General features: G+C 66.1%; 203 protein-coding genes, 2 tRNA genes and 1 pseudogene (2 of these 206 only partly in view). 104 read left to right on the top strand and 102 right to left on the bottom strand.

The window, feature by feature from the left end; all coding sequences use genetic code 11:
• Positions 1-37 carry the 3' end of an NAD-glutamate dehydrogenase gene (locus BUB09_RS01525; RefSeq protein WP_084083070.1) on the top strand. It extends 4,886 nt beyond the left edge of the window, so the window shows 37 of its 4,923 coding nt (coding positions 4,887-4,923); its start codon lies beyond the left edge, outside the window; it ends in the stop codon at positions 35-37.
• Positions 38-227: 190 nt separating this feature from the next.
• Positions 228-1,781, top strand: a complete 1,554-nt coding sequence (locus BUB09_RS01520) for a sulfatase family protein (protein WP_139250058.1) — start codon at positions 228-230, stop codon at positions 1,779-1,781.
• A 41-nt stretch (positions 1,782-1,822) separates the two neighbouring features.
• Here the strand turns inward: BUB09_RS01520 and BUB09_RS01515 are convergent, their stop codons facing one another.
• Positions 1,823-3,322: an FAD-dependent oxidoreductase gene (locus tag BUB09_RS01515; RefSeq protein ID WP_072893133.1), complete on the bottom strand. Its 1,500-nt coding sequence runs from the start codon at positions 3,320-3,322 to the stop codon at positions 1,823-1,825.
• A gap of 153 nt (positions 3,323-3,475) precedes the next feature.
• On the bottom strand, positions 3,476-5,749 hold the full coding sequence (locus BUB09_RS01510) for an acyl-CoA dehydrogenase (RefSeq protein ID WP_072893131.1): 2,274 nt from the start codon (positions 5,747-5,749) through the stop codon (positions 3,476-3,478).
• A gap of 217 nt (positions 5,750-5,966) precedes the next feature.
• Here BUB09_RS01510 and BUB09_RS01505 point away from each other — a divergent pair, with 217 nt between their 5' ends.
• Complete coding sequence (locus tag BUB09_RS01505; RefSeq protein ID WP_072893129.1) at positions 5,967-6,590, top strand: TetR/AcrR family transcriptional regulator; 624 nt, start codon at positions 5,967-5,969, stop codon at positions 6,588-6,590.
• Between the two features lie 20 nt (positions 6,591-6,610).
• On the opposite strand, the gene BUB09_RS01500 is transcribed toward BUB09_RS01505, so the two are convergent.
• Genes BUB09_RS01500 through BUB09_RS01485 form a run of 4 tightly spaced genes read right to left on the bottom strand, consistent with a single transcriptional unit; the run spans position 6,611 to position 10,824 of the window.
• Complete coding sequence (locus tag BUB09_RS01500; RefSeq protein WP_072893126.1) at positions 6,611-7,768, bottom strand: response regulator; 1,158 nt, start codon at positions 7,766-7,768, stop codon at positions 6,611-6,613.
• A 1-nt stretch (position 7,769) separates the two neighbouring features.
• On the bottom strand, positions 7,770-8,951 hold the full coding sequence (locus BUB09_RS01495; RefSeq protein ID WP_072893123.1) for a response regulator: 1,182 nt from the start codon (positions 8,949-8,951) through the stop codon (positions 7,770-7,772).
• Positions 8,948-10,273 carry a sensor histidine kinase gene (locus tag BUB09_RS01490; RefSeq protein WP_139250057.1) on the bottom strand — a complete coding sequence of 442 codons (1,326 nt, stop codon included), beginning with the start codon at positions 10,271-10,273 and terminating at the stop codon, positions 8,948-8,950. The genes BUB09_RS01495 and BUB09_RS01490 overlap by 4 nt, the downstream gene beginning before the upstream one ends.
• On the bottom strand, positions 10,270-10,824 hold the full coding sequence (locus BUB09_RS01485) for a heme NO-binding domain-containing protein (RefSeq protein WP_072893117.1): 555 nt from the start codon (positions 10,822-10,824) through the stop codon (positions 10,270-10,272). The genes BUB09_RS01490 and BUB09_RS01485 overlap by 4 nt, the downstream gene beginning before the upstream one ends.
• A 173-nt stretch (positions 10,825-10,997) precedes the next feature.
• On the opposite strand from BUB09_RS01485, the gene BUB09_RS01480 reads away from it, so the two are divergent.
• Positions 10,998-12,923, top strand: coding sequence for a DEAD/DEAH box helicase (locus BUB09_RS01480; protein ID WP_072893114.1), 1,926 nt, complete (start codon positions 10,998-11,000; stop codon positions 12,921-12,923).
• Positions 12,924-12,962: 39 nt separating this feature from the next.
• Here the strand turns inward: BUB09_RS01480 and BUB09_RS01475 are convergent, their stop codons facing one another.
• From BUB09_RS01475 to BUB09_RS01435, 9 genes are all read right to left on the bottom strand, one after another.
• Positions 12,963-13,364, bottom strand: a complete 402-nt coding sequence (locus BUB09_RS01475; protein WP_072893111.1) for a YchJ family protein — start codon at positions 13,362-13,364, stop codon at positions 12,963-12,965.
• On the bottom strand, positions 13,361-14,443 hold the full coding sequence (locus BUB09_RS01470; RefSeq protein WP_072893108.1) for a mechanosensitive ion channel family protein: 1,083 nt from the start codon (positions 14,441-14,443) through the stop codon (positions 13,361-13,363). The genes BUB09_RS01475 and BUB09_RS01470 overlap by 4 nt, the downstream gene beginning before the upstream one ends.
• A 79-nt stretch (positions 14,444-14,522) precedes the next feature.
• Positions 14,523-15,131, bottom strand: a complete 609-nt coding sequence (locus tag BUB09_RS01465; protein WP_072893105.1) for a DUF938 domain-containing protein — start codon at positions 15,129-15,131, stop codon at positions 14,523-14,525.
• Positions 15,132-15,166: 35 nt separating this feature from the next.
• Entirely contained in the window at positions 15,167-15,574 is a 408-nt protein-coding gene (locus BUB09_RS01460) for an MAPEG family protein (RefSeq protein ID WP_175550078.1), read from the bottom strand.
• Between the two features lie 56 nt (positions 15,575-15,630).
• Positions 15,631-16,533 (bottom strand): pirin family protein, encoded by a 903-nt coding sequence (locus BUB09_RS01455; RefSeq protein WP_072893102.1) that lies wholly within the window; start codon positions 16,531-16,533, stop codon positions 15,631-15,633.
• Positions 16,530-16,937: an OsmC family protein gene (locus tag BUB09_RS01450; RefSeq protein ID WP_072893099.1), complete on the bottom strand. Its 408-nt coding sequence runs from the start codon at positions 16,935-16,937 to the stop codon at positions 16,530-16,532. The genes BUB09_RS01455 and BUB09_RS01450 overlap by 4 nt, the downstream gene beginning before the upstream one ends.
• Before the next feature lie 41 nt (positions 16,938-16,978).
• On the bottom strand, positions 16,979-17,692 hold the full coding sequence (rluF, locus tag BUB09_RS01445; protein WP_072893096.1) for a 23S rRNA pseudouridine(2604) synthase RluF: 714 nt from the start codon (positions 17,690-17,692) through the stop codon (positions 16,979-16,981).
• Positions 17,693-17,758: 66 nt separating this feature from the next.
• Positions 17,759-18,508 (bottom strand): alpha/beta fold hydrolase, encoded by a 750-nt coding sequence (locus BUB09_RS01440; RefSeq protein WP_072893093.1) that lies wholly within the window; start codon positions 18,506-18,508, stop codon positions 17,759-17,761.
• Positions 18,505-19,542 carry a M14 family zinc carboxypeptidase gene (locus BUB09_RS01435; RefSeq protein WP_072893091.1) on the bottom strand — a complete coding sequence of 346 codons (1,038 nt, stop codon included), beginning with the start codon at positions 19,540-19,542 and terminating at the stop codon, positions 18,505-18,507. The genes BUB09_RS01440 and BUB09_RS01435 overlap by 4 nt, the downstream gene beginning before the upstream one ends.
• Positions 19,543-19,679: 137 nt before the next feature.
• Between BUB09_RS01435 and BUB09_RS17535 the strand changes: the two genes are divergently transcribed.
• The gene (locus BUB09_RS17535) at positions 19,680-19,808 is read left to right on the top strand and encodes a hypothetical protein (protein WP_281249892.1); all 129 of its coding nucleotides are present in this window, start codon (positions 19,680-19,682) and stop codon (positions 19,806-19,808) included.
• 69 nt (positions 19,809-19,877) lie between these two features.
• A pseudogene (gene rlmC, locus BUB09_RS17385) lies at positions 19,878-21,009 on the top strand (23S rRNA (uracil(747)-C(5))-methyltransferase RlmC).
• On the opposite strand, the gene BUB09_RS01425 reads toward rlmC, so the two are convergent.
• Together BUB09_RS01425 and BUB09_RS01420 are read right to left on the bottom strand one after the other, a co-directional pair.
• Positions 21,006-21,665: a glutathione S-transferase family protein gene (locus tag BUB09_RS01425; protein ID WP_072893088.1), complete on the bottom strand. Its 660-nt coding sequence runs from the start codon at positions 21,663-21,665 to the stop codon at positions 21,006-21,008. The pseudogene rlmC and the gene BUB09_RS01425 sit on opposite strands and share 4 nt — an antisense overlap.
• Before the next feature lie 89 nt (positions 21,666-21,754).
• Positions 21,755-23,041: a TIGR03862 family flavoprotein gene (locus tag BUB09_RS01420; RefSeq protein WP_072893086.1), complete on the bottom strand. Its 1,287-nt coding sequence runs from the start codon at positions 23,039-23,041 to the stop codon at positions 21,755-21,757.
• Between the two features lie 99 nt (positions 23,042-23,140).
• On the opposite strand from BUB09_RS01420, the gene BUB09_RS01415 reads away from it, so the two are divergent.
• Entirely contained in the window at positions 23,141-23,623 is a 483-nt protein-coding gene (locus tag BUB09_RS01415) for a YajQ family cyclic di-GMP-binding protein (RefSeq protein ID WP_072893083.1), read from the top strand.
• A 45-nt stretch (positions 23,624-23,668) separates the two neighbouring features.
• Here BUB09_RS01415 and BUB09_RS01410 read toward each other — a convergent pair whose 3' ends face one another.
• The 12 genes from BUB09_RS01410 to BUB09_RS01355 all read right to left on the bottom strand — a co-directional run bounded on the left by BUB09_RS01410 (position 23,669) and on the right by BUB09_RS01355 (position 39,114).
• Positions 23,669-24,268, bottom strand: coding sequence for a hypothetical protein (locus BUB09_RS01410; RefSeq protein WP_072893080.1), 600 nt, complete (start codon positions 24,266-24,268; stop codon positions 23,669-23,671).
• A 190-nt stretch (positions 24,269-24,458) separates the two neighbouring features.
• Complete coding sequence (locus tag BUB09_RS01405; protein ID WP_072893079.1) at positions 24,459-25,595, bottom strand: glycerophosphodiester phosphodiesterase; 1,137 nt, start codon at positions 25,593-25,595, stop codon at positions 24,459-24,461.
• 31 nt (positions 25,596-25,626) lie between these two features.
• Positions 25,627-27,117, bottom strand: a complete 1,491-nt coding sequence (locus tag BUB09_RS01400) for a UdgX family uracil-DNA binding protein (protein WP_072893076.1) — start codon at positions 27,115-27,117, stop codon at positions 25,627-25,629.
• Positions 27,117-28,334, bottom strand: a complete 1,218-nt coding sequence (locus BUB09_RS01395; protein ID WP_072893074.1) for a putative DNA modification/repair radical SAM protein — start codon at positions 28,332-28,334, stop codon at positions 27,117-27,119. Before BUB09_RS01395 ends, BUB09_RS01400 begins: the two co-directional genes overlap by 1 nt.
• Before the next feature lie 8 nt (positions 28,335-28,342).
• Positions 28,343-30,754 carry a reprolysin-like metallopeptidase gene (locus BUB09_RS01390; protein ID WP_139250054.1) on the bottom strand — a complete coding sequence of 804 codons (2,412 nt, stop codon included), beginning with the start codon at positions 30,752-30,754 and terminating at the stop codon, positions 28,343-28,345.
• 85 nt (positions 30,755-30,839) lie between these two features.
• The gene (locus BUB09_RS01385) at positions 30,840-32,015 is read right to left on the bottom strand and encodes a hypothetical protein (protein ID WP_072893068.1); all 1,176 of its coding nucleotides are present in this window, start codon (positions 32,013-32,015) and stop codon (positions 30,840-30,842) included.
• 42 nt (positions 32,016-32,057) lie between these two features.
• Positions 32,058-33,227: an FAD-binding domain-containing protein gene (locus BUB09_RS01380; RefSeq protein ID WP_072893065.1), complete on the bottom strand. Its 1,170-nt coding sequence runs from the start codon at positions 33,225-33,227 to the stop codon at positions 32,058-32,060.
• Positions 33,224-34,177, bottom strand: a complete 954-nt coding sequence (locus tag BUB09_RS01375; protein ID WP_072893062.1) for an NAD(P)/FAD-dependent oxidoreductase — start codon at positions 34,175-34,177, stop codon at positions 33,224-33,226. The genes BUB09_RS01380 and BUB09_RS01375 overlap by 4 nt, the downstream gene beginning before the upstream one ends.
• A gap of 101 nt (positions 34,178-34,278) precedes the next feature.
• Positions 34,279-36,147: a phosphomethylpyrimidine synthase ThiC gene (gene thiC, locus BUB09_RS01370; protein ID WP_084083124.1), complete on the bottom strand. Its 1,869-nt coding sequence runs from the start codon at positions 36,145-36,147 to the stop codon at positions 34,279-34,281.
• Between the two features lie 243 nt (positions 36,148-36,390).
• On the bottom strand, positions 36,391-36,957 hold the full coding sequence (locus BUB09_RS01365) for an NUDIX hydrolase (protein ID WP_072893987.1): 567 nt from the start codon (positions 36,955-36,957) through the stop codon (positions 36,391-36,393).
• Positions 36,939-37,793 (bottom strand): 23S rRNA (adenine(2030)-N(6))-methyltransferase RlmJ, encoded by an 855-nt coding sequence (locus BUB09_RS01360; RefSeq protein WP_072893058.1) that lies wholly within the window; start codon positions 37,791-37,793, stop codon positions 36,939-36,941. The genes BUB09_RS01365 and BUB09_RS01360 overlap by 19 nt, the downstream gene beginning before the upstream one ends.
• Before the next feature lie 118 nt (positions 37,794-37,911).
• A complete protein-coding gene (locus BUB09_RS01355) occupies positions 37,912-39,114 on the bottom strand; it encodes a DcaP family trimeric outer membrane transporter (protein ID WP_072893054.1) in 1,203 nt (400 codons plus the stop codon).
• Between the two features lie 172 nt (positions 39,115-39,286).
• On the opposite strand from BUB09_RS01355, the gene BUB09_RS01350 reads away from it, so the two are divergent.
• On the top strand, positions 39,287-39,976 hold the full coding sequence (locus BUB09_RS01350; protein WP_072893051.1) for a response regulator: 690 nt from the start codon (positions 39,287-39,289) through the stop codon (positions 39,974-39,976).
• 77 nt (positions 39,977-40,053) lie between these two features.
• Here the strand turns inward: BUB09_RS01350 and BUB09_RS01345 are convergent, their stop codons facing one another.
• The gene (locus tag BUB09_RS01345) at positions 40,054-43,548 is read right to left on the bottom strand and encodes a PAS domain-containing hybrid sensor histidine kinase/response regulator (protein ID WP_072893048.1); all 3,495 of its coding nucleotides are present in this window, start codon (positions 43,546-43,548) and stop codon (positions 40,054-40,056) included.
• A gap of 119 nt (positions 43,549-43,667) precedes the next feature.
• Here BUB09_RS01345 and BUB09_RS01340 point away from each other — a divergent pair, with 119 nt between their 5' ends.
• From BUB09_RS01340 to acs, 3 genes are all read left to right on the top strand, one after another.
• Complete coding sequence (locus BUB09_RS01340) at positions 43,668-44,027, top strand: DUF485 domain-containing protein (RefSeq protein ID WP_084083068.1); 360 nt, start codon at positions 43,668-43,670, stop codon at positions 44,025-44,027.
• Entirely contained in the window at positions 44,024-45,700 is a 1,677-nt protein-coding gene (locus tag BUB09_RS01335; protein WP_084083067.1) for a cation acetate symporter, read from the top strand. The genes BUB09_RS01340 and BUB09_RS01335 overlap by 4 nt, the downstream gene beginning before the upstream one ends.
• A 91-nt stretch (positions 45,701-45,791) precedes the next feature.
• Positions 45,792-47,768, top strand: coding sequence for an acetate--CoA ligase (gene acs / locus BUB09_RS01330; RefSeq protein ID WP_072893045.1), 1,977 nt, complete (start codon positions 45,792-45,794; stop codon positions 47,766-47,768).
• A gap of 43 nt (positions 47,769-47,811) precedes the next feature.
• Here the strand turns inward: acs and BUB09_RS01325 are convergent, their stop codons facing one another.
• Positions 47,812-48,429 (bottom strand): LysE family translocator, encoded by a 618-nt coding sequence (locus tag BUB09_RS01325; protein ID WP_072893042.1) that lies wholly within the window; start codon positions 48,427-48,429, stop codon positions 47,812-47,814.
• Positions 48,426-48,977 (bottom strand): GNAT family N-acetyltransferase, encoded by a 552-nt coding sequence (locus BUB09_RS01320; protein WP_072893040.1) that lies wholly within the window; start codon positions 48,975-48,977, stop codon positions 48,426-48,428. Before BUB09_RS01320 ends, BUB09_RS01325 begins: the two co-directional genes overlap by 4 nt.
• Positions 48,978-49,068: 91 nt before the next feature.
• On the opposite strand from BUB09_RS01320, the gene BUB09_RS01315 reads away from it, so the two are divergent.
• The 6 genes from BUB09_RS01315 (at position 49,069) to BUB09_RS01290 (ending at position 55,131) form a co-directional block, all read left to right on the top strand.
• Complete coding sequence (locus tag BUB09_RS01315) at positions 49,069-49,701, top strand: RNA polymerase sigma factor (RefSeq protein WP_072893038.1); 633 nt, start codon at positions 49,069-49,071, stop codon at positions 49,699-49,701.
• Between the two features lie 65 nt (positions 49,702-49,766).
• Positions 49,767-50,276: a hypothetical protein gene (locus BUB09_RS01310; RefSeq protein ID WP_139250053.1), complete on the top strand. Its 510-nt coding sequence runs from the start codon at positions 49,767-49,769 to the stop codon at positions 50,274-50,276.
• Positions 50,277-50,304: 28 nt separating this feature from the next.
• The gene (locus BUB09_RS01305; protein WP_084083066.1) at positions 50,305-51,300 is read left to right on the top strand and encodes a DUF4097 family beta strand repeat-containing protein; all 996 of its coding nucleotides are present in this window, start codon (positions 50,305-50,307) and stop codon (positions 51,298-51,300) included.
• 121 nt (positions 51,301-51,421) lie between these two features.
• The gene (locus tag BUB09_RS01300; protein WP_072893029.1) at positions 51,422-52,771 is read left to right on the top strand and encodes a hemolysin family protein; all 1,350 of its coding nucleotides are present in this window, start codon (positions 51,422-51,424) and stop codon (positions 52,769-52,771) included.
• A gap of 82 nt (positions 52,772-52,853) precedes the next feature.
• Positions 52,854-54,554, top strand: a complete 1,701-nt coding sequence (locus tag BUB09_RS01295; protein WP_072893027.1) for a proline--tRNA ligase — start codon at positions 52,854-52,856, stop codon at positions 54,552-54,554.
• A 1-nt stretch (position 54,555) separates the two neighbouring features.
• Positions 54,556-55,131 (top strand): lytic transglycosylase domain-containing protein, encoded by a 576-nt coding sequence (locus BUB09_RS01290; protein ID WP_072893024.1) that lies wholly within the window; start codon positions 54,556-54,558, stop codon positions 55,129-55,131.
• A 22-nt stretch (positions 55,132-55,153) separates the two neighbouring features.
• Here BUB09_RS01290 and BUB09_RS16705 read toward each other — a convergent pair whose 3' ends face one another.
• Complete coding sequence (locus tag BUB09_RS16705) at positions 55,154-55,861, bottom strand: LysM peptidoglycan-binding domain-containing protein (protein WP_084083065.1); 708 nt, start codon at positions 55,859-55,861, stop codon at positions 55,154-55,156.
• A gap of 90 nt (positions 55,862-55,951) precedes the next feature.
• On the opposite strand from BUB09_RS16705, the gene wrbA reads away from it, so the two are divergent.
• Positions 55,952-56,545: an NAD(P)H:quinone oxidoreductase gene (gene wrbA, locus BUB09_RS01280; RefSeq protein WP_072893976.1), complete on the top strand. Its 594-nt coding sequence runs from the start codon at positions 55,952-55,954 to the stop codon at positions 56,543-56,545.
• Positions 56,542-56,895 (top strand): DUF2069 domain-containing protein, encoded by a 354-nt coding sequence (locus BUB09_RS01275; protein ID WP_072893022.1) that lies wholly within the window; start codon positions 56,542-56,544, stop codon positions 56,893-56,895. The genes wrbA and BUB09_RS01275 overlap by 4 nt, the downstream gene beginning before the upstream one ends.
• Before the next feature lie 9 nt (positions 56,896-56,904).
• On the opposite strand, the gene hda is transcribed toward BUB09_RS01275, so the two are convergent.
• Entirely contained in the window at positions 56,905-57,594 is a 690-nt protein-coding gene (gene hda, locus BUB09_RS01270; RefSeq protein ID WP_072893019.1) for a DnaA regulatory inactivator Hda, read from the bottom strand.
• A 1-nt stretch (position 57,595) separates the two neighbouring features.
• A complete protein-coding gene (locus tag BUB09_RS01265) occupies positions 57,596-58,732 on the bottom strand; it encodes an AI-2E family transporter (RefSeq protein ID WP_139250052.1) in 1,137 nt (378 codons plus the stop codon).
• Between the two features lie 133 nt (positions 58,733-58,865).
• Here BUB09_RS01265 and purM point away from each other — a divergent pair, with 133 nt between their 5' ends.
• Complete coding sequence (gene purM / locus BUB09_RS01260) at positions 58,866-59,897, top strand: phosphoribosylformylglycinamidine cyclo-ligase (protein WP_072893014.1); 1,032 nt, start codon at positions 58,866-58,868, stop codon at positions 59,895-59,897.
• Positions 59,894-60,484 (top strand): phosphoribosylglycinamide formyltransferase, encoded by a 591-nt coding sequence (gene purN / locus BUB09_RS01255; RefSeq protein ID WP_072893011.1) that lies wholly within the window; start codon positions 59,894-59,896, stop codon positions 60,482-60,484. Before purM ends, purN begins: the two co-directional genes overlap by 4 nt.
• 108 nt (positions 60,485-60,592) lie before the next feature.
• Here purN and BUB09_RS01250 read toward each other — a convergent pair whose 3' ends face one another.
• Positions 60,593-62,122, bottom strand: coding sequence for an Ig-like domain-containing protein (locus tag BUB09_RS01250; protein WP_175550077.1), 1,530 nt, complete (start codon positions 62,120-62,122; stop codon positions 60,593-60,595).
• 234 nt (positions 62,123-62,356) lie between these two features.
• Between BUB09_RS01250 and BUB09_RS17530 the strand changes: the two genes are divergently transcribed.
• Complete coding sequence (locus tag BUB09_RS17530) at positions 62,357-63,952, top strand: OmpA family protein (protein ID WP_072893006.1); 1,596 nt, start codon at positions 62,357-62,359, stop codon at positions 63,950-63,952.
• Between the two features lie 101 nt (positions 63,953-64,053).
• Here BUB09_RS17530 and ku read toward each other — a convergent pair whose 3' ends face one another.
• The 4 genes from ku to BUB09_RS01225 form a co-directional block, all read right to left on the bottom strand.
• Positions 64,054-64,962 (bottom strand): non-homologous end joining protein Ku, encoded by a 909-nt coding sequence (gene ku, locus BUB09_RS01240; protein ID WP_072893003.1) that lies wholly within the window; start codon positions 64,960-64,962, stop codon positions 64,054-64,056.
• 71 nt (positions 64,963-65,033) lie between these two features.
• Positions 65,034-66,407, bottom strand: coding sequence for an MBL fold metallo-hydrolase (locus tag BUB09_RS01235; RefSeq protein WP_072893000.1), 1,374 nt, complete (start codon positions 66,405-66,407; stop codon positions 65,034-65,036).
• A 51-nt stretch (positions 66,408-66,458) separates the two neighbouring features.
• Positions 66,459-67,364, bottom strand: coding sequence for a recombination-associated protein RdgC (locus BUB09_RS01230; RefSeq protein WP_245793052.1), 906 nt, complete (start codon positions 67,362-67,364; stop codon positions 66,459-66,461).
• Positions 67,365-67,404: 40 nt separating this feature from the next.
• Positions 67,405-68,739, bottom strand: a complete 1,335-nt coding sequence (locus BUB09_RS01225; protein ID WP_072892998.1) for an MFS transporter — start codon at positions 68,737-68,739, stop codon at positions 67,405-67,407.
• Positions 68,740-68,816: 77 nt separating this feature from the next.
• Between BUB09_RS01225 and BUB09_RS01220 the strand changes: the two genes are divergently transcribed.
• On the top strand, positions 68,817-70,619 hold the full coding sequence (locus BUB09_RS01220; RefSeq protein WP_084083062.1) for an ABC transporter transmembrane domain-containing protein: 1,803 nt from the start codon (positions 68,817-68,819) through the stop codon (positions 70,617-70,619).
• Positions 70,620-70,683: 64 nt separating this feature from the next.
• On the opposite strand, the gene BUB09_RS01215 is transcribed toward BUB09_RS01220, so the two are convergent.
• The 4 genes from BUB09_RS01215 to BUB09_RS01195 form a co-directional block, all read right to left on the bottom strand.
• The gene (locus tag BUB09_RS01215; protein ID WP_084083061.1) at positions 70,684-73,044 is read right to left on the bottom strand and encodes a DUF7948 domain-containing protein; all 2,361 of its coding nucleotides are present in this window, start codon (positions 73,042-73,044) and stop codon (positions 70,684-70,686) included.
• A gap of 129 nt (positions 73,045-73,173) precedes the next feature.
• Positions 73,174-73,887 carry a phosphoadenylyl-sulfate reductase gene (locus BUB09_RS01210; protein WP_072892994.1) on the bottom strand — a complete coding sequence of 238 codons (714 nt, stop codon included), beginning with the start codon at positions 73,885-73,887 and terminating at the stop codon, positions 73,174-73,176.
• Between the two features lie 300 nt (positions 73,888-74,187).
• A complete protein-coding gene (locus BUB09_RS01200; protein ID WP_072892990.1) occupies positions 74,188-74,589 on the bottom strand; it encodes an RNA-binding S4 domain-containing protein in 402 nt (133 codons plus the stop codon).
• Positions 74,586-75,851 carry a TCR/Tet family MFS transporter gene (locus BUB09_RS01195; RefSeq protein ID WP_072892988.1) on the bottom strand — a complete coding sequence of 422 codons (1,266 nt, stop codon included), beginning with the start codon at positions 75,849-75,851 and terminating at the stop codon, positions 74,586-74,588. The genes BUB09_RS01200 and BUB09_RS01195 overlap by 4 nt, the downstream gene beginning before the upstream one ends.
• Before the next feature lie 28 nt (positions 75,852-75,879).
• On the opposite strand from BUB09_RS01195, the gene BUB09_RS01190 reads away from it, so the two are divergent.
• Complete coding sequence (locus BUB09_RS01190; protein ID WP_072892986.1) at positions 75,880-76,293, top strand: group II truncated hemoglobin; 414 nt, start codon at positions 75,880-75,882, stop codon at positions 76,291-76,293.
• 27 nt (positions 76,294-76,320) lie between these two features.
• On the opposite strand, the gene dacB is transcribed toward BUB09_RS01190, so the two are convergent.
• Positions 76,321-77,838, bottom strand: a complete 1,518-nt coding sequence (gene dacB / locus BUB09_RS01185) for a D-alanyl-D-alanine carboxypeptidase/D-alanyl-D-alanine endopeptidase (protein WP_175550076.1) — start codon at positions 77,836-77,838, stop codon at positions 76,321-76,323.
• Positions 77,839-77,863: 25 nt separating this feature from the next.
• On the opposite strand from dacB, the gene BUB09_RS01180 reads away from it, so the two are divergent.
• The 6 genes from BUB09_RS01180 (at position 77,864) to BUB09_RS01155 (ending at position 84,450) form a co-directional block, all read left to right on the top strand.
• Positions 77,864-78,559, top strand: coding sequence for a phosphoglycolate phosphatase (locus tag BUB09_RS01180; RefSeq protein ID WP_072892981.1), 696 nt, complete (start codon positions 77,864-77,866; stop codon positions 78,557-78,559).
• 4 nt (positions 78,560-78,563) lie between these two features.
• On the top strand, positions 78,564-79,175 hold the full coding sequence (locus BUB09_RS01175; RefSeq protein ID WP_072892980.1) for a paraquat-inducible protein A: 612 nt from the start codon (positions 78,564-78,566) through the stop codon (positions 79,173-79,175).
• A complete protein-coding gene (locus BUB09_RS01170) occupies positions 79,168-79,875 on the top strand; it encodes a paraquat-inducible protein A (RefSeq protein WP_072892977.1) in 708 nt (235 codons plus the stop codon). The genes BUB09_RS01175 and BUB09_RS01170 overlap by 8 nt, the downstream gene beginning before the upstream one ends.
• 1 nt (position 79,876) lies before the next feature.
• Positions 79,877-81,568 (top strand): PqiB family protein, encoded by a 1,692-nt coding sequence (locus BUB09_RS01165; RefSeq protein WP_072892974.1) that lies wholly within the window; start codon positions 79,877-79,879, stop codon positions 81,566-81,568.
• Positions 81,568-82,134, top strand: a complete 567-nt coding sequence (locus BUB09_RS01160) for a PqiC family protein (protein WP_072892970.1) — start codon at positions 81,568-81,570, stop codon at positions 82,132-82,134. The genes BUB09_RS01165 and BUB09_RS01160 overlap by 1 nt, the downstream gene beginning before the upstream one ends.
• A 129-nt stretch (positions 82,135-82,263) precedes the next feature.
• Positions 82,264-84,450, top strand: a complete 2,187-nt coding sequence (locus BUB09_RS01155; RefSeq protein WP_084083058.1) for a M3 family metallopeptidase — start codon at positions 82,264-82,266, stop codon at positions 84,448-84,450.
• 14 nt (positions 84,451-84,464) lie between these two features.
• Here the strand turns inward: BUB09_RS01155 and BUB09_RS01150 are convergent, their stop codons facing one another.
• Positions 84,465-85,400, bottom strand: coding sequence for a peptidylprolyl isomerase (locus BUB09_RS01150; protein WP_072892968.1), 936 nt, complete (start codon positions 85,398-85,400; stop codon positions 84,465-84,467).
• 78 nt (positions 85,401-85,478) lie between these two features.
• Between BUB09_RS01150 and BUB09_RS01145 the strand changes: the two genes are divergently transcribed.
• The gene (locus tag BUB09_RS01145; RefSeq protein WP_072892965.1) at positions 85,479-86,513 is read left to right on the top strand and encodes an isocitrate/isopropylmalate dehydrogenase family protein; all 1,035 of its coding nucleotides are present in this window, start codon (positions 85,479-85,481) and stop codon (positions 86,511-86,513) included.
• Between the two features lie 21 nt (positions 86,514-86,534).
• Here the strand turns inward: BUB09_RS01145 and BUB09_RS01140 are convergent, their stop codons facing one another.
• Entirely contained in the window at positions 86,535-87,341 is an 807-nt protein-coding gene (locus BUB09_RS01140) for a transglutaminase-like domain-containing protein (RefSeq protein ID WP_072892963.1), read from the bottom strand.
• A 112-nt stretch (positions 87,342-87,453) separates the two neighbouring features.
• Positions 87,454-88,260, bottom strand: coding sequence for an N-formylglutamate amidohydrolase (locus BUB09_RS01135; RefSeq protein WP_072892960.1), 807 nt, complete (start codon positions 88,258-88,260; stop codon positions 87,454-87,456).
• Positions 88,261-88,331: 71 nt separating this feature from the next.
• On the opposite strand from BUB09_RS01135, the gene BUB09_RS01130 reads away from it, so the two are divergent.
• The 4 genes from BUB09_RS01130 (at position 88,332) to dinB (ending at position 92,582) form a co-directional block, all read left to right on the top strand.
• The gene (locus BUB09_RS01130; protein ID WP_072892957.1) at positions 88,332-89,447 is read left to right on the top strand and encodes a zinc-binding metallopeptidase family protein; all 1,116 of its coding nucleotides are present in this window, start codon (positions 88,332-88,334) and stop codon (positions 89,445-89,447) included.
• A gap of 66 nt (positions 89,448-89,513) precedes the next feature.
• A complete protein-coding gene (serA, locus tag BUB09_RS01125) occupies positions 89,514-90,749 on the top strand; it encodes a phosphoglycerate dehydrogenase (protein ID WP_072892954.1) in 1,236 nt (411 codons plus the stop codon).
• Between the two features lie 78 nt (positions 90,750-90,827).
• Positions 90,828-91,493 (top strand): 2-hydroxychromene-2-carboxylate isomerase, encoded by a 666-nt coding sequence (locus tag BUB09_RS01120; protein ID WP_072892951.1) that lies wholly within the window; start codon positions 90,828-90,830, stop codon positions 91,491-91,493.
• Positions 91,494-91,508: 15 nt separating this feature from the next.
• Positions 91,509-92,582, top strand: coding sequence for a DNA polymerase IV (gene dinB, locus BUB09_RS01115; protein ID WP_072892949.1), 1,074 nt, complete (start codon positions 91,509-91,511; stop codon positions 92,580-92,582).
• 51 nt (positions 92,583-92,633) lie between these two features.
• On the opposite strand, the gene BUB09_RS17365 is transcribed toward dinB, so the two are convergent.
• Entirely contained in the window at positions 92,634-93,734 is a 1,101-nt protein-coding gene (locus BUB09_RS17365; RefSeq protein WP_072892946.1) for a Fic family protein, read from the bottom strand.
• Positions 93,735-93,903: 169 nt separating this feature from the next.
• Complete coding sequence (locus BUB09_RS01105; protein WP_175550075.1) at positions 93,904-94,800, bottom strand: acyl-CoA thioesterase; 897 nt, start codon at positions 94,798-94,800, stop codon at positions 93,904-93,906.
• 160 nt (positions 94,801-94,960) lie between these two features.
• Here BUB09_RS01105 and BUB09_RS01100 point away from each other — a divergent pair, with 160 nt between their 5' ends.
• Positions 94,961-96,235 (top strand): NAD(P)/FAD-dependent oxidoreductase, encoded by a 1,275-nt coding sequence (locus BUB09_RS01100; RefSeq protein ID WP_072892943.1) that lies wholly within the window; start codon positions 94,961-94,963, stop codon positions 96,233-96,235.
• 97 nt (positions 96,236-96,332) lie between these two features.
• Here the strand turns inward: BUB09_RS01100 and BUB09_RS01095 are convergent, their stop codons facing one another.
• Positions 96,333-98,507, bottom strand: coding sequence for a malate synthase G (locus BUB09_RS01095; protein ID WP_072892941.1), 2,175 nt, complete (start codon positions 98,505-98,507; stop codon positions 96,333-96,335).
• Between the two features lie 221 nt (positions 98,508-98,728).
• Here BUB09_RS01095 and BUB09_RS01090 point away from each other — a divergent pair, with 221 nt between their 5' ends.
• Genes BUB09_RS01090 through BUB09_RS01075 form a run of 4 tightly spaced genes read left to right on the top strand, consistent with a single transcriptional unit; the run spans position 98,729 to position 101,832 of the window.
• Positions 98,729-99,484, top strand: a complete 756-nt coding sequence (locus BUB09_RS01090; RefSeq protein ID WP_072893965.1) for an SDR family oxidoreductase — start codon at positions 98,729-98,731, stop codon at positions 99,482-99,484.
• Entirely contained in the window at positions 99,484-100,179 is a 696-nt protein-coding gene (locus tag BUB09_RS01085) for a histidine phosphatase family protein (protein ID WP_072892939.1), read from the top strand. The genes BUB09_RS01090 and BUB09_RS01085 overlap by 1 nt, the downstream gene beginning before the upstream one ends.
• A gap of 25 nt (positions 100,180-100,204) precedes the next feature.
• Positions 100,205-100,687 (top strand): acyl-CoA thioesterase, encoded by a 483-nt coding sequence (locus tag BUB09_RS01080; RefSeq protein ID WP_245793051.1) that lies wholly within the window; start codon positions 100,205-100,207, stop codon positions 100,685-100,687.
• 5 nt (positions 100,688-100,692) lie between these two features.
• Positions 100,693-101,832, top strand: coding sequence for a zinc-dependent alcohol dehydrogenase family protein (locus BUB09_RS01075; RefSeq protein WP_139250089.1), 1,140 nt, complete (start codon positions 100,693-100,695; stop codon positions 101,830-101,832).
• On the opposite strand, the gene BUB09_RS16700 is transcribed toward BUB09_RS01075, so the two are convergent.
• Together BUB09_RS16700 and BUB09_RS01055 are read right to left on the bottom strand one after the other, a co-directional pair.
• Positions 101,768-102,898: an NAD(P)-dependent alcohol dehydrogenase gene (locus tag BUB09_RS16700; protein ID WP_084083057.1), complete on the bottom strand. Its 1,131-nt coding sequence runs from the start codon at positions 102,896-102,898 to the stop codon at positions 101,768-101,770. The genes BUB09_RS01075 and BUB09_RS16700 overlap by 65 nt on opposite strands.
• Positions 102,899-102,965: 67 nt before the next feature.
• Positions 102,966-103,898, bottom strand: coding sequence for a hypothetical protein (locus BUB09_RS01055; RefSeq protein ID WP_072892936.1), 933 nt, complete (start codon positions 103,896-103,898; stop codon positions 102,966-102,968).
• Positions 103,899-104,042: 144 nt separating this feature from the next.
• Here BUB09_RS01055 and BUB09_RS01050 point away from each other — a divergent pair, with 144 nt between their 5' ends.
• The 4 genes from BUB09_RS01050 to BUB09_RS01035 all read left to right on the top strand — a co-directional run bounded on the left by BUB09_RS01050 (position 104,043) and on the right by BUB09_RS01035 (position 108,259).
• Positions 104,043-105,530 carry an NAD-dependent succinate-semialdehyde dehydrogenase gene (locus BUB09_RS01050; protein WP_139250051.1) on the top strand — a complete coding sequence of 496 codons (1,488 nt, stop codon included), beginning with the start codon at positions 104,043-104,045 and terminating at the stop codon, positions 105,528-105,530.
• A 64-nt stretch (positions 105,531-105,594) separates the two neighbouring features.
• A complete protein-coding gene (locus BUB09_RS01045) occupies positions 105,595-105,915 on the top strand; it encodes a 2Fe-2S iron-sulfur cluster-binding family protein (RefSeq protein WP_072892934.1) in 321 nt (106 codons plus the stop codon).
• A gap of 57 nt (positions 105,916-105,972) precedes the next feature.
• On the top strand, positions 105,973-107,001 hold the full coding sequence (locus tag BUB09_RS01040; RefSeq protein WP_072892933.1) for a phosphotransferase family protein: 1,029 nt from the start codon (positions 105,973-105,975) through the stop codon (positions 106,999-107,001).
• Positions 107,002-107,068: 67 nt separating this feature from the next.
• Positions 107,069-108,259 (top strand): acetyl-CoA C-acyltransferase, encoded by a 1,191-nt coding sequence (locus BUB09_RS01035; protein WP_072892931.1) that lies wholly within the window; start codon positions 107,069-107,071, stop codon positions 108,257-108,259.
• 18 nt (positions 108,260-108,277) lie between these two features.
• On the opposite strand, the gene BUB09_RS01030 is transcribed toward BUB09_RS01035, so the two are convergent.
• Positions 108,278-108,763 carry an SET domain-containing protein gene (locus tag BUB09_RS01030; protein ID WP_072892930.1) on the bottom strand — a complete coding sequence of 162 codons (486 nt, stop codon included), beginning with the start codon at positions 108,761-108,763 and terminating at the stop codon, positions 108,278-108,280.
• Positions 108,764-108,882: 119 nt separating this feature from the next.
• Here BUB09_RS01030 and BUB09_RS01025 point away from each other — a divergent pair, with 119 nt between their 5' ends.
• On the top strand, positions 108,883-109,773 hold the full coding sequence (locus tag BUB09_RS01025) for a LysR family transcriptional regulator (RefSeq protein WP_072892929.1): 891 nt from the start codon (positions 108,883-108,885) through the stop codon (positions 109,771-109,773).
• 3 nt (positions 109,774-109,776) lie between these two features.
• On the opposite strand, the gene BUB09_RS01020 is transcribed toward BUB09_RS01025, so the two are convergent.
• Entirely contained in the window at positions 109,777-110,235 is a 459-nt protein-coding gene (locus BUB09_RS01020) for a flavodoxin family protein (RefSeq protein WP_072892928.1), read from the bottom strand.
• Positions 110,232-111,047, bottom strand: coding sequence for a D-hexose-6-phosphate mutarotase (locus BUB09_RS01015; RefSeq protein WP_072892927.1), 816 nt, complete (start codon positions 111,045-111,047; stop codon positions 110,232-110,234). The genes BUB09_RS01020 and BUB09_RS01015 overlap by 4 nt, the downstream gene beginning before the upstream one ends.
• 134 nt (positions 111,048-111,181) lie before the next feature.
• Between BUB09_RS01015 and BUB09_RS01010 the strand changes: the two genes are divergently transcribed.
• The 5 genes from BUB09_RS01010 (at position 111,182) to purL (ending at position 119,324) form a co-directional block, all read left to right on the top strand.
• A complete protein-coding gene (locus tag BUB09_RS01010) occupies positions 111,182-112,126 on the top strand; it encodes an outer membrane beta-barrel protein (RefSeq protein WP_072892925.1) in 945 nt (314 codons plus the stop codon).
• A 113-nt stretch (positions 112,127-112,239) separates the two neighbouring features.
• Positions 112,240-114,192, top strand: a complete 1,953-nt coding sequence (locus BUB09_RS01005) for a pilus assembly protein TadG-related protein (RefSeq protein WP_072892923.1) — start codon at positions 112,240-112,242, stop codon at positions 114,190-114,192.
• A gap of 84 nt (positions 114,193-114,276) precedes the next feature.
• Positions 114,277-114,627 carry a DUF1820 family protein gene (locus tag BUB09_RS01000; RefSeq protein ID WP_072892922.1) on the top strand — a complete coding sequence of 117 codons (351 nt, stop codon included), beginning with the start codon at positions 114,277-114,279 and terminating at the stop codon, positions 114,625-114,627.
• The gene (locus tag BUB09_RS00995) at positions 114,624-115,394 is read left to right on the top strand and encodes an MBL fold metallo-hydrolase (protein ID WP_245793050.1); all 771 of its coding nucleotides are present in this window, start codon (positions 114,624-114,626) and stop codon (positions 115,392-115,394) included. The genes BUB09_RS01000 and BUB09_RS00995 overlap by 4 nt, the downstream gene beginning before the upstream one ends.
• Positions 115,395-115,481: 87 nt before the next feature.
• Positions 115,482-119,324, top strand: coding sequence for a phosphoribosylformylglycinamidine synthase (gene purL / locus BUB09_RS00990; protein WP_072892920.1), 3,843 nt, complete (start codon positions 115,482-115,484; stop codon positions 119,322-119,324).
• Positions 119,325-119,393: 69 nt separating this feature from the next.
• Here the strand turns inward: purL and BUB09_RS00985 are convergent, their stop codons facing one another.
• Genes BUB09_RS00985 through BUB09_RS00960 form a run of 6 tightly spaced genes read right to left on the bottom strand, consistent with a single transcriptional unit; the run spans position 119,394 to position 123,281 of the window.
• On the bottom strand, positions 119,394-120,143 hold the full coding sequence (locus tag BUB09_RS00985) for an MlaA family lipoprotein (RefSeq protein WP_245793048.1): 750 nt from the start codon (positions 120,141-120,143) through the stop codon (positions 119,394-119,396).
• 37 nt (positions 120,144-120,180) lie between these two features.
• Positions 120,181-120,447, bottom strand: coding sequence for an STAS domain-containing protein (locus tag BUB09_RS17100; protein WP_072892917.1), 267 nt, complete (start codon positions 120,445-120,447; stop codon positions 120,181-120,183).
• 5 nt (positions 120,448-120,452) lie between these two features.
• On the bottom strand, positions 120,453-121,106 hold the full coding sequence (locus BUB09_RS00975) for an MlaC/ttg2D family ABC transporter substrate-binding protein (RefSeq protein ID WP_175550074.1): 654 nt from the start codon (positions 121,104-121,106) through the stop codon (positions 120,453-120,455).
• A complete protein-coding gene (gene mlaD / locus BUB09_RS00970; protein ID WP_072892913.1) occupies positions 121,106-121,645 on the bottom strand; it encodes an outer membrane lipid asymmetry maintenance protein MlaD in 540 nt (179 codons plus the stop codon). The genes BUB09_RS00975 and mlaD overlap by 1 nt, the downstream gene beginning before the upstream one ends.
• A 38-nt stretch (positions 121,646-121,683) precedes the next feature.
• Positions 121,684-122,451 carry a lipid asymmetry maintenance ABC transporter permease subunit MlaE gene (mlaE, locus tag BUB09_RS00965; RefSeq protein WP_072892911.1) on the bottom strand — a complete coding sequence of 256 codons (768 nt, stop codon included), beginning with the start codon at positions 122,449-122,451 and terminating at the stop codon, positions 121,684-121,686.
• On the bottom strand, positions 122,448-123,281 hold the full coding sequence (locus BUB09_RS00960) for an ABC transporter ATP-binding protein (RefSeq protein WP_072892909.1): 834 nt from the start codon (positions 123,279-123,281) through the stop codon (positions 122,448-122,450). The genes mlaE and BUB09_RS00960 overlap by 4 nt, the downstream gene beginning before the upstream one ends.
• Positions 123,282-123,389: 108 nt before the next feature.
• On the opposite strand from BUB09_RS00960, the gene BUB09_RS00955 reads away from it, so the two are divergent.
• Positions 123,390-123,650, top strand: a complete 261-nt coding sequence (locus tag BUB09_RS00955) for a hypothetical protein (RefSeq protein WP_072892907.1) — start codon at positions 123,390-123,392, stop codon at positions 123,648-123,650.
• Positions 123,651-123,669: 19 nt separating this feature from the next.
• Here BUB09_RS00955 and lipB read toward each other — a convergent pair whose 3' ends face one another.
• From lipB to BUB09_RS00910, 9 genes are all read right to left on the bottom strand, one after another.
• Positions 123,670-124,332: a lipoyl(octanoyl) transferase LipB gene (gene lipB / locus BUB09_RS00950; RefSeq protein ID WP_084083055.1), complete on the bottom strand. Its 663-nt coding sequence runs from the start codon at positions 124,330-124,332 to the stop codon at positions 123,670-123,672.
• The gene (locus BUB09_RS00945; protein ID WP_072892905.1) at positions 124,322-125,488 is read right to left on the bottom strand and encodes a D-alanyl-D-alanine carboxypeptidase family protein; all 1,167 of its coding nucleotides are present in this window, start codon (positions 125,486-125,488) and stop codon (positions 124,322-124,324) included. The genes lipB and BUB09_RS00945 overlap by 11 nt, the downstream gene beginning before the upstream one ends.
• 69 nt (positions 125,489-125,557) lie before the next feature.
• Complete coding sequence (locus tag BUB09_RS17095; protein WP_072892904.1) at positions 125,558-126,406, bottom strand: septal ring lytic transglycosylase RlpA family protein; 849 nt, start codon at positions 126,404-126,406, stop codon at positions 125,558-125,560.
• Positions 126,403-127,437, bottom strand: a complete 1,035-nt coding sequence (locus BUB09_RS00935; RefSeq protein WP_072892902.1) for a lytic murein transglycosylase — start codon at positions 127,435-127,437, stop codon at positions 126,403-126,405. The genes BUB09_RS17095 and BUB09_RS00935 overlap by 4 nt, the downstream gene beginning before the upstream one ends.
• On the bottom strand, positions 127,437-128,573 hold the full coding sequence (gene rodA / locus BUB09_RS00930) for a rod shape-determining protein RodA (RefSeq protein WP_084083054.1): 1,137 nt from the start codon (positions 128,571-128,573) through the stop codon (positions 127,437-127,439). The genes BUB09_RS00935 and rodA overlap by 1 nt, the downstream gene beginning before the upstream one ends.
• On the bottom strand, positions 128,570-130,558 hold the full coding sequence (gene mrdA, locus BUB09_RS00925; RefSeq protein WP_072892900.1) for a penicillin-binding protein 2: 1,989 nt from the start codon (positions 130,556-130,558) through the stop codon (positions 128,570-128,572). The genes rodA and mrdA overlap by 4 nt, the downstream gene beginning before the upstream one ends.
• Positions 130,559-130,567: 9 nt before the next feature.
• The gene (mreD, locus tag BUB09_RS00920) at positions 130,568-131,053 is read right to left on the bottom strand and encodes a rod shape-determining protein MreD (RefSeq protein ID WP_072892899.1); all 486 of its coding nucleotides are present in this window, start codon (positions 131,051-131,053) and stop codon (positions 130,568-130,570) included.
• A 2-nt stretch (positions 131,054-131,055) separates the two neighbouring features.
• The gene (gene mreC, locus BUB09_RS00915) at positions 131,056-132,039 is read right to left on the bottom strand and encodes a rod shape-determining protein MreC (protein WP_072892897.1); all 984 of its coding nucleotides are present in this window, start codon (positions 132,037-132,039) and stop codon (positions 131,056-131,058) included.
• Positions 132,040-132,168: 129 nt separating this feature from the next.
• A complete protein-coding gene (locus tag BUB09_RS00910) occupies positions 132,169-133,206 on the bottom strand; it encodes a rod shape-determining protein (RefSeq protein WP_072892895.1) in 1,038 nt (345 codons plus the stop codon).
• 179 nt (positions 133,207-133,385) lie between these two features.
• On the opposite strand from BUB09_RS00910, the gene gatC reads away from it, so the two are divergent.
• From gatC to gatB, 3 genes are all read left to right on the top strand, one after another.
• On the top strand, positions 133,386-133,673 hold the full coding sequence (gene gatC, locus BUB09_RS00905; protein WP_072892894.1) for an Asp-tRNA(Asn)/Glu-tRNA(Gln) amidotransferase subunit GatC: 288 nt from the start codon (positions 133,386-133,388) through the stop codon (positions 133,671-133,673).
• Between the two features lie 96 nt (positions 133,674-133,769).
• Positions 133,770-135,224: an Asp-tRNA(Asn)/Glu-tRNA(Gln) amidotransferase subunit GatA gene (gene gatA, locus BUB09_RS00900; RefSeq protein ID WP_072892892.1), complete on the top strand. Its 1,455-nt coding sequence runs from the start codon at positions 133,770-133,772 to the stop codon at positions 135,222-135,224.
• Positions 135,224-136,672: an Asp-tRNA(Asn)/Glu-tRNA(Gln) amidotransferase subunit GatB gene (gene gatB / locus BUB09_RS00895; protein WP_072892890.1), complete on the top strand. Its 1,449-nt coding sequence runs from the start codon at positions 135,224-135,226 to the stop codon at positions 136,670-136,672. Before gatA ends, gatB begins: the two co-directional genes overlap by 1 nt.
• A gap of 67 nt (positions 136,673-136,739) precedes the next feature.
• On the opposite strand, the gene BUB09_RS00890 is transcribed toward gatB, so the two are convergent.
• A complete protein-coding gene (locus tag BUB09_RS00890; RefSeq protein WP_072892889.1) occupies positions 136,740-137,774 on the bottom strand; it encodes a methyltransferase in 1,035 nt (344 codons plus the stop codon).
• A gap of 73 nt (positions 137,775-137,847) precedes the next feature.
• Entirely contained in the window at positions 137,848-138,750 is a 903-nt protein-coding gene (locus BUB09_RS00885) for a metal-dependent hydrolase (RefSeq protein ID WP_072892887.1), read from the bottom strand.
• Between the two features lie 355 nt (positions 138,751-139,105).
• On the opposite strand from BUB09_RS00885, the gene BUB09_RS00880 reads away from it, so the two are divergent.
• The 4 genes from BUB09_RS00880 (at position 139,106) to BUB09_RS00865 (ending at position 142,953) form a co-directional block, all read left to right on the top strand.
• Positions 139,106-140,194 (top strand): sulfotransferase family protein, encoded by a 1,089-nt coding sequence (locus tag BUB09_RS00880; RefSeq protein ID WP_072892885.1) that lies wholly within the window; start codon positions 139,106-139,108, stop codon positions 140,192-140,194.
• 47 nt (positions 140,195-140,241) lie between these two features.
• On the top strand, positions 140,242-140,499 hold the full coding sequence (locus BUB09_RS00875; RefSeq protein WP_072892884.1) for an acyl carrier protein: 258 nt from the start codon (positions 140,242-140,244) through the stop codon (positions 140,497-140,499).
• Positions 140,486-141,727, top strand: coding sequence for a beta-ketoacyl-ACP synthase II (gene fabF / locus BUB09_RS00870; protein WP_072892882.1), 1,242 nt, complete (start codon positions 140,486-140,488; stop codon positions 141,725-141,727). The genes BUB09_RS00875 and fabF overlap by 14 nt, the downstream gene beginning before the upstream one ends.
• Before the next feature lie 80 nt (positions 141,728-141,807).
• A complete protein-coding gene (locus tag BUB09_RS00865; RefSeq protein WP_072892880.1) occupies positions 141,808-142,953 on the top strand; it encodes a beta-ketoacyl-ACP synthase III in 1,146 nt (381 codons plus the stop codon).
• Between the two features lie 43 nt (positions 142,954-142,996).
• On the opposite strand, the gene BUB09_RS00860 is transcribed toward BUB09_RS00865, so the two are convergent.
• Entirely contained in the window at positions 142,997-144,127 is a 1,131-nt protein-coding gene (locus tag BUB09_RS00860) for a sulfotransferase family protein (protein ID WP_175550073.1), read from the bottom strand.
• Between the two features lie 114 nt (positions 144,128-144,241).
• On the opposite strand from BUB09_RS00860, the gene hslO reads away from it, so the two are divergent.
• Positions 144,242-145,138, top strand: coding sequence for an Hsp33 family molecular chaperone HslO (gene hslO / locus BUB09_RS00855; protein WP_072892877.1), 897 nt, complete (start codon positions 144,242-144,244; stop codon positions 145,136-145,138).
• Between the two features lie 19 nt (positions 145,139-145,157).
• Here the strand turns inward: hslO and BUB09_RS00850 are convergent, their stop codons facing one another.
• The gene (locus tag BUB09_RS00850; RefSeq protein WP_072892875.1) at positions 145,158-145,550 is read right to left on the bottom strand and encodes an SET domain-containing protein-lysine N-methyltransferase; all 393 of its coding nucleotides are present in this window, start codon (positions 145,548-145,550) and stop codon (positions 145,158-145,160) included.
• A 10-nt stretch (positions 145,551-145,560) separates the two neighbouring features.
• A complete protein-coding gene (locus BUB09_RS00845) occupies positions 145,561-146,025 on the bottom strand; it encodes an SET domain-containing protein (RefSeq protein ID WP_072892874.1) in 465 nt (154 codons plus the stop codon).
• Positions 146,026-146,065: 40 nt separating this feature from the next.
• Here BUB09_RS00845 and BUB09_RS00840 point away from each other — a divergent pair, with 40 nt between their 5' ends.
• The 6 genes from BUB09_RS00840 (at position 146,066) to BUB09_RS00815 (ending at position 151,476) form a co-directional block, all read left to right on the top strand.
• Positions 146,066-146,848, top strand: a complete 783-nt coding sequence (locus tag BUB09_RS00840; protein WP_072893946.1) for a DUF1295 domain-containing protein — start codon at positions 146,066-146,068, stop codon at positions 146,846-146,848.
• A gap of 35 nt (positions 146,849-146,883) precedes the next feature.
• Complete coding sequence (locus tag BUB09_RS00835) at positions 146,884-147,936, top strand: SAM-dependent methyltransferase (RefSeq protein ID WP_072892872.1); 1,053 nt, start codon at positions 146,884-146,886, stop codon at positions 147,934-147,936.
• Complete coding sequence (locus tag BUB09_RS00830; RefSeq protein ID WP_072892871.1) at positions 147,933-148,700, top strand: hypothetical protein; 768 nt, start codon at positions 147,933-147,935, stop codon at positions 148,698-148,700. The genes BUB09_RS00835 and BUB09_RS00830 overlap by 4 nt, the downstream gene beginning before the upstream one ends.
• Before the next feature lie 14 nt (positions 148,701-148,714).
• Complete coding sequence (locus BUB09_RS00825; RefSeq protein WP_072892869.1) at positions 148,715-150,034, top strand: thioredoxin family protein; 1,320 nt, start codon at positions 148,715-148,717, stop codon at positions 150,032-150,034.
• Between the two features lie 90 nt (positions 150,035-150,124).
• Positions 150,125-150,994: a formyltetrahydrofolate deformylase gene (gene purU / locus BUB09_RS00820; protein WP_072892867.1), complete on the top strand. Its 870-nt coding sequence runs from the start codon at positions 150,125-150,127 to the stop codon at positions 150,992-150,994.
• On the top strand, positions 150,991-151,476 hold the full coding sequence (locus tag BUB09_RS00815) for a DUF4442 domain-containing protein (RefSeq protein ID WP_072892865.1): 486 nt from the start codon (positions 150,991-150,993) through the stop codon (positions 151,474-151,476). Before purU ends, BUB09_RS00815 begins: the two co-directional genes overlap by 4 nt.
• 41 nt (positions 151,477-151,517) lie before the next feature.
• Here BUB09_RS00815 and BUB09_RS00810 read toward each other — a convergent pair whose 3' ends face one another.
• The gene (locus BUB09_RS00810; RefSeq protein ID WP_072892863.1) at positions 151,518-153,185 is read right to left on the bottom strand and encodes an AMP-binding protein; all 1,668 of its coding nucleotides are present in this window, start codon (positions 153,183-153,185) and stop codon (positions 151,518-151,520) included.
• Positions 153,186-153,360: 175 nt separating this feature from the next.
• On the opposite strand from BUB09_RS00810, the gene BUB09_RS00805 reads away from it, so the two are divergent.
• From BUB09_RS00805 to BUB09_RS17525, 3 genes are all read left to right on the top strand, one after another.
• A complete protein-coding gene (locus BUB09_RS00805; RefSeq protein WP_175550072.1) occupies positions 153,361-154,482 on the top strand; it encodes an SMP-30/gluconolactonase/LRE family protein in 1,122 nt (373 codons plus the stop codon).
• Between the two features lie 62 nt (positions 154,483-154,544).
• Positions 154,545-156,038 (top strand): amidase, encoded by a 1,494-nt coding sequence (locus BUB09_RS00800; protein WP_072892859.1) that lies wholly within the window; start codon positions 154,545-154,547, stop codon positions 156,036-156,038.
• Between the two features lie 513 nt (positions 156,039-156,551).
• Positions 156,552-159,752, top strand: coding sequence for a methyl-accepting chemotaxis protein (locus BUB09_RS17525; protein WP_281249889.1), 3,201 nt, complete (start codon positions 156,552-156,554; stop codon positions 159,750-159,752).
• A gap of 208 nt (positions 159,753-159,960) precedes the next feature.
• On the opposite strand, the gene BUB09_RS00790 is transcribed toward BUB09_RS17525, so the two are convergent.
• The gene (locus BUB09_RS00790) at positions 159,961-160,872 is read right to left on the bottom strand and encodes a DnaJ C-terminal domain-containing protein (RefSeq protein WP_072892856.1); all 912 of its coding nucleotides are present in this window, start codon (positions 160,870-160,872) and stop codon (positions 159,961-159,963) included.
• Between the two features lie 130 nt (positions 160,873-161,002).
• On the opposite strand from BUB09_RS00790, the gene BUB09_RS00785 reads away from it, so the two are divergent.
• The 4 genes from BUB09_RS00785 to BUB09_RS00770 all read left to right on the top strand — a co-directional run bounded on the left by BUB09_RS00785 (position 161,003) and on the right by BUB09_RS00770 (position 164,166).
• Positions 161,003-162,361 carry a class II 3-deoxy-7-phosphoheptulonate synthase gene (locus BUB09_RS00785; protein ID WP_072892854.1) on the top strand — a complete coding sequence of 453 codons (1,359 nt, stop codon included), beginning with the start codon at positions 161,003-161,005 and terminating at the stop codon, positions 162,359-162,361.
• Positions 162,358-162,717 (top strand): TfoX/Sxy family protein, encoded by a 360-nt coding sequence (locus BUB09_RS00780; RefSeq protein WP_217650199.1) that lies wholly within the window; start codon positions 162,358-162,360, stop codon positions 162,715-162,717. Before BUB09_RS00785 ends, BUB09_RS00780 begins: the two co-directional genes overlap by 4 nt.
• A 121-nt stretch (positions 162,718-162,838) precedes the next feature.
• Positions 162,839-163,654: a hypothetical protein gene (locus BUB09_RS00775; protein WP_072892853.1), complete on the top strand. Its 816-nt coding sequence runs from the start codon at positions 162,839-162,841 to the stop codon at positions 163,652-163,654.
• Positions 163,655-163,725: 71 nt separating this feature from the next.
• Positions 163,726-164,166 carry a hypothetical protein gene (locus BUB09_RS00770; protein WP_072892851.1) on the top strand — a complete coding sequence of 147 codons (441 nt, stop codon included), beginning with the start codon at positions 163,726-163,728 and terminating at the stop codon, positions 164,164-164,166.
• An 18-nt stretch (positions 164,167-164,184) separates the two neighbouring features.
• Here BUB09_RS00770 and BUB09_RS00765 read toward each other — a convergent pair whose 3' ends face one another.
• From BUB09_RS00765 to BUB09_RS00755, 3 genes are read right to left on the bottom strand one after another with little or no spacing between them, the layout of a single operon-like run.
• On the bottom strand, positions 164,185-164,787 hold the full coding sequence (locus BUB09_RS00765; RefSeq protein WP_072892849.1) for a pyridoxamine 5'-phosphate oxidase family protein: 603 nt from the start codon (positions 164,785-164,787) through the stop codon (positions 164,185-164,187).
• Positions 164,788-164,827: 40 nt separating this feature from the next.
• The gene (locus tag BUB09_RS00760) at positions 164,828-165,844 is read right to left on the bottom strand and encodes an AI-2E family transporter (RefSeq protein WP_072892847.1); all 1,017 of its coding nucleotides are present in this window, start codon (positions 165,842-165,844) and stop codon (positions 164,828-164,830) included.
• A 48-nt stretch (positions 165,845-165,892) separates the two neighbouring features.
• The gene (locus BUB09_RS00755) at positions 165,893-167,662 is read right to left on the bottom strand and encodes a permease (protein WP_072892845.1); all 1,770 of its coding nucleotides are present in this window, start codon (positions 167,660-167,662) and stop codon (positions 165,893-165,895) included.
• A gap of 112 nt (positions 167,663-167,774) precedes the next feature.
• Between BUB09_RS00755 and BUB09_RS00750 the strand changes: the two genes are divergently transcribed.
• Positions 167,775-168,782, top strand: a complete 1,008-nt coding sequence (locus tag BUB09_RS00750) for an NAD-dependent epimerase (protein ID WP_072893941.1) — start codon at positions 167,775-167,777, stop codon at positions 168,780-168,782.
• A 6-nt stretch (positions 168,783-168,788) separates the two neighbouring features.
• Positions 168,789-169,286, top strand: a complete 498-nt coding sequence (locus tag BUB09_RS00745) for a hypothetical protein (RefSeq protein WP_072892844.1) — start codon at positions 168,789-168,791, stop codon at positions 169,284-169,286.
• A gap of 29 nt (positions 169,287-169,315) precedes the next feature.
• On the opposite strand, the gene BUB09_RS00740 is transcribed toward BUB09_RS00745, so the two are convergent.
• The gene (locus BUB09_RS00740) at positions 169,316-170,470 is read right to left on the bottom strand and encodes an acyl-CoA dehydrogenase family protein (protein ID WP_072892842.1); all 1,155 of its coding nucleotides are present in this window, start codon (positions 170,468-170,470) and stop codon (positions 169,316-169,318) included.
• A gap of 150 nt (positions 170,471-170,620) precedes the next feature.
• Here BUB09_RS00740 and BUB09_RS17090 point away from each other — a divergent pair, with 150 nt between their 5' ends.
• Positions 170,621-170,782, top strand: coding sequence for a hypothetical protein (locus tag BUB09_RS17090; protein ID WP_175550071.1), 162 nt, complete (start codon positions 170,621-170,623; stop codon positions 170,780-170,782).
• A gap of 78 nt (positions 170,783-170,860) precedes the next feature.
• Here the strand turns inward: BUB09_RS17090 and BUB09_RS00735 are convergent, their stop codons facing one another.
• Genes BUB09_RS00735 through metG form a run of 4 tightly spaced genes read right to left on the bottom strand, consistent with a single transcriptional unit; the run spans position 170,861 to position 175,493 of the window.
• The gene (locus tag BUB09_RS00735; protein WP_072892840.1) at positions 170,861-172,003 is read right to left on the bottom strand and encodes an acyl-CoA dehydrogenase family protein; all 1,143 of its coding nucleotides are present in this window, start codon (positions 172,001-172,003) and stop codon (positions 170,861-170,863) included.
• 60 nt (positions 172,004-172,063) lie between these two features.
• Complete coding sequence (nth, locus tag BUB09_RS00730; protein WP_072892839.1) at positions 172,064-172,714, bottom strand: endonuclease III; 651 nt, start codon at positions 172,712-172,714, stop codon at positions 172,064-172,066.
• 36 nt (positions 172,715-172,750) lie between these two features.
• Entirely contained in the window at positions 172,751-173,383 is a 633-nt protein-coding gene (locus BUB09_RS00725) for an RnfABCDGE type electron transport complex subunit B (RefSeq protein ID WP_072892837.1), read from the bottom strand.
• 13 nt (positions 173,384-173,396) lie between these two features.
• On the bottom strand, positions 173,397-175,493 hold the full coding sequence (gene metG, locus BUB09_RS00720; RefSeq protein WP_072892835.1) for a methionine--tRNA ligase: 2,097 nt from the start codon (positions 175,491-175,493) through the stop codon (positions 173,397-173,399).
• A gap of 128 nt (positions 175,494-175,621) precedes the next feature.
• Here metG and BUB09_RS00715 point away from each other — a divergent pair, with 128 nt between their 5' ends.
• From BUB09_RS00715 to BUB09_RS00685, 7 genes are all read left to right on the top strand, one after another.
• Positions 175,622-176,008: a hypothetical protein gene (locus BUB09_RS00715; protein ID WP_072892833.1), complete on the top strand. Its 387-nt coding sequence runs from the start codon at positions 175,622-175,624 to the stop codon at positions 176,006-176,008.
• A gap of 75 nt (positions 176,009-176,083) precedes the next feature.
• The gene (locus tag BUB09_RS00710; protein ID WP_072892831.1) at positions 176,084-176,560 is read left to right on the top strand and encodes a MarR family winged helix-turn-helix transcriptional regulator; all 477 of its coding nucleotides are present in this window, start codon (positions 176,084-176,086) and stop codon (positions 176,558-176,560) included.
• Entirely contained in the window at positions 176,557-177,942 is a 1,386-nt protein-coding gene (locus BUB09_RS00705; protein WP_072892829.1) for a TolC family protein, read from the top strand. Before BUB09_RS00710 ends, BUB09_RS00705 begins: the two co-directional genes overlap by 4 nt.
• 65 nt (positions 177,943-178,007) lie before the next feature.
• Positions 178,008-179,120 carry an HlyD family secretion protein gene (locus BUB09_RS00700; RefSeq protein WP_084083048.1) on the top strand — a complete coding sequence of 371 codons (1,113 nt, stop codon included), beginning with the start codon at positions 178,008-178,010 and terminating at the stop codon, positions 179,118-179,120.
• 1 nt (position 179,121) lies between these two features.
• Entirely contained in the window at positions 179,122-180,687 is a 1,566-nt protein-coding gene (locus BUB09_RS00695; RefSeq protein WP_072893935.1) for a DHA2 family efflux MFS transporter permease subunit, read from the top strand.
• Positions 180,688-180,751: 64 nt separating this feature from the next.
• Positions 180,752-181,831 carry an iron-sulfur cluster carrier protein ApbC gene (gene apbC, locus BUB09_RS00690; protein ID WP_072892827.1) on the top strand — a complete coding sequence of 360 codons (1,080 nt, stop codon included), beginning with the start codon at positions 180,752-180,754 and terminating at the stop codon, positions 181,829-181,831.
• A gap of 159 nt (positions 181,832-181,990) precedes the next feature.
• On the top strand, positions 181,991-184,960 hold the full coding sequence (locus tag BUB09_RS00685) for a parallel beta-helix domain-containing protein (RefSeq protein ID WP_245793044.1): 2,970 nt from the start codon (positions 181,991-181,993) through the stop codon (positions 184,958-184,960).
• A 21-nt stretch (positions 184,961-184,981) separates the two neighbouring features.
• On the opposite strand, the gene BUB09_RS00680 is transcribed toward BUB09_RS00685, so the two are convergent.
• Positions 184,982-185,644, bottom strand: a complete 663-nt coding sequence (locus BUB09_RS00680; protein WP_072892823.1) for a LysE family translocator — start codon at positions 185,642-185,644, stop codon at positions 184,982-184,984.
• A 162-nt stretch (positions 185,645-185,806) separates the two neighbouring features.
• Here BUB09_RS00680 and BUB09_RS00675 point away from each other — a divergent pair, with 162 nt between their 5' ends.
• Both BUB09_RS00675 and dcd read left to right on the top strand, forming a co-directional pair.
• Positions 185,807-187,255 (top strand): aminotransferase-like domain-containing protein, encoded by a 1,449-nt coding sequence (locus BUB09_RS00675; RefSeq protein WP_072892822.1) that lies wholly within the window; start codon positions 185,807-185,809, stop codon positions 187,253-187,255.
• Between the two features lie 96 nt (positions 187,256-187,351).
• The gene (gene dcd / locus BUB09_RS00670) at positions 187,352-187,918 is read left to right on the top strand and encodes a dCTP deaminase (protein WP_072892820.1); all 567 of its coding nucleotides are present in this window, start codon (positions 187,352-187,354) and stop codon (positions 187,916-187,918) included.
• 30 nt (positions 187,919-187,948) lie between these two features.
• Here dcd and BUB09_RS00665 read toward each other — a convergent pair whose 3' ends face one another.
• From BUB09_RS00665 to BUB09_RS00650, 4 genes are read right to left on the bottom strand one after another with little or no spacing between them, the layout of a single operon-like run.
• Positions 187,949-188,755, bottom strand: a complete 807-nt coding sequence (locus tag BUB09_RS00665) for an ABC transporter permease (RefSeq protein WP_072892818.1) — start codon at positions 188,753-188,755, stop codon at positions 187,949-187,951.
• Positions 188,752-189,534 (bottom strand): ABC transporter ATP-binding protein, encoded by a 783-nt coding sequence (locus BUB09_RS00660; protein ID WP_072892816.1) that lies wholly within the window; start codon positions 189,532-189,534, stop codon positions 188,752-188,754. The genes BUB09_RS00665 and BUB09_RS00660 overlap by 4 nt, the downstream gene beginning before the upstream one ends.
• Positions 189,535-189,577: 43 nt before the next feature.
• The gene (locus BUB09_RS00655; protein ID WP_072892815.1) at positions 189,578-190,126 is read right to left on the bottom strand and encodes a GNAT family N-acetyltransferase; all 549 of its coding nucleotides are present in this window, start codon (positions 190,124-190,126) and stop codon (positions 189,578-189,580) included.
• Positions 190,127-190,171: 45 nt separating this feature from the next.
• Positions 190,172-190,540 carry a hypothetical protein gene (locus BUB09_RS00650; RefSeq protein ID WP_072892813.1) on the bottom strand — a complete coding sequence of 123 codons (369 nt, stop codon included), beginning with the start codon at positions 190,538-190,540 and terminating at the stop codon, positions 190,172-190,174.
• Positions 190,541-190,935: 395 nt separating this feature from the next.
• On the opposite strand from BUB09_RS00650, the gene tgt reads away from it, so the two are divergent.
• A complete protein-coding gene (gene tgt, locus BUB09_RS00645) occupies positions 190,936-192,090 on the top strand; it encodes a tRNA guanosine(34) transglycosylase Tgt (protein WP_072893932.1) in 1,155 nt (384 codons plus the stop codon).
• A gap of 188 nt (positions 192,091-192,278) precedes the next feature.
• On the opposite strand, the gene BUB09_RS00640 is transcribed toward tgt, so the two are convergent.
• From BUB09_RS00640 to BUB09_RS00625, 4 genes are all read right to left on the bottom strand, one after another.
• A tRNA-Asn gene (locus tag BUB09_RS00640) sits at positions 192,279-192,354 on the bottom strand.
• Positions 192,355-192,433: 79 nt separating this feature from the next.
• Positions 192,434-193,459 (bottom strand): zinc-binding alcohol dehydrogenase family protein, encoded by a 1,026-nt coding sequence (locus BUB09_RS00635; RefSeq protein WP_072892812.1) that lies wholly within the window; start codon positions 193,457-193,459, stop codon positions 192,434-192,436.
• A gap of 87 nt (positions 193,460-193,546) precedes the next feature.
• On the bottom strand, positions 193,547-194,323 hold the full coding sequence (locus tag BUB09_RS00630) for a ferredoxin--NADP reductase (protein WP_072892810.1): 777 nt from the start codon (positions 194,321-194,323) through the stop codon (positions 193,547-193,549).
• 133 nt (positions 194,324-194,456) lie between these two features.
• Entirely contained in the window at positions 194,457-195,641 is a 1,185-nt protein-coding gene (locus BUB09_RS00625) for a pyridoxal phosphate-dependent aminotransferase (RefSeq protein WP_072892808.1), read from the bottom strand.
• A gap of 222 nt (positions 195,642-195,863) precedes the next feature.
• Here BUB09_RS00625 and uvrB point away from each other — a divergent pair, with 222 nt between their 5' ends.
• On the top strand, positions 195,864-197,930 hold the full coding sequence (gene uvrB, locus BUB09_RS00620; protein WP_084083047.1) for an excinuclease ABC subunit UvrB: 2,067 nt from the start codon (positions 195,864-195,866) through the stop codon (positions 197,928-197,930).
• A gap of 90 nt (positions 197,931-198,020) precedes the next feature.
• Here the strand turns inward: uvrB and BUB09_RS00615 are convergent, their stop codons facing one another.
• The gene (locus BUB09_RS00615; protein ID WP_072892807.1) at positions 198,021-198,911 is read right to left on the bottom strand and encodes a dienelactone hydrolase family protein; all 891 of its coding nucleotides are present in this window, start codon (positions 198,909-198,911) and stop codon (positions 198,021-198,023) included.
• A gap of 114 nt (positions 198,912-199,025) precedes the next feature.
• On the bottom strand, positions 199,026-200,282 hold the full coding sequence (locus BUB09_RS00610) for a putative Na+/H+ antiporter (RefSeq protein WP_072892805.1): 1,257 nt from the start codon (positions 200,280-200,282) through the stop codon (positions 199,026-199,028).
• 94 nt (positions 200,283-200,376) lie between these two features.
• On the opposite strand from BUB09_RS00610, the gene BUB09_RS00605 reads away from it, so the two are divergent.
• The 3 genes from BUB09_RS00605 to BUB09_RS00595 all read left to right on the top strand — a co-directional run bounded on the left by BUB09_RS00605 (position 200,377) and on the right by BUB09_RS00595 (position 201,992).
• Positions 200,377-200,453, top strand: a tRNA-Val gene (locus BUB09_RS00605).
• Positions 200,454-200,865: 412 nt separating this feature from the next.
• Positions 200,866-201,441: a 3'-5' exonuclease family protein gene (locus tag BUB09_RS00600; protein WP_072892803.1), complete on the top strand. Its 576-nt coding sequence runs from the start codon at positions 200,866-200,868 to the stop codon at positions 201,439-201,441.
• 119 nt (positions 201,442-201,560) lie between these two features.
• A complete protein-coding gene (locus tag BUB09_RS00595; RefSeq protein WP_072892801.1) occupies positions 201,561-201,992 on the top strand; it encodes a hypothetical protein in 432 nt (143 codons plus the stop codon).
• 4 nt (positions 201,993-201,996) lie between these two features.
• Here the strand turns inward: BUB09_RS00595 and BUB09_RS00590 are convergent, their stop codons facing one another.
• Entirely contained in the window at positions 201,997-203,649 is a 1,653-nt protein-coding gene (locus BUB09_RS00590) for an alkaline phosphatase D family protein (RefSeq protein ID WP_072892800.1), read from the bottom strand.
• Positions 203,650-203,851: 202 nt separating this feature from the next.
• Between BUB09_RS00590 and BUB09_RS00585 the strand changes: the two genes are divergently transcribed.
• Positions 203,852-205,522: an alkaline phosphatase D family protein gene (locus tag BUB09_RS00585; RefSeq protein WP_072892799.1), complete on the top strand. Its 1,671-nt coding sequence runs from the start codon at positions 203,852-203,854 to the stop codon at positions 205,520-205,522.
• Positions 205,523-205,543: 21 nt separating this feature from the next.
• Here the strand turns inward: BUB09_RS00585 and BUB09_RS00580 are convergent, their stop codons facing one another.
• From BUB09_RS00580 to BUB09_RS00570, 3 genes are all read right to left on the bottom strand, one after another.
• Complete coding sequence (locus BUB09_RS00580) at positions 205,544-207,538, bottom strand: alkaline phosphatase D family protein (RefSeq protein WP_072892798.1); 1,995 nt, start codon at positions 207,536-207,538, stop codon at positions 205,544-205,546.
• Between the two features lie 21 nt (positions 207,539-207,559).
• A complete protein-coding gene (locus BUB09_RS00575; protein ID WP_072892797.1) occupies positions 207,560-208,894 on the bottom strand; it encodes an alkaline phosphatase PhoX in 1,335 nt (444 codons plus the stop codon).
• Between the two features lie 62 nt (positions 208,895-208,956).
• Positions 208,957-209,904 carry a cation diffusion facilitator family transporter gene (locus BUB09_RS00570; RefSeq protein WP_072893926.1) on the bottom strand — a complete coding sequence of 316 codons (948 nt, stop codon included), beginning with the start codon at positions 209,902-209,904 and terminating at the stop codon, positions 208,957-208,959.
• Between the two features lie 379 nt (positions 209,905-210,283).
• Here BUB09_RS00570 and ndhC point away from each other — a divergent pair, with 379 nt between their 5' ends.
• The 14 genes from ndhC to BUB09_RS00500 are packed head-to-tail and all read left to right on the top strand — an operon-like array spanning position 210,284 to position 226,025.
• Positions 210,284-210,712, top strand: a complete 429-nt coding sequence (gene ndhC / locus BUB09_RS00565; protein ID WP_072892795.1) for an NADH-quinone oxidoreductase subunit A — start codon at positions 210,284-210,286, stop codon at positions 210,710-210,712.
• A gap of 42 nt (positions 210,713-210,754) precedes the next feature.
• Positions 210,755-211,441: a NuoB/complex I 20 kDa subunit family protein gene (locus BUB09_RS00560; protein ID WP_072892794.1), complete on the top strand. Its 687-nt coding sequence runs from the start codon at positions 210,755-210,757 to the stop codon at positions 211,439-211,441.
• Entirely contained in the window at positions 211,441-213,204 is a 1,764-nt protein-coding gene (gene nuoC / locus BUB09_RS00555; protein WP_072892792.1) for an NADH-quinone oxidoreductase subunit C/D, read from the top strand. Before BUB09_RS00560 ends, nuoC begins: the two co-directional genes overlap by 1 nt.
• A gap of 1 nt (position 213,205) precedes the next feature.
• Complete coding sequence (gene nuoE / locus BUB09_RS00550) at positions 213,206-213,733, top strand: NADH-quinone oxidoreductase subunit NuoE (RefSeq protein ID WP_072892790.1); 528 nt, start codon at positions 213,206-213,208, stop codon at positions 213,731-213,733.
• Positions 213,730-215,034, top strand: a complete 1,305-nt coding sequence (nuoF, locus tag BUB09_RS00545) for an NADH-quinone oxidoreductase subunit NuoF (RefSeq protein ID WP_072892789.1) — start codon at positions 213,730-213,732, stop codon at positions 215,032-215,034. Before nuoE ends, nuoF begins: the two co-directional genes overlap by 4 nt.
• Positions 215,035-215,043: 9 nt before the next feature.
• A complete protein-coding gene (nuoG, locus tag BUB09_RS00540) occupies positions 215,044-217,743 on the top strand; it encodes an NADH-quinone oxidoreductase subunit NuoG (RefSeq protein WP_072892787.1) in 2,700 nt (899 codons plus the stop codon).
• On the top strand, positions 217,743-218,762 hold the full coding sequence (gene nuoH, locus BUB09_RS00535; RefSeq protein WP_072892784.1) for an NADH-quinone oxidoreductase subunit NuoH: 1,020 nt from the start codon (positions 217,743-217,745) through the stop codon (positions 218,760-218,762). Before nuoG ends, nuoH begins: the two co-directional genes overlap by 1 nt.
• A 4-nt stretch (positions 218,763-218,766) precedes the next feature.
• Positions 218,767-219,315, top strand: coding sequence for an NADH-quinone oxidoreductase subunit NuoI (gene nuoI / locus BUB09_RS00530; RefSeq protein ID WP_072892778.1), 549 nt, complete (start codon positions 218,767-218,769; stop codon positions 219,313-219,315).
• 16 nt (positions 219,316-219,331) lie between these two features.
• On the top strand, positions 219,332-219,829 hold the full coding sequence (nuoJ, locus tag BUB09_RS00525; protein WP_072892776.1) for an NADH-quinone oxidoreductase subunit J: 498 nt from the start codon (positions 219,332-219,334) through the stop codon (positions 219,827-219,829).
• 8 nt (positions 219,830-219,837) lie between these two features.
• Positions 219,838-220,146: an NADH-quinone oxidoreductase subunit NuoK gene (gene nuoK / locus BUB09_RS00520; protein WP_072892775.1), complete on the top strand. Its 309-nt coding sequence runs from the start codon at positions 219,838-219,840 to the stop codon at positions 220,144-220,146.
• Between the two features lie 10 nt (positions 220,147-220,156).
• Positions 220,157-222,058, top strand: a complete 1,902-nt coding sequence (gene nuoL, locus BUB09_RS00515) for an NADH-quinone oxidoreductase subunit L (protein WP_072893923.1) — start codon at positions 220,157-220,159, stop codon at positions 222,056-222,058.
• Positions 222,059-222,070: 12 nt separating this feature from the next.
• Positions 222,071-223,657 carry an NADH-quinone oxidoreductase subunit M gene (nuoM, locus tag BUB09_RS00510; protein ID WP_072892773.1) on the top strand — a complete coding sequence of 529 codons (1,587 nt, stop codon included), beginning with the start codon at positions 222,071-222,073 and terminating at the stop codon, positions 223,655-223,657.
• A complete protein-coding gene (nuoN, locus tag BUB09_RS00505) occupies positions 223,654-225,108 on the top strand; it encodes an NADH-quinone oxidoreductase subunit NuoN (protein WP_072892771.1) in 1,455 nt (484 codons plus the stop codon). Before nuoM ends, nuoN begins: the two co-directional genes overlap by 4 nt.
• Positions 225,108-226,025, top strand: a complete 918-nt coding sequence (locus BUB09_RS00500; RefSeq protein ID WP_072892770.1) for a mechanosensitive ion channel family protein — start codon at positions 225,108-225,110, stop codon at positions 226,023-226,025. Before nuoN ends, BUB09_RS00500 begins: the two co-directional genes overlap by 1 nt.
• Before the next feature lie 9 nt (positions 226,026-226,034).
• Here BUB09_RS00500 and otsA read toward each other — a convergent pair whose 3' ends face one another.
• On the bottom strand, positions 226,035-226,036 hold a 2-nt sliver of the coding sequence (gene otsA, locus BUB09_RS00495; protein ID WP_072892768.1) for an alpha,alpha-trehalose-phosphate synthase (UDP-forming). 1,360 nt of this gene lie beyond the right edge of the window; a 2-nt sliver of its 1,362-nt coding sequence is all that appears in the window; its start codon lies off the right edge, out of view; its stop codon straddles the right edge of the window (only 2 of its three bases are visible, at positions 226,035-226,036).

Below are 226,036 nucleotides of genomic sequence, written 5' to 3'. Positions count from 1 at the left end.
GGCCGTGCGCGAGGTGCGCAAGCTGCGCATGCTGTAGCGGTCGCTCTGCCGATTGCGGGCAGACGGATCGTCGGGGTCGCCCGTCGAGCCGTCTGGCCGCCATGGCTGCCGGGCCCGCGTGTCGCCCTGGTCCGACATTGGCCTGCAAGCTGCCTCGCTTATAGTCTTGCGCCAGCGCCGTCGATCGGACGGCGACCCTCAATTTGACTGCCGAATCGAGTGCTACCGTGACGTTGGATCGCCGGGACGTTTTGCTGGGAATGGCCGGCCTTGCCGGCTTGGCCGTCGCGGGTTGCGGCGGTGGAGGCGGCGGCGGTTCATCGCCCGACGAGACCGGCGGGGGCGGCGGTGGTGGGTCGGGCCCCGGACCGGCGCCGATCGACCTTTCGCCGCCGCCGCAGCCCAATGCCAACGGGCGCAATCTGCTGGTGATTCTGATGGACGACATGGGCCCGCATACCAGCGCCTATGGAACACCGGGTTTGAGCACGCCGAATATGGATGCGCTCGCCGCCGCCGGCGCTCGTTATCAGCACGCCTACATCACCATTTCGACTTGCTCGGCATCGCGTTCGGCGCTGTTCACCGGCTTGTACAACTTCACGACGGGCGCCACGTTCAACGTGCAGGAATACGTCGGCAGCGCCGAGTCACTGGCCGCCGAAGACCCCAGCTGGCTGCGCGATGCGAACTCGCAGTACAACCGGTTCAAGATCCGCACGCCCGAGCCGACGCTGATCGAACTACTGAAGAAGGCCGGTTACTTCACCGGGCTTCAGCACAAATTCCACCGCAGCCCGCATACCCGCTTTCCGTTCGACCGCTGGGATCCGGTCACGCCGGGCGTGAGCCGCTATAGCCAGGTGGTCGACTTTCTGAGCCAGGCCAAGGGGCAGGGGCAGCCCTGGTATCTGGAACACTGCATCAGCTTTCCGCACCGCCCGTGGCCTGACAGCAGCAAGCAGCCGAGCAGTATCGACCGCAGCGTCGTCCAGCCGCCGGGGCATCTGCCCGATACCGACGTCGTGCGGACCGACTGGTCTGAATATCTGGCGGCGGTCCGCAGTGCCGACGGCGCGGTCGGCCAGGTGATGCAGGCGCTCCAAGAGTCCGGCATGGCCGACAACACGCTGGTGGTGCTGATGGGCGACAACGGCGTCGAATACCACCGCGGCAAAGCCACCACCTATAACCTCGGGCTGCAGGTGCCGCTGCTGATCAAGGGCCCCGGCGTCGTACCCGGCGGCGTTCGCGCCGAGTTGTTTGCCGGTGTCGATTTGCTGCCGACCGTACTCGACGCGCTGGGTTTGGTGACCGTCGGTCGTCAGCATGGTGTCAGTCATTACCCGCTGCTCAGCGGTGCCGACACGGCCGCACCGAACAGCGTGCTGGTCGGGCTGGGTCTGGCACTCGACAGCCGCGCGGCCGACCGGTCGATTTTCGACGGCCGCTATCAGCTGTTGTACATGCCCGATCCGACGGCGACCTACGTCGTCGACGATCTGAAGCTGATCACGCCGTGGCGTAATCCGGTCTACTCGCACATCGTCGACAATCGCAGCGTCGACGGCTTTGCCGATGCGTATCGCCTGCTCGACCTGGCCGATCACGATCTGCGTGACTTCACCCGTCCCCGCTTCGAGCTGTACGACTTGCAGAGCGATCCCTGGGAAATCCGCGACCTCGCCGCCGACCCCGCTCATGCCGATACGCTGCAGCGGCTGCGGTCCCAGCTCGGTAGCTGGATGGCGCGCTACGACGACCCGGTCCCCAGGCCCTGACGCGAATCACCGGCCCTGGTTCCAGGGCCGGCGATGCCGGCCTAGCGGGCTGCGTTTGCCGCAGCGGCGGCACGCTTGCCGGCGCGGCGACCGAAGTAGGTGGCGTCGGCCAGCGACATGCCGGAGCTGTAGCCTTCGCCCCAGCGCGGCAATCCGCACGTGGTGCGGCCGGCGGCGTACAAGCCGGGAATCGTGCGGCGCGTGTCGTCGAACACTTCGCCGTCGATGGACGTGTCGAGCCCGCCCATCGTGAACGTCGTGTACAGCGCGTGATCGATCCGGCAGTCGAGCGCCACGAATGGCGGCGTCGCCAGCGGCTTGAGCCACTTGGCGCCCTTGCGGAACAGCGGGTCCTGGCCTTGTTCGGCGTAGCGGTTGTATAGCGCGACCGTCGACGTCAGCGAGCCGGCCGGCAGGTCGAGTTCGGCTTCGACTTCGTCCCAGGTGTCGCCGGTGGCGCCGATCGTGATCTTGAAATGCTGGCCGAAGTCCGGCTCGCCGAAGCTGTCGGCGTCGAGCAGGATGAAGATGCGGTTGCCGCCTTGCTGCAGCGCATGGTGCGACACGCGGCCGTGATAGCAGTCCTCGTTGATGAAGCGCTGACCGCGTTCGTTGATGAAGATGCCTCGGATCAGCCGCTCTGGCGGATACCAGGGCAGCGTGACGAAGCCTTCGCTCATGTTGATCGCGGCGCCGCCGACGCTCTGGCCCAGCTGCACGCCGCTGCCGTCGTCGACCGTGCCCAGCGGATACTGGGCACGCAGCAGCATCGGCGCGTGCTTCTTGACCATGTCGCGATTCATGATGAAGCCGCCGGCCGCCAGCACCACGCCGCCGCGCGCACGGGCATAGCGGTCGACGCCGTCGATCTTGACGACGACGCCGCGCACCGTGTTGTCGTCTTCGGCGATCAGCGCGATCACGCGCGCTTCGTACTGAACGCGCACGCCGGCTTTGTTGACCTGCTCGGCGAGCACATCCATCAGATACTTGCCACCGCCCATGCCCATCCACTGCGGCGTGTGGCCGCGCGGGCAGGGCTTGGCGTGCTCGCTGAACGGGTACGCCTCTTCGCTGCCGCTCCACAGCAGGCAGTCGTCGGTGACCGGTTCGACGATGCGCTCCTTGATGAAGCTGTTTTTGTAGCGCACGCCTTGCGCAACCAGCCACTGGTAGTGCTCGGCGCAGTCGTCGGCATAAGCACGGCACTTGGCCTCGTCGGCATTGGGCCCGCCGGCCATCACCAGATAGCGATAGAAATCTTCGGTGTCGTCGCTGAAGCCGGCGTGGCGCTGGATCGGCGTGCCGCCGTGGCCGCCCATGTAGATTTCGCCTCCGGACAGCGCCGACGTGCCACCCGACGCGGCCGTGACTTCGAACAGCAGCACGTCGGCACCGGCGCGGCGCGCTTCGAGCGCGGCCGATGCGCCGGCAGAACCGAATCCGACCACCAGCACGTCGGCCTCGAAGTCCCATTGCGGCACCTCGCTGACACGGCAAGGGCGGGATCGGCTGTAGGCAAGGCGGTCGGCGTGGCTCATGTCGGCGTCGCGTGGTCATCACCCGTCAGCGGGCTGCGACAGACTGCCGCGCCCAATGCGGCGCCGCTTACTCAGAACTGACGAGGACGCAGCGGACGATGGCGAACCCGCCGGACCGCGTCCGAGTCCGACTCGCGTCCCGGCGGGTGTCGATCAGGACAGGGTCGGCCGATCGTCCGGCTCGATGGCACCGTGATCGATGCCGCCGCCGTCGTTGATGCGGCCGAAGTACTGATCCGGGGTAAAGCTGTCGACTTCGATGGCATCGAGCCGCGCTCTCAGCGCCCGCCTCAGCAGATCGGCCTCGGCGGCGTCGATGATGCCCACCTTGACGGCGTCGTCGGCGATCTCGGCCGGTAGCGGGCCGCGCGGCAGTCGCCGCGCTTTTTGTGCCTGAATGATGCGCTGCGCTGCCGGCTGCGCAGCGCTGACGCAGGCAAAGGCATTCAGCAGCCGTCCGAGCGCTGGGTGGTCGTCCGCCGGCTGAAACACGGCGTAGGCGAGACGCTCGAATTGTGCGTTCGCGGTCTGCACGCAGAGCGCCGCTCGGCGGCTCTGCTCGTCGGTCGGCGCGGACCCGAGCGGATTGAGCCGGAGCCAGATGCCGCCGACCACACGCAGCAGGACGCCGACCGGCCCGCCGAAGTTTTGGTAGATGCCCTCATAGGCCTGTTGAACCTGATGCAACGCATGACTCAGCGCGTAATGCAGCAGCGGCGCGTCATCGGCGCGTCGACCCTCGGCCTCATAGCGGCGCAGCGCTGATACACCGAGCAGCATCCAGGCCAAGGCATCGCTATAGCGACCGGTGAGCTTGCCGCGCACCTTGAGCCGCCCGCCGATTGCGAACATCGCCAGGTCGGTCAGCAGCCCGAAGCGCGCGCCGGCCCAACCGATACGCCGGTAGTAGCCCTGCGTTGCAGCGTCGACGTCGGGCACCGATACCGTCAGGCCGCGCGTCACGCCGTGCAGTGCCGCGCGGCCGATGCCCGCGATGAAATGTGCGATCCAGCCCAGCAGTTGACGGCGGAAGGCCGGCACGTCGCTCTGCGCTACGGCGTCGACCACCGACATTGCATACGGATGGCAGCGGGTCGCGCCCTGGCCAAAGATCATCAGCGTACGCGTCAGGATGTTCGCGCCCTCGACCGTGATACCGACCGGCGCGCTCTTGTAGGCCGCGCCGAGAATATTGTTGGGTCCCTGCATCACGCCGGCACCGCTGAACACATCCATGCCGTCGACGATGATGTCCTGGCTGATCCGTGTGGTGTAAGCCTTGAGCACGCCGGACACCACCGGCGGATGCTGGCCGTTGTCGATCGCCGAACAAGCGTAGATGCGCGCGGCTTCGATCATGTAGGCCAACGCGGCCATGCGGCCGACGCGCTCCTCGACGCCCTCCATCCTGCCGATCGGGATGCCGAACTGCTGGCGCACCATCGAGTAGGCACCGGTGGCGATTGCGGCGGCTTTCGCGTTGCCGACCGCGCCGGCCGGCAGCGAGATCGCGCGGCCACCCGCCAGCTGCTGCATCAGCATCAGCCAGCCTTTGCCGGCGTAGTCGACGCCGCCGATGATCTGGTCCAGCGGCACGACGACGTCGGTACCGACCAGCGGACCGTTGTAGAACGGATCGCCGATCGGGTCGTGATGGTCGCCGCTGACGAAGCCCGGCGTGCCGCGATGAACCAGCACGCAGGTGATGCCGACGTTCACGCCCTTGCCGAGCAGATCGTCGGGGTCATTGAGCTTGCAGGCCAGCGTCGCGAGATTGGCGATCGGTGCCAGCGTGATGTAGCGCTTGCGAAAGTTCAGCTTGAGCTTGATCGCGCCGTCGTCGTCACGAAACACGCGGGCTTCGGCCTGGATGCTGGCCGCATCCGAGCCGGCCGTCGGCTCGGTCAAGCCGAAGCAGGGCAGGTAGTCGCCGCTGGCCAGCCGCGGCAGATAGTGATCCTTCTGCGCCTGTGTGCCGTAGTGGACGATCAACTCGCCGGCGCCCAGCGAGTTGGGGATCGTCACCAGCGTCGCGACCGCCGCATTCCAGGTATTGAGCTTGGCGAGAATCGTCGAGATGCCGAGTGCCGAGAACTGCTTGCCGCCGTACTGCCGCGGTATCAGCAGCCCCATAAAGCCTTCACGCTTGATGAAGTCGATCACCTCATCCGGAATGCGCTTGGTACGGCCGATCTGATACCGATCGACGCGGCGCAGCAACTGTTCGACCGGCCCGTCGAGAAACGCTTGTTCCTGATCGGACAGCGGCGAGTACGGCTCGCTCAAGATGCGCTCGAAGTCCGGCTTGCCGGCGAAGAAGTCGCCGTCGATCCACACCGTCCCCGCTTGCAGGGCCTGGCGCTCGGTGTCCGAGATCGACGGCAGCATGCGCCGCGCCTGCATCCAGCGCATCAACTGTCCGAACATGTCGTCGTCCCAATGGCGTAGACCATCAAGGTGAAAGGTTTTGGACGAACGAGACCTGAATGCGGGTGCAATGGTGCGTCGCATCATCGGTCGTCGAAGTGCGCGTCAGCCCCGGCCCCGGCAGACGCCATGCGCAGGGCTTGTCGTTTGCGCAGCCCCGTCTCATAGTGCGGGTAGGAGAGGTTGTTCTATATCAATCAATAAACATAAGGGTCCCATGCAAACGTCCACTGCACTACCCGACTTGAAGAAGCTCGACCCGGACACGAAGGCGCGCATCGAAGCCGCGGTTCTCGATATTTTTTCGACACGTGAGTTTCACCGCATCGGTCTGATCGAGATTGCGCGCGGCGCCAACGTCAGCCTGCAGACGATCTACAAGTACTACGGCAGCAAGGAAGCGCTGCTGTTCTCCGGCCTCGATTCGTGGCTCGGCCAGCTCGTCGGGCAGATGGGCCCGTATCTGCAGGCCAACGGTCTTGATCGCGCCGATCTGAAGCAGCGCCTGCGCAGCTTGTTCGACGTGGCGCTCGGCTTTTTCGAGCGCAATCCCAAGGTGATGCAGATCGTCATGAGCTCGGTGTACCTGAACACCTGGCGCCGCACGGCCGGTCATCAGAACCGCGACTTCTATGCGGCGATCACGCGGATGTTCGCGCAGGGTCAAGCGCAGGGTGTGCTCAACCGCCAGGTCAGCGAACAAGTGCTGCTCGATTACTGTATCGGCATCATCGTGCGACTGGTGCAGGGCTATATCTCGCGCGGCATGAACGAGCCGCTGACGCCTCAGGCCAACGAACTGTTCGAGATGCTGTGGCAGGCGATCGCGGCTCGACACTGACGCCGCTCTGAAGCGGCGGCTCAGTCGGCGTTGCGCGGTATCAAGACGCGGACCGGACTGCGCAGCGCATCCGGCCGCATATTGCGGATTCGCTCGACGAAGCTGGCATTGACTTCGAAGCCGCGCGGCACGAGCCGTTGACCGTTCTGCGTCAACAGGTCGTCGCACAGCCGCATACCGACGCCGAGCCGGTGTACCGGTAACGTCCGCACTTGCTGCTCGTGGGTCCGGCTGCCGGTGATCTGGCGGATCACATCGATCAGCACGTCCTGCGCACCATCGTTGCGAAGCTCGGCCAGCGCCAGTTCCGGCGTATCGCCATGGTCGGTTCGCTCGACGAAGCGAGTCGCAGCGCGCAGCACGCGCGACAGTGCCGCGACGGGCATCGTGTCGGCCGCAATGTCGGCGGCATCGTCGACCGCTGCCATGTGACGCTCGGCAGCCCTCAGGATGTCGCGAACCGGTTCCAGTCGCGGGATCGGCGCGAGCAGCCGGTGCGTGACCTCGGACACGCGCTGCAGGGCCTCGCGGTCCGATTGCCGTTGCAGCGGTGCACCGGAAGCCAAGCGCTGCAGCAGATCCGGTGGCAGGCTGATGCGCCCCAAGGGCGCCATCATCGCCGCCAGTTCCAGTGCCCAGGTCGGACTCAGCTGCAGGCGTGTGGCCATGTCCACGCACAGGGTCTTGACCTGCGCCGCACGCCCGTAGGCTTCCGGGTCGGTCAGCGACAGCACCTCGGTCAGCGCTTGCACCGCGCCGCGCAGCGTGCGTTCGAGCAGATTGCGCTCGACCGTTTGCAGTCGGTACTGCTCGGCGGCGTCGGCAAACGCGCGCTGCACCGTCGCCGGCGGACAGGGCTTGATCAGGAAGCGAAAAATCTGACCGTTGTTGATCGCCAACGCGGCCGTTTGGATATCGGCCTGGCCGGTCAGCAGCAGCCGCACGGTCTCGGGGTGACGTTGCCGCACGACGTTCAGCAACGTGGCGCCGTCGATGCCCGGCATCCGCATATCGGACATCAGCACGGCGTAGCGTTGCTGCGCGAGCATGCCCAGTGCTTCGGCGCCGCTGCGGGCGACGTCCAGCTGACAGTGGCGGTGCAGCGTCAGTTGCAAGCCGTCGAGCACGGCTGGCTCGTCGTCGACGCACAGCGCGCGGATTCGCATCTCGGCGGTCATGTCAGATGCGGCTGATCGGCTCGCCGGCGATCCATTGATTGACGATTGCCTCGCAGTTGATCCGCTGCAGGAACTCGACGTCGAGCTGTTGCGGAAGGCTCTGCGGGTCGCTCTTGTCGTAGCTGAGCACGCTGGCGACGTGAACCGCTGCGATCGCGCCGAAGCGCGTGGCGCCGGAGCGCAACGGATCGTTGTGATAGGCCACGGCTTCGACCAAGGGTACCGGCAAGCCCCACAGCGCGAGCATGCGCGCCCCGATCTCGGCATGGTCGCAGCCGAGCTCCTCGGTTTCGAGGCGATGCAGCGCTTCACCGGTGCTGCGCGCGCGGTTGCGGATGCGCGCCGAGGCCTCCGGCAGGCCTACCGCCAGCACCAGGTAGCCGACGTCATGCAGCACCGCGGCGGAGTAAGCGGTTTTGCGCTCCTCGGGGTCGGCCAGCATCTGGTTGGTCAGCCATGCGCAGTGCAAGGACCGCGTCTGCAGTTTCTCCAGCGAGAATCCGCGAGGCACCGCGATATCGCCCATCGCGCGGAACAAGTGCAGCTGCAGCACCGCCGCGCGGATCGCTTGCAGACCCAGCGAGGTGATGGCGTCGCGCACGCTGCGTACGCTGCGAGGTGAGGCGAAGAAGGCGGAGTTGGCCATCTGCAGCACGCGGGCCGTCATCGCCATGTCTTGTTCGATGATCTTGGATACCGACGCCGAACTCGCGGACGGGCGGTCGAGCTCGCGCACCAGGTCCCAGTACAAGCGCGGCAGCGACGGCAGGCTTTGAAGCAAGCCGAGCACCTGTGCGACTTCGGGCCGGGAACGCCGGCCCTGCAGTCCCGCCCCGCATTCGACGGCGCGCTCGAGCAGATCAAGGTCGCAGGGCTTGCTCAACAACTGGTGTGCGACCGGCATCAACTGGATTGCGCCATCGGTGCCGGTATGGCCGGACAACAGGATGCGTACCGTCTCCGGGTGGCGTTCGCGAACCCAGTCCAGCAGTTGGCCGCCGTCCATGCCGGGCATCCGCATGTCGGATACGACGACATCGGCCGGGTCCTGACGCAGCAGGCGGATCGCGGCGTCGCCGCTGCCGGCAAAGCGCATCTGCCAGCGGTCCTTGAGCTTGTGCAGCCGGTTCTCCAGCCCTTGCAGCAGCTCGGGTTCGTCGTCGACGAACAGCACCTTGATCATGTCGCGTCATCCTCTGGCTCGACCGGGCGGGTCATGCGGCGGCCGTGGATCGGCAGCCGAATCGTGAACGTGGTGCCGATGCCGGTCTGCGACCTGAAGTCCAGGCTGCCGCCATGCTGATCGACGACGACGCTGCGTGCGATCGCCAAGCCCTGGCCGGTGCCCTTGCCGATGGCCTTGGTCGTAAAGAACGGATCGAAGATCCGGTGTCGGATCGACTCCGGCACACCGCAGCCGTCGTCTTCAATCGCGATCAGCGCGTGATCGTTCGACAGCTGCGTGCTGACGCGGATATGGCCGCGCGTTGCGTTGCCGCGGGCCTGTCGCTCGGCGATGGCATGCGCCGCGTTGACGATCAGGTTCAGAAAGGCGTGATTCAAATCGCTGCTGCAGCAGACCACGTCCGGCAGGTCGCCGAAATCGCAGGCCAGATCGGCAACGTATCGATATTCGTTGTGTGCCACGGCCAGTGTGTCGCGCAGACATTGATTGATGTCGACGCTGGTGGGTTCGGAGCGCGGATGGCTGAACGCGCGCATTGCATCGACGATGCGGCGCACGCGCTGGACGCCGCCCAGTGCGCTGTCGATTGCGCGCGGCAGCCGGTCGCGGACGAAGTCCATGTCGACCGTCGTGCACAAGGCCTGACACTGCGCGGCAGCCTCCGGACTCATCTGCTGCTGCAGCGCCGGCAGCGCGTCCAGCAGCGGGCGCAGCTGCCGGATCGTGTCCTGGATGAAGCCGAGGTTGTCGCCGACGTATTGCATCGGCGTGTTGATTTCGTGGGCGACTCCGGCTGATAGCTGTCCCAGCGATTCCATCTTCTGCGCGTGGCGCAACTCGACTTCGAGCCGTCGTCGTTCCGACAGATCGAGCGCGATCAGCGCCAGCGATGCCGGGCGTTGCCGCGCGTCGCGTTGCACCAGCGCCGAGATCATCACCGGCACGACGCGGCCGTCGATCGCGATCCACTCGGCTTCGTCGCGCAGATCCTGGCCGGTGTCGGCGCGCAGGCATCGATCGATGAATGCGTCGGCATCGGGCCAGATCTGTCTCAGCCAGTGGCCCAACAGCGCGCCCGGCGGATAGCCGAGCAGGTCTTGAACGCCGGTATTGGTGCCGGTGATCAGGCCGTCGGCTCCGGTTTCGATCAGGGCGCCCGGTAGCGCGTGGTGCAGCCCGGCCAGGTGGCTGCGCACGCTATGGGTCTGCTCCATCGAGATGCCGAGGTCGAGATTGCGATCCTCGATCAGTCGCGTCATCAGTTCGACGCGGCGCTCGGCGCGCATCAGACGCAGGTGATGGGGGTCCGGGGCGCTCACGGACTCACCGGCGTGTAGAAGTCCAGATGAAAGCAGCAGCTGCCGTCGCCGTGGCGGCCGCAGCGGATCTCGCGCACCGACAGCGGCACGCCGAAGTGGTCGCCAAGTCCGAGCAGGGCCCCTTGGATCGTCTGGCACAGCTCGCCGCTGGGGCGATAGGTCAAATCCGCGCCGGTGTGGCCGCAGTCGAGCACGAAGTCCGCGGTACTGACGCCCAGCAGCGCGCGCCGCAGCTGCGGAAACACCACCGCCGACAAGTCGCCGATCAGGTCTTTTGGCGAGCGCGGCGTCGTCGGCAGCAAGGTGTAGCGGCGGATCAGCCTGGGCATTGCCCAGCGCCCGAGCCTCCGCAGGAACTCGTCGAGGTCGACGGCATCCTGCTCGGCGGCGGCCAACACCCAGCGGCGGAAGTCGGCGTCGGGATAGGCCAGGGAATCGAGCCAGGGGTCGGCGTCGGCAAAGCCGCCGGTGGCCAGCGCGGCTGCCAACGCCGCTTCGTCACGCTGGTCCAGCAGGTAGTGCTCTACTAAATTGAATGCTAGGCCGATCACGTGGTCTCCGTTGCGCAGCCGGCCCGATCGCCTCGTCGCCGCAGGCGGCGTATCGGCTTGGGGCCGTCAATCTTGACGCTCGGCAGCCGCCGCGCGCCGGTCCTCGCAGGGGGGGCGTCGGATCAGGGGGCGCGCCGGTGTACAATCGCCCGCCGCGTTCCATCAGGATTCCCATGGCTTCCGTGCCCAACGACGATGCCGCATCCGGCGCAGCGTCCGTGCGTTTCGCCGACTTGCGGTTGGCTGCACCGGTACTGGAGGCATTGATCCGGATCGGATACGAGTCGCCCAGCCCGATTCAGGCCCGCACGATCCCCCCGTTGCTCGAAGGTCGCGACGTGCTCGGCCAGGCGCAGACCGGCACCGGCAAGACCGCCGCATTCGCTCTGCCGATCTTGTCGATGATCGACACCTCGCGCAGCGTCACCCAGGCCTTGGTACTGGCCCCGACGCGCGAACTGGCGATCCAGGTCGCCGAGGCGCTGCAGAACTACGCATCGGCGATTCCCGGTTTCCACGTGCTGCCGATCTACGGCGGCCAGAGCTATGAGCCCCAGTTGCGCGGCCTCAAGCGGGGTGCCCACGTCGTCGTCGGCACGCCGGGTCGGGTCGTCGACCACATCAAGCGCGGCTCGCTCAAGCTCGACAACCTGCGTCAGTTGGTGCTCGACGAAGCCGATGAGATGCTGCGGATGGGCTTCATCGAAGACGTTGAGTGGGTGCTGCAGCAAGCACCGGTCGAGCGCCAGATCGCGCTGTTCTCGGCCACGATGCCGCCGGTGATTCGCCGCGTGGCGCAGACCTACCTGCGTGATCCGGTCGAGATCAGCATCAAGGCCAAGACCACGACCGCGACCAACATCCGCCAGCGTTACTGGCTGGTCAGCGGCATGAACAAGCTCGAAGCGCTGACCCGCTTCCTGGAAGCCGAAACCTTCGACGCGATGATCGTGTTCGCGCGCACCAAGGCGGCGACCACCGAACTCGCCGACAAGCTCGAAGCACGCGGCTTTGCCGCCAGCGCGCTCAACGGCGACATGCAGCAGAACGACCGCGAGCGCACGATCAGCAAGCTCAAGGACGGCCTGATCGACATCGTCGTCGCCACCGATGTCGCCGCGCGCGGCCTCGACGTCGAGCGCATCAGCCACGTCGTCAACTACGACATCCCGACCGACACCGAAAGCTACGTTCACCGGATCGGCCGTACCGGCCGCGCCGGCCGCAGCGGCGATGCGATCCTGTTCGTCTCGCCGCGCGAGCGCCATCTGCTCAAGGCGATCGAACGCGCCACGCGCCAGCCGATCGAAGCGATCGCGGCGCCGAGCAGCGAGGTGATCAACAAGCGCCGCGTGCAGCGCTTCAAGCAGACCGTGATCGAGGCAATGAACAAGGCGCATAGCGACCGCGTCGCCGCCAGCCAGTTCGACGCGTTCCGCAGCGTATTGGCCGAGATCGAGACCGAATCCGGCGCCGCGCTGGTCGATATCGCGGCCGCGTTGGCGTCGATGGCCCAGGGTGACCGTCCGTTGCTGATGGCCACCGATGAGCCGATCGTGGCCGAAGGGCCGCGCTCCGAAATCCGCGTCACGCCGAAGCGTCCGCCGGCCGAGCCACTGCCGGTGGCCACGCCGGTGCCGTCTTCGTTCCCGATGTCGCCCAAGCTGCGCGACCGTCCCGAGCGCGCCGAGCGCAGTGCGGCCAGCGAGATTCGTCCGGCGGCCAGCAGCGCGGCCAGGCCGGAGCGCAGCGAGCGCGCGCCGCTGCGATTGGAGCGCCCTGAGCGGCCCAAGCCCAAGAGCGACGACGAAACCGAGACTTACCGGATCGAAGTCGGCGCCCAGCACGGCGTCAAGCCGGCCAACATCGTCGGTGCGATCGCCAACGAAGCCGGGCTCGACAGCCAGTACATCGGCAAGATCGAGATCATGGACGACCACAGCTTCGTCGACCTGCCCACCGGCATGCCGCGCGGCGTCTACCGCGATCTGCAGAAAGCCTGGGTGCTCGGCCGCCAGTTGCGGATCAGCCGTGCCGGCGAAGCGATCCCGCCGCCGACGCCGGGCCCTGGCCCCAAGCGCAAGCCGCCGCGCGGCTGATCGCGTCGGCGCATCGCCGGCGCGGCCGCTGCGCGTGAATCAGTCGACGTCGCCGTCGACGTAGCGCCAGGCGCCGTCTTCCCGCTCGAAGCGACTGCGCTCGTGCATCCGCTGCGCGCTCGCGCCCCCGATCCGGTAGCGCGCGACGAACTCGACGGTCGCCGCCTGGCCGTCGGCCGCAGTGTCCGAGCCCAGCAACTTCAGGCCGAGCCAGTGGGGTTGCGGCGGGCTCAGATCGAGCGCTGACGGCCGCGTGCGGCTGTGCCAGGTTGCCAGCAGGTAATCGGCCAAGCCGAGCGCATAGGCCGAGTAGCGCGAGCGCATCAGCGCGTCCGCGCGTTCGGCGGGCACACGGCCTTGATGCAGCGGCTCACAGCAATCGGCGTAGCGACGCTGCTCGTCGCAAGGGCAGGGCGCTGGCGACGCCGGCCGACGCTTCATGCCGATGCCGGCGCGTCCGGCGCAATGCGCAGCGGTGTTTCGACTCGCAGCGTCCGCGTCGGATACGCAAAGCCGACGCCGAGTGCGGCCAGCTCGCGCATCAGGCCGAGGTTGATCCGCTGCTGGATGTCCATGTACACGTTGTACTCGCTGCTGAGCACGATGTAGACCACTTCAAAGTCCAGCGACGATTCGCCGAACTTGAAGAAATGCGCGCGATCGAAGCGCGCAGTCGTCTCGGCTGCGACCAACTCTCGGACGATCTCCGGTATCCGCTCCAGCTGCTCGGCGGTGGTGTCGTACAGCACGCCGAAACTGAATACGACACGGCGCTCCTGCATCTGCTTGTAGTTGCGCAGCCGCGACTTCAGCAGGTCGCTGTTGGAGAACACCAGCTGCTCGCCGCTGAGGCTACGCAGCCGCGTGGTTTTCAGGCCGACGTGCTGAACCGTGCCCATGTAGTCGTCAATGATCACGAAGTCGCCGATCACGAACGGTTTGTCGACGATGATCGACAGCGACGCAAACAGATCGCCGAGGATGTTCTGCACGGCCAGCGCCACCGCGATACCGCCGACACCCAGGCCGGCCACCGCCGCCGTGATGTTGACGCCCAGGTTGTCCAGCGCCACCAGCAGCACGACGGTCCACAGCACGGCCGTGCCGATGAAGCCGATCGCCGCCAGGCTGGTTGCCGCGCCGCTGTTGCTGGCCAGCGCCCGCTCGCGCGAACGGTCGAGCCAGAACTGGAACATCGCCGACAGCCAGAACCCGAGTTGCAGGAACATCGCCACCGCGGTGATCGAGCCGAGCAGCCGCTGATGGGCGTCGGGCAGCTCCAGATAGCGGCTGCCGAGCGATGCGGCGAAGACGACGATCAGCCAGACCCGCGTTGCGCGCAAGGCGCGCACGATGCCGTCGTCGATCTGCGTCGCCGTGCGCTCGGCGCGCGCCGACAAGCGACGAATCAGTAGCGGCTTGATCAAGTAGACGCCCAGCGCGATGGCAACCGACAAGCCCAGCGCGACGATCCAGTCGTAAACAGTGCCGCCGTACAGCGGCAGGATCAGCAAGTCCATGCAAAGCATCCCGATTAGCGAAACAGGCGAGTGCGACGCGCCGCGTTATAGGCGATCAAATATGGATCGCCGATGAATCTCAGCTGGCCGCTGCCACGCGCTGCCAGACCAGACCCCGGTTGTTGGCCGGCATCGCCCGGTCTTCGATCAGCCGCAGCCCCGACTGCTGCGCCAGGGCGTCGACCCACTCGATGTCGCGCAGACCGCTGAGCGGGTCGCGCGCCTTGAGCATCGCGTCGAATTCGCCGTTGCTCGGGCTGGTATATCGACCCTGCTCGTTGAATGGGCCATAGACGGCGAGCCTTGCGTCGTCGCTCATCACCGCCGGCAGCGCGGCAAACAGCGCTTCGACTTGCGCCGCGCTGATGATGTGCAGCGTGTTGCTGGTGAATATCGCGTCGTAGCGCGTCGTCGGCCAGCAGCCGGCGACGTCGAGTTCGATCGGTGGCAGCACGTTGGCCAAGCCGGACTCGTCGATCCAGGCCCGGATGCCGGCGTGACACGCGACGCGGTCCGAGGTTTGCCAGCGCAGATGGGGCATTGCCGCGGCGAAATAGACCGCGTGCTGACCGGTGCCGCTACCGATTTCCAGCACGTGGTGACGGTCGGCAAAGTGCGGACGCAGCAGTGTCAGGATCGGATCGCGGTTGCGCTCGCAGGACGGCGCGTCGGGTTTGATGGGGTTCATGGCGACACGATACCAAGCCGGCGTGCAGCGCGGCCTCAGACCAGCATCGCCGCCAGGCCTCGCCATGCGCACAGCAGCGCGGTGACCAGCAACACCAGGAACGTCAGCAGTGCGCCGCCAGCGCGGCCCAGCGGCCAGTTGTCGGTGAAGCTCAGCGCAATGCCATGACCGATACGACCGATCAGCAGCGCCGCGCCGAGTGTATGCAGCAGCCACGGCGCGCACGCACCACCGGCTTCGAGAAAGCCAAGCATCAGCAGAATCAGCGGTACATATTCGTTGAAGTTGGCGTGGCCGCGGATTGCGCGGAACATCGCCGGATCGTCGCCGTCACCGAGAGATGGCGCCCCCTTGCCGACGCGGCCGCGCACCACGCGCACCGTCAGTGCGAAGTACAGCAAGCCCAGCAGTCCGGCATACAGCGGCGTGATCGTCAGCAACATGAAGCGCTCCTCGATGGGTGTTGTCGTTGTTTGAATTCGTATCGCGTGTACGGCCGTCAGTCTTCGCTGCTGCGCGCATTCACGGTCGCCCATGGCGGCAGCGGAGCGGTCAGCGGCGCGCCGTCGTAGCCGCGCACGGTGCCGAAGCGCGCATCGCCAGCGTTCCATTGCACGCAGGCTTCGGTCAGCTCGTCGCGGCTGCGGCCGACGAAGTTCCACCACATCAGCACGTTTTCTTCAAACGGCTTGCCGCCGATCAGGATGATCTGGCAGTCGTCGTCGCAGCGCAGTTGCAGCGCGCTGCGACCGGCGCCCAGATACAGCATCACGTTCGGCAGCAGCGGCTCGCCGTCGATGTCGGCGGCGCCGCGTATCACCAGCAGCGCATGCTCGAAGCTGGGGTCCAGCGCCAGCGCGGTGTCGACGACGCCGGCGGTGATCTGCAAACCGACGATCGGCCAGAAGTGCCGTGCCGGGGAGCGCTCGCCGCCGTATTCGCCGGAGATCACAGTGATCTGTACACCGTCGCGGGCGATCGTCGGCAGCACTGGGTAATGGTCGAACATCGGCTCGATGAAGCGCGCCGACTGCGGCAGCACGGTCCAGAACTGCACGCCGTGAATCGTGCCGCTCGCCTGCGCCGGCGACTCTTCCGAATGGCTGATGCCGCGTCCGCTGGTCATCACGTTCAACTGACCGGGCTTGATCGGCTGCAGCGAACCCAGGCTGTCGCGATGCAGGATCTCGCCGGCGGTGAGCCAGGTGACGGTTTGCAGGCCGATGTGCGGATGCGGGCCGACGCGCAGCGCGCCGACCTCGGCAATGTCGGCCGGACCGATGTGATCAAGGAAACACCACGGCCCGACCAAACGCCGCAGCCGTGACGGCAGTACGCGGTTGATCGGCAGGCCTTCGCCGACGATTGCGGCGTGGCCCTCGATGCGCTCGACCGCGCTCACGCGGCCAACCCCGTGCTGATCTGGACCGGCGCGCTGAGAATCTTGTGAACCGGGCAGGCGTTGGCGATCTGCAGCAGACGCTCGCGCTGCTCGGCGTCGAGCGCGCCGCGCAGCGTCACCGTGCGCGTGATCGCCGTGCTGCCGTCGGCCGGCTTGCCGTCGGGATTCAGCGTCAGCTGCACGTCCACGCCGTCGAGCGGCCAGTTCTTGCGCTGCGCGTACATCCGCAGCGTGATCGCCGTGCAACTGCCCAGCGCCGACAGCAGCAGCTCAGTCGGCGCCGGCCCGGTATCGCCGCCGCCGGCCGCCACGGGCTCGTCGGCGGTCCAGTGAGAGCGGCCGTTGCTGTTGTCGGTGGCAAAGGCGGCAGTGCCGCTAACGACGTGGACCTGGGTCGGGCTCATGGACGAACACTCCTGTGATTCGTTGGGGATCAGGCTGCGGTCTACCAGAGCGTGCGTTCCGGCAGCAAGCCGCGTAGCTCGTCGGCGCTCAGGTCGCGCCAGCGTCCGACCTTGAGCCCGGCCAGTTGCACATTGATGATCCGCACGCGCTGCAGCCGGCGCACCTCGTAGCCGAACACGCTGCACATGCGCCGGATCTGGCGGTTCAAGCCCTGCGTCAGCACGATGCGAAACGTGCGGTCAGGCCGTGCCAGATCGCGTTTGACGCGGCAGCGCTTGGTGGTCACCTCCAGCTCCGGCAGCCGCACGCCGCGCGCCATGCCGTCGATGAACGCATCGGTGATCGGCTTGTCGACGGTGACCACGTATTCCTTCTCGTGGTTGTTTTCGCTGCGCAGGATTTCGTTGACGATGTCGCCGTTGCTGGTCAGCAGGATCAGCCCTTCGGATTCCTTGTCGAGCCGGCCGATCGGGAAGATCCGCTCCGGATGGCGGACGAAGTCGATGATGTTGCCGTCGATGTGGCGCTCGGTCGTGCACGTAATGCCGACCGGCTTGTTCAGTGCGATGTAGACATGCTGCTTGGCGCGCGCACCGATGCGCTTGCCGTCGACGCGAACGTCGTCGCCGTCGTTGACCTGGGTGCCGAGTTCGGCGCGCTGGCCGTTGACGGCGACCCGTCCGGCTTCGATCCAGCTGTCGGCCTGGCGGCGCGAGCAGATGCCGGTTTCGGAAATGAACTTGTTGAGCCGCATCGGTCTGCAATCCTGGGAGCGCCGCCCATTATGCGGGGCGCGGCGTGCCGAGGCCTTGGTCCGATGTCATCGCCGAGCGCTGAACTCCAGCGCCTGCTCGATGACCCAAGCCGGATCGTCCAGCGGCAGATCGTGGCCGGCACTCGGATGCACGCGCAGCTCGCAGCCCCAGGCCTGCGCCAACTGCTGCGAGCAGGCGGGGTCGACTAGGCGGTCACCCGCGCCGTTGAGCAAGCGAATCGGCACCGGCGGCGCTTGGCGCGGCGCCGCATAGCGCATTGCCGCGCCGAGTTGGCGCAGTGCATTGGCGGTCGACACGGGATGCGAATGGCGCCAGGCGATCCAGTCATCGACCAGCGTGGCGCTGGCCGTGCGATTGCTGGTCAGCTGCAGGATGGTCTGCTCGGCGCGCTGCGCATCGGCGGCGCCGATCAGCATGCGCAGCAGCAGCGGCCACGCCGCCGGCCGCAGCCGCTGATCCATGCGGCTGAACGGCCGCAGGCTGGTGTTGACCAGCAGTGCGCGCTCGATGTCCTGCGGATAGCGCTGCGCCCAGTCGGCGGTGACCATCGCGCCCATCGACATCGCCAGCACGCTGACCGGCTCCGACACGTGCAAGCGCGCCAGTTCGGCTCGGACGAAGTCAGTGGTCGCTGCGATCGTCGGCAAGCTGGCTTGACGATGCCGCTCGCCGTTGCCGGGAAAGTCGATCGCGATCACCGGCGTCGGTGCCACGCGCGCCGCAAATGCCGGCAGAAACGCGCCCCAGTGGCGGCGGTCGCGCGTCAGTCCGCGCAGCAGTACCCAGGTCGTCATCGACCGGCGTACCAGCGCTGCATCGCCTGCAGGCGATGCGCTTCGCGTGCGGCGCCCAATGGCAGCCAGCCTTCGTGGCCGGCGGCCGCGCGGGTAAAAAAGTCGAGCAGGGCGATATGACGGCGCATCACGCGGCGTTGTCGGTGGGCAATCTGAGGGTTGAAGATGCCATGGCGGGTGAACAGCTGGCGCGGGTTCTTCTTGATCCACAACCAGCTGCCCATTTCCAGCGTCATCGGCAGAAACAGGCCGCCGTCCTGGCGCTGGGTCTTTTGTCGATACAGGTGATCCCACAGATCGCCGTGGGTCAGATACGCGGCGCTCTGCGGTTCGAGCAGATACGGATGGTGCGAATGCGTGGCCTCGAAGATCGTGCTCAGCGCATGCATTTCCGCTAGGTGCGGGATCGGCTCGGCCGTGTGGGCGTACGGGAACCACAGCCGGTCCTGCACGCCGAAGCCGGAATGACAGTCGACGGCCAGACTGAAGCGCCGGCCCAGCATCTCGCGCTCGACCAGCTCGCATAGCGCGGCGCTCTCGACTTCCATCGGGGCGCCGGCCACGCCGCGATACCAGGGCAGGCCGGCGCTGATGCGCTGGCCGCCGAGCATGAACGGCACCGGCTGCGTTGCGTCGACCGGCGCATTGCGCATCAGGTCGACGCCACGTGGATTGGCGCGGGTGCCGCGCCACAGCCCGCCGGGATTGACCAGCGGCATGAACACCAGCCGCACTTGCTGCAGATGCTGGTGCAGCAGCCGGTCCCAGCGCAGCCGTGACACCAGATTGCGCACGTAGGCCATCACCACTTCGGCGCCGATCCGCTCTAGGCCATGGACGCCGCCGAAGAAGCCGACGGCCGGCACGTCCGGGTCAGGGTTGCCCATCAGCAGCGCGTGTAGCGGAAAGCGATGCGCGCCGCTGCGCACTTCGCCGAGCAAGCGTGCTTCGAGGTAGGGCTGGCCCTCATCGATCAGCCGTTGCAGTTCGGCCAGCGCGGGCAGGAAGGGCGGGGATTCGGGTGGCGGCAGCATCGTCGGGCCTGTGGGGCGAAGCGCAGCCTAGGCAGCCAATGTGTCAGTCGTGCGACGGCCGCTGTCATCGTCGTGCCATCGGGCTGTCATCGCCGGCGGTTAGCGTGGCGCGCTGGAATTGCAAACCGGGGAACGAAATGGACAAGTGGATGCGCAAGGTCGCGCTGTCGCGGCCGCTGATGGTCGGCAGTGCCGTGGTCTATGGCGTCATCGAATTCGTCGCGCTGCGCCGCTCCACCGTGCTCGCCCGCCAGACCACGGCCTGAGCGACACCTCGCCGGGGCAACCCGGCTTGCGAGTAACATGCTCGGCCGATCTTGACGCCGTGGCATGCGATGCAGTGTTCCCATTTTGACGCCGGCCGCTGCCGATCCTGTACGCAGCTGCCGCAGCCGTATCCGCAGCAGCTCGCAGCCAAGCAGCAGCGGGCGCGCGACGCACTCGCCTCATGGCCCGAACTCGACTGGCTGCCGGCGATCGACAGTGCTGAAAGCGGGTTTCGCAACAAAGCCAAGATGGTCGTCAGCGGCAGTTGGCGCCGCCCGGTGCTCGGCATCCTCGACGCCGATGGCAAGGGCGTCGACCTGAGCGACTGCGCGCTGTATTCGCCCGGCCTGCAAGCCAGCTTCGCCACGCTGGAATCGTTCATCGCACTGGCCGTGCTCAGCCCGTACAACGTCGCGCTGCGCCGTGGCGAACTCAAGTATCTGCTGCTGACCGAGTCCGACACCGGCGAGCTGATGCTGCGCTTCGTGCTGCGCTCCGACGAGGCGGTCGAGCGCATCCGGCTGCATCTGCCCACGCTGCAACAGGCCTTGCCGCAACTGCGCACGGTGTCGGTCAACCTGCAGCCCGAGCACAAGGCGATCCTCGAAGGCGAGCAGGAGATCCTGCTGACGCCGGAGACGCCGGAGCTGACGATCCAGGTCAACGATCTGCCGTTGCGACTGCGGCCGCAGAGCTTCTTCCAAACCAACACGCCGGTCGCGGGCGCGCTCTATGCCCAGGCGCGCGAGTGGGTCGAGCAGGCCGAACCGTCGCGTGTCTGGGACCTGTACTGCGGCGTCGGCGGCTTTGCGCTGCATGTGGCCAGCCGCTGGCGCGATGTGGTCGGCGTCGAAACCAGCCGCGACGCCGTGGCCAGCGCGCAGCGCACGGCCGACGCGCTGGGCTATACGCGGCTTGCGCTTCCACGCCGGCGACGCCACCGCATTTTCGCAGCAGGCCGATGCGGCGCCAGAGCTGGTCATCGTCAATCCGCCGCGGCGCGGCATCGGCGCCGAACTGAGCCGCTGGCTGGAATCGTCCGGCGTCGAGACGCTGATCTATTCCAGCTGCAACGTCGAATCACTGGCCCGCGACCTGGCGCTGATGCCGTCGCTGCAGCCGCGCCAGGCCCGCTTGCTCGACATGTTTCCGCATACGCCGCACTTTGAGCTGATCGTCCGACTGCAGCGCACGCGCTAGTCGCGGTCGGGCGCACCGAGCGGGAAATACGGCCGGAAGTAGCGCGCCTCGTCGACCGCGCGGGCGAATGAGGCCCGCGCCAGCAGCCGTGCACGGTAGGCGCGCAGAGTCGGGTAGCCGTCGCCGATGCGGTGAACCCAGTCGGCATAGAACAGCGAGGGCGCCGCGGCGCAGTCGGCCAGCGTGAATTCATTGCCGACGGCCCAGTTGTGCCCGGCCAGTTGCGGTTCCAGCCAGCCATAGACGCGTTCGAGTTTGTCGGCCGACCTCGCCAGACCCTCGGCGCGCTTGCGGTCGTCGCCGCTGAGCGCGCCGTCGACCGCGTGCTGCGCCGCGTCCATCACATGCAGGTCGAAGCAGCGGTCCATGAAGCGCACGTCGAGCGCGGCGCGCGGATCGTCCGGAATCAGCCGCTGCGGGCCGGCATGATGCAGTTGCAGGTACTCGATGATGATGCTGGTCTCGGCGACGCTGCGCGCGCCGTCGACCAGCACCGGGAATTTGCGCAGCGGCGCGTGCTGCCGCCATTGCTGGGTGTGCTCGGGCTGGTCGGGGCCGACGCAGCGGAAGTCGAACGGCAGCGCGTTTTCGTACAACGCGACCAGCACTTTCTGCGTGTAGGACGAAAAATGGTGTCCGTACAGGATCAACGACATGGCGACCTCCTTGTCTTTGTGGAGTCAGTTCACGTCGCATTGCAGCACGCCGCCGGCCATGCCGTCGCGCGCCGGGCCCTCAGCCTGCGCTAAGCGCTTACCGCTTGTAGCCGTTGCACCGCGGCGACGGCTGCGCGGTAGCCGCTGGCGAAGCAGGCCGTCAGCAAGTAGCCGCCGGTGGGGGCGTCCCAGTCGAGCATTTCGCCGGCGACATAGACGCCAGGCAGCGCGCTCAGCATCAGCGGCTCGTCGGCGCTCAGCGCGTCGAAGCGCACGCCGCCGGCGCTGCTGATCGCCTCGGCGATCGGGCGCGTCCGGCGCAGCGTCAGCGGCAGCGCCTTGATTGCATCGGCGACGCGCGCGGCATCGTGTCGCGCATCGCTGTCGAGCACCTCGTACAGCAGCCCGCAGCGCAATGCATCGAGCCCGGCGCTGCGCCGCCAGTGTTCGGTCAGGCTGCGCTTGCCGCGCGCTGCCGACAGCGCGCGCTGCAGCGACGCGTGGTCGCGCGACGGCGCCAGGTCCAGCGCGATCGGCGCCGCGCCGTCGCGATCGATCACGTCGCGCAGCGGCGCCGACATCGCGTAGATCAAGCCGCCTTCGAGGCCGTGCTGCGTGACCATCAGCTCGCCCTGCTGCGCCTGCAGCGTCTGGCCTTGCGCGCTGCGCAGTTGCAGCACCACCGGTTTCAGCGGCTGGCCGGCGAAGCGCTCGGCAAACACCGGGCTCCAGTCCAGCTCGAAGCCGCAGTTCGACGGCCGCAGCGGGCTGATCTCGACGCCGGCCCGCGGCAGCCAGCCGGTCCAGCGGCCATCGGAGCCCAGTTGCGGCCAGCTCGCGCCGCCGAGCGCCACGATCAGCGCATCCGTCTCGACCTCGATCACGCCGTGCTCGCGGTGCTGGAACCGCAGGCGATAGCGGGGCGCCGAGTGGTGATCAGCAGCGACCGCCTCCAGGCCAATGCAGTCGTGGTCGACATGAAAGCGCACGCCGCGAGCGCGCAGCTGCCGCACCCAGCCGCGCAGCAGCGGGGCTGCCTTCAGATCGGTCGGGAATACGCGGCCGCTGCTGCCGACGAAGGTGTCGACGCCCAAGCCGCGCGCCCACTGCCGCAGCGCATCGGGGCCGAAGTCGGCGAGCCAGCGCGCGATCTCGTCGGCGCGTTCGCGGTAGCGGCCGACGAACGCGGGCAGCGGCTCGCTATGGGTCAGGTTGAGGCCGCCCTTGCCGGCGATCAGCAGCTTGCGGCCGACCGAGCCCATGCGCTCGTACAGATCGACCTCGATGCCGGCCGCGCGCGCCACGTCGGCGGCCATCAGGCCGGCAGGACCGCCGCCGACGATGGTCAGCCGGCGTGATGGGGAGGAGTCGGGCATCGCCCATTATCGCTTGCGCCCGGCGGTGGCGCGGATTGGCAGACCGCCGCCGCATTTCCGATACTGGCGCCCCTCCGCGTTGATGAGCGTCACCGTCCCATGCCTTCATTCGATATCGTTTCCGAAGTCGACAAGCACGAGCTGACCAATGCCGTGGATCAAGCGCGGCGTGACATCGAGCATCGCTACGACCTGCGCGGCACCAATGCCTCGTTCGAGCTCGACGACATGGTCATCAAGTCGACCGCGCCGAGTGAATACCATCTGACCCAGTTGCTCGAAATGCTGCACAAGCGGCTGGCAGGGCGCGGTATCGACCTGCGCGCGGTAGAAGCCGACGACCCGGAATCGAATCTGTCGGGCTCGCGCCAAAAGATCACGATCAAGCAGGGTATCGAACAGGCCCAGGCCAAGAAGCTGATCGCCAAGATCAAGGAAGCCAAGCTCAAGGTCGATGCGTCGATCCACGGTGAAAAGCTGCGCGTGACCGGCAAGAAGCGCGACGATCTACAGACCGCGATCGCGCTGCTGCGCAAGACCGAAACCGAGATCCCGCTGCAGTTCGAAAACTTTCGCGACTAGACCGGCGGCGGTGACGTACCGCCGCCGATCCGTCGGTGCCGCGCATTAAGGCGCCGACACCGCGTTGGTCTGCGCGTGGCCGCCGCGCTGGGTTTCGAAGCGCGCCAGCATTTCCATCGCTTCGATGCTGACCACCTCGCGGGCATCGAGCCCGGTGTGCAGCACGTAGTCGACGCCGTCGTAGAACAGGAAGCTCGGCTTGCCGTTGGCGCTGACGAACACCGCGTCACGCGCGCTGGCGACGTAACCAAACTTCGGGATCAGCATCTTCGGCGACAGCAGCGCCACATGCTCCGAGGCGCCGCTGCGCGTGACCCGATCCGGCACCGGCATCGTGCTGACGTTCCAGGTGGCGCAGTAGGCGCGGTCGTGCGACCAGCGGCCGTCACCCTGATTCAGCGCGACGTACAGGCAGGTCTGTTCGCCGTCGGCACCGCGGGCGGCGGCCTCGCGGCGAATCTCGAAGTAATCGGTACGACCGTCACCATCGAAGTCGGGGCTGCCGGGGCTGATCGCCGCGGCCACCGGCTTTTCGTAGTCGATCACGGTCAGGCTGGCGGCTTGGGCGGAGCCTGACAGCAGCAGGAGCAGAGCGCTGGTGGCGGACATCAGGATCTTCAGCGCGTTGGCGGTATCGGAGTTCATCGGAGTCCTCGCGTTTTGGGGCGGAGCACGACGCGAATTGCGCGGGCTTGTCCGGCTAACGGCGGCAGCGAGGACCCGCTGAATATGCGATTGGCAAAAGGCTTACACCGCTCGCGCAGCTGATTTGACCGTTGATCCTGGATTTTCTGAGCAGCGCGACAGGTTGCGTCGCGCCGTCTGACCGCAAGGTCTAGCGCGGTGGCGCTGTGTCGACGGCTCGGCGCGCCGCGCCGGCATCGTCGCTGAACACGCCGTCGACGCCAGCCGCCAGAAAGCGCTGGATCTCGGCCACCGCATCGCCTCGCGCGGTCGCGTCGTCGGCGGGGGCGCTGCGAAAGTCGGCCGGCAAGAAGCGGTTCTCGGGGCGGAACGTATACGGGTGTACGCACAGGCCCGCCGCATGAGCGTCAGCGACCAGCGGCGTCGGTTGCGGCAGCAGACGTCCGTCGGCGTCGCGGGCGATCACCATGTTCTTGTCGGGGCCGATGCCGGTGGCATAGCGCGCCACCTCGACCAGGCCTTGCGGCGTGATCAGATCGGCATAGCCGCGCGCATCGCCGGATGCGATGAAATCCCAGGGTCGTTCCGGTGGTGCGGCCAGCAGCTGGATGATCGGCAGATCGGTCATCGCGCGGATCGCTTTCAGGTTGCCGACTTCGAACGACTGGATGAACACCGGGGCGGCGGCGCCGCGATAGCCGTTGGCGTGCAACTGCTCGACCAAGCGGGCTTCGAGCGGCAGGCCGATGCTCCGGAAATAGCTCGGGTGCTTGGTTTCCGGATACAGGCCGATCGTCCGCCCGGTATCGCGCGTCGCCCGCTGCGCAAGATCAATGATCTCCTGCAGCGTCGGGATCGGCTCTTGATCGTTGTACGACGTATTGCCGGGCCGGATCTGCGGAATGCGCTCGCGCGCACGCAGCGTGCGCAGCTCGGCCAGCGTGAAGTCTTCGGTGAACCAGCCGCTCAGCGTGACGCCATCGATCTGCCGCGTCGTGCGCCGCGCCGCGAACTCCGGATGGTCGGCGACGTCAGTGGTGCCGCTGATCTCGTTTTCGTGGCGCGCGACCAGCACGCCGTCGCGCGTGGACACCAGATCGGGCTCGATCACGTCGGCGCCCAGCTCGATCGCCAGTCGATAGGCGGCGAGTGTGTGCTCGGGGCGGTAGGCCGACGCGCCGCGATGCGCGATGACCAGTGTTGCGGGTAGGGGACGTGCAGCCATCGGGGTCGGCTCCTTGGGCGATATCGAGCAGGCGCTGAGCACCGCAACGGCGGCGATCGGGGCGGGGCATAGACAGCGCATCAGGCGAAGGTAGCGACGCATCTACGCAGCTTGCCAGCACAGCATGAACGCTTTACGGCAGCTGCGCAGCGGCCTCGGCCACCGCCTGCAAGTCGCTGACGAAGTCCTGATACGCCGCTGCGCGAGCGGCCTCGTCGGGCAGCCTCAGCAGATACGCCGGATGCACGGTGGCGATCGCCTGCACGCCGTTGCCGAGCGTGAACCAGCGTCCGCGCTGCTGCAGCAAGCGGAAGTCGGGCGCGATCAGTGCGCTGGCGGCCATGCTGCCGACGCAGACGATGATCCTGGGCTGTATTCGCGACAACTCCGCATCGAGCCAGGCGCGGCAGGCGCCTTGCTCGCGCGCGTCGGCGCGCTTGTGCAGCCGGTCCTTGCCGCGCGGCTCGAACTTGAAATGCTTGACCGTGTTGGTCAGGTACAGCTGCGAGCGCTCGAGCCCGGCGGCTCTCAGTGCCTCGTCGAGCAACTGCCCGGCCGGGCCGACGAAAGGCCGTCCGGCCAAGTCTTCGCGATCGCCGGGTTGCTCGCCGACCAGCATCACTTGCGCATCAGCCGGGCCGCTGCCGAACACGGTCTGCGTTGCCGGTTCCCACAGCGCGCAGCGCCGGCAGTGGCGCGCTTGTTCGCGCACTTCGTCCAGGCTGCCTTCGACGACTTCGACCAGCGTGCGCAGCGGCGCAGCGGCTTCGTGCATGCGCTTACGCGGCAGCGTCGGTGCGGCGGCGACCATCGCTTGCGCACGCGGATGCGCCTCGCGGATCAGCGTCGGTATCAGCCGGGCTTCGGGCAAATTCTTCCAGTACTTCACTGGCATTTCGCTGCGCATCGCGGTCACCTTGAGCCGCGCCGGGTTGAAGATGCTGGCGTAGTAGCTGCGCCATAGTTCTTCGAGCAGATCGTCGCTTGGCGCTTGGTCACGCGTCGCGCCGCGATCCAGCCGCAACGACTCGCCGTCCCAGTGCGCGCTGCGGTAGGGCGTCAGAATCGACCAGTGCATACCGGTGAAGCGGCGCACAAAGAACGGCGCGCAGCGCTCGACGATGTAGTGCTCCGGCTCAAACCAGGCGATATAGACCGGCGGCAGTCCGTCGCCGCGCGACAGCTCGCGAAAGCGCACGAACGCGGTCATCTTGTGCAGGTCGCGGCCGACGTTCTTCGCGTGCTGGCGGGCACGGGCGACATCGTCGTCGGTGATCAGTTTCAGCAGCTGCGGCTCGCCATGCGTCAGCCGCCACAGCAGCCGATACAGCAGCGCATGACGCTGTGGGTCGCGGTGCGCGATCACCTTGTCGGCCAGCGCAATGAACTCGCGCGGCACGGTCGCGGTGGCCGGCGTGCGCGGCGCTGCAGCGGTCGTCGCTGCCGACGATGGCAAGTCTTGCGAGGAATCGTCGGCGTCGTCATTGCCGAACAAGCTGCCGGTGCCGCTGCTGCGCGTGCTCCAGCTGACGTGCTCTGGCGCGACGCCGGCCACCAGCAAGGCGCGTGCGTGATCGCGCCACTGCGCGAGATCGACGCCGTCGGCCAGCTCGATATGGCGCATCAGCCGAACAGATCGGCCTGCTGCGGCGCGACCAGCTGGCGGCGCAGCTGCGTGCTCTCCGATTGCTCGCGCGGCCGGTGGTCGACGGTGACCACGAACGGCGCGACTTTGCGCGTCGGTACGCGCAGCTTGCTCAGGTCTTCAAAGCGCAGCCGCTTGTGCAAGCGCAGTTGCAACAACCGGTCGACCGTCTTGACGCCCAGCCCCGGCACGCGCAGCAGCGCTTCGCGGCTGGCGGTGTTGACGTCGACCGGGAAGAACTCGCGGTTGCGCAGCGCCCACGCGGTTTTTGGATCGACGTCGAGGTCGAGATTGGCATGCGCGTCGTCAGGCGGGGCGATGTCGTCGACGGTGAAGCCGTAGAAGCGCAGCAGCCAGTCGGCCTGGTACAGCCGATGCTCGCGCACCAGCGGCGGCGCAATCAGCGGCAGCGCCTTGGAGGCGTCGGGTATTGGGCTGAACGCGCTGTAGTAGACGCGGCGCATGCCGTAGTTGTTGTACAGATTGTGGCTGGTGCTCAGCACCGCGCGGTCGCTGGCATCGTCGGCGCCGACGATCATCTGCGTGCTCTGGCCGGCCGGCGCGAAGCGCGGTGCCTTGGGTTCGGCGCGGGCTTCGTCGATCGACAGCCGCAGGTTGCCCATCGCGGCACGGATGTCGCGCAGATTTTTTTCCGGCGCCAGCGCCTGCAGGCCACTTTCGGTCGGCATTTCGATGTTGATCGACAAGCGGTCGGCCCAGCGTCCGGCTTCGGTGATCAGCTCGGGCGAGGCGTCGGGGATCGTCTTCAAGTGGATGTAGCCGCGAAAGCGGTGATCCAGCCGCAGGCTTTTGGCCACGCGCACCAGTTGCTCCATCGTGTAGTCGGCGCTGCGGATGATGCCGGACGACAGGAACAAGCCTTCGATGTAATTGCGCTTGTAGAAGTTCAGCGTCAGATCGACGACTTCCTTTACCGAAAACCGCGCGCGCTCGACGTTGCTGCTGCGGCGGTTGATGCAGTACGCGCAGTCGTAGGTGCAGAAGTTGGTCAGCAGGATCTTCAGCAGCGATATGCAGCGGCCGTCGGGCGTGTACGCGTGGCAGATGCCCATGCCTTCGGTGCTGCCGATACCGCCGCTGTTCAGCGAATTGCGATTCTTGCCGCCTGACGACGAGCACGACGCGTCATACTTGGCCGCGTCGGCGAGAATCTTCAATTTGGCGCCGATTTCCATCGTCGAGCCTAGCCGCGCGCGCGCCGTCGTACCGCTGCGGCGCCCGCCAGCATCAGCAGCAGGCCGCCGCCGATCGCACCGCCGCCACCGCCACCGCCGCTGTTGGTGCTCGGCGTGGCGACCGTGACCGTGGCCGTTGCCGGCGTGCTGATGACGCCATTGCGGTCGGTGGCGACAACGCTGGCGGTGTACGTGCCCAGCGCCGTGTAGCGGTGGCTGATCCGCGGGCTGGCTTGTTCGACGGCAGCGCTGCCGTCGCCAAAGTCGAAGCGGTAGCGCGCGATGCCGTCGCCGAGATCGGGATCGCCCGAAGCGCTCGCGTCGAGCGTCACGTTCAGCTCTGGTGCACCGCTGGCCGGCGTGGCGCTCAGTGCGGCCAGCGGCGCGCGGTTTGGCGGCGCCACCAGCGTGAAATCCACCGGCGAGACGTTGAAGAACAGTCCGGTGCTGCAGCGCGCCAGCACGCGGCCCTGCGTGGTGGCCAGATTGGGCAGTTCAACGCTGTCGGCGCCGTCGTTCGGTGTCGCCGATCGCAGCACGCGGCTGAAGCGCGAACCGGCGCTGTCGACGCCGAGCAGCACCAGGTCGACGCTGGCGCAGGACACCGGCGTCGCGGTCGTGCCGGCCACGTCCCAGCTCACCGGCAGCGTTGCGCCCGCGTTGAAGCGGGCGCCGACCTCGGCCGGCGTCAGCACGCGGAAAGGCCCGGCCAGATCGGTCACCTTGACCACGCGATCGGCACTGCCGACGCCGCCGGCATCGGTGCCATCAGCGTTGGCCGCGCGACCATCGCGGACGACGAAGCGGAAGTTCAGGTCGCGGGCGACGTCGGGCAGGCTCTCGCCGAGCCGCGGCGTGCCGAGCAGCACGTCGGCCATCTGCGGAAACGTTCGTGTCGGCGACGTGCTCGGCGCGAACGAGCGGAACAGCGGCGCGGTGGCATCGGGCGCATTCGGCGCGCCGGCCGCGCCCAGGTCGAATTGCTCCCACTGATAGCGCAACACGTCGCCGTCGGCGTCCGTGCCGCTGCCGGTCAATTCAAACGGGGTCTGCTTCGGAATCGTCAGGCCGCTGGGGCCGGCATCGGCGACCGGTGCGCGGTTTCCGGTGGTCGTCAGTACACCGCAGCTGTTGCCGGTGTTGGTGCGCGTATACGCCACGATCTCGTCGAAGCTGGCGCTGTGGAAGAACGCGTCGCTCTGGTTGGCGATGTTGTCGACGCCGCAGATGCCGGCGTAGGCCATGATCGTCGAGCCGCTACCGGGTTCGTAGGCGGTGTCGGCGTTGCGATTGCCGCCGCCGCAAGCCCCGGCTTCGCTGTTGAACGTGTGGTTGGCGCCGAACTGATGGCCCATCTCGTGGGCGACGTAGTCGATGTAGAACGGGTCGCCGACCGGCGCGCTCAGGCCGGTGACGCCGGCACCTTTGTCGCTGCTGCAGACGACGCCCAAGCCGGCCACGCCACCGCCGCCGGTGCTGACGACGTGGCCGATGTCGTAGGCCGCCTCGCCGACGCGCATGTTCAGCGTCGCCGTATTGGTCGTCACCATCGACGTGCCGTCTTCGTTGACGTACGGGTCCAGCAGGGGATTGGTGAAGATCAGCTCGTCGTTGTTGTCGATCAGCTGCAGGCGGATGCCCAATTCGCGCTCGTAGACCCCGGTGACGCGGTTGACGACGTTGACCAGTTCGGCGAGCACGACGGCCTTGTCCGGCGTGGCGTTATTCGGGTCGTGGAACTGGGCGTACTCGCCGGTCGTGGCCAGCGCCAGCCGATAGGTGCGCAAGTCGCCGGAGATGCTGACGCCCTTGTTCGCGCTAGCCGCGGCCAGCGCGTCGCGACGGGCGATTGCCGACGGTGACAGCACCGTGTCGGCAACGCGCCGGCGCGCCGGCATGTCGCGGACAAAATAGCTCTGGTGACGTTCGACATCACCGCGCAGCAACGGGTCGATGTACACGCTGCCCTGCGGTGTCGACACCAGGCCGTGGAAGCCGCGCGGGCCGTAGTCGAAGCGCCCGCTGATCTGCGGATCGCCGACGGCCGTACCCCGCCAGGTGCGGATCTGCGGATAGCGCGCCGCCAGGCCTGGGCTCATCACGTCGCTGCGCTGCAGCTGGAACGTCAGCGTGCGGCCGTCCGGCATCGGCAGGCTGATCGTGTCGCGGCCCTGGTCGGCGGCCGCCAGCTGTGCTTGCAGCGCGTTGCTGTCGAAGCGGAACAGCCGCGCCCGCTCGGGCTGAATCGGCCGCGCTTGCAGCAGGCTGCTGCTGGTATCGCGCAAGCTCAGGTCGGTCCACGCCGGCGCCGAGGCCAGACCGGGGCCCGGCCAGCCAATGACGGCGAGCGGCGCCACCCGGATCAGCAAAGCGCCCAGGCGGCGGGCCATTGCGCAGTGCAGCGTCGAATTCGGCTTCACGAAGTCATCTCGTTAGAAAGTGACGGCAGCTTGCCATGGAGCGGGCGCCGTCCCGTATGGTCGTTTTGTCCTAGACATCGGGGGTTCAGGCCGCGATGACCGCAGCGGCAAGGTACAGCGTCAACAGCGCTGGCTGGCACTGCTGCAACGCGCGCCGCGCTTCGATCGCGCCACCGCTGCGGATCAGTGCGAGCAGCGCCTCGTAGGCCGTGGCGGCAGCCTCGTCCGATGTCATCGGCCGGGGCAGAAAGCCGACGTGACGACGATCGGCAATCAGCATCCAGGCGGGGAAATCGCGGGTCGCGAACGCCAGCTCGGCGGATTGAAAGTCGCGCCAATGCTGGTCCAGCGCGGCGTCGCCGCTGCCGTCGTCGAGCGCCGCTTCGGCTTGCGCTGGGTGCTGCCAGCACAGCTGCATCCAGGCCTGCCGTGACGGCCCGGTGCGACCGAGCCGGGCGGCGGCGCGGCCGTAGACGATCAGCAGTTGCGGATGCTGTGGCCACAACGGATCCCGTTCGATGCATTCGCAAGCGCGCGCTGGCTGGCCGGCGTGCAGCCACGCCAGGCTCGCGTGCGGCAGCGCGCGGGTCGCATCCAGCGGCAGCGTGTCGCTGATGGTCGCCAGCTCGGACCAGCGCTGCGCCAGATACGCCTCCGCCGCGGCGCCCAGCTGCTGGCGCGCGATCGTGGTGACTGTGGTCTGCAACTCGACGCAGCGTGCGCCGATGTCCGACGCAGGGCGCTCGATGGCGTCGATCAAACGCGTCAGCGCATCGGCGGAGCGCGCATCGCGGCAGCCGCGTAGCGCCGTTCGGGCTGCTTTGGCATCACCGGCCATCAGCGCGCGACGGGTGTCGGCTTCGGCCGCGACACCGGCGTTGTCGCCGAACAGATCGAACTGCGCGGCCACGGCCGGGCGTCGCATCGTCGTCCGACAACGCTCGGACAGCTCGCGCTCGGCCGGGCTCAGTGCCACCGGCCAGCCGGGCGGTCGCGGCGATGGCACGGTCGGCTGCAATCCCTGCTGGGCGGCGTAGTGCTGTGCGTGGCGCAGCGCGGTGAGCGCGGCTGCAACGTCGCGCGGCCAGCGCCGCAACGGCGGCACGCACTCGCTCCACCCGAGTCGGCACAGCAAGGCCAGCGCGTCGAGCTCGCCATGCTGTAGCCGCAGCGCATCGACCGCCTCGGCGATGCGATGAGGACTGACGACGTCGCCGTCGCCGGCATCGGCGAACAGGCCCTGTTGCGCCACGCCGGTCATGACGTCGGCCGGTTCACCAACAGCGGCGAGCGCATCATCGCGTCAGCGCCCGAGAATCTGCGGGATGCGCTCGCGCAGCTGGAAGAACCCGCGCATCGCATGCGGCCAGAACGCGGCGTCCCAATCGCGTCGCAGCGCGACCACCGGCAGCGGCAGCGTCGGCAAGGCGTCGGCACCCGGACCGACCGGCGCCTCCGCCATCCGGATCTGCTGGGCTCCGGTGTCGGCCAGCGCTTCGGGTTCGACGACCACGCTGTCAGGCCAGCGCTGGCGCAGCCGCGCCATCGCATCGTCGATCGCCGCATTTGCAAACGCGGAAGCGACGGCGCCCAATGGCTGCGGCGAGCGCGCGGCGATGCCGCCGCGAAACACCGCGATCGCCCGCGGTGGCGGCGCCGCTGCCGGCCACAGATCGCCGGCGCTGAGGTCGTCGTCGGTCAGCAGCAGCGCGCTCGGCGTGCCCGGGTCGTCGCTCGGCAACGTCGCCAACGGCTGTCGCGCGTAGGGCGGAGGCGCTGTCAGCGGCGCGGCTGATTCGTTCAACTGACCAACCGGGTTGAAGCGGCCGCGCGTGTAGCGCTCGATGTTCTCGGCGCGCGCCACGTAGTGCTTGCCGACCGTGTGCAAGCCGGCGACCCAGCGCCAGCTCAGCGTGTTGCTGGCGGCGTCGGCGTCGGCCAGGTGGCGCATGAACCAGTCCGCGCCGAGTTCCCATGGCAAGCGCAGCGTGAAGATCCAGATCGATGCGAACCACATGCGCGTGTGGTTATGCAGCGTGCCGGTCGCGACCAGCTCCTGTGCCCAGGCGTCGAAGCAGTCGATGCCGGTGCGCCCTTCGCAGGCTTGCGTGTAGCCGAGTCGCAAACCGCTGATCTGCTGCAGACGCAGCAAATGCGCGTCGCGCGCTGCCACGTAGTCGCGCCAAGCCTGCGGCCGCTGCTGCAGCCAGCCTTTCCAGTACGTGCGCCAGCAGACTTCCTGGACGAACTTTTCCGCCGCGGACAGCGTGTGCCGCTGCAGCACGGCGTCGACGATCTCGGCTTCGGTCAGCAGCCGGTGACGCACGTATGGCGAGAGGCCGGATACGGCGCGCGGCTGGTCGGGGCCGGCGTCGACGTTGCGGCCGTCGGCGTAAGCGCGGCCGGCTCGCGGAACGAATGCGGCCAGGCTTTGCAGGCCGGCCGCGCGGGTGGCGATCAACGGGGTGCTCATCGGCCGGCTCCTGCTTCGATCACGGCTTGTGCTGCCGCGCGGCCGCTGAGCAGCGCGGCTTCGACGCGCCCGCCGAGGCAGGCGTCGCTGGCGTAGTGCCAGCCGCGCGCCGCGTCGGACAGGCAGGCCTGGCCGATCGGCTGCGTTACCAGTGCGTAGCGCCAGCGGTGCGCCTGCGCGTACCGCGCGCCGTCGCCGATGCCGAGCAGGCGTGCGGCGCGGCGCTGCAGCTCGGCACCGGAGACCGCCGGCGCCTGCTCGATCTGTTGCTGGCTCCAGTCGGCATCCGCGTGCACCTGATAGCGCGGTACGCCGCCACGGCCCGGCTTCAGATCTTCGCGAGCGATGAAGCCGATGCCGCTGCCAGCAGGCGGGCTCAGTGTCGCCAGTGCCGGCAAGGTGGCGCTGTCGGGTACCCACATCAGTGCGATGCATGGCGCGTATTCGACGCGCTGCAACGCCGAGGCCATCGGTGTGTCGCCATACCAGGCCAGTGCTTGCGGCGCCGGTGCAGTGACGATCAGTGCGGTGTACGGGCCGCTGCTGACACCATCGGCAAACTGCAGCGTCCACCGGCCCGGGCTGCCGTCGATCCGCTGCAGTTCATGGCTGCAGTGCACGGCCAGGCCGCTGGCCCAGTGCTGGGCCAGCGCATTCATCGTCGGTGTGCCGATCAGCGCGGTGGGCTTTCCGGCTTCGCCGACCTCGGGCCAGATGCTCAGCGCGGCGGCTTGCTCCCACTGCCGCGCGTGTTCCAGCAGGCCGACGTCGCGCAGGCGCAGGAACTGCGCGCCGTGGTCGAAGTCGCCGTAGTCGCTGGTCCGCGATGCCAGCCGGCCACCCGCGCGGCGGCCTTTGTCGAACAGGCTGACGGCGATGCCGGCGTCACGCAGCGTGCGGGCCGCGCTCAGGCCGGCGGCGCCGGCCCCGATGATGGCGCAATGACTCATGTTGACCGTTGCTCAAGATGCGCTGCGACGGACTCCGCCGCCGCAGTCGCCATTCGATCGGCGCCGTGGTCCCTGACGGCGCGGTCGGACAGCGGACGCCGTTACAGCTTGTGGTAGACCTCGGCGCCGCGCTGTTTGAATTCTTCGCTCTTCTCGGCCATGCCGGCCTGCAGCGCTTGATCGGCCTCGCTGCCGATCTTGGCTGCGTAGTCGCGCACGTCCTGCGTGATCTTCATCGAGCAGAAGTGCGGGCCGCACATGCTGCAGAAGTGCGCCAGCTTCGCGCCTTCCTGCGGCAAGGTTTCATCGTGGAATTCCTGTGCTTTTTCCGGGTCCAGACCCAGGTTGAACTGATCCTGCCAGCGGAACTCGAAGCGCGCCTTGGACAGCGCGTTGTCGCGCACCTGCGCGCCAGGAAAGCCCTTGGCCAAGTCGGCGGCGTGCGCGGCGATCTTGTAGGTGATGATGCCTTCGCGCACGTCGTCCTTGTCGGGCAGGCCGAGGTGCTCCTTGGGCGTCACGTAGCACAGCATCGCGCAGCCGTACCAGCCGATGTTGGCGGCGCCGATGCCGCTGGTGATGTGGTCGTAGCCGGGCGCGATGTCGGTGGTCAACGGGCCGAGCGTGTAGAACGGCGCCTCGAAGCAATGCTGCAGCTGCTCCTCCATGTTTTCCTTGATCAGCTGCATCGGCACATGGCCGGGGCCTTCGATCATCGTCTGCACGTCGTGCTTCCAGGCGATCTGCGTCAGCTCGCCCAGCGTGTGCAGCTCGCCGAACTGCGCTTCGTCGTTGGCGTCGGCGATCGAGCCCGGACGCAGGCCGTCACCGAGGCTGAAGCTGACGTCGTAGGCCTTCATGATTTCGCAGATTTCCTCGAAGTGCGTATAGAGGAAGTTCTCCTTGTGATGCGCCAGGCACCACTTGGCCAGGATGCTGCCGCCACGCGACACGATGCCGGTCATCCGGTTGGCGGTCAGCGGGATGTAGCGCAGCAGCACGCCGGCGTGGATCGTGAAGTAGTCGACGCCTTGTTCGGCCTGTTCGATCAGCGTGTCGCGGTAGATCTCCCAGGTCAGCTCTTCGGCCTTGCCGTTGACCTTCTCCAGCGCCTGGTAGATCGGCACGGTGCCGATCGGCACTGGGCTGTTGCGCAGGATCCATTCACGGGTTTCGTGGATGTTCTTGCCGGTGGACAGGTCCATCACCGTGTCGCCGCCCCAGCGCGTGCTCCAGACCATCTTCTCGACTTCTTCGGCGATGCTGGACGTGACCGCCGAGTTGCCGATGTTGGCGTTGATCTTCACGCGGAAGTTGCGGCCGATGATCATCGGCTCCAGCTCCGGGTGGTTGATGTTGGCCGGAATGATCGCGCGCCCCCGCGCCACTTCGGAGCGCACGAACTCGGGCGTGATCTGCTTTTGCAGCAGGGCGCCGAAGCTGTTGCCGGCGTGCTGGCGACGCAGGTAGCCGGCGGCCTCGTAGGTGCTGCGCAGTTCGTCGAGCCGCGCATTCTCGCGGATCGCGATGTATTCCATCTCGGGCGTGATTTGCCCCAAGCGCGCGTAATGCATCTGGCTGACGTTGGCGCCGGCCTTGGCGCGGCGCGGCGCGCGGATGTGCTCGAAGCGCAGATCGCGGGTCTTGTCGTCGGCAGCGCGAATGCGGCCGAACAAGGAGCTCGGGCCACGCAGCTGCTCGGTATCGCCGCGCGCTTCGATCCAGCCGTCGCGGACCGCCGGCAAGCCCTTGCGCAAGTCGATCGCGACGCTCGGGTCGGTGTACGGGCCGGACGTGTCGTAGACGGTGACTGGCGGGTTGGGTTCGTCGCCGCTGGCGGTGTGCGTCGGCGTCAGGCTGATTTCGCGCATCGGCACGCGGATGCCGCCGGGTCCGTCGACGTGGATCTTGCGGCTGGCAGGAAAGGGCTTGCGCAAGTCGGCCGACAGCTCGTCGGCGCGGCGGAACATCTCGGGCAGCGGATTGATCGGCAGATTCATGGCGGCAGCATCCAGGTGTACGTCGTCGAAACGGGATGCGCTCGCGGGCGCAGCCAGGCTGCGCGTCGTGTCGAGCCATCCCTACGCCGGCAAGGCCGGCCAGGTTCCAAGGGTGTGATCTCAGCCCCGCGATCCGCTCGCGACGGGCACCCCCGGCTACCGGGCTACCTTAGGGGAGATCGCCGGGCGGGGCAAACCGGCAGCACGCGGTGTCTAGCGGCGTTCCCGGGCGATGAAGTGCAGCGCGGCATAGATGCGCGCATCGACCGCCAGACCCGCGCCGCGCTGGGCGTCGAGCCAGTCGTCGATGCCATCCAGCGCCACGCAATGCACGGTGATGTCCTCGCCGTCGACACCACCGCCGGCATGCACCCGGGTCAGGCCGCGCACGCGGACGAAGTAGCTGGTTTCGGCGGTCAGGCCGGCCGCGGTCGGCGCGGTGGTGATCAGTTGTGCTTCGGCGCCGCGAAAGCCGGTTTCTTCTTCCAGCTCGCGCAGCGCGCTGGTACAGGCGTCCTCGTCGGCAAAGGCCTCGCTGTCGCCGATGATGCCGGCCGGCAGCTCGATCGTGCGGCCGCGCACCGGCAGGCGGTACTGCTCGACCAGCACCAGCTCGTCGGCATCGGTCAGCGCGACGACAAAGCCGGCGCCGCTGCTGTGCGGGCGTACCACGTATTCCCAGTGCGCGCGGCGCAGCAGCCGCAGAAACTCGCCTTCGTGCAGCACGATCACGTCGGGGTCCACCGGCTTGCGCGGACGTTTCACTTGCTGCTCAGACATTCGGCCTCCGTCTTGATCCAGCGCATCTGGATCTGCGATTGCGGGCCCTGGGCCAACGCGCGGGCGACGGCGTCCAGCGCCGGTCGCAGCTGGTCGTCGAGCTTCCAGGGCGGGTTGAGTACGACCATGCCGCAGACGTGCATCTGGCCCTGCGCCGGAGCGCCGTTGTCGAATCGGATGTCGAGCACCGGCTTGGGCGAGGCCTTGGCGATGCGGCGTAGAAAGCGGTCGGTTTCAAAGCGCTTCTTGACCGGATACCAGACCAGGTACTGGCCCTGGACGAAGCGGCTCTGCGCGGTCTGCAGGAAGTCGCCGATCTGGTCGAATTCCGACAGCGACTCGAACGGCGGGTCGATCAGCACCAGCCCGCGTTTTTCCGGCGGCGGCAGCACGGCCGCAGCGGCCTGATAGCCGTCGCGCGGGTGCACGGTCCAGTTGATCTTGGGCGCCGCGTGGCGTAGCTGCGCATCGAGGCTGGCGGCGACGACGTCGACCTTTTCGTACGCGACCAGGCGATCACCGGGACGCGTCAGTGCGGCGGCCAACACCGGCGAGCCAGGATAGGCGGACGTATCGCCGGCCAGCGTCAGGTAGCGGCGCAACAGGTCCGGCGTGCCGGTCGGCGGCGGTATCGGCAGGCGGCCGATGCCCTGACGCCATTCGGCCGTGGTTTCGGCTGCGGCGTGGCGCAGGTCGTAGCGCCCGGCTCCCGCGTGGGTGTCCAGAAACAACCAAGGCTTGTCCTTGCCGTTGAGCGCATCGAGCGCGGCCAGCAGAACGAGATGCTTGAGCACGTCGGCGAAATTGCCGGCGTGATAGTGATGGCGGTAATGCATGAGGGCTTCGCAAGCGCGGCCGTGCAGCGGCACGCGGGGCGCCAGATTAGGCCATTGCGCGCGTCCACAATAGGCGGGCTGCTGCGCAAGCTCGCAGCGGCCCGCCCGGGCACTGCCTTTAGAACACGTACTTGGCCGAGAACTGCAGGCGCATCAGCTCGCCCTTGTTGTCGGCCACGGTGTTGCGCTCGCCGTAGCGCAGCTCGGTGCCGAAGGTCATCTTCGTGAACGGCGAGTACAGCAGGTTGACGAAGCCGCTGGTCACGTCCTGCGTGGCGTTGACGCCCAGCTCGGCAGCATCGGCGTTGCTGCTCAGATGTGACACGCCGATGCTGCTGCGCAGGTGATCGGTCCACGGATGACGCAGCGCCAAGTAGCCGTTGATGACGCGCAGCGTCTTGAGCCGGCCGTCGTCGTCGATCACCGCGTCGCCAACCGTGTTCAGTGCCAGGAAGCGGCCGATGCCGTCGCCACCGTTGAGCATGAAGCGCAGGTCGTTCTTGCTGTCGCCGAGCGGCACCTTGCCGGAGAAGCTCAGACCGTAGCCCACCGCTTTGTCGGTGACGTTGCCGACCTGGCCCTTGTCCACCAGTTGCCGGGCGACGCCGGCCAGCGCCAGGCTCGATGTGCCGAGCTTGAAGTTGTAGCGCGCCACCAGATCCGGCAGCAGGTTGTTGTCGTCGGTGTTGGCGTAGGTTGGACCGCCGCCGTTGGTGGCGATCGTCGTCTCGGGGTTTTCGAGCGACACGACCCAGTTGCCGCTGGTGTAGCGGATCATCGGTGCGCGCATGAACACGGTGCCGTCGGTCGGGAAGGCAACGAAGTCGAGCACGTCGGGAATCGCGCCCATGTTCTGGAACGTGCTCCAGTCTTGGCCGAGCAGGAACTGGTCGTAGGTGATGTAAGCGTTGCGCAGACCTGGGTTGTAGGCGTTGGTCACCGCTTCGGTGCCGACGCCCTGGGCGACGATGAAGTCCATCTCGACATAACCGCCGACCTTGTGGCCTTCGATGATCGACTCGCCGCGCAGAAACAGCCGCGTTTCCTTGGCGTGGAAGTCCAGATACGTATGGGCGTCGTCATCACCGGTGGCCGACACCGGGATCTGGTTCGGGATGTAGGTGTCGCGACCGATGCCTTGCGGCACCGGGCCGTCGCTGAAGTGGCTGTACATGATGTCCAGCTTCACGTAGCCGCCCCAGGTGAGCTTGGTATCGCTGACGTCGGCGGCGTGGCTGGCCGGAGCGGCGACCAGCGCCGACAGCGTGGCAGTGGCCAACAGCAAGGCGCCGGGGGCGCGTTGGCGCGTGATCAAATTCATCGGTGCTTCTCCTCGCACGGTGGGCGGCCTGTTTGGTTTGTGCTGCGTCGGCCGTTAGTGAGGCCAGCATGGTCAGCGCGCTGTGCGCCCGCCATTGGCCGAAAGTCGAACTGCGACTAAAGTCGAACGTGCTGGCAGGTGCCAGCGTTGCGGATCGGATCAGGCGCGGCGCATGAATGAACCCTTGGTATTGCTGGCCGACGATCACCCGCTGTTTCGTGCGGCGCTGCGCGAGACGCTGATGCGCGTGCTGCCCGGTGCGCGGGTCGTCGAGTCGTCCGGCGTGGCCGAACTGCAGGCGGCGGTGCAAGCCCATGCCGATGCCGACTTGCTGCTGCTCGACCTGCGGATGCCGGGCGCGCAGGGCTTTTCGACGCTGATCGAGCTGCGCGCGCAGCACCCGGCGCTGCCGATCGCGATCGTGTCGGCCGAAGAAGATCCCGGCGTGATCCGCCGTGCGCTCGACTTCGGCGCCAGCGCGTTCATTCCCAAGTCGTCGAGTACCGAGCAGATCGCCGAAGGCTTGCGCGCGGTGCTCGACGGCGATACCTGGGTGCCGCCGGAGCTGCTGCTGGGCAGCTCGGCCGCCGACGCCGACGCCGAGTTGGCCGCGCGCGTCGCCAGCCTGACACCGCAGCAATTCCGCGTGCTGACGCTGCTGGCCGACGGCCGCTTGAACAAGCAGATCGGCGGTGACCTTGATATCTCCGAAGCGACGATCAAGGCGCATGTGACGGCGATCCTGCGCAAGCTCGGCCTGTCGCGCCGCACGCAGGCGGCGGTGCTGGCGCAGCGCCTGCTCAGTGCCGACAGCGGTCGCCTGTCACCACCTGAGCCGGTCGACGAAGCCGACGCCGATTAGCGTGTCGGTGCCGGGTCACGGCGTAATCCAGCCCAAGATCGAGTCGGCGCCGGTGCGGACCGCAGCGCCGTCGACCTTCACGCGCCGGCTTCGCGGCGTGCGTGCTGGCTCAGCAGCCGCGTCATCAAGGCCCGCAATGCGGCCGGCTTGACCGGCTTGGGCAGCAGCGCCAGGCCCTGGGCTTGCGCGTCCTGACGCGCTTGCGGCGTGTGGTCGGCGGTCAGCACGATGCCGGGGATGTCGCGCTGGCAATGGCCCCGAATCTGCTCGGCGACCTGAACGCCGGTGCGTGCACCGTCGAGGTGATAGTCGACCAGCAGCAGATCCGGCGAGGGGCCGGCGAGGCCGAACAATGCAGCAGCCTCATCGGCCGCCGGGATCACCTCGCAGCCCCAGCTTTGCAGCAGCGCCTGCATCGACTGCAGCACGGCGGGTTCGTTGTCCAGGCACAGCACCCGGGCGCCGGCCAGTGATCCCGACGGGGCGGACGCGCGCTCGGCGTTGTGGCGCATGCGGCTGCGCTGGCCCAGCGGGACCGTCACCGTGAACACGCTGCCGTGACCGACGCGGCTGCGCAGCATCAGCGGGTGGCCCAGCATCCGCGTCACGCGCTCGACGATCGCCAAGCCCAGGCCCATGCCGCGTTCGCCGCGTGCATCTTGTGCGGCGAGCCGCCGGAACTCCTGAAAAATCTCCTGCTGCTGATGCTCGGGTATACCCGCGCCGGTATCCCAAACTTCGATTCTCAGCGCGTCGCGCTGGCGCCGGCAGCCGATCAGCACGCGGCCGCTGGCGGTGTAGCGCACCGCGTTCGACAGCAGGTTCTGCAGCACGCGACGCAGCAGCTGAGGGTCGCTGTCGACGACGGCCGAGCTGCGCACGCAGTCGAAGCGCAACCCGGCGCGCTGGGCCAGCGCGGCGGTTTCGGCAGACAGTGGGTCGAGCAGATCGGCGATCGCGAAGTGCTCGCGGCGGATCGCTTGCGCGCGGCCATCGAGGCGCGAGATGTCGAGCAGGCCGGACAGCAGCGATTCGGCGGCCGATAGCGAGCTTTCGGCTTGCGACAGCAGCGCGGCCGCTGACGGCGGCAGGCCGTCGCGCGGGATCGCGGCTGTGAACAGCCGCGCGGCGTTCAGCGGCTGCACCAGATCGTGCGATGCCGATGCCAGGAAGCGGCTCTTGGCCTGATCGGCCTGCTCGGCGGCGCGCGTCGCCGCGGCCAGCTCGCGCGTGCGCTCGGCGACGCGTGATTCGAGCAGTTCGTTGACCTCACGCAGCTGGTCGGCGCCGCGCTGGTAACCAGTGACGTCCGAGTAGCTGGTGACGAAGCCGCCGCCCGGCATCGGGTTGCCGCGAATCTCGATCGTGCTGCCATCCGGCAATGCCCGCTGATGCGTGTAGGCGTCGCCACGGCGCATGTGCTGCAGCCGCTTGACGACGGCGGCGTCGGCGCCTTCGGCTGCACCGAGCAAACCTTGTTCGGCGTTGTAGCGCATCAGCTGTTCGATCGGCCGGCCGACCGCAACCAAGCCCGGTGGGTAGCCGAAGATGTCGATGTAGCGCTGGTTCCAGGCCACCAGCTTCAGGTCCTTGTCGACCACCGACACGCCTTGCGACAGGTGCTCCAACGTCGCCAGCAGCAGTTCGCGGTTGAACTGGATCGCATGCGAGGTTTCGTCGAGCAGCCGCACGACATCTTCGACCTGCATGTCGCGGCCGCGCAGCGTCGTCGCCAGCAGCAGCCGCGCCGATGAACTGCCGACGGCTGACGCCAACAAATGCTCGACATAGCGGGCTTGGCCCGGCTCGGCGCGGTCACTGGCGCGCAGGCCCGCGCCACTGCGCGCACTGCCGTGCTCGGCCAACAGCGAGCGCGCCCGCTCAGTGCCGAAGAAGCGCTCCAGCAAGGTCTGCAGATCGCCGACCGTCGCCGTACTCGGCAGCAGCGCGGCGGTTGATGGTGCCGCTTCGTCATGGTCTTCGAGAAAGCGCGAAACCTGCAGGCGTTCGCGCAGCCCTGGCGTGCTGCTCAACGACACCAGCACATAGGTCAGCAGATGCAGCGCCAGACTGATCAGCGTGCCGTGCGTGATCGGATCGAGCCAGGCCAGGCCGAGCACGGCGCCGGGCCGCAACCAGCCGATATTCAGCGGGCCGTCCTGCACCAGATGTTCGCCGACGGCACTGCCGCCGAGCACGGTCGGCAGCAGCAGCACGTAGCACCAGCTGATGAAGCCGACCGCAAGGCCGGCAACGGCGCCGGTGTAGCGCGCGCGCCGCCAGTACAAGCCACCGATCAGGCCCGGCAGGAAGTGCAGCACGGCCGAAAACGACAGCAGGCCGATCGAGGCCAGCGTGCCCGGGCCGGTGAACAAGCGGAAGTACAGATAGGCCAGCATCACCAGCGCGACGATGCAGACGCGGCGGATCGTCTTGAGCAAGCTCGACAGGTCGCTGCGCTCGCTCAGCCCCAGGCGCGGCCAGCGCAGCAGTAGCGGCATCACGACTTCGTTGCAGATCATCGTCGACAGCGCGACGGTGGCGACGATCACCATGCTGGTTGCCGCCGAGAACCCACCCAGATAAGCCACCAGCGCCAGCCCGGTGTGGCCCTGCGCCAGCGGAATCGCCAGCACGAAACTGTCGGCCTGGGTGCCACCCGGCAACAGCAGCACGCCGGCGGCCATGATCGGCAGCACGAACACGCTGATCAGTGCCAAATAGCCGGGAAACAGCCAGCGCGCGGTTCGCAGATCGGCCGGCGCCGTGTTCTCGACGACGGTGACGTGGAACTGTCGCGGCAGACACAGCGCCGCTGCGGCGGCGAGCAGCGTCTGCGTGATGAAGCCCAACTGCCAGTCGGCACGCGACGGCGGCTCTGCCACCTGCGGCATCGCCAGCGCCTGCCGGTAGGCGTCACCGATGCCGTCGAACAGGCCGAAGCAAACGAACAGGCCAACGGCGACGAAGGCCAGCAGTTTGCAAACCGACTCGAATGCGATCGCCAGCATCATGCCGTGGTGGTTCTCGGTCGACACCACATGGCGCGTGCCAAACAGGATCGCGAACACCGCCAGCATCACCGAGATCACCAGCGCGTTGTCGTCCGCGCGCTGGCCGCGTGCCGGGCCGACCAGCACCTCGAAGCTGAAGGCGACGGCCTTGATCTGCAGTGCGATGTACGGCAGCACACCGAACACTGCGATCAGCGTGACCATCATCGCCAGCTTCTGGTGACGGCCGTAGCGCGCGCCGATGAAGTCGGCGATCGAGGTGATGTTGTGACGCTTGCTGATCCGGATCAGCCGCGCGATCAGCCCGTGGCCGAACACGAACACCAGCGCCGGCCCGAGGTAGATCGGCAGGAAGTCCCAGCCGCTGACGGCGGCACGACCGACCGCGCCGTAGAACGTCCACGACGTGCAGTAAACGGCCAGCGCGAGGCTGTAGGTCCAACGCTTGCGCACCGGGTTGCCGCGCTGGCGCGCACGGCGATCACCCCAGAACGCCACGCCGAACAACGTGACCACATAAGCGGCCGACAACAGGAACAGGAATCCGCTGGAGAGCACGCCGGGGCTCCGCTGGGTGTGGCGCGGAGCTTAGACCAACGTCGGATGGTCGTGCGCCGCCCCGGCTCCTATGCTGGCTTCACTGCGGTACATAACAAGTGCGATAGGAGAGAGAACCGATGAGTACCCTAGCCACGGCCTTGCCGGCCCAGCTGACCACGGAGGAGAACGCCGTGCTCGCGCCGGAGATCCGCCGCATCTATCACAGCGCGGCATTTGCACGGCTGCGGTCGCGGCGCGGCAGCCTGGCCTACCGGCTGGCGGCGCTGATGTGCGCGATCTACTACGGCTTCATTCTGGCCATCGCCTTTGCACCGCAATGGCTGGCGATCAAGCTCGACGGCGTGATCACGCTGGGCATCCCGCTGGGTCTGGGCGTGATCGCGTCGGCGATCATCCTGACCGGTATCTACGTCAGCCGCGCCAACCGCGAGTTCGACGCCCTGTCGGCCGAAGCGCTGCGGAGTGCGCGCTCATGATCGCCGCGCTCGCTCGTCGTTACGCCGGCCGCGCTGGACTGGGCATCGCCGGCCTGCTCGTCACATCCCCGTTGTTCGCCGCGGCACTTGAAGGCCAGGCGCAGAAGCAGCCGCTGAACGTCACGGCGATCGTGATGTTCTTCGCGTTCGTGACGATGACGCTCGGCATCACCTACTGGGCTGCCAAGCGCACCCGTTCGCGGTCCGATTTCTACACGGCCGGCGGCGGCATCACCGGCTTCCAGAACGGTTTGGCAATCGCCGGCGACTATATGTCGGCCGCCTCGTTCCTTGGCATTTCGGCGCTGGTGTTCGGCTCGGGCTTCGACGGCCTGATCTACTCGATCGGCTTTCTGGTCGGCTGGCCGGTGATCATGTTCCTGATCGCCGAGCGGCTGCGCAATCTGGGCAAGTTCACGTTTGCCGACGTCGCCAGCTATCGCTTGCAGCAGCGGCCGATCCGCGTACTGTCGGCCTCGGGCACGCTGGTGACGGTGGCGTTTTATCTGATCGCGCAGATGGTCGGCGCCGGGCAGTTGATCAAGCTGCTGTTCGGCTTGGACTACAACATCGCCGTGATCATCGTCGGCGTGTTGATGATCGTGTACGTGACCTTCGGCGGCATGCTGGCGACGACCTGGGTGCAGATTATCAAGGCCGTGCTGCTGCTCGGCGGCGCCAGTTTCATGGCGTTTATGGTGATGGCCAAGGTCGGCTTCTCGTTCGATTCGCTGTTCGAAAGCGCGGTGTCGGCGCACAAGGACGGCGAGGCGATCATGGCGCCCGGCAAGTTCGTCAAGGACCCGATCTCAGCCGTGTCGCTGGGCATTGCGCTGATGTTCGGCACCGCGGGCCTGCCGCACATCCTGATGCGCTTCTTCACGGTCAAGGACGCGGTCGAGGCCCGCAAGAGCGTGCTGTTCGCCACCGGCTTCATCGGCTACTTCTACATCCTGACCTTCATCATCGGCTTCGGCGCGATCGTGCTGGTGGGTACCAACGCGCTGTACCTGGACGGTGCCGGCCTGCGCGGCGGCAGCAACATGGCAGCCGTGCATCTGGCGCATGCGGTCGGCGGCGACATGTTCCTGGGCTTCATCTCGGCGGTTGCGTTCGCGACGATCCTGGCCGTCGTTGCGGGCCTGACGCTGTCCGGTGCCGCTGCGGTGTCGCACGACGTCTATTCCAACGTGATCAAGCGAGGCAAGGCCAAGGAAGCCGACGAGATCCGCGTGTCGAAGCTGGCGACCGTGGCGCTCGGCATCCTGGCGATCGGCCTGGGCATCGCGTTCGAAAAGCAGAACGTCGCCTTCATGGTCGGCCTGGCGTTTGCGATCGCCGCCAGCGCCAACTTCCCGATCATCCTGCTGTCGATGATGTGGAAGGGTCTGACCACGCGTGGCGCGGTGCTCGGTGGCGGCTTGGGCTTGGTGTCGGCGGTGACGCTGACCGTGCTCAGCCCGGCGGTCTGGGTCAAGGTGTTGGGCCATGCCGAAGCGATCTTCCCGTACGACGCACCGGCGCTGTTTTCGATGACGCTGGCCTTCATCGGCTGCTGGATCGGCTCGATTACCGACGGCAGCGAGTCGGCGCACAAGGAGTCGCTGTTGTTCACCGAGCAATTGGTACGCTCGGAAACCGGCTACGGTGCCAGCACCGCAGCGAGTCACTAAGCTGTTGCAACAGAGTGTCGGCAGCGGTGGCCATGATGGCCGTCGCTGACCGGCCCCATCGATATTCGCGAGACTGAGAGAGAGCCACAATATGAGTTCAGATCAACCGGCCGGTAACTTCCAATCGGTGCTCGACGAGCAGCGCGTGTTCGCACCGTCGCCGGCCTTCGTCGACAAGGCGCGAGTCAATGCCGATGCGCTGGCGGCGCTGCGTGCCGAAGCCGCTGCCGATTCGGTCGGCTTCTGGAGCCGTCTGGCGCGTGAGCACATCAGCTGGCAGACGCCGTTCACGGTCGGCCTCGATGACAGCGCAGCGCCGAACTATCGCTGGTTCACCGACGGCCGCACCAATGCCTCGGCCAACTGCCTGGACCGGCATTTGGGCGCGCTCGGCGACAAGCCGGCGATCCGCTTCGAAGGCGAGGCGGGCGATGTCCGCATCTGGACCTACCGGCAACTGCACGCCGAGGTCTGCAAGCTGGCCAATGGCCTGAAGTCGCTCGGCATCGGCAAGGGCGATCGCGTCGTGATCTACATGCCGCACACCGCCGAAGCCGTGATCGCGATGCAGGCCTGCGCGCGCATCGGCGCCGTGCATTCGGTGGTGTTCGGCGGCTTCTCGGCGTCGTCGCTGCGCGACCGCATCGAAGACGCGGGCGCTCGCTTGCTGATCACCGCTGACGGCGGCCGCCGCGGCGGCAACATCGTCGAGTTGAAGAAGGCCGCCGATGAGGCGCTCGACGGCGCCTGCAAGTCCATCGAGCACGTGATCGTATTCCAGCGCACCGGTCATCCCGTGCAGTGGAACGACAAGCTCGATCTGTGGTGGCACGACGTGCTGGCGACGCAGCCGGCGCAGTGCGATCCGGAATGGGTCGAAGCCGAGCATCCGCTGTTCCTGCTGTATACCTCGGGCTCCACGGGCAAGCCCAAGGGCATCCAGCATTCCACCGGCGGTTATCTGGTCAATGCGACGGTCAGCTGCCAGTGGGTGTTCGACCTGCAGGGCAGCGACGTGTTCTGGTGCACCGCCGACATCGGCTGGATCACCGGCCACAGCTACGTCACCTATGGTCCGCTGGCCAACGGCGCGACGATCCTGATCTACGAAGGCGCGCCGACAGTGCCCGATGCCGGCCGCTTCTGGAAGATCATCCAAGATCACAAGGTGACGATCTTCTACACCGCGCCGACCGCGATCCGCGCGCTGATGCGGCTCGGCGACGAGTGGCCCGCGCAATATGATTTGAGCTCGCTGCGGCTGCTTGGCAGCGTCGGCGAACCGATCAATCCCGAGGCGTGGATGTGGTACCACCGCGTCGTCGGCAAGGAGCGTTTGCCGATCGTCGACACCTGGTGGCAGACCGAAACCGGCGCGATCATGATGAGCCCGATCCCCGGCGCGACGCCGACCAAGCCCGGCTCGTGCACGCAGCCGCTGCCCGGCATCTTCGTCGAAGTCGTCGACGAAGCCGGCACGCCGATCCAGGGCAACAACGTTGGCGGCTACTTGGTCATCACCAAGCCCTGGCCGTCGATGCTGCGCACGATCTGGGGCGACAACGCGCGCTACATCAAGACGTATTGGGAGCAGTTCGGCAATCAGTACTACGTGGCCGGCGATTCGACGCATCGTGACGACGATGGCTACTACTGGATTCTCGGCCGCACCGACGACGTATTGAACGTGTCCGGCCACCGGCTCGGCACGATGGAAGTCGAGTCGGCGCTGGTCAGCCATCCGCGTGTCGCCGAAGCCGCTGTCGTCGGGCGTCCGCACGAGGTCAAGGGCGAGGCGGTGTTCGCGTTCGTCACCGTGCGTGGCAAGCGTCCCGAAGGCGACGAGGCGGTCGCGCTGGCCAAGGAGCTGCGCGACCACGTCGCCAAGCAGATCGGTGCGATCGCCAAGCCCGACGACATCCGCTTCGCCGACAATCTGCCCAAAACGCGCAGCGGCAAGATTATGCGGCGCCTGCTTCGCTCGATCGCCAAGGGCGAGGAGATTACGTCGGATACGTCGACGCTGGAGAACCCCGGCATCGTCGCGCAGCTGCAAGGCAAGGGCTAGGTCACGCGCTGCGGGCCTAGCCGCACGGCGTGCTGCCGTGTTGCTAGGCCAGCAGGCTCAGCAGCCCCAGCGCGATCAACAACAGGCCCATGCCGCGATCGATCCAATGCGCATGGCCGAGCAGGCGGCTGCGGATCGCCGGATGACCCAGCGACCACGCGGCCAAGCTGAACCACGCCGCCGTCGTCGCCAGAATCCACGCACCGAGCAGCAGCCGCTGCGACACCGGCGTCGCCGTCGTCACCAGCGCCGAACACAGCGCGACGAAGTACAGCATTGCTTTCGGATTGAGCAGATTGGTCGCCATGCCGATCAGGTAGCTGCGGCGCGCGGGTTGCGCCGGGATGTCGTCGGGCCGCGGCGTGCTGTCCGGCGGCGCCGCGCGCAAGGCGCTGACGCCCATGTACAGCAGAAAGGCGGCACCGCCGTAACGCAACAGATCCAGCAGCAGCGGCACGCGCTGCACAACCCAGCCCAAGCCGAACAGCGCCCAGCCGACGTGGAAGATCAGCCCGGTGGCAATGCCCATCGCGGTCCAGACACCGGCGCGGCGGCCGTAGGCCAGCGTCTGCCGCGTGACCATCGCGAAGTCAGGCCCCGGCGACATCACGGCCAGCAGGTGGGCACCGGCTGCCGTCAGCAGCAGTGTCGAGGCGTTCATCCGCGGTTGGCGCCGGGCCACGGGCCGTCGGGCTCACCGACGTCGTCGACGACGCGCGTTTCTTCGCGGTAGATGCGCATGCCGCGCGCTTGATAGTTGGGCAGTGCGGCCGGGCCGTCGAGCGTGCAGGTATGCACCCACACGCGGCGCGGTGCGTCCATTTGCCAGGCGCGGGCGATGCCTTCGCCGAGCAACCAGCCGCCGAGGCCTTGGCCGATGAACTCCGGTATCAAGCCGAAGTAGGCGATCTCGACGTCCTGCGCCTGGCGATCCAGCTCGATGTAGCCGGCCGGCGTGCCGCGCACGCTCAGCAGCCAGGTTTCGATACCCGGGCGTTCCAGGTATTCGCGCCACTGCGCGGCAGTCCAGCCGAGCCGATCGCGCCAGTACCAGTTGCCGCCGACGGCCGTGTACAGAAAACGGCTGAAGGCCGGGCAGGGGACTTCGGCGCGGCGCAGCAGCCGGTCGGCGATCGCCGGCTCGGGCGCGCGGCGCAGTTCGTCGGGTGAGCGCATCTGCAGGTAGGTGATCGTGACGGATGTCGGCATGGTCGGACGGCGGTGCAGGCGTCGGCGAAGGCGTTGCGCATTCTACGAGGGCTTAAACCAACGGGCCGCCTTGCGCATCTGAGGCACGATAATGTCCGCTATTGCCTATAACCGACTGGAGACCGCGCCCTTGGCGCCACAGCAGGATTCCGCGCCTGCGGCGGGCGCACGAGAGCCGATCGACGCCGAAGACCTGCGCTGGGTCCAAGCGGCGGCCGCCGGCGACCGCCGCGCGTTCGAGCAGTTGTACCGGCGCCACGTCGGCCGCATTCGCGGCCTGTGCTGGCGGCTGGTCAACGGCGACGACAAGCGTGCCGACCAAGCCACGCAGGATGCCTTCGTCCGCGCTTGGGAAAAGCTCGGCAGCTTTCGCGGCGACAGCCAGTTCTCGACCTGGATGCACCGGCTGACGGTGAATCTGGTGCTGGGTGAATACCGCTTGATGCGGCGGTGGGTCACGCTCGAGGACGTCACCGAAGAGGCCGGCGATGCCGATGGCGATGCGGTGGCGGTCGACGAGCACCCGCAGCAGCGTGTTGCCGACCGGATGGATCTCGAGCGAGCGCTGGCCCGCTTGCCTCCGGGTGCGCGCAGCGTGTTGTTGCTGCACGACGTCGAAGGCTACCAACACGAGGAAATTGCCGAGCTGACCGGTATTGCGGTCGGCACGTCCAAGGCGCAATTGCACCGCGCCCGCAAGCTGATGAGAGGATTCCTTCAATGAACGACCCGCTGCATAGGCTTCCGGCTGCGGATGGCTCCGCCTTGCCCGATCGTGATGACGCACCGATGGCCGCCCCCATCGCCGGGCTGGAGTCGCTGCGCACCGAGCACGAACCCACCCATGATTTGTGGCCGGCGATCGAAGCGCGTCTGGCCCGCGCGCCGGTCTCCCCCCCGGCGGCGATCCGGCCCCGACGGCGTCAGCGCTGGGTGCCGATGGCCGCTGCCGCGTCGGCGATGCTGGCACTGGCCGGCTTGATCGCCGCGCGGTATCTGGCGCCGGGCATGGACCCGTTCGCTCAAGCGACGCCGGTTGATATCGCGTTGCGCTCCGACGCGCAGGCCCGGCCCGAGCCGCTTGCGGTCGCAACGCTCGCCCGGCGCGCGCCGCTACCGCCGCCCAGCGCCAACCGAGCGTTGCTCAAGGCCAATCTCAAGATCGTCAAGAGCGCCGAAGATCAGTTGCGCCACGCGCTGGCGACCGACCCCAACGACCAATATCTGCAAAACCTTCTGGCCAGCACCCAGGACCAAAAAACCCATTTGCGCGATCTGCTCGACCGCAATCGCATTTGAGCCCTGACACCAGGGCAGGAGCTTGACGATGAACCTTCCAACTTCCGCTGCCAGACCGCGCCGTCGGCCGGCGACCGACGCGGCGGCCGGTTTGATGCTGGCGCTGGCAGCGACCAGCGCGTCCGCAGCGCCTCCGACGCAGCCGCCAGCCCCGCCGGTGCCGCCGCATCACCACGATCGTTACGCCGACGACGAGGATTCGATGGCGGGTCGTGCGATCGACGAACGCCGCTCGCTGAAAGCTGACGCCCGTGTCCGTGTTTCCAACGTCGCCGGCTCGATCGAGATCGTCAGCTGGGACAAGCCTGAGGCCTACATTTCCGGCGAGCTGGGTCGCGGTGCCGACAAGCTCGACATCACCGGCAGCGACGGCAACCTCGACATCGTCGTGCGCACGCCGAAGAACACGCGCAACGTCGAGGGCAGCGAGTTGCGGATCATGCTGCCGGTGGGCGTCGCGCTGAACGTCGAGGCGGTCAGCGCCGACGTGATCGTGCAGGGCATCAAGGGCAAGGTCGTCGCGGCGACCGTTTCCGGCGAAATGACGCTGAGCCTGGCCGCCGACGAGGTCGAAGCGCGCACGGTCAGCGGCGATGTCGTCGTCCGCGCGCCGATGCGCAACGGCTCGATCAACACCGTCAGCGGCGATGTCCGAGCCAGCGGCGGTGGGGGCCGGCTCAAGCTCGAAACCGTCAGCGGCGATGCCGAACTGGTCGGCGCCAGCGCCTACAGCGACCTGAGCCTCAAATCGATCTCCGGCGACTTCGATGTCGACGCGGCGCTGACCGGCGACGGCCGCTTCGTTGGCGAAACGCTATCCGGCGAAATGCGCGTGCGGATGCCGGCCGCGACCTCGGCGCAAGTGACGTTGCACACCTTCAGCGGCGACGTGCGCAGCGCGTTCGGCGGCGCCGTGCCATCCGGCGACGAGCGCCGCGAACGCCAAGAGTTCAAGATCGGCGACGGCCGCGCCCGTGTCGACCTGTCGAGCTTTTCGGGCGACATCGTGCTGGACAAGCGCTAGCGCGTTGTACCGCCCAGCGGTTGCTGCCCCCGGGCGTCATTGAGACCGGGGGCAGGGCTCGGTCCGGCGAAGGGCGGCAGCGGTATCGTAGACTGGCGGCCAGCCCTCCCTGTGGTGCCCGATGGTCCTGCTCCAAGACAGCTTGCTGCTGCTCGTCGCTTTTTTATTGGTGTTGTTGAACGGTTTCTTCGTCGCGGCCGAGTTTGCGATCGTCAAGCTGCGGCACAGCCGCGTCGAAGACCTCGCCGAGGGCCACGGCTGGCGCGGCGTGATGCTCGGACGCGTCCACAGCAAGCTCGACGCGTATCTGTCGGCTTGTCAGCTCGGCATCACATTGGCATCGCTGGGCTTGGGCTGGATCGGCGAGCCGGCGTTCGCCGGGCTGCTAGAAGCGCCGTTGCAGATGATGGGCATCGATCGGCCCGAGGTGATCCACAGCATCGCGTTTGTCGTCGCGTTTGCCGTGATCAGCTACCTGCACATCGTGCTCGGCGAACTGGCGCCCAAGTCGCTGGCGCTGCGTCGCCCCGAGACGCTGTCGCTGTGGACCGCCGGGCCGCTGTACGTGTTTTATTGGCTGATGTACCCGGCGATCTGGTTCCTGAACACCAGTTCCAATTCGCTGCTGCGCCGCTTGGGCTTGAGCGCCTCGGCCACCGGGCACCAGAGCGACGCCTACTACAGCCCCGAAGAGCTGCAGGCGATCCTGCATCACAGCCGCCGCGTCACCGAAGGCCCCGAGATCGAGATCAAGACGATCGTCGCGCACACGCTGGAACTGGCCGACCTGGAAGCGGGCGACCTGATGCGCCCGTTCCGCGAGCTGATCACGCTCAGCAGCGACGACAGCTACGCCGAAATCCGCCGCACGATCCAGAACCACCGCTTTAGCCGTTACGTGCTGCTGGAGCCGGAGAGCGAAACCGTGCTCGGCTTACTGCACGTCAAGGACATTCTGCTGGAGCCGGGTGGCGAAGACGTTCAGAGCCGCCTGCGCCGGCATATCCGCGAGGTGCTCGAAGTGCGCGAGAACGAGTCGGCGCTGGAGTTGATGCGCCGCTTCCGCAGCGGCGCGCCGCATCTGGCCTTGGTGCGGGACGACGACGAGCGTCTGGTCGGCTTCGTGACGATGGAAGACATCCTTGAAACGATCTTCGGTGAAATCACCGACGAACACGAAGTCGGCCGTCAGAAGAGCACCGACCGGCGCTTCGTCTGGCTGCCCGACGGCAGCTTTATCGTCCCCGGCGACACGCCGGTGTACCGGATCGAGCGCGAGCTGGGCCGCGACATCGAGGAAGCCGAGGAAGAAGACGTCAGCACCGTGGGCGGCTTGATCATGAGCAAGCTCGACCGCGTGCCGGTCGAGGGCGACCTGGCGCGCTTCGAAGAGTTTGCGGCCTTGGTGCGGCGCGTCCAGGGCAACCGCGTGCTGCTGGTCAAGATCACGCCGACGGTCAGCACCAAGTAGCACCCGCGGCGCCGGCATCGCCGGGGGCGCGCCGGCTTTCCGCTAGAATCGCGGCCTTTCCGCTGCCCGCCTGCGAACCGCCATGCGCCTGTCCCGCTTCCCGCTTGCCACGACCAAAGAAACCCCTGCCGACGCCGAGATCATCAGCCACCGGCTGATGCTGCGTGCCGGCCTGATCCGCAAGCTCGGCGCCGGCTTGTACACCTGGATGCCGCTGGGGCTACGCGTGCTGCGCAAGGTCGAGCAGATCGTCCGCGACGAGATGAACCGCGCCGGCGCGCTCGAACTGCTGATGCCGTCCGTTCAGCCGGCTGAGCTCTGGCAGGAATCGGGTCGCTGGGATGTGATGGGTGCCGAGATGCTGCGCATCAAGGACCGCCACAAGAACGACTTCTGCTACGGCCCGACGCACGAGGAGGTCATCACCCACCACGTGCGCCAGGACATCCGCAGCTACAAGCAATTGCCGATCAACTACTACCAGATCCAGACCAAGTTCCGCGACGAGCGCCGTCCGCGCTTCGGCGTGATGCGCGCGCGCGAGTTCCTGATGAAGGACGCCTACTCGTTCCACATGGACGCCGAAGGCCTGGCGGCCGAGTACCAGAACATGCGGGCGGCCTATACGCGGATCTTCTCGCGGATCGGTGCCGACTTCCGCGCGGTCAAGGCCGACAGCGGCAACATCGGCGGCGCGGCCAGCGAGGAGTTCCACATCCTGGCCGGCGCCGGTGAAGACCTGTTGGCCGTGTCCACCGAAGGTGATTACGCGGCCAACGTCGAAGCCGCCGAGACGCATCCTTCGGGTCGTCCGCTGCCGGCGCCGACCGCTGCGCTGGAGACCGTGTCGACGCCGGGCCAGAAGACCTGCGAGCAAGTGTCGCGCTTCCTCAACGTGCCGTTGACCGGCAAGGTCAAGCTGCTGGTGGTCAAGGCCGCCGACGGCGGCTTGATCGGCATCGCGCTGCGTGGTGATCACGAGCTCAACGAGATCAAGGCCGCCAAGCACCCGCGCATCGCCTCGCCGTTCGAGATGGCCAAGATCGAGGACGTGCAAGCGGCTTTCGGCTGCGAAGTCGGCTACCTGGGCCCGGTCAACTGCCCGATCCCGGTGATCGCCGATTTCGCGGCGGCCGAGATCGCCGACTTCGTTTGCGGCGCCAACCAGAACGATGCGCATCTGCGCGGCGCCAACTGGGGCCGCGACTGCGCGCTGCCAGAGACGGCCGACCTGCGCATGATCGTCGAGGGCGACCCGTCGCCCGACGGTCGCGGCACGATCAAGCTGCTGCGCGGCATCGAAGGCGGGCATATCTTCCAGCTCGGCCAGAAGTACACGCAGGCGATGGGCTTGAGCGTGCTCGACGAGAAGGGCGAAGCGATCACGCCGCAGATGGGTTGCTACGGCATCGGCGTGTCGCGGATGGCAGCCGCGGTGATCGAGCAGAGCCATGATGCCAACGGCATCATCTGGCCGGACGCGATTGCGCCGTTTCGCGTGATCGTCACGCCGATCGGCACCGACAAGTCGCCGGCCGCCAAGGAGGCCGCCGAGCAGCTGTACCAACAGCTGATCGACGCTGGCGTGGAAGCGCTGCTCGACGATCGCGGTCTGCGTCCGGGCCCGATGTTCGCCGACGCTGACCTGATCGGCATTCCGCACCGCATCGTGATCGGCGACAAGGGGCTGGCCAACCAGCAGTTCGAATACAAGCACCGCCGCGCGGACAAGGCCGAGATGATCCCGGCCACGCTCGACGCGGTGCTCGCCAAGCTCGCCTGACATGCGCGTTCGGCACCGCTTCGCGGCAGCACTGTTGTGCGCCTGCCTCGGTGGTGCCGCTCACGCCGGGCCGGTCGGCGAGCCCGAGCCCGAATTGCGCGAGCTGCTGCGCGCGGCCATCGACAACAGCAGCAGTTTTCAGGACCGCTTCGATGCCGAAGTCTGGTTGGTCGACATGTCGAGCCGGCTGCGGCGCAGCATCAAGGATGATCGCGAGCGGCTGGAGTTTCTGCGCGTATTGCACCAGGAAGCCAGCCGCGCGCGGATCACGCCGGAGCTGGCGCTGGCGGTGATCCAGGTCGAAAGCGGCTTCAACCGCTACGCGCTGTCGACGGCCGGCGCCCAGGGCTACATGCAGATCATGCCGTTCTGGCTGCGCGAGATCGCCGGGCCCGAGGAGAATCTGTTCCACACGCGGACCAATCTGCGGATGGGCTGCACGATCCTGCGGTTTTATCTCGACCGCGAGCGCGGCGATATCGTTAAAGCGCTGGCGCGCTACAACGGCAGCATCGGCAAGCCGCAGTATCCGGCGCTGGTGCTGGGCGCGCTGAACAAGCGCTGGTACCGCGGCTGACGCAAGCGCCGCGCTGCGCGCTTCAAGGCGCCGGCTGTTCGCGGACTTCGCCGATGCGCGTGTCGCTGCTCTTGATCTGTTCGCGGGCGTAGTTGACCGCGTTGACGACGTCCTGAATCGTCGGATTGGGCCGGATCTTCAGCGTCTGGCCCGGCGGTAGACGATTCGGGTCGGGGATCACCTGCAGATTGTTCTGCCAGATCAGCGGCCACAGCCACGGATTGCCGTACACCTCCGGCCGGCCGGAGATGATCCACAGATTGTCCCCACGCCGGACCGCATACGGCTTGGTGCCGTTCTTCAATTGCGCATTGAGCTGGACCAGCGCCGCATGCGCGCGCTGTCCGTAGCCGGCGACCAGCAGCGCTTCGGCATTCTTCTGCTGCGCGATCTGCACATCGCTCAAGCCGGTGTACTGATACGAGGCCTGCAGTTGCTGCTGGGCGCGCTCCAGGTATGCGGCATCCGCGGCGATCGGTGGCGGCAGTGCATCCAGCGGCACCGGGCCCTGCGTAAAGCTCATCAGCGGCCGGATCGGCGGCATCGTTGGCGCTGCGTCGGCCCCGGTGGATCCGTTGTCGGCACGCTCGCTGCGCCGTTCGGCGGCTGGCGGGGCGACCGCGTCGATGCGGCGCGGCGCAGCGCATGCAGCGCCAAGCGCGGCCATCAGCAGCAGAGCGTGAATGGCACAGGGTCTGATACGGCGGCGGTCGAAGCGTGGCTCGGACAAGACGGCATCCCGGCATGACGAAGGCTGCATGATCGCCCAAGCGGCTCGCGACCAGCCACTACAATGCAGCATCTCTTCAGGGCGCGACTCGTGAACGACATTCTGGTTCTGTATTACTCCCGCAATGGATCGGTCGCCGCGATGGCGCGCGAGATTTGCCGCGGCGTCGAAGCGGCAGGTGCGATCGCGCGCTTGCGCACGGTGCCGCCGGTATCGACGGTCACCGAAGCCACGCAAGCCGAGATTCCCGACGACGGGCCGATTTATGTCAGTCACGACGACTTGCGTGCCTGTTCGGGCCTGATCCTCGGCAGCCCGACGCGCTTCGGCAACATGGCCGCGCCGCTGAAGTACTTCCTCGATACAACCTCCGGGCCTTGGCTGGCCGGCGCGCTGGCGGGCAAGCCCGCAGCGGTGTTCACGTCGACCAGCACGCAGCATGGCGGGCAGGAGAGCACCTTGCTCGGCATGATGTTGCCGCTGCTGCACCATGGCATGGTGATCAGTGGCATCCCGTACAGCGAGCCGGCGCTGTCGTCCACGCAGTCCGGCGGTACCCCATATGGCGCCTCGCACGTGGCGGGCACCGGCACGTCGCCGGCGCCACTGACGCGCGACGAAGCGGCGCTGTGCCAGGCGCTGGGCCGGCGCGTCGCAACGCTGGCGCGGAAGCTGTCCGCATGATCACCCGTCCGTTGAGCGCCTATGCGCGCGCGGTGACCACGCTGGCGCATCTGGCGCTGATTGCGCTGATGCTGGTCGGATCGCGCGGCGGCAGCGGCGCGCTGCTGGTGCTGCCGCTGCTGTTGCCGGTGTCCGGCATTTTGCGCGGCCGCGCCTATACCTATTCCTGGGCCTGCATGCTGGTGGTGTTCTATGCCGCCGGCTATCTGGCGTCGGGCTATGCGATGCCCGCGCATCGCGGCTCGTCGTTCGGACTCGCCAGCGTCGCGGCGATCGATTTCGTCGCGATGGTGCTGTACGTGCGGCTGTTGGCGCGTGAAAAGCTGGCGGGTGTGGTCCCGGTCGGCTGATCGGCTGCGTTATTGCGGACGCAAGCCCAGCGTCCGCTGCACGAATGCCAGTGTCAGGCGGCGCTTGTCGCGCAGCGATGCGCGGTCCAGCTCTTCGATCGCCGCCAGCAAGTTGCCGGTGTCGCGCGGCAGATGGTTCAGCAGCCAGCGTGCGGCGTCGTCCGGCAACTCGAGGCCCCGCTGATGAGCGCTGCGCCGCAGCCATTGGTGACGATCGTCGTCGCCCAGCGCGCGCAGCGCGAACAACGGCAGTGCGCTGAGCCGAGTGCGTAGATCGGGCAGCAGGCCGCCGAGGCGCTCCGGTGCGGCCGCTGCCGACACGCACCACCGCGCACCTTCGGTGCGCAGCCGGTCCAGAAGTCGGATCAAGGTGTGGTTCCACTGCGTGTCGTCGGCGATGGCGTCGAGATCGTCGATGCACAGCATCGGGTAGCCGGCGTAGCCGTCCACCGCTTCGGCGCCGCGCTGAACCAGCTCGCGCAGTGGCAGATAGCCGGCGCGAACGCCCGGCGCTGCTTCTCGCACCGCAGCCTGCAGCAGATGGGTTTTGCCGCTGCCGGCGGCGCCGTATAGAAACAGCCCGCCGCGGCTGGATTCGCGCAACGCGTTGACCGCCGCCTGATTCGGACCGGCGTAATAGGTGTCGAAGCTGGCGCTGCTGCGCAGCTGCACCGACAGCGGAATCTGTTCGCCCTTCACGTCAGGGCAAAGGGCCGTCGCTGGGCATCTCGCCGGGGTTTTCGGCCTCTGCCGCCGCGGCGCCGCTGCGATACAGCTTGCTCTGCAACCAATGCTGCAGCGTGTGCCGCAGCATCACTGCGACAACCGCGGCCACCGGCAGCGCCAGCAGCACGCCGATGAAGCCGAACAGCTGGCCACCGGCCATCACCGCGAAAATCACCGCGACCGGGTGCAGGCCGATGCGATCGCCGATCAGCCAGGGGCTGAACACGTTCGATTCAAGAAACTGGCCGATCGCGAACACCAGGCCCAGCCACAGGAACGGTGCCAGCTCCTGCGTCTGCACGGCCATCGCGATCACGGCGGTGACGATGCCGATCACGGCGCCAAGGTAGGGAACGAAGCTGACGAGTCCGACGATCAGGCCGACGATCAAGGCCAGGTTGAGGCCGGCTAGCCACAGCGCGACCCAGTAGTAGACCGTCAGCGCCGCCATCACCGTCAGCTGGCCGCGGAAGAATGCGCTCAGCACCTCATCGGTTTCGCGGGCGAGCTGGTCGGTGGTCGGCCGGTAACGGGGTGGAATCGTGTTGCGCACCCAGGCCACCAGCAGGTCCCAGTCACGCAGCAAGTAAAACGCGACGATCGGGATCAGCAGCAGGTTGGCGACCGTGGTCATGATCGCGCCGGTCGACTGCGACGCGCGCGCCCACAGCGCCGGCAGGATGTCGCCGGCACTGGACCAGTGCTGGGCGATCAGCGTCTTGAGCCCGGCCGCGTCGAGCTGGACGCCGCGCGGCAGCTTGAGCCCAAGCTTGGGCAGCAGCACGTCCTGGACCCAGGTCAGCCAGTCGGGGATGTTGTGGATCAGCACGGTCAGCTGGCCTTGCAGCATCGGCACGATCAAGCCGATCGTCAGCAGCGCCGAGCCGAACAGCACCACGAAGACCAGGCTGACGCCCAAGGTGCGCGACAGACGCAGACGTTCGAGCCGATCGACCAAGGGATCGCCGATGTAGGCCAGACCGGCGCCGACGACGAACGGGGTCAGGATCGGCGCCAGTAGCCAAGTGAAAATCAGCAGCGTCAGGCCGATCAACAGCCACGGCCAGTTTTCCTTGAACGAGGAGGTCACGCTGTCTTCGACTGCGTTCATCGGCATGTACCAGCGGGCATCAGCGCATTATCCGGTGCACAAGGCTAAAATCACAGCCGACCGCAGAGCAGCAGCGCTGCGGCACCCCCTTGCAGGCGCCATCGCAGCGCCGCCTTCGCATAGCGATCTCTCCATGACCCAAGCAGCTGGCCTTTCCTACCGCGACGCTGGTGTCGATATCGACGCTGGCGACGAACTTGTCGACGACATCAAGAAGATCGTGCGCAGCACGCGCCGGCCCGAAGTGCTCGCCGGTGTCGGCGGCTTCGGCGCTCTGGTCGGCTTGCCGAAGAAGTACAAGCAGCCGGTGCTGGTGTCCGGCACCGACGGCGTCGGCACCAAGCTGCGCCTCGGCATCGATTCGGGCCGCGTCGAAGGCCTGGGTATCGATCTGGTCGGCATGTGCGTCAACGATGTGTTGGTGTCGGGCGCCGAGCCGTTGTTCTTCCTCGACTACTACGCCACCGGCAAGCTCGACCCGAAAGTGGCCGGGCAGGTGATCAAGGGCATCGCCCAGGGCTGCAAGCTGGCCGGCTGCGCGCTGGTCGGCGGCGAGACCGCCGAGATGCCGGGTATGTACCAGGCCGGCGACTTCGATCTGGCCGGCTTCTGCGTCGCCGTGGCCGAAAAGAAAAAGATCATCGACGGATCGAAGATCGAAGTCGGCGACGTGCTGGTCGGTCTGCCGTCCAGCGGGCCGCATTCCAATGGCTACTCGCTGATCCGCAAGATTCTCGAAGTCAGCGGCGCCAAGCTCGACGATGCCTTCGGCGACGCTACGCTCGGCGATGCACTGCTTGCGCCGACCACGATCTACGTCAAGCCGGTGCTCAAGCTGCTCGAAGCCAAGCTGCCGATTGTCGGCATGTCGCACATCACCGGCGGCGGCATCGTCGGCAACCTGGCGCGCTGCTTCCCCAAGGGCACGGCGGCCGTGGTCGATACCAGCAGCTGGACGCGGCCGGCGATCTTCGATTGGCTGCAGGACAAGGGCAACGTCGCGCAGGACGAGATGTGGCGTGTGTTCAACTGCGGCGTCGGCTTCGTGATGGTCGTGCCGCGCAAGAAGTTGCCCGAGACGCTCGCCGCGCTGAAGAAGGCGCGTCAGAAACCGTTCGTGATGGGCGAGATCGTCAAGGGCAAGCAGGACGTGCGCTTCGCGTGAGCGCATTGCCCCGGCTGGTCGTCCTGATCTCGGGGCGCGGCCGCAATCTGCAGGCGATCGTTGACGCCACGCGCAGCGGTCGATTGCGCGCCGAGGTCGCGTTGGTGCTCAGCAACCGCAGCGACGCCGCGGGCCTCGATTACGCCCGCGCCGCCGGTATTCCGACGCAGGTCATCCGGCATCAGGACCACGCGGATCGCGCCAGCTTCGATGCACAGATGCTGGCCGTGATCGAGCCTCTGCAGCCGGCACTGGTCGTGCTCGCGGGATTCATGCGAATTCTGACGCTGCCCTTCATTCGTGCCCTGCAAGGGCGCTTGGTGAACATCCACCCGTCACTGCTGCCGCTGTATCCCGGTCTCAACACCCATGCGCGCGCTCTGCAGGCCGGCGATGCCGAGCATGGCGCTAGCGTCCATTGGGTGACCGAAGAGCTCGATGGCGGCCCGGTCATCGCCCAAGGGCGCGTGCGGATCGAGCCGGGTGACACGCCCGAGACGCTGGGCCAGCGCGTGCTCGAGCAAGTCGAGGTGCGGCTCTACCCCGAGGTGCTGCAGCAATTGTTGACGGAGCCGGCTGCACGGTAATCCCGCGGTATTCCACTGATCGTCAGTGGGTCAACTCGCGCCTGCCACGAAAGTGAACGGGCAACAAAAAAGGCGCCGAGGCGCCTTTTTTGTTGAAGCGATGCGCCCTTAGTTGGCGCGCATCAGCGTCTGCGACCGCATCGCCGCCGGCTCTTCCTCGACGACCGCGCACGCGTTGAACACGTTGGTGCGGGTCAGCGCCGAAGCCAGGCCCGACGAGAACGACAGGCGCACCGCGTCGTAGGGCTGCGTCGTCGGGATCGACAGGATGGCGCCCTGCGTGCCGATGATGACCTGGCCGAGCAGCGTCAGGCGCAGCGGGATCAGCGCGGAGCTGGATTCGACGACCTGGCCGTCGAGCAGCGTGGTGACATCAAGCGCCGACAGCGCTTCCAGCGACAGCAGCTCGCTGCCCGGACGCCCAATGATGAAGCCAGCGCGCTTGCCCGGCTCGAAGGTGACCGAGTCGGCGGCGGTTGCCGTGACCGAGACGCCGGCACCGAGCAGGCCGACCGGAACCAGAACGCCGGCGAAGTTGGTGTCGTCGTTGTCGATGATGTTGACCTCATCGTCGACCAAGCAGCCGATGCAGAGGCCGCTGATGTCGGTACCGACCGTCGCACCCTGGCTGGCGCGCAGATTCTGCGTGCACAGCGTGCCGCTGACCGTGAGTTCCGCCGATGCAGAGCGGTTGGTGGTCGAGCTGGCGACGCTGTCCTTCAGCGTAGCGGTAACGGTCGCGACGCCGGCGACATTGCCGGTGGCGGTCACGCCCGGGGTCTCGTCGGCGCCGTTGGTCAGCGTGGCGACATCGCCCGTGTCCAGATCGTCGGTGACGGTCCAGTTGATCGAACTGTCGGGCAGCGTCGCGGTTGAACCGTCAGAGAAGGAGCCCACAGCAGTGAAAACGGTGCTCGCTCCTGCAACGACGGCCGCGGTCGGCGGTTCGACCGACAAGATGCCGGTCAGCGCCGCGTTGACGACCGTCACCGGCACGACTTCGGTCAGCGTCTGGCCGTTGGAGACCACCGTCGCCGTCACCGTCGTCGAGCCCTGCGCGATGGCGGTGGCCGACGTCGAAGTGCCCGTCGCCGGGGTCACGGTCACCACGCTGGTGTTGCCGCTGGTCCAGGTGGCGGGCACGTCGAGCGGCTGCGGCGACGAGGAGTTGGAATAGATGCCAAGCGCCGTGAACGTCTGCGAGCCACCCAGCGGGATGTTCGCCGAGCTGGGCTGAATCACGATGTCACGCAGCACCGGCGCGCCGATCGTGAACTCGGCCTGGGCCGTGGCGCCGGACACGGTCGCCGACACCAGCACGTTGCCCTGGGACAGGGTGCTGGCCAGACCGGTGCCGGTGATCGTCGCGCGCGTCGTCGGCGAGACGGACCATTCGGCATCAACCGGACGCTCTTCGGTGTCGTTGGTCGACGGGCTCGTGCCGGGAGGCAGCGAGAAAGTTCCCAGCGCGCGGAACTGGACCGAATCGCCCAGGGCCACGGTTGCTTGCGGCACAGAGGCCGGATCGATCTTCAGACCGACCAGCCCGGACGTGAAGTCTGGACTTTGCACGCTACCGTCGCCGCAACCTCCGAGCGACAGTGCCAGCAGGGCCAACACCAAACGCATCCCTTTCATCTCGACTCCCCCAAACCTCGTTAGGCAAATATTCCGGCTATCTAGCGAGCGCCAATGTTGTGAAAGGCGCCCACCCGTCATAATCTACAGATACCGAAGCGTCGTGAACAGCATCTATTCTTCTCCAATGGTGCGTAATTGGAGACAGACGGCTCTGACTGGGCTATCACTCATATGTCAGGTCGCGGCCATTGCGGTGCTATATCGGGTGATCGCCGTACAAGGGAGAAGGAAATGTTGAAGAAGTTTGGCGTGGCCGCCGTCGCGCTTTTGTGGGCGTGTGGGGCCGGCGCACAAGATGTGGCGACGGATGAAACCGATACTCGCTGGTACCTGTCGCCGTCGGTTGGGGCGGTTTTTGCCGACAATGACTTCGGCCCGGCGGCTTCCCTCACAGTTGGACGTTCCCTGTACGAATACTTGGGCTTCGAGTTCGAGGGCGCGTACAGCAAGCTTAACGTTGGCGACCTGCCGTCCGACCTCGACTACGAGCGTGCGACTTTCGGCTTCAACGTCCTCGGCTACCTGCTTCCGCAGGATTCTTCAGTGCGTCCGTACGGCATTGCCGGCGTCAACGTCCATTCGATCGACTTTTTGAACGAGTCCTTCGTCGGCGGCGGCATGAACTTCGGCGGCGGCTTCCTGTTCAATCTCGCGAATCACTGGGATCTGAAACTGCAGGCTCGCTACAACCTCGATTTCATCAACAACAAGGACAATGTCCCGGACGACACGTTCTACGTGTGGGATGTCGGCCTCGGCGTTCGCTACAAGTTCGGCGCCTTCCCGGCAGACGATGACGGCGACGGCGTGCCCAACGGCCAGGACAAGTGCCCGGATACCCCTCGCGGCGTGACCGTCTACAGCGACGGCTGCCCGGTCGATCTCGACGGCGACGGCGTGCCCGACTACCTCGACAAGTGCCCGAATACGCCCAAGGGAACGATCGTCGGTCCGAACGGCTGCCCGGCTGACAGCGATGGCGACGGCGTGCCGGACAACCTCGACAAGTGCCCGGGTACCCCCGCTGGCGCGATCGTCGATGCCAGTGGCTGCCCGGCCGACAGCGACGGCGACGGCGTGCCGGATTACCTCGACAAGTGCCCTGGCACCCCGGCCGGCGTGAAGGTCGACACCAGCGGCTGCCCGCTCGACAGCGATGGCGACGGCGTGCCGGACTACCTCGACCAGTGCCCCAAGTCGGCGCCTGGCCAGGCGGTCAACGCGGTGGGTTGCCCGATCGCCGACAGCGACGGCGACGGTATTCCGGACAATATCGACAAGTGCCCGAACACGCCGGTGGGCCAGAAGGTCGGTCCGGATGGCTGCCCGCTCGACAGCGATGGCGACGGCATCCCGGATGATCAGGACCAGTGCCCGAACACGCCCCCGGGTCTGAAGGTGCTGCCGGATGGCTGCGCGCCGTCGGGTGACTGCCGCCGTCCGCGGCCGGGTGAAGCGGTCGACGCTCGTGGTTGCGCACTGGATCGCCGCTTCGTGCTGCGCGGCGTCAAGTTCGAGTTCGACTCCGATCGCCTGCTGCCGGAATCCAAGGTGATCCTGAAGGAGGTCGCTGAGACGCTGTCGGCGTACCCGAACATCAAGGTCGACGTCGAAGGCCATACCGACAACATCGGCACCGACGCCTACAACCTGGGCCTGTCCGAGCGCCGCTCGATCACGGTGCAGAAGTTCCTTGAGAGCAACGGCGTTGTCGCCAAGCGTCTGCGTCCGGTCGGCTACGGCGAGTCGGTGCCGATCGACACCAACGACACCGAAGCGGGTCGCGAGAACAACCGCCGCGTCGAGTTCAAGGTGACGGAAGGCTGATCCGGCGATAGCCGATTCAACAAACCCGGCGGAGCGATCCGCCGGGTTTTTTTATGCCCTTCGTTTTTGCGCCCGATCGCGTTAGGGCGGAAGGATGCCGATCAGTGCGTGCGCTTGCCCGCCGTGGTCGGCGTCTTGGCGGGTGTCTTGTGCGTGCTGCGCCTGCGCGCTGGGATACGGGTGGCGCGCCCGGTCTTCTGGCGCTGGCCTTTGGCGGCGATGCTCTGCTTGAGTAGTGCCATGAAGTAGGGTTGGGTGACGTCGCTGTGGGTCTGTACCTCGGCATCGTCCTCGTACGGTGCGGGTTCGTTGCCGGCCTGTTGCTCGACGAGTTTCTCGACGATCGCGCGCAGCTTGTGGCGGAAGTCGTCTTTGTAATCGTCTGGATTCCAGTCGACCGACATCGAGGCGATCAGCTTGGCGGCCATGTCGATTTCGCGTGCGTTGATCCGGTACTCGCCGGCCTTGCCCGACGGCAGCGCGTACTCGGCGTGATCGACGATTTCCTGCGGGAAGTGCAGCAGGTTCAAGGTCAGTGCATCGCCGTCGGGTATCAGCATTGCCAGGTACTGGCGCGTGCGGATCACGACCTTGGCGATACCGACCTTGCCCGTCTTTTTCAGCGTCTCGCGCAGTAGCACGTACGGCTTTTCGGCCTTCTTCGGCGGGACGAGCACATAGGGCTTTTCATCGTAGGCCGGCGCGATCGCGTCGCGATCGACGAACGACTCGATGTCGATCGTCTGCGTGGCCTCGGGTGCCGCGCGGCACAGCTGCTTTTCGTCGATGACCGCATAGCTGCCCTTGCGATACTCGAAACCTCGGACGATGTTTTTCCAGCCAACTTCCTTGCCGGTTTCGGCGCTGACGCGCTCATAGCGGCTCGGACTTTGGTCGCGCGAATCGAGCAATCGGAAGTGCAGATCGACCGAGCGCTCGCCGGCGTGCAGTTGCACCGGCACGTTGAGCAAGCCGAATGAAATCGTGCCGGACCAGATCGGACTCGCCATCACCTATCTCCATCAGGATCGAGCGGCATCGCAGCATGGCCGGCCTGCACTGCCGATGAACTACGGACCGATCAGCCCTGCGGCAGTTCGCCGTCGGCGCGCAATTTGTCCAGATGGCTTTCGATGTTGCGTATCGCCAGCGGCGCCAGACGCGGGTCGAGTCCGGCGTAGATCGCGTCGAGCATCTGTTGCATCGAGCGACCCTCGCGCTGCAGTTGCAGCACTTGGGCTTCGCGCTGGCGGCGGTGCTTCAGCGTTTCTTCTAGCCTCAGCGTGGTGCCCATGCCGATGCCGTGGGACGGGAAGATGAAGCGCGGCGCCAGCTCAATGATCCGCTCCAGCGACTCGAAGTAGCGCCGCATGTCGCCTTCGGGCTTCGAGATCACCACGGTGCCGACGCCTTGGATCAGGTCGCCGACGATGCACCAGGAGCGGCCGTCGGGCATCAGTGCCACCTGACCATCGTCGTGGCCCGGTACCGATAAGGTCCGCACCGGCTGCTGCTGCCACTGCGTGACCACGCTGCCTTCGTCGATGGTGCGTAGATCGATGCCGTCGAAGAAGCGCGGCACGCGCTTGCCGATGCGCTCGGCCGTGCGCGCGCTCATCAGCACCGGCCAGCCGTGGCGGCGGGCCAGCTCGTCGGCGAACTGATTGTGGTCGTAGTGGTGATGCGTGATCAGCAGTTGATCAACGCCCAGCGACTGCAGCGTGGCGTCGAGCCGCTCGAGTTCGACGCGGTCGCGTGGCGACGGATCGATTGCGATTCGCGCGGCACCCTCGTCGCCGACGACGAAGCAGTTGGTGTGTTCGGCCGGCGGCAGCGTGTTGGAGCGAACGAAGATCTGCCGCAGCCCGAATACGCTCTGGATCGCGGTCATCGAGTCGTCGGTTTCGGCCATCGGGTCGGCCAGCGGCGACAGGCTGGCGATCTGAGGCTGGCTCAGGTCCTCCGCCAGGCCGATCAGGCAGGCCTGGGTCGGCGGCGCAATGATCAGTTCGCCGTGCCGCCATTGATCCAGCCACGCGGCGGCCGGCTGCCAGCCGTGGTCGATGGCCTCGCGCGTATCGACCTCGAACGGCGGCTTGCGGCGCACGCAGATCCGGTAAAACCAGGTGTCGAAACGGCGAGGGAAGGCGGTTGGCGTCAGCGCGCGCGCAATCCGCTCGACGCGGATGACCTCGCCGGCATCGATCGCCGCCGGCAGGTCATAGCCAAGCTCCTCGCGCAGTTCGCGCACCAGCGCGTGCATCTGGCGGGTGTCGAACGGCGCCAGCATCGGCTGCGCAAACGCGGCGCCCGCGGCATCTTCCGGGTCGATCTTGCCGCCGGGAAACGCGTGGTAGCCGGGGAAGGCCATCATGGCGGGGTGGCGGCGCGTCATGAAGACGGCGCCGTCGTGGACGAAGATCGCCGTAACGGCGTCGAGGATCGGCAGGCTCATGGTGCCCGCATTCTAACCAGCGGCGCCGCGCGTCCGGCGCCGCCGATCCGGTCAGGCCGCTGACGGCAAGCCGAACGAGGTCAGCAGTTCATCCAGCATCGGCCCGCACTGGCCGGCCATCAGCAGAAACTCGGCTTCGAATGCGCGTTCGGGGTCGACGCCGGCCGCACCTTCCTCGACTTCGTCCATTTCGAGGAACTTGACGCGCTTGATCTGCAGCTTGTCGCTGACGACCAAGCCCAGTCGACCGTTCCAGGTCAGCGCCAGACGGCTGGCCTTCAGGCCTTCGTCGAGGTGGCGTCGAATCTGCTCGGCGTCCAGCGAGTGGCGCAGGTAGCGCACGACCGACTTGGCCGCGTCGGTGCCGGTCAGCTCGCATTCCTCGCCGAGGTCGAAATGGCCGGGCGCCGCGCGCGCGGTCAGCCATTCGGTCAGACGCTGGCCGGGCGAAATCTCGGTCTGCGGCAGCGAGACCGACAGCTCGCCGAGCGTGTCGCGCAGGTGTTCGATCAGCTGCTCGGCGCGGGTCGGCGAGCTGCTGTCGACGACGATGCGCTGCGCGACTGGATCGATCCAGGCGCGGGTCGTGTTGCGGCGGCTGAACGCACGCGGCAGCAGCTCGGCCGAGACAATGTCCTTGAAATCGCGCAGCTGCTTGCGGCCGGGCTTGAAGCCTTTTTCCTTCTCGAACTCGGCGGCGCGCTGCTTGACCGCGTCATTGACCACGGACGACGGCAGCAGCTTCTGCTCGGTGCCCAGCGCCAGCATCAAGTGCTTTTCGACACCGTAGACCAGCTGTTCGTCACCGCGCGGCGACACCCAGCCGCGGCTTTCCAGGCTCATCGCGCTGCATGGCAACAGCGGGCGTGCGGCCAGCTTTTCCTCCAGCTCTCCCGCGGGCAGCGTCCATTCCTTGTCGAGCCGGTACAACTGAAGGTTCTTGAACCACACGGGCATGCCACTCCACAGCGCCAACAGCGGCCGCGCAGAATAGCGGCTACACCCGGCCGGTCAACCCGGCGGCTCGACCCGGGTCACCGGCCATCACATTGCGCGGCAATGTGATCGCGAGCAGGGCGCACATCAGGCATAGCGCGCCGACGTAATGGGCCGGTGCGTAGTGCGGGCTCAGCTTGAGCATCAGCGACACCATCAGCGGCGTCATGCCGCCAAACAGCGCATACGACAAGTTGTACGAGAACGACAGGCCGCTGAAGCGCACCGGCGCCGGGAACGAGCGCACGATCAGCGAGGGGATCACGCCGACGATGGCGACGCAGAAACCGGTCACCGCGTACAAGGCCAGTAGCGGCGGCGCCGCTTGGGCGCCACTGCGCAGCGTCAGACCGTGGTACAGCGCATAGGTGCTGGCCAGTAGCGCCAGGCAACCCAGCGCCAGCACACGCGCACCGCCGAACCGATCGGCGGCTAGGCCGTACAGCACGCAGCCCACCGTCAACGTCAGCGTGGCCACGCTGTTGGCCAGCAGCGCCTCGGCCGCCGGCACCGCGAACATCTTCTGGATCAGCGTTGGCGTCATCAGGATCACGACGACGATCGCCGCCGTCAGTGTCCAGGTCATCAGCATCGCACGGATCACGGCGGCACCGTGGTCGCGCAGCACCGCTTTGAGCGGCAGCTCGGCCGACAGCTGCTGGCGGGCGCGCATGGCTTCGAACACCGGCGTCTCGTGCAGCCAGCGGCGCAGCCACACAGCGAGCAGCCCGAACACGCCACCGAGCAGGAACGGCAGACGCCAGGCCAGATCGAGGATCTGTTGGGGGGTAAAGCTCAAATTGATCGCCGTGGCCACCAGCGAGCCAAGCAGGATGCCGGCGGTCAGCCCCGCGGTCAGCACGCTGCAAGCCAGACCGACGCGTCGCGCCGGCACGTGCTCGGACACGAATACCCAGGCGCCGGGAATCTCGCCGCCGATGGCGGCACCTTGCAGCAGGCGCATCACCAGCAGCATCAGCGGCGCCGCGTAGCCGGCCGTGGCGTAGGTCGGCAGCAGGCCCAGTGCCAGCGTTGGCAGTGACATCAGCAACACCGACAGCGTGAACATCTTCTTGCGACCGATGCGGTCGCCGAAGTGGGCCATCACGATGCCGCCGATCGGACGCGCCAGGTAGCCGGCGGCAAACAGGCCGTAGGTCTGCAGCTGGCGCAGCCATTCGGGCGTGTCGGGCGGAAAAAACAGCGTGCCGATCGTCACCGCAAAGAACACGAAGATGACGAAGTCGTAGAACTCCAGCGCGCCGCCGAGTGCGGCCAGGCCCAGCGTGCGCAAGTCGGCGCGGTCCAGGGGGCGATCGGCAGCGGCAGCGGTCATGTCGGGATCGAGAGCGGAGCCGGAGCCGGCGGAGAGGGGCGTATGCTAGCGGCTGATTCCGCCATCGTCTCAATTCCATGAGTGATTCTGTCGCCGCGCCCGCACCGGACGCGGATCGCCCTGCGCCCGCCGACGGCGCCGCCAAGCCCCGCCGTCTGAACGCCCTCAAAGGCTTGTTGCCATTCGTTCGCCCGTACCGTGGGCGGATCGCGTTGGCTTTCACGATGCTGATTCTCGGCTCGCTGACGATGTTGGCCGTGCCACTGGCGTTTCGCGACTTGATCGACCAGGGCTTCGTCGCCGGCGCCTCGGTGGACTGGCACTTCCTGGCGCTGTTCGGCATCGCGATGCTGTGGGGCGTGACGGTCGCGGCCCGCTATTACACGGTCAGCTGGATCGGCGAGCGCGTAACGGCCGATCTGCGCAGCGGCGTCTACCAGCGGATGCTGCTGCAGTCGCCCGAGTACTTCGAAACCACTCGTACCGGTGAAGTGCTGTCGCGGCTGACCGGTGATACGACGCTGGTCCAAACCGTCGTCGGCTCGTCGATCTCAATGGGCTTGCGCAGTTTCCTGCAGTTCATCGGCGGCTTGGTGATGCTGGCAGTCACCAGCTTCAAGCTGTTTGCGATCACCGTGGTGCTGCTGGTGGTCGTCGTGTTGCCGCTGGTCTGGGTCGGCCGGCGCGTGCGCAAGCTGTCGCGCGAATCGCAGGACCGGGTGGCCGATTCGTCGGCAATGGCCGGCGAGATTCTGAACGCGATTCCGACGGTTCAAGCCTTCACCCAAGAGCACGCGGAAACGCGTCGGTTCGACGCATCGGTCGAGAACAGCTTTGCGTCGGCGATCCGCCGCACGCGCTTGCGCGCGGGCATGACCGCCGGCGTCATCAGCGGCGTGTTTGGCGCGATCGTGTTCGTGCTGTGGCTGGGTGCCAAGTCGGTCAGTGCCGGCACGATGAGCGCGGGCGAGCTGGCATCGTTCATCTTGTACGCGGTGTTCGCTGCCGGCGGCGTCGGCGTGCTGGCCGAAGTGTGGGGCGACGTGATGCGCGCGGCTGGCGCCACCGAGCGCCTGATGGAGCTGTATGCCGCCGTGCCGGTGATCGCCGCCCCGGCGAATGCGCAGCGGCTGCCTGCCGTGCGTCAGGCTCGGCTGCAATTCGACGCGGTCGGCTTCCGTTATCCGTCGCGGCCCACACAGCTGGCGCTCGATGGCGTCAGCCTCGATGTCCGTGAAGGCGAGACGGTTGCGCTGGTCGGCCCCAGCGGCGCTGGCAAGACCACCTTGTTCCAACTGCTGCTGCGCTTCTATGACGTTGGCAGCGGCGTGATCCGCTTCGACGGCGTCGACATCCGCGATCTCGATCCGCGCGACTTACGGGCGCAGATCGGCCTGGTGTCGCAGGAACCGGTGATCTTCTCCGCCGATGCGATGGAAAACATCCGCTACGGACGCGCCGATGCGAGCGACGAGGAGGTGATCGAAGCCGCACGCGCTGCGCTGTGCGACGACTTCATCCGCCGCTTACCGGATGGATACCAGACCTTTCTCGGCGAACGCGGCGTGCGACTGTCGGGCGGTCAACGTCAGCGCATTGCGATCGCCCGGGCGATCCTGCGCAATCCGCCGCTGCTGCTGCTTGATGAGGCCACCAGCGCACTCGACGCCGAAAGCGAGATTCTGGTCGGACGTGGACTGGAAGCCGCGATGCGCGGCCGCACCACGCTGATCATTGCGCACCGCCTGTCGACCGTGCAGCGCGCCGATCGCATCGTGGTGCTCGAGCATGGCCGTATCGTCGAGATCGGCTCGCCTTCCGAGTTGCTCAAGAGCGGCGGGCTGTATGCGCGGCTGGCGAATCTGCAACTGGTCGCCTGACGGTCGATGCGACAAAAAAAGGCCCGCTTTCGCGGGCCTTTTTGTTGGAAGCCGGCGTGCCGAATTACGGCGGCGGCGTGCCGCTGCCGCAGGGAATGCGGTTTTTGTACAGCACCGAAAGGTCGCCGATGATGTCGGTCGGCAGCGCGCGCAAGGTACAGCCGATCAAGCCGCGAAACGGCACCGCGATGTTCAACGCCGGATCTTCCGGCGAGGTGCCGGTGTAGCCGGTCAGCGAATAGTTCAGATAGATGTTGGTCTCACCCATGTACGTGGAATACATCAGTGTCTGCGCATTGGAGCTGAGCTTGAACGCATACGCATCGCCGGCGCCGAAGCTGCCGCCCTGCACCGGGTTCTTCACCGGGAAATTGCGTGACGTGGTGTTGCCGGTTACATAAACGGCGCCGTCACTGCCCAGCGCCAAACGAACACCGGCCTCGTCACCGCCGGCGCCGACAAACGTCGAAAAAACCAGGCTCCGGCCGTTCGCCGCCAGCTTGGTGACGAAGATGTCCTCGCCGCCGCCATTGAACGGCTGCAGCGCTGACGCCACCGGAAAGTTTGACGAATAAGTAAAGCCCGTCAGGTAGGCCGCGTTGCCGGCGTCGAGCTTGATGTCGGTGATCAATTCCGAGCTCGAACCGCCGAGATGGGTCGAGTACACCAGCGTGTCGCCGGCCGGACTGAATTTGGTGACGAAGGCGTCCCGGAAACCGTTGCGCGTGGGGCGGAGCGCGTTGAAGACCGGAAAGTCACCCGATTCGGTCATGCCGACCACATAGGCACTGCCGGCGGCATCGACGGCGACAGCGGTTGCACCGTCGTTCACGTCTCCGCCGAGGAATGTCGAGTAGACCAGCGCCGAGCCATCGGCGTTGAGCTTGGTCAGGAACGCATCGGGGTAGTAATAGCTCTGGTTCTGCCAGTTCACGAACGGCTTGATCGCGGTCTGGAACGCGTTGAGTGTCGGATAATTCCGCGAGCTGGTGCTGCCGACGATGTAGGCATTGCCGGCGGCATCAACGGTAATCCCGGCCGCGTCGTCGGCGCTGCTGCCGCCGATGAAGCCCGAATATTGCAGGCTGCCATCAACGGCCGCGATCTTGGCGACGAATAGGTCTTGACCCCCCTTGAACACCGCGTCGGATGCGCCCGCCACCGGAAAGTTCTCGCTGGATGTGTTGCCGGCGACGACGATGTTGCCCTGTGTATCAAGGGTCAGCGCGGTGGCTGCGTCCTCCGAATTGCCGCCCAGATAGGTCGAATACAGCAGACGCTTGCCGTCGGCTGCAATCTTGGCGACGAATGCATCGCTGTAGCCGCCCTTGGTCGCCTGCACCGGATTCATCAACGGGAATTCGTTTGAGCGCGTATAGCCGGCGACGACCACGTTGCCGCTGCCGTCCAGTGCGATCGAGGTGACTTCGTCGTCCTGCGAGCCGCCGAGAAACGTCGTGAACAGCAGCGTATTGCCGGCCGGATTGAGCTTGGCGACAAAGGCTTCGTACTTGATCACCGACGCCGCGATGCCGCCGAGCAACGGCAGTTGGCTGACGTAGGGCAGTGCCGGTGCGTAGCCGCCGATATAGGCCGAACCGTCGGCGCCGACGGCGATGCTCGTCGCCTGCAGCACGTTGATGCCGGGCACGTAGAGCTTGTAGCCGAGCAGCGGATCGATCACCAGCTCACGGTCGCGGTCGTAGGTACCGACGCTGAATCCGACCTGCTCGCCTTGCACGCGATACGCGCCTTCGATGCTGCGGCGCTGACCGTCGATCAGCTGGTAAATCACCGGCTTGTGCTGGATCAGATCGCCGCCGGCTGTGGCGATGACCAGATTGCCGTCAGCATCGACGCGCGGTGCCGCGGCGCTGCCGTCGAAGCGCATCGCAATCGTCGACGGGTCGCGATGCGGTGCGACGACGAAGTCGTACTCCATCTGCTGCTGGTCGCCGTGATAGACCAGATCGATGCCTGGATACACCGCGCTGTAGCGCACGCGGCTGTAATGCGGAACGTCGGTGTGCCAGTTCGCCTTGCTGCTGCCGGTCAGGTAGTGGCTGGTGCTTGCGATCGGCGATTCACCGCTGATTTTCGCCTCGCGATTGCCGCCGACCAGCTGCGTGCGCAGGGTCGTCGTCTGGATCGGCGGCAGTTTGCCTGCAGCGAGCTTTTCGTCGCTGGCCTGCGTGTATTGCAGCTGCAGCTGCGGGCCATCGGCGGTCAGCAGCAGCGCATAGCCGGCTCCGCGCGCGGCGAAGGCCACCGACGGATCGAGCTGGCCGGTGTTGGCTTCGAAGTTCAGCGGTAGTTGCTTGAATTGTTGTAGCGGCGCGTTGCTGGCCGACGCGGAAAACGAAAGCGCAACGCCGGCCACAATCCACCCAACAGTCGCGCATGCGCGACTTAGATACTGGTCCATGTTCGATTCCTCCCTATACCCGATCAATCGTCGGGATTGGGAGTGATGCTAGGCCGCGCTAGACCGGTCGCACATTCAGATAACTGCGACAGCCGACCAACGGCAGGCCTTCTGCTTGCGCGCCGAACGCTACAAGTGCAGGCCGCACTCGGTCTTGGGCTTGCCGACCCAGCGGCCGCTGCGGCCGTCGCCCGGCACCGTGCAATGCAGGCAGCCGATCGATGAATAGCCCTTTGCGACCAGCGGGTGGAACGGCAGGTCGTGCTCGCGGATGTACTGGTCGCGCTCGGCCTGGGTCACGTCGATCATCGGATTGAACTTGATGATGCCGCGCCTGACTTCGAAGATGTCGAGGTCGGCGCGATGCTCGGTCTGCCAGCGCATCAGGCTCGACACCCAGACCTGATAGCGGGTCTTGACCTGCTCCAGCGGCTCGACCTTGTTGACCGAGCAGCAGAAATCGGGGTCCTTGTTCCAGGTCTGCTCTTCCCGCGTGAACTGATGCTGCCAGTCTTCGGCGCGGACATCGACCACGCTCAATCCGAAGCGCTCGATCAGGTACTGGCGGTATTCCAGTGTCTCGGCGAAGTGGTAGCCGGTATCGATGAAGTGCACGACCTGCTCGGGCCGGATCGTCGCGATGATGTGAAGAAAGTAGGCGGAGGTTGCGGCGAACGACGACGTCACCAACACCTTGTCGGGGGCAAAGTCGGTGTAGAGGCGACGAATCCGCGCCTCGAAATCCAGCGGTCGATACTGGTCGTTGAGCAACTGGATGCCCGCGGCATCGACGACGGCACGGCCCGCCGATGATGCGGGTGCGGCGGCTGTTGGGGCGGTCACAGGCGGCCTGCGAATGGCGAAAGAGGCGCGCATTCTAGGCTTCGGGTATTGCGCTCTCAATCAATCCGACGGAATTCAGCTGACGATAGAATTCCGAGTTATAAGCCGTTCACCGCCAATTCAGCGGTCCAGCGCGATGCTGGCGACGCGGTTTCAAGCCATGAGTAACTACGCAGGGATGCGTAGCGAGGAATCGGACGAGCAGGCAGGGAAGGCCCGGCTCTTCCACTTCCAGTACGGCAAGGAATAACCGCCTTCAAAGGCCGTCACTCACCAGTGACGGCCTTTGTCGTTGCAGCTTCAATCCTGTCCGGTGTCGATCAGCGTGCGCTTGAGCTTGTCGAGCAGCCGGCGCTGTTTCTTGTCGGGCCTGACCGAGTTGTAGGACGCGTTCTCGATGCGGCGCTGCTCGGCTGCACGCTCGCGCGCGACGCGGCTGGCTTCGGTTTCCTCGTACAGCTGTCGTGCGATCGTGGCCGACCCGCGCTTATCCGATAGGCCTTTGACGACCACTTCGAGTTCTTCATAGCCCTGGCGCAGCCGGATGTGCGCGTTCAGCGCCACGCTCTTGGCCGGCTTGGCGCGGTCGCCCTCGTAGCGGACCTTGCCGCCGTCGATTGCTTCCTGGGCCAGTGTGCGGGTCTTGTAGAAGCGCGCGGCCCACAGCCATTTGTCGAGCCGGACTGGCGTCAGCTCGCTCATGTCGCGGCCTGTGGTTGTTCGGCACGCAACGCGGTGCGAGTGATTTGCACCGCGATCAGCAGTCCGGCGCCGAGTAGCACGGCGGCCAGCCAGAACGGTGCGCCAGGAAACGGCGCGTGGAACGGCGAGGGCGCGATGAAGTGCGCGAAGCTGAGGTTGAACAAGCTCGGGCCGACGATGCCGGCCATGCCCATCAGGCTGGCATTGGCGCCTTGCAGTCGGCCCTGTTCGCTGGCGTCGACGTGGCGCGTCATCAAGCCCTGAGCCGCTGGACCGAACAAGCCCATCAGCGAGATCAGCGGCAGGCCGGCCCAGAATAACGTCGGTGTTGCTGCCGTGGCCCACAGCGTCAATCCGACGACGCCGCAGACCAGCCCGGCGAACAAGGTCGGGCGCTCGCCGAATCGCGCCACGCAGCGCCGTACCAGGCCCCCTTGCACGACGATGCCGCAGACGCCGACCGCGGTCAGCGCCCAACCGATGTGGTGGGTGTCCCAGCCGTACCGGTAACCGGTGTAGAGCACGAACGTGTTCGAAAACACTTGGTGCGCCAGGTGGAACAGGCCATAGACGCTGGCAAGGCCCAGCAATTCCGGGTGCGAGCGCAGCAGCTGCAGCGCGCCGACCGGGTTGGCGCGGCGCCACACCAGACGGGGGGTGCGCCGCTCGGGCGGCAGCGATTCGGGCAGCACCAACAAGCCGTAGCCGAAGTTGGCCAGCGCCAGCGCCGATGCGATCCAGAACGGCAGTCGCGGGTCGAGGCTGCCGAGCATGCCGCCGACCGCCGGGCCGACGACGAAACCCAGGCCGAAGCCGGCGCCGATCACGCCGTAGCCCGCGGCGCGCCGTGCCGGAGGCGTCACATCGGCGATGTAGGCGCCGGCGGTTGCGAAGTTGGCGGCGGTGATGCCGGATATCAGACGACCGATGAACAGCCAGGTCAGATCCGGCGCCAGTGCCATCAGCGCGTAATCCAGGCCCAGGCCCAGGCACGACAGCAGAATCACCGGGCGCCGGCCGTAGCGGTCGGACAGCATGCCCAGCAGGGGCGAGAACACGAACTGCATCAGCGCCCACGCCGTACCGAACAGGGCCATCACGCTGGCCGCGTGCGCGGTGTCGCCGCCGGAGAACGATTCGATCAGCTTCGGCAGCACCGGGATCACCAAGCCCAGGCCGAGCACGTCGAGTAGCACCGTGAAGAAGATGAACAGCAGGGCCCCGCGGCGCGGGCCGCCGGAGACGGAGGGGGCTTCAGACATCGATCGACCCGCTTAACATGGACGCATCATGCAAATCAGTTCCGACAGTAGTGACCCGATCCCAGCCTCGTTGTTCGACCGGCTGGGCGGGGAGGCCGGCATCCGGCGCTTGGTCGACGCATTTTATGACCGGATGGACCGCGACGCCGATTACCGAGGCATTCGCGACCTGCATCCGCCGACGCTGGAGGGCTCGCGCGACAAGTTTTTCTGGTTCCTGTGCGGCTGGTCCGGCGGCCCCGACCTGTTCGTACAGCGCTTTGGTCACCCGCGCCTTCGTGCCCGGCACATGCCGTATGCGATCGGCCTGTCCGAACGCGATCAATGGTTGCGCTGCATGTACGATGCCATCGTCGAGATCGATCTCGATCCCGACCTGGCGCAGGGCCTGATGCAGTCGTTTCTGCAGACCGCCGACTGGATGCGCAATCAGCCCGGCTAACGCCGCATCGCCACGCGCCGCAGCAGCTCAGTAGCGCGCCAACACGTCCTGGATATCGTGCCGCGCGGCGTCCATGGCCTGCTGCAGCGGAATCTGCAGCCGCGTCGGCCCGCCGTTGACGATGACCGCAAACGCCATCCAGCCGCCGTTCTTCTTGCGCAGATAGCCGGCGATGCCGCAGACCGACCGCGGCACGTTCATCGTCCCGGTCTTCAGCGTGACCCGGTCGAGCCAGTCGTCATTGCCTTGGCGAACGAAGTTGAACGGAGCTTGCCGCGGCACGACCAGCGCACCGTAAAACGCCGGGAAGTTGCGCGTGTCGCGGTACTGATGCGCGAGCAGGCCGATCAAGTCGTCGGCCGACAGCTCGTTCTCCGGCGTCAGCCCGCTGCCGCTGAATAGCGCCGGCGCGGTCGCCGGCGCCCCCTTGCTCGCCGGCTCGCGCGTGCTGGCGACGAACGCCGCCAGCGCCTTGGCGGCATCGCCGAGCTGCGTTGGCGGCTGCGGCAGCCGCGCGGCGCCGAGGTTCAGCGTCAGCAGGTCGGCGATGTAGTTGTTGGAGTAGCGCAGCATGCGGCCGAGCTGTTCGCGCAGTGCCAGTCCTTCGGTCTGGGCCAGGACCCGCGACGACGTCGGCAACGGGCCGTAGACGATCGATACCGTCTCGCCTATGCGGATGCCGGCTTCCACCAGCATTTGCCGCAGCGTCTCGCCGGTGCCCTGTGCCGGGCTCGACATCGCCCGGAACACGCGCTGTTCGGTGCCGGCCGGAATCGTGCCGCCGACCCGCAGCCGGTCACGGCCGTCGACGGTGACGCGCTCGACCCACACACGGTTCTTGCCGCTGGCGGCAACCGTGCGAATCGCCCCGTCGGCTGGCAGCGGCAGCCGCGACGTGCCGCAGCCTCGCAGTTGCGCCTCGCTGCCGACGACGCCCGCGATGATCTGCGTACACCAGGTGCCGTAGTCGATGCCGATGCCGGCCAGCGGTACGTTGTAGGCGGTGTCGCTGCGTTCCAGCGCCTGGCAGCGGTCAAGGTTGTCGCAGGCCAGCGGGCCATATGAGGGGTTGACCAGCAGCCGGCCACCGACGGCGTTGATGCCGGCGCCGCGCAGTTGCGCCACCAGGAGCCACAGCGACGGCTGGTCGAGCGTGGCGTCGCCATCGCTCTGCAGCACCAGATCGCCGGCGAGCGTGCCATCCTGGATCGCGCCGGCGCCGAGCAGCCGCGTCTGGAACGCCTTGTCGGCGGGCCAGGCATCGAGCGCCGCCGCGGCGAGCGCCAACTTGGTCACCGATGCCGGCGCCAGCCGCTGCGCGGGGTTCAGGGTCTGCACCAAACTGCGGTTGTCGAGGTCGTAGACGGACGCAGTGACCTGTGCGCCTTCAGCCTGCAGCCTCTTGAGCGCGGTAAAGTCCGCCTGCGCCGCCGGCGCCAGCAGCAGCGCCGTCAGCGCGACACCGCGCAGCGACCGAAACGAGCGATGACCAGGCAATGCAGTGCGCTCCGGTGAGCTGGGTGACGGCAGCAAACGGCGCCGCACCAAGACATCAGTAGAAAGGAATCCGATGCAGCTGATTATCTTCGATCTGGACGGCACGCTGGTCGACTCCCTGCCCGATCTGGTCAACGCCGTCAACGCGATGATGGCCGAGCATCAGCGTCCGCCGGTGGCGCGCGATGTCGTCGCGCCATGGATCGGGCGCGGCTCGCGCTGGCTGCTGCAGCAGGCTTTTGCGCACCACGGCATCGACAGCGGGGCGCCTGACTTCGACTTTGAAGCGGCGTTTGCGCGTTTCATGGTTCATTACGCGAATCATTTGATCGGCGAGACCGTGCTGTATCCCGGCGTGGCCGCTGCGCTGGCCGCACTGGCCTCACAAGGCACGCGGATGGCGGTCTGCACCAACAAGCCCGAGCGCTTCGTCGCGCCCCTGCTGCGCGCGATGGGCATCGAGCCGTACTTCGGCGCCGTACTCGGTGGAGACTCGCTGCCGCTGCGCAAACCCGACCCGGCGCCGCTGCTGCATCTGGCGCGGCACTTCGGCGTCAGCGTCGGCCAATGCCTGATGGTCGGCGACTCGCGCCACGACGTGGACGCGGCACGCGCCGCCGGCATGAGCGTGGTCGGCGTGCGTTACGGCTATGGTGGCGACGCCGACTTCGCGCAATCGCCTCCCGATGCGGTGTTCGACTCGCTGGAGCTGATCCCGCCCTGGCTTGCGCGTCAGGGCCTGCACCTGGCAACGGCGCGGCTGCACTGAGTCCATGGCGAACCACGCGATCGTGATCTGCGAGCACTGCGACGCGGTGTTCCAACGCCCGATGCTGGCGCCGGGTGTGCTGGCGCGCTGTACGCGCTGCGATGCGCCGCTGTACCGCAACCGCCCGCTCGACTTGGACGTGATGCTGGCGCTGGCACTGACCGCGTTGATCGTGCTGGTGCTGGCCAACGTATTCCCGATCGTCACCTTGCAAGTGTCCAACACCGAGCGCGAGGCCACGCTATGGGGCGCGATCCTGGCGACGTACGACACCGGCGTTGCCTTCGTCGCGCTGCTGGCCGCATTGACGGTGTTTTTCTTCCCGTTGCTGCAGATCCTGCTGTACCTGCATGTGCTGCTGCCGATGCGCTGGGGATTGCGGACGGCTGGATTCCGATACTCGATGCACGTGCTGCGCGCGATGCAGCCCTGGAGCATGGTCGAAGTGTTCGTGCTCGGCGTGCTGGTCGCCGTGGTCAAGCTGGCCGGAATGGCCGAGGTGACGCCGCAACTCGGCATGTGGGGCTTTGCGCTGCTGACCGTGCTGCTGACGCTGCTCAACAGCTTCGATCTGCACCAGTTATGGGATATCGCCCAGGAGCGCTGCGATGGCTGAATCCGGCCCCATCGTCACCGCCACCGAGCTCAACATCGTCGCCTGCAGTGCTTGCGGGCAGGTGGTCAAGCTCGGTGCGGAGCGCGAAGGTGCGCCGTGCCCACGCTGCGCTGCGCCGCTGCGCCACCGCAAGCGCAATGTCTACTCCCGCAGTTGGGCGCTGCTGATCAGCGCCAGCATTCTGTATGTTCCCGCTAACCTGCTGCCGATCATGCGCACCCGCACGATTGGCGGTGCACCGCGCGACGACACCATTCTCAGCGGCGTCGTCGAGTTGTGGACGGCCGGGTCGATCGACCTGGCGATCATCGTATTCGTCGCCAGCATCGTCGTGCCGCTGGTGAAGATCGCCACGCTTGCGATGCTGCTGATCACCGCGCAGCGTCGCTCATCGTGGGCGCGTCGCGGCCGGGCACGGATCTACCGCATCATCGAGTTCGTCGGCCACTGGTCGATGCTCGATATCTTCGTCGTTGCGCTGATGGCCGCTCTGGTGCGGTTTCAAACGCTGGCCGACATTACGCCGCGTCCCGGCGCCGTCGCGTTCGGTGCCGTCGTCGTGCTGACCATGCTGGCATCGCGCCGATTCGATCCGCGGCTGATCTGGGATGCGGCACCGGCGGCCGCGTCCGCCGCACCCATCGACGAGGTTCACGCTGTTGCTGCCGACGCTGCTCCGGCGTCTCCTGACCAGGCCTGACATGAGTCCACCCGATCCGAATCTGTTGAGCGATCTTCCCGAGCCCTCGCTGCGTCCGCCGCGTCGCTGGACGGTTTCGGTGATCTGGGTCGTGCCCTTGATCGCGGCGATTGCAGCCGGCGTGCTCGGCGTGCGCAGCTACCTGAGCTCGGGTCCGTCGATCGTGATCGACTTCAAGACGGCCGAAGGCATTGAGTCGGGCAAGACCGAGGTCCGGTACAAGGAAGTACCGATCGGCAAGGTGCGACGCACCGAGTTGACTGATGACGGCCAGGGTGTCCGCGTGCACGTCGATCTGATTCGCGACGCGCAGATCGCGGCGGTCGACGATTCGCGCTTCTGGGTGGTGCGGCCGCGCGTCGGCCTCGGCGGCGTTTCGGGCCTGGGCACGCTGATTTCGGGCGCTTATATCGGCGTCGACGTCGGCCATTCCAAGCAGGAACGCACCGAGTTTCGCGGCCTGGAAAAGCCGCCGGGCGTGACCAACGACCAGCAGGGCCGTCGTTTTGTGCTGACAACCAACGACCTGGGCTCGCTCGATGCTGGCTCGCCGGTCTACTACCGGCGCATCGCGGTCGGTCATATCGTCGACCGCGCACTCGACGCCGATGGCAAGCGCGTCACGCTGCAGATGTTCATCGACGCGCCTTACGACCGGTTCGTGACCACCAACGCCCGGTTCTGGAATGCCAGCGGCCTGGATGTCCAAGTCGATGCCAGCGGCTTCAGGCTGAACACGCAATCGCTGGCCACCGTCATTGCCGGCGGCATCGCGTTCCAGCCGTTTCCGGAAGACCAGCCGGGCGATCCGGCGCCGGAGAACACGCAGTTCACGCTGTTCGACGATCGCACCGCAGCGCAAGCGCCATCGGAAGCCGAGTCGGTGCGGTTGCGGCTGCGCTTTTACCAGAGCACACGGGGGCTCACGGTCGGGTCGCCGGTGGTGTTTCAAGGGATCGAGATCGGCCGCGTCAAGTCGCTCGAGCTGGACTTCGACCGTGAACGTCGCGACTTCTGGACCGACGTCGCCATCGACGTCTACCCGCGCAGCATGGGCCGTGCATTCGACAGTTGGCAGCGTCATTCCAAGCGCGAGCCCAAGACCGCCGATACCTTCTTCCGGATGCTGGTGGAGCGCAATCTGCGCGCACAGTTGCGCACGGCCAACCTGATCACCGGCCAGTTGTTCATCGCGCTCGACTTCGACCCGAAGAGCGCTCGCGTGGTGCCGCCGGCCGACCAGTCTCCGCTCGAAATCCCGACCTCTCGCGGCGAGTTCGATCAGATTCAAGAGCAGATCAGCAACATCGTCACCAAGCTCGATGCGATTCCGTTCGACCAGATCGGTAACAACCTCAACAGCACGCTGACCTCGGCCGACGCCTTGCTGAAGCGGCTCGACGGCCAGGTGTTGCCTGAGGTGCAGAAGGCCGTGCAGGACGCGCAGCGCACGCTCGGTGCCGCCAGTGACGCCTTGTCGGACGACAGCCGCCTGCAGAGCGATGTGCGCGACACGATGGACGAAGTCGGCCGCGCGGCGCGCTCGCTACGCACGCTGGCCGACTATCTGCAACGCCATCCCGAATCGCTGCTGCGCGGCCGCAAGGATGGCGATCCTGATCCGGCGCCGCCGGCCGGTGCCATCCCAGCGCTGCCCGCGACCAGCACCGTACCCGTCGTTCCGGAGTCCTGATGAACATCCGCCTGATTGCCGCTTCCTTGCTGCTCGTCATGCTGGCGGCTTGCGCATCGGCGCCGCCGATTCGCTACTACACGCTGCTGCGTCCGCTGGACGCGGGCGCGCTGCCGCAGCAGGCCTCGATGATTGACGTCGATGCGGTCAAGGTGCCGGCCGCTGCGGACTACCCGCAGCTGGTCGTGCGCCAAGGCGCCGAGCGCGTCGCCTTGGTCGAGGGTCAGCAGTGGATCGCCCCGCTGCCCGATGAGATCCGCAACGGCTTGACGGCGCGGCTGGCCGGCATCGCCGCCCCGGATGGCGTGCGACTGAGCGTCGCGATCACGCGGTTCGAATCGGTACTGGGTGGCTACGCGCTGGTCGAAGCCCAGTGGCAGTTGCGCGGCGCCACACGCGACGCGACGCTGCAGTGCGCGTTTCGCCGTGTCGAGCCGGTCGCCGACGGCTTTGATGCGCTGGTCGCCGGGCATCAGCGCGCACTCGACGCACTGGCCGATGCGGTCTCGCGCGCGGTACCGACGGTGGCGCCGGGCGCAGCGCCAGCGTGTCCGCCTGCGGTCTGAGTGGTGGATGACGCCGCGCTTGGGGGTTTTCCCGGCCGTGATCGCCGTGCGGTGTCGGCCTCCAACCGGCTAATGTCGCCCTCGGCTGCGGGCTAGCCCGTGTCCACCCAAAATCAAAACAAGGGACCCATGAAAAACCCGATGATGACGACGCTGCTGGCCGGCGGCCTTGTCGCTTGCGCCAGCCAGCCGACGCCCCCGACCGAGTCCGCCACGATGCCGTCCACGCGCGATGCGTCTTCTACCGTTGCCGTCGAGGCTGCTACGGCCAATCCCTTGCTGGGCCTGAGCACGCTGCCGTACCACTACCCGCCGTTCGACCGCTTCCGCAACGAACACTTCATGCCGGCCTTCGAGATCGGCATGGCCGAAGGGCGTGCCGAGATCGAGCGCATCGCGGCCAATCCAGCGGCGCCGACGTTCGACAACACGATCGTCGCGATGGAGCGCAGCGGTCAGACGCTGGGCCGCGTGTCGGCCGTGTTTTTCAATTTGACCAGCGCGCACACCAACGACGAGCTTGATCGCATCGACGCCGACGTATCGCCCAAGCTGTCGGCGTACAACGATGCGATCGTGCTCGACGCCCGGCTGTTTGGCCGCGTGCGTGCGCTGTACGAGCAGCGTGCCACGCTCGGCCTCGACGCTGAGAGCCAGCGCTTGCTGGAGCGTTACTACGTCAACTTCATCCGCGCCGGCGCGCAGTTGTCGGATGCCGACAAGGACAAGCTCAAGGCCTACAACGAGCAACTGGCCAAGCTGACCACGCAGTTCCAGCAGAACGTGCTCAAAGAAACCAACGACTCGGCCGTCGTCGTCGATACGCGCGCCGAACTCGACGGATTGGACGACAGCGCCATTGCCGCGGCGGCTGCCGCCGCCAAGGCCAAGGGGCTCGACGGCAAGTTCGTGCTCAAGTTGCAGAACACCAGCGGCCAACCGGCGCTGGCCGTGTTGAAGAACCGTGCGCTGCGCGAGCGGCTGTACAAGGCATCGATCGAACGCGGCAACCGTGGCAACGACGCCGACAACAAGGCGGTCGTCGCGGCGATCGTCCAAGTCCGCGCGGATCGCGCCCACTTGCTCGGCTACCCGAGCCACGCGGCGTATCAGCTGGAAGACACCACGGCCAAGACCACGGCCGCCGTCAACAAGCTGCTGGGGCAGCTGGCAGCGCCGGCGGTCGGCAATGCACGACGCGAAGCGGCCGACATGCAAAAGATCATTGACGCGCAGCGTGGCGGCTTCAAGCTGGCGGCCTGGGACTGGGCCTACTACGCCGAGGCGGTACGCAAGCAGCGCTACGATCTGGACGAGAGCGAGATCAAGCCGTACTTCGAGCTGCGCAGCGTGCTGGAGAACGGCGTGTTTTATGCCGCTCACGAGTTGTATGGCCTGAGCTTTTCGGAGCGTACCGATCTGCCCAAGTACCACCCGGACATCCGCACGTTCGAAGTTTTCCACGACGGCAAGGCGCTCGGCATCTTCATCTTCGATCCGTTCAAGCGTGACTCCAAGCGCGGCGGCGCCTGGATGAATTCCTACGTCGACCAGAGCGCGCTGTTCGGCTACAAGCCGGTGGTCGCCAACCACTTGAACATCACCAAGCCGGCCGACGGTCAGCCAGTGCTGCTGACGTCGGACGAAGTGCAGACCACGTTCCACGAGTTCGGCCATGCGCTGCACGGCTTGTTCTCAAACGTGCGCTACCCGCTGTTTTCCGGCACCAGCGTGCCGCGCGACTTTGTCGAGTACCCGTCGCAGGCCAACGAGATGTGGGCCACCTGGCCCAAGGTGCTGGCCAATTACGCCAAGCACTACCAGACCGGCGAGCCGATGCCGCTGGCACTGGTGGCCAAGATCCAGGCGGCCGAAAAGTTCAACCAGGGCTTTGCGACCACCGAGTATCTGTCCGCGTCATTGCTCGATCAGGTCTGGCACCAGCTGTCGCCGGAGCAAGCGCGCGTTTCCGACGTTGCCGCATTTGAACAGCGTGCCTTGGCCAATGCCGGCGTCGACTATGCACCGGTGCCGCCGCGCTATCGCACGACCTACTTCTCGCACACGTTCTCCGGTGGCTATTCGGCCGGCTACTACTCCTACATCTGGAGCGAGGTGCTGGTTGCCGATACCGACAACTGGTTCAAGGAGAACGGTGGCCTCAAGCGCGAGAACGGCGACTGGTATCGCGAGCGCTTGCTGTCGCGCGGCGGCAGCGTCGAGGCGATGCAGTTGTACCGCGACTTTCGCGGCCGCGATCCGATCATCGAGCCGCTGCTGGAGCGTCGCGGCCTGACGCCGGCCGCGAGTCGCTGACGGCCCTAACCGCGCTAACCGCGCGGTGTCTGGCGCACCGGCACGCCGACATTGCACAGGTCGACGTGACCGGTGGCTTCGATGAACCAGGGGTCACGTCGGTTGCGCCGGGTGTCGACGTAGGCTGCCCACAGCGGCGTATTGGTGCGCAGCACCTGCAACGCAGGGCGTTCGGACGTCGGCAGATCCGCTGCGGCGCGGATGCTCGCGATCGTCACGTACTGATCCGGCTTTTCGTAAAAGCCCAGCGGGCCGGTGCCACGCGGCAGCGCGGTCAGCTGATCCATGCCCTGCAGCACGCGTCCGGCCAGCGTGATGTTGCGGTCGAGGTGGCGCGGTGCGTGGCCGATCACCACGTACAGCTCCGGGCCGCCGCCGCTGTCGGCGCCCATGCCGCGACCAACGCCAAGCGCGCCGTAGCAATGGGCCAGCCAAGCTTGTCCCCGCGCCGGGTCGCGTGCGGCTGCAAATCCACCGCTGTGCCCGACTTGTGCGGCATACACATCGCCATCGGGCAGCGGTGTGAACTCGGCGAGCCCGGCGATCGGGCGACTGAATTCCCCTGGCAGCGTGCGCTGTGCAGCACCGACGCTACGCGGCTGCTGTTCGTTCGGATCGCCCCATTGCACGACGTAGTTGTCCTGCACGCGCAGGATCGCCAGGCCGTCGTAATAGCCGCTGCGCGCCAGCTGACGGATGTTGTCCGCATGCAGCGGGGCAAACTCCGGCGCCAGTTCCATCAGCACGCGGCCGCCTCCGGCCAGCGTCATCACCAGCAATTGCTCGGGCGGCACCTCGCGCCAGTCGGCCGCCGTGCTGGCGGCGAGCACCGCGCTGCTGCTGGCGGGCGGTTGTGGTGCGGCGCTGCCGGGCGCAAGCGCCGGGTGCGTCTGGCAGCCGATGATGGCGGCCGACAGCATCGCAATGCCTAGAAAATGGATGGCACGCATCGGAAAATCCCCTTCGATTACGGCGCGTTTCGGCGCTAGAGTGGCGAGCTTGTATACGACCTACGGACGGAAAACCCTATGACGAACACTCCCATTCGCGCCACTTTGATCCCCGGCGACGGTATCGGCCCGGAAATCATGGAAGCAACGCTCAAGGCGCTCGAAGCGCTGCAGGCGCCGTTCGAATGGGACGTCCAGACCGCTGGCCTGGCCGCCATGCAGACCACCGGCGATGCGCTGCCACCAGCGACGATGGAGTCGATCCGCAGCACCCGGCTGGCGCTGAAGGGTCCGCTGGAAACGCCATCCGGCGGTGGCTATCGCAGCAGCAACGTGCGCTTGCGCGAAGCGTTCAAGCTGTACGCCAACGTGCGTCCGACCAAAACGATCATCCCGGGCGGCCGCTACGAGAACGTGGATCTGATGGTGTTCCGCGAAAACGTCGAAGGCTTGTACATGGGCTACGAGCACTTCATTCCGATGGACGGTGATCCCGAGGCCGTCGCGATCGCCACCGGCGTCAATACCCGCCAGGGTTCGCGCCGACTGCTCGAGTACGCATTCGAAAACGCGATCGCGCTTGGCCGCAAGAAAGTCACCGTGGTGCACAAGGCCAACATCATGAAGGCGCTGACCGGCATCTTTCTCGATGAAGCGCGCAAGCTCTACAAGAGCAAGTATGAAGGCCGGATTCTGATGGACGAGGCGATCGTCGATGCCTGCACGATGAAGCTGGTGATCAATCCGTGGCAGTTCGACACGCTGGTCACGACCAATCTGTTCGGCGACATCATCTCCGACTTGTGCGCCGGCCTCGTCGGCGGCTTGGGCATGGCGCCGGGTGCCAACATTGGCGCTGATGCGGCGATCTTCGAAGCCGTGCACGGTTCGGCACCGGACATCGCCGGCAAGGGCATCGCCAACCCGATCGCGCTGATGCTCGGCGCGGCCATGATGCTCGACCACGTCAAGCTGCACGACAAGGCCACGCGCCTGCGGACCGCGATTGATCAGACCGTCAACCTCGACAAGGTGCGCACCGGCGATCTGGGCGGCAGCGCCAGCACGCGCGTGTTCACCGATGCGCTGGTCGCGCGGATCGCAGCGGCCTGATTTGGCGCCTGCAGGCCGATCTCAGCCGACTTCGTCGGTCCAGACCTTGAAGCGGAGCAGCGTGGTCGGGCCGTACGACGTCGAGATCGCCACGTCGGCGGCGTCGCGGCCGCGGGCGATCGGAATGCGGCCGATCCTGCGCGCTCCGTTTCTGGGGTCGAAGAAGTGCCAGGCGTCGCCGACATAGGCCTCCAGGCAACCGGCGAAATCCATCGGCGCATCGACTTTGGGTACGCCGATGTCACCTAGATAGGTCGTGCAGTAGCGCGCCGGTATGTTCAAGGCGCGCAGCATCGCGATCGCCAGATGCGCATAGTCGCGGCACACGCCGAGCTTTTCGTTGTAGGCCTCGAACGCGGTTTTCGTCGGTCGCGCATAGGCGTACCCAAAGCTCAGATGTTGGTGCACCCAATCGCACACGGCCTGCACGCGCCACCAGCCCGGTGATACCGAGCCGAACAACTGCCAGGCGACCGGCAGCAGCAGATCACTCTCGCAATAGCGGCTCGGCAGCAGGTAGACCAGCGTGTCGTTCGGCAACTCGTTGACCGGAACTTCGCGCGCACTAGGGTATTCGGGCTCCGGCAGGCCGCTGTCGATCACCACGGTGTCCGAACTGATCTGAAACGCCCCTTGAGGCGCGACCAGCCGCGTACAGAAGTTGCCGTACGCGTCGTGGTACTGCTCCAACGGAACGGCCGGCTGCGTCTGCAATCGATCGGGCTCCTGAAGGTCGCCGCTGCGGCAGGCATGCACGTTCAGGGTCAGGATCATCGGCGTCGGCTGCGGACAGTCGAACGCCATTTCAAAGCCCACACGGATCAGCATCTCGGGTATCCCTGCGCGCGGGGTGGCGCGATCTGTGAGCGGTGTAGCCCACGGCGGCTTGCCGTGAACTTAAAGCAGGCGCAGCGGCGCGGCCGTGTTGGCGCGATAACGCTCAGCGATCGGGTAGCGGACGCAACGTCAGATCGCGCAGAGCATCCGCAAGAAAGCGAGCCCATTGGTGTTGCTGCGCCGGCGTTGCGATCAGGTCCTGACGAATCTCCAACTCGACGTAGGGCAGGCCCAGCGCCTCACCATACCGATTCAGCGCAACGTCCGTGCCGTCTGCACCGGAATACGGCTCGTTATCGCCGATGCACAGCGCGTCGACGGGCGTCTGCGGTAGCGCCTGCAGACTCGCTTTGAGCGCCAGCGCGAGCCGCGCGTCACGGTGATACAGCAGCCCCAGATGCCAGGGTCGCCGCTGCGATTGCAGCAGCGGAGTGAAGCTGTGGAGCAGCAGCAGCCAACTGGGTTGGCCCCGATGCGCGCGCTGCGCCAAGGTCTGCTCGATGCACGCGTGATAGGGGTCGTAGATCGCGCGTCGGCGCGCGAGGCGCTGCGCGGCATCCAGGCCGACGTTGCCGGGAATGATGCTGCCGTCGCTGGATTCGACGATCGAGCCGTCGCTGGCCGGATCACGATTGCAGTCGATCACCAGACGCGAATAGCGCTGTGCGATGAACGTGGCGTCGAGCTGCGCCGCCAAGGCATCGCCCAAGCCTTGCACGCCGATGTCGCAGGCGATGTGGCGTTGCCAGTCAGCCTGCGGCAGTCCCAGATCGCCCAGCTGCGATGGCACGTGCAAGCCGGCGTGATCGCCGGTCAGCAGCCAGCGTGAGCGCGCGTGCTCGCCGGTCCGGTATGCCGGGGCGGGTTCGGCGGCACCGAGCAGGCCTGCGCTACCATCGTGATCGTTCATGTCCAGTCCAGTGGTCACGGTCAGGCTATGCGGCGCCGCCGCGTGCGATACGCGGCCCGACAAGGTAGTCCATGAAAGTCTTCCACTGCCAGCATTGCCAGAACACGGTCTTCTTCGAGAACGTGAACTGCACGCACTGCGGCCACGCGCTGGCGTTTCTGCCGGACACCTGCGAGATGGCAGCGCTGGAGCCCGAAGTCGACGATCGCTGGCGCTCACTGGCGCCGGCTTCCAAGGGCCGTCGTTACCGTCTCTGCGCCAACTACCCGCAGCATCAGGTGTGCAACTGGGCCGTGCCGGCCGACGATGAGCAGACGCTGTGTGTGTCGTGTCGTCTGACCCAAGTGCTGCCCAACTTGGAGTTGCCGGGCAAGCTCGAACAATGGGCGCGCCTCGAATCTGCCAAGCGGCGCTTGGTCTACAGCCTGATCGAACTGAAGCTGCCGTTGCAGAGTCGTCAACAGGACCCGGTGCGTGGCCTGGCATTCGAGTTTCTCAGCGACGAGTTGGTCGCCGATGCGCCGGTGCTGACCGGACACGACAACGGGCTGATCACGATCAACGCCGCCGAAGCCGATGATCTGGAACGCGAGAAGCGGCGGCTGGCGCTGCATGAGCCTTATCGCACGCTGCTGGGTCACTTCCGTCATGAAGTCGGCCATTACTACTGGGACCAGTTGATCAAGGACGATGCGGCGAAGCTCGACGCATTCCGCGCCCTGTTTGGTGACGAGCGCGACGATTACGCGGCGGCGCTGCAGCGCCATTACCAGGCGGGGCCCGCAGCCGACTGGCAGACGCGCTTCGTCAGCAGCTATGCCAGTTCGCATCCCTGGGAGGACTGGGCTGAAACCTGGGCGCATTACCTGCATATGATCGACTCGCTGGAAACGGCAGCGGCCTGCGGCTTGGCACTGCAACCGAAGCGCCGCGACGAGCCCAGGCTGCAACCGCCGCCGAACGTCGAGGCGTCGCGTACGCAGCCGTTCGACCAGATGATCGACAACTGGCTGTCGCTGACGTACGCGCTCAACAGCCTCAGCCGCAGCCTGGGCCAGCCCGACAGCTATCCGTTCATGCTGTCGCCGGCCAGTATCGACAAGCTGCGTTTCATCCACGACACGGTCAGCCGCCGCACTCCGCAGGCCGACGATGGCCTGCGCGCCGGTCCGGCAGTGGCGGCCTAACATGTTCACTGGCAGGCCCCTCTGGCATAGTGCGCGCCCCCAATTTTGGCTCCCGGGTGATGCATCGTGAAAAAGACCTCGTTTCCCAAGCAGGACATCAAGGTGCTGTTGCTCGAAGGCGTGGCACGCACGGCCGTGGAAACCTTCCGCGCGGCCGGCTACAGCAACATCGAGTTTCATGAAAAGTCGCTGCCCGAAGCCGAGTTGGCCGCTGCGGTCGCCACGGCGCACATCGTCGGCATCCGCTCGCGCAGCCAGCTGACGCCGGAAATCTTCCAGAACTCGCGGCGGTTGATGGCCGTTGGTGCGTTCTGCATCGGCACCAACCAGATCGCGCTCGACGCAGCGCAGGCGCGCGGCATTCCGGTGTTCAACGCGCCGTACTCGAACACGCGCAGCGTGGCCGAGCTGGTGATCGCCGAGGCGATCATGCTGATGCGCCGCATCCCCGAGAAGAGCGCCCAGTGTCATGTCGGCGGCTGGTCGAAGTCGGCCGTCGGCAGCTATGAAGTGCGCGGCAAGACGCTGGGCATCGTCGGCTATGGCCACATCGGCACGCAGGTCGGCGTGCTGGCCGAAAGCCTGGGCATGCGCGTGATCTTCTACGACATCGAAACGCAGCTGGCGCTGGGCAATGCCACGCCGGTGGCCTCGCTCGGTGAGCTGCTGGCGCGCAGCGACATCGTCACGCTGCACGTGCCCGAAACGCCGCAGACGCAGTGGATGATTGGCGCTGCCGAGTTTGCGGCGATGAAGCCGGGCGCGCTGTTCATCAATGCCGCGCGTGGCACTGTCGTTGTCATCGAAGCGCTGGCCGAGGCGATCCGCAGCGGCCAGATCGGTGGCGCTGCCGTCGACGTATTCCCGGTCGAGCCCAAGGGCAACAACGAGGCTTTCGTATCGCCGCTGCAGGGCTTGCCGAACGTGATCCTGACGCCGCACGTCGGCGGCAGCACGTTCGAAGCGCAGGAGAACATCGGCCTTGAAGTCGCGGCCAAGCTGATCCGCTACAGCGACAACGGCTCGACGCTGTCGGCCGTCAACTTCCCCGAAGTGTCGCTGCCCGAGCATCCGACCAGTCGCCGCTTGCTGCACATCCACCGCAACATGCCGGGCATGCTGATGCAGATCAACAATCTGTTCTCGGCCGAAGCGGTCAACATCGACGCGCAGTTCCTGCAGACCAGCGGCGAAGTCGGCTACGTGGTCATCGACGTGTCGGCCAACGAGGAGCAGGCCGAGACGCTGAAGGACAAGCTGGCAGCGATCCCCGGCACGCTGAAGACGCGACTGCTGTACTGAGTCGCCGGGCCGGCCGACGGATGTGTCGGCCGGCCGCAGCGGCGGCTATGCTCGCGGCTTTCCGATGGAGAGCGCGACATGCAAGCCGACTGGTTCTTTGATTTCGTCTCGCCGTTTTCCTACCTGCAATGGCCGCAGGTGCGTGCCTTGCACGAGAACGGCCGCGTCCAGATCACACCGCGCCCGTTCCTGTTCGGCGCGCTGCTCGATCACCTGGGCTCGATAGGCCCGGCTGAACTGCCGGCCAAGCGCCGCTTCACGTATCGGATGGCCTCATGGCAGGGCCAGCAGCTTGGGCGGCCGCTGCGCTTTCCGCCGACGCATCCGTTCAACCCGATGCCGGCGCTGCGGCTGTGCGTCGCGGCGGGCTCTGGCTTCGACACGATCGACGCGATCTTTGACTGGATCTGGCGCGACGGCCACGGCGCCGACACGGTCGATGCCTTGTTGCCGCTGGCCGAGCGGCTCGGTGTCCGTGACGCGGCCGCGGCGCTGGCCAGCGCCGAGGTCAAGCAGACGTTGCGCGATCACTACGACCGTGCGATCGCCGCCCAGGTGTTCGGTGTGCCGAGCCTGGTAGCCGGTGGTGAAGTGTTCTGGGGCAACGACGCGACGCCGCTGTTCCTGGCCTGGCTGGACAATCCGCAGCTGTTCGCCAGCCCCGAGATGCAGCGCATCGACGCGCTGCCGATCGGCATCCAGCGCGCTGCAATCGCCGCGCGCGCGGCGGCCAAGGCGCCGTAGCGACGCGGCATCGCCGTGCGCAAGATCATCCATGTCGACATGGATGCGTTCTACGCATCGGTGGAACAGCGCGACGACCCGCAGCTGCGCGGTCGGCCCGTGGTTGTTGCGTGGCGCGGTCAGCGATCGGTGGTCTGCGCGGCCTCCTATGAGGCGCGGCGCTACGGCATCCGCTCGGCGATGCCGGCCGTGCGCGCCGAGCGCCTATGCCCCGATGCGGTGTTCGTCGCGCCCGACTTCAACCGCTATCGTGCGGTATCACGCGCGGTGCGCGAGATCATGCTGCGGCATACCGACCTGGTCGAGCCCTTGTCGCTCGACGAGGCGTATCTGGACGTCACCGATAACAAGACCGGCCTGCCAACCGCGACCCGCGTCGCCAAGGCCATCCGCGAACAGATCCGCACCGAGCTGTCGCTGACCGCATCGGCGGGCGTCGCGCCGAACAAGTTCCTGGCCAAGATCGCGTCGGACTGGAACAAGCCCGACGGTCTGTTCGTGATCCGCCCCGAAGAGGTCGATGCATTCATGCCGACGCTGCCGGTGACGCGCTTGCCAGGTGTCGGCAAGGTCACCGGCGAGCGGCTGGCGGCGATCGGCGTCGCTACTTGTGGTGACCTGCAACGGGTGCCCTTGGCCGAGCTGGAGCAACGCTTCGGCCGTTACGGCGCGCGGCTGCACCAGCTGTCGCAGGGCATCGACCACAGCACGGTCAAGCCCGATCGGCCCACGCAGTCGGTGTCGGCCGAAGACACGTTTCGCGAGGACCTGCCGCTGTCGCAGCTGGCGCCGCATATCGAGGCGCTGGCCGACAAGGCATGGGCGGCATCCCGCAAGACCGCACGGATCGGTCGCACCGTTGTGCTCAAGCTCAAGACCGCCGACTTCCGGATTCTGACGCGCAGCCACACGCCACCGACGCCGCCCGACACACTGGCCGCGTTCCGCGATATCGCGCTGAACCTGCGTGAGCGCGTCGAGCTGGACCCCGAGACCCGCTATCGACTGGTTGGAGTCGGCCTCGGCAACTTCACCGATCCGGGCCACCCGGATGCCGTCGCCGAGCCGCAGAGCGAGCTACGGTTCTGAAGCGCGTGGCTCAGCTGTCGATGGGCTCGGCGTCGTTCCGGGTCGCGAGCGTCAGCGTTCGCCTGCCGGAGCGGCCTCGCCGGTCAGAATGCGGAACAGCGGATCGTTGATGTAGTAGTTGCTGCGCCCGATCTTGCGTTTGCGCAGGAAACCATCGGCCGCCAACAGATCCAGATAGCGCGTGGCCGTGATGCGGGACACCTTCAAGTCGCGCATCAGAAACTCGATTTTGGTGTACGGATGCGATAACAGGTTGTTGATCAGGTCTTGGCTGTAGAAGCGGTGCTGGCTGCGGATGCGGTGCTTGGTGTCCAGCAGCAGTGCCTTGATGGCCTGGATCGTCGTGATGCCCTGGGCAGCGGTGCTTTCGACGGCATCAAGCAAATACATCACCCAGGTTTCCCAGTCGCCGGTGTCACGCACGCTTTGCAGCAGACGGTAGTAGTCAGCCTTGGTTCCGACGATGGCGCGACTCAGATACAGCACGGGAATATCCAGCAGCCCCATCTTGACCAGATACAGCACATTAACGATGCGGCCGGTACGACCGTTGCCGTCATTGAACGGATGGATGCTCTCGAACTGATGGTGGATCAGCGCCATCTTCACTAGCGGGTCGGCTGCGTAGCGGCCGTCGTCGTTGATGAAGTGTTCGAGGTCGGACATCAGGCCCGGCAGCAGGTCCGGCGTCGGCGGGGTATAGATCACCCGACCGGTGCCTCGGTCCTTGAGCGTGGTGCCCGGCACCGTTCTGTAGCCGGGGCGGTTTCTCTCGAGCGCCGCCTGAATCTCCAGAATGTGATTGCCGGTCAGCAGGCCGGTTGCCGCCACCGATTGAAAGCCGACGCGCAGCGCGTGGCTGTAGAGCGCCACTTCCTTGGCGGCCGGGCTTGCGTTGACGGCATCGATGTCTGCCGCTTCGCGGAACAACTCATCGTGCGTGGTCACGATGTTTTCGATCTCGGAGCTGTCCTTGGCTTCCTGCAGGCTCAGCGTGCTGATCAACACACCCTGGTTCGGCATGGAGGCCGCCACGCCTTTGAACTCCGCCAGCCGCCGGTGAGCGGCGACCAGCTTTTTCAGAATGGCCGCACTTTCGAACCGCGCTGGGTCCAGGCTTTCCAACGGCGGTGGCGCGAATGAGAGTCTCATGGGGCGGGTTTCGCAGCCGGGCGGTTCAACATGTATAGATCATGGCTTATTTCTATGCATATTGGATGCCTCATGTATAGATCGTCGACCGTTTCGCGATCGATGCCAGCGCTGCGCTAGCGAACCATGCTCCCGTCGCAGAGCGAGCTACGGTTCTGAAGCGTGGGACTCAGCGTCGCTCGCCGAGCGTGCATTGCTGCGTGGCCGTGGCCACCAGGCGCCGCTGGCGGTCGTAGATCTGCACGACGGCAAAGCCGCGGCCGTGGCCGGTGGCCGGGCTCTGGCAGTCGAATAGCAGCCAATCGTCGTAGCGCAGGTTTTCGTGGAACCACAGGCCGTGGTTCAGGCTGGCGACGTAGAAGTCGCGCATGTCGACCATCGATGTGTACGGGCTGTAGCTGCAGTACGTGACCAGAAAGTCCGACAGATAGGCCAGCGCCGCATCGTGCAGTGCCGGCGCCTCGGGCAGGCCGTCGCGCAGCCTCAGCCAGAACCGCTGGCGCGCCGAAGCGTCGGCCTGGAATACGAAGCGCTCGGGGTCGACCGGGCGCATTTCGACGCAGTGCTTTTCGACCAGCGGCACCATCCGCAACTCGAATCCGTGTTGGCCGTCGCGGACCAAGTCGACCATGTCGCGCAGCTGCTCGGGGCCGGGCACGTCGTCCGGCCCGTCGGTGCGGCGGTGCTGCGGCGGGTCGCTGGGCACCTGAAACGACACTTGCGCGTCCAGCACCGCGTGCGCGGCTTGCGTGACGCGGACATGGCGCGACGAATAGCGGCCGCCGTCGAGCAGCCGTTGCACGTCGAACCGCAACGGTTGGTCGATCGCCGCGCCGCGCAAAAAGCAGGCTTGCAGCATGTGGGCGCGACGGCCTTCGGGCACGGTCTGGGCGGCGGCCAGCAGCGCCTGGCCGAGCAGCTGGCCGCCGTACAAGCGGCGGTTGAAGTTGTCGTCCGACGCCGTGCTGGCGTAGCGGTCGGGGCCGATGGTCACCAGCGGCAGCAGCGTTTCGAGCGCGCGACCGTCCCATAGTGAGGGCGTCGGGGCGGGGCAGGGGTCGCTCATCATCAGGCTCGTTGCATCGGGCAAACCGCGATTGTGGGTCTACGCCGGGGCCGCTTGCCAGCACCGTGGCGCCGGTATCGTCCTTTTGCGGGTTTGAGACGCGGGGTAACGAGCGCGTAATCTTGCGCTCCTTTCCCAACCCGCCGCGAGATTGCACGACATGACTGAACAGGCCAGCCCGGCTGCCTCCTCCGAATCGGTACTGATCGTCGGCGCCGGCCATGCGGCCGGTGAAATGGCCGTGGCGCTGCGCGTCAACCAGTACGTTGGCGACATCACGATCGCCGGCGACGAGCCGCATCTGCCGTATCAGCGTCCGCCGCTGTCCAAGGCCTTTCTCAGCGGCGAGATCAGCCATGAGCGCCTGCACGTCAAAGCGCCGGCAACCTACGACAACGCCAACATCCGCTGCCTGCCCAACACCCGCGTCACGGCGATCGACCGTGTCGCCAAGACCGTGACCACGGCCGATGGCCGCACGCTCGGCTACGGCAAGCTGGTGCTGGCCACCGGCGGCCGCCCGCGGCTGCTGACGCTGCCCGACGAGCGCATTCACCAAGCGCCGAACCTTCATTACCTGCGCACGATCGGCCATGTCGATGCGCTGCGCGAGCAGTTCGTCGCCGGCAACCGCCTGGTGATCATCGGCGGCGGCTACATCGGCCTGGAAGTCGCCGCCGTGGCGCGCAAGAAGGGCATCGACGTCACCGTGCTCGAAGCGATGCCGCGCGTGCTGCAGCGCGTGACGGCACCGGAGCTGTCGGAGTTCTACGCGCGCGTGCACACCGAGGCCGGTGTCAAGATTCTGGTCAACACCGCGCTGACCGGCTTCGAGTTCGACGCCGCCGGCAAGATCACGACGGTGCTGGCCGGTGACGGCCTGAAGATTCCGGCCGACGTGGTCATCGTCGGCATCGGCCTGATCCCGAACGTGGAGCTGGCCGAAGCGGCCGGGCTTGCGATTGACAACGGCATCGCCGTTGACGAATACGGCCGCACCTCGGACCCGGACATCCTCGCGATCGGTGATTGCAGCAGCCACCCGAGCGCCTATGCCGGCCGCCGCATCCGCCTCGAATCGGTGCCGAGTGCACTCGAGCAGGCGCGCAGCGCGGCGGCGCTGCTGGTCGGCCAGCTCAAGCCGTATAACGCGGTGCCGTGGTTCTGGTCCGACCAGTACGACTTGAAGCTGCAGATGGTGGGCTTGAACCAGGGCTATGACACCGTGGTGCTGCGTGGTTCGCCAGCCGCGCGCAACTTCCTGGCGCTGTACCTGAAGGACGGCGCGCTGCTGGCCGCGGATTCGGTCAGCCGTCCGCAGGAGTTCATGGTCGCCAAGAAGCTGGTCGGCGACCGCATCAAGGTCGACCCGGCCGTGCTGGCCGATGAAACCAAGCCGCTGAAGGACCTGCTGGCGACGGCGCCCGCCGCCTGATTCCAGGCCGGCTGCAAAAACAAAGGCCGCTGTCGCGGCCTTTGTTTTGTCCGGCGACTGCAGCAGCGCCGTTGGCGCCGCTGCAGGAACTCGCGGCTTACTGCAGGCCGTACTTGGCCTTGGCTTCCTGACGGCGCTGGTGCAGCAACGGCTCGGTATAGCCGTTGGGCTGCTCGCAACCCTTGAACACCAGGTCGCAGGCGGCCTGGAACGCCACGCCGTCAAAGCCCGGCGCCATCGGCTTGTAGCCCGGGTCGCCGGCGTTCTGCTGGTCGACGATCGCGGCCATCCGCTTCAGCGTCTCGGTCACCTGCTCGACGCTGGTCAGGCCATGACGCAGCCAGTTGGCGATGTGCTGGCTGGAGATGCGCAGCGTCGCGCGGTCTTCCATCAGGCCGACGTTGCTGATGTCCGGCACCTTGGAGCAGCCGACGCCCTGGTCGATCCAGCGCACGACGTAGCCGAGGATGCCCTGGGCGTTGTTGTCGAGTTCCTGCTGGATCTCTTCGGCACTGAGCTTCTGCGTGCCGAGCAGCGGGATCGTCAGGATCGCGTCGAGGCTGGCGCGGGCGCGCGTGGCGATCTCCTTCTGGCGCTCGAACACGTTGACCTGGTGGTAGTGCGTCGCGTGCAACGTGGCGGCCGTCGGCGACGGCGTCCACGCGGTGGTCGCGCCCGACTTCGGATGCGCGATCTTCTGTTCGAGCATGCCGGCCATCAGGTCTGGCATCGCCCACATGCCCTTGCCGATCTGCGCGCGGCCGGCCAGGCCGCAGGCCAGACCGATGTCGACGTTCCAGTCCTCATAGGCGGCGATCCACGGCTGCTGCTTCATCGCCGCCTTGCGCACCATCGGGCCGGCTTCCATCGACGTGTGCAGCTCGTCGCCGGTGCGGTCCAGGAAGCCGGTGTTGATGAACACGACGCGCTCGGCGGCGACCTTGATGCACGCCTTGAGGTTGACCGTGGTGCGACGCTCCTCGTCCATGATGCCGATCTTGATCGTGTTGCGCGGCAGGCGGACCAGGTCTTCGATCGCGGCGAACAAGTCGCAGGCGAACTGCACTTCTTCCGGCCCGTGCATCTTCGGCTTGACGATGTAGATGCTGCCGGTCTTGCTGTTGCGGTAGCGCGTGCGGCCGGCGACGTCGTGCGAGGAAATCAGCACGGTGACGATGCCGTCGAGGATGCCTTCCGGAATCTCATGGCCGTCGGCCAGGATCACGGCCGGGTTGGTCATCAGATGGCCGACGTTGCGGACGAACAGCAGGCTGCGGCCGGGCAGCGTCAGCGTGCCGCCGGCGGCGGCCGTGTACTGGCGGTCGGCGTTCAGCGCACGGGTGATCGTTTTGCCGCCCTTGTGCAGCACTTCAGCCAGGTCGCCCTGGATCAGGCCCAGCCAGTTGGAATACGCGACGACCTTGTCGACCGCATCGACGGCGGCCACCGAGTCTTCGCAGTCCTGGATCGTGGTGATCGCCGATTCCAGCAGCACGTCCTTGACGCCGGCCGGGTCGGTGGCACCGATCACATGGCGCGGGTCGATTTCGATCTCGACGTGCAGGCCATTGTTCTTCAGCAGCACGCCGGTGGGCTTGGCGGCATCGCCGCTGAAGCCGACGAACTGCGCCGGCGCCTTCAGGCCGGTCTTGGTGGCGCCGAGGCTGACGACCAGCTGGCCGCCTTCGACCGCGTACCCGGTGACGTCCTTATGGCTGCCGCTGGCCAGCGGCGCCGCCGTGTCCAGAAAGCGCTTGGCCCAGGCGATCACCTTGGCGCCGCGCACTTCGTTGTAGCCGGGGCCCTTGACCGCGCCGTCGGTTTCCGGGATCGCGTCAGTGCCGTACAACGCGTCATACAGCGAACCCCAGCGCGCGTTGGCGGCGTTGAGCGCGTAGCGCGCATTCATCACCGGCACGACCAGCTGCGGGCCACACTGCTCGGCGATTTCCGGGTCGACGTTGGCCGTGGTCACCTTGAAGTCGGCCGGCTCGGGCAGCAGGTAGCCGATCTCGCCGAGGAACTGCTTGTAGGCCGCTGCGTCGTGCTGGCCGCCCTGCTTGCGGTGCCAGGCATCGATCTGCGCCTGGATCGCGTCGCGCTTGGCGAGCAGTTCGCGGTTGCGCGGCGCGAAGGTGCTGGTGATCTGCTCGAAGCCGGCCCAGAACGCCGCCGGTTCGATGCCGGTGCCGGGCAAGATGCGCTGCTCGATGAGGTCGCTCAGAACGGTTGCGACTTGAAGGCCGCCTTTCTGGGTACGCGGGGTGGTCATGGAATCCTCATCTGGACTGAAAGTGGACGGTGCGAGACGCGCCAAGGCGCGGTCGAATCGGGGTGCGCAGCGCAGCGCGGCCCGACCAGGGCGGCGGCGTCAGCGGCGGGGCGCGAATTTTACATGGCGCGGCGGCTTGCGCGCGCGGCAAGCTGCGGGGCGTGTCGCATTGCGGCAAAAGGCATAACCTTGGCGCCCCCAAGCAGGCCGAGGCCGCCTCGATGTCGCGACGCAATATCCTGATCACCGGCGCCAGCTCCGGACTGGGCGAGGGCATGGCCCGCCTGTGGGCCGAGCAAGGCCGCAATCTGGCGTTGTGCGCACGACGCACCGACCGGTTGATCGCGCTGCGCGACGAGTTGCTGGCGCATTACCCGCACATCCACGTCAGCGTGCGCGCGCTCGACGTCAACGACCATGCGCAAGTGTTCGCGGTGTTCCGCGAGTTCCGCGAAGAGTTCGGCACGCTCGACCGCGTCGTCGTCAATGCCGGCATGGGCAAGGGGGCGTCGCTGGGCACTGGCCACTTCAATGCCAACCTGCAGACCGCCCAGACCAACTTCGTCGCTGCACTGGCCCAGGTCGAAGCGGCGATGGAGATCTTCCGCGACCAGGGGGCCGGCCATCTGGTGACGATCTCGTCGATGAGCGCGCTACGCGGCATGCCGCGCGCCATGACCACCTATGCGGCGACCAAGGCGGCGCTGGCCTCGCTGTCGGAAGGCTTGCGCGCCGATCTGCTGAAGAGTCGCAGCCCGATCAAGGTATCGACCGTGTATCCGGGCTACATCCGCAGCGAGATCAACGCCAAGGTCAAGAACACCCCGTTCATGGTCGACACCGTGACCGGCTGCCGCGCGTTGGTGCGCGCGATCGAGCGCGAGCCCGACGAGGCCTACGTGCCGGCTTGGCCGTGGACGCTGATGGGCTTTCTGATCAAGCGGCTGCCGCTGTCGGTGGTGTCGAGGATGGCCTGATGGGCGCGATCTATCTGGTGCGCCACGGCCAAGCCTCGTTCGGTGCAGCCGAATACGACGCGCTGTCCGCGCTCGGCGTGGAGCAGGCGACGCGCCTGGGTGCCGCACTCAAGCAGCGCGGCTTGCGCGTCGACCGCGTGATCAGCGGCCCGATGCGACGCCACCGCCAGACGGCCGAGGCCTGCCTGACCGCGATGGACCTGCCCGCGGTATGGGACGAGCAGCCGGGCTGGAAGGAATACGACCACGACGAGATGATCGCGCGCTTCGACCCGAGGCTCAGTGACCCGGCGACGCGGCTGGCGCACTTCGCGCACGAGCCCGATCCGCGCCGTGCGTTCCAGACGATGTTCGAACGCGCCACCGAACGCTGGATCGGCGGCGACCACGACGCCGACTACGCCGAAAGCTGGCCAGCGTTCAATGCCCGCGTCAGCACGGCGCTGCGCACGCTGGCCGCATCGATGGCGCCGTCGCAGAACGCGCTGGTGTTCACGTCCGGCGGGCCGGTGGCCGTGGTCACGGCCGACCTGCTGCGCGTGCCGCAGCGCGATGCCGCGCGCATCAACCGTATCGTCGCCAACGCCTCGCTGACCAAGGTGTTGTACAGCGAGCGCGGCTTGTATCTGTCGACGTTCAACGAGCACTCGTACTTCGAAGGCGAGCGCCACAAGCAGCTGATCACCTATCGCTGACGCGCCCTTGGCCGCCAGGAGTCCCGTGACCGATACCGCCACCTCGCCACCGCCGCCCGCATCGCTGCCGACGCGCCGCGAGCAGTACGCCTATTGCCAGCGAATCGGCACGCGCTGGAAGGACAACGACGTCTACGGCCACGTCAACAACATCGACTACTACAGCTTCTTCGATACGGTGATCAACACTTGGCTGATCCGCGAGGGCGGCCTGGATATTCACCACGGCGACACGATCGGCTTTTGCGCCGAATCGCATTGCCGCTACTTGAAGGCGCTGGCGTTTCCGGATGCGGTGGACGCAGCGCTGCGCGTGGCGCATCTGGGTCGCAGCAGCGTGCGCTACGAGATCGCGCTGTTCCGCGAAGGCGATGTCGAGCCGGCTGCCGAAGGCTGGTTCGTCCATGTGTTCGTCGACCGCGCGCAGCGCCGTCCCACTCCGTTGCCCGAGCCGATGCGGACGGCGCTCGGGCGCTTGCAGATGCCGCCCGCCAGGATTGCCCCATGACGTCGATCACCGTCACCGCCGCCGTGCTCAGCGACGTCGGCTTGCCAGCGCCGTATGCGCAGTCGCAGCCACTGCGCTTGCGGCAGCTGCAACTCGACGCACCGGGACGCGGCGAACTGCTGGTCAAAGTCGGCGCAGCCGGCTTGTGCCATTCCGACTTGTCGGTGATCGACGGCTCGCGTCCGCGGCCGCTGCCGATGGTGCTCGGGCATGAGGCAGCCGGCCGCGTCATCGCGATCGGGGCCGACGTCGACGGCTTCGCGGTCGGCGACCAAGTGGTGTTTTCGTTCGTGCCGACCTGCGGCCACTGCGCGCCTTGCGCCAGCGGCCGGCCGGCGCTGTGCGAGCCCGGTGCGGCGGCCAACACGGCCGGCAGCCTGCTCGGCGGCGAACGCCGTTGGCAGCTGACCGATGCGCCCGGCGCCGGCAGCCGACCCCATCACCACCTCGGCGTCAGCGCGTTTGCCGAGGCCACCGTGGTGTCGGCGCGCTCGGCCGTCAAAGTCGATGCCGATCTACCCGCCGAAATCGCCGCCTTGTTCGGCTGCGCGGTGATGACCGGCGTCGGCGCTGCGGTGAACACCGCGCGCGTGCAGCCCGGCGACAGCGTTGCCGTATTCGGCCTCGGCGGCGTGGGGCTGGCGGCGCTGCTCGGCGCCCGCGCGGCCGGCGCTTATCCGCTGATCGCGGTGGATGTGCTGCCGTCGAAGCTGGCGCTGGCGCGCGAACTGGGCGCAACGCATGTCGTCGCCGCCGGAGAAGACGCGGTGGCGCAGATCCGCGCGATCACCGCCGGCGGCGCGCAGACCACGATCGAGACCGTTGGCAGCGAAGTGGTGCTGGGCCAGGCTTATGCGGCGACGCGGCGCGGCGGCACCACGGTGACGGCCGGTCTGCCGCATCCGGGCCGGATGTTCTCCGTGCCGGCCGTCAGCCTGGTCGCCGAAGAACGCACCGTCAAAGGCTCCTACATGGGCTCGGCGGTGCCGAGCCGCGACATTCCGCGCTTTGTGGCGATGTACCGCGCCGGGCTGCTGCCGGTGGACCGGCTGCTGACGCACCGGCTCAGGCTCGACGAGATCAACGCCGGCTTCGACCGCCTGGCGCGCGGCGAGGCCGTGCGCCAGGTGGTGGTGTTCGACTGAGCCGGCGCCGGCCGGAGCAGGCCTTCAGCGTCGCCAGATCGATCACGAAGCGGTATTTGACGTCGGCCTTTTCGAGCCGCGCATAGGCCTCGTTGATCTGCTGGATCGGGATCAGCTCGATGTCCGACACGATGCCGTGCGCGGCGCAGAAGTCGAGCATTTCCTGGGTCTGCGCCAAGCCACCGATCAGCGAACCGGCCAGGCTCTTGCGGCCGAACACTAGATTGCCGGCGGCGATCGGCGTCGGCGTTTCGGGCAAGCCGACCAGGCACATCGTGCCGTCTCGCTTGAGCAGGCGCAGGTAGCCATTGATGTCGTGCGGCGCCGATACCGTGTCGAGAATGAAGTCGAAACGGTTGGCCTGTGCCTTCATCTGGTCGGCGTCGCGTGACAGCACCACGTGCGTCGCACCGAGGCGGATCGCGTCCTGTCGCTTGCTCTCCGACGTGCTGAACAGCGTGACTTCGGCGCCCATCGCGTGCGCGATCTTGACCGCCATGTGGCCCAGCCCGCCGAGCCCGACGACGCCGACGCGCTGGCCGGGGCCAACCTTCCAGTGCCGCAGCGGCGAGTACGTGGTGATGCCCGCGCACAGCAGCGGCGCGGTCGCGGCCAGGTCCATGCCGGCCGGGATCTTCAGCGCGAAGCGCTCGGCGACGACGTAGTTGGTCGAGTAGCCGCCGTAGGTCGGGATGCGGGTGCCGCGCTCGTAGCTGTTGTAGGTGCCGGTGGCGCCGCGCTCGCAGTACTGCTCTTCGTCGGCGTGGCAGGAGCCGCATTCGCGGCAGCTGTCGACCAGGCAGCCGATGCCGGCGTGGTCGCCGACCTTGAACTGGCTGACCGCGCTGCCGACCGACGTGACGCGGCCGATGATCTCGTGGCCCGGCACGATCGGGTAGCGACTGCCACCCCAGTCGTTGTTGACCGAATGCAGGTCGGAATGACACACGCCGCAGTACAGCGCCTCGATGACGACATCGTGCGCACCCGGATCGCGGCGCTCGAACTTGAACGGGGCCAAGGGGCCGCGGGCGGCGCTGGCGGCATAGCCGTGGGACGGAATCATGCAAGGCTCCAAGGGGATCGACGCGGCGATTCTGCCACGCGCAGCCCGGACGCCCGTTGAAGCGCGCTCAGCCGGCGCGCGGCAGGTCGTCGCCCTGCAGATAGCGGATTTGTTGATCCAGCCAGCGCTGATAGCGCGCCGAACGCTTGAACACCGCCAGTGCGACCAGCCCGAACGGCACGATCGTGACGATGCCGATACCCAGGCACAGGGCAAACAAGCCCAGCAGCGGTATGCGCTGCCAGCGGCCCGGCCCGCCGGCGAGGCGGACGATGCCGGCCCCGAGCCGAAAGCCGCGCCAGCCGATTTCCTCGGTCAGCACGTAATGCGGGTCGACCGGCGCGCTGTCGGCGCCGTCAAACACCGCCTGTCCGCGGTCGATGCGCCCGTCGTGCAAGCCATCGAGCAGTTGTCGGCCGAAGCGCGCCGAGTCGGCGATCGCCGCGTCGGACACGCCGGCCGGCGACAGCACGCCTTTCCAGGTTTCGCGGCGGCCGGTCAGCAGCCACACGGTCACCGTGATGAAGGTTTCGGCGCGCGTGCCCTGGTCTTCGCGGACGAAGATGCCCGCGAAGCGGCCGCCGGCCGCGTCGATCAGTTGGCGGACGGCCAACTGGCCGCGATACCACATGTTGCGGCAGCCGATCACGGTGACCACCGGCTTGTCGCGCAGCAGCGCCGCGTAGCGTGACTTGAGCAGGCCGGTCGCCGGCAGCGACGGCGACAGATACCAGGTCTGGTAGCCGAGCACGATCAGGTCGTAGTCGATGCTTTCGTCCAAGCCGGGCAGGTCGACGGCGGGCGGTACCAGCTGCACGCATTCCGGAAACTGGTCGAAGAACGTGACCACCGGCCACGGGAACGGATACACCCGCTCGGGCACGATCGGCTGAAAGTGCACGCGCACCCCGGCATCGCCTTCAAACGGCTGCATCAGCGAACGCAGCACGCGTTCGAGCTGACCGGTCTGCGAGTAATACAGCACCAGAACGTTCTTCATGGCTCGTTGTAGCGGTACCAATGACGCGGCGGGTGGCAGGCAGCGGCACGCGGCTGCTCTGGTGTTGAAAGCCGGATCGAACGTCCGGGACCGGTGCCGCTCTAAACTGGGGCATCCGGACCATTGATATGCAGGAGACACGCCATGGATGACCGTTCCCCGTTGCCGACCGCGATTGCTGACGGCCTGCAGCGGCCCGATCTGGTCCGCCGGCAGGCCTATGTCGCCGGCCGCTGGTGCGACGCCGATGCTGGCGAGACGATCCAGGTCACGGACCCGGCGACGGGAGAGGTGGTTGGCAGCGTACCGGCCTGTGGCGCTGCCGAGACCCGTCGGGCGATTGAGGCGGCCCAAGCGGCGCAGCTAGCCTGGGCAGCGCGCAGCGCCAAGGAGCGCGCGACCGTGCTCAGGCGCTGGTTTGAACTGATGCTGACCCACCAGGACGATCTGGCGCGGATCATGACGCGCGAGCAGGGCAAGCCGCTGGCCGAGAGCCGCGGCGAGATCGGCTACGCCGCGTCGTTCATCGAATGGTTCGGCGAGGAGGCCAAGCGCGCCTATGGCGATCTGATTCCCGGGCCGACCCGTGACCGGCGCATCAGCGTGCTCAAACAGCCGGTCGGTGTCTGCGCGGCGATCACGCCGTGGAACTTCCCGGCCGCGATGATTACGCGCAAGGTGGCACCGGCGCTGGCCGCTGGCTGCGCGATCGTCGTCAAACCGTCGGAGCTGACGCCGTTTTCGGCGCTGGCGATGGCCGTGCTGGCCGAGCAGGCCGGCGTGCCGCCCGGCCTGCTGGCCGTGGTCACCGGCCATGCGCGCCCGATCGGCGCCGAGCTGACCGGCAACCCGATCGTGCGCAAGCTGTCGTTTACCGGGTCGACGGCAGTGGGCAAGCAGCTGATGGCGGCCTGCGCCGGCACGGTCAAGCGGCTGTCGCTGGAACTGGGCGGCAACGCACCGTTCATCGTGTTCGACGATGCCGACCTCGACGCGGCCGTGGCCGGCGCCATGGCGTCGAAGTTCCGCAACGCCGGCCAGACCTGCGTTTGCGCTAACCGGATTCTGGTGCAGGCCGGCATCCACGATCGCTTCGTCGAAGCGCTGGCCGCAGCGGTCGGCGCGCTGAAGCTCGGCAACGGCCTGGATCCCGGCGTGCAGATCGGCCCGCTGATCGACGACCGTGCGCTGGACAAGGTGCGTGGGCATGTCGCCGATGCGCTGGCCAAGGGCGCGCGGCAGATCGTCGGCGGCGCGCCGCTGCCGCCGCGTGGCGCGTTCTTCGCGCCGACCGTGCTCGCCGGCATCGAGCCGGGCATGCGCGTGCTGCGCGAGGAAACCTTCGGGCCGGTGGCGCCGGTGACGCGCTTCGAAACCGAAGAACAAGCGGTGCAGATGGCCAACGACACCGAGTTCGGTCTGGCGGCGTATTTCTACAGTCGCGACATCGGCCGGATCACGCGCGTCACCGAGCGGCTCGAATACGGCATCGTCGGCGTCAACGAAGGCTTGATTTCGACCGAAGTCGCGCCGTTTGGCGGCATCAAGGAAAGCGGCTTCGGCTCCGAAGGTTCTCGTTATGGCTTGGACGAATACCTGAGTCGCAAGTACGTCTGCCTCGGCGGGCAGTGACGGGCGGGCGGCAGCCTTGGCCTACAATCTCCGGCCCTTCGTCATTCGCTAGCGCGCGTCCGCCATGCCCACGATCACTTTCGTCGACCCCGCCGGCCGCCGGCACATCGTCGAGGCGCCGGTCGGCAAGACGCTGATGCAAGTCGCGGTCGATCACTTGATGCCCGGCGTTGCCGGCGACTGCGGTGGCTGCTGCAGCTGCGCGACCTGCCACGCGTATGTGCCGTCGCCTTGGGCCGAGCAACTGGCGCCGCCTGAAGAAGACGAGGACATGATGCTCGAAGGCGTCATCGACCGGCGGCCGACCAGCCGGCTCAGCTGCCAGATCGCCATCGTCGATGCGCTCGACGGGCTGATCGTCGAGCTGCCGGCCGTGGCCGGCTAAAGCGGCGGCGCGCCGACTCAACTACAAGACCCATTAGAACGGCATCGAGGAGACACGATGAGCAGCAGCAAGCAGAGCGGTCCGGGTTTCGAGCCGGCGGCGCTCGAAGCGTTTCTGCACCAGAGCGTGCCGGGCCTGAGCGGGCCGATGCGCTTGCAGCGTATCGGCGGCGGCCAGTCCAACCCGACGTTCTTCGTCACGTTCGACAACCGCAAGCTGGTGCTGCGCAAGCAGCCGGGCCCCGACATCCTGCCCGGCGCGCATGCGGTGGACCGCGAGGCTCAAGTGATGCGGGCGCTGCGCGATACCGACGTGCCGGTGCCCGAAGTGCTGCTGTTCCATGCCGGCCGCGACATCGTCGGCACGCCGTTCTACTTGATGGAATGCCTCGAAGGCCGCGTGTTTGCCAGCTACGAGCTGCCGGGTGTGACGCCGGCCGAGCGGCGCGCGATGTATCGGTCGATGGCCGAGACGCTGGCCCGCGTGCACAACGTCGACGTGGACGCCGTGGGCCTCGCCGACTACGGCAAGCCGGGCAACTATTTCCAGCGGCAGATCGGCCGCTGGGGCAAGCAGTGGCAGCAGACCAAGGTGCGTGACAACGCGGCGCTGGAGCGGCTGCTGCAATGGCTGCCGGACAACATCCCCGACAGCGAGGCCAGCGGTATCGCCCACGGCGACTATCGCGCCGGCAACCTGATGTTCCATCCGACCGAGCCGCGCGTGATCGCAGTGCTCGACTGGGAGCTGTCGACGCTGGGACACCCGCTGGCGGACCTGGCTTACCACTGCGTGGCCTGGCACACCGCGCGCGAGGAGTACTACGGCTTGCGCGGACTCGATCTGGCTTCGGTCGGCATCCCGACCGAAGCCGAGCACATCGCCGACTACTACCGCGTATCGAAGCGGCAGGAGCCGATCCAGACCTTCCACTTCGTGTTTGCGCTGTTCCGGATCGCCGTGATCTTCGAAGGCATCGCCGCGCGCGCCAAGCAGGGCATCGCAGTGGCCGACAACGCCGAGCAGGTCGGCCGCCTCGGCGGCGTGTTCTCGCAACGCGCAGTCGAGTTGATCGACCGCCTTTAGTTTTGCATCCGACGCCGCGCGATCGGCTTGAATCGCGCGATCCGTATCCGACCCAGAGAGGCTGCAGATGTCATCCGCTATCGATCCCGTCGTCATCGTGTCCGCCGCCCGCACGCCGATGGGCGCGTTTCAGGGCGCATTCAAAGACGTATCGGCCACTGATCTGGGCGCCGTGGCGATCCGCGGCGCGCTGCGCCGTGCGGGCCTGGCGCCGGAGTCGGTCAGCGAGGTGCTGATGGGCTGCGTGCTGACCTCGGGCCTGGGCCAGGCACCGGCACGACAAGCCGCGCTGAAAGCCGGGCTGCCGAACGGCACGCCGTGCACCACGGTGGGCAAGGTCTGTGGGTCGGGCATGAAGGCGCTGATGCTTGGCGTTGACGCGATCGCCGCCGGCAGCGCCGAAATCGTCGTCGTCGGCGGCATGGAAAACATGAGCGCCGCGCCGTACTTGATGAGCAAGGGTCGCGGTGGCTACCGGATGGGCCACGCGCAGATCTACGACAGCATGATGCTCGACGGTCTGGAAGACGCGTACGAAGCCGGGCGCTCGATGGGCACCTTCGGCGAACTGTGTGCCGATCGTTACCAGTTCGGTCGCGACGCGCAGGACGCATTCGCCAGCGCTTCGGTGCAGCGCGCTCAGGCGGCAATACGTGACGGCGCTTTCGTCGACGAGATCGAGCCGGTCACGGTGCGTGACCGCAGCGGCGAAATCGTCGTCAGCGTTGACGAGGGTCCCGGCAAGATCAAGCTCGACAAGATTCCCGGCTTGAAGCCGGCGTTCAAGAAGGACGGCACGATCACCGCCGCGTCGAGCTCGTCGATCAATGACGGAGCGGCGGCACTGGTGCTGATGCGGCAGAGTCGAGCGGCGAGTCTGGGCATCAAGCCGCTGGCGCGCGTGCTCGGCCACTCAAGCCACGCGCAGGAGCCGGCATGGTTCACGACGGCGCCGGTGGGTGCGATGCAGAAACTGTTCGGCCGCATCGGCTGGCAGGCCGGCGACGTCGATCTGTATGAGATCAACGAGGCGTTCGCCGTGGTGCCGATGGCGGCGATGCACGAACTGGGCATTGCCCACGACAAGGTCAACGTGCACGGCGGCGCTTGCGCGCTCGGTCATCCGATCGGGGCCAGCGGTGCGCGCGTGATCGTGACCTTGTTGCATGCCTTGCGCCGTCACCGTTTGCAGCGCGGCGTGGCGACGCTGTGCATCGGCGGCGGTGAAGGCACCGCCGTGGCCGTCGAGATGCTGTGAGGCGCCGAAGCGCCGTCGTCAGTCTTTGACGGCGGCGCGACGCTTGGACTTGAGCATCGTGCCGGTGCACTTCGGGCTGCCGCAACGGCATTCCCAGATCTTCTTCAAGCGCGGCGTTTGCCGTACTTCCAGTGTGATGCCGTAGTCGTAGGTCAGTTCTTCGCCGCGCGCGATGTCACGCAGCGCTTCGATGACGACGCGGTCCTTCTTTTTGCGGCCCTTGTCATCTTCATACAGCACGGCCTGGCAGTTCGGGTCGCAGCTGTGATTGATCCAGCGCGCATCGGTGCCGCCGACATTGGCGTCGATGATGTAGCGATCGTTGAGCGTGAACAGGAACGTGTGGCCGGTTTCGCCGCCGTCACCATAGTGCTTGTCGGCGTAGGCATGCGTGATCAACCGGCCTTCGTACTGCACGACGTCGTCGCCGGCCTTGATCTTGCGCGCGGCGAACACGCCGGTGCCGTGGATGGGGGAACGGCGGGCGATGATCGTGCGGGTCATGGGCGTGGCAGTCGTATGAGCGGTCATTGTGCTTGACCGGCCGGCAGCGGGGAAGCCGCGGGCGCAGGCATAATGCTCGACATTGACCGCGTCACGCCTGCCGGCGATCCGAGACAGCCATGGAGTTGTACCAGCTCAGAAGCTTTGTTGCCGTCGCCGAAATGCGTCATCTGACGCGGGCGGCCGAAAAGCTGCACATCAGCCAGCCGGCGTTGTCGGCGCAGATTCGCGCACTGGAAGACACGTTCGCCACGCCACTGTTTGAGCGCACGCCGGCCGGCATGATGCTGACCGCGGCCGGCCGACGCCTGCTGCCGATGGCCGAAAAAGTGCTGTCGGCGGCGCAAGCAATGCGCAATGAGGCGCGCGCGATCAAGGGCGAGATCGGCGGCATCGTCCGCGTCGGTACCGTGTCCGATCCCGAGTTCATCCGCGTGGCGCCGTTCATGAGCGCCACGATGAGCCGCTATCCGCTGGTCGAAATCGAGTTTCATCACGTCGTGACCGGCGAGGCTTTCGAGATGATCCGCGACGGCGGCCTCGACGCCAGCTTCTACTACGGCGAGCTGTCGCACCCCGACGTGGTCTCGGTCGAACTGCGCGAAGTGGTGTTCCGCGTCGTCGTGCCCAGCGCCTGGAAAGATCGTCTGAAGACCAACAGCTTCGAAGAGATCGCCACGCAGCCTTGGGTGATTCCGCCGCCGATCAGCACGCATCACGATTTGATCGCCGGCTTGTTCAAGCAGCACGGCGTGCGCCCGTCGCGAATCGTCGAAGCCGACCATGAGGCCGTGATCAGTTCGCTGGCGATCGCGGGCCTGGGCATTGCGTTGATGCGCGAGGAAAAAGCGATGGAGCGCGCGCGCAGCGGCGAAGTCATGCTGTGGGGCGACGTGCGGCTGCGCACGCGCCTGCAGTTCATCCATGCCAAGGAACGCAGCGACGATCCGATTATCCGTTCGCTGGTCGGCGTGATCCGCGACGTCTGGGCGCCGGCGCCCGCGGCCTGATCGCTACAAAACGCCCAAGCTCAGGCCGGCAGCCAGCGTCTGCCCGATGACGACGGCGCGGCTGATCGCATCGGTTCCGGGGTCGCCGACGACGATCAACGGCTCGGCCGCTGCCTTCCAGCCGAATCCGGTTGCGATCCGTTCGATGCTGCGCACCGCGCCGCTGCCGTCATTGCCGGCGCTGACGATCACCGCATACGGCAGGCCCAGGCGCAGGCCTTCGCAGGGATAGTAGGTCCGGTCGAGAAAGTCTTTGATTGCACCGCTCATGTAGCCGAAGTTTTCGGGCGTGGCGATCAGCAGCCCGTCGCAGGCCATCAACTCATCGACGCCCGCATCCAAGCCATGCAGCAGATCGGTGCGGACGTCGTCCGCGCCTTCACGTGCACCGGCCATCGCCGCATCGACCAGCCGCCGCGTTCGACCGGTCTGAGAGGCATAGACCACCAACAGTCGTTTCATCCGCCGATGATCAGCGTCTGCGAACCCTGCCAGTGCGCACCCGGCGCCAGCGACACCGGTCGTCCGACGACAGCAGCTTCGACGCACAGCAGGTGCCGATCGCCATCCGGCTCCAGGTCTGCCAGAGCGGCGCCCTTGGCCGGGCCCGGATTCCAGACCACGGTGTCGCAGAACCCTTGTTGTTCGATACGCAGTGCGCCGCCGGGCTGGCTCAGCCGCAAGGCGGCCGGCGTGTCGAAGTAGATCCGGTCGACTTCGCCAACGATCGCCAGCGATTCGTCGGCATCCACGCGTTCGATCCCGCCGTGCGCCGAGTCGCGATAGCGATGCTGCTGCAAGCCGTGCAGGCGGGCAGCCCCGATATCGTCGACGCGCAGATACGTGTGCAGCGCGGCTGTGAAGCGCAGCGCTTGATCGCCGGGATTGTGGACCGACAGCGCGACGTCCAAGCGCTCGCCGCCGATGCGCAAGCGCAACTCGCACCAAAACGCATGAGGCCAGGCGGCGCGGGTCGCCGCGCTGTCGCGCAGTTGCCAGCAGGCGGCGCCCGGCTCGTTGTCCGGCTGCCGCTGCCAGACCGCGGTGCGCGCGAAGCCGTGCTTTGTCAGAGGACCTTCGGCCGCGAACTGCGGAAAGATCACCGGCACCCCGCCGCGGATTGCAGTACCGGCCGTGAACGCCGAGCGCTGGCTCAGGAACAGCGGCTCGGCGCCGCTGGCGCTACGCCAGCGGATCAGGTGTGCGCCCTGTGCGTAGATCTGTGCTTCGGCGCCATCGGCGGCCCGGATCGTGTCGGGAACTGGCAGGGTCATTCGGGGTGTCCGGAGCGGAGCCCGCGATGCTGGCGCATCGCCAGGCTCGGCTCAAGCGGTACGGACACTGCATGGCATACGCCCCAGGCCCGCATCGGACGCGGGCCTTATCGATGCCTAAAAGGATTCAAAGCATGAACGCGATCAACGGTGAATCACAGGGCGTGGCGCGGCATCGCGGCCGGTCGATCGGGCTGGCGGCGGTGCTCCTGCTGGCCGCCGTCGATGCCGACGCCGCGGGCGCGCTGTTCGGCCGTGCGCTGGCCGAGCAGCGCGGCCAGATCACGCCGCTGCCCTGGGGTGTCGGGCTGGTTTACATGGATGGACGTCAGGACCTGCAGCTCGACAACCTCAGCGTCCAGGCCAACGGCAACACGGCGGATGCGACCTCGCTGGTGCATTTGGGCGCCTCCGAACTGAAAAGCAGCACGCTGCTGCTGAAAGCCGATGTCTGGCTGCTGCCGGTGCTGAACCTGTTCGCGTTCGCGGGTCAGTCGAGCAACGATCTGACCGCGGATTTCCACGTGGAAGGTGATGAAGTGGCGGCCTATTACGGGTCGACGGCGTGCAGCGATCCGGCTTCGCCCGATCGCCCCGCATTCTGCGATCGTCGTTTCGACGGGCGCATCCAGCGGCAGTCTGATGCCACCAATTACGGTGGCGGCGCCTTGCTGGCCTATGCCGCCGGCCCCTGGTTTGCGACCTTGAGCTTGGTCTACCTCGACAGCCAGGCCCGCGATCAGGACACCGACGTGCAAGCCTTTACGGCGACACCCCGGCTCGGCTGGCGCTCGGCGCCGTCACCCAGCGGCCGACTGGCGCTGTATGCGGGCGCCAGCTTCGTCGACAGCCAGGTCGAATTGCGCAACCAGCAGCAGATCGACATCAATGCGCCGCGCGACAATGTGCCCGATCCGATCGTGCTGGATTATTCGGTGGCGCAGACCAACGAAGACGACTGGAGCTACCTGGCCGGCTTCAATTGGGACATCAGTACGCGCTGGACGCTGCAGGCGGAATATGCGGTCGGTGCCCGCGTCGGGCTGACCTCGTCGCTGGTCTGGCGGTTCGGCGATTGAGCCGGGTGCGGCTGTCGGCATAAAACCGACGCTCAACGGGCCAGCGCAATGTCGGTCCGGCTTCTGTAGCGTAATGCCCTTCAGGGCTAACGGGAGGTTTCATGCGCGGCAGGATGCAACAGCTATTGGGCCGACCCCGGCGCCAGGCCGGCGCCGTCGCGATCTGGGTGGGTGTCGCTCTGGTCGGCCTGTTGTCAGCCGCATTTCTTGCGATCGATACCGGTCGCCTGTATCACGCGCAGCGCGATCTGCAGCGCTTGGCGACGCTGGCTGCCGTGTCGGGCGCACAAGTCGCCAGTGGCTGCGCCGGCATCGGCGCCGACGGTTCGATCGCCACGCTGAGCAACGTCAGCGCCGCGATTCAGAGCATCCTCGTCGCCAACGGCGGGCAGCTGTCGATGCTGACCGGAATCAACGGGTTTCCGGCGGTCGAGCTGGGCAAAATGGTGCCCGACGATGGCGTGATGGTGTTTGAGCCGCTGCCGACCGATGACCCGGGTATCGGGGCCGTTCGCGTCAACCTGACCCGTCCGCAGCCGACGCCGTTCATCGGCTTTCTGACCGGCGGCGGCACCTTGCAGGCCTCGGCGACGGCCGAGCAGCCGCTGGTCGGCACGTTCTCGGTCGGCTCCACGCTGCTGGCGCTGAACACGCAGAACTCAGCCTTGCTCAACGGCGTGCTCGAGGGGTTGCTGTGTCCGAATCCCGGTTCGGCCGCTTGTGATGCGTCGATCAACATCAGTGCGCTGGGCTTTCAGGGCTTGGCCGGCGTCAAGGTGTCGCTGGGCGAGCTGGCCACCGCGGCCGGTGTCCAGTCCAAAGATCTGTCCGACGTACTCGACTTGAGCACGCAGACGCCGATCCTGTCCGATCTGCTCAATGGTTTGTCGGGTGCTCTGGGTGACCGCGTCAGCGGCTCGACTGCCAGGCTGCTGCAAGACCTCGGCGCCGCCGCCAGCGGCAATTCGAATCCCGTGCCGCTGGCGCCGTTGCTGGAAGGGGTGACGACGGTGGCCGGCGACGTGCCGTTCATTAACCTGCTCGACCTGATCGTCGCGCTGGGCGTGGCCGCCAATGCCAGCGAAGACGGCTCGGTCAAACCGATCCCGCTGCCGCTGTCCGTCAACGTGCCCAATGTGGTGTCGAGCAATGTGTTCCTCAGCATCGGCGCACCGGCCCGGTCCGCCAGCGGCCATGCCGGCGTTACCGCCACGACGGCCGAGGTCACGCTGATGACGCGCATGAGTCTCGACATCCTGCAGCCGCTGCAGCAGATCGCCAACCAACTGTTCGCGGCGCGGGTCCGGCTTGAGATGCAGCCGGTCAAGCTGGGCACCGATATTCAAATCCTGCCGTCGACGGTCCGGCTCGACCGTATGCAGTGCCCTGGCATCGGCAGTCCGTCGCCGGTGGCCGAACTCAGCGCCAGTACCGGCCTGGCTCGCGTTCGCCTCGGAACGTTCGCCGGCAATGCCAGTGCGGCGCCGCCGCTGCTGACCACGCCGTCGCCGCTGGCCTCGGTCAGTATCGACCTGCTCGGCGGCGTCGCGTCGGCCAAGGTGCAGTTCAATTTGGCCCGCGCGGTCGATTCCAGTGTCGGCAACGCCGGCTTCGTCGAGTTTCCCGAACCGGTCACCGAGTTCATCAAGGTCAGGAACAGCCCGGCGCTGTATCAAGCGCAAGGGACGACGCAGAGCCCGGTCAATGGCAATCCGCAGACGCTGGGCTCGCGCGATTTGTTGTCGAGTACGGTGGCGTCGCTGCTGGACACGGCAAGGATCACCGCCAGTGGTGATACCTGTCTGTCGCTCGGCAATGTCTGCGTGTTGCCGATCGCGGCGCTGCTCAATCCGCTCGCCAGTTCCTTGCTGACGATTTTGGAACCGGTGCTGGTGGGTGGCGGCGGGTTGATCGATGCGCTGGTCGATCCGCTGCTGCGCGCGCTCGGCGTCGAAGTTGGGCAGGCCACGATGCAGATGACCGCGATCGAAGTCGGGCCCTCGTTGAAGGTCCAGACCTGCATTCCAGGCGGTCCAGGCATCCGCGGTTGTCAGGTCCCCCCATAAGCGTGCGGCACGTCGGGCGCCGGTGCTTGTGAGCCCCGGAAGCGCGCCGGATAATCGCGGCGCACCCGTCTCCAACCCGGCTTCATGACCCATACGCGCCTCTATCGGATCAGCTTCCACAATCAGGGACAGGTCTACGAGGTGTACGCCCGGCAGGTCAGCCACGGCGGCATGCCCGGCTTTGTCGAAGTCGAAAAACTGGTGTTCGGCGAGCGCACGACCGTCGTCGTCGACCCAGGCGAAGAGCGGCTAAAGGCCGAATTCGACAATGTCGAGCGGTTCTACGTGCCGCTGCATGCGGTGATCCGCATCGACGAGGTCAACAAGCAGGGCACGGCCCGAATCGTCGCTGGCGGCGCGGCGGCCGGCGAGGGTAGCGGGTCGAAGGTGATGCCGTTCCCGATGATCCCCAACCCCGATCTGCCGCGCCGGTGATCCGCTTCGCGATGCTCGGCTCTGGCAGCCGGGGCAATGCCACGCTGATCGAAGCGGGCAACACGCGGGTGCTGATCGACTGCGGTTTCAATCTCGGCGTCACCGAAGCCCGGATGCAGAACCTCGGTATCGATCCTGCGTCGTTGGCGGCGATCCTGGTCACTCACGAGCATGGCGATCACCTTGGCGGCGTGGCGCGACTCGCCCGGCGCCACGGCATCGACGTCTGGATGACGGCGGGCACCTACAGCGCATGGGGCGACCGTCGCGTCGAGTCGGTGCATCAGTTCAGCCCGCATGCCGGCTGGCGTATCGGCGACCTCGATATTCAGCCGTATCCGGTGCCGCATGACGCGCGCGAGCCCTGTCAGTACGTGCTGGCGTTCGGCGGCCTGCGTGTCGGCATCCTGTCCGACGCGGGCGCGGTGACGCCGCACATGCAGCAGATGCTCAGTGGCTGCGACGCCTTGATGCTCGAATGCAACCACGACGCCGCGCTGCTGGACGCCGGACCGTACCCGTACAGCCTCAAGCAGCGCGTCGGCGGCGGATTCGGACACCTGAACAACGAGCAGTCGGCCGGGTTGTTGCGCGCTGTCGACTGCAGCCGGCTGCAGCATCTGGTGCTGACGCATTTGTCTGAAACCAACAACCGGCCCGACCTGGCGCTGGCTGCCGTCCATCACGCGATGGACTCCGACGCCAGCTGGATTGTCTGCGCTCATCAGGACGAAGGGCTGGCCTGGCGCGAGGTCGTTTCGGCCTGAGCGCGTCGTGCCCGAGCGGCGGTGGGCGGCGGCGGTATGAGACAATGGCGGTCTTCCCCGCAACGCCCCTGTGCACCAGGATCGTCGATGCCCTTGCTCGTATTGCCCGGCACCGCAAGTCTTTCTTCCTTTCGTCTGCAACGCCTGCTCGAGCCGCTACGCCCGCTCGCACCGGGTTTGGCCTCGCTCGAAGTCCTCGATTTCTATCTGGTCGATGCCAGTGACACCCCGGAGTCCGACCTGCGCCAGCTCGTGGGTCCAGGGCCGGCGAGTTTTCCGGCCGCGGCGCTGACCCGCTTCGTCGTCCCGCGCGTCGGCACCCTGTCCCCCTGGTCGTCCAAGGCCACCGACATTGCCCGGGTGTGCGGGTTGGATGGCCTACGGCGGATCGAACGCGGCCGCGCCTATCTGTTTCAGGGCATCGACGCGTTGCCGGATGCCGCCACCGCGTTGCTGCATGACCCGATGATGGAATCGGTGCTGACCGAGGCCGAGGCGCTGCAGCAGGTGTTCGCAACGCCGCCGCGCCGTCCGCTGCGGACCGTCGACGTACTTGGCCAGGGCGGGGCAGCGCTGACGGCTGCCAATCGCGACTGGGGGCTCGCGCTGAGCGAGCAGGAAATCGAATACCTGACCACGCACTTCCGCCAGGCTGGGAAGAACCCGACCGATGCCGAGCTGATGATGTTCGCCCAGGTCAACTCGGAGCACTGCCGGCACAAGATCTTCAACGCCGAGTTCACCGTCGACGGCGAGGTGCAGCCGCATTCGCTGTTCCAGATGATCAAGATGACCTACGCCGCCGCGCCGCAAGGCGTGCTGTCGGCGTATTCGGACAACAGCTCGGTGATCGAAGGACATGCGGCGATGCGCTTGTTCGCCGACGCCGACCATGTGTACCGCGGCCACGACGAGCCGGTACACATCTTGATGAAGGTGGAGACGCACAACCACCCGACCGGCATCTCGCCACATCCCGGCGCGGCCACCGGCGCCGGCGGCGAGATTCGCGACGAAGCGGCGACCGGCACCGGCTCGCGGCCCAAGGCGGGCCTGGCCGGCTTTAGCGTTGCCAACCTGCGTATCCCCGGCCATGAACAGCCCTGGGAGGCCGCGCTGTCGCGGCCGACGCGGATGGCCTCGGCGCTGCAGATCATGATCGACGCGCCGCTGGGCGCTGCGGCCTACAACAACGAGTTCGGTCGGCCCAATCTCAACGGCTACTTCCGCACGTTCGAAGCGATCACGCCGGACGGACGCAACCGCGGCTATCACAAGCCGATCATGATTGCCGGCGGCTACGGCAACATCCGCGCTGGCAACGTGCTGAAGAAGGAAGTCGTCGAAGGCGCGCCACTGGTTGTGCTCGGCGGCCCGGCGATGTTGATCGGCCTGGGCGGCGGCGCTGCCAGTTCGATGGCCACCGGCAGCAGCCACGAGGCGCTGGACTTTGCGTCCGTACAGCGCGCCAACCCCGAGCTGGAGCGCCGCTGCCAGGAAGTGATCGACGCCTGCTGGTCGCTCGGTGAAGGCAACCCGATCCTGTCGATTCACGACGTCGGCGCCGGCGGTATCTCGAACGCGCTGCCCGAACTGGTGCACGCCGATGATCGCGGCGGCCGTTTCCAGTTGCGCGATGTGTTGTGTGCCGACCCGTCGCTGTCGCCGATGGAAATCTGGTGCAACGAATCGCAGGAACGCTACGTGATCGCGCTCAAGCCTGACGGGCTGGCGATGCTGGACGCGGCCTGCAAGCGCGAACGCTGCCCGTACGCGGTCGTCGGTGTCGCGACGGCCGAGCGTCAGCTACGCGTCGACGACGCGCTCGGCGAGGCGCCGGCCGTCGACATGCCAATGCCGGTGCTGCTCGGTAAACCGCCGCGGATGCAGCGCAGCACACAGCGTCAGGCGCCGGTCACGCGGCCGTTCGATACGGCGGGGCTCGATTTTGCCGACGCCGCGCAGCGGCTGCTGCGTCTGCCGACGATCGCCTCCAAGAGCTTCCTGATCACGATCGGCGACCGCACCGTCGGCGGCCTGTCGGTGCGCGACCAGATGGTCGGCCCCTGGCAGGTGCCGGTCGCCAACTGCGCGGTCACGGCTACCGGCTTCGAGGCCGTGACCGGCGAAGCGATGGCAATGGGTGAGCGCCCGCAGCTGGCGCTGCTCGACGCCGCTGCGTCGGCGCGGATGGCGGTCGGCGAGGCGATCACCAACATCGCATCGGCCGCGATTGCGCGGATCGGCGATATCCGGCTGTCGGCCAATTGGATGGCGGCCTGCGGCCAACACGACGAGGATGCGCGGCTGTTCGATGCGGTCAAGGCGATCGGCGCCGAGCTCTGCCCGGCACTGGGCATCGCGATCCCGGTCGGCAAGGATTCGCTGTCGATGAAGTCGGTCTGGACCGACGATGCGGGCGCGCAGACGCAGACCGCGCCGGTGTCCGCGATCATTTCCGCGTTTGCGCCGGTGGCCGACGTGCGCCGCACGCTGACGCCGCAACTGCGCCGCGATGCCGGAACCGACACGCGGCTGCTGCTGATTGACCTCGGCAATGGCCGCAACCGTCTCGGTGGCTCGGCACTGGCCCAGGTTTACGGAGAACTCGGCGTCACGCCGCCCGATCTCGATCATCCCGAGCAGCTCAGCACCGTGTTCGCACTGCTGCAATGGCTCAACCAGAAAGGCCAGGTGCTGGCCTGCCACGACCGCAGTGACGGCGGCTTGTTCGTGACGCTGGCTGAAATGAGCTTTGCCGGCCATGTCGGCCTGCAGATCGAACTGCCGGCCGCTGCCGACGCCGCGGCCGCGCTGTTTAGCGAAGAACTCGGCCTGGTGCTGCAGGTGCGCAGCAGCGACGTCGCCGGCATCCTCGCCAAGACCACCGCTGCCGGCGTCACGGCCTGCGACATCGGCACGCTGTCGGACGATGATCGTCTGGTAATCCGCAGCGGTGGCCGCATCGTGCTCGATGTCGGCCGCGTCGAGTTGCAGCGCACCTGGTCGGAGACCAGCCACCAGATCGCGTCGCTGCGCGACAACCCCGACTGCGCGCGCGAGGCCTTCGAATCGTTGGCCGATCCAGCCGATCCTGGCTTGAGCGAGCACCTGAGCTTCAGCCTGGACGCTGCGCCAGCGATCGTCGGCGCAGCACGTCCGCGGGTTGCGATCCTGCGCGAGCAGGGCGTCAACGGCCATATCGAGATGGCCTACGCGTTCCAGGCCGCCGGCTTCGAAGCGGTCGACGTGCACATGTCCGATGTGCTCGAAGGGCGCGTCGCGCTGGCCGGTTTCAACGGCCTGGCCGCCTGCGGTGGGTTCTCGTACGGCGACGTGCTCGGCGCTGGCCAGGGCTGGGCAAAGACCATTCTGTTTTCAGCGCGTGGCCGTGAGCAGTTCGCCGGCTTTCTGGCGGACACGTCCAAGTTCGCGCTTGGCGTCTGCAACGGCTGCCAGATGTTTGCCGCGCTCAAGGACATCGTGCCCGGCGCATCGGCCTGGCCTGCGTTCCGGCGCAATCGCTCGGAGCAGTTCGAAGCCCGCTGGGGCATGGTCGAAGTGCTCGAAAGCCGCTCGGTGCTGTTTGCCGGCATGGCCGGCTCGCGGCTGCCGATCGCGATCGCCCATGGCGAGGGACGCGCCGAGTTCGATCGCGATACCGACTTGGCCGCGCTGCAGGCGGCGGGTCAGGTGGCGATGCGCTACATCGACAATCACGGCCGCGCGGCGACCACGTACCCGGCCAATCCGAACGGCTCGCCGGGCGGTCTGACCTCGGTTTGCAACGCCGATGGACGCATCACGATCCTGATGCCGCACGCCGAGCGCACGATCCATGGCGTGACCGGGTCGTACTGGCCGCAGGCCCATGGCGACAAGACGCCGTGGTTCCGCATGTTCCAGAACGCGCGGCGCTGGGTCGGTTAAGCGCAGTCCATAACGACGAATCCCCGCTGGCGCGGGGATTCGGGTCCTGGTGGGAGCAGTCGCGGCGCGCTAAGGCGATGGCGCGCTTGCGGCCGGCGCCGGCTCGCTGTCGTCCTCGTCGAAGCCCAGATCTTCTTCCGGCGGGTTGCCGTCGAATACCAGGTTGCGACGACGGTCCAGATAAGCGGTTCGAATGAAGACGTATTGATCGAGCTGATCGTTCAGCGCTCGGTCCGCCCCAAGCAGCCGCGACCGCGAGTCGACCAACTGCAGGCCGAGCAGAGCACCGCGCTCGCCCAGCGTGACCGAATCGGTGTACTGCAGAATCTCGGTCCAGTTGTCGCCGAAGCGGCCGACGAAGTCGCGGTTCGTGGTCGGCCCGAGCAGCGGCAGCATCAGATACCAGCCGGTGCCGACGCCCCAGTAACCGAACGTCTGGCCGAGGTCTTCGTTGTGCCGCGGAAAGCCCTGACCGGTGGCGACGTCAAGAACGCCGCCGAGTCCGATCGTCGTGTTCATCACGAAGCGCAGCGTGTCCTTGCCGCCCTGGACGAACTTGGCCTGCAGCACGTCGTTGACGATTGTCGTCGGATAAAACAGGTTGTCGAAGAAGTTGCTGACGCCGCGCCGTGCCAGCGACGGCACCACTTTGGCGTAACCGCTGGCGACCGGCCGCAACACGTATTGGTCGGCCTTCAGGTTGAACGCGAAGATCGGACGGTTGACCTTCTCCAGCGGGTCCTGAGGGTCGTAGCTGGGCGAGTGCGCGCACGCGCTCAAGCTCAGCAGCATCGCTGCAGCCCACGACAATCTGCCCATTGTCCCTCTCCCTATCGAAGCCGCCATTGTCGGCGGTCTAATGTGCGCCGGCGGTCGCCGTGACAACGTCGTCCAACTGAAAAAACCGCAGCAGGTTCAGCACCTGCGAATTGGCGTTGATGATGCGCAGCGTCAGACCACGAGCACGTGCACGACGCGTCCGCTCCAGCAGGTAGGCAGCGCCTGCGCTGTCGATGCGGCTGCAGCGCGCCAAGTCCAGTGTCTCGCCTGCGGCGCTGGGGAGGTCGCGCAGATACGGCCCCAGCGTCGAGAACGTCAGCGCGCCGTCGATTGCGGTGGCCACGTTGGCTAGCTCGCGCTGCCGCGAACCGGCGCGACGACCTGCTGACCGCTTTCGAGCTTGGTGATCACTTCGTCGATGCTGGTTGCCTTGACCTGAGCTGCCACCTGGCTGCGGAAGTTGGTCACCAGCGAGATATTTTCGACCTTGATGTCGTAGACCTTCCAGCTGTCATCCTTCAAGCGCATGTCGAACGCGACCGGAATCGGCGGCCCGTCCTTGCGCATCAGGCTGGAGTTGACCGTTGCCTTGGTCGCATCGCTGGCCATCTGCGCCGCTTTGACCTCGGCCTTGACGCTGTCGTGGTACTGCAGCAGCGCGTCGGCGTATGAGCGGATCAGCATGTTCTTGAATGCGATCTCGAAGCGCTTGCGCTGATCGGCAGTGGCCGTCTTCCAGTTCTGCGCCAAGATCAGCTGCGCGATGTAGGGGGTGTCGAAGTACTGCTGGATCCGCGTGTCCACCATTGAGTAGAACGCAGCCTTGTCCTTCTGATACTTCTCGACGTTCTGGCTGATGTCGGACTGCAGCTCGCTGGACGCTTTGCGAACCACTTCATCGGGCGGTGTGACGGCCAGTGCAGAGTTGGAAGCGACCAGCGTACCCAGCGCCATCAAGGCCGCGGCCAGCGTAGCCGCGCTGCGAGAAAGAAAGCGTTTCATCATTTGACTCCAGGTGCGGCGGGTTCGGCAGGTTTGATCGAATCCGCCAGTTTGCCGATGGCATCGGCCAATTTGTCGTCCTTGGGCCCGGCTTGACTGGCCAGGAACTGGCCGATCAAGTTTTCCAGCACCAGCGCGCTCTGCGTCAGCATGATCTTGCTGCCGTCCTTGAGCACGTCGTCCGAGCCGCCCGGTTCCACGCCGATGTACTGCTCGCCGAGCAGGCCGGCGGTCAGGATCTTGACGTTGGAATCCTCGGGAATCTTGTTGAACTGCTGCGACAGGTCGATGCTGACGTCGGCCTGAAAGCTTTCCTGATTGATCCTGATCTCGCGAACGCGGCCGATCTTGACGCCGGCCATCGTCACCGCAGCGCCGGGCTTGAGGCCGCCGATGTTGTCGAACGTGGCAACGACCCGGTAGACCGGGCCCTTGCCGACGTTGTCGATGCTGGCGGCGCGGAACGTCAGCACGAAGACGGCTGCCACGCCCAGGCAGACGAAGAAGCCCACCAGAATTTCCAGAGCACGAGATTGCATGATTTACCTGTCGCTAGCCCAACGATGGAGTCGGGCGATTAATTGAACATGAATGCCGTCAGCACGAAGTCCAGCGCCAGAATCGCCAGCGAGGACACCACCACCGTCGACGTCGTGGCGCGAGACACGCCCTCGGCGTTTGGCGCGGCCGTGTAGCCCTGGTAGACGGCGATCCAGCTGACGGCGAAGCCGAATACCAGCGACTTGATCAAGCTGTCGCGGATGTCGACGAACTCGACCGAGCCGCGGATCGCCGACCAGTAGCTGCCGGCGTCGACGCCGAGCAGTTCGACGCCGACCGCATGCCCGCCGGCAACCCCGATCGCCATCACGGCGAAGATCATCGACAGCAGCGGCATCGCGATCAGGCCGGCGATGAAACGCGGCGCGATCACGCGCTGGATCGGATCAACCGCCATCATCTCCATCGCCGACAACTGATCGGTGGCGCGCATCAACCCCAGTTCGGCCGCCAGCGACGAGCCAGCACGACCGGCGAACAGCAGCGCGGTGACCACCGGCCCCAGTTCGCGGATGATCACCAGGGCGACGAACACGCCGAGCGACTCCGAGGCGCCGAAGCGCACCAGCGTCCGGTAGCCCTGCAGCGCGAGCACCATGCCGATGAACACGCCGGAGATCACGATGATGATCATCGACAGCACGCCGAGCATGTACAGCTGTCGTGAGATCAGCCGGGGCTGCAGCAGCGCTGCCGGCGTCACGCGCAGAATCTGCAGCAGGAAAAACACCGACTGGCCGAGGCCCGACAGGAAGTTACCCAGCACTTGCAGCAGGCCGCTCATGAGCGAACTCCAAGCAGATCGTCCGCATACGGCGCTGCCTTGTAGTGGAACGCGATCGGCCCGTCGGGTTCGCCGTTGAGGAACTGGCGGACGAAGGCGGATTCGCTGTTGCGGATCTGGTCGGGCGTGCCTTCGCCCAGCACCTTGCCGCCGGAGATCACGTAGGCGTAGTCGGCGATCGACAGCACTTCTTTGATGTCGTGACTGACGACGACCGACGTCAAACCCAGTGATTCATTGAGCGTTCGGATCAGCTTGATCAAAACGGCCATGCTGATCGGGTCTTGACCGGTGAACGGCTCGTCGTACATGACCATGTCGGGATCGAGTGCGATGGCCCGTGCCAGGGCCACGCGCCGCGCCATGCCACCCGACAGTTCCTCCGGGTACAAGTCACGCGCACCGCGCAGACCGACGGCTTGCAGCTTCATCAGCACCAGATCGCGCACCATGCTCTCCGGCAGCTCAGCGTGCTCGCGAATCGGGTAGGCAACGTTCTCGAAGACGGTCAGGTCGGTCAGCAGCGCCCCGTTCTGGAACAGCATGCCCATGCGCTTGCGCAGGTCGTAGAGCGCTTTGCGGCCGGCCTTGTGAACATCGATGCCGTCGAAGACCACCGTGCCCGCGTTCGGCCGCCATTGGCCGCCGATCAGACGCAGCAGCGTCGTCTTGCCGGTGCCGGAAGGGCCGAGGATTGCCGTGACCTTGCCGCGACGGATGTCGACGTCAATGCCTTGGTAGATGGCGCGGTTGCCTTGCCGGAAGTGCAGGCCGCGGCAGCGCACGAGCACGTCCGAAGCGACATCCGTTGTCTCAGTGGTCGAGGTCATGGTCGGGCATTACGTCCGGAGTCGGTGAGCGGTTGCGCATGGAGCGGATCGGCCCGGTCCGTCGTATTGTAGGGAGATTCATATCGCACCGTCGGACCTCGATTTCTCATGCAAATTCCATCGACGCGCCAATTCGTTCTGTCCGCCGTGATGCCGGCCCTGTTGATGCTCGCTCTGGTCGGCTGTGCGTCGGCGCCGTCAGCGGCTCCGGCGCAGTCCGACGCGAGCGCGCCCAAGCGCTGCAAAACCACGCGCAATATGCAGTCTCCGGGCCCCCAGCCACCGAGCAATCCGCCACGCTGCGACACCAGCATTGATGCCGGCAAGCTGCCGGCCACCGTGCTGCCGCCGATCATCGTCGCGCACTGAGCGTCGACACCGTTGACGCTCAGGCAGGGGGCGCTGCCGGCATCCGCACCGCTCGCTGGAGGTGGCGCCCCAAATCCGCCTGAACCTGTGGCAGTGATGGACCGCCCAAGTCCCGGACCTGCGTCACGCGCAGACCTTGGTAACCGCAGGGGTTGATCCGTGTGAACGGTTCCAGATCCATGTCGGTGTTCAATGCCAAGCCGTGATAGCTGCACCCGCGGCTGACGCGCAGGCCCAGCGAGGCGATCTTGTGCCGGCGGCCGTCGATATCGACATAGACGCCGCGCGCATCCGGGTCCGAATAGGCACTGATGCCGTAGCCGGCCAGCGTCGTGATCAACGCGTCTTCGATCCGCGTCACCAGGCTGCGGATGCCATAGCCAGCGCGGTGCAGGTCGATCATCAAGTACGCGACGATCTGCCCGGGGCCGTGGTACGTCACTTGGCCGCCGCGATTGCTGCGCACCACGGGAATGTCGCCCGGCATCAGCAGATGCTCGTCGCGTCCGGCCTGGCCTTGAGTGAACACTGGCGGGTGCTGCAGCAGCCAGATTTCGTCTTCGGTGTCGGCGGTGCGGGTTTCGGTGAACCCGCGCATCTGCTCGGCACTCAGCGCATAGTCGGTCAGACCCGGCAGTTCCCGCAGCTGCGGGGCGCCACCGTCGCCAGCGTTATTCGCCACCCGCCCACCACAGGCGGACCGTGTCCACGGCCCGCGTGAACAAGCCGCCTTCCGGCACGGCCGTCAACGCGACCAGCGGTTCCTGGCGAATCAGCTTGCCGTCGAGGCTGATCGCGATCGTTCCCACCACCTGGCCCGGTTCGATCGGCGCGACCGCTTGGGTCGTCACGCGGGGCACCATCTGCACGCGGTCCTTCGCGCCGCGCGGCAGGCTCAGCGATACCGGCTGCAAGGTGCCGACCTGGACGCTGTCCTGTTCACCCTTGTAGGCCGGGATCGTCGCCACCGGCTTGCCGGGGCCCAGCAGCGGCACCATCTCGTAGAAGCGGAAGCCGTAGTTCAGCAGTTCGAGGCTGGCCTGCTCGCGGTAGGCCCAAGTCTTGGCGCCCATGACCGCCGAGATCAGACGGCGGCCGTTGCGCACCGACGACGACAGCAGGCAATAGCCGGCCGCATTGGTGTGGCCGGTCTTGATGCCGTCAACCGATGAATCCTTGACCAGCAGCCCGTTGCGGTTTTGCTGGGGGCGCGCGATTTTGTACTTGAACTCGCGCTCGGAGTAGATCTTGTAGTCCTCCGGAAAGTCGCGGATCAGCGCCCGGCCCAGCATCGCCAGATCGCGTGCCGTCGTGTAGTGGTCCGGGTCGGGCAGGCCGCTGGCATCGACGAAATGCGTGTTCTTCATGCCCAGCTTGGCGGCGTACTGGTTCATCAGTTCTGCAAACGCTGATTCGCTGCCGGCAATGTGTTCCGACAGCGCGATGCTGGCGTCATTGCCGGACGCGATGATGATGCCGCGCAGCAGATCGATGATCTTCACGCGGCTGCCGACGTCGAGAAACATCCGCGATTCGGATGAGTCGATGCCCTGCCTCCAGGCTTTTTCGCTGATCAGCGCTTCGTCGTCATAGTGCAGCCGTCCACGCTTGATTTCGTCGAAGGCGATGTATGTGGTCATCACCTTGGTGATGCTGGCCGGCTCAATGCGAGCATCCGGGTCTTTGCCGGCGAGCAGATCGCCGCTGGCGAAGTCGATCAGCGCGAACGACTTGGAATCGATCGACGGCGGTTCGGGAATCTTGTCGAGCTGGCCGTGCGCATGCAGCGAGTTCAGCAGCAGAGCGACAAATACGGTTCTTTTCAGGAGAGTCTTCATTGACGAGAAACGGTTCCGGTTGAAGCGCGATGACCGCCCGGCGAGCGGGCGGGCGCGCGGGAGTTTAGCTCAGCGGCCGACGGCTTCGGCTGCCAGGCCCGCGCCCAGCAAGCGATTGCGCACGTCAACCAATGCCGCGTTGTCGGCAAACGGACCCACCAGCACCCGATGGATCGGATCGCCGTTGAACGTGCCGGTACGAATTTCGATATTGGTGATGCCCAGCCGCGTGATTTCGCCTTTCAGCGATACCGCGTTGATCGGGTCGGAGTAGGCCGCCACCTGCAGATAGCCGGGCTGCGCGGGAGCCGGGCGTGGCAGTTCGAGCTTGCCCGGCGGCGGCAGTTCTTCACCGGGCGTCAGCGCCTCGATTTCGACCATGCCCGGATTACCCAGCATGCCGAGCTTGGCCGCCGCTGCGTAGGACAGATCGATGATCCGCGAGCTGTGAAACGGCCCACGATCATTGATACGCACGACGATGCTCTGGCCATTGCTCAGGTTGGTGACGCGCGCGAATGTCGGCAGCGGCAGCGTCTTGTGCGCCGCCGTCAACTTGAACATATCGAACGGTTCGCCGCTGGATGTCTTGCGCCCTTGAAACTTGCGGCCGTACCAAGAGGCCAGGCCGGTTTCGCGGAAGCCCCGGGCCGATTCCAGCGTCCGATAGGTCGAGCCGAGAGCGGTGTAACTGGGCGGATTGCCGTAGGGGCTCTTGGGTTCGGCGCGCGGCACTGGCTCCGGAATATCCATCAGGTTCGGCGGTATCTCCGAGGCTTTCGGCGGTCCGTCGGCGCCCGGTGTGACGACAACCCGAACCGGTGAGGAACCGCGCGGTGTCGCCTTGGGCGGCGGCCCGACGGTGCATGCAGCGAGTGTCAGCAGTAACAGGCTGATCCCTAGCCCGCGTGCGATCATGGAGGGTCTCCGCTAAGTCTCGCCGCTTCAGCCGACATCCCAGCGGCCAAACGGCTGACGGTCATCGCGTAATAAACGCGGGGGTTGTAGCTCATCACCGAATAGAAATTCGGCAGGCCGATCCAGTATTCCTTGTCGTCCGCGCCGCCGGGATCGAGCTGCAGTTCGATCAAGCCGACCATCATTTGCGGCGGGAGCCGAACCGCGGGCTCGACGCCCGCAGCGCGCAACTGCTCGACGGAATATTGAACGGCTTTGCCGTTGCGCTGCAGCGAGTCGGCCAGCGGCCGCAGCCGCCGCGCCGGTACGATCAGCGGTTCGCCTCGGTGCCAGCGGGTTTCGGGCTTGTAGGCGGTGAAGTAATGCGCGATCGAGCCGATCGCATCGGCCGCCGTCCACAGATCGCGCCGGCCGTCGCCGTCGAAGTCAACGGCCAGACGGCGATAGTTGCTCGGCATGAACTGGGCCCAGCCCATGGCCCCGGCGTAGGAACCTTTCAGCTCGGTGGGCGCCAGCCCGAATTCGCGGCAGAACACGAAGTACTGGGTCAGTTCGGCATAGAAAAACGGCGTCCGCGTCGGGTGATCGAAACCCTGAGTGGCCAGTGCGTCGAGCACGCGCGCGTTGCCGGTAAAGCGGCCGAAATTGGTTTCGAGGCCCAGCACGCCGGCGATCACCGATCCGGGCACGCCGTATTCCGCTTCCGCCCGGTCCAGCAGCCCCCGGTTGTCGACGATGAACTGGCCGCCGCGGCGGATGCGCAGTGCATCGACTCGCTTGGCCGAGTAGGTGGTCCAGGTTTCTGTGCGCTCCGGCGCTTTTTGTTCGGCTTCGATCAGGCTGGGTACGGTCTGGGCGCTGGCGAGCGCATCGCGCACCGTCTGCAGATCGTCCGGGCCGAAGCCGTACTGCTGCTTCAGCGTTGCCAGCAGTTCGCCGGCACGAGGATGGCCCGAATAATCGGCGATCGCCGTCCCTGCCGTCAGCAGCAGCACGGTTGCGAGCATCGCTTTGCTGACGATCAGGGGCATCAGCTCGCCAAGAGTTTTCGGTGGGTCTGAATCGACATCAGCATACCGAAGCCGGCCAGCAGGCTCACCATCGAGGTGCCGCCATAACTCACCAGCGGCAGCGGCACGCCAACGACGGGCATCAGTCCGATGACCATGCCCATGTTGATGAAGATGTAGATGAAAAACGTCATGCCCAGCGCGCCGGCCAGCAGTCGCTGGAACGTGTCTTGAGCGCGCACGGCGATGTACAGGCAGCGGCCGACGATCGCCAGATACAGGCCCAGCAGAAACAGCACGCCCATCAATCCGAGTTCTTCGGAATAGACGGCGAAGATGAAGTCCGTATGCGACTCGGGCAGGAAGTCGAGCTTGGCCTGGGTGCCGTTGAGCCAGCCCTTGCCGAACAGACCGCCGGAGCCGATCGCGATCTTGCTCTGGGTGATGTGGTAGCCGGTGCCGAGCGGATCGGTCTCGGGGTCGAGAAACGTCAGTACGCGCTGGCGTTGATAGTCATGCAGTCGCGTCCAGAGGATCGGTGCCGCAGCGGCCAGCGCGACCACCGCTCCCAGAATCCAGCGATATCCCAAGCCGCCGAAGTACAGCGCAAAGCCGCCGGCGGCAACGATCAGCAAGGCAGTGCCGAGATCGGGCTGCACGGCGATCAGCAGCGTCGGCGTGCCGATCAACGCCAGCGTGATCAGGATCGTCGATGGGCTCGGCGGCAGCGGACGGCCGTGCAGGAAGCTGGCCACGCACAGCGGCATCGCCAGCTTCATGAACTCCGACGGCTGGAAGCGGATCACGCCGAAATCCAGCCAGCGTTGCGCGCCCTTGGCGTGGTCCCCGAGTACCAGCACGGCCACCAGCAGCAACGTCGTGACGGCGTAGAGCCAGGGCGCCATCGCGCGGTACATCTCGGGCGTGGCTTGGGCGGCGACCGTCATCACGCCCAGTCCCAGCAGCAGGCGCTCAGCCTGGTTGATCACGGTGGCCATCGAGTGGCCCGACGCTGAATACAACACGACCAGACCAATCGCCCCCACGCCGGTCAGCAACAGCAGCAGCAGCAGGTCCAGATGCAGCCGGCCGAACCAGTCGGACAGGCCTTGCTGCGGCGGGCGTGATGAGGTCAGCGGCTGAAAGAGCGGGTTCAATGGGCCTCCGCATCGGGGACATCGGGCGCTTCCGGATCTTCCGGATCGACGGCCGGCGCTGCTTGCGGCGGCAGCGCCACAGCGGGCACCGGTGCCGCCGGTGCCGTCGCGGGCGTGCCCGGTTTGCGATAGCGAATCTCGCCAAGTAGGTACTGATCCATCATCTGTCGGGCGACCGGGGCGGCGACCGATGCGCCGTGGCCGCCGTGCTCGGCGATCAAGCCGATCGCGATCTGCGGATTGTCGGCCGGAGCGAAGGCGACGAACAGCGCATGGTCGCGCAAATGCAGTGGCAGTGATTCCTGCGACGGCGCCACCTTCTCGTCCTGCTTCAAGCCCGCGACCTGGGCCGAGCCGGTCTTGCCGGCGACGGTGTAGGGCGCGTCCTTGAACGTCGTGAACGCGGTGCCGCCCTGCAGTTGCGTGACGCGCTGCATCGCCTCGACCACGGTTTCCCAGTCGGCCTTGTGCTTGTTGAGGATCGGCGGCAACGGCTCCAGCGGCACGTCGGTGGTTTCCAGCGTCAGCGGGTCCTGCGTGGCTTTGACCAAGTGCGGCTTGAAGCCTTCGCCGCGCATCGCCATGCGCGCGGTGATCTGCGCCAGCTGCATCGGCGTGACCGACATCGTGCCCTGGCCGATGCCGACGTTGAGTGTTTCCCCCGGATACCAGCTTTCCTTGCGGACGCGGCGCTTCCATTCGCGTGATGGCAGCAGGCCGTTCTTTTCCAGCGGCAGATCGACTTCGGTCGAACGCCCCAGGCCGAACTGATCCAAGAAGGTGTAGATCCGGTCGATGCCCAGATTGATCGCGACGTTGTAGAAGTAGATGTCACAGCTGCGTGCGACCGCGTCGGCCATGTCCAGCGAGCCGTGGCCATGACGTTTCCAGCAGCGGTACTTGCGCGACGAGCCCGGCAGCGACATCTGGCCGCCGCAGAATTCGCGATGGTTGCCGTCGACGATGTCGTATTCGAGGCCGGCCAGTGCCATGAACGGCTTGATCGTCGAGCCGGGCGGGTAGGTGCCTTGCAGCGCCCGGTTGTACAGCGGCCGGTTCGGGTCTTCCAGCAAGGCCTTGTAAGTCTTGCTGTCGATCCCTTCGCCGAACAGATGCGGGTTGAATCCGGGCTTGGATACCAGCGCGATGATTTCGCCATTTTGCGGATTGATCGCGACGACCGACCCGTTGAAGTCGCCCAGTGCCTGCTCGGCGACCAACTGCACCTTGGCGTCGAGCGTCAGAATCAGATTGCGCCCGGCCTTGCCCTGCTGATAGTCCAGTTCGCGCAGCGGACGACCGTAGGCATTGGCCTCGATCACCTTGGCGCCGGGCTCACCGCGCAGCAGGTCCTCGTGCGACTTTTCGACGCCGACCTTGCCGATTTGCGACAGCCCGCGATACGCCGGCTCGGGCGCCTTGCGCAGCTCATCCTCGGTAATGCCACCGACATAGCCGATCACGTGCGCCGCGGTGTCGCCGAACGGATAGCTGCGGGTCAGGCCGGCCGTGACATCCACGCCATCGAAGTCGTAGCGGTTGATCTCGAATTTGGCGACTTCTTCGAGGCTCAGATTGGTGCGCAGCGGCACCGCCCGGTATCGCGGCGTCTTGCGGACGCGGTCTTTGAAGCGGGCAATGTCGATGTCGTCGAGCCGCACCAGCTTGGACAGGCGCTGCAAGGTGTCGTCGAGTTTTTTGACTTCCTCGGGGACGACTTCCAGCACGAAGGCTGGCGTGTTCTGGGCCATGACCGCGCCGTTGCGGTCGTAGATCAGGCCCCGCACCGGCGCCACGGCCGACAGACGCATGCGATTCTCGTCGGCGCGAGTGGCGTAGTAGGCCTGCTGGAGCACCTGCAGGTCGAACAGCCGGAAGCTCAGCAGAGCGGCCATCAGCAGCGCGGCGCAGGCCGCCACGATCGTGCGCGCCGCAAAGGTTTCCTTCTCGCGGTGCAGATCCTTGATCTTGTCGTGGCGACTCATGCGCCGGACTTATTCCTGACTGCGGTGACGGCGCCGCAGATGGCTCTCTAGGACCACATAGACCAGCGGCCAGAACATCGTCGTCGACGCCACCGGCACCCAGCGCAGCCACACATCGGCTTGGTGCTTGGCCACGCCGTCGATCCAGAACATCAGGAACGCGTAGATGACCCAAACGGGCAGCAACGCGACCGTCGACTGCCACAGCGGGAACAAGATGAACAGTCCGCGAAGCTTGATCACGATGTAGGTGCTCAGCACGCAGGCCAGCGCATGCTGCCCGAGCACCGAGTCGAACAACACGTCGAGCATGATGCCGAACAGGAATGACGCCAGCAGCACCGGCACGCGTGGCTCCTGCAAAGCCCAGAACGCGAGCACCAGCGGAATCCACAGCGGCCGCACGTTGGCGATGCTGTCGGGCAGCATCACCAACTGCAGGAACAGCGCGACGAACAAGCTGATCCAGAACGCCAGATGGGGCACGCGCCGCATCGTCAGGGCTTGCGCACGGGCGCCGTCGGCGCCGCGGACGCAGCGGGGTTGGCGTCCTTCGTAGGCACGACGGCCGGCGCCGGCACGGGGGCCGGAGCGGCGGTGGCGTCAGGCAGCGTTACCAGGCTTTCGTCGTCGTTGCTGTGGTCCTCGCTCCAGACCAGCAGCGCCTGCCGACCCTGATTGAGCTTGGCGGTCGGATAGGCCAGGGCCTCGGCAAAGTGTTCGCCGGGGTTGTGCTTTATCTCGTAGACCTGCGCGACCGGATACCCGGCTGGGAAGCGCCCTCCCAGCGCCGACGACACCAGCAGGTCGCCCTGACGGATATCGGCGTTGCCCGGCAGGAACGGCAGGCGCAAGGCTTGGCCGTCGCCGACGCCCAGCGCGATCGTTTGCAGGCCGGTGCGATTGATCTCGACCGGGATGCCGTGGTCGGGATCGGTGATCAGCAGCGCGACCGCCGTCGTCGGGTTGACCTGAACGATCTGGCCCATCACGCCGGTGGCGTCGAGCAGCGCCTGGCCGCGGTACACGCGATCGCGCGCGCCCTTGTTCAACGTGATTTGATGGCGATACGGGTCTTGGTTGGCGGCAATGATCTCGGCGATCAGCACGCTTTCATTCAGGTTCTTGGACGACGCCAGCAGTTCGCGGATGCGCCGGTTTTCGGCTTCCAGCGCTTCGAACTTCTGCAGCTTGGCCTCCAGCTGCAGTTGGCGGTCACGCAACTGATGGTTTTCTTCGGCGAGTTGGTCGCGGCTGGTCAGGTAGTCGCTGGCATCGCCGAACGCCTGGGGCAGTGCGGCAACCCAGAGCACCGGCGATAGCGCCCACGACAGAGTCTGACGAACGCCTTCCAGCTTGGGTGTACGAAAGTCGAAGTAAATCAGGGCGCCGCAGATCGCCAGCAATGCAACGGCGCGCAGTCCCAGACCGGGGCCGCGAGGGAATAGAGGGTCGCGATGGTCGACGCTCAAGGTGTTCACAGCTCGCGCCTTCCGAAACAATTTGCAAGGTTATATCACGGACGCTGCGGCGGGGGCAGCCTCCGTCCGACAGTAGAATCACATTAGGCCAGCAAGGCCTTGCCGGTCGTAATCGACCGGCCGTGACGCTCAGTCGAGGCTGTAGAAATCGCCCTGGCGATCCAGCATGTCCAGCACCATGCCGCCGCCTCGGGCAACACAGGTGAGCGGGTCGTCGGCGATGATCACCGGCAGACCGGTTTCTTCCGAGATCAGCTTGTCGAGGTCGCGCAGCAGCGCACCACCGCCGGTGAGCACGATGCCACGCTCGGCGACGTCGGAGCCGAGTTCCGGCGGGGTGCGTTCCAGCGCCTGCTTGACGGCCTTGACGATGCCCGCCAACGGTTCCTGAAGCGCGTCCAGAATTTCGTTGGAGTTCATCGTGAAGTTGCGCGGCACGCCGGCGGCCAGATGGCGCCCGACGACATCGATTTCGGTGACTTCGTGACCCGGGAACGCGGTGCCGATTTCCTGCTTAATGCGCTCGGCCGTGGCTTCGCCGATCAGCATGTTGTACTGGCGACGCACGTAGCTGACGATCGCTTCGTCGAACTTGTCGCCACCGATGCGGACCGACTCGGCGTAGACAATGCCGTTCAGCGAAATCACCGCGACTTCCGAGGTGCCGCCGCCGATGTCGACCACCATCGAGCCCTTGGCATCGCCGATCGGGATGCCGGCGCCGAGTGCTGCGGCGATTGGTTCTTCGATCACGTAGACCTTGCGCGCGCCGGCGTTTTCGACCGATTCGCGGATCGCGCGGCGTTCCACCTGGGTCGAGCCGTAGGGCACGCAGACGACGACCCGCGTCATCGGCCGCATCATCCGGCCCTTCTGCACCTTGCGGATGAAGTGCTGCAGCATCTTCTCGGTGACGGTGTAGTCAGCGATGACGCCGTCGCGCAGCGGACGGATCGTCGAGATGTTGGTCGGCGTGCGGCCGAGCATCTTCTTGGCGTCGATGCCGACCGCCTCGATCTTCTTGGCGCCGCGAGAATCCAAACGAATCGCGACGACCGAAGGTTCATTCAGGACGATCCCTTCGTCACGGACGTAGACCAGGGTGTTGGCAGTGCCAAGATCAATGGAAAGATCGTTGACGAACAGGCGGCGGACGGCGTCGAACATCGGCAGGAGTTGGCTGGCGGCGGCAGTGAAACGGGGATTTGATGGGCTCGGACCCGCAGCGAAGGAGGCCGAGGACGCAACGAATTGGGTGTCGGTTTCGATCGATCCAACAACGATCAAGTAAGATTGCGACGATCGCCACTATAAACGATTTCTACCCAGGACCAACCCTGTCGCCCATGAGCCTGACCGCCGACCAAATACGCCAAGTGGCCCACCTCGCACGGCTGGAACTCAAGCCCGAGATGACCGACGCCTACGCGCGCCAGCTTTCCAACATCATGGCAATGGTCGGCCAGTTGTCGAACGCCGACACCGCCAATGTCTCGCCGATGGCCCATCCGCTGGACATGCATCAGCGCTTGAGGCTCGACGCCGTGACGGCCCCCAATTTGCGCGAGGCGTTTCAGGCGATCGCGCCCGCGACCGAAAACGGCCTCTACCTGGTCCCCAAGGTGATCGAGTAGCCCTGGTCCGGTCGGTCAGCGCGTCTTCAAGGCCTGACCGTTGCGATCCGCTGCCGGCCTGGTGTCGGCGCTTTGCCCGTATTCATGAGTCTTCCCATGCACAAGCTGAGCATCAAACAGTTGTCCGAGGGGCTGCGCGCCAAGCAGTTCTCGTCGCGCGAGCTGACGCAGTTCTATTTAGAGCGCATCAGCCGTTACGAGCCCTCGCTGAACAGCCTGATCACCACCACGGCCGAGCGCGCCCTGGCTCAGGCCGATGCCGCCGACGCGGCGATTGCCGCTGGCAACGCCGGCCCGCTGACCGGTGTGCCGTTGATACAGAAGGATATTTTCTGCACGCGCGGGGTTCGCACCTCGTGCGCGTCGAAGATGCTCGACCGCTTCATTTCGCCCTATGACGCCACGATCGTCGAGAAACTCGACGCGGCCGGCATGCCGATGCTGGGCAAGGCCAACATGGACGAGTTCGCGATGGGCTCGTCCAACGAAACCAGCTGGTATGGCGCGGTCAAGAATCCTTGGGATCTTGAGCGGGTGCCGGGTGGGTCCTCGGGCGGCTCGGTCGCCGCGGTTGCTGCCGGTCTGGCGCCGGTGGCCACCGCCACCGACACCGGCGGCTCGATCCGTCAGCCCGCTGCGCTGACCAACCTGACCGGCATCAAGCCGACCTACGGCCGCGTGTCGCGCTACGGCATGATCGCGTTCGCGTCCAGCCTCGACCAGGCCGGCGTCGTCGCCCGCTCGGCCGAAGACGCAGCCGTGGTGCTGCAGGCAATGTCGGGCTTCGACCCGCGGGATTCGACCAGCGTCGACCGCCCGGTCGACGACTACGTCGCCGCGCTGGACCGACCGATCAAGGGGCTGCGCATCGGCTTGCCGAAGGAATACTTCGCCGACGGCCTGGCGCCGTCGTCGCGCCAGCGGATCGAGCAGGCGATCGAGGTATTCAAGACGCTCGGTGCCACGTTTACCGAAGTGTCGCTGCCGAACTCGCCGCTGTCGGTGCCGACCTACTACGTGGTGGCCCCGGCGGAGGCCAGCTCCAACCTGTCGCGCTTCGACGGCGTCCGTTACGGTCACCGCTCGGAGTCGGCGCGCACGCTCGAAGAAATCTACAAGCGCAGCCGCGGCGAAGGCTTCGGCGCCGAAGTGCAGCGCCGCATCATGATCGGCACCTACGTGCTCAGCCACGGCTACTACGACGCCTATTATCTGCAGGCGCAGAAGGTGCGGCGGCTGATCTTTGACGACTTCAAACGCGCCTTCGAATCCTGCGACTTGCTGCTGGGCCCGACCGCGACCGACGTGGCGTTCAAGCTCGGCACCAATGTCGATGATCCGGTGGCGATGTACTTGAACGACATCTACACGATCGCCGCGAATCTGGCCGGTATTCCGGCGATGTCGCTGTCCTGCGGCTTCGTCGATGGCTTGCCGGTCGGCATGCAGCTGATGGGCAACTTCTTCGATGAAGCGCGGATGCTCAACGCGGCGCACCAGTATCAGCAAGCCACCGACTTCCACCGCCAGCTGCCGAAGGGTTTTGAATAATGAGTACACACGGTGAATGGGAAGCCGTCATCGGTCTGGAAGTGCATTGCCAGCTGCTGACGAAATCGAAGATCTTTTCCGGCGCGGCGACCGCCTATGGCGCGGAGCCGAACACGCAGGCCGATGCGGTGACGCTTGGCTTTCCGGGTGTGCTGCCGGTGCTCAATGGCGATGCGCTGCGCATGGCGATCAAGTTCGGTCTGGCCATTGACGCCACGATCACACAGCGCAGCGTGTTCAACCGCAAGCACTACTTCTATCCGGACCTGCCCAAGGGCTATCAGATCACGCAGTACGAGCTGCCGATCGTCGCCGGCGGCAAGCTCGACATCGAGCTGCCGGACGGCAGCACCAAGACCATCGGCATCACCCGCGCGCACATGGAAGAAGACGCCGGCAAGTCGCTGCACGAGAACTTTGTCGGCGTTACCGGCATCGACCTCAATCGTGCCGGCACGCCGCTGATCGAAATCGTGTCCGAGCCCGAGATCCGCTCGGCCGCCGAAGCGGTGGCGTACCTGAAGAAGCTGCATCAGCTGGTCGTCTACCTCGGCGTCAGCGACGGCAACATGCAGGAAGGCTCGTTCCGCTGCGACGCCAACGTCTCGGTCCGGCGCCGCGGTACCGAGAAGTTCGGTACGCGCACCGAAACCAAGAACGTCAACTCGTTCCGCTACGTCGAAAAGGCGATCGAGTATGAAATCGAGCGCCAGATCGGCGTGATCGAAGCCGGCGGCGTGATCGTCCAGGAAACGCGGCTGTTCAATCCCGACACCGGCGAAACGCGCTCGATGCGTAGCAAGGAAAACGCGAACGACTACCGCTATTTTCCGGACCCGGACCTGCTGCCGGTGGTCGTCACCACCGACGACATCGAGAAGATCCGCGCGACGATGCCGGAGCTGCCGGAAGCCAAGCGCAACCGCTTCATGCAGCAGTACGGGCTGCCCAAGTACGACGCCAGCGTGCTGACGGCCGAAGCAGCGCTGGCCGACTACTACGAGACCGTGGTCAGCACCTCGGCCGGCGATCCCAAAATCTGCGCGAACTGGGTCATCGGTGACTTGCTCGGCTTGTTGAACAAGCAGAGCTTGGAGATCGGAGCGTCGCCGGTATCCGCGGCGGCGCTGGCGGGTCTGGTTGCACGGATCGCCGACAAGACCATCTCGGGCAAGATCGCCAAGGAAGTGTTCGAAGCGATGTTTGCCGGCGAGGGCAGTGCCGACGACATCATCAAGGCCAAGGGCTTGGTGCAGATCACCGACGAGTCGGCCATTGCGGCCGCGATCGACGAGATCATCGCCAAGAATCCGGGTCAGCTCGCCGAATACCGCGGCGGCAAGGACAAGCTGTTCGGCTTCTTCGTCGGCCAGGCGATGAAGGCCACGCAGGGTAAGGCCAATCCCGAGGCACTGAACCGCTTGCTGAAGGAAAAGCTCGCCGGCTGAGCCGAGCCCAACGCGTCGGTTAGACGGCGGCCCCGGCGCGATCCATTCGCGCCGGGGCCGCTTGGTTTCAGGCGTAGGCCTGGATCAACGAGGCCGGCGTGCGTAAGCCCAGCGGCTTGACGTCGACCCGCGCGAAGCCGGCCTCGGACAGCAACTGCCGCATCTGGGTGGCTTCGTACGATTTGCCGCCGACGTTGAAGAAATTCAGTGAGACGACGGCAAAAATCCGATCGCGTTGGCCGCTGATGCCGACGAATTGATCGACGCACAACAACGTGCCGCCCGGTTTCAGTGCAGCCTTGCAGCGTTGGAACAGACCCAGGTTCTGCGCGGGATCGAACAGATGGACCATATTGCTGAGCAAGATCACGTCCCAGCCGGTGCCGAGGTCGTCTTGCAGGCAGTTGCCGACGCGCAGTTCGAGACCGTCGGCGTTGCCTTCGCGGTCCATGATCTTCTGTGCGGTGGCAACAGGCCCGGCCAAGTCGAGCACGGTCGCCTTCAGCCCCGGGAACTTGCGCATGAACTGACGGCAGTACTCGCCATGTGCGCCGCCGATGTCCAGCATCCGCGTGGCACCGGCCGGTACATCCACGCGCTTGAGCAGGTCGGGGATGATCAGGCGCGCGGCTTCGCGCATGCCGTAGGTGTACGTGCCCTGCAGCGCGGCGGCCGCCGTCGGGTTCGCTACGTCGACCTGATGAAAGTCCATTTCAGGGCGGCCGGAGCGCAGGTTATCGCCGAGGCCTTCCAGGCGTTTGTAGGTGTACATCTGCAGGATCAGCATGTGGTGCAAGCTGTGCTTCGGGTCGAGGATCCAGTGCTTGACCCACCGGCCGTTGGTGTAGCGACCGTTTTTGACCTTCAGATAATTGATGCTGACCAGCGCTTTGAGCAGGATCTCCATGCCTTCTTCGGAGAACTCCAGCTTGCTCGCCAATTCGCTGGCGGTCAGCCCTTCAGGACCGTCGCCGATCGCATGGAACACACCGGCCCGATTGGCCTCCATCAAGGCTCGTGCCTTGACCACCTGCATCTGCCCGTCGAGCAGCGGTACTGGCACCAGATTGAGCTTTTTGAGTACCGCCAGAACAATTTCCATATAACCCCGGTAGGACTACGAACGATGGGCGAGGGCGCTTTCCGGTGCGCCCCAAAGGCCCGAGTGCCGCGGGTCAGGCTGCGGCTTTTTGCGTCGGCGCAGGGTAGGCCCCGGCCTGCTGTGATGCGGTGCGCAGGTCGGCATCGCGACGCACCGCTTCGAACGCGGCGGGCTGCGGTCCCTGCCAAGGATGAAAGCCTGGCTTGAAGTAGGCCATGTACGGTCGGAACATCTTCGAGAACAGGCCGGGCGACGTGAACAGAAACCGCGCCAGCCGGCCCCAGCCGCGCAAGTCGCCGAGGCCACCGTCGCGGTGCACCATCCGCACCAGATTGCGCAAGGCGTTGAGCCAGAAGCTCAAGCTGGTCAGGACCATCATCGTGCAGCGCAGTAGGTAACCGCTGACCGGGCCTTTGCGCATCGACATGAACACGTCGTAGGCCACGGCCTTGTGTTCGGTTTCTTCCAGCGCGTGCCAGCGCCACATCGCCGCCAGTTCGGCGTCGACGCCGTCGAGGATTTCCGGCGTGTCGAGGACCACGGCGGACATGATCGCCGTGAAGTGCTCGGCGGCGCAGGTCACGCTGAGTTGGAACAGCGGCGGCATCTTCATCCGCTTGATCTGGGCCTTGAGCTCTTGCTCCATCTTGTCGGCACCGTAGCCGGCGCGCTCCAGCGCGCCATTGAGGCCGCGGTGCGCGCGCCCGTGCATTGCTTCCTGGCCGATGAAGGCTTCGATGTCGGCCAGCAACGCCGGATCGGTGATCCGCTCACGGTAATGGCGCACGCTGTTGATGAAGAACTTCTCGCCTTCAGGAAAGCGCACCGACAGCGCATTGAAAAAGTGCGTCACGTGCAGCCCTGCCGGGTGCCAGGCGGCCGGATTGCAGTTGGCCACGTCGAACTGGACGTTGCGCATCGAAAAATCGAGCACCCGCGTGGACTCGGCCTGCTCGGTATTGGGGGGCAGCGACATGGCGATCTCCTGGTGGACGTAACCGACACTGACGCATTGCGCCAACGCTGCGCAATCAAGATTCGCGCCATCTGCGTGCCTTGGCTCACGGCCCGCCGCACCCGCCGACGCATCGGTATCGGCTAACGGTGCGTGCATGGCTCGGCATGGCAAAGCTATTGCTTATCGTCCCGGCATAACGACAGAACCAATTGCCGAATGGCGGCGTGTGCTGGGGTAAGCCACGTTATCAATTGAGGTTTTTGTCAGCGGTTGCGGTTCGAGTGCAGTGCGGACGGTGGTTGGAGCGTCATATCGGGGTGCTTCGGCGGGTCGGGCGAAGCGGCAGTATTTGGGCTAGGGAGGGCGGTAAACGATGGGCGCGGACGCGCAGTACGGCAATCTGGTCTCCAGGCTTTTGCTGGCTGACCAATGGGAAAACCAGCACGTCGTGACGTTGCCGGCGCCGCCGGCGCGCGTCGCGGTGATGAAGCTGCTGAGCCGGACGCTGCTGCGCTCCCGCATCGACGGTGTCGAGATCAAGGCGCCGATCTTCATCATCGGTACACCGCGCTGCGGCTCGACGATGCTGCAGGACTTGTTGTCGGCGCATCCGGCGATCGGCTACTTCACGCATGCAATGGGCTCATTCGTTGATCCCACGCTGTATCGGGCCGTGGACTGGATGAGTCGCCACAGTGGCCTCAGTGTGCGCGGCGAGCGCTACCTGAAGGACAGCGTTTTCGTCGATACGTATTCACCCTCCGAGGCCATGCGCTTCTGGTTGGAGCAGTTGCAACTCGATCCCTATGCGCTGACGTGGCCGCGGCGCCGTATCGCCGACTTTCAACCCGAACAGATCGACTCGATCCGCCGCACCATTCGCTACGTGCTCGCCTGCTTCAATGGCGGACGCGGCATGCGCTTCCTGAACAAGTCCCCTGCGCTGCTGACCGAAGTGCTGCTGCTGCAGGACATCTTCCCGGACGCGCGCTTCATTCATCTCGTACGAGATGGCCGCATGGTTGCCAACTCTTTGCTCAAGCTCAATCAGCGCCAGCGCGAGCAGGATCTCAAGGTCGATCATCCGCTGTTCCGCGCCAAGCCGTTCATTCCGTATCCGCGGGTTCCCGGCTTGGAGCAGGCGATCGCGCAATACGGTGTCGACGATCTGCGTGTGACGGCCACCGTCTGGGATTCGTCGGTCAAGCTGGTCGACGAGTTTCGCCCGCATCTGCCGCACTTCCATCAGCTGCGCTACGAGGACTTCGTTGCGGCACCACGCACCGAGCTTGCAGCACTGCTTGAGTTTTGCGGGCTCGACATGCCCGACGCGAGCCATCGAGTGTTCCACGACAAGCTCGGCCAAGTCGGCGTCGTGGCGCACCAGAATCAGTATTCCGGATTCGACGTGGTGGAGACGATCGCAGGGGGCAGCCTGCGGCGGTATGGCTACATCGACTAGCGAGACGGCATTGCCGTGCTCATTGCTGTATTCAATGGAGGGTGGACATGTTTGATGAGATCGAAGAGCAGTTGCGTCAGATCCTTTCTGACAATATGAAGATCGACAAGGCGCTCGTGCAGAAGGGCTCCAAGCTTGAAGATTGGGGCGGTGACTCGCTGCAGTTTCTGGAAACGGTGTTCGAAATCGAAACGCATTTCGGCATCTCATTCCCGGATATGCAAAACGAAAAGATCTCGGACTTCGACGGACTCGTGCGGATCGTCAAGAACGCCATCGAGGTGAGTCAAAATGGAACGGCGTAGGGTCGTCGTCACCGGCCTGGGCATTGTTTCGCCGCTCGGTGTCGGCAAGGCGAGCTTCTGGGACGGTGTCGTCAATGGCCGCTCGGGCGTCAGCGAGATCAACCTGTTCGACGCCTCGCCCTTCCGTACGCGGATCGGCGGCCAGTGCAAGACCTTCGATCCCACAACGCTGACCTATCCCGACGCCCTGCGACTCGATCGTGTCTGCCAGATGGCCTTGGCCGCATCGGCCGAAGCCGTGGCTGACAGCGGTATCGCCGATGCAGGCGAGTCCGATGAGGACATGACGGGCGTCATCATGGGCACTGGCATCGGCGGCATCACGACGATCGACCAGCAGCAGAAGTCGCTGCACACCAAGGGGCCGCGCTTCGTCAGCCCGCTGACGGTGCCGTTGTCGATGTTCAACGCGGCGGCCGGGCACATCTGCATCCAGCATCGGTTCCGGGGCCCGAGTTCGACGATCTCCACGGCCTGCTCGTCCGGATCCAATGCGATCGGCGAAGCGATGCGACTGATCCAGCACGGCTACGCGACGACGATGCTGGCAGGCGGCACGGAAGCCCCGTTGTCGTACGGTATCTTCAGCGGCTGGAATGCGCTACGCGTGATGTCGACCCGTAATGAGGCACCCGATACCGCAGTGCGCCCTTTTGCACGCGATCGCGACGGTTTGGTGCTCGCAGAAGGTGCAGCGGTCGTCGTGCTCGAAGAGTACGAGCACGCTCGCAAGCGCGGCGCGCAGATCTACTGCGAGTTGGTCGGCTATGGCTACAACAACGACGGTTTCCACTCGACTCGTCCGAGCGTGGACGGCCAAGCCAAGGCCATCAAGAAAGCCTTGACCGATGCCCGTCTGAACACCGATCAGATCGATTACATCAATGCGCACGGTACGGCGACCTCGGCCAACGATGCGACGGAAACGATGGCGGTCAAGCAGGTGATGGGCGATCTGGCCTATCAAGTGCCGATGAGCTCGATCAAGTCGATGCTGGGACATTCGATGGGCGCTTCGGGCGCGCTTGAATTCGTCGCCTCCTGCCTGTCGATCCGGGATCGTGTCGTGCCGCCGACGATCAACTATCACGACAAAGACCCGGCCTGCGACCTCGACTATGTGCCCAATGCGGCGCGCGATGCGCAGATCAACACCTTGCTGTCCAACACCTTTGGATTCGGTGGTTGCAATGCGATCTTGGCGCTGCGCTCGATGGAGCGTCATTGATCGGCGGCTAAGCGTCGTCTGTTGCCCCGACATCGTTTACTAACGGCGGCGCTTTGCGTCGCCGCAGGAGTGCTGTGTAGATGAAGACCGTATACATCACCGACGTCGGTAGCTTCATGCCCAACGCGCCGGTGACCAACGAACAGGTCGAAGCCGTGCTGGGCAAGATCGACAACCAGCCCAATCGGGTCAAGTTGTTCGTGTTGCAGAACAACGGCATCAAGCAGCGCTACTACGCGCTGAACCCGACCACGGGCGAACGTACGCATACCAATGCGCAGCTGACGGCCGAAGCGGTGCGTGATCTTTGTCAGCGCCTCGACATGCCGCTGACCGCGGTGCAAGGCTTGGCTTGCGGGTCGGCATCGCCGGACCAATTGCTGCCATCGCACTCGAACATGGTGGCGGGTGAGCTGGCGATGGCACCGGCCGAGATTCTGTCGACGGCCGGCGTCTGCGCTTCAGGCATGACGGCGCTCAAGTACGGCTGGATGGCGATGGCCTTGGGCCTGCGCGACAACTTCGTCGCCACCGGCTCGGAGCGCGCCTCTGCCTTCATGATGAAGCACGTGTTCACCGGCATGACCCAAGGTCTGCAGCCCGGGCAAGTCGCACCGATGGTCAGCTTCGAGAAGGAGTTCCTTCGCTGGATGCTCTCGGATGGCGCGGGTGCCGTGATGATGGAGGCGGCACCGCGGCCCGATCGCTTGAGCTTGCGGATCGATGCGCTGGACGTGATGTGCTGGTCGGGCGAAACGCCGACCTGCATGTACAACGGGCTCAACAAGAACAAGGACGGCAGCTGGTCTTATTGGACCGACGAGCCCGACATGTTCGACGTCGTTCGCAAGGGCTATCTGATGCTGCAGCAGGACGTGCGCGCGCTCGAAGCACATATGGTGCGCGTGGGCGTCGAAGGTCTGAAGATCGCGCGCGACAAGTTTGGTGTCGACTTCGATCAGATCGACTGGTTCCTGCCGCATTTGTCGTCGATGTACTTCAAGGGACGGCTCGACGAAGGCATGCGTGCTGCTGGCATCAACGTGCCCGACGAAAAGTGGTTCACCAATCTCAGCTACAAGGGCAATGTCGGTTCTGCCTCGATCTACATCATCCTCGAAGAGTTACTGCATTCCGGCAAGTTGAAGAAGGGCCAGAAGATCTTCTGTGCCGTGCCGGAGAGCGGGCGCTTCACGGTTGCCGGCATGGCCTTGACCGTCGTGTGAAGCCGCGACCGCCGTCGTGCTCCGCAGCGGGCACGGCGGCGGTTCAGATGTAGCCGTATTGATGCAAGCTGGCTGCAGCGATCGCCTCGACCTCGTCAAAGCCGCTGTAGTGGTTCACGTGCGACACGCTGCCGACCTGGCCCAGCCGCTCCTTCATCGCGGTGTTGTCAGCGCCGGCACGCGGCAGCTCGCAGAAATCGAGCAGTTCGTTGAGTTGCTGCTCGGGTGCTGCGCACAGGTCTTCGTAGCGGATCTCATGGAAGTGCCGTAGCTGTCCGCGGACCGAGCCGATGAACCGTACCGCCGAATCCCAGATATGCGCGGTCGTCCGCAGATCACGCGGGCCGTATTCCTTCATCCACGCCTCCAGGCCGGGAACGCGCGGATACGGCACGAAGTGATCGGTTTTAAACACCGGATGATCGACCGCGATGTCCTGCGCGACCTGCAGGTCGTAGAGCTTGATCAGCGAGTTGGCGACCATGCGGCCATCGCGTACCAAATGAATGAAGCGTGCGTCCGGGAAGATGTCCTGCAGCAGCAGCGGCTCCGTCAGCAGCGCCGGGCACTTGGTCAGGAAGCGGTCACGGCCCTGGTCGCGGAAGCAGTACAGCACGTGCCGAATCGTGTCCTGCACGAAGGCAATCTCGGCGGCGCTGAAGTCACTGGCGCGCCGCTGCGGCCAGGTCAGCGCATGCGGGTCGAGTTTGAGTGCGGTGCCCCAAAAGCGCATCGCTTCGGCCGGTGCGCCGCCGTTGACGATGATGCTGTCTTGTAGATAGCGCTCGCCTTTGACGTCGAGGCCGAGCGTGGTGCGCAGCTTGTGTGCGGCATAGAACAGCTCAGGATTCTGGACCAGGTCCATGCCGTAGTTGATGTAGCCGACACGGTCGTGGCGGCACAGCAGGTCCTGCAGCAGCGTCGAGCCGCAGCGCGGCGTCCCGAGGATGAAGATCGGCGCCTTGATCGGGGCCGATCGGTCGATCCGCGACGGCAGCAATGTTTTGCTGAGCCAGCGAGTGGTCGTGCTGATATGGCGAGGGGGGTCCATCGCGACGTTGTGCTGGCGTTCCCACATCCGCGACAGCATTAGCCGGGCGAGCCAGTTCGTGTACTGCGTGGCGATCGCGGGCCGGGCAGCGAGGCGTTGGCTGCTGCTGCTGGTTGCTGGCATGGTTTTCATATGGATTGCGGCTTGAGCTCGGGCGCGTGCCGCCGTTGCAGCAAGCTTGGGGCCAACCAGCCCCCGGATTCGGTCACCGCTTCGGCCGCTCGGTTAAAATCGGCCATGGACAATCCCAATTCGCTGCTCGCCTTTACGTTCGGCAACCACGTTGCGCATGGCGCCATCGTGCAGATTCGCGTCGGTGTTGCCGACTTTCTGGGTCACCGCAGCTACTCCGACGATCTCGGCCGGCTGCTGGGCGAGGCGATGGCCGCGATGCCGTTGCTGGCCACGCATCTGAACTTTGAGGGGCGGATCAACCTGCAATTCCAGGCCGACCCTGGAGTCCCCGACGCGATGACGCTGCTGGTGGCGCAGATCGACCATCACCTCAACGTGCGGGCGATGGCCAAGGCGCCGCGCGAGCTGGGCGGACGCTTCCGACAGATGCTGACCGGTGGCCTGCTGGCGCTGACGCTAGAGCCGAGTCACGAGGGCGTGCCCTCGAGCCAGGCCGTGGTGCCGATCCAGGGCGAGTCCTTGGGCGAAGCGCTGGAGGGTTACTTCGAGCAGTCCGAACAGCTGCCGACGCTGATCCGGCTGGCGGTTCGCGGTGATCACCTCGCCGGCTTCATGCTGCAGCGCCTGCCGCTGCAGAGTGCCAAGGGCACCCAGGCCGACTGGGAACACCTGCAGATCCTGGCGGCGACGCTGCAGCACGACGAACTGCTCGATACCGACCCGCACACGGTGCTGCGCCGCTTGTTCCACGAGGAGGAAGTGGTCACGTTTGCGCCTCGGCCGATCCAAGTCGCATGCCGTTGCAGTCGTGCCGGCATTTCGAGAATGCTGCTGTCACTCGGGCGCGAGGAAGTCGACAGCATTCTCGACGAGCAGGAGCGCGTGACGGTGACCTGCGAGTTCTGCGGCCGCGAGCACGTGTTCACGCCGCATGAGGCGCATGAGCTGTTTCGCGCCGCTGACGAGACCACTCCGGCCGACGACGATACCCGTCACTGAGCGCGGCCAGGCGGTCCGGCTATAGCGTGAACTCGCAGTCTTCGGGTTCGCAGAAGTCGCGGTAGTCGCAGGTCAGTTCGCTGCCGGCCGGCAAGTCGGTCGCTGCCACATAAACGCCATCGTCCTCGCGCCACAGCGTCGTCGGGCGATCGGCGTGATTCATGAAGCGTGCATCGTCGGCGCAGTAATACATCGCACCGCTGAGCCGCTGCGCGCCGCGGCCGCGATACGAGTAGCGCAGCACCGCCTCGCGCATCGGCTCGGGCAGCGAGCGGACCTCGTGGTCGGTCAACACAATGACAAAGCGCGGGTCATAGGCGTAGACCGGGTCGCCGGCCCGCAGTGCCGTGGCCGTGTACAAGCCCAAGCCTTCGATCGGGCTGCGATCGACGTAGTGTGCGACCAGAATCATCGGCTGGGGCTCACAGCGACAGCGCTTCGACGATGAATGGCATCACGCCGACCTGCTCCAGCAAGTGGCGCTGCGCGGCCGGGGGCAGCCGGTCGAAGTCCTCGACGCGACCGCGACAGTTGGCGGCTCTGCATCCACATTCCATCGACCACGAATGGTCTTCCAGCATCGTCGACGAGTAGTCGAAGCAGATTTCCTCGTCTGGGGCGATGTCACGAACCGCGACCAGTTGCAGGTCGGGCGTGATGCCGGCGTTCGGGTCGCAGCTATGGTTGCAGTAGACGAAGGGCTCGTCGACGACCATGTAGCGATCGAGCCCGACCTGGAGCGGGTAGCCGGGTCGATAGCCGATCCGGTCCAGCTCGGCGCCGCTGTGCACCGCACCGGTGATCGTCATGATGGCCTCGCCGCGGATGTAGGCGCGCTCGGCAAACACGCCGGTGCCGGCCAAGCCCGGTGCCACATACACTGCCATGCTGTTTCTCGAAAACTAGAGAGTAAACATGTTAATGGAATTGACGTTGCTTCAATCCGCCGGGATCGCGGTGCTGATCGTCATCGCCGCCAAGACTCTGGCCTGGCTGGTGCAGCTCAAGCTGCGCAATGCCGGCTTGGTTGACCCGATCTGGGCCTGGACGCTGGGCTTGCTGGCCGTGTTCTACGGCGTTTTCGGCGATGCGCCGCCGGCGCTGCGCCTGCTGCTGGCGTTGATGGGCGGTGTCTGGGGCTTGCGGCTCGGTACGCACCTGTTCATCCGCAACTGGAACAAGCCCGAAGACTGGCGCTATGCGCAGTTCCGCAGCGAGTGGGGCCCGCGGGCCGACTTCAATATGTTCTGGTTCTTCCAGTTCCAGAACATCTTCACGCTGCTGCTGTCGAGCTTTGCATTTCTGCCGGTCGCGTTTCGCGACGATGCGCCGCCACCGTGGGCGTGGGCATTGGCGCTGCTGATCTGGGTCGCATCGGTGGTCGGTGAAGGCTTGGCCGATACGCAGATGGAACGCTTCCGCGGCAACCCAGCCAATCGCGGCTTGGTCTGCAAGGACGGCCTGTGGCGCTACTCGCGTCACCCGAACTACTTCTTCGAAAGCCTGCACTGGGCCGCCTACGTACCACTTGCCATCGGCGCACCCTACGGTTGGGTCAGCTTGCTGGCACCCGTGGTGATGGCGGCGCTGCTGATGAAGCTGTCCGGCGTGCCGATGCTCGAAGCCGAGATGGTCAAGCGCAAGCCTGGCTACGCCGACTACATCCGCACCACCAGTGCCCTGATTCCCTGGCCGCCCAAACGCGGCTGATTGCCTCGCCACATGGCTGAACCAAAAGTAACCACATGAACGTAATCGAACTCTGCGAACGCGGCCTGATACCCGACACTCTGACGCGCTTCGGCATGCGCCAGCTGATGTCGGTCCGACTCAAGGAGGAGGCCGCCGGCGACGGCGAGGCGCGGTCGCAGCGCTTCAACGCCTTTCTGGACAACCTGCGTAGCAGCCCGATCGCGATCAACACCCAGGACGCCAACGTCCAGCACTACGAGGTGCCAGCCGAGTTCTTCCATCTGCACTTGGGGCCGCGTCTGAAGTACTCCTGTGCGCTGTACACGCGTGGCGACGAGACGCTGGCGCAGGCTGAAGAACAGATGTTCCAGCTGTATGCCGAGCGTGCCGGCTTGCGCGACGGCATGCGCATCATGGACCTCGGTTGCGGCTGGGGTTCGCTGTCGCTGTGGCTGGCCGAGCGTTATCCGAATTCGCAGATCGTCGGCTTGTCCAACAGCCACGGCCAGCGCCAGTTCATCGAGCAGCGGGCTCGCGAGCGCGGCTTCGGCAACCTTCGCATCCTGACCGGCAACATCGTCGAGTTTGACTTCGACGGCACCGATGTCGCCACCGGTTTCGATCGGGTGATGTCGATCGAGATGTTCGAGCACATGAAGAATTACGGCCTGTTGCTGGCCAAGATCTCGCGCTGGCTCAAGGACGACGGCAAGTTGTTCGTGCACATCTTCGTCCACAAGCTGCTGGCGTATCACTTCGAAGTGCAGGGGCCGAGCGACTGGATGACGCAGTACTTCTTCTCTGGCGGCACGATGCCCAGCGAAAACCTGCTGCTGAATTTCCAGGATCACCTGCGTGTCACGCGTCAGTGGTGGGTCAGCGGCACGCACTACGAAAAGACCTCGAACCACTGGCTGGCCGGTATGGACGCCAAGAAGGCTGAGATCCTCAAGGTGTTCGAACCGACCTACGGCAAGGACAGCGCGGTCTGGTTCCAGCGCTGGCGCATGTTCTACATGGCGGTGGCCGAGTTGTTTGGCTATGCCGGCGGCAACGAGTGGGGCGTTGCGCATTACCTGTTCGACAAACGTGGAGGCCACGGATGATTCGCTCGCTTGCATCACTGCTGCTGGTCCTGCTCGGCAGCGCACACAGTGCCCTTGCTGCCGAGCCTGCCGACGGCACGCGCCGCTTCTATGGTCACGCCTACGATCTGAAGACCAACCGTTATCTGTACACCGAGACTTATGAGCAGGTGTACAAAGGCGGGCAATGGGTCAGTGGCCGCATCCGCTTCTTTGCGCCCGACGGCAAGCCGATCGGTGACAAGACGCTGGATTTCTCGGCCAGCTTGTACATCCCGCGGTACCGGTTCGAGATCCCGGCCGAGCGCTATGTCGAATCGATCACCGGCGTTTCTGGCGACAAGGTCGAGTTGCTCAAGCAGGTCGAAGGAAAGACGCAAACCAAGACGGTCCCACGCGACGACACGACGGCGGGCGACAGTGGCTTTCATAGCTACTTGGTCGCACATTTCGACGAGCTTATGCGCGGCCAGACGTTGGCCTTCAACTTCATCGTGGCCGGCAATCTCGATCGCTACAAGTTCCGCGCGCGCCGCATTGAGGACGGCCAGTTCCAAGGCCGCACGGCGGTGCGCTTCCGTATCGAGCCGGATTCGCTGCTGCGTTACCTGGTGTCGCCGCTGGAGCTGATGTACGACGCCGAATCCAAGAAGCTGCTGGAATATCGAGGGATCTCGAACGTCCATGATCCGGCGACGGGCAAGGCCTACAATGCGCGCATCATCTACCCGGATCAGCCGCCGGCCGATGCGCCCAAGGTGCTGCCCCCGCTGCCGGCTGGCTAGAAAGGAACTCTGCGATGCGTCGACTGCTGCGTGGCTTGATGCTGCCGTTGTCCGGTTTGCTGCTGTCGGTGTCGGCCCAGGCCGCCGACAAGCCCGACACGCCGACACTCGACGCCGCGCTGAAGACCGCAGTCGAGCGCAAGGCGCCGGTGCTGATCGATTTCCAGGCGCCCTGGTGCTACAGCTGCTACTACATGGCGCGGCATGTACTGGTCGGCCCGAAGTGGCATGACATCGAGCAGCGCACGGTCGTCGTCGAACTCGACGCCGACAGCCCCGAAGGCGCGTATTGGAAAACGCTGTGGGGCGTCAAGGCGCTGCCGAGCTATGTGATCCTCAAGCCCGACGGCGCCGAGTTGGGCCGCATTCTGGCCGAGCAGCGTCCTGACGAGTTCTATGCGCAGGTCAACCAGATCCTGAAGCGCAGCACGACGCTGGACGATCTGAAGGCGGCCGCTGCCGGCAGCGGTGCGACGGCGCTCAAGGCCGTGCGCGAAGCGCTGGCGGTTTACCGGGCGCGCTACGACGACGGCGGATTGGCGTGGTACGCGACGCTGCCGACCGAGGCCCGCAAGCGTTACGACGCCGATCCGGCCGTCGCATTGCTGATTCAGCGACTCAAGCTGCTCAAGGCGTCTAAGGCGAACGATGTCGCGGCTTGCCAGAGCATCGCGCCCGTGGTGTTCGCCGGCGACCTGTCCTGCGAGCGACCTTACGAGATCGATCGCTGGGCCGTGTGCACCGACGGCTTGCCCGAGGATCAGCGTAAAGCGGTGTTTCAGTCGCAGGTCGCGCCGATGAAACAGCTGGCGGATCAGCGCGTATTCGGCAGCCGCAATGCGATCTGCGCCGATCAGCGCAGCGTGGTGCTGGCACTGGCCGACGTCTACGAAGGCACGGGCCAGTTCGCCGAGCGCGACGCCTTGCTGCGCAAGGCCGTGGCGCAGGTCGCCGCGCGCGCCGAGGGCAAGCTCGCTGACGACCGCAATGCCGCCGACAACTGGCGCGTGTTTCTGGAAGTGCTGAAGGACAATGCCGCGCTCGATGCGCTGTATCCGAAGCTGATTGCGGCTTATCCGGACGACTACGTGTACCCGTTCCGCTATGGCCGCAATCTGCTGGAGCGCGGCGATGCTGCGCGCGCGTTGCTCTATCTGGAGCAGGCCAGCGCCAAGGCCTACGGCCAAAACCGCCTCAAGGTCGCCGAGCAGCGCGTCAAGGCGCTCAAGCTGCTCAAGCGCGACGCCGACGCGCGCGTCGTGGTCGCCGAGGCACTGAAGGCCAACGGCCCCTGGTTTCCCGAGGACGCCGCGCGCTTGAAGGCCGCGCTGTAGCCATCCGGCGGGCAGGGCCGCCGCCGACGGCTTGCCTAAACCGGCCTCGGGCGGTCCAATACGCGCCCCTTGTGACCTCGATGATTCGTCGTGACCACCCAGCCTGAGACCACGGCGCGCCTGCTCGTCACCTGCCCGGACCGTCCGGGCATCGTGTCGGCGGTGACGACCTTCCTGTACCACCACGGCGTCAACATCACCGAGCTGGACCAGCACTCGTCTGACCCGAGTGGCGGCAAGTTCTTTCTGCGGCTCGAATTCCAGACGCCAAATCTCGACATCAGCCGCGAGGCGCTGCTGCGCGCATTCGGTGACGTCGTCGGACAGCGCTTCGACATGGACTGGCGGATCAACTTTGCCGCCGACAAGCCGCGCATGGCGATCCTGGTGTCGCGCCACGACCACGCGCTGCTCGAACTGCTGTGGCGCTATGCGCGCGGCGAGCTGCCGGTCGAGATTCCGCTGGTGGTGTCCAACCACCCCGATCTGCGGCAGGCGGTCGAGGGCTTTGGTGTGCCGTTCCAGCACATCGCGTTTTCAGCCGAGACCCAGCAGGCAGCCGAATCGGAGATGCTCGCGGCGCTCGACGGCAAGGCCGACTTCGTCGTGCTGGCGCGCTACATGCGCATCTTGTCCGGCGACTTCGTGCAGCACTACACCAGCCGCATCATCAATATCCATCACTCGTTCCTGCCGGCATTCCCCGGCGGCGATCCTTATCAGCAGGCCTACAAGCACGGCGTCAAGCTGATCGGCGCCACCGCGCACTACGTGACCGCCGAGCTCGACCAGGGCCCGATCATCGAGCAGGACACGGCTCGGGTATCACACCGTCATTCGATCGACGACCTCAAGCGGCTCGGCCGCGACATGGAGCGTCAGGTGCTGGCGCGTGCCGTGCGCTGGCACGTCGAAGACCGGATCATCGTCGACGGCAACAAGACGGTCGTGTTCTCGTGAGCCTGCGCGAGCAGATCTTCCGCAACGCGCGGCTGTTCAAGGTTGCGATGAGTTTGTACCCGCCGTATGTCGGTGCCGGCGTGCGGGTCACGCACGTCGCCGATGATTTCAGCGAAGTGCGCGTCGAGCTGCGCCGCAATCGGCTCAACGGCAACGCGTTCAACACGCACTTCGGCGGCAGCCTGTATTCGATGACCGACCCGTTCTACGCGCTGATGCTGGTCGCGCAGCTCGGTCGCGACTACGTGGTCTGGGACAAGGCTGCCAGCATCGACTTCGTGCGCCCTGGCGTCGGCACCGTGACCGCGACGTTCGCGTTGACGCCCGAGCAGGTCGCCGAGGTGCGCGCTGCGACCGCCGACGGCAGCAAGTTCGAGCCGGTGTATCCGGTCGAAATCCGCAACGCCGAAGGCAAGCTGGTGGCCCGCGTCAACAAGACGCTGTGGATCCGCCGGCGCGACGCGGAACGTAAGCGCCGTTGACGTTGGCGTCGATGCGCCCGTGCTGGGCGTCTCGACGACCGTCAGGCCTGCGGCGTCGACCCAACTTCCCAGCCGATCTTGCTGCGGTGGGCCGCTTCGCGTTGCAGCAGTTCGCGGTAGCGTGATTCCACCTCGCTGCGCTTGACCTTCATCGTCGGTGTCGTCATGCCGTTGTCGATGCCCCAGGTGTCGCGGACGATGACGATCTTGGCGATCTTCTCGTGCGGCTCTAGCGTGGCATTGACCGCGTCGAGGTCGGCCACCAGGGCGGATTCGACCTCGCTGCGCGGCAACTCGCGTCCACCGGCCGATAGCGTCGCCAGCATGATCGGCTGGTTCAACCCGTTGCCGACGAAGCACAGCTGGTCGAGCAGCGGATTGCGCGCCAGCGCGCTCTCGATCGGTGCCGGCGACACGTATTTGCCCTTGGCAGTCTTGAACAGGTCTTTGACTCGGCCGGTGATGTACAGATAACCGTCTTCGATCCGGCCTTTGTCGCCAGTGCGCAGGTGGCCATCGGACGTGAACGCTTCGTGCGTCTTCTCGGCGTCCTTGTAGTAGCCGGCCATCACGGCGTCGCTCTTGAACAGGATTTCACCGTCGGGCGAGATCTTCAGCCCGGCGCCGGGCATTTCGCGGCCGACGCTGCCGATACGATTGGCGCCCGGCAAGTTGCAGGTCGCGTAGATCGAGTTTTCAGTCATGCCGTAGCCCTGCAGGATGGTCACGCCGAGCCGCGCGAACCAGTGCGTCAGTGCGTCGGGCATCGGGGCGGCACCGACGATCACGTAGCGCGCTCGTGACAGCCCGAGTCCGTGCCGGATCTTGCGTTTGATCAGCGTCGACACCAGTGGAATGCGCAGCAGCCGGTCGAGCTTGGCTTGCGGCAGCTTCTTCAGGATCGCCGCCTGCATTCGCGTGTAGACCAGCGGCACGCCGCAGAAGCGCGTCGGCTGCACTTGCACGACCTGCTCGCCGAGCTTGTCGATGTTTTCGAGGAACCAGACTTCGGCGCCGAGCGACAGGCTGCTCAGCTCGACGGCGCCGCGCTCGAACATGTGCGCCAGCGGCAGATAGCAGAACAAGCGCTCGGTCCCGACCGGCGGCATCGCCTTGAGCCCGCCGGCGGTTGCGTACAGGCAGTTGCGCTGCGTGATCATCACGCCCTTGGGCTTGCCGGTGGTGCCCGAGGTGTAGACCAACGTGGCCAACTCGTCCGGCGCTGGCGGGCGATAGGCGGTGAAGGGCGGGTGCGCCGCGACCAGCGCATCCCAGTCCAACTCGCCACGTGGCGCTGTCGCGTAGGGAAAGCGGATCGTGCGTACGGCGGGCGGTATCGCGGCAACGAAGACCTCGGCATCGCTCATCGGGCCGAGAAACAGCACTTGCGACTCGCTGTGCTCCAGGATGTAGGTGACGTGATCGGCCTGTTGCTTGGGATACAAGCCGACGCTGACGTAGCCGGCCATCGCGATCGCAAGGTCCGCCATGAACCAGTGCGCCGTGTTGAGTCCGGAGATCGCGACGCGAGCACCGGATGCAAGGCCCATCGCGCGCAGCGCCGATGCCATCCGCTGCACTTGTGCATACGCCTGGGCCCAGGTGATCGGCTTGAACTGGCCATCATCGGGTTGGAACAGCCAGGGCGCATCGGGCTTGGTCTGCGCCCAGTGCGCCAGCATCTGGACCGGGTTGCGTTGCTCTTGCATGGTTCTCCTCCATGTGGCGTCGCGTGTCATACGGCCTCGACGGGCCTGATGCATCTTAGCGACAGTCGCTGCCGATTGGGGTCACACCTCGGGTGTGTGGACGCTATCGGCTTGGCCTCGCAGAATCAGCAGGCTGCACATGGCGGTACCGTGGTTCATTGCAGGAGGCAATCGCATGTCGATCTTCAAAGTCGCATTGGTGGTGCTGGTGTTGCTGCTCGGCTATCTGCTGCTGTTGCCGGTATCGATCGCGCCCGTCGCGTGGACGCCGACGCCGGTTGCAAGCCTGCCACCGCCGACATCGCTGCGCGCCATCCAGCGTATCGAACCGGTTTTGCCCGATTTCGTAGGGCCCGAAGGCATTGCCGCCGACACCGAGGGCCGCATCTATGCCGGGCTGGGCGATGGCCGGCTGCTGCGCCTGAGTGCCGACTTCGGCAGCTGCACGCTGCTCGACAACAGCGGCGGCCGGCCGCTGGGCCTGGCGGTGTCGTCCGATGGGGCCCTGTTGATCGCCGATGCGCGCAGCGGCTTGCTGTCGCTGGGTAGTGATGGCCAGTTGCGCACGCTCAGCGACCGGGCTGACGGCGTCGCGTACGGCTTCACCGACGACGTGACGGTCACTGCCGACGGCAGCATGGTGTATTTCACCGACGCCTCGGCCCGCTTCGGCTTCGGCCAGCACATGGAAGATCTGCTCGAACACGGCCGCACCGGACGGCTGCTGCGCTACGACGTAGCGACCAACAAAGCCGAGACGCTGATGCAGGATCGTGCCTTTGCCAATGGCGTCGCGCTCGGTCCGGACGAGGCCTATGTGGTGTTCGCCGAAACCTGGGAATACAAGCTGACGCGCTATTGGCTCAAGGGCGAGAAAGCCGGCCAGAGCGATACGCTGGTCGACGGCCTTCCGGGCTTTCCCGACAACCTCAGCTTCAATGGTCGCGACCGCTTCTGGGTGGCGATCTATTCGCCGCGCGACCCGATGCTGGATCGCCTGCTGCCGCATCCGGCGCTGCGCAAGATCGTCGCGCGTCTGCCCGAAGCGCTGCGACCCCGCCCGGCGCGCGTCGCACAGATTCTCGGTATCGATCTGGACGGTCGCATCGTCGCGAATCTGCGTTACGACGGTGACGACGCCTACGGTTACATCACCAGCGTCGAGGAGCAGGGCGACTACTTGGTCGTCGGCAGCCTCGACAACACGGCGCTGGGGCGGATCAAGCTGCAGGACGCGCTGTCGTCGGCCAACGCCACGCCGCCGCCGCCGCTGCGTCCCGCTTGCGATGCCGGCTGACACGATCCACGCTCGCTTCCAATCACGATCACGATAGGGCCGCTGACGCGGCCGGGTGCCTCATGAACCATGACGAATACGCCGCGCGCGATGCGCTCGGCCTGGCTGAGTGCGTGCGCAAAGGCGAGGTCACGCCGGCCGAATTGCTGGCCCTCGCGCAGGCACGCTGTGCGGCAGTCAATCCGCGCATCAACGCCGTCACGATCCCGATGCCCGAGCAGGCGCAAGCCCACTTGAAGGCCGGATTCGACGGGCCGTTTGCCGGCGTGCCGTTTCTGATCAAGGACATCGGCCAGGAGTATCAAGGCGTGGCGACGACGCTCGGGTCGCGGGCGATGCGCGGCCACGTCGCACACGAGCATGCGGAGGTGACGCGGCGCTTCATCGCGGCCGGCGTCAACATTTTCGGCAAGACCAGCACGCCGGAGCTGGCGCTCAAGGGCATTACGGAGCCGGAGCGGTTCGGACCCTGCCGCAATCCCTGGGACCTGTCACGAACGCCAGGCGGCTCGTCCGGTGGTGCGGCGGCTGCCGTCGCAGCCGGCATCGTGCCGATGGCCGGCGCCAGCGACGGTGGCGGTTCGATTCGCATACCGGCGGCCTGCTGTGGCCTGTTCGGGCTGCGTCCATCTCGCGGCCGCGTGCCGGCGGGACCGTCGCAGGGCGAGGTCTGGGAGGGCGCTTCCAGCGAACATGTGCTGACCCGCAGCGTGCGCGACAGCGCGGCCATGCTCGACGCGATCGCCGGCCCCGACGTCGGCGCGCCCTTCATCATCGCGCCGCCGGCCGAGCCGTATCGCGATGCGATGCAGCGCGACCCTGGTCGCCTGCGGATCGCCTACACGACGCGCTCGCCCATCGGCACGCCGGTCGATCCGCAATGCGTCGCTGCGGTCGAGGACGCTGCGCAGTTGTTGCGAGGCCTGGGACACGAGGTCGACGAAGCGCCGCCGCCAATCGACGGCATGCAGTTAGCGAAGTCGTATCTGCATCTCTACTTCGGCCAGACGGCCGCCAAAGTGCGTGCAGTCCGACAGCTCACCGGCGCATCCGGCGCCGAGTTTGAAGCCGAAACGCGCGTGCTTGCGCTGATCGGCGACAGCATCAGCGCAACCGACTACGTCAGCTGGCGCCTTCGCTGGAATGATTATGCGCGTGCGCTGGGCGCTCACCTGACGCGTTACGACCTGCTGATGACGCCCGTGTGGGCTTCGCTGCCGCTCAAGGTCGGCGCCGCGCAACTGCCGGCGTGGCAGCAGCAGGCGCTCAAGCCGCTGCTGGCACTGGGTAACCGGATCGGCACCGGGCACCTGCTGCGCGCCAGCGGCATCGTCGAGCAGTTGGCTATCGACAGCCTCCAGCATGTGCCATTCACGCAATTGTCGAACCTGACCGGTACCCCCTCGATGTCGGTGCCACTGCACTGGAGCCGCGAAGGCCTGCCGCTGGGCACGCACTTTATTGCCCCGTTCGGCCGCGAAGACCGGCTGCTGCAGTTGGCGGCGCAGCTAGAGCAGGTGCGTCCCTGGTTCGATCGGCGGGCGCCGCTGGTCTGATCGAGGCGGCGCGCATCTCGCGCCGTAGATGATTCCGACGCTGATCGCCCCAAGCGCCCTGCCGGCGAGGTGCTGATGTGGCGGGTGCCGACGAGGCCGTTGCTCGCGGGGCGTTGTGAATCGGGTTCGCCGCGAGAGGAACTGGCGACGACGGTCAGCCGATGAGCGGTTGCATCCGGCGCTACAGAAGCCGGGTGTACAGCCGTTAACACACGAGAGCACACCGCTTCGTGGTGGACGGACATGATTTCAAGGACCGATTTCTCGCTATGCATCGTCGTCCGCAACGGGACGACAGGCAACGGATTGCGCATGGCCCAGGCAGTGGCATTGAAACGGCAGCCCGGACTTCATTTTCAGCACCCCTCGCGGCGTCCCATCTAGATCGATGATCGTCCAGCGCCACCGGTTGCCGATTGGGTGCAATCGGTTGCGATCGACATCAATGCCTGATGGAACACGCTCTTCCGTCGTTGATCCTTTCCCCTGGAATCCGCCCGTGAGCTTGCCGCTATGACAACCGTACGTAATGTGTCCATCGTCCAAAAACTGGTGCTCGCATCGGTGTTGTTTTGCTTGATGACGCTGGCCCTGGGCGCTTATGCCCTCCATCGATCGGACGGTGCGCGCCGTCTTGCAATCGTCACCAGCGAGCAGGCTGTCGCGCGCACCCAGCACCTGATGGCGATGAAGTCGCCGCTGGCGGTCAGTGAGGTCGAAGAGCGTCGCCTGCGCCACGCAAGTGATGCGGCATCCCGTGTCGACCTCGTCAAATCACTCGATAGCGAGCGCGGCCGCTACCAGCTCGCCGCCGGCCGCTACGAGGAAGCGCTACGGGCTGTGCAAGGCCCGCTTTCGAATCGCGTTACCGGCTTGCAGCAAGTATCGGCGCGTTACGTCAGCGCCGTGGACGACCTGCAGGCCGCGTTATCGACGGCTGAACCGGCCCGGCTTCCGACGCTGCTCGACAACCTGGCGGCGGCGCGTGTTGCAGCGGATCGCGCCATCGACGACGTCATGACGGTCGAGACCTCTAATGGGGGTCTCGACGTGGGCGCCATCACGGCGTATCAGAACCAGTCCACGCTGCTGATGTTGAGTGCGTGCATCGCGATCAGCTTGGTCGCGCTGAAGCTGGCACTCGTGATGGGCCGCAGCCTCAAGGTGCCGCTGATGCGCGCCACGGCATTGGTCGAATCCATGGCAGCCGGGACGCTCGACCAGCCGATCACGGACCGCTGTGACGACGAGAACGGGGCCCTGTTCAAGGCTCTGGAAGTCGCTCGTCTCCAGTTGCGGCAGCGCGGCGATCAGCTTGCGAGCACCGCGGCGGATGCTGCACGCAAGCTGCAAGGACTCGATGCAGCGAGCAGCAGCATCATGATTGTCGATACCGACCGCTGCATCGTTCACGTCAACAAGGCGATGCAAGGCTTGCTGTCGGTCGCCGAGTCCGACATCAGGGCGCAGGCCAGCGATTTCAGTGCCAGCGCGGTGGTGGGCACGAGTATCGACGCGCTGAAAGGTCTGGAGCCGATTGCACGAAGCTTGATCGCAGCTCGACCGGTATCCCAGGTGCTGGACATCACGATCGGTACTCGCACGATGTCGTTGGTGGCCACGCCGATCAGCAGCACGGCCGACGCCAAGATGGGCTATGTGATCGAGTGGACCGACCGCACTGCTGCGCTCGCCGAGCAGGCGCGAGTGGCGGCCCTGTCGACGACGACGAGTCGCATCAAGCAAGGTCTCGATGTGGTCGAAACCAACGTCATGATCGCGGACGCCGACTTGACCGTCGTCTATATCAACGAGTCGATCAAGGCGATGCTGGCTGGCGCCGAGCGCGACATCCAGAAGGATGTGCCGGCATTCAATGCGGCCCAGGTCGTGGGTACCAGTATCGACCGCTTCCACAAGAACCCGTCGCGGCAGCGCGCAATGCTGTCGCAGCTGACGACGACGTTCAAAACACGCTTGGAACTCGGTGGTCGCAGCTTCTCGTTGATCGTCAATCCGATCACCGATTCCAGTGGTACGCGGCTTGGCTTCGTCGTGGAATGGCGCGATGTCACCGCGGAGTTGCTGCAGCGGCAGCACGATGCCGAGAATGCACGGCGGATCGAAGCGATCAGCAAAGCGCAGGCCGTGATCGAGTTTGGAATGGACGGCATCATCCAGGGCGCCAACGACAACTTCCTGAATGCCACCGGTTACACGCTGGCCGAGATCAAGGGCAATCACCACAGCATGTTCGTCGATCCCGTCTATCGGCAGTCTGACGAATACAAGAAGTTCTGGGAGAAGCTCGGTCGCGGAGAATACGAGGCCGCGCAGTATCGTCGTCTCGGCAAGAACGGGCGGGAGGTATGGCTGCAGGCTTCCTACAATCCGATCTTCGGCCCGGATGGCAAGCCGATCAAAGTCGTCAAGTACGCCAGTGACACCACCGAGCATGTGCTGGCCGCGCAGGCACTGCAGCAGGCGGTTGAGCACACCCAGCACGTCGTGGATGCCGCGCGTCAAGGCGACCTGGATGCCCGCATCCCGCTGGAAGGAAAGAGCGGCCCGGTACGCAATCTCTGCGAAGGCGTCAATCAGCTGGTCGAAAGCATGGGGGCGGTGATCAGCGAAGTCGGTCGCGTGTTCGGCGCATTGGCCGAAGGGGACCTTAATCAGACGATCGATGCCGACTACCAGGGCGCGTTCCAGAGAATCAAGGAGGACTGCAACCGCAGCGTCCAGCAGCTGGCGCAGAGCGTCCATCAGATCAAGACGGCGACCGGCACGATCAATTCGGCGTCGCGTGAAATCGCGGCCGGCAACAACGATCTTTCGGCTCGTACGGAACAGCAGGCGGCATCGCTGGAAGAGGCCGCATCGTCGATGGAGGAGCTGACGTCCACGGTCAAGCAGAACGCCGAGAACGCCAAGCAAGCCAATCAACTGGCGATCGGCGCCAGCGATATCGCATCGCGCGGTGGCGCAATGGTCGGGCGAGTCGTGACGACGATGGGCGCGATCAACGAGTCGTCCAAGAAGATCGTCGACATCATCAGCGTGATCGACGGCATCGCATTCCAGACCAATATCCTGGCGTTGAACGCGGCGGTGGAAGCGGCGCGCGCTGGCGAGCATGGTCGTGGCTTCGCGGTGGTGGCGTCCGAAGTGCGCAGCTTGGCGCAGCGCAGCGCCAGTGCCGCCAAGGAGATCAAGACCTTGATCGGCGACTCGGTCGAAAAAGTCGATAACGGTAGCAAGCTCGTCGAGCAGGCCGGCCGCACGATGGACGAGATCGTCACCAGCGTGAAGCGCGTGACCGACATCATGGCGGAGATTTCGGCCGCGTCCCAAGAGCAGAGCCAGGGCATCGAGCAGGTCAACCAGACCATCACGCAGATGGATGAAGTCACGCAGCAGAATGCGGCACTGGTCGAACAAGCCTCGGCTGCGGCGCGGTCGCTGGAACTGCAGGCGGATGGCTTGGCCAAAGCGGTCGGCCGATTCCGGCTCAGCGCCGATCCGTCAGACGCAGCACCGGTGATGGAAGTGGTTCGCCCGGTGGCGCCGGGCGCGACGCGGCGGCCGATATCCAAGGACATGGCCCGCAGCCGACCCTCGTCCAACCGTGCGGTGCCGATTCGCGCGCCCAAGCTGGTCGCTGCCGGCGGCAGCGGCGATGCGAAATCATCCGACCAGTGGACGGAGTTCTGACGCGTCGACGAGCGGCAGCACGATCGACCGGTTCGTCTCTCGTGATGCCCCGCTTGCTGAGGCACTGAAGTGAACAGCAACCGCTCGGACCCGGCAGGGCCGAGCGGTTTGTCGTTGCGTCAGTACCGGTACCGCATCGTTCAGAGCAGCGCCCGGGCTGATCCAGGCGCCCTGCGTTCCCAGATCAGACGGGCGATGCGAACGACGCTTAGCCGCGCGGCTTGAAGTCCTCGAAACGCCGCGCCATGTCGCGGTAGTAGGCCTTGTCGGCCTCGTTGTCAGCCGGCGGCACTTGCACCTGGATCGTCACGTATTCGTCGCCAGGCGTGGTGCCGGGCAAACCACGGCCTTTCAGGCGCAGCTTGCGGCCGCTGCTGGCGCCGGCCGGCAGCGCCAGCTCGACGGTGCCGCCGAGCGTCGGGATGCCGATCTTGCCGCCCAGCGCCGCCTCCCACGGACTGACGTTGACCGTCACGTTGATGTCGCGGCCATCGACCTTGAACGTCGGATGCGCAGCGAACTCGATTTCGAGCAGCAGGTCGCCGCCGCGCGCACCCTGCTCGGCGAGCCGTATCGTCTGGCCGGCGGTGATGCCTTTGGGAATCGTCACGTTCAACGAGCGGCCGGTGCCGAGCGTGACCTGACGCGTGGCGCCGTTGTAGCTATCTTCGAGACTGATCGCGAGCTTGGCGCGTTGCGGCTGGGCCGGCGCGCCGAGGTCATCGTCGTATCCGCCGCCGAAGCCGCCCATGCCGCCAGTGGCCGCATTGCCGAACAGCGACGAGAAGAAATCCGAAAAGCCCGCGCCGCCATCGGCGCCGGCACCGCCGGGACGCCGGCCGCGCGCGCCGCCGCGGAAGGCTTGATCCCAGCCCGGTGGCATGCCGCCACCGGCACCGGCCTTCCAGTTCGGGCCGAGCGTGTCATACGACTTGCGCTTCTGCGGGTCCGACAACACCTCGTTGGCTTCGTTGATCTGCTTGAAGCGCTCTTCGGCACCCTTGGACTTGTTGCGGTCCGGATGAAACTCCCGGGCCAGCTTCCGATAGGCCTTTTTGATCTCGTCGGCCGTAGCGGTGCGCGTCACGCCCAGCGTCTTGTAGTAGTCCACGTAGTCCATGCCGCGAATTATGGGTCAGTTGGTCTGCAAACGGTGGCCGTCGGCAAATGCCGGTTATCGCGGCAGAAAGGTAAGTGGTCGTTGCACGCTTTCAAGAGCCTGGCGACGGTGCCGTATACTCCGCGCCCTTATGACGCCCCCGACCTCGCAAGACTGGCATCCGTACAGCTGGCAGCAGCATCCAGCCGTGCAGCAGCCCACCTATCCCGACGCCACTCGCCTGGCCGATGCCTTGGAGCGGCTGTCGCACCTGCCGCCGCTGGTCACGTCCTGGGAAGTCGAGTCACTGCGCGCGCAGTTTGCGCAAGCCGAAGACGGCAAGCGCTTCGTGCTGCAAGGCGGCGACTGCGCCGAAAGCTTCGCCGACTGCCGCTCGGACATCATCGCCAATCGCTTGAAGGTGTTGTTGCAGATGTCGCTGGTGCTGGTCCATGGACTGCGCGGCCCGGTGACGCGCGTGGGTCGTTTTGCCGGCCAGTACGCCAAGCCGCGCTCGGCCGACAGCGAAACGCGCAACGGCCAGACCTTGCCGGCCTACCGTGGCGACATCGTCAATGCGCCCGATTTCACCGAAGCCGCTCGATTGCCGGACCCGGAGCGTCTGATCGAAGCGCACGCGCGCTCGGCGATGACGCTGAACTTCACGCGCGGCTTGATCGACGGCGGCTTCGCCGACCTGCATCACCCCGAATACTGGGATCTGGACTGGGTCGGCCATTCGTTGCTGGCGGCGGATTATCAGAAGCGCGTCGATGCGATCGGTGACTCGCTGCGCTTCATGGAGACGCTGGCTGGCAACGCGCTGCACGAGTTCAGCCGCGTCGACTTCTTCAGCAGCCACGAAGCGCTGTTGCTGGCCTACGAAGCGGCGCAGACACGCCAGGTGCCGCGCAAGAGCGGCTGGTACAACCTGTCGACGCATTTTCCGTGGATCGGCATGCGCACCGCGGCACTCGATGGCGCCCACGTCGAATACTGCCGCGGCATCCGCAATCCGGTCGGCGTCAAGATCGGCCCGAGCATCGACGTCGACTGGCTGCTCGGCTTGTGCCGTCGCCTGAATCCCGACAACGAACCGGGCAAGCTGGTGCTGATTCACCGGATGGGCGCCAGCAAGATCGCCGAGCATCTGCCGCGCCTGATCGACGCCGTGCAGCAGGGCGGTCACCGCGTGCTGTGGCTGTGCGACCCGATGCACGGCAACACGCAGAGCACGTCGACCGGCGTCAAGACGCGTCGTTTCGACGACATCCTGGCCGAAGTCCATCTGTCATTCGACCTGCATCGCGCGCAGGGCTCGCACCTGGGCGGCGTGCATCTGGAACTGACCGGCGAAGATGTGACCGAGTGCCTCGGCGGCGCTCGCGACCTGACCGAGACCGACTTGGCGCGCGCGTATCGCTCGCAAGTCGATCCGCGTCTGAACTATGAGCAAGCCCTGGAGTTGGCATTGGAAATCGTCTCGCGTCAGCGGCGCAGCGCGTCTTGAGCACGCCCGAATCCGGCGCCCTGGTTGCGCGCTTTCGTGAGCTGTTGGCCGCCGATCTGGGCCCGATCGATACCCGTCGCGCTTACGGCGCACATGGCCTGTATCGCGCCGGCTTGATGATCGGCCTGGTGCAGGACGGCGTGCTGTACCTGAAAGCCGACGAGCAGAGTCGTGCGTCGTTCGCGGAGGCCGGCCTGGAAGCGTTCCAGTACGGCAGCTCGCCGCAGCGTCGCGTGCGTTTGAGCTACTTCAAGGCACCGCCGCGTTTGCTCGACGATCGTGACGAGGCCACCGTCTGGGCGCAGCGCGCCTGCGAGGCCGCACTGCGCACCCGGCCGGCCAACCGCCGGATCTAACGGCGGCATCCGCTGCGCCATGGAGTCGAGCCCGTGTCGTACGCGACGGCTGTGCAGCTGACGCCATCGGCATGTCACTTGCTGCGGATTGCGCATCCCCTCCGATCAGGACGATGCCGGAATGAAGTCGCAGCGCATGAAGCTCAGCCCCTGGGTCCTCGCTGCCAGCGGCATGCTGGCCAGTGTCAGCGTCGCCGATGCCGCGACGCTTGCCGAGTTGATCGCCACCGTGCCGGCGCCGCCCAAGGACATGGCGACGGCCGTCAGCTGGGTGCGTGACGGCCAGATCGTCGAGCCGGCCTATCTGAGTTTCAAGCAGCAGTTGGATGCCGAGCGCGCGTCCGTGATCGCGCTCAACGGCGGTACGCCGCCGCTGCTGGGCAGCGCGCCCAGCCCCAACATCCCCGACGCCCCCGAGGTGCAAAACGCGATCCGCGGCTACGACCAGTACCTGGACGCCCATTCGGGCAGCAACGATCCAAAGACGGCGCTGGCCAAGCGCACGCGCTGGCTGCAGGCGGCGATGGGCCAGTCGCTGGCGACGCTGCTCGAAAAGCTCAAGCCCTGTTCCTATCCCTGCCAGGACCCGACGATCGTCGCTGCCAACGCGCCGCTGGAAGCCAAGAAGCAGGACATGGTCGAACACGACCTGCGCGTCTGGACCTCGCTGTTCCAGGACTGGAAAGCCACGCGTACGCCGATCGTCACGCGCGCAGCCGCGCAGATCGCAGCCACCGGTGACGGCAGCAAGGCGGCCACGCTGGATGGCAAGTCGGCACTGGCCCAGTACCGCGCCGCGATGCTCAAGGAGATCGAGCTGACGCTGTCGGTCACCGAGTTGGCCGTGCGCCGCACCGACGCCATCGCTCGCAATGCGGTCGACGCGATCAGCAGCGCGACGCGACTCGCCGCCAAGGCCAGCAAGCCTTCGCCGTGATGACCTCGCGGATCGTTGCGGTGTAGCCGGCTTCCACGATGATGGCGTCTCGATCGACAACGGAGACGAGCATGGGTGGTTATCGGTTTTTGCTGGGGGTGGCGGGCGTGACGCTGCTGATGGGACTGGCGATGGTGCTGCTGCCGGGGGTCACGCTGCAGGCGTTCGGGCTGATGATCTATCGCGATGCCGCGGCGATGCCGGCGCAGTTTTCTCCGGAGGCGGTGCGCTACATCCAGCTGGTGCATGCCGTGCTCGGCGCAACCATCGTCGGTTGGGCGGTGCTGATCGGCGGCGTCGTCGTCGGCGCATTGCGGCGCGGCGAATCCCGCGCGCTGCTGTGGCTCACAGCGTCAATCGCGGCCTGGTTCGTGCCCGACACCGCGTATTCGCTGATCAGCGGCTACTGGCAGAACGCGGTGTTCAATCTGCTGTTTGCCGCTGCCTTCGGCGTCGCGCTGTGGCAAGGCGCGCGGCGCCGCACGCCGGCGATGTCTCGCAGCGAGCGCTGAGGCGCCGCCGGCTCGCGCCTACGGAATGCACCAACGGCCAGCCCAGCCGTCGTCACGGTCGAACCGGGCGCGGCGGTTGCCGGCGCTGCTCAGATACAGCCAGTCGATGCGGCGGACGTCGAGGTCGACCACGGCGAAATGAGCCCGCTGCGTCGCCTCGTCGACCTGGCTCAAGCCTTGGGTCGCCGCGCCCGGATCCTCGATAGCCGACCCGGGTGCACCCGGCACGCCATAAACCAGCCGGCTCATCGGCTGCGTCCGCGCCCATTGCGTATCGGCCACCGCGTCGTCGGTGTGCAGCCCCGCGATGCCGTCGATGCGCAGCTGGATCCGATGGCCGGGGTCGTAGACCAGCATCGAACAGCGCGGCTCGCGCTGCAGATCGGTGAACTTGGGACTGCGGCGGTCGGTGTGCAACCGCAGCGACACCGCTTCGCGGTCGAAGCCGCGCAGCACCACGGTGCGCATCGACGCCAGGCCATCGGCGCCCAGTGAGCCGAACACCGGCGTGTGCGCGGCGCTGCGGCGGTCGAGCGCGCCGCGTGACAGCAGGTCGAACGCGCGCTGCAGGCTCAGGTCGAGGCGGTCGAGAAAATCGGGTGTCGGTGGCGGCACGGGCATCAGGACGTGGAGGAGAGGGCGCGGGATCGGATCGGCAGCGTCACACCAGATGCTTGGCGTCGAGCTCGTTCTTCAAGTACGCGTAGTAGATCGGTGCCGCGATCAGGCCGGCAATGCCAAACGTCGCCTCCATCACCAGCATCGCCATCAGCAGCTCCCAGGCGCGCGCCCGGATGCGGCTGCCGATGATGCGGGCATTGAGGAAATATTCGAGCTTGTGGATTACGACCAGGTAGGTCAGCGAGCCGACCGCGACGAACACCGAATTCGACAGGCTGACCAGCACGATCACCGTATTGGAGATCAGATTGCCGAGCACCGGCAGCAGGCCGCAGACAAAGGTCACGACGATCAGCGTCTTGGTCAGCGGCAGTTCGACGCCCATCAGCGGCAGGGCCACGGTCAGGTACAGCCCGGTGAACAGCGTGTTGAGGCCGGCGATCCAGAACTGCGCGAACACCACGCGGCGGAACGAGTCGCTGACGCGTTCGGCGCGCAGCGCCAAGGCGGCCGCCAGCGGCCGTTGCGGCGTGCTCAGCTTGGCTTCGCGCAGCGAGATCAGGCCGCCGATGATCATGCCGATCAGCGCATGCGCCAGCGCGCGGACGAAGTCGGTGCCGGCGCCCTGCAGCGTGCCGGCATGTTCGCGCAGGTAGTGCGACAGTGCCGCGCGCAGGTCATCGGCGGTTTCGGGCACGTAGGTCAGCATCCACAGCGGCAGGCGGTCGCGCGACTCGTCGATGATCTGCGCCAGCTTTTCCATCAGCGCCGACAGGTCGCCCGACTGGCTGCGCAGAAACGACAGCGCGCTCAGCGTCAGCCCGCTCAATGCCAACACCACCAGCACGGCGATCAGCGCCACGACGATCAGCTTGGCCAGGTCGGCCTCGATCGGTCTGGAGCGGATGAACGGTGCCAGCCCGCGCACCATCTCGTAGACCAGCAGGCCGCCCAGCAACGCGGGTAGCAGATGCAGTGTCAACGTCAGCGCCAGGCCGGTGCCGATGATCAGCCAGCTGGCGATCTCGACGCGGTTGCGCGCATCGACGCGGCTCATGACGCGCACCGGACAGGGTGGGCGCGGGACGTCGGCAATGCGGAGTGGCTAGCAGTCATGGTCGTGACGGTGGCTGGCGTACTGGAGGAAGCTGCCGAAGAACTGGCGACCACCGCGCCGCAGCAGCGAGTGTGCGGTCAGCAGCAGCACGCCGAGCAGCGGCAGCGTTTGAAGGTTGGTGATCGTAGCGCTGCCGGACCCGGCACCCGGACTCTGGGCCGGCAACAGGGGCAAGCCATAGTGCTGGACGGCAAAGGCAGCGCCCAAGCTGCCGATGAGCCCCAGTACGGCCATCGCCGCCGCGAGGTTGCGACCGTGCAGCCGCGCCAGGCCGATCAGCAGCGTCGGGTCGAGCAGCGGCCCGGCCAGCACCAGCCCGAGCACCGCGGCCGGCGGCAGCCCGGCACCGAGCAGGACGGCGCCGATCGGCGTCACCGCGAGTGCATTGCGGCCCAGCACCGCGCCGAGCAGCGTCGACAGCACGACCAGCGTCCACGACGGCAGCGCGGCCCAGGGCGCCATCGACAGCCACGGCGCGGCGATCGCCGCGAACAGCAGCCCGGCCAGTAGCGACGGCGCTTCGCGGTCGACCCGCGACAGCAATTCGTCGCGGACCGTCGAGCGGGGCGGCGGCGGTGGCACCGACAGCGGCGCCGCGACCGGCGCCATCGGCGTCAGGCGCGCTGCCGCGGGCGGCAGCGGACGGAACACGCGCACCGGGGTGCGACGGAACAGCCAGCCCAGAGCGCCGCCGACCAGCAAGGTCAGCACCAAGGCGGCGCCGGCGCGCGCGACGGCGATCCGCCAGCCCAGCAAGGGCAGGCTCAGCAGCGCCGTACTCAAGCCCAGCAGACTGGCACCGGCCAGCCAGGCCAGGCTCCCCGGCAGCGGAATGCCGGCATTGGTCCGCAGCAGATGGGCGTGCAGCGGCGCATCGGGCTCGGCGCGCAGCAGGCCAGCCAGTGCGCCGCCGATCCGCGAACGCGGTGCCGGCTCGCGCCGCGTCGCATGCCGCCACCCGCTACCGCCGACCCAGGCCAGCAGCAGCGCCGGCGCCAGCAACCTCGACAGGTCGAGCAGCCGATCGAGCATGCCGGGATGCCCTTGGTGGCCCGCTGGATGCAGTGTTTCGAGAATCAGCAAAGCGCCCAGTGCACTGAGGTTGCCCAGACCTTCGAACGGCGGTCGTGCGATCCGGTGCGCCGAGGTGTCGCCCAAGTGCGGGCGTCCGAACACGACGTGCAGGATCGACCCCGCGACCAGCGCCTGCAGCCAAGCCCAGCCGGTGGCGCCGAGCCAGCCGCCGACGGTGCCGGCAAACGCATAGCCCGTAATCGTGCCCAGGCACATGCCGCCGATTGCCAGCGCCGGAAACACCGCGCCGAACACCGGGTACAGCAGCCACCAGACCATCAAGCCCACCGGCACACTGTGGACCGCGATCGCCAGTGCCAGCGCCAGATTCGGTTCGTCGCCCAGCCCCGGCTGCGGCGCCAGCGCCGTGCCGTCGGCAACGCTGTGCAGCACCAGGCCGACCATCGCCAGCACCAGTGCCGCAACGTGCGCGCGCCGCGCATGCTGCAGTTGATGTTCGAGCAGGCTGGGGCCGAGTGCGCCCAGCAGCAAAAAGCCGAGTGACGCGGGCCCGCCGCCGAGCAAGGTGTCGGGCATGACTTCGAGCAGCACCAGGCCGCTGATCGCCACCAGCACGAAGCCGTCGAGATACGCGAGCACGGCCGGTCGCTGGCGCGCAGCGCCAAACAGCAGCGGCCCCGACAGCAGGGCCAGCAAGGTCGCGCAAAGCAGCAACAGATTCATGGACGCAGGGGGCGAGGCCGCTGGCGCGCCGAGCGCGGCGCTACGGCGTCAGGCCGGAATAAATGGGTGTCGGGCATTGTACGCGCCGACGCACTGTGGCTTGATGCCGCGCATGAAAACTCTGCTCGTCACCGGCGCGGCCGGCTTCATCGGCTATCACCTGTGCCAGCGGCTGCTGCAGCGCGGCGACCGCGTCATTGGCATCGACAACCTGAACGACTACTACAGCGTGCAGCTCAAGCGCGATCGCGTCAGCGCCTTGGGATCGGATCCGCGTTTTTCGTTCGAGCAGCTCGACCTCGCCGATGCGGCCGCGCTGAATGCGCTGTTTGCCGCGACCCCGTTCGACGGCGTGATCAACCTCGCCGCGCAGGCTGGCGTGCGCTATTCGATCACCAATCCGCAAGCCTACGTGCAGGGCAACCTCGTCGGCTTCGTCAACCTGCTTGAAGCCTGCCGACAGCACGGCCTGCCGCCGCTGCTGTACGCCTCGTCATCGTCGGTCTATGGCGCCAATGGCCGCATGCCGTGGTCGGTCGCCGACAACGTCGACCACCCGGTGTCCTTGTACGCGGCGACCAAGAAGTCCAACGAGCTGCTGGCGCATACCTATGCGCATCTGTACGGCCTGCCGTGCAATGGACTGCGCTTCTTCACCGTGTACGGGCCCTGGGGTCGGCCCGACATGGCGTATTTCAAGTTCACGCGCGCGATGCTTGCTGGCGAGCCGATCGACGTCTACAACCACGGCCGCATGCAGCGTGACTTCACCTATGTCGACGACGTCGTCGAAGCCGTCGTGCGGCTGATCGACCGCCCGGCGCAGGGCGACCCCTCGTGGGACCCGCTGACACCCGATCCGGCCAGCAGCCGTGCGCCGTATCGCGTCTACAACATCGGCAATCATCAGCCGGTCGAGCTGATGGACTTCATCGCCACGCTCGAACGCCTGCTCGGCGTGCGTGCGCAGTTGCGCATGCTGCCGATGCAGGCCGGCGACATCGTCGCCACCTACGCCGACACCGAAGCGCTGCAACGCGACGTCGGCTTTCGTCCGTCGACGTCGATCGAGGACGGTCTGAGCCGCTTCGTCGCCTGGTATCGCCGCTACTACGGATAAGCGGCGATGGCGGTGCAACGTTCGCGCAGCTTGTTCGAGTCGGCCACGCAGCGCGCGCGCGTCGTGCGCCACCTCGACGTCGTCTGCCTGATCTTCGACGGCAGCGGTGCGCTGATCGTGCCGACGGCCGACTTCGTGCAGAACCAGAAATGGGCGTCGGCGCGGATGGCCAGCGGCAATGCGATCAGCGACCGCGGCCGCTTCGTCGAACGTCTGACGACGCTGGTGTCGCGGCCCGGCAGCATGGCCAGCACCCGCGGCAGCCCGCGCCAGCTCGAAGCGATCGCGCGATCGATGCGCGCCGCCGGCTATGACCTGAACGAATGGATGCTGCCGGCCGAGATCCGCAACCCGCCGGTGGTGTCCGACATGCTCAACGCACGCAAGCCGGTGCCGCCACAAGCAGCCGATGAGTCCCTGCCTGATCCGTCGGCACAGACGCCGGATAAAACATCGCCCGAGCCGGATGCAGCCGGCTCGGGCGATGAGCACCGCGACGATTGAGAGGCGCCGGCCGGGCCGGCGCGGACGACTCAGCGACCGACCAGCGAGCGCGCGATCACTTCCTTCATGATCTCGTTGGTGCCGCCGTAGATGCGCTGCACGCGCGCATCGGTCCAGTAGCGGCTGATCGGATACTCGGCCATGTAACCGTAGCCGCCGAACAACTGCAGGCAGGCGTCGATCGTGCGGCATTCCATCTCGCTGGTCGCCAGCTTGATCATCGCCGCCGTCGGCACGTCGAGCTGGCCTTGCGCGTACTGCGCGCGGCACTTCTCGTAGAACGCGCGGTGCACTTCGATGTCGGTCTTGATCTTGGCCAGCTCGAAGCGCGTGTTCTGGAAGCTGGCGACGGTCGCGCCGAAGGCCTTGCGCTGGGTCACGTATTCGATGGTCCGCTCCAGCGCACCTTCGGCGTGCGCGACGGCGGCCACGGCCAGCATCAGCCGCTCGCGCGGCAACTCGTCGATCAAGTGGCCGAAGCCGCCGCCGACCTTGCCCAGTACCGCGTCGGCGTCGAGGTAGACGTTGTCGAAGAACAGCTCGCTGGTATCGGCCGCGTGCATGCCGATCTTTTCCAGATTACGGCCGCGCTTGAAGCCCGGCTTGTCGCCGTCGAGCAGGAACAGCGTCATGCCCTTGCCGCCGGCCTTCGGGTCGGTCTTGGCGGCGACGATGATCACGTCGGCCAGCTGGCCGTTGGTGATGAAGGTCTTGCTGCCGTTGAGCCGGTAGCCGTCGCCGTCGGGGACCGCATTGGTCTTGATCGCCTGCAGGTCGGAGCCGGTGCCGGGTTCGGTCATCGCCAGCGCGCCAAAGCATTCGCCGCGCGCCATCCGGTTCAGGTATTTGGCCTTCTGCGCGTCGGTGCCCAAGTGCAGGATGTACGGCGCGACGATGTCCGAATGCATCATGAAATTGGTCACCAGCGAGGCATAGCCCAGCCGCGACGCTTCTTCGGCCACCGTGCACGAAAACTCGAACGGGGCCCCGACGCCGCCGTACTGCTCGGGCAGGTCGACACACAGCAAGCCGGTTTCGCCGGCCTTCAGGTACAGCTCGCGCGGCATGATGCCGTTGCGCTCCCATTGGGCGTAATGCGGCTCGACTTCATCGGCCAGGAAGCGGCGCACCGTGTCGCGCCAGGAGGCCAGGTCGGATTCGTCGATCGGGGAAGAAGCGTCCATTGATGCACTCGTTCAGGTGGCGGGTCGTCAGACCCGATTGTCCAATTGCCGTCAGGGTCTGGCGTCGGCCAAGCGGATGAGGCGTTGAACTTGCCCCGGTTGGCGGCCTCCGATGCTGTGCCGATCTGCGGCGATGCAAGGAGTTCCGTCATGAAGACGCTCAGCGGTACCGAAGTCAGAACCCGGTTTTCGAACTATTCGTTCAAAAATCGCGACGAGGCCGAAGCCTTCTTCATCGCCTCGCGCGATCTGGCGCCCCGGCAAGTCACTGCGCGCCCGGCGGAATCGCCCCAGCGCAAGCCGTCCCGCTAGCGGCAGGACGATGTCATCAGTCTGCGGCCGCCACGGTCCTGGCGGCCGCAGACACGATGCCGGTTGCCGGCCGTCGGGCTAGCGTCCGACCAGCGAGCGGGCGACGACTTCCTTCATGATTTCGCTGGTGCCGCCGTAGATGCGCTGGATGCGCGCATCGGCCCAGTAGCGGCTGATCGGGTATTCCGCCATGTAGCCGTAGCCGCCGAACAACTGCAGGCAGCCGTCGGTGACGCGGCCTTCGAGTTCGGTCGTCGCGAGCTTCACCATCGCCGCGGTCGGCACGTCGAGCTTGCCGGCGGCGTACAGCGTGTTGCACTTCTCGACAAAGGCGCGATGCACTTCGATGTCGGTCTTCATCTTGGCCAGTTCGAAGCGCGTGTTCTGGAAGCTGGCCACCGGCGCGCCGAACGCCTTGCGCTGGGTCACGTATTCGATGGTCTTTTCCAGCGCGCCGATCGCGTGCCAGACCGCAGTCACCGCCAGCGCCAGGCGCTCGCGCGGCAGCTCGTCGATCAAGTGGCCGAAGCCGCCGCCGACCTTGCCCAGCACAGCCGAGGCCGGCACGCGCAGGTTGTCGAAGAACAGTTCGCTGGTGTCGGCCGAATGCAGGCCGATCTTTTCCAGGTTGCGGCCGCGCTTAAAGCCGGGCAGCGAGGTGTCGATCGTGAACAGCGTCGTGCCCTTGCCGCCGGCCTTCGGGTCGGTCTTCGTCGCCAGCACCACGACACCGGCGTGCTGACCGTTGGTGATGAAGGTCTTGCTGCCGTTGATGAGGTAGTCGTCGCCGTCGGGCAGGGCCGTCGTCTTGATGCCCTGCAGGTCCGAGCCGGCGCCGGGCTCGGTCATGCCGATCGCGCCGATGCAGTGGCCGCTGGCCATCTTCGGCAGAAACTGGCGCTTCTGCTGCTCGGTGCCCAAGTGGTGGATGTACGGCGCGACGATGTCGCTATGCACCGACAGGTTCGAGGCCAGCGCCAGGTAGCCGAGACGCGCGGTTTCTTCGAGCACGACCATCGAAAACTCGAACGGCGCGCCGGCACCGCCGTATTCCTCGGGCAGGTCGACGCACAGCAGCCCGGACTCACCCATCTTCAGGTACAGCTCTTTCGGGAAAATGCCGTCGCGTTCCCACTGCGCGTAGTGCGGCTCGACTTCTTCGGTCAGAAAGCGGATGACGTTGTCGCGGAACAGATCGAGTTCTTCGTTGCGGTGGTCCATCGTGACTCCAAGGTTGTAGCGATTCGTATCCGGCCGTCGGGGCGGGCGGCTCGGGGTGATTCAGTCCAGCGGCGCTGCCGGCAGCGTTTTGCGCTTGAACTCGCACAAATCGATGATCGAACAGCGCGGGCAATCCGGCTTGCGCGCCTTGCAGATGTAGCGGCCGTGCAAGATCAGCCAGTGGTGCGCGTCGCGGGCAAATTCGGCGGCCGTGAACTTGATCAGCCGGTCCTCGACTTGCCGCACCGTTTTGCCCTTGGCGAGTCCGGTGCGGTTGGCGACGCGGAAAATATGCGTGTCGACCGCGATCGTGTGCTCGCCAAACGCGGTATTCAGTACCACGTTCGCGGTCTTGCGGCCCACACCCGGCAGCGCCTCCAGCGCGTCGCGGTCGCGCGGCACTTCGCCGCCGTGGTCACGCAGCAGGATCTCGGACAGCGCGATCACGTTCTTCGCCTTGCCGTTGAACAAGCCGATGGTCTTGATGTGCTCGCGCACGCCCTCGAGCCCGAGGTCGACGATCTTCTGCGGCGTGTTGGCGACCGGAAACAGCCGGGCCGTGGCCTTGTTGACGCCGACATCGGTCGACTGCGCTGACAGCACGACGGCCACCAGCAGCTCGAACGGGCTGGTGTAGTGCAGCTCGGTCGTCGGCTCGGGATTGGCCGCCCGCAGGCGGGTGTAGATCTCGTGGCGCTTGGTCGGATTCATCGGCTGGGTCGGAGACGGCGTTGCAGCGAACGGTATTTACGGTGCCGGCTGCGGATCAGACGCATCGCTGCGGCGGCCGCCGGCGCGCACCAGCGCGGCCGCGACCGGGTCGAACGAGGCACCCGGCCGGCGCAGCGCGGCGCGGCGCTGCTGTTCTTCGCGATCCCAGCGCTGCAGTCGCGCTTCGCGCTGCTGGTAGCGCTGACGGTGCTGCGGCGCCTGCTCGCGCGGCAGCGGCAGGGCCGGCGCCGGCTCGATCACGATGCAGTCGACCGGGCAGGGCGGCAGGCACAGCTCGCAGCCGGTGCAGTCTTCGGTGATGACCACGTGCATCAGGTTGGCAGCACCGACGATCGCGTCGACCGGGCAGGCCTGGATGCACTTGGTGCAGCCGATGCAATCGGCTTCGACGATGCGCGCGACGGTTGCCACCGGCAGCTCGTCGCCGCAGTCGGCGTCCAGCGGTAATGCTGGCCGGTCGAGCAGCGCGGCCAGCCGTGCGATGGTTTCCGCGCCGCCGGGTGGGCAGCGGTTCAGCGCCGCCTCGCCGTTGGCGATCGCTTCGGCATAGGGCCGGCAGGCCGGGTAGCCGCAGCGTGTGCACTGCGTCTGCGGCAGCAGCGCGTCGATCGCTGCCACCAGCGCCGGGTCGGGCGTCGCCGAGTTCATCGACGTGGCGCTGCTACTTGATCCGCATGCCGGGCTGCGCGCCGTCGTCGGGCATCAGCAGGAACGGCGCGCCGCCTTCGGTGCTCGCTGCCAGCACCATGCCTTCCGACAGGCCGAACTTCATCTTGCGCGGCGCCAGGTTGGCCACGCACACGGTCAGGCGGCCGACCAGTTTCTCGGGTGCATAGGCCGACTTGATGCCAGCGAACACCTGGCGCTTGCCGAGATCGCCCAAGTCCAGCACCAGGCGCAGCAGCTTGTCGGCCCCGTCGACGTGATCGGCCGATTCGATCCGTGCAACGCGCAGCTCCACCTTGCTGAAGTCGTCGATGCTGATTTTCCCGTCTCCTTGAGCGACAGGGGGCAGCGGTGACGGCGTTGAAGACGTGGGCTTGGCTTGCGCCTGCGCGTCCTTGACCCGGCCCTTCGCACCCGCCGTTTCTGCAGAGGAAGGGGTAGCGGCAGGGGCTTCTTCGGCCAGCATCGCCTCGATCGCCTTGGGCTCGATGCGCTGCGCCAGCGGCTCGTAGACGTTGATCGTGTGATCCAGCAGCGGCTTTTGTGCGTCGGCCCAGACCAGCGGCGCGATGTTCAAAAACGTCTCGGCCTTCGCCGCGAGCTTCGGCAGCACCGGCTTCAAGTAGATCGTCAGCTGGCGGAACGCGTTCAGAAAGCTGGTGCAGACCTGGTGCAGTTCGTTGGCGCGCGCCGGGTCTTTCGCCATCGTCCACGGTGCGAGCTTCTGGATGTCGCCGTTGGCGTCGTCCGCCATCAGCATGATTTCGCGGATCGCAGCGGCGTAATCGCCGGCTTCGTACAGCGCTTGCAGGTTGTCGGACTCGTCGGCGAAGTCGCGGAACAGCGTTTCGTCGTGCAGGTCGTCGGCGAGCTTGCCGCCGAACTTGTTGTGGATGAAACCGGCGCAGCGGCTGGCGATATTGACGTACTTGCCGACGATGTCGCTGTCGATGCGCGCCTTGAAGTCGGCGAGGTCCAGGTCGAGGTCGTCGACACCGCTGCCGAGCTTGGCGGCGAAGTAATAGCGCAGGTATTCGGCGTCCAGATGCTGCAGGTAGCTGCGCGCCTTGATGAACGTGCCGCGGCTCTTGCTCATCTTGGCGCCGTTGACGGTCAGGTAGCCGTTGACGTGCAGCTGCGTCGGCGTCCGGAAGCCGGCGCCCTGCAGCATCGCCGGCCAGAACAGGCCGTGGAAGTTGACGATGTCCTTGCCGATGAAGTGATGCAGTTCGGTCGTCGAGTCCGCGTCCCACCAGTCGCCGAAGCGCAGCCCTTCACGTGCGCACAGCGCCTCGAAGCTGGCCATGTAGCCGATCGGCGCGTCCAACCACACATAGAAGAACTTGCCGGTGGTGCCGGGAATCGGGAAGCCGAAGTACGGCGCGTCGCGCGACACGTCCCAGTCCTTCAAGCCGGCAGCGAACCATTCCTTGAGCTTGGCCACGACCGACGGCTGCGCCACCTCGTCGCTGAGCCAGCCTTCGAGAAAGCCCTGGAATTTGCCCAGCTCGAAGAAGTAATGCTCGGAATCGCGCATCACCGGCGTGGCGCCGGACACCACCGAGCGCGGGTTCTTCAAGTCGGTCGGCGAATACGCGGCGCCGCAGTTTTCGCAGTTGTCGCCGTACTGGTCGGCCGTGCCGCAGCGCGGGCACTCGCCCTTGATATAGCGGTCTGGCAGGAACATGTCCTTGACCGGGTCGTACAGCTGCTGGATCGTCCGCGCCGCGATCACGCCGCGCTCGGTCAGCCGCTGCCAGATCAACTCGCAATAGCGCTGGTTTTCCGGCGTATGCGTCGAGTGGTACTGGTCGTGCTCGATGCCGAAGTCGCGAAAGTCTGCTTCGTGGCGGGCCTTGATGTCGGCGACGAACGCCTCGGGCGCGACGCCGGCCTTTTCGGCAGCGAGCATGATCGGCGTGCCGTGCGCGTCTTCGCCGGCGACGAAGCGCACCTCGTTGCCCACCATTCGCTGGAAGCGCACCCAGACGTCGGTCTGCACGTAGCCGACCATATGGCCCAGATGCAGCGGGCCGTTGGCGTAGGGCAGGGCATGAGTGACGAGCAGCTTGCGCGGAGCGGTGCGGGGCATGGCGGCGCCGGGTAATTCGAGAGGGCCGCGAGTTTACAACGCCGTCTGGCCGCGTCGGACGTCAGACCGCGTTCAGATAGTGGCTCTACGGTGGCGCCGATCCATCCGGTTCGCAGAGGCCTCCGCCAATGAACATCAAAATCGGCGCCACGTTGCTCGTCTTGACGGCTGGCTTGTCGGCCGCGCCGTTGCCGGTGCTGGCCGACCCGCCGCCCTGGGCGCCAGCCCACGGCTATCGCGCCAAGCACCGCTACGTGTACTACCCGCAGCGCGAGATCTACTACGAGCCCGAGGCGCGCAGCTGGTTCTGGCTCGACGGCGGTAACTGGCGCGTCGGCGCCAGCCTGCCGGCGATCTACCAGCCCTTCGTCAGCGGCGGTGTTTCGATCGAGCTCGACACCGACCGGCCCTATACCGAACACCGCCAGGTGGTCGCCGAGTACGGCGGGCGCAGCGACGGCCCTGGAAAAGGCAACGGTCAGGGCAACGGCAAGGGCAACAAGGGCAAGCACTAGCGCCTCCCGCGTTCGGGTGGGTGCTGCCGCGACGGCTCGCCATATGATCAGCAAAACTGATCATATGGCGATGCCATGACGTCTGAACTGATCCCCGCCGAATTTCGCGGCAACCTGGGTTTTCTGGTCGCCAAGGCCAAGCAGCTGTTGTCCGATGAGCTGGATGTGGCGCTGCGTGACAGTGGGCTGCAGATTCGTCACTTCGCGGTGCTGAGCTTGATCCGGCGACGTGCCGGGCTGCGCCAGACCGATTTGTGCGAGGTGCTCGGCGTCGACCGCACGACGATGGTCAAAGTCGTCGATGACCTGGAAGGCGCCGGCCTTCTGCGGCGCGAACCGCACGCGGCCGATCGCCGTGCGCATGCGCTGCAGCTGACCGAGGCCGGCGAGCAGTGGCACAGCCGCACGCTGGTGCCGGTGATGGACCACGAACAGCAGTTCCTGGCACCGCTATCACCGGGCGAACGGGCCTTGTTGCAAGAGATGCTGACGCGCTTGGTCGACAGCGCATTAGTCCGCAGCGCCGATCAAAAGCTGGCTCGGCATCCATGACGTGCCGTCTGACGTTGACCGGCCGCTGCGCCGCCGCCGTGCTCGGTTTGGCCGGGCTGATGACGGCGCCGGCTACGCTGTCGCAAACCGGGTCGGCGACGCGCGCTGGCACTGCTGGCACCAGTACCGAGGCGCCGCTCGGCGTCCAGGCGCTGATCCAGCGCGCGCTGGGCTTGGCGCCGCTGCAGCAGGTCGCAGACGAAGACGTGGCGCTGGCCCAGGCGCAGCAGGACACGGCGCGAGCGGTGCTGAGGCCGCAGTTGGCGGCGCAAGTGTCGCAGCTGCGGCAGACCACCAACCCGGCGACGCTGGGTTTCGAATTCCCCGGCTTGCCGGACCTGATCGGCCCTTACAACGTATTCGATGCACGCCTCAAGCTGTCGCAGACGGTGCTGGACCTGGCTCGCAGCAGCGAACTTGCCGGCGCGGCATACGCTGTCGAGGCGGCCCGCGCCCAGGCCGAGGTCAGCGCCGAGCGCATCGCGGCCAACGTCGCGCTGGCCTACATCCAGCTGCTCGCTGCCGACCAAGCGCTGGCCAGCGCCGAAGCGGACCGGGTGCTCGGTGATGAGCTGCTGAGGTTGGCGCGCGACCAGAAAGCGGCGGGCGTGGCGTCGGGTGTCGACGTCGCCCGCGCCGAAACCGCACTGGCGCAGGACCGCTACGCGGTATCCGAGGCCCAGACGCGTATCGCGCAAGCGCGGCTGCAGTTGCAGCGTCTGGCCGTGCTGCCGATGGACCGCGACCTGCTGCTGGCCGGCACGCTCGACGCCCCGCCGTCGGCCGTCCGCGAACTCGGCATCACCCTCGAGCAGGCGCTGAACACGGCGCGCGCGACGCGCGGCGAACTGCGTGCCGCCGACGCGGCGCTGCGGCAGGCCGACGCGCAGCGGCGAGCGGCGCAGCGCCGCGTATTGCCGCGGATTTCGGCCGTGGCCGACTACGGGCTGTCGGCCAACACGCCGGCGCAGAACCGCGAAGATACGTATCGCTACGGCGCGGTCATCGACGTGCCTATCTACAGCGGCGGCGCGCTGCGCAGCGAAGCCTCGGCCGCCGAACACCGCTTGCAGCAGCAACGCCTGCAACTCGACGACCTGCGCCAGCAGATCGAGCAGGACGTGCGCCTGGCGCTGGCCACGCTGGCCAACAGCGCCGAACAGCTGCGCGCGGCGATCGCGGCGCGCGATCTGGCCCAACGCGAGTTGGAGCTTGCGCGCGACCGATTCGCCAACGGCGTTGCCAACAACGTCGACGTGATCAGTGCACAAGCCAGCCTGACGCGCGCGCGATCCCAGTTGATTGCGGCCAGCGCCGTGCAGCAGCAGGCGCGGCTGAACCTGGCGGCGGCACAGGGCCGCGCGCGGCACTTCGAGCTGTAGACCGACGGCACGGCCGGCGACCGCCGCCCGCGCTTGATCCACCGACTTTCATCCGAGCTGTTGCCATGACCGATACGCAAACCAGCCCGTCCGTCAGCAAGCCGCCGCGTTCCCGGCGCGGGCTGCTGATCGGCGTCGTCGTTGTCACCGTCGTCTGCGCGACGGCGCTGTGGTGGCGCGGGCGCGGCGTCGAGACCACCGACGACGCTTTCATCCAGGCCGACATCACGATGGTCGCGCCGCGCGTGCCCGGCACGGTCACGGCGGTCCACGTCGCCGACAACCAGCCGGTGCAGGCCGGCGCGCTGCTGTTCGAGCTGGACCCGGCCGATTACCAAGCGCGCCTGCGTCAGGCCGAAGCCAATCTGGCCGCGGCACAAGCGCAGCAGCTGGCCGCCGACGCCGATCTGCGGATCACCCGCACCAGCGCGCCGGCCGGTGTCGCCCAGGCCCGCGCCGCGCTGCGTGCGGCCCAAGCGCAAGCGCAGCGCGCGCAGGCCGACGTCGCGCGCTACGAGTCGCTGTACGCCAAGGACGAAATCTCGCGCCAGACGCTGGACCAGGCGCTGGCAACCGCGCGCGCCTTGCAGGCGCAAGCCGAGCAGGCCGCCGCGCAACTCGACGGCGCGCAGACCTCGCCGCAGCAGACCGCTGCGCGCGAAGCGCAGCTGGCCGCGGCTGGCGCGGCGGTGGCGCAAGCGCAAGCGGCGCTCGACCAAGCGCGGCTGCAGCTGTCGTATACGCGGATCACCGCGCCGACCGCCGGCCGCGTCACACGCAAGAATCTGCAGCCCGGATCGCAGCTGGCCGCCGGTGCGCCGGTGCTGGCGTTGGTCGGCACCACGCCGTGGATCGTCGCCAACTTCAAGGAAACCCAGTTGCATCAGATGCGCGTCGGCCAGCCGGTGGCGGTCAAGGTCGATGCGTATCCGGGCCGCACGTTCCAGGCGCGCGTCGACAGCCTGCAAGCGGGCACCGGCTCGGCGTTCAGCTTGCTGCCAGCCGAAAACGCCAGCGGCAACTACGTCAAAGTGGTGCAGCGCGTGCCGGTCAAGCTGCTGTTCGACCCGGCGCCGCCGGCCGATCTGCACTTGGTGCCCGGTATGTCGGTGGTGCCGCGCGTCAACGTCGCCGACGATGGCCTCGGCGCACCACTGGCTGCGGCGTCGGCACGCTGACATGAGCGCTGCCGCTGCGCCGTCGGGTACCGCGCCCAAGGCCACCTACCTGATCGCGTTCGTCTGCGGCATGGCGGCGTTCATGGAGGTGCTCGATACCTCGATCGCCAACGTCGCACTGGTCAACATCGCCGGCTCGCTGTCGGCCAGCCGCGACGAGGCGACCTGGGTGCTGACCAGCTATCTGGTCGCCAACGCGATCATCCTGCCGATGACCGGCTGGCTGTCCGACACGCTCGGACGCAAGCGCTACTACCTGGGTTCGATGGCCGTGTTCACGCTCGCGTCGGTGGCTTGCGGGCTGGCGCCGTCGCTGCCGGTGCTGATCTTCTTCCGCATCGTCCAAGGGCTGGCAGGCGGCGCGCTGCAGCCGGTGTCGCAGTCGATCCTGGCCGACTCGTTTCCACCGGAAAAGCGCGGCGCGGCGCTGGCCGTCTACGGCATGGCGGTGATCGCCGGTCCGGCGATCGGGCCGACGCTCGGCGGCTGGCTGACCGACCGCTACAGCTGGCACTGGATCTTTCTGATCAATCTGCCGATCGGCCTGCTGCTGATCACGATGGCGGGCCGCCTGGTGCGTGACTCGGCCGAACAAAAGGCCACGCAAGCGCGGCGCCGCGCCGACGGCGTTTCGATCGACTACATCGGTTTTGCGCTGATCGCACTGAGCATGGGAACGCTGCAGCTGATGCTCGATAAGGGCCAGCAGGAAGACTGGCTGGATTCGACGTTCATCCAGGCCTGCCTGGTGATCACCGTGGTGTCGCTGGTGGCGCTGGTGTGGCGCGAATGGCATCACCCGCACCCGATCGTCAATTTGCGGTTACTCGCCAATCCGAACTTCGCGGTGGCGAATCTGATCATCGCCGGCATGGGCGTGACGCTGCTCGGCAGCACGCTGCTGCTGCCGCAGCTGATGCAGACGCTGATGGGCTATTCGGCGCTCGATGCCGGCATCGTGATGTCGCCGGCCGCACTGATGACGCTGCTGATGATGCCGATCGTCGGTCGCATGAGCGGCAAGGTTGATCCGCGCGCGCTGTGCACGTTCGGCTTGATTGCGATCGGCGCGTCGATGGTGGCACTGGCGCATGTCGATCTGAGCATGTCGCAGACCCAGCTGATCTGGCTGCGCGTGTTCCAGATGTCGGGCGTGGCTTTCCTGTTCATCCCGGTCAATGCAATCGCCTATGTCGGCATCCAGCGCAGCGACATCGGCAGCGCGACGGCGATCATCAACCTGATGCGCAACATCGGCGGCGGCATCGGCATTTCGCTGGTCACCACGCACCTGGCGCGCGGCGCGCAAGCGCAGCAGGCGCAGATGATCGAGCGCGTCAGCGTGCTCGACCCCGCCTATCAGGCCACGATGCAGGCGCTGCAGGGCTTGGGCGACGAGGCCACGGCGCTGGCAGTGATCGCGGCGCGCGTCGCGCAGCAGTCGGGCTTGCTGGCGTTTATCGCCGACTTCTACCTGCTGGCGATCCTCGCCGTGCTGATGATCCCGTTCGTCTGGCTGACGCGGCGCGGCGATCCACTGAGCGCACCGCAACCGGGCGCGCACTGAGCCGGGGCCACGCGGCGACGCGCTGGCGCTAGACTTTGCGCCCCTCGCACCCACCCGCGTTGCCATGACCGTTTCCATCGATCCCAAGCTGCTGCCGCTGCTGTCCGAATACGTCGATCCGCTGATCGGCGTTGGCTTGGTCGAGGCTGGCGTCGTGCGCCGCGCCAGTGTCGGCTGGATGGGCGGCGCGACGGTCGAGATCGAGCTGGGCTTTCCGTCGCGCGATCATGCAGCGGCGTTGGCAGCAGCGCTGAGCGAGCGCATCACCGCGCTCGGGCTCAAGCCCAGCGTTGAGGTGCGCTGGCGCGTACAGCCGCACGCTGTGCAAAAGAACCTGCGTCCGCTGGCGCAGATCCGCAACGTGATCGCCGTGGCCAGCGGCAAGGGCGGCGTCGGCAAGAGCACGGTTGCGGTGAATCTGGCCTTGGCGCTGCAGGGCGAGGGCGCCCGCGTCGGCCTGCTCGACGCCGACATCTATGGCCCGAGCCAGCCGCGGATGCTCGGCACCAGCGCGCGGCCGACCTCGCCCGACGGCAAGATCATGAATCCGGTGATCGCGCACGGGCTGCAGTCGATGAGCATCGGTTATCTAATCGACGATGCGCAGCCGACGATCTGGCGCGGCCCGATGGTCACCAGCGCGCTGATGCAGTTGCTGACCGAAACCCGCTGGGACGATCTGGATTACCTGATCATCGACATGCCGCCGGGCACCGGCGATATCGCGCTGACGCTGTCGCAGAAGATCCCGCTGTCGGGCGCCGTGGTCGTCACCACGCCGCAGGACATCGCGCTGATCGATGCGCGCAAAGGCCTGGAAATGTTCCGCAAGGTCGACGTCGCCGTGCTCGGCGTGGTCGAGAACATGAGCCTGTTCTGCTGCCCGAACTGCGGCACGCAGACGGCGATATTCGGTAGCGGCGGCGGTGATCGCCTGGCCGCCGATACCGGCGTGGACGTGCTCGGCCGGCTGCCGCTGGACGCGCGGATTCGCGAGCAGGCCGACGGCGGCACGCCGACCGTCGTCGCCGATCCGCAGTCCGACGCGGCCGGCTTGTACCGCGACATCGCGCTGCGCGCCGTGGCGCGGCTGGCGCACGGCACGGTCACCGCGTTCCCGAGCTTGAGCATCAGCGACGACTGATCCGCCGGCCTGCTTAGGCCGGATTTCCTGTCGGGTACCTGCGGCCGCCGCCGCTATGCTCGGGCCGAATCAAAGCCGGGCATCCAGATCCGGCCTTCGACAGGGAGTGTTCAGATGCGGTGCAAGGAGAGGCGCCTCGGCGCCATGCGGTGGTGCTCGGTGGGCTTGTTGCTGCTGGTCAGTGCTTGCGGCAAGTCGTCATCGACGTCGAGTCCATCGCCGGTCGGCAATGGCGATGGCACGCCGGCCAGTCAGGGCCGTGTGTTCGTGATCAAGCCCACCGCCAGCGCGACCACCGATATGGTGGCGGCGATGGTGCAAGCGCTGCCCGGCGACGTAATCGAGTTCGACTGCGGCTATTTCGAGCTGGCGTCGGCGCTCCAGTTGACCAACACCGAAGACGTCAAAGTGCGCGGCTGCGGTCGTGACCGCACCGTGCTGTCGTTCAAGACCAGCACCACGCCCGAAGGCATTCTGGCGGTCAACGTGCGCGGCCTGACGGTGCAGGACCTGACCGTGCTCGACACCGGCGGCAACGGCATCGAACTGCGCAGCGTCGATCACGGCACGATCCAGCGCGTGCGCGCGATCTGGTCATCGGGTGGCGGACGCGCCAGCGCCACGCCGATCAATGCCGGCAACTACGCCCAGCGGCTGCAGGTGCCGTGTACCGACCCGGCTACGCAAAACCCGGACGTGGCCACCAATGCGCTCGGCGACATCCGCTCGCCGGACTACACGGTCAGCCGGCTGTCGGGTCGCTACGGCATCTACCCGGTCGCCTCCGAGAACATCCTGATCGATGACGCCGAATCGATCGGCGCTTCCGACGCTGGTATCTATGTCGGCCAGACCAACACCGCGATCATCCGCAACAGCCGCGCGGCCTACAACGTGTTTGGTTTCGAGATCGAGAACGTGCGCGGCGGCGAGTACGCCCACAATCTGGCCGAGTGCAACACTGGCGGGTTCCTGATTTACGACCTCGACAACCTGCGCCAGTACGGCGATCGGTCGCGGATGTACGGCAACGTCGCGCGGATGAACAACACGTACAACTTCACGTCGGGCGGCATCGTCGGCAACGTGCCGTCGGGCAGCGGCATGATCACCTTGTCGTACGACCAGATCGACATCTTCGACAACGAGTTCAGCCACAACAACACCGCCGGCATCATCCACACCAGCTACGAGATTTTCCCGGCGGGCGCGGGCCGCCCGGCCGAGAACCGGATCGACTGGTACACCGAAGGCCTGCATATCTGGAACAACCGCTTCGTCGACAACGGCAACCATCTGCCGCTGCCGACGCCGCAGGACCTGATCGCGCAGGACGTCGCCAAGTTTCTGCCGGCAATCGTCGGGCTCAAGACCCAGGCGGCGTGCCTGCTGCCGCAGAATCTGGCGACCTGCCTTGCGGTCGGTCCGATCAGCTTTCGCGGCGCGCACATCCTGTGGGACGGCTTGCTGGACACCTACCACGCCAACTGCGCGTATCCGCGTGATGCCAATGGCGAGCCAGTGCCGGCCGATGCGCGCGGCAAGCCGCTGTACACCAACGAAGTGCCCGATCCGGGCTGCCAGTACAACGCCTACAAGTTCGACACGCAGGCCAGCGGCGCGCCGCGGATCAAGCCGGATTGGTTTTCGTGCATCGACAACGACAATCAATTCTCCGGCGATAGCCTGGCGTTCTCGAACTTCCACGGCACCAAGGGGCTGGAGTTGATCGTCAGCAGCCAGCTCGACCCTGCGGCGCTGCTGCAATTCCCGGCGAGCCTCGATCGCAGTCCGCACGACTGCCAGGCGCAGTACGGCCGCACGCTGACCCCGTTGCCGCCGGTCGTGATTCCGCCGTTCGTCCGCAGCGGCGACTACGACCCGGCGCCGGCGGCCGCTCTGGTCGAGCGGCTGTGCAGTGCCACCGTCGCGGCCGGTCAGATCAATGCCGAGGCCGCGCGCGTCAACTGCCCGACGCTGGATCAATACCACCTGTTCGACGACGAGCAGGACCCGACCAGCCTGCCGCGCGGCAACGGCGTGCCGTATTCGCTGAACACCAAGCTGTTTTCTGACTATTCGGTGAAGTACCGCGTCGCGTACTTGCCGCCCGGCACCAAGGCCGTTTACCAGGATTCGACCACCAACGGCGTCAACGCCACGCTGGTGTTCCCGGTCGGCACGATCATCGCCAAGACCTTCTCGTTCGCCGACGAGCGCAGCGGCACTGAGACGCCGGTCGAAACGCGGCTGCTGATCAAGCGCGTCAATTCCCGCAACGTCGCGCGCTGGGACGGCCTGCCGTACATCTGGGGTACTGACACCGCCACCGGTCGCCGCGTGGCGCGGCTGTCGATGGGCGGCGGCAGCGCCAGCGTCGCCTGGGACCACACCGACGTCGATTCCGGCCTGCACCACACCGGCAGCAGCGCCAGCTACGGCATTCCGCACGCCAACCAGTGCCTGAGTTGCCATTCCAGCGAGGACGCCGAGGCCGGCGCCGCGCCGATCGGTCCCAAGGTGCGCTTCCTGAACCGGCCCTATGCGCCGGAGAGCCGTCGCGCCACCGGGCAGAGCCGCCATCCGGTGGCGGGCCAAAACCAGATCGCCTGGTGGTGTGGGGCCGGGCTGATCGCCGGCTGCCCGGCGGAACTGGGTGTCGACATGCGCCAGATCGCCGCCAAGCTGGAGCGCATCCCGACCTTCAACAAGCCGGGCGACGCAGGCTTTGCCGCCAATTCGCCGCAGGACATCGAAGCGCGCGCCCGCGCCTGGCTCGAAGTCAATTGCCAGCATTGCCACAACGTGCGCGGTTTTGCGGCCAGCACCGGGTTCTACCTGGATTCCAAGCGTCCGGTCGACATCAGCTACGGCATCTGCAAGCGCCCGACGGCGACCGGCCAGGAAGGCAGCGGCGGCCGCACTTACGACATTCATCCGGGCAACGTCGCCGATTCGATCATGGCGTTCCGGATCGGTCCGGATGCCAAGGTGCCCGCGGCGCGGATGCCGCCGATTGCGCGCAGCGTCGTCGACGAGGAGGGCAGTGCGCTGATCCAGCAATGGATCGGCACCGTCGTCACCGCCGACGAGTCCCGTTATCCCGGCTCGACCAGCTGTACGCAGTAGCCGGGCGCGCGGCGGCGGGGTTCAGCCCGCCAGCCGCGCGGCCAGCGGCGCCAGCATCCACAGCGCGGTGGCGGCGACCAGCGCCGCGTTGCCAAGGTTGAAGGCGCGCCGCAGTCGCGGCTGCGACAAGTGGCGTCGCAAGCTCGATCCGGCGATCGCCCACAGCGAAATGCAGGGCAGGTTCATCAGGCAGTAGACGCCGACCAGCAGCGGTGCGCGCAGCGCCGGCGACACGTCGGCCGCCAGTGTCAGGCCGACGCCGGACGCGGCCATGCCCCAGACCTTCGGATTGACGAACTGGAAGGCCACCGCGCCGATCAAGCTCATCGGCTGGGCCGCATCGCCGTTGCGGCCGTCCAGCGGCTGGCGCGGATCGGCGCAAGCAGTGAGTCGCGCCAAGTGCAGCAGATACAGCGCGCCGGCCAGCGTCAGCAGCGTCTGCAATACCGGCAGGCTCGCCAACAAGGCGGCGAGGCCGAACCAGGCCAGCAGCAACACCAAGGCCAGGCCCGCGCTGACGCCAAGGCAGTGCGGCAACGTGCGGCGCACGCCAAAGCGCAGCCCCGACGACAGCAGCATCAAGTTGTTCGGCCCCGGCGTGATCGACGTGCCGAACGCCAAGGCTGCCAGCTGCGCGGCCAAAGCCGCGGCGCCGGACGTGATCGTCAGCGTTTGAGGGTCCATCGCATCGCTCCATGATCGTGAGGTGCGGCACGATAGACGCGTGCTGCGGACCGATACAGATACAGCCGCTCGCAATCGCGACCAGTACAGTTGCTGGTGTCCACCGATGCGGCAATGGCCTAATGACGCCACCCGGCATGCTGCCGATACACGACCCATCCGATGCCCGCCGACGACTCGCCGACCGGACTGTCCCAGCCGTTGTACCTGTGCGTCGCCGATGAACTCGGCCAGTTGATCGCGCAAGGACAGCTCGCGGCTGGCGAGCGGCTGCCGTCGGTGCGCGAGCTGTCGCAGCGGCGTGGGCTCAGTCCGACGACGGCGCTGGCCGCGCTGCGCGCGCTGGAGCAGCGTGGTTGGGTCGAGGCGCGGCCGCAGTCGGGCTATTACGTGCGTCCGAAGCTGCGACGGCTGGCCGAGCCTGCCACCAGTCGCCCGCCATCGGCAGCGCGTCCGGTCACGGTCGGCAGCATCGCCGCCCGCTTGCTCGCGGCCAGCAATGAGCCGGGCATCATCGGCTTCGGCGCGGCGATTCCAGAGGCCGACTGGTATCCGGTCGCCACGCTGCAGCGGCTGGCATCGCAAGCAGCGCGACGTCACCGGCTGCTGATCGGCGAATACAGCCCGTTTTTCGGCCTGCCAGCGCTGCGGCACCAGATCGCACGCCGTTACGCGGAACTGGGCATCGCTGTCGACGACGACGAAGTGGTGATCACCAACGGCTGCATGGAAGCGATCAATCTGGCGCTGCGCACCGTCGCGGCACCCGGCGCCGTGATCGCCGTCGAATCACCGACGTATTACGGCCTGCTGCAACTGATCGAAGCGCAGGGCATGCAAGCGCTGGAGATACCGACGCACGCCCGCGACGGCTTGTCGGTCGAGGCGCTGGCCACCGCGCTGACCGGGCCTCAGGGCGCGCAGATACGCGCTTGCGTGGTCACGCCGGCGTTCTGCAATCCGATCGGCGCGCTGATGCCGGAAGCCGCGCGCGAGGCTCTGGTCGCGCTGTGCCGGCAGCATCGGATCGCGCTGATCGAAGACGACGTTTACGGTGAACTCGACTTTGCCGGCCAACGGCCGCTGCCGGCGCGTTACTGGGATCGCAGCGGCAACGTGCTGCTGTGCGGCTCATTTTCCAAGTCGCTGGCGCCGGGTGCGCGGATCGGCTGGCTGTTGGCCGGCCGCCATCGCGACGCGGTGCGGATGCGCAAGTTCACGACATCGGCCGGCACCGCGCTGGTGTACCAGCACGCGCTGTCGGCGTACTTGGAGACGCAGGCGTATCCGCGTCATCTGGTGCGCCTGCGGCGGCTGTGTGCAACCAACGTGGCGCGCTACATCGAGGCGATCGAGCGCTACTTTCCAGCGGGCACGCGCGTGACGCGGCCCAGCGGCGGCTTCGTGGTGTGGGTCGAGCTGCCGCGCGGCACCGACACGCTGGCGCTGTACGAGCGGGCGCTGTTTCGGCGCATCAACTTTGCGCCGGGGCCGCTGTTTTCGGCCAGCGGCCGCTATCGCAACTGCCTGCGGCTGAACGCCGGGCGTCAGTGGACGCCCGATGTGGACGGCGCGCTGCAGGCACTGGGCCGGCTGGTCGAAGCCGGCTGAGATCGCGCCGTCCGCGGGCCATTGCCGCGGCGGCCCGGTAGAATCCGCATCCCTGCCGTTCCCGCTTCCTTCTTACCGACACAGGCTGCCGCAAGCATGAGCATCAAGTCCGACCGCTGGATCAAACGCATGGCCCGTGACCACGGCATGATCGAGCCGTTCGAAGACGGGCAGGTGCGCGCCAATACCGGCGGCAAGATCGTCAGCTACGGTGTGTCCAGCTACGGCTACGACGTGCGCTGCGCTGACGAGTTCAAGATCTTCACGAATATCAACTCGACGATCGTCGACCCGAAGAACTTTGACGAAAAGACCTTCGTCGACGTCAAGGGACCGGTCTGCATCATTCCGCCGAACAGCTTCGCGCTGGCGCGCACGGTCGAGTACTTCCGTATTCCGCGCAGCGTGTTGACGATCTGCCTGGGCAAGAGCACTTACGCGCGCTGCGGCATCATCGTCAACGTCACGCCGCTGGAACCCGAGTGGGAAGGCCATGTGACGCTGGAGTTTTCCAACACCACGCCGCTGCCGGCGAAGATCTACGCCAACGAGGGCGTGGCGCAGATGCTGTTCCTCGAATCCGACGAAATCTGCGAGACCAGCTACCGCGATCGCGGCGGCAAGTACCAGGGCCAGACCGGCGTCACGCTGCCCAAGACCTGATGCGCCGCGCGCGGCGCGCCTGGCGCCGCGTCAAGCCACGCTTTCGGCGCTATAGCGCGCCAGCAGGCCGCTGCGGATCGCCCCCTTGAACACGGCGGCAAACAGCCAGCACGCCAGCGCGATCTGCACCAGCGCCAGCACCAGGCCGCCGATCAACTCGGGCATCGAAAATCCCTGCCCGGCGACGACGCTGCGCAAGCCTTCGAACACGTAGGACGGCGGCAGCGCGCGCCCGATCGCCTGCATCCAGCTGGGCAGCGTATCCAGCGGGTAGAACACGCCGGCAAACGGCGACAGCAGCGCCGGGATCGGCCACACCAGCCATTCCGATGCCGGCCCCAGGCGCAGCACCATCGCACTGGCGAAGATGCCCAGCGCGATGCCGAACAGAAACAGCACCAGCAAGTAGGGCACCAGCAGCAGGCCGAGCATGGCGAACGACAGCCCGAACACGCCGCCGGCCAGCGCCAGCATCACCGCCAGCCCGATCAAGCTGGCCAATACGCTGGTCAGCACCAAGCCGCCCAGGTAGCTGCCGACCGATAGGGGCGACGCGAACAGATTCAGGAAATTGCGTGACCACACGTCTTCGAGAAACGCAGTGGTCACGCCCTGCATCACGCGCGAAAAGAAATCCCACAGCAGCACGGCGCCGAGCAGCGTCGCGGTGAAGTCCGGCACGCCGTCGCTGACGCGCGCCAGATACCGCGCAATGAAGCCCCACAGCACGATGTCGACCGCAACCCAGGCAAAGATCGGTAGCACGCGCGTCGGGCTGCCGCGCATCAAGTACAGCTGACGCAGCGCAATCGCATATAAAGCAGGCCAGCGGATCATGCGCCTGCCTCGCGCTTCGGCGCCGTTGCGCCGGGATCGCGCGCCAGCCGCACGAACAAGTCTTCAAGCGAGGCGGCGCCGTGCTCGGATGCGAGCGTGCGCGGGTCGCCCTGCAGCAGCACGCGACCCTGCGACAGGATCAGCACGCGGTCGCAGACATCTTCGACCTCGGTCATGTTGTGCGACGTCCACAGAATGCCGCCGCCTTGTTCGCGCGCGATGCGCTGGATCTGCAGGCGGATATCGCGTGCGGTGGCCGGGTCCAGCGACGCGGTGGGTTCGTCGAGCAACAACAATCGCGGCTGGTTCAGCAGCGCTTTGGCCAGGCACACGCGCGTCTGCTCGCCGCTCGACAGCACGCCGCAGCGCGTATCGCGATAGGCGAGCAGGTCGAACTGCTGCAGCAGCCCGTCGATCCGCATCTGCAGCGGCCGCACCCCGTAGATCAGCCCGAAGATCCTCAGGTTCTGCTCGACCGTCAGATTGCCGGGCAACGGCGCATAGACGGCCGCGAAGTTGGTTGCCGACAGCGCGCGGCGGCGCTGGCGCATCACGTCATGGCCGTCGATCAGAATCTGGCCACGGCTGGCCTCCAGCACGCCGAGCACCATGTTGATCGTCGTCGTCTTGCCGGCGCCGTTGGGGCCGAGCAAGCCGACGATTTCGCCCGCGGCGACTTCGAAGGAGATGTCGGCCACGGCGATCTTGCTGCCGTAGTGCTTGTGGACGTTCGCAACCTGCAGGACCGGGCGCGCCGTCGCGGCGTGGGTAAGTTTCATCGCAGCGATCTTGCCATGGGCCTGATCGTGGCAACGGATCGCGTCAGTCGGCGCCGACCGCGTAGTCGCGCGAGTACAACAGGGTCGGGCGCGGGTCGCTGCCCAACTGGATCACGCGCTCGAACGCCAGGCCCAGCTTGCCGATCACCGCGATGGACGGCTCATTGCCTGGCGAGACGATCGCCAGCAGGCGCGTTAGTCCGTGGCGCTGGCGGCCTTCGGCGATCACGGCGGCCGCCGCTTCGGTGACATAGCCCTGGTTGCGAAACGCCGGCAGCAATGCAAAGCCGATATCCGGTGCCGGAAGCGTGTCGCGCCGGATCAGCCCACACAGTCCGATCGGCGTGCCGGTGTCGCGTTGCTCGACCGCATACAGCCCGTGGCCATACAGGCGGTAGCTGCAGCGAGGGCCGTTCTCGATGTAGGCGACGGCGTCATCGAGTGTTCGGACTTGTTTGTCGCCGATGTAGCGCAGCCAGTCTGCATCGTTGACCAGGGTTTGGATGAAACCGGCGTCGGACGGCGTCAGGCAGCGCAAGCGCAGCCGCGCGGTTTGCAGCGGTGGCGGGTCAGCAGCGACGAGCGGCGACATGGCAGGACTCAGCGGCGGACGGGCCGTCACGATAGCGGTGGGCGGCTATGGCGTGAACCAGCTCATCACGACGTCGGGCGACGGCAGAGCAGCGCCGGCTGCGAGCCACAGCCCCGCCAGCAGCAAGTAGAAAGGGACTTGCAGCGCCACCACGGCCAACGCGCGCGTGACGGTGGTTCCGAGGCATATCGACAGCAGCAGCACGGCCGCCACGATGGCGAGCGGCAGATGGACCCAAGGCTGCGGCAGCAGCCGCGCAAGACCTTTGGCGGCGAGCAGTGACGCGGCGACCCCTAACGTGCAGAACGTCATGCCCACATAAGGCATCCGGACGATCTTGGCAGCCAGCAGTACCGGTACGGCCAGCAGTGCGCTGAGCAGCAGGTAGCCCAGCAAGGACATCAGCAGCGGCATGAAAAGGCTCCAGAAGTGGAAAAGCTGGAACGACGGAATGGAACGTTCGAAAGTGATGCCAAATAGTCAGTGAGCCTGTCGAAACGGCGCGGTCGGTCGTAACCGGCTCCGATACTAAAACGATTCTCTGCGGGTTGATATTCTGCAAAAAATGATCCAACGGCAGATAAAGTGCACGAGTGTTCTGTGACGAAATACGTCTTGTATAGATACTTAAGATTAAAAGAAAAGTGTCGTTCAGATCGTGATGATGACGTCACGAAACATCTGATTTGGGCATCACCGACCAAGGTGTCTGGAGATGCGTGCTGCAGTCGGACTGGCTTGCGCTGGCGCGGCCGACCCGCTACAAACCGCGGCCTCGATACGGGGCGCTGACGCGAAGGCTGTCGAACGTGGAATTTCAGTTGCTGGGCACCTCGGCCGGCGCGCGGCGTGGGCGCATGAGCTTTGCTGGTCGCGGCGTCGTCGAGACGCCGGCCTTCATGCCGGTCGGCACTTACGGCTCGGTCAAGGCGATCTCGCCGGAAGAAGTCCGCGACAGCGGCGCGCAGATCCTGCTCGGCAATACGTTTCACCTGATGCTGCGGCCCGGCGATGAGCTGATGAAGCGCCTCGGCGGCCTGCATCGCTTCATGAACTGGAGCGGCCCGATCCTGACCGACTCCGGTGGGTTTCAGGTATGGAGCTTGTCGGGGCTGCGCAAGATCACCGAAGAGGGCGTCAAGTTCGCATCGCCGGTCAACGGTGACCGGCTGTTCCTGTCGCCGGAACGCTCGATCGAGGTCCAGCACGCGCTGGGCTCCGACATCATCATGCAGTTCGACGAATGCACGCCGCATCCGGCGACCGAGCGCCAGGTCCGCAAGTCGATGGAGCTGTCGGCGCGATGGGCGCAGCGCTGCAAGGACGCGCATGCCGATCATCCCGGCGCACTGTTCGGCATCGTGCAGGGCGGCATGCTGCCGGCGCTGCGGCTCGAATCATTGCAGCGGCTGACGCAGATCGACTTTCCTGGTTACGCCATCGGTGGCTTGTCGGTCGGCGAATCCGAAGACGAGCGACTGCAGGTGCTCGATGCGGTCGGCCCGCATTTGCCGGCCGATCGTCCGCATTACTTGATGGGTGTTGGCACGCCGCGCGACATCGTCCAAGCCGTCGGCCGTGGCGTCGACATGTTCGACTGCGTGATGCCGACCCGCAATGCACGCAACGGCCATCTGTTTACCAGCCAGGGCGTGATCAAGATCCGCAATGCCCGCTTCCGCGATGACGACGGCCCGCTGGATCCGAACTGCGACTGCTACACCTGCCGCAATTTCTCGCGCGCCTATCTGCATCACCTCGATCGCTGCAACGAGATGCTCGGCCCGCGTCTGAACACGATCCACAACCTGCGCTACTACCAGAGCGTGATGACGCGCTTGCGCAGCGCGATCGAAGCGGACCGCTACGAAGCCTTTGCAGCCGACTTCATCGCATCGCCGGAAGGCGCGCCGTCCAAGGTGGCGCGCGTCGCGGTGCCGGCAAGCTCGCCGCCAGAGGCGTAGCCCGTTGGTCGCGCCTCGCCGCAATCGGTGACGGCGCAGGCGCTATCGGCAAGACATGATGACCGCCGCCCTCGATGACGGCGGCGGGCGCTGCCGTGATCGCGGTTAGAGGCGCTGAATCAGATGCGCAAAACGGGGCCCAAAACGAAACTGGGCACCCGAAGGTGCCCAGCGTACGACTTGCAGAATGGCTCCCCGGGACGGGCTCGAACCGCCGACCCAGTGATTAACAGTCACTTGCTCTACCGACTGAGCTACCGGGGAAAGGTCGCGGATTCTAAGGACTAATCGGCAGTGCTGCAACGCTTTTTTTGAACTGGTCAGAGAATCGCCAGCCGAGGTTCTAAAGCCCTGGCCAGCCGCTGAGCACGCGCTTGCCGATGCTGCGCCCGGATTCCAGTTCGGCATGCGCAGCGCGCAGCGTCGCGGCGCAAATCGGCTGGTCGTGATCATGCAGCGTGGTCCGCAGCGTGCCAGTGTCGATCCAGGCTGCGATGCGCTGCAGGATGCGCCCTTGCTGCTCCATGTCGGCCGTGCGGTACATCGAGCGCGTGAACATGAACTCCCAGACGTGGGTCAGGCTCTTGTTCTTGTAGAGGCTCTGGTCGAGCGCCTGACGGTTCTCGACGATGCTGCATGCCTTGCCGCGCGGGCGCAGCAGTTCAGCGCAAACGCCCCAGTACTGGTCGCTGCTGGCACAGTTGAGGATGTAGTCGACCTCGGGCACGCCGAGCGCGGCCAGTTGTGGCGGCAGCGGCTGGCGATGGTCGACGGTTTCGGTCAGGCCCAAGGACGCGACCCAGGCGCGTGTCGCGTCTCGGCTGACGCTGCCGATCACGCGCAGACCGGCGAGCCGCGCCAGTTGCAGCGCGATCGAGCCGACGCCGCCAGCAGCGCCGATGATCAGCAGGCTCTTGCCGGCGTCTCGCCCGCCGTCGACGTCGATGCCCAGACCGTCGAACAGCGCTTCGTACGCCGTCAGCGCGGTCAGCGGCAGCGCGGCCGATTCGGCAGCGCTGAGCCGCTGCGGCCGCAGCGCCGCGATCCGAGCATCGACGCACTGGCGCTGCGCATTGCAGCCGGGGCGCGTCAGGTCGCCTGCGTAATACACCGCGTCGCCCGGCTGAAAACCGCGCACCTCGCGTCCGACGGCGAGCACCCGCCCGGCCGCATCCCAGCCCAGCACGCGCGGCTGTGGTTCGGTACGGTCCTTCGGTGCGCGCACCTTGGTGTCGACCGGGTTGACGCTGATCGCCTCGACATCGACCAACAAGTCGTGCGGGCCCGGTTCCGGCTCGGGCAGTTCGACGTCGAACAAGGCCTGCGGGTCATCGATCGGCAGGTATCGGGTCAGGGCGACGGCTTTCATGGCGAAGGCTTTCCGGTCGGCAGCAATAAAAAGGGCCGGGCGGTTCCCGAAGGAACGGCCCGGCCCGCGATGTTGACCGGCTGCGGTTTACTTTTCCACGAACGCGCGTTCGATCACGTAGTCGCCCGGCTGGCCGATATGCGGCGAGATATGCAGGCCGTGCGCATCGAGCAAGGAGCTGGTGTCCTTGAGCATGCTCGGGCTGCCGCAGATCATCGCGCGGTCGACGGCCGGGTCGAAGCGCGGCAGGCCGATGTCGCTGAACAGCTTGCCGGACTCGATCAGGTCGGTCAGACGGCCGGTGTTCTGGTAGTCCTCGCGCGTCACGGTCGGGTAGTAGATCAGCTTGTCGCGGACCTGATCGCCGAGGAATTCGTGCTCACGCAACTCCTGGCGGAAAAAGTCGGCGTAGGCCAGCTCGTTGACATAGCGCACACCGTGAATCAGCACGATCTTCTCAAAGCGCTCGTAGGTTTCCGGGTCCTTGACCAGGCTCAGGAACGGCGCCAGACCCGTGCCGGTGCTCAGCATGTACAGATGCTTGCCCGGCTTGAGGTCGTGCAGTACCAGCGTGCCGGTGGGCTTGCGGCTGACCAGCAGGTCGTCGCCGACCTTCAAGTGCTGCAGCCGCGAGGTCAGCGGGCCGTTCTGCACCTTGATGCTGAAGAACTCCAGGTGCTCTTCGTAGTTGGCGCTGGCGATCGAGTAAGCGCGCATCAGCGGCTTGCCATTGACCTCGAGACCGATCATCACGAAGTGGCCGTTCTCGAAGCGCAGCGCGGGGTCGCGCGTCGCCGTGAAGCTGAACAGCGTGTCGTTCCAGTGACGGACACTGAGGATTTTTTCTACGCCGATCGCGGCCATTGCTTGCTACGCCTTGTCAGATGGGTTTACGGGGACCATCCCCCATAAACCTGATTGTGGAATACCGGTCGCCGCCGTGAGTCGCCTGTATGGACTACCACGGCGGCAGGCCGGCGCTGCCGGCCGTGGCGCCTCAGCCGCTGACCAGCGCGCGGATGCGCTCCACGGCGCCCTTGAGCACCGCCTCGCTGGTGGCAAACGACAGCCGCACATGGCCGGGCGTGCCGAAGGCCGAACCCGGCACCAGCGCGACCAGCGCCTTCTGCAGCATCAGGTCGGACAGTTCGAGGTCGTCCTTGACGCCGAGACGGGCGATCAGGCCATCGACGTTCGGGAACACGTAGAACGTGCCGTCGCCGCTGGCGCACTCGATGCCGGGCACCGAGTTCAGGTCGGCGACCAGCGCGTCGTGGCGGCGCTTGAAGGCTTCGACCATCGTCGTCACGCAGGTCTGGTCGCCTGACAGTGCCGCTTCGGCCGCAACCTGCGCGATCGAGTTCGGGTTGGACGTGGACTGCGACTGGATGTCGGCCATTGCCGTGATCAGCTTGGCCGGGCCGCAGGCCCAGCCGATGCGCCAGCCGGTCATCGAATACGTCTTGGACACGGCATGGATGATCACCGTGCGCTCGTACAGATCGGGGCAGGCGTTGACGATGTTGCTGTACGGCTCGCCGGTCCACAGGATCTTCTCGTACATGTCGTCCGAGGCGATCAGGATCTGCGGGTGCCGGCGCAGCACCTCGCCGAGCGCGACCAGCTCGGCGCGGGTGTAGGCCATGCCCGACGGGTTCGACGGCGAGTTCAGCCAGATCATCTTGGTGCGCGGCGTGATCGCGCGCTCCAGCTGTTCCGGGGTGATCTTGAAGCGCGTCGCCTGCGTGGTCTCGATGACGACCGGCGTGGCGTCGGCCAGCAGCACCATGTCCGGGTAGCTGACCCAGTACGGCGCCGGCACGATCACTTCATCAGTGGCGTTCAGGAAGGCCTGGCACAGGTTGTAGCAGGCCTGCTTGCCGCCGGTGGACACCAGCACCTGATTGGGCTTGTAGTCGAGCGCGTTGTCGCGCTTCATCTTGGCGATGATCGCCGCCTTCAGGCTTGGCGTGCCGCCGACCGGCGTGTACTTGGTGAAGCCGCGATCCATCGCGCCGCGCGCGGCATCCTTGATGTGTTCGGGGGTGTCGAAGTCCGGCTCGCCCGCGCCGAGCGACAGCACGTCGAGGCCTTTGGCCTTCAGTTCGGCGGCCTTGGCGGTCACGGCAAGGGTGGGGGAGGGCTTGATGCGGCCCACGCGCTGGGCCAGAGAGAATTCCACGGCGATTCTCGGTTGGTGGGAGGGGGAGAAATCGGGCGCGCGATGATACTGGATGTGCCGCCCCGAGCCCAGATCGCGCAGCTGCGGGTCGAGCCGGAACCGCCGCCGGACCGGGCGGTCTGCATGACATCGGCATCTCCACGGTCGCGGCCGACGTAGTCCACACTATCTGGCCGCGCCGCTCGCCGGCCGCCCCTTCGCCACCAGGCCCCGTACCGTCTCATGAAAGAAGCGCCCCGCGACGAACTCAAGGACCGCCGGCTCAAGCATCGACGCGAGGAACTGTTCAAGCTCGCGGCCGACTGGGCACCGGCCGGCGATCAGCCGACCGCGATCGCGACCATGGTCGACAACCTGGAGGCTGGCGTCGCGCATCAGACGCTGCTCGGCGTGACCGGGTCGGGCAAGACCTACAGCATCGCCAATGTGATTTCGCGTGTGCAGCGCCCGTGTCTGGTGATGGCGCCGAACAAGACGCTGGCGGCGCAGCTGTACGGCGAGTTCAAGGAGTTCTTCCCGAACAACGCGGTCGAATACTTCGTCAGCTATTACGACTATTACCAGCCCGAAGCCTACGTCCCGAGCACCGATACGTTCATCGACAAGGACAGCTCGATCAACGAACACATCGAGCAGATGCGGCTCAGCGCGACCAAGGCGCTGATGGAACGCCGCGACGCGATCATCATCGCCTCGGTGTCGGCGATCTACGGCCTCGGCGATCCGGAAAGCTACTTCAAGATGGTGCTGCATCTGGTCAAGGGCGACCGTCTGAACCAGCGCGAGCTGATCCGCCAGTTGACGGTGATGCAGTACACCCGCAACGACATGGCGCTGGATCGCAGCACCTACCGCGTGCGCGGCGACGTGATCGACATTCATCCGGCCGAGTCCGATATGGAAGCGGTGCGCGTCGAGTTGTTCGACGACGAGATCGACAGCATCAGCATCTTCGATCCGCTGACCGGCGAAGTGCGCCAGCGCGTACCGCGCTACACGATCTACCCGAAGAGCCATTACGTGACGCCGCGCGAGCGCGTCGTCGCGATGTTCGACGACGTCAAGGACGAATTGCAGCAGCGGCTGCAGTATTACCAGAGCAACGGCAAGTTGCTCGAAGCGCAGCGGCTTGAGCAGCGCACGAACTTCGATCTGGAGATGATCCAGGAACTGGGCTACTGCAACGGCATCGAAAACTACTCGCGATACTTGTCGGGCCGCGCGCCCGGTGAGCCGCCACCGTGCTTGTTCGACTACCTGCCGCCCGATGCGGTCGTCGTCATCGACGAGTCGCACGTGACCGTCCCGCAGATCGGCGCGATGTACAAGGGTGACCGGTCACGCAAGGAAACGCTGGTCGAATACGGCTTTCGGCTGCCGTCGGCGATGGATAACCGGCCGCTGAAGTTCGAGGAATGGGAGCGTTTGGTGCCGCAGACGATCTACGTCTCGGCCACGCCCGGCCCGTATGAACTGGAACGCTCCGGCTCGGCGATCGCCGAACAAGTCGTGCGCCCGACCGGGCTGACCGATCCGCCAGTCGAAGTGCGGCCGGCGCGCAGCCAGGTCGACGATGTGCTCGGCGAGATCCGCCTGCGCGTGCAGCGCGAGGAGCGCACGCTGATCACCGTGCTGACCAAGCGCATGGCCGAGGATCTGACCGATTACTTGAACGAAAACGGCGTCAAGGTGCGTTACCTGCACAGCGACGTCGACACCGTCGAGCGTGCCGAGATCATTCGTGACCTGCGGCTGGGCGTGTTCGACGTGCTGGTCGGCATCAACCTGCTGCGCGAAGGCTTGGACTTGCCTGAGGTGTCGCTGGTCGCGATTCTGGACGCCGACAAGGAAGGCTTCCTGCGCAGCGACCGCTCGCTGATCCAGACCATCGGCCGTGCGGCGCGCAACCTCAACGGGCGTGCGATTTTGTATGCCGACAGCATCACCGGCTCGATGCGCCGCGCGCTCGACGAGACCGACCGCCGGCGTGCCAAGCAGGTCGCGCACAACGAGCTGCACGGCATCACGCCCAAGGGTGTGCAGAAGCGCATCGCCGACGTGATGCGGCTCGGTTACGAAGACGGCGTGGCCGACATGAAGGTGCTGCGCGCGGCCGAGGCCAAGAAGGTCTACGAATCGATCGCCAGCCCGGAACTGGTCGCCAAGAAGATCAGCAAGCTCGAAAAGGAAATGAAGACGGCTGCGCAGAATCTGGAGTTCGAAAAGGCCGCGCAGTTGCGCGACGAACTGCGCCGCTTGCGCGAGGCCGCGCTGATCAACGCGGCTTGAGCGTAGCCCCATCGCCCGGCTACGCAGGCTGGGCGATGGGTTCGAGCCGCGCCGGAGCGGGCCCCGTTTCAATGCGCCGAAGCGCTGCTTTCAGATGCGCAGTTTTTCGTTGAAGAAGCGAATCGTCCGCTGCCAGGCGAGCGTGGCCGCCGTCTCGTCGTAGCGCGGCGTCGTATCGTTGTTGAAGCCGTGCTGCACGCCGGCGTACACGTGCGCTTCGTAGCCGATTTTGTGTTCCTTTAGCGCGGCCTCGTAGGCCGGCCAACCCGCGTTGATGCGCTCGTCATTGCCCGCGTAGTGAATCAGCAGCGGTGCTTTGATTTTGGCCACATCGGTGGCAGCGGGCTGGGCGCCGTAGAACGGAACCGCTGCCGCCAGCTGCGGCAGCTGCGTGGCCAGGAAGTTGGCGATGCCGCCGCCGTAGCAGAAGCCGACGACGCCGACCTTGCCGTTGCCGTCCGGCCATTGCTCCAGGATGCGTGCCGCTGCGATGAAGTCTGCACGCGTCTTGTTCTGGTCGAGCTTCTGGAACTGCTCGCGCGCCTTGTCCTCTTCGCCCGGATAGCCGCCGAGGGTGAACAGCGCGTCCGGCGCCAGCGCGATGAAGCCATCCAGCGCCAGCCGTCGCGTGATGTCTTCGATATGCGGGTTCAGTCCGCGGTTCTCGTGGACCACCAGCACCGTCGGCAGCTTGCCGCTGCGCTGCGTCGGTTGGGCGATATACGCCCGCAGCCGGCCGTTGCCGTCCGGCGACGCGAACTCCTGGTAGCGGGTCTGCAGCCGGGCGTCGTCCGGCGGCACTTGCTGGGCCTCAGCAAAGTTGGGGCTCAGTGCCAGCAGCAGCGCTTCGGCGCTGACGCCGGCCAGCGCGAACTTCTGCGCGCCTTGCAGAAAGCCACGCCGCGAGATCTGGCCGTGGACATAGCGGTCGAACAGCTTCAGTACTTCGGGATCGAAATCCTGTGCGGTTTTGCGGGTCATCGCGTGAGGGCTCCAAGGATGGGTTTGGCGACGTCAGGGCACTGCCCATCCTATGCCGGCAACGACGCGATCCGGTGGATTGATCCGTCACCCCGGCTGCCGGCCACCTCGGCGCTACAACAACTGGAACGCGGCGATCGCCACCAGCGTCGGCGCCAGCGCCGCCAGGAACAGACCCAGCGGGCTGATCGCGCCGTTGTCGAAGCGTTCGCGCAGGATCGCAAACCCCGCCGGGTTGGGCGCGTTGGCGATCACGGTCAGGCCGCCTCCGGTGACGGCGCCGGCCACCAGCGCGTACTTGAAGTCGGCGTCGATGCCCTGCACGAGTGAGCCCAGATACGTCAGCGCTGCGTTATCGGTGATCGCGGTCAGCGCTGTGGCGCCGTAGAACAGCGCGCGCGGATCGAGCCCTGCGAGCACGTCCTGCAGCCACCAGCGCTGCTGTGCGCCGAGCGCGACCAGCCCGGCCAGGAAGAAGGCCACCAATAGACCTTCGCGCAGGATCAGCCGGTCCTGATGTCGCTCATAGGCTTGGGTCACGCCAAGGAAGAACAGGAACAGCCCGCCGAATACGACCGGGTGATGCGCGAACGCGACCACGCCAACCAGAAACAGCAGATGCAGCCCGGTCAGCGCCAGCGGCATGCCGCTGGGCGCACGGCGCTCCGGGGGCGGCAACGCGGCGAGTTCGCGATACAGCAGGGCCGTCGCCGCTGTGGCATTGACCAGCACCGCTAGCGCGGCCTTCCAGCCAAAGGTGGCGAACATGAAATCAATGCCCCAGCCCCATTGGCCGGCGACCATCAGCACCGGCGGCGCCGCGAACGGCGTCAGCGTGCCGCCGATCGACACATTGACGAACAGCACGCCGAGCGTCGCGTAGCGCAGGCGATTGCTGACGGCTTGCGTCAGCACGCCGTCGCGCAGCAGCAGCGCGGCCAGCGTCATCGCGGCCGGCTCGGTGATGAACGAACCCAGCAGCGGCGTGACCGACAGAATCACCAGATACAGCGTGGCGTTGAACGGCCCCGGTATCGCTTTCGCGATCGCCTCGATGATGCCGCGGGCCAGCAGCAGAATCGGCCGGCTGGCGGCGATCACCATGATCACGAACACGAACATCGGTTCGGCGAAGCTCTGCGCTTCCAGATACCCGATCGCCGCGCCGGTGCCCGAATACGCGGCCAAGAACAATACGAAGATCAGCGCCCAGAACCCGAACACGGTCTCGACTTCGCCGAGCAGATGCAGCGCGCCGGCGTGCGCTGGATGACGATGTGCGAGCTTGGTGAAGCGCGAAGCCAGGAAGGTGTGGACGATGGCGATGGCGAACAGCGTCGTGCCGATCAGCTCGGGCAGGGTCGGGGTCATTCCTCGATACGGTCAGTGAGCAAGTCCGTATTATTCCATGCCGGCTTGCCATGTTCGGGCCAGCCTTGTATCTTTCGCGCCCCTGCAAAGCAGCAGGCGCGTAGCTCAGCTGGTTAGAGCACCACCTTGACATGGTGGGGGTCGGAGGTTCGAGTCCTCTCGCGCCTACCAGTTCGACGGTTCTTCACCCCGTCGGACTCGGTAAGCCAACATCAGTACCGTTTTTCAGTGGCCACGACAGGCAATGGTTCGTCGACACTGGCCCACTGTTTCCCATCGTCTCACGTGTTCTTCTTGTCGCGATTGGCTCTCCATGGGCCTGCGCGGTGCTCGGCCGTGCGCAACGGCGTGCGCCAGACGTCGTGCTCCCGACGCGCCGCGTACCGGTAGTTCGCGTTACCTCAGCGGGCATCGCCGAAGCGGTATAAAAGTCGACGGCGAGGGCAACGACGGCTGGTGCGATCCGGCGCGATTCCTGCGTTGCCTGCGCCGCTCTGCGTCCCGGACGCCCTTCGGCGGCCGACTTGTTCCGGCCGACTGCCGGTCAGCTCCGGTTTTTGTCACTCGATCTACATTGCGGCCCATGTCCGAGACTTACATCAGCACCGATGTCGAAACCGATGGCCCGATTCCCGGGCCGCATTCGATGCTGAGCCTGGCGTCGGCGGCGTACCGCAGCGATGGCGAATTGCTAGGGACCTTCACCGCCAATCTCGAAACGCTGCCCGGTGCCTCGCCATACCCGGCCACGGCAGCCTGGTGGCTGACCGAGCCGGATGCCTGGGCGGCCTGCCGCCGTGATCTCGAATCCCCGGCCGTCGTGATGCCGCGCTATGTCGCTTGGATCAAGTCCTTGCCGGGCACGCCGGTGTTCGTCGCCTTGCCGGCTGGCTTCGATTTCATGTTCACGTATTGGTATCTGATGCGCTTTGCCGGCGAGAGCCCGTTCCGCCAGTCGGCGCTCGACATTCAGAGCTACGTCATGGGTGCCAGCGGGCGCAGCTTTGCGCGCAGCGGCAAGCACTGCATGCCGCGCCGCTGGTTCGACAACCTGCCATCGCACACGCATGTCGCGCTCGACGATGCGATCGAGCAGGGCGTGTTGTTCTGCCGGATGCTGGCCGAATATCGCCGCTGGGGCGACGAAGAGGCCGCTTAGTCGGCTGATGCCCGCGGCTGGCCGTTCGGCATCCCGCTGACGGCGCTGGTCCGTTGGCTGCCATCGCGGGCTGCCACGATGCTAGCGTCAGTGGCCGCATCACTGCCTGCGAGACATCGATGATCCCCAAGCTCTCGGCCTGGAGCCTGATCCGCAACGCCACTGGCGCCGATTCGGCGCCGCGGCGTTCGTTCGTGTTGGCCGTGTTGGAGATTTATCAGCGCTACGGGGTCTACATCGGTGGTCAACTGGCCTATGCCGATCTGGTTCAGCAGTGGCCCGCGGCTGGCTTCCGGCGCAACGATCTCGAAACCGCGCTCGACGATGCGGTCGCTGCCGGCTTGCTGAGCTTTGATGATCGCGACGGCGAACCCGCGCTGGTGCTGCTGTCGACGCATTGGCCCGAAGATTCGCAGCGCCCGCTGGTCCAGCGCCTGCGCCAGCGTGCAGCCGACCACACGCTGCTGCTGCAGCGCGCCCACCGACGTGAATCCTCGTCGCCGTGGAATGGCGACAACCGACGCGCGCAAGGCGCGGCGGCCATCGCATGAAAGCCTACGGCGCCAGTGCTGGCGCGTCCTCGCGCGGCGTGCTCTGAGTGCCCGGCGTCAGCGCGTTGACACCCGCAACGGTGGCGAACGCGGTGCCGAACGACTCTGCCAAGTTGTCGGTTTCAATCGTGTCGACGTACCACCACTCGGCCTGGCAACGCTCGTCGGTTATGTCGAGCAGCACGTAGCCATGCCGGCTCAGGTCGACATACTTCATGTGCGGGTTCAGCAGCCGGATCACGTTCTGCACCGGCGCCAGTTGGTCTAGCCCAGGTGAGGTGATCGACGGCGCGACGAACTCCACGGCCAGGCTGCCGGATGCGGGCTGCGAGCCGAGGCCGGGACGGTAGACCAGCAGGTTGTTCGGATCGCGGCTCAGGTCCATCGCCCAGCTGGTGTGGATGTCACCGGTCAGCACGACGACGTTGTCCAGCGACTCGTTCTGGATCAGGTCGAACAGCCGATCCCGGTCGCTGCGGTAGCCATCCCACTGGTCCATGTTCAGGTACACGCCGCCATTGGCCAGCAGTTCCGGCGTACCGGCCACCTTCAGCTGGCCAAACATCACTTGCTGGCCGATCAGCTTCCAGCGCGCGGTGGTGTTCTTCAGTTTGGTTTCCAGCCACGTCAGCTGCTCTTCGCCGGCCAGCGAACGGCTGCTGTCGTCAGGGCAGGTCTGCTGCGCCTGCAGCTCGCATTGCAGGCTGCGCGCATACAAGCGCGTGTCGAGCATCACGATGTCGACCAGCGCGCCGTAACCCAATTCGCGGTAGATGCGGTTCGGGTCGCCCGGCGTCGGCAGCCGGATCGGCATCCATTCGTCGTAGGCCTGCTGGCCATTGGCCTTGCGCAGAAACCAATCGGGTACGCCCTCGTCGCCTTGATGGTTCTCGGCGCCGTCGCGATAGCTGTCGTTGGCGGTTTCGTGATCGTCCCAGACGGTAATAAATGGGTTCTGACGGTGCAGTTCCATCAGGTTGGGGTCGCGCTTGTACTGTGCGTGGCGTGTCCGATAGTCGCTGAGCGTCGCGATTTCGTTGGCCGGCTCGTACGCGCGGGCCGTTCCGTATTCACCGCTGCCGTATTCGTAGATGTAGTCGCCCAGATGCATCACGGCATCCAGGTCATTGCGCTGGGCCAGCGCGCCGTAGGCGTTGAACTGTCCATGCGCGAGGCTCGAGCAGCTGACCACGGCGATCCGCAGCCGATCGATCACGGCGCCGGCTGCCGGCGCCGTGCGTGTGCGCCCGACCGGGCTGTCGAAGCCGCGCGCGCTGAACTGGTAGTAGTACGTCGTGGCAGGTGTCAGACCGGCGTAGTCGATCTTGACGGTCCAGTCGCGAGCGGATGTCGCATCGACGCGGGTTTGCCCGACTTTCTGCTGCAACGCGCGGTCGGCGTAGACCGACAGCGTGACCGGGATCGTTTCGCCGGCTTCGGGCGTTACGCGTGTCCAGAAAATCACCGCACCGGGCAGCGGATCGCCGCTGGCAACGCCATGCTGAAACGGGTTGATCGCCGTGCGGTCGTCACCGTCCCCGCCCGCGCTGCAGGCGGACAGGGCGGCGATGGCCGAGCCGCCCGCTCCCCGCAGGAAATCACGACGCGAAATACCCCGCCGGATCGCCTTACGGCGACCGCGTACTGGTGAACCCATGGTGTTGCCCCCTGTTTCAAATGGATGGCGGCATCCGCGTAGCGCTGCCGCAATGCGGCGATTTTGTCGGCAGGCAATGTCATCGACATGACATCAGCGTCCGATGAGCCGGATTTCCCAGCGCATCTTCGTGTCTGCAGCCGGAATTTTCATCAGCCTGTGATGTGCGGCGGTCACGGTCGTGTTTTTGCCGGAACCCGCCATGCCGCCGATCACGCGCCGTCACTTTGTCATCGCCAGTGCGGCCGCCTTGCTAGGTGCCTGTACATCGGACGATCGCGACGCGCCGATGGGGCCTGATGATGGCGATCCGCCGTTGAGCGATGCGCGTTTCAGTCATGGCGTCGCCAGTGGCGATCCGCTCGCCGATGGCGTCGTGCTGTGGACGCGCGCCGTGCCGGTATCGGCAACCGACACCATGGCGAGAGTCCGCTACGAGCTGGCGGCCGACCCCGCATTTGTCGAGCTTGTCGGCAGTGGCTTGGTGCAGACCGACGCGATGCGTGACTGGACGATCAAAATCGATCTGTCGGGGCTGCAGCCCGATCGTGCTTATTACTACCGGTTCCGATCGGCGTCCGAGATGTCGCCGACCGGCCGAACGCGGACCGCGCCGCTGGGTGCAACGCCTCGATTGCGACTGGCATTCGTCACCTGCTCGAACTACGTAGCGGGGTACTTTCATGCGTATCGACGCATCGCCGAGCGCCGAGACCTGCATGCGGTGGTGCATCTGGGTGACTACATCTACGAGAACGGTGCGGACGGCCCGGTCCGCGCCCACCAGCCGCCGCGCGAACTGCTGACGCTGGCCGACTACCGGGAGCGCTACGCGCAGTACCGCGCCGACGAAGACTTGCAGGAGCTGCATCGACAGCACCCGATGATCTGGGTCTGGGACGACCACGAGGTCGCCAACAACGCGTGGCGCGCTGGCGCCGAGGCGCACGATCCCGCGCAGGAAGGCGATTACGCGACGCGCAGAGCAGCGGCCATGCAGGCCGCATTCGAATGGATGCCGATCCGGCTGCCCGATGCCGGTGATCCTGCGCGGATCTGGCGCGGGTTTACGTTCGGTGATCTAGCCGATCTGGCGATGATCGATACCCGCCATTACGGCCGCGATCAAGCGGCCGAGCCGAACGGGCTGTTCGCCGATGCGCTGCCCGTGTTCACCCAGAGCGGCGATTTCGCCGATCCCGCACGTCAATTGCTCGGTGTGCCGCAGCAGCAATGGTTGGTCGATCGCATCGGTTCAGGCCATGCGCGCTGGCAGTTGATCGGCAATCAAGTGTATTTCTCGCCGTTGAAGCTGCTCGGTTCGCCGCGTGCTCTCGGTGGTGGCGGACTGTATTTGTCCAACGACAAATGGGATGGATACGACCCGGCTCGATCGGTGCTGCTGCAGGCGATGGCCGCTCGCGACAACGTGGTGGTGCTGACCGGAGACGCGCATGAAGCCTACGCGTTCGAAATCACCGACGACCCGAACGGACCCGGCTATCAGCCACTGACAGGCGACGGCGCCGTTGGCGTCGAGTTCGTCGCGACGTCGATCAGTTCCCGCGGCGATCCGGGGCAGGGCACCGGCATCACGGCCATCGTCGAGCGCACCCAGGCGCAGGCCGAGCAGTTGCTCCGCGTCTCCAACCCGCACTTGAAGTACTACCAGAACACGCTCAACGGCTATCTGCTGATCGATCTGAGCGAGGCCCGCCTGCAGGCCGAGTTCTGGATGGTGCCGCAGGTCGGTGTGCGCACGGACCAGCAGTTTCTCGATCGCAGCTATGCCGTCGACGCCGGACGTCATCGACTGCAGCCGACGTCGACCCCCAGCGAGCCGATTGCCGATGCACCGCTGCCGGCGCCGTAATGGCGCCCGCGATGCGCGACCTTAGCGAGGGTTGACGGCGCTGCGATCCAACGGTGCCGGGGGCGCGCTGCGGGTTCCCTCGGTCGGCGTCACCGACAGGCCGTGCGCGGTGACGTCGTCAATCTGGTCGGGATGTCGCGGTATCGGCCGACCGCTGTCGCTGCGCGCCCAACTGATCATCTGTCGCCCCAGCACGTCAGGCGCGTCCGGCGTCAACTTGTCTTGCCACCAATACTCGAAGATCGCGCGCTCGGTGTTGAGGTCGACGATGCCGTAGCCATGGTCGACCCATTCGATGAACTGCACGTTCTTGTTGCCGGTGATCAGCGCGAGTTCCAGCGCGCGTGCGCCCAGAATGCTTTCAAGCCCACCGGCCGGCTGCTGCAGTGCGTTGGATACCAACTCGTCGGCACCGCCGCGGCCCATCGAACTCGGCGCAAATTCGACGCCGACCGACGCCGCGCGTTGATTGAGTCCGGGAAGATTGCCGGTGCCGGCGCGACCCCAGCCGGCCGGTGTGTTCAGCGGCGTCGAACCCGGACGCGGATTGGGCACCGGCAGTGCCGGCAGGCTGCCATCGATGAACGCCGTGCTCTCGATCAGGTCGGAGCCGAGATTGCCGTGCGCATCGCCGGACACCACGATGTTGTTGCGTACCCGGTCATTGCCCGCATCGTCACCGCGCAGCGCTTGAAACAGCGCGGCGCGTTCTTCGGGATAGTCGGTCCATCGGCTGATGCCGAGCTTGGCAGTCGGTACGCCATCGATCAGATCGGGAATGTCGACCGGCGCGATCCAGGTCTGGTTGTTCAGCAGCCGCCAGGTGACGCCCGCTTGCGAGGACTCGCGCATGCCTGCGACCAGCCACTCAAACTGTCGGCGACCCATCAGGCTGTTGCCAGACGCAAGATGACCGGAGTCGAGCGTGAGTTGATAGCGCGGCAGCCCGATCTGCGTATCGAGCCCAAACACGTCGAGCAACTCGCCGTAGCGCAGGCGGCGCCAGACCAAGGTGCTGTCCGGCGGCATTGGATAGCGGCCGTCGTCGACGAGTAGAAACTCGCCGGACCCATCGGCCTTGACCGGCCGCGACGGCGTCCATTCCCAGAAGGCTTGCGTGGTCTGCGCCAATGTCGTCGAGCCGGCCTGGCCGTCGAACGGTGTCGGCAGTTCGTTGCCGTAGCCCGGGTCGATATCGTGGTTGTCCCAGACGATGAACCACGGGTGCTGCTGATGCGCGCGCATCAGGCTGGGGTCGCTGCGCCACAGCGCATAGCGGCGGCGAAGTTCCTGCAGGTCGAGCCAGTCGCGGTAGTCGATGTCGGCCGTGTCCGCGCCTCCCTTGCGAGCACGAACGGCTTCGTCCTCGTCGACGAAGTCATAGATGTAGTCGCCGCAGTGGATGACCAGATCCAGATCGTTGCGGTCGGCAAGGTTGGCAAACCCGCTCCAGTGGCTGGACCAGTAGCTGGAGCACGACATCACGGCGACCCGGATCGAATCGACGGCGCCACGCGGCGCCGTGCGCGTGCGCCCGATGATCGAGCGCCGGCCGAAGGCTTCGAACTGGTAGTAGTACGTGGTTGCGGGCTGCAGGCCGGTCACGTCGACCTTCACGGTCCAGTCGCGGTCGGCTTGCGTGATTTGCTCGCCGCTGCGCAGCGGCGAGCTGAAATCCGGCGTCGACGACACCGCCCAGCGCACCGGGATTTGGCTCGCCGACGGCGTGCTTTCCGTGATCCGCGTCCAGATGATGACGCGATCGGCCATGGGATCGCCGCTGGCGACGCCGTGCGCGAACGGCAGCGGCAGCACCAGCGGGAAGTCGAATTCCGGCGGCTCGGTCAAATTGCCGGTGCTGCTGTTGCCGCCACCGCTGCCTGGAGGCGGTGGTTCGACCGTCGGGCTGCCGCCGCCGTTGCTGCCGCAGGCCGTCAGCGCCGTCGCCGCTGCAGGCGCGATGCCGATCGCGGCGATGCCGCGCAAGAAGTCACGCCGATCCAACGGAGGTGCCACCTGATCTGCTCCCAGTGTCGACTAGCTGCGGTACCAGGGGCCTTCGATCGCGTACGTGATGCCCGCGGTACCGACCGAGTTGCCATTGCCGGGGCCGCGCTGGGAGCTGAAGTAGAAGAAGCGTCCATCGGGCGAGAACGCCGGCCCGGTGATTTCGGAGCCTTCGTGACCGACCAGCTGCACCATCGGTGCGATTCGGCCGTCGGGCTGGATCGCCACCGCCTGCTGGTTGGCCTCGCTCTTGTCCTCGACGACGACGATGTCGCCGCCCGGCGTCATGACGATGTTGTCGACCGAGTCGAGCACCGGATTGGGCTGATGGAACGCATCGTCGTACAGCACTTGTAGCGTCTGAGCGGCAAGGTCGACCGCGTAGACGCGGCGGTCTCCCTTGGTGCCAACGTACATGACGCCCTTCTGGTACCAGATCCCTTCGCCGCCGTTGAAAGCGGTGGTTTCGGGCACCTGGCGGCGCGTCGGCGTCCCGCCGATCGTCAGATCACCTTGGGCGATGCTGATCGGATTCGGATTGGGAATGTCCAGCCAGTCGATCTTCCACGGGCCTTTCGCGGTTTCGGCGTTGATGTCGTCCGAGGTCAGCACGCGCAGCGCCTGCAGCGTTCCGGTTTCGCTCGGGCGTCCGCCGACGTTGGGGTTGGTCGGCACAAACCGATAGAAGCGACCGTCCGGCCGGTCCTCGGTCATGTACAGATAATTGGTCGTCGGATCGACGGCCACGGCCTCATGGTAGTAAGTGCCCAGGCCGCGCCAGCGCGTGACGTTGCGCCCGGTGGTATCGAACGGATCGCACTCCCAGATCACGCCCAGATCGTATTCCTCGCCCGACATCCAGGTGCCCCAGGGCGTCACGCCGCCGCCGCAGTTCAAGCGGGTCAGCAGGCCGGGCAGGATGTTGTAAGCGCTGACGATCTCGCCCTTGGCATCAAAGCGGATCGCGTCGACACCGCCGGGCAGAAACTCGCGATTGCTGACATAGACCCAGCCACCGTCCGGCGCCGGGAACACGGCGCCGCCGTCGGGATCGGTATGCCAATTGAAGCCCGTGCTGCCGACGGGCCTGTTCGCTTCGGCGATCACGCGGCTGGTGAAGCCTTTCGGGATCAGCAGGCCGTTAGCATCCGGTTCAGTATTCAGTTCCGGGAACGACAAGCGGCCGGTGCCGCCGACGCCACCGCCGCTTCCGCCGTCGATGATGGAGCCGTCGGCGCCGCCGCCGCAGGCCGTCAGGCCGCCGCCGATGCTGAGCAGGCCCATACCGAGAAAGCTGTCGCGCAACACCTGGCGACGGGTCAAGCGGCCGCGTGCAATGCGGCGAAAGTTATCAATGGCAGGCATGGGTCAACGCGTGTAGGAAAAATTCGGGTCGGCGATGTTGTACGGCCTGCGTGACGATCGTGTTACGCGCTGACCGTTCGTTCAGCGGTCGCGCCGTTCTCGGCGTAGCGCTCCGGTTCGACATGGATCGTTGCCGCGACCGGACCGTAGCGCTCGGTCAGCAATCGCTCGATTTCCTCGGTCATCCGGTGCGAGGTCTCCACATCGCGGACCGTGGTGATCAGGTGCATCTCGACGAAAGCCTGACGCCCGACCAGACCGCGCGAGGCCACCGCGTGGCAATCCACGACACCTTCGACTGACAGTGCGATCTGCTGGATCTCGTCGGGTGCAATCGCCGCCTCGTCCAGCAGCCAGGGCAGATTGCTGCGGACCACGGCCCAGCCGCTGGCGATCACCGCGATCGCGACCGGTATCGCCAGCACCACATCCAGCCACCACCAGCCCAGCAGCCAGATGCCGAGGCTGCCGGCGATCACGCCGAGCGTGATCCAGATGTCGCCGAAGGTCTGCGCCGCGTCCGCCAGCAGCAGTTTGCTGTGCAGCCGCAGACCGGCCCGCCGTTCGAACCAGGCGACCCCGATATTGACCAGCAACACGATGCCCATCAGGCCGATCGCCGTGACGTTCATGGTCACGTGACCCCGATCGCCGTCGATGAGCCGCATCACGGCGGGCTTGACCACCTCGAAGCAGGCAATGCCGAGCATCGCGGCGATCCCCAGCGCACCGATCGCCTCGAACTTGAGATGGCCATAAGGGTGTTCGCGGTCGGGCGGGGGGGCTGACCAGCGCATGACCACCAGACCCATCACGTTGTTGAGGCTGTCGGTGAGGCTGTGAATGGCGTCGGCCATGATCGCCAGCGAGCCGGTCCATAGCCCCACGATCAGCTTCAGCAGGCAGACGCCGATGTTCAGCGCCAGCGTTCCCCACAACACGCGCCGCACGCTGCGGGCGTACTGGTCGGGGTCTGCAGGGGGATGGGCCGCCACGGATCGGGTATTCATCCAGCGATGGTCGTTGATTGCCGGCAGCGCGCCAAGCGGGTGCGGGTAGGGGCGTTCCGCATCCAAGCGTCTTCAAACAGGGGTCAACGTCGCCGATCGAAAATTCGGTGAGCCCTTATCCAAAACTCGACACGCTCGTTTGGAGTAGGTCGCGATATACTCCGCGGGATAAACGACGCCCGTCCGTGCTGCGGCGACATGAGGACCAGCGTCGAATGCAGCCTTGGCGCTGCAACAGGCCGGCAGTGGGATGCCGGTTCCTGCACAAGAGACGCATCCGGCGACTTCGGTCGTCATTTGATACTTATCGAGACTCATCTATCGGGATCTCCGGCAACGTGGCCGGACGGTCGGTAGGTGATCAGGAGAGGCTGAGCCGATGACGACATCGCCTGAATTCTGGTCGATCGCGGTCTATATCGTGGCCGTACTGGGCCTGTGCACCGTGATGCTCGGTCTGTCTGCGCTGCTCGGTGGCCGCAGCGGCGCCCGGGCCCGTAACGAGCCGTTCGAGTCCGGCGTTGTATCCGCCTCGCCCGAGAATCTGCGCCTGTCCGCCAAGTTCTATCTGGTGGCGGTGTTCTTCGTGATCTTCGACGTCGAAGCCCTGTTTCTTTACGCCTGGGCCGTGTCGGTGCGCGAGTCGGGCTGGGTCGGGTTCGTTGAAGCGGCCGTTTTCATCTTCATACTGCTGGCGAGCCTGGTGTACCTGGCGCGCATCGGTGCCCTCGACTGGGCTCCGGCCTCCCGCAAAAAGCGGCAGGCCTTGCAGGTCCATCCCAAAAACCAAGGCGGGGCGAGCGTTTAACGCGACAGCGTTCCCTTTCGATCTGCCAGCCAGAGGCCAGCCATGGAATACACCCTCACCCGCATCGACCCGAATCGTCCCACCGGCGTGTCGCCGCTGACCAAGGACTACACGCGCCGCGAGCCCGGCGATGTATTCACTGAAGAGCAGGTCAAACGCAATGTGCTGACCGCCAAGCTGTCGGACTTGGTCAACTGGGGTCGCAAAAACTCGATCTGGCCGTACAACTTCGGCCTGTCGTGCTGCTACGTCGAAATGGCCACCGCGTTCACGCCGACGCATGACTTGGCCCGCTTCGGCGCCGAAGTCATCCGCGCTTCACCGCGACAGGCCGACCTGATGGTCATCGCCGGCACCTGCTTCGTGAAGATGGCGCCGGTCGTGCAGCGGCTCTATGAGCAGCTGCTGGAGCCGCGTTGGGTGATCTCGATGGGCTCATGCGCGAACTCGGGTGGCATGTACGACATCTATTCCGTCGTGCAGGGCGTCGACAAGTTTTTGCCAGTCGATCTGTACGTGCCCGGTTGCCCGCCGCGCCCCGAGGCCTTCCTGCAAGGGCTGATGATGTTGCAGGACTCGATCGGCAAGGAGCAGCGTCCGCTGTCGTGGGTTGTCGGTGATCAGGGCATCTACAAGGCCAACATGCCGGCCGAACGAGACCGCAAGCAAGCCGAGCGCAACGCCCAGACGATCCTGCGCTCGCCTGACTTCCTGGATGGGTCGAACTGATGGCTGACGGAACGCCGCTGACCCTGCCGGAGGTCGTGCGCGATCTGTTCGCGCGTTTCGGCGACAACACCTTCACGCTGCAGACCACGGTCGACGGCATGCCGACGCTGTGGCTGCCGGCCGATCGGCTCCACGAAGTGCTGCGCTTCCTCAAGAACGAGATCGCGCGGCCTTTCAAGATGCTGTACGACCTGACGGCCGTCGACGAGCGCCTGCGCAAACACCGCGCCGGCCTACCGCCCGCTGATTTCACGGTCGTCTACCAGTTGCTGTCGATCGAGCGCAACGCCGATATCCGGCTCAAAGTGGCGCTGATCGGCGAGTTTCCGTCGCTGAAGTCGATCGTCCCGATCTACGCCAATGCCAATTGGTACGAGCGCGAAGTCTGGGACATGTTCGGCATCGTGTTCGACGGGCATCCGCATTTGCGACGCATCCTGCTGCCGCCGAGCTGGGAAGGGCATCCGCTGCGCAAGGAATACAACGCACGCGCCACCGAGTTCGACCCGTACCAGCTTGATGCGCTGCGTCAGGATCAGGAGCAGGAAGCGCTGCGCTTCCAGCCTGAAGACTGGGGCATGAGCCGCAGTGCCAGCGATCACGACTTCATGTTCCTGAACCTGGGACCGAACCATCCTTCGGCCCACGGCGCGTTTCGTATCGTGCTGCAGCTCGACGGCGAAGAAGTCGTCGACTGCGTTCCGGACATCGGCTACCACCATCGTGGCGCCGAAAAGATGGGCGAGCGCCAGAGCTGGCACACCTACATTCCGTACACCGACCGCATCGACTATCTCGGCGGGGTGATGAACAACCTGCCGTACGTGATGGCGCTCGAGAAGATCGCCGGCATCAAGGTGCCGGCGCGCGTCGAGACCATCCGCGTGATGCTGTGCGAGTTCTTCCGCATCACCTCGCATCTGCTGTTCTACGGCACCTACGCGCAGGACGTCGGCGCGATGTCGCCGGTGTTCTTCATGTTCGTCGACCGCCAGAAAGCCTACGACGTCATCGAAAGCATCACCGGCTTCCGCATGCACCCGGCTTGGTTCCGTATCGGCGGCTTGGCGCATGACCTGCCGCGCGGCTGGGAGGTCAAGGTTCGCGAGTTCCTCGACTGGATGCCGAAGCGTCTCGACGAATATCGCAAGGCCGCGTTGCAGAACTCGATCCTGATCTCGCGTTCGCGTGGTGTGGCGGCCTATGACACGGCCGCAGCGCTCGAGTGGGGCGTGACCGGCCCGGGCTTGCGCGCCACCGGCTGCAACTACGACCTGCGCAAGGCGCGGCCGTATTCCGGTTACGAGAACTTCGAGTTCGAAGTGCCGGTCGGCGACAAGGGCGACGTCTACGAGCGCGCCTTGATGCGCGAAGAAGAAATCCGCCAGTCGCTGCGCATCATCGAGCAGTGCTTGAACAACATGCCGTCGGGCTCGTACAAGGCCGACCATCCGCTGACGACGCCGCCACCGAAGGAACGCACGCTCAAGGACATCGAAACGCTGATCACGCACTTCCTCGGCGTGTCTTGGGGGCCGATCATGCCGGCGGGTGAAACCTCGCAGATGATCGAGGCTACCAAGGGCATCAACAGCTACTACCTGACCAGCGATGCGAACACGATGAGCTATCGAACCCGCATCCGCACGCCCAGCTTTGCGCATCTGCAGCAGATTCCGAGCGCGATTCGCGGCCAGATGGTGCCCGACTTGATCGCGTATATCGCCTCGATCGACTTCGTGATGGCCGACGTGGACCGTTGATATGACCGAAACCATCGTAAAACTGGCCGATCTGGTCAAACCCGCTGCCGTTGCGGCGCCGTTCGTACTCAGCGACGAAGAGCGCCACGAGATCGAACACGAGCTGTCCCACTATCCCGATTCGCGTGCGGCCAGCATCGAAGCGCTGAAGATCGTGCAGAAACACCGCGGCTGGGTGTCGGACGAGGCGATCCCGGTGATCGCGGCGGCCATCAACATTTCCGCGGCCGATCTGGAAGGCGTGGCGACGTTCTACAACCTGATCTTCCGGCGTCCGGTCGGACGCCACGTGATCAAGGTCTGCGACAGCATTTCCTGCCACCTGACCGGCTACGAGGAACTGCGCGACGGCTTGATCGAGCACTTGGGCGTGCGCCTCGGCGGTACGACACCGGACAACCGTTTCACGCTGCTGCCGATCTGCTGCCTTGGTGCCTGCGATCGCGGCGCGACCCTGATGATTGACGACGATCTGCATGGCCCGGTGGAGCCGGCACAGATCAAGGCATTGCTGGAGGCGTACCCATGAGCTTGCGTAGCGCGGCGGACCCTCATTATCAGCGTCCGCTGACCCGTTTGATCGATCGTGCGGCCGGTCCGCTCGATCTGCCCGGCTTCGAAGCTGAAAACGGCTATTCGAGCCTGAAGAAATCGGTTCGCGAATACACGCCGCAACAAATCCAGGCGATCGTCAAAGACGCCAACCTGCGCGGCCGTGGCGGCGCGGGCTTCCCCGCGGGTGTCAAATGGTCGCTGGTGCCGATGGGCCCCGACGCGGGTGAGAAGTACCTCGTCTGCAATGCCGACGAGATGGAGCCGGGCACGTTCAAAGACCGCTTGCTGATGGAGCAGGCGCCGCATCAGCTGATCGAGGCGATGATTCTGGTCGGCTATGCGATTCAGGCCACGCGCGGCTATATCTTTCTGCGCGGCGAATACATCGTCGCCGCTGATCGTCTGAACAAGGCGCTGGCCGAGGCGCGTGCCGCCGGCTACGTCGGCAAGAACGTGCTCGGCAGCGAGTGGAGCTTCGAGCTGTTCGTCCACACCGGTGCGGGTCGCTATATCTGCGGCGAAGAAACGGCGCTGATCAACTCGCTGGAAGGCCGCCGCGCCAACCCGCGCGCCAAGCCGCCGTTCCCGCAGATTGCCGGCTTGTGGGGTCGGCCGACCGTGGTCAACAACGTCGAAACGCTGATGAATGTGCCGCACATCGTGTTGAACGGTGCGGACTGGTTCAAGGGCTTGAGCCAGGGCAAGAGCAAGGACGCCGGCACCAAGATGTATGGCTGCTCGGGCCGTGCCAACAAAACGGGCACTTGGGAGTTGCCGATCGGCACGACTGCGCGCGAACTGCTCGAAGTGCACGCCGGTGGCATGCGCGATGGCAAGAAGCTCAAGGCGTGGTTGCCGGGCGGCGCGTCGACCGACTTCCTGCTGCCGGAGCATCTGGACCTGGCGATGGACTTCGACACCATCGCCAAAGCCGGCTCGCGCATGGGCACCGGTCTGATCGCGGTCGTCGCCGAAGACCAGAGCATGGTTTCGGCCGTGCGTAATCTGGAAGAGTTCTTCGCGCGCGAATCCTGCGGCTGGTGTACGCCGTGCCGCGACGGTCTGCCGTGGAGCGTCAAGATCCTGCGCGCATTTGAAGCCGGCCAGGGCCAAGCCGAAGACCTCGACGTGCTGGCCAAGCTGACCAAATGGCTGGGTCCCGGCAAGACGTTCTGCGCACATGCACCGGGTGCGATGGAGCCGCTGCAATCGGCTCTGAAGTACTTCCGACACGAATTCGAAGCGGGCTTGGCGAAGCCCGCCAAGGCCGCCTGAGGCACACCCATGGCAACCATTCACGTAGACGGCAAGCAGTACGAGGTCGACGGGTCCGACAACCTGTTGCAGGCCTGCTTGTCGCTGGGTCTCGACATCCCTTATTTCTGCTGGCACCCGGCGCTCGGCAGCGTCGGCGCCTGCCGTCAATGCGCGGTCAAGCAATACGCCGACGAGAACGACAAGCGCGGCCGTATCGTGATGTCGTGCATGACGCCGGCGTCGAACAACACCTACATCGCGATCGATGACGCCGAGGCCAAGGAATTCCGCGAGGCCATCGTCAGCTTCCTGATGACCAACCACCCGCACGACTGCCCGGTCTGTGAAGAAGGTGGGCACTGTCACCTGCAGGACATGACGGTGATGACCGGCCATCACAGCCGGCAATATCACTTCACCAAGCGCACGCACTTGAACCAGGACCTCGGTCCGTTCATCGCGCACGAGATGAACCGCTGCATTTCCTGCTATCGCTGCGTGCGCTATTACAAGGACTACGCAGGCGGTAACGATCTGGGCGTGTTCGGCACGGCCAGCAATGTGTACTTCGGCCGCGAGCGGCCCGGCACGTTGCAGAACGAGTTCTCCGGCAATCTGGCCGAGGTCTGCCCGACCGGCGTTTTCACCGACAAAACCCACTCGGATCGCTACGTGCGCAAGTGGGACATGCAGTTTGCGCCGAGCATCTGCACGGGCTGCGCGGTCGGCTGCAACATCTCGCCGGGCGAGCGCTACGGCGAAGTGCGTCGTATCGAGAATCGCTATCACGGTGAGCTCAACGGCTACTTCCTGTGCGACCGCGGCCGCTTCGGCTACGGCCACGTCAACCGCAAGGACCGTCCGCGCAAGGCGCAGATCAAGCGCGCCGGCCAGTTCGTCACGGTCGAAGCCGACGAGGCGCTGAGCCAAGTGCAGTCGCTGCTTCGCGCCGGCCGGCCGGTGCTCGGCATCGGTTCGCCGCGTGCCAGCCTCGAAGCCAACGTGATGTTGCGGACGCTGGTCGGTGCAGCGAACTTCAGCAGCGGCATGAGCGAGCTGGACGCAGCCTTGACCGCTGCCGTTCTGAAGGTGCTGCGCGACGGTGAAGTGCCGGTTGCCACGATCCGCCAGATCGAAGACGCGGACGCCGTGCTGGTGCTCGGCGAAGACGTGCTCGCGACCGCGCCGCGCGTTGCGCTGGCGCTGCGTCAGGCTGCGCGCGGTCGCGCCTTGCAGATGGCGCGCGACAAGCGCGTACCGGACTGGCAGGCCTATTCGGCCGCTGACATTGCCCAGCACGAGCTGAACCCGATGTATGTCGTGACGCCGTCGGCGACGCGCCTGGACGATACCGCGCGCCGTGGGCTGCGCTTGGCGCCGGACGAGATTGCAACGCTTGGCTTTGCGATCGCGCACGAGATCGATGCCGCCGCGCCGGTACCGGCCAAGCTGTCGGCCGAACTCAAGGCCGTGGCTGCCGAAATCGCGGCCGCGCTGCGTGCTGCCGGCAAGCCGCTGGTTGTGTCGGGCACCGCCAATGGTTCGCTCGCGGTGATCCAGGCCGCTGCCAACATCGCCACCGCTTTGCATCGTCAGAACAGCGCGACGCTGATCAGCCTGGCCGTTGCCGAGGCCAACAGCCTTGGCGTGGCGCTGCTGGAAGCGCCGAGCGTCGACGCTGCGATCGAACGCGTTGCGGGCCAGAACGCCGTCGTCGTCGTGCTCGAAAATGACCTCGATTGGCGCCTGCCGGCGTCGGCCGTCGCCAAGCTGTCGGCGTCCACGCTGATCGTGATCGACCAGCAGATGACGGCCACCGCGCAGCGTGCTGATGTGGTGCTGCCGGCCGCGAGCTTCGCCGAAGGCGACGGCACGATGGTCAACTTCGAGGGCAGGGCTCAGCGCTACTTCCAGAACTTTGACCCGGCGTACTACGACCGCCACGTCGACACCAGCGAAAGCTGGCGCTGGATCGACCGCATCCGCGGTGGTGAAACCGCTGGCGAGAATCTCGACGCCGTGCTCGCCGAATGCGAGGCGCAAGTGCCTCAGCTGCGCGGTATCGCCAACGCAGCGCCCAATGCCAGCTTCCGCATCCAGGGCATGAAGATCAACCGTGCGCCGCCGCGCCAGTCGGGCCGCACGGCGGCCCGCGCCAAGGTGTTCGTGCACGAGCCGCGTTCGACCCAGGACGCCGATACGGCGATGTCGTTCTCGATGGAAGGCTACAACGGCGTCGGCAGCCAGGATCGTCCCTCGGGTCTGGTTCCCTACGCTTGGGCCCCGGGCTGGAACAGCCCGCAGGCATGGAACAAGTTCCAGGCCGAAGTCGGCGGTGCAATGAAGGGCGGCGACTCCGGCGTGTTCCTGTTCCGCAGCCATGCCAGCGCGGCCGGTTACTACGCCGCCGACGTTGCAGCGCCCGCCAGCGGCCTAGCGTTCCAGCCCCTGTGGCGCCACTTCGGTTCGGACGAGCTGTCGAGTCTGGCCGAGCCGATTCAGCAGCGCATGACGCCGGCGACGGTGACGCTGTCGGTGGCCGATTCGCAGCGCCTCGGCATCGAACACGCCAGCCAGGCCACGGTCCGCGTCGGTGACGCCACGCTGACGCTGCCGGTCAAAGTCCGGATCGACTTTCCGATCGGCCTGGTCGGCGTTCCGGTCGGCGCTGGCGGTCTGCCCGCGTCCTACGCCGGCGCCACGGTCACCATCGCCAAGGAGGCGTGATGCTCGAGCCGATACAAGCGCTGCTGACGCCGGCCGTACTCGGCGCGATCTGGGCCGCGGCCAAGGCGGTCATCATCCTGCTGACGCTGGTGTTATCAGCGGCCTACATGATCTGGCTCGAGCGCCGGCTGCTGGCGTTGTGGCAGGACCGCTATGGTCCGAACCGGATCGGGCCGTTCGGCTTGGGCCAGGTGATTGCCGACATGATCAAGATCTTCTTCAAGGAAGACTGGACGCCGCCGTTCGTCGACAAGTTCACGTTCATCCTGGCGCCGTTCATCGCGATGTCGCTGATGATGCTGGCGTTCGCACTGATTCCGATCACGCCGAACTGGGGTGTGTTCGCGCCGGACATCGGCATGCTGCTGTTCTTCGCGATTGCCGGCCTTGCCGTCTACGCGGTGATGCTCGGCGGCTGGTCGTCCAACAGCAAATACGCTTTGCTCGGCGGCCTGCGTTCGACGGCGCAGACGATCAGCTACGAAGTGTTCATGGGCGTGTCGCTGATGGGCGTCGTGATCCAGGCTGGCACGTTCAACCTGCGCGAGATCGTGCTCTACCAGGAACAGCACCTGTGGTTCGTGCTACCGCAGTTCTTCGGCTTTCTGGTCTGGTGCCTGGCCGGCGTCGCGGTCACGCACCGTACGCCGTTCGACTTGCCCGAAGCCGAATCGGAGCTGGCGGCCGGCTATCACACCGAGTATTCGGGCATGAAGTTCGGCATGTTCTTCGTCGGTGAGTACGTCGGCATCGTGATGGTGTCGGGGCTGACCACGGCGCTGTTCTTCGGTGGCTGGGACGCGCCGTTCAGCAGCGTGTTTCCCGCGCTCAAGACCGTGCCCTTCCTGTGGTTCGCGATCAAGTGCTTCCTGTTCATGTCGTCCTTCATCCTGCTGCGCGCCGCGCTGCCGCGTCCGCGCTATGACCACATGATGTCGTTCGCCTGGAAGATCTGCCTGCCGTTGTCGCTGGTGAACATGCTCGTCACGGCCGGCTTCGTACTCTGGGCGGGGAATTAATCCAATGAGCCAGACTGTTGCCATCCTGCATGGCATTTGGACCCAGCTGCGGTCGATCGGCATGATCTTCATGCACTCGTTCCGCCCGCGCGACGTGATCGCCTATCCGGAGGTCAAGCCGCCGGTGCCGCCGCGTTATCGCGGCCGCATCGTGCTGACGCGCGATCCTGACGGCGACGAACGCTGCGTGGCCTGCAATCTCTGCGCGGTCGCCTGTCCGGTCGGCTGCATTTCGTTGCAGAAGGCCGAGCGCCCCGAAGATGGCCGCTGGTATCCGGAGTTCTTCCGGATCAACTTCTCGCGCTGCATCTTCTGCGGTCTGTGCGAAGAAGCCTGCCCGACCACAGCGATCCAGCTGACGCCGGACTACGAGCTGTGCGAGTACGACCGTCAGAATCTGGTCTACGAGAAAGAGCATCTGATGATCTCGGGCACCGGCAAGTATCACGACTACAACTTCTATCGCGTCGCCGGCATGGCGGTCGCGGGCAAGGCTAAGGGCGAGGCTTTGAACGAAGTTGCGCCCGTCGACGTCAAGTCGCTGCTGCCGTAACGCAACGGAACCGCACATGGTCGAATTCGCTTTCTATGTGGCCGGCACGGTCGCGCTGTTCTCGACGGTGATGGTCGTCGTCAACACGCATCCGGTGCACGCGCTGCTGTACATGGTGCTGTCGCTGCTGTCGGTGGCGATGGTGTTCTTTACGCTCGGCGCACCGTTTGCCGGCGCGCTCGAAGTCGTCGTTTACGCGGGCGCGATCATGGTGCTGTTCGTGTTCGTCGTGATGATGCTCAACCTCGGTGCCAAGACCGTGGCCCAGGAGCGCAGCTGGCTGACCGCCTCGGGTTGGGTCGGGCCATTGGTGCTGTCGGCGATCCTGCTCGTGCAGCTGTTGCTGGTGCTGGAGCCGTTGCAGACGACGGCGCCGATCGGCACCACGGTCATCGATGCCAAACAGGTGGGTATCGCCTTGTTCGGACCGTATCTGCTGGCGGTCGAGCTGGCCTCGACGTTGTTGCTGGCCGGCCTCGTGGCCGCCTACCACCTGGGACGACAAGACGACTGATGACTTCCATGCCCGCCATCCCGATGGAGCACGGCCTGCTGCTGGCCATGGCTCTGTTCGCCGTCGGTTTCGGGGGACTGATCGTCCGCCGCAACATCCTGTTCATGCTGCTGTCGGTCGAGATCATGATGAACGCGACCGCGTTGGCCTTCGTCGTCGCCGGCAGTCGCTGGCTGCAGGCCGACGGACAGGTGATGTTCGTCATGGTGCTGACGCTGGCTGCCGCAGAAGCCTGCGTGGCATTGGCGCTGGTGATTCAGCTGTACCGCCGCTTCCGCACGCTGGACGTGGACGCCGCCAGTTCGATGAAGGGATGAGCCCGGCATGATCAGCTATCTGCCCTTGGTCTTCGTTTTTCCGCTGATTGGCTTTTTGATTCTGGCGTTCGGTCGAGGCCGGCTGTCAGAGAATCTGGCGGCCATCGTCGGCGTTGGTAGCGTCGGCCTGTCGGCTGCGACGACCGCTTACGTCGGTTACGACTTCCTGACGCATCTGCCGGCGAGCGGCGCCTACGTCGTTCCGTTGTGGACGTGGATGAGCGTCGGCACCTTCAACGTCGAATTCGCGCTCAAGCTCGACGGGCTGTCGCTGACGATGCTGTCGGTGATCACCGGCGTCGGCTTTCTGATTCACTTGTTCGCGTCGTGGTACATGCGCGGCGACGACGGCTACGGCCGCTTCTTGTCGTACATGAACCTGTTCGTCGCCAGCATGCTGTTCCTGGTGCTCGGCGATGACCTGCTGTTTCTGTACTTCGGCTGGGAAGGCGTCGGCTTGTGCAGCTACTTGCTGATCGGCTTCTGGTACAAGGACGCGGCCAACGGCGCCGCCGCACGCAAGGCCTTCGTGATCACGCGTGTCGGCGACACGTTCATGGCGATTGCGCTGTTCATCCTGTACCGCGAGTTCGGTACGTTGAACATCGACGAGCTGCAGCGCCTGGCGCCACAGGCTTGGGCCGTCGGTGCGCCGCTGGCGACCGCAACCGCGATGCTGTTGCTCGGCGGTGCCGTCGGCAAGTCCGCGCAGTTGCCGCTGCAGACCTGGCTGCCGGATGCAATGGCCGGCCCGACGCCGGTTTCCGCGCTGATTCACGCGGCGACGATGGTCACCGCTGGCGTCTATCTGATTGCGCGTACGCATGTGCTGTTCGAGTTGTCGCCAGTGGCGATGCAGTGGGTCGGCGGCATTGGTGCCGTCACGCTGCTGCTGGCCGGCTTTACGGCGCTGATGCAGACCGACATCAAGAAGATCCTGGCCTATTCGACGATGAGCCAGATCGGCTACATGTTTTTGGCGGAAGGCGCCGGCGCCTACCAGCCGGCCGTGTTCCACTTGATGACGCATGCCTTTTTCAAGGCGCTGCTGTTCTTGTCGTCCGGCTCGGTGATCCTCGCGATGCACCACGAGCAGGACATCTTCAAGATGGGCGGCTTGTACAAGAAGATTCCGTTCGTGTTCGCGTGCATGTTGATCGGCACGCTTGCGTTGACGGCGTTCCCGTTCACGTCGGGCTACTTCTCGAAGGACGAGATCCTGCATCAGGCGTATCTGACAGGCCACTACGAACTGTGGGCGGCCGGTCTGTTTGGCGCGTTCCTGACCGCGGTCTACAGCTTCCGCCTGATCTTCATCACGTTCTTCGGTCCGGAGCGCTGGCGTCAGGCACAAGCCCATGGGCACGGTCACGGCCATGACGACCACGGTCATGGCGCGGGTGAGCCGCACGGTGCGCACACGCTCGATCACCACATCCCGCTGGCGATTCTGCTGGTGTTGGCAGTGGTCGGCGGCTACATCCACCTGCCGCTGTCGGCGGTGCTGCCCGAAGCTCACATTGCCGGTGGCGATCACGGCCCTGCCTACATCGCGCATCTGCCGTTCGTTGCGTCGATGGCCGGTCTGGTCGTGTCTTGGCTGTTGTTCCTCCAGTTCCCGCAGGTTCCAGCGGCACTGGCGCGTGGTGCCGCAACGGCCTGGATCGGCAAGCTGTGGAAGAACGCCTGGGGCTTCGACTGGCTCTACGATGCGCTGTTCAAGGCGCCGTTCGTTTGGGCAGCCCGTATCAACCGCAACGACTTCATCGATGGCCTGATCGGCCTGATTCCCGCCGGTCTGCGCGGGGCCGCTTCGCTGGCGACTGCAACCCAAACCGGTGGCTTGCGCTGGTACGCCGCCGTAGCAGGCGCCGGGCTGTGCCTGCTGATCGCCGTTGTCGCACTCCACTGAGAACCTAGACCGATGATTCTCGTCTGGCTGATTTTGATTCCGTTCATCGGCGGCCTGCTGAGCTGGCAGGCCGAACGCTACTCGCGTGGCCTACCGCGCTGGATCGCCTTGCTGACGATGGCCGGCGTACTCGGCACCTCGATCTGGTTGTGGGCCACCGGCGACTATTCGATCACCGGCACCGGCTTCGCGGCTGCGGCCGGGCAAACGCCGTCGTGGACGATCGAATTCCAGGCGCAGTGGATTCCCAGCATCGGCGCCAGCTTCCACTTGGGGCTCGACGGTCTGTCGCTGCTGCTGGTGGTGTTGACCAATCTGATCGGCGTGCTGGCCATCGCCTGCTCTTGGAAGGAAATCGAGCGCAACGTCGGCTTCTTCCACTTGAACCTGCTGTGGAACCTGGGCGGCGTCGTCGGCATATTCCTGGCGCTGGATATGTTCCTGTTCTTCTTCTTCTGGGAAATGATGCTGGTGCCGATGTTCTTCCTGATCGCGCTGTGGGGGCACAACATCCCCGGCGGCAAGGGCAGGGTCTACGCGGCGATCAAGTTCTTCATCTACACCCAGGCCAGCGGCTTCCTGATGCTGGTCAGCATTCTGGCCATGGTGTTCCTGCACCAGCAGGCCACCGGCAAGCTGTCTTTCGACTACCACGACCTGCTGAACACGCCGATGGGCGCGCAAGTCGAGTGGTGGCTGATGCTCGGATTCTTCGGCGCCTTCGCGGTCAAGATGCCGGTCGTGCCGTTCCACACGTGGCTGCCCGATGCCCACGGTCAGGCACCGACCGCGGGTTCGGTCGACCTTGCCGGCATCCTGCTGAAGACCGCGGCCTACGGCTTGCTGCGCTTCGGCATTCCGTTCTTTCCGCATGCATCGGCGGCTTTTGCTCCGGTGGCGATGTGGCTTGGCGTGGTCGGCATCATCTACGGCGCCGTCGTTGCGTTCTCGCAGACCGACATCAAGCGCTTCGTTGCCTACACCAGCATCAGCCACATGGGCTTCATCGTGATCGGCATCTATGCCGGCACCGAGCAGGCGCTGCAGGGCGTCGTCGTGCAGATGATTGCCCATGGCTTGTCGGCCGGCGCGCTGTTCATCTTGTGCGGTGAAATCTACGAGCGTCTGCACACCCGCGATATCAGCAAGATGGGCGGGCTGTGGTCGCGCTTCCCGAATCTTCCGCCGATCATGCTGTTCTTCAGCGCCGCATCGTTGGGGCTACCGGGGCTTGGCAACTTCGTCGGTGAATTCCTGATCCTGGTCGGTAGCTTCGATGCCGCGCCGGTGGTCACGATCATCGCCGCGAGCGGCCTGATCCTGGCCGCGGTTTATTCGCTGTACTTGGTGCAGCGCGCGCTGCACGGTGCGCCGCAGCCGCTGCCCGAGGGCGTGCAGTTGAACAAGCAGGGTCTGCTCAAAGACCTGTCGAAGCGCGAGTTGGTGATGATGTTGTCGCTGATGGCGCTGCTGATGGGCTTGGGCTTGTACCCGCAGATCGTCATGGACACGGCCAAGGCGCCGGTCCAGGCCGTGCAAACCATCTACAAGGCTGCGACGACGCCGAGCGTCGTCGCCGTGACCGGAGCCAATCCATGACCTCGGTGCAGCTCTGGGCACTGTTGCCGCTGTTGATCGCCACCGCGAGCATCGTCGCGACGATGTTGGCGATCGCGGTGTACCGCCACCATCGCTTCTGCGCCAGTGTCACCGTCGGCGGTATGAACCTGGCGTTGATCGCGGTCGTTTATGACCTGATTACCGGCGACAACCTCGCTGTGCCGGTCACCGGTTTGATGACGGTTGATGCCGCCGCTCGTTTCGGGATGGTGCTGATCCTGGTCACGACGCTGGGCGTGCTGACGCTGTGCCACGCCTACTTCGAAGGCTACAAGCGCAATCGGGAAGAGATCTATCTGCTGATCGGCTTGGGCACGCTTGGCGCGCTGACGCTGGCATGCGCGACCCACACGGCGACGCTGCTGGTGGGCATCGAATTGCTGTCGCTGCCGATGGTGGCGGGCGTCGCGTATTCGATGGACGAGCGGCGCGCGATCGAAGGTGGCATTAAGTATCTGATCCTGTCGGCAGCCGCGTCGGCCGCGCTGTTCTTCGGCGTTGCGCTGATCTACGCGCACATCGGTTCGCTGGACTTGTCGGCGATGTCGCAAGCGCTGTCGGCTGCCAGCCTCGACCAGCCGCTGGTGCTGGCCGGTGCGGCGATGATGATCGCAGGCCTCGGCTTCAAGCTGTCGCTGGTTCCGTTTCATCAGTGGACGCCCGACGTCTACGAGTCAGCGCCCACGCCGATCACGGCCTATCTGGCGACCGTGTCCAAGCTCGGCGTTTTTGTTGTCGTGCTGCGCTTGTTCCACTACGGCAGCAGCCCGATTTCGCCGTTGATTCTGACCGCGCTGGTTGGCCTGGCGGTGGCCTCGATGCTGGTCGGCAGCTTACTCGCACTGCGGCAGAACAACCTCAAGCGTCTGCTGGCGTACTCGTCGATTGCCCATTTCGGTTACCTGACCATCGTGCTGGCCGTTCCGGGTGACGAGTCGCTGCGTGCGGCTGGCGTCTACTTGGCCACTTATTTGGTGACCTCGCTTGGCGTGTTCGGCGTGATGGCGTTGGTATCGAGCCCGATGGGCGAACGCGACGCCGAGCACATCGATGATTATCGCGGTCTGTTCTGGCGTCGCCCGTACCTGACCTCGATCCTGACCGCGATGCTGCTGTCGCTCGCCGGCATCCCGCTGACCGCCGGCTTCATCGGTAAATTTGCGGTCATTTCGGCGGGCGTCGGTGCGGCGCAGTGGCTGCTCGTCGGCAGCTTGATCGTCAGCAGCGCGATCAGCATCTACTACTACCTGCGCATCGTCAGCGCACTGTTCAGCGCCGTTGCGGCAGGGTCCGAGCGGGTTAGCGAGCCGATGGGCTGGGCGCAGTCGTTCGGTGGTTTGATGCTCGTCGTGGCGATGATCGTGATGCTGTGGCTGGGCGTCTATCCGCAGCCGCTGTACCTACTCAGCGGCCAGCTCGCCCAACACTGATGGCAAGTGCCCGGGTTGCCGCGCTGGACTCACGCGAGGCCAGCGCGCTGGCCGGTATCCTGCGCGAGCTCGATGTACCGCCTTATCTGGCCGTTTGGCTCGAGCCAGCAATCCGCCTGACGCTGATCGTTATCGTCTGGTACGGCCTGCACCGCCTTGTGCGGTTGCTGGTACGAAGGCTCGAACAGCGCCTGCTCGATACGGCCGACCTCAAGACCGAGTCGCAATTCGACGTCCGCAAGCGCGTCGGCACATTGGTCAGCCTGCTCAAGCAGGTCGTCAACATTTTCTTGTTCGTCATTCTGGCGCTGGTGCTGCTGATGCAGCTTGGCGTGCAGGTGGGCCCGCTGATCGCCGGTGCCGGCATCATCGGTGTCGCCGTCGGCTTCGGTGCCCAGTACCTGGTTCGCGACATCATCACCGGTTTTTTCATGGTGCTGGAGAATCAGATTCGGGTGGGCGACGTGGTCACGATCAACGGCACCAGCGGCTTGGTCGAAGTGCTGACGCTGCGTACCGTCGTGCTGCGTGACGGCACCGGCACCGTCCATGTGTTTCCGCATGGCGTCGTGACCACGCTGAGCAACGCGACTCGCGACTGGTCGGCGTACATCTTCAATCTGCAGGTTGCGTATCGTCAGGACACCGATGTCGCAGTGCAGGCGATACGCGATGTCTTTGCCGAGTTGGGCCGCGATCCCGTCGTCGGTGCCAATATCGTCGCCGATGTCGAAATCTGGGGTGTCGACAAGCTCGATGGGACGGCGGCAACGATACAGGGGCGCATCAAGACCCGGCCGGGCGTTCAATCCGACGTCGGGCGCGCGTTCCTGCGGCGCATCAAACAGGTGTTCATCGAGCGGGGTATCGAGATGCCCGGTCCGCCGCCCGCGACATCCCCGCTACCGCCACGCTAAGGCTGTCGTTC

It is taken from the genome of Hydrocarboniphaga daqingensis (assembly GCF_900129825.1).
Lineage (GTDB): Bacteria > Pseudomonadota > Gammaproteobacteria > Nevskiales > Nevskiaceae > Hydrocarboniphaga > Hydrocarboniphaga daqingensis.
Note: the sequence above shows the minus strand (reverse complement) of the source record. Positions and strands in the feature narration are given on the sequence as shown.

Excerpts from the sequence above, each read along its gene's own strand:
- BUB09_RS01315 (WP_072893038.1), top strand. The coding sequence starts at position 49,069 with ATGTCCGCTATTGCCTATAACCGACTGGAGACCGCGCCCTTGGCGCCA.
- BUB09_RS00760 (WP_072892847.1), bottom strand. The coding sequence starts at position 165,844 with ATGAGCCGCGTCGATGCGCGCAACCGCGTCGAGATCGCCAGCTGGCTG.
- BUB09_RS00910 (WP_072892895.1), bottom strand. The coding sequence starts at position 133,206 with ATGTTCGACGCCGTCCGCCGCCTGTTCGTCAACGATCTTTCCATTGAT.
- BUB09_RS01480 (WP_072893114.1), top strand. The coding sequence starts at position 10,998 with ATGGCTTCCGTGCCCAACGACGATGCCGCATCCGGCGCAGCGTCCGTG.
- BUB09_RS01200 (WP_072892990.1), bottom strand. The coding sequence starts at position 74,589 with ATGAGCGAGCTGACGCCAGTCCGGCTCGACAAATGGCTGTGGGCCGCG.
- nuoE (WP_072892790.1), top strand. The coding sequence starts at position 213,206 with ATGACCGAAACCATCGTAAAACTGGCCGATCTGGTCAAACCCGCTGCC.
- BUB09_RS01230 (WP_245793052.1), bottom strand. The coding sequence starts at position 67,364 with ATGCCCGTGTGGTTCAAGAACCTTCAGTTGTACCGGCTCGACAAGGAA.
- BUB09_RS01325 (WP_072893042.1), bottom strand. The coding sequence starts at position 48,429 with ATGAACGCCTCGACACTGCTGCTGACGGCAGCCGGTGCCCACCTGCTG.
- BUB09_RS01415 (WP_072893083.1), top strand. The coding sequence starts at position 23,141 with ATGCCTTCATTCGATATCGTTTCCGAAGTCGACAAGCACGAGCTGACC.
- nth (WP_072892839.1), bottom strand. The coding sequence starts at position 172,714 with ATGAATCCGACCAAGCGCCACGAGATCTACACCCGCCTGCGGGCGGCC.
- BUB09_RS00785 (WP_072892854.1), top strand. The coding sequence starts at position 161,003 with ATGACGCCCCCGACCTCGCAAGACTGGCATCCGTACAGCTGGCAGCAG.
- BUB09_RS01145 (WP_072892965.1), top strand. The coding sequence starts at position 85,479 with ATGACGAACACTCCCATTCGCGCCACTTTGATCCCCGGCGACGGTATC.
- BUB09_RS17535 (WP_281249892.1), top strand. The coding sequence starts at position 19,680 with ATGGACAAGTGGATGCGCAAGGTCGCGCTGTCGCGGCCGCTGATGGTC.
- BUB09_RS01175 (WP_072892980.1), top strand. The coding sequence starts at position 78,564 with ATGGCGAACCACGCGATCGTGATCTGCGAGCACTGCGACGCGGTGTTC.
- BUB09_RS01050 (WP_139250051.1), top strand. The coding sequence starts at position 104,043 with ATGGATGACCGTTCCCCGTTGCCGACCGCGATTGCTGACGGCCTGCAG.
- gatC (WP_072892894.1), top strand. The coding sequence starts at position 133,386 with ATGAGCCTGACCGCCGACCAAATACGCCAAGTGGCCCACCTCGCACGG.
- BUB09_RS01450 (WP_072893099.1), bottom strand. The coding sequence starts at position 16,937 with ATGAGCCCGACCCAGGTCCACGTCGTTAGCGGCACTGCCGCCTTTGCC.
- BUB09_RS01405 (WP_072893079.1), bottom strand. The coding sequence starts at position 25,595 with ATGCGTCGCTACCTTCGCCTGATGCGCTGTCTATGCCCCGCCCCGATC.
- BUB09_RS01510 (WP_072893131.1), bottom strand. The coding sequence starts at position 5,749 with ATGTTCGGACAGTTGATGCGCTGGATGCAGGCGCGGCGCATGCTGCCG.
- BUB09_RS01020 (WP_072892928.1), bottom strand. The coding sequence starts at position 110,235 with ATGAAACGACTGTTGGTGGTCTATGCCTCTCAGACCGGTCGAACGCGG.
- BUB09_RS01440 (WP_072893093.1), bottom strand. The coding sequence starts at position 18,508 with ATGACGACCTGGGTACTGCTGCGCGGACTGACGCGCGACCGCCGCCAC.
- BUB09_RS01030 (WP_072892930.1), bottom strand. The coding sequence starts at position 108,763 with ATGACCCGCACGATCATCGCCCGCCGTTCCCCCATCCACGGCACCGGC.
- BUB09_RS00790 (WP_072892856.1), bottom strand. The coding sequence starts at position 160,872 with ATGGACTACGTGGACTACTACAAGACGCTGGGCGTGACGCGCACCGCT.
- BUB09_RS01150 (WP_072892968.1), bottom strand. The coding sequence starts at position 85,400 with ATGCGTGCCATCCATTTTCTAGGCATTGCGATGCTGTCGGCCGCCATC.
- rluF (WP_072893096.1), bottom strand. The coding sequence starts at position 17,692 with ATGCGGCTCAACAAGTTCATTTCCGAAACCGGCATCTGCTCGCGCCGC.
- BUB09_RS01135 (WP_072892960.1), bottom strand. The coding sequence starts at position 88,260 with ATGAACGATCACGATGGTAGCGCAGGCCTGCTCGGTGCCGCCGAACCC.
- BUB09_RS00575 (WP_072892797.1), bottom strand. The coding sequence starts at position 208,894 with ATGCCTGCCATTGATAACTTTCGCCGCATTGCACGCGGCCGCTTGACC.
- BUB09_RS00590 (WP_072892800.1), bottom strand. The coding sequence starts at position 203,649 with ATGGGTTCACCAGTACGCGGTCGCCGTAAGGCGATCCGGCGGGGTATT.
- BUB09_RS00960 (WP_072892909.1), bottom strand. The coding sequence starts at position 123,281 with ATGACCTCGACCACTGAGACAACGGATGTCGCTTCGGACGTGCTCGTG.
- BUB09_RS00680 (WP_072892823.1), bottom strand. The coding sequence starts at position 185,644 with ATGGACCCTCAAACGCTGACGATCACGTCCGGCGCCGCGGCTTTGGCC.
- BUB09_RS01375 (WP_072893062.1), bottom strand. The coding sequence starts at position 34,177 with ATGAGTCATTGCGCCATCATCGGGGCCGGCGCCGCCGGCCTGAGCGCG.
- BUB09_RS01085 (WP_072892939.1), top strand. The coding sequence starts at position 99,484 with ATGGGCGCGATCTATCTGGTGCGCCACGGCCAAGCCTCGTTCGGTGCA.
- nuoG (WP_072892787.1), top strand. The coding sequence starts at position 215,044 with ATGGCAACCATTCACGTAGACGGCAAGCAGTACGAGGTCGACGGGTCC.
- BUB09_RS01005 (WP_072892923.1), top strand. The coding sequence starts at position 112,240 with ATGCAACAGCTATTGGGCCGACCCCGGCGCCAGGCCGGCGCCGTCGCG.
- BUB09_RS00715 (WP_072892833.1), top strand. The coding sequence starts at position 175,622 with ATGAACATCAAAATCGGCGCCACGTTGCTCGTCTTGACGGCTGGCTTG.
- BUB09_RS01385 (WP_072893068.1), bottom strand. The coding sequence starts at position 32,015 with ATGACCGGCGTGGCGCAACAGGGCCTGTTCGCCGATGCCGGCGACGGC.
- BUB09_RS00880 (WP_072892885.1), top strand. The coding sequence starts at position 139,106 with ATGGGCGCGGACGCGCAGTACGGCAATCTGGTCTCCAGGCTTTTGCTG.
- BUB09_RS00810 (WP_072892863.1), bottom strand. The coding sequence starts at position 153,185 with ATGCAAGAGCAACGCAACCCGGTCCAGATGCTGGCGCACTGGGCGCAG.
- mlaE (WP_072892911.1), bottom strand. The coding sequence starts at position 122,451 with ATGAGCGGCCTGCTGCAAGTGCTGGGTAACTTCCTGTCGGGCCTCGGC.
- BUB09_RS01130 (WP_072892957.1), top strand. The coding sequence starts at position 88,332 with ATGAAAGTCTTCCACTGCCAGCATTGCCAGAACACGGTCTTCTTCGAG.
- nuoK (WP_072892775.1), top strand. The coding sequence starts at position 219,838 with ATGCCCGCCATCCCGATGGAGCACGGCCTGCTGCTGGCCATGGCTCTG.
- BUB09_RS01355 (WP_072893054.1), bottom strand. The coding sequence starts at position 39,114 with ATGAATTTGATCACGCGCCAACGCGCCCCCGGCGCCTTGCTGTTGGCC.
- BUB09_RS01055 (WP_072892936.1), bottom strand. The coding sequence starts at position 103,898 with ATGAAGAACGTTCTGGTGCTGTATTACTCGCAGACCGGTCAGCTCGAA.
- BUB09_RS01320 (WP_072893040.1), bottom strand. The coding sequence starts at position 48,977 with ATGCCGACATCCGTCACGATCACCTACCTGCAGATGCGCTCACCCGAC.
- BUB09_RS00650 (WP_072892813.1), bottom strand. The coding sequence starts at position 190,540 with ATGCCGCTGCTGATGTCCTTGCTGGGCTACCTGCTGCTCAGCGCACTG.
- BUB09_RS01350 (WP_072893051.1), top strand. The coding sequence starts at position 39,287 with ATGAATGAACCCTTGGTATTGCTGGCCGACGATCACCCGCTGTTTCGT.
- BUB09_RS01190 (WP_072892986.1), top strand. The coding sequence starts at position 75,880 with ATGCAAATCAGTTCCGACAGTAGTGACCCGATCCCAGCCTCGTTGTTC.
- BUB09_RS01470 (WP_072893108.1), bottom strand. The coding sequence starts at position 14,443 with ATGGACTTGCTGATCCTGCCGCTGTACGGCGGCACTGTTTACGACTGG.
- BUB09_RS01265 (WP_139250052.1), bottom strand. The coding sequence starts at position 58,732 with ATGAACGCAGTCGAAGACAGCGTGACCTCCTCGTTCAAGGAAAACTGG.
- BUB09_RS00725 (WP_072892837.1), bottom strand. The coding sequence starts at position 173,383 with ATGAACTCGGCGACGCCCGACCCGGCGCTGGTGGCAGCGATCGACGCG.
- gatB (WP_072892890.1), top strand. The coding sequence starts at position 135,224 with ATGAGTACACACGGTGAATGGGAAGCCGTCATCGGTCTGGAAGTGCAT.
- BUB09_RS01295 (WP_072893027.1), top strand. The coding sequence starts at position 52,854 with ATGCGCCTGTCCCGCTTCCCGCTTGCCACGACCAAAGAAACCCCTGCC.
- BUB09_RS17365 (WP_072892946.1), bottom strand. The coding sequence starts at position 93,734 with ATGAGACTCTCATTCGCGCCACCGCCGTTGGAAAGCCTGGACCCAGCG.
- BUB09_RS01460 (WP_175550078.1), bottom strand. The coding sequence starts at position 15,574 with ATGTTGCTGACGATCACGCCGCTGTATGCCGGACTGCTGGGCTTGCTG.
- BUB09_RS00660 (WP_072892816.1), bottom strand. The coding sequence starts at position 189,534 with ATGAAACTTACCCACGCCGCGACGGCGCGCCCGGTCCTGCAGGTTGCG.
- BUB09_RS01340 (WP_084083068.1), top strand. The coding sequence starts at position 43,668 with ATGAGTACCCTAGCCACGGCCTTGCCGGCCCAGCTGACCACGGAGGAG.
- BUB09_RS00955 (WP_072892907.1), top strand. The coding sequence starts at position 123,390 with ATGCAAATTCCATCGACGCGCCAATTCGTTCTGTCCGCCGTGATGCCG.
- BUB09_RS01225 (WP_072892998.1), bottom strand. The coding sequence starts at position 68,739 with ATGACCGCTGCCGCTGCCGATCGCCCCCTGGACCGCGCCGACTTGCGC.
- BUB09_RS00885 (WP_072892887.1), bottom strand. The coding sequence starts at position 138,750 with ATGTCGCTGCCCCCCAATACCGAGCAGGCCGAGTCCACGCGGGTGCTC.
- BUB09_RS00710 (WP_072892831.1), top strand. The coding sequence starts at position 176,084 with ATGACGTCTGAACTGATCCCCGCCGAATTTCGCGGCAACCTGGGTTTT.
- BUB09_RS00875 (WP_072892884.1), top strand. The coding sequence starts at position 140,242 with ATGTTTGATGAGATCGAAGAGCAGTTGCGTCAGATCCTTTCTGACAAT.
- thiC (WP_084083124.1), bottom strand. The coding sequence starts at position 36,147 with ATGTTCCGCCGCGCCGACGAGCTGTCGGCCGACTTGCGCAAGCCCTTT.
- BUB09_RS01495 (WP_072893123.1), bottom strand. The coding sequence starts at position 8,951 with ATGATCAAGGTGCTGTTCGTCGACGACGAACCCGAGCTGCTGCAAGGG.
- BUB09_RS00945 (WP_072892905.1), bottom strand. The coding sequence starts at position 125,488 with ATGAAGACTCTCCTGAAAAGAACCGTATTTGTCGCTCTGCTGCTGAAC.
- BUB09_RS01195 (WP_072892988.1), bottom strand. The coding sequence starts at position 75,851 with ATGTCTGAAGCCCCCTCCGTCTCCGGCGGCCCGCGCCGCGGGGCCCTG.
- BUB09_RS00665 (WP_072892818.1), bottom strand. The coding sequence starts at position 188,755 with ATGATCCGCTGGCCTGCTTTATATGCGATTGCGCTGCGTCAGCTGTAC.
- hslO (WP_072892877.1), top strand. The coding sequence starts at position 144,242 with ATGGACAATCCCAATTCGCTGCTCGCCTTTACGTTCGGCAACCACGTT.
- BUB09_RS01140 (WP_072892963.1), bottom strand. The coding sequence starts at position 87,341 with ATGCTGATCCGTGTGGGCTTTGAAATGGCGTTCGACTGTCCGCAGCCG.
- BUB09_RS00775 (WP_072892853.1), top strand. The coding sequence starts at position 162,839 with ATGAAGTCGCAGCGCATGAAGCTCAGCCCCTGGGTCCTCGCTGCCAGC.
- acs (WP_072893045.1), top strand. The coding sequence starts at position 45,792 with ATGAGTTCAGATCAACCGGCCGGTAACTTCCAATCGGTGCTCGACGAG.
- nuoJ (WP_072892776.1), top strand. The coding sequence starts at position 219,332 with ATGGTCGAATTCGCTTTCTATGTGGCCGGCACGGTCGCGCTGTTCTCG.
- BUB09_RS01035 (WP_072892931.1), top strand. The coding sequence starts at position 107,069 with ATGTCATCCGCTATCGATCCCGTCGTCATCGTGTCCGCCGCCCGCACG.
- apbC (WP_072892827.1), top strand. The coding sequence starts at position 180,752 with ATGACCGTTTCCATCGATCCCAAGCTGCTGCCGCTGCTGTCCGAATAC.
- BUB09_RS17095 (WP_072892904.1), bottom strand. The coding sequence starts at position 126,406 with ATGATCGCACGCGGGCTAGGGATCAGCCTGTTACTGCTGACACTCGCT.
- BUB09_RS01215 (WP_084083061.1), bottom strand. The coding sequence starts at position 73,044 with ATGGACCAGTATCTAAGTCGCGCATGCGCGACTGTTGGGTGGATTGTG.
- nuoC (WP_072892792.1), top strand. The coding sequence starts at position 211,441 with ATGGCTGACGGAACGCCGCTGACCCTGCCGGAGGTCGTGCGCGATCTG.
- BUB09_RS00675 (WP_072892822.1), top strand. The coding sequence starts at position 185,807 with ATGCCCGCCGACGACTCGCCGACCGGACTGTCCCAGCCGTTGTACCTG.
- BUB09_RS00800 (WP_072892859.1), top strand. The coding sequence starts at position 154,545 with ATGAACCATGACGAATACGCCGCGCGCGATGCGCTCGGCCTGGCTGAG.
- BUB09_RS01100 (WP_072892943.1), top strand. The coding sequence starts at position 94,961 with ATGACTGAACAGGCCAGCCCGGCTGCCTCCTCCGAATCGGTACTGATC.
- BUB09_RS01165 (WP_072892974.1), top strand. The coding sequence starts at position 79,877 with ATGAGTCCACCCGATCCGAATCTGTTGAGCGATCTTCCCGAGCCCTCG.
- BUB09_RS01155 (WP_084083058.1), top strand. The coding sequence starts at position 82,264 with ATGAAAAACCCGATGATGACGACGCTGCTGGCCGGCGGCCTTGTCGCT.
- BUB09_RS00560 (WP_072892794.1), top strand. The coding sequence starts at position 210,755 with ATGGAATACACCCTCACCCGCATCGACCCGAATCGTCCCACCGGCGTG.
- BUB09_RS01170 (WP_072892977.1), top strand. The coding sequence starts at position 79,168 with ATGGCTGAATCCGGCCCCATCGTCACCGCCACCGAGCTCAACATCGTC.
- BUB09_RS00610 (WP_072892805.1), bottom strand. The coding sequence starts at position 200,282 with ATGACCCCGACCCTGCCCGAGCTGATCGGCACGACGCTGTTCGCCATC.
- BUB09_RS01045 (WP_072892934.1), top strand. The coding sequence starts at position 105,595 with ATGCCCACGATCACTTTCGTCGACCCCGCCGGCCGCCGGCACATCGTC.
- BUB09_RS00765 (WP_072892849.1), bottom strand. The coding sequence starts at position 164,787 with ATGCCCGTGCCGCCACCGACACCCGATTTTCTCGACCGCCTCGACCTG.
- BUB09_RS01290 (WP_072893024.1), top strand. The coding sequence starts at position 54,556 with ATGCGCGTTCGGCACCGCTTCGCGGCAGCACTGTTGTGCGCCTGCCTC.
- BUB09_RS01335 (WP_084083067.1), top strand. The coding sequence starts at position 44,024 with ATGATCGCCGCGCTCGCTCGTCGTTACGCCGGCCGCGCTGGACTGGGC.
- BUB09_RS01120 (WP_072892951.1), top strand. The coding sequence starts at position 90,828 with ATGCAAGCCGACTGGTTCTTTGATTTCGTCTCGCCGTTTTCCTACCTG.
- mreD (WP_072892899.1), bottom strand. The coding sequence starts at position 131,053 with ATGCGGCGCGTGCCCCATCTGGCGTTCTGGATCAGCTTGTTCGTCGCG.
- BUB09_RS01465 (WP_072893105.1), bottom strand. The coding sequence starts at position 15,131 with ATGAACCCCATCAAACCCGACGCGCCGTCCTGCGAGCGCAACCGCGAT.
- BUB09_RS00695 (WP_072893935.1), top strand. The coding sequence starts at position 179,122 with ATGAGCGCTGCCGCTGCGCCGTCGGGTACCGCGCCCAAGGCCACCTAC.
- BUB09_RS00890 (WP_072892889.1), bottom strand. The coding sequence starts at position 137,774 with ATGGAAATTGTTCTGGCGGTACTCAAAAAGCTCAATCTGGTGCCAGTA.
- BUB09_RS01400 (WP_072893076.1), bottom strand. The coding sequence starts at position 27,117 with ATGCGCCATATCGAGCTGGCCGACGGCGTCGATCTCGCGCAGTGGCGC.
- BUB09_RS00975 (WP_175550074.1), bottom strand. The coding sequence starts at position 121,106 with ATGAAACGCTTTCTTTCTCGCAGCGCGGCTACGCTGGCCGCGGCCTTG.
- BUB09_RS00830 (WP_072892871.1), top strand. The coding sequence starts at position 147,933 with ATGATTCGCTCGCTTGCATCACTGCTGCTGGTCCTGCTCGGCAGCGCA.
- BUB09_RS01305 (WP_084083066.1), top strand. The coding sequence starts at position 50,305 with ATGAACCTTCCAACTTCCGCTGCCAGACCGCGCCGTCGGCCGGCGACC.
- BUB09_RS00735 (WP_072892840.1), bottom strand. The coding sequence starts at position 172,003 with ATGGACCACCGCAACGAAGAACTCGATCTGTTCCGCGACAACGTCATC.
- BUB09_RS01435 (WP_072893091.1), bottom strand. The coding sequence starts at position 19,542 with ATGCTGCCGCCACCCGAATCCCCGCCCTTCCTGCCCGCGCTGGCCGAA.
- BUB09_RS00835 (WP_072892872.1), top strand. The coding sequence starts at position 146,884 with ATGAACGTAATCGAACTCTGCGAACGCGGCCTGATACCCGACACTCTG.
- BUB09_RS01015 (WP_072892927.1), bottom strand. The coding sequence starts at position 111,047 with ATGACCCTGCCAGTTCCCGACACGATCCGGGCCGCCGATGGCGCCGAA.
- BUB09_RS00500 (WP_072892770.1), top strand. The coding sequence starts at position 225,108 with ATGGCAAGTGCCCGGGTTGCCGCGCTGGACTCACGCGAGGCCAGCGCG.
- BUB09_RS00595 (WP_072892801.1), top strand. The coding sequence starts at position 201,561 with ATGATCCCCAAGCTCTCGGCCTGGAGCCTGATCCGCAACGCCACTGGC.
- nuoH (WP_072892784.1), top strand. The coding sequence starts at position 217,743 with ATGCTCGAGCCGATACAAGCGCTGCTGACGCCGGCCGTACTCGGCGCG.
- BUB09_RS00845 (WP_072892874.1), bottom strand. The coding sequence starts at position 146,025 with ATGGCAGTGTATGTGGCACCGGGCTTGGCCGGCACCGGCGTGTTTGCC.
- BUB09_RS01275 (WP_072893022.1), top strand. The coding sequence starts at position 56,542 with ATGATCACCCGTCCGTTGAGCGCCTATGCGCGCGCGGTGACCACGCTG.
- BUB09_RS00935 (WP_072892902.1), bottom strand. The coding sequence starts at position 127,437 with ATGCCCCTGATCGTCAGCAAAGCGATGCTCGCAACCGTGCTGCTGCTG.
- fabF (WP_072892882.1), top strand. The coding sequence starts at position 140,486 with ATGGAACGGCGTAGGGTCGTCGTCACCGGCCTGGGCATTGTTTCGCCG.
- BUB09_RS01040 (WP_072892933.1), top strand. The coding sequence starts at position 105,973 with ATGAGCAGCAGCAAGCAGAGCGGTCCGGGTTTCGAGCCGGCGGCGCTC.
- BUB09_RS01420 (WP_072893086.1), bottom strand. The coding sequence starts at position 23,041 with ATGCCCGACTCCTCCCCATCACGCCGGCTGACCATCGTCGGCGGCGGT.
- BUB09_RS00700 (WP_084083048.1), top strand. The coding sequence starts at position 178,008 with ATGACCGATACGCAAACCAGCCCGTCCGTCAGCAAGCCGCCGCGTTCC.
- nuoN (WP_072892771.1), top strand. The coding sequence starts at position 223,654 with ATGACCTCGGTGCAGCTCTGGGCACTGTTGCCGCTGTTGATCGCCACC.
- ndhC (WP_072892795.1), top strand. The coding sequence starts at position 210,284 with ATGACGACATCGCCTGAATTCTGGTCGATCGCGGTCTATATCGTGGCC.
- BUB09_RS01300 (WP_072893029.1), top strand. The coding sequence starts at position 51,422 with ATGGTCCTGCTCCAAGACAGCTTGCTGCTGCTCGTCGCTTTTTTATTG.
- BUB09_RS01010 (WP_072892925.1), top strand. The coding sequence starts at position 111,182 with ATGAACGCGATCAACGGTGAATCACAGGGCGTGGCGCGGCATCGCGGC.
- BUB09_RS00850 (WP_072892875.1), bottom strand. The coding sequence starts at position 145,550 with ATGATTCTGGTCGCACACTACGTCGATCGCAGCCCGATCGAAGGCTTG.
- BUB09_RS01395 (WP_072893074.1), bottom strand. The coding sequence starts at position 28,334 with ATGGAAATCGGCGCCAAATTGAAGATTCTCGCCGACGCGGCCAAGTAT.
- BUB09_RS00860 (WP_175550073.1), bottom strand. The coding sequence starts at position 144,127 with ATGCCAGCAACCAGCAGCAGCAGCCAACGCCTCGCTGCCCGGCCCGCG.
- BUB09_RS17090 (WP_175550071.1), top strand. The coding sequence starts at position 170,621 with ATGAAGACGCTCAGCGGTACCGAAGTCAGAACCCGGTTTTCGAACTAT.
- BUB09_RS01105 (WP_175550075.1), bottom strand. The coding sequence starts at position 94,800 with ATGAGCGACCCCTGCCCCGCCCCGACGCCCTCACTATGGGACGGTCGC.
- BUB09_RS01500 (WP_072893126.1), bottom strand. The coding sequence starts at position 7,768 with ATGACCGCCGAGATGCGAATCCGCGCGCTGTGCGTCGACGACGAGCCA.
- dcd (WP_072892820.1), top strand. The coding sequence starts at position 187,352 with ATGAGCATCAAGTCCGACCGCTGGATCAAACGCATGGCCCGTGACCAC.
- BUB09_RS01090 (WP_072893965.1), top strand. The coding sequence starts at position 98,729 with ATGTCGCGACGCAATATCCTGATCACCGGCGCCAGCTCCGGACTGGGC.
- BUB09_RS00635 (WP_072892812.1), bottom strand. The coding sequence starts at position 193,459 with ATGAAAGCCGTCGCCCTGACCCGATACCTGCCGATCGATGACCCGCAG.
- gatA (WP_072892892.1), top strand. The coding sequence starts at position 133,770 with ATGCACAAGCTGAGCATCAAACAGTTGTCCGAGGGGCTGCGCGCCAAG.
- BUB09_RS00985 (WP_245793048.1), bottom strand. The coding sequence starts at position 120,143 with ATGGGCAGATTGTCGTGGGCTGCAGCGATGCTGCTGAGCTTGAGCGCG.
- mlaD (WP_072892913.1), bottom strand. The coding sequence starts at position 121,645 with ATGCAATCTCGTGCTCTGGAAATTCTGGTGGGCTTCTTCGTCTGCCTG.
- purM (WP_072893014.1), top strand. The coding sequence starts at position 58,866 with ATGACCCAAGCAGCTGGCCTTTCCTACCGCGACGCTGGTGTCGATATC.
- nuoF (WP_072892789.1), top strand. The coding sequence starts at position 213,730 with ATGAGCTTGCGTAGCGCGGCGGACCCTCATTATCAGCGTCCGCTGACC.
- BUB09_RS01000 (WP_072892922.1), top strand. The coding sequence starts at position 114,277 with ATGACCCATACGCGCCTCTATCGGATCAGCTTCCACAATCAGGGACAG.
- BUB09_RS17530 (WP_072893006.1), top strand. The coding sequence starts at position 62,357 with ATGTTGAAGAAGTTTGGCGTGGCCGCCGTCGCGCTTTTGTGGGCGTGT.
- BUB09_RS00755 (WP_072892845.1), bottom strand. The coding sequence starts at position 167,662 with ATGAATCTGTTGCTGCTTTGCGCGACCTTGCTGGCCCTGCTGTCGGGG.
- BUB09_RS01410 (WP_072893080.1), bottom strand. The coding sequence starts at position 24,268 with ATGAACTCCGATACCGCCAACGCGCTGAAGATCCTGATGTCCGCCACC.
- ku (WP_072893003.1), bottom strand. The coding sequence starts at position 64,962 with ATGGCGAGTCCGATCTGGTCCGGCACGATTTCATTCGGCTTGCTCAAC.
- BUB09_RS01095 (WP_072892941.1), bottom strand. The coding sequence starts at position 98,507 with ATGACCACCCCGCGTACCCAGAAAGGCGGCCTTCAAGTCGCAACCGTT.
- BUB09_RS00740 (WP_072892842.1), bottom strand. The coding sequence starts at position 170,470 with ATGGACGCTTCTTCCCCGATCGACGAATCCGACCTGGCCTCCTGGCGC.
- BUB09_RS00770 (WP_072892851.1), top strand. The coding sequence starts at position 163,726 with ATGGGTGGTTATCGGTTTTTGCTGGGGGTGGCGGGCGTGACGCTGCTG.
- BUB09_RS00630 (WP_072892810.1), bottom strand. The coding sequence starts at position 194,323 with ATGGCCGCGATCGGCGTAGAAAAAATCCTCAGTGTCCGTCACTGGAAC.
- BUB09_RS17525 (WP_281249889.1), top strand. The coding sequence starts at position 156,552 with ATGACAACCGTACGTAATGTGTCCATCGTCCAAAAACTGGTGCTCGCA.
- BUB09_RS01180 (WP_072892981.1), top strand. The coding sequence starts at position 77,864 with ATGCAGCTGATTATCTTCGATCTGGACGGCACGCTGGTCGACTCCCTG.
- BUB09_RS00865 (WP_072892880.1), top strand. The coding sequence starts at position 141,808 with ATGAAGACCGTATACATCACCGACGTCGGTAGCTTCATGCCCAACGCG.
- BUB09_RS01235 (WP_072893000.1), bottom strand. The coding sequence starts at position 66,407 with ATGAGCCTGCCGATCCTCGACGCCGTTACGGCGATCTTCGTCCACGAC.
- BUB09_RS01025 (WP_072892929.1), top strand. The coding sequence starts at position 108,883 with ATGGAGTTGTACCAGCTCAGAAGCTTTGTTGCCGTCGCCGAAATGCGT.
- BUB09_RS01310 (WP_139250053.1), top strand. The coding sequence starts at position 49,767 with ATGGCCGCCCCCATCGCCGGGCTGGAGTCGCTGCGCACCGAGCACGAA.
- BUB09_RS01380 (WP_072893065.1), bottom strand. The coding sequence starts at position 33,227 with ATGAGCACCCCGTTGATCGCCACCCGCGCGGCCGGCCTGCAAAGCCTG.
- BUB09_RS00655 (WP_072892815.1), bottom strand. The coding sequence starts at position 190,126 with ATGTCGCCGCTCGTCGCTGCTGACCCGCCACCGCTGCAAACCGCGCGG.
- BUB09_RS16700 (WP_084083057.1), bottom strand. The coding sequence starts at position 102,898 with ATGATTCCGTCCCACGGCTATGCCGCCAGCGCCGCCCGCGGCCCCTTG.
- purL (WP_072892920.1), top strand. The coding sequence starts at position 115,482 with ATGCCCTTGCTCGTATTGCCCGGCACCGCAAGTCTTTCTTCCTTTCGT.
- BUB09_RS01365 (WP_072893987.1), bottom strand. The coding sequence starts at position 36,957 with ATGTCTGAGCAGCAAGTGAAACGTCCGCGCAAGCCGGTGGACCCCGAC.
- BUB09_RS01505 (WP_072893129.1), top strand. The coding sequence starts at position 5,967 with ATGCAAACGTCCACTGCACTACCCGACTTGAAGAAGCTCGACCCGGAC.
- BUB09_RS01515 (WP_072893133.1), bottom strand. The coding sequence starts at position 3,322 with ATGAGCCACGCCGACCGCCTTGCCTACAGCCGATCCCGCCCTTGCCGT.
- metG (WP_072892835.1), bottom strand. The coding sequence starts at position 175,493 with ATGCCCCGCACCGCTCCGCGCAAGCTGCTCGTCACTCATGCCCTGCCC.
- BUB09_RS01475 (WP_072893111.1), bottom strand. The coding sequence starts at position 13,364 with ATGAAGCGTCGGCCGGCGTCGCCAGCGCCCTGCCCTTGCGACGAGCAG.
- BUB09_RS00615 (WP_072892807.1), bottom strand. The coding sequence starts at position 198,911 with ATGACCCGCAAAACCGCACAGGATTTCGATCCCGAAGTACTGAAGCTG.
- uvrB (WP_084083047.1), top strand. The coding sequence starts at position 195,864 with ATGAAAGAAGCGCCCCGCGACGAACTCAAGGACCGCCGGCTCAAGCAT.
- BUB09_RS01220 (WP_084083062.1), top strand. The coding sequence starts at position 68,817 with ATGAGTGATTCTGTCGCCGCGCCCGCACCGGACGCGGATCGCCCTGCG.
- BUB09_RS00705 (WP_072892829.1), top strand. The coding sequence starts at position 176,557 with ATGACGTGCCGTCTGACGTTGACCGGCCGCTGCGCCGCCGCCGTGCTC.
- BUB09_RS01360 (WP_072893058.1), bottom strand. The coding sequence starts at position 37,793 with ATGCATTACCGCCATCACTATCACGCCGGCAATTTCGCCGACGTGCTC.
- mrdA (WP_072892900.1), bottom strand. The coding sequence starts at position 130,558 with ATGAGTCGCCACGACAAGATCAAGGATCTGCACCGCGAGAAGGAAACC.
- BUB09_RS00570 (WP_072893926.1), bottom strand. The coding sequence starts at position 209,904 with ATGAATACCCGATCCGTGGCGGCCCATCCCCCTGCAGACCCCGACCAG.
- BUB09_RS00805 (WP_175550072.1), top strand. The coding sequence starts at position 153,361 with ATGTCGATCTTCAAAGTCGCATTGGTGGTGCTGGTGTTGCTGCTCGGC.
- nuoM (WP_072892773.1), top strand. The coding sequence starts at position 222,071 with ATGATTCTCGTCTGGCTGATTTTGATTCCGTTCATCGGCGGCCTGCTG.
- BUB09_RS00585 (WP_072892799.1), top strand. The coding sequence starts at position 203,852 with ATGCCGCCGATCACGCGCCGTCACTTTGTCATCGCCAGTGCGGCCGCC.
- BUB09_RS01250 (WP_175550077.1), bottom strand. The coding sequence starts at position 62,122 with ATGAAAGGGATGCGTTTGGTGTTGGCCCTGCTGGCACTGTCGCTCGGA.
- BUB09_RS00750 (WP_072893941.1), top strand. The coding sequence starts at position 167,775 with ATGAAAACTCTGCTCGTCACCGGCGCGGCCGGCTTCATCGGCTATCAC.
- BUB09_RS00745 (WP_072892844.1), top strand. The coding sequence starts at position 168,789 with ATGGCGGTGCAACGTTCGCGCAGCTTGTTCGAGTCGGCCACGCAGCGC.
- BUB09_RS00825 (WP_072892869.1), top strand. The coding sequence starts at position 148,715 with ATGCGTCGACTGCTGCGTGGCTTGATGCTGCCGTTGTCCGGTTTGCTG.
- nuoI (WP_072892778.1), top strand. The coding sequence starts at position 218,767 with ATGAGCCAGACTGTTGCCATCCTGCATGGCATTTGGACCCAGCTGCGG.
- BUB09_RS01160 (WP_072892970.1), top strand. The coding sequence starts at position 81,568 with ATGAACATCCGCCTGATTGCCGCTTCCTTGCTGCTCGTCATGCTGGCG.
- BUB09_RS01425 (WP_072893088.1), bottom strand. The coding sequence starts at position 21,665 with ATGTCGTTGATCCTGTACGGACACCATTTTTCGTCCTACACGCAGAAA.
- BUB09_RS00600 (WP_072892803.1), top strand. The coding sequence starts at position 200,866 with ATGTCCGAGACTTACATCAGCACCGATGTCGAAACCGATGGCCCGATT.